Origin of the sequence: Maridesulfovibrio frigidus DSM 17176 (assembly GCF_000711735.1) — a bacterium.
GTDB classification, from domain to species: domain Bacteria; phylum Desulfobacterota; class Desulfovibrionia; order Desulfovibrionales; family Desulfovibrionaceae; genus Maridesulfovibrio; species Maridesulfovibrio frigidus.
Genome location: NZ_JONL01000006.1, coordinates 115,343 through 305,151, shown reverse-complemented (window position 1 = coordinate 305,151; position 189,809 = coordinate 115,343). Strand labels below are relative to the sequence as shown.

Below are 189,809 nucleotides of genomic sequence, written 5' to 3'. Positions count from 1 at the left end.
TTCGCATCTTCTATTGTCTCGTGAAGATTCTTTTTTACTTGAACGTTATTTATTTTTTCTAAGTCAGGGACTTGCTTAAATACAGTTGCATTCTCAGGTAGGTTTTTTAGTGCATCATAAAATTTTGTTTTATCTACAATACACTCCGGTGTGGATAAGACACTTGGGGCATGGATAATTGAAAATATGCCATGGGATATCGAACTATTCGCTAAATCTTTGCGCTTTCTTTCAACCCAAGCTTGAAGATTTATTTCTATTTCATCTAAATTGTATTCTGGAAAATAGAACCATTCAGAATCCCATATATGGTTCTCGTTTATTGAAGAGGGAAGAGCTACCGTTGCACAAAAACGTATAAAAAAACCAGTTAAGCAATTGTTCATGACGATTCGAGACAGAATGTCGTCTTCTGGTTGATCTTTATACTTAAGTAAAACGGGAAGCTGAGCGAAGATTTTTTTGTCTTCTGGCAAAGATTTTATGACATCCAAGAAGGTCTTTATTTGTTCATTTTTGTATTGAAAAATAAGATTTTCAGCAGGGATTATTTCTAACAATCCTGCATTTATTTTCCAAGAATCTTTTAAAGTGATGTTTATCATTTGTCCTCCAATCTTTTGATTTCAACTTTTTCCTGATCCATGCCTGTACCGGCGACTAGAATTGCTTTTTCAAAGATCTCATCCACGATCATGGCGTTGCCTTTGACCCTGTAATTAACGATTGCTTCCTCGCCAGCTTTCTCAACAAGCAGGACAGGAATTTCAGTTTGTGTGGATGTTCTGGGGAGCTGAATGAAGGTTCTGATCCCGTCATTGTAGACTCGCATTGGCTTCCAGCCTGCATCATCCCCTGTGATGGCGTATCCAAAATCAAGAGCAGAAATGTCTGTTGGTTTTCCTTCAATTTCCGTGGTTTCCCATGACTCTTTGCGGCGTTTTTTCTTGAGGCTGGCCTTGAGGATTTTCTCCTGATCTTCAGGGTAGATAAACGCGACATATGGGGTGTAACCCTTGCGGCGCGATACAAGTTTGAGATGGTAAGTTCTACGGTCGGTAGTAATAACTGCGGTCGTTACAAGTCCTGCATCAAGCGGCTTAATAACGAGGTGAGTGCTTTCCCGTCCCGGAACACCCGACTGAGCGACAACAACAATCCATCTTGCTGTATCTCCGACAATGACATCATTGACGTTTTCACCGGGCTGAAGCTCTAGATCTGAAGCCATAAGCGGTGTGCATATGATGGTCGGCAGAGTGGCTCCGAAAACATAAACAACCTTGCCATTGCTCTGCATTATGGGGTTGATTTTTCTGTTCATCCATTCGTTGGAAAGCTTTAATGCCTTCCACTCTTTAGTGTTCAGACGAACTTTCGTTTTGCTGATGTAGTCTGGAACGGGCTGGTTAATTGCCACTTCTCTCAGCTCTTTGCGATTCCCTCCTGTATTGTTCGCAGGAGTAGGACTGTGCTTTGCAAAAACTTTGTTCATCAGTCCTTGTGGTTCTGCTTCTGGTGCTGCCGAGACAGAGTTACAAGTCAGTAAAACAAGGCAGAATGATATGAAAATAATTCGGTTCATTATGGCTCCTATTGCTCAAGAAGTTTTGCCCAGGACAATTCAGTGATATAAACACCGGCAGGATTCCTGATAATTTGGCTGTCTGTTGTTGGGGAAGAAATGCGGACCTTCAAAGTTGCTTCATACTTGGTGCTGGACATGGCCACACCGGAATGGTTGCGGATTGTTTCCAGCCATTCGATGCGCCAGCTTTCACTGCTGACAGGAAGAGGAATTCCTTTAATATCGACTTCAACGAGAATCTTCTGACCTCGTTCATAAGGATTGTTTGCTTCGTACCAACTGCGTGTTGCACCGCGAGCAGCCCCGGTCACAAATGAGGACATTTTAGTGACCATCTTTTTCTGAAGGCCAATGTCCGCAGTGACTGAACGCCAATTAATAATGAGATTTGCAATTTCAGCTTGAATGATCCTGTCGGACACATTGACTGCCTGATCTGCACGTCTAACCGCAACAGAGTGGCCGAGTTTGTCTACTTCAACCACATAGGGAATGACTTTGTTCTGTGTGATCTGAATGATGTTTCCAGTCAGGCAAAGAACAGTAATGACGATGAGTCCTAGAGCGGCAGACCTCCACTGGTTGCGGCTTTTTATATAGCAGCCGTACCGCTCAAACCATTCTTCTTTGGCGGAGATATAGGGTGATTCTGCGTTGTTATCTGACATGCTGAAACTCCAAGGTTAAGGATCGTTTGCTTAGGAAATTACTCTTTTGGATCATCCGATGCCTGTCCCATCTTGAATGTTTCATGTTGTGTTTTTACGCTGCTACGGACTCCGCTTGTTTTGGTCGGGGACAGGTTGTCTCTCATGGCATTGACTCCTGTGGATGCCATATGACCGAGTTTTCCAAATCCACTCATTCCAGCAGAGTCCGCGAAAGAGCTTGCCTCGCGAACGGCATCAACTCCACGTTTTGCATCCACAGCACCTCCTGCCATTCCTCGCATACCTTGAGTTGCGGCCATGACTCCGGTGCTAACTGCCGAGACAGAAGATGTGAGGTAGCTTCCAGATGAAGCTAAAGGTCCGTTGATGAGGCCGGAAATTATGTCGGGAATAGACATGGATAAGGCTAGGATCACAATTGAAGCACCAAGCACGACTAGAACACGGTCAAAACTTGCGCCGGTGTTTCTGAACTCAGTGATAAAATCGATGCTGAGAGCCAGCAGGAGTTGCATTACAAATAGTTTTACGGAGACTGAAAAAGCATATTTAATGAAATTTATTGCGTAATCTTTGGTGATCTTTGAACCACTGAATCCGAGTAAGATAATTCCCGCATTCAAGATGATGTACGCTTCACATTTTACTAAAATAACTTGAGCGGCGATTAGTGAGAAAGTTATGCAAATTGCTATGGCAATAATGATTATGCCAAGTGATTTGGCAACGTTTACAGTTAGACTATCCAGAAGCGTTTCAAATATCTGAACTCCTGCTAGAAAAATGCTTCCTGCCGTTACTGGAGGCGCACCCAATTCTTGAGCAATGCCTGTCAGTCCTGTGATTAGCTGATTTGTCCAATCTTTATAGTAGATAACAACTGAGAGCATTAATCCTGCGTATAGTACCAGCATTATGAACTCAGCAAAGGCATCTTGAATTTCTGTACGTTTGAGGGCGATTTTTATTCCTAGAAGACAAACATCCAAAATCAATAGAAGGCGAAACAATACTAAAGCGTGTTCAGTCAAAAGTTCATCCCACTGACTTGCTTTAGAATGAAATTGAACCGCTATTTGAGACAGTATTTCAACTTCTTGAGCATGGGACGTTGTTGAAAAAGACAACAGCATCACGACTACTAGAGCAGGGGATAAGTAGAGTACAGTTTTGCCTATTTGCATGACTGACACCCCTAAAATCCGAGAGGTTCAGGACCCGCATCTTCCATGCGGATGTCCTTAAAGTTTGTATTAAAGAACTTGTCCTGATCGTGTCTCAGAATTTGTTCGTCCTTCTCAGCCTTTTCATTAATGAGAGCTGTATTTTGTGCTTGGACAGCTAAAAGAGCTCTTAAATTTCTGATTTCCTGTATCTGAATGCTGGCAAGTTGGTTTGCCGCTTCAAGGGCTTGCATACGCCCATCAGGAGAACTCAGAAGATCTTCAATTTGTGAATCAAACTCTTCGGATTCACCGAGGTCTTTCAGTTGCTGTCCTGATAGCTTAAAGGTTGCTTTTGTGGCTTCATCAACTCTTGCAGACCACTGTGACCAGTACTCCTTATATTTGGGATTTAGTTCCTCATTCGGAAGATCTGTGAGTTGTTTTGCTGAATTGAAACTTGGAAATTGCGCCTCGTAGACTCCATCTAAAACTTCAAGGTCGCCGACAGTGGTAACCAGATTTTTGGATATGTTAGCTAGTCTCTTAAAATCTCTTATTACACTGTTTTTAATGGCAAACGGCAGGCGAATAGTGTTCTTGATCATGTTGGTATATTGCTGGATATTTTGCTGTACCATCATGATTTGCTGCTGAGTCTGCATCATCTCTTCAGCATAAGTTTTATAAAGGGATTGGAGCTGTTCGATGTTTGTGGCTCGCTCTAAAATCTGCAAAAATTTATCACTACAGTTGGTGCAGGTGACTACCATTGCAGAGGCTGGAGTTGCTGTGAGCAAAAGCAAAAGAAGAATGTTCGCTATTAGTAATTTCATCTAAAATCTCCTCGTCTTTCTTCGATCCATTTTAATGGCCAGTTTTCACCATTTTTTGATGAGAGTTCTTTAATGCGTGAAAGGGATATTTTGTCAGCAGAACCCACAAAGGAGAGAGCTACAGGGCCGAGCGCAAGGTCAATTAATCTGCGTCCTTCTGGGGAAACGATGTAGTAATCTCTCTTAGGAGTAGAGGATGCTATGATTTGAATTTGGCGACCGTTTAGACCTAGGCCATTGTACAATTTGAATTGATCTTCTTGAATTGCGGACGGATTAGGCAGGAATATTTTTGTAGGACAGGATTCTACAAGAACATCTAAAATTCCAGATCTGACAGCATCAGACAAAGACTGCGTAGCAAGTACAACTGCACAGTTAGCCTTACGCAAAACTTTGAGCCATTCTCTGATTTTTTCTTTGAATACTTTGTGGCCAAGCATGATCCATGCTTCATCCAGAATTAAAAGAGCGGGTTGTCCGGTAAGAGCTTTTTCTATGCGGTGGAAAAGATAGAGAAGAACAGGAATTAAATTTTTGTCACCAAGGTTCATTATCTCATCAATTTCAAACACCATGAAATTTGATATTCCGAGATCATCCGAAGATGCATCCAGTAAGACTCCCATGGAACCTTCTCTGGTGTAATGCTTGATGGCTTCCTTTAATTCTTCATTTTGAAGGCTGTGATAAAAATCAGTCAAAGACCTTATGTTTGAAGGGTTTTCACGTATTCTGCTCATGGCGACATGGATTGCATTACGGTGAGCAGGTAGAACCGTCAGCCCCTGTAAAGTGACTAGGTTTTCAATATATTCTGTGGCCCAGCTTTGTTCTGCATCTGAATCAATGTTTTGCAGTGGAGCAAAAGCTAGAGTGGAATCTTCACCAGCTATTTCATAATGCGATCCTCCGACTCCTTTACAGAGAGGCAACATGGATTTGCCTTTATCAAAAGCAAAGACTGTGGCTTCAGGGTAGCGTCTGAATTGGGCTGCGATAATTCCGAGAAGGGTCGATTTACCTGCGCCGGTCGGACCGAAAACTAAAGTATGACCAAGATCATCCACATGAAGATTCAACCTGAATGGTGTTGAACCATCTGTTGCACAGAACATTAGAGGCGGGGATGAAGGTGGAAATTTTGGTGAAGGATTATGCTCTCTGCCAGCCCATATAGTTGCGAGGGGCAAAAGATCAGCTAGATTCATAGTGTTAATGATCGGTCTGCGAACATTAGCAGTGGAGTTGCCAGGGTGAGTTCCGAGCCACGCGTCCAATGCATTTATGGATTCGATTCGACAGGAAAAACCTCGGCTTTGAATCATGCGTCGAAGTTCTCTAGTGTTGTCCTCAAGCTCTTGAAGGTCTTCTCCAAGCAAAATTATGCATGCTGTATAAAATCCTGCACCGACAAATCCGGATTGAATCTCTTCTATGGCTTCTTCTGAATCTTCGGCCATAGAAAGAGCATCCCGATTGGCTCTGGCATTGGGATTGTTGAACATTGAATCCCAAAACTTGAAAACCTGCTGTCTCCATGTTTTTCTATATTTTTCGAGTTCCTTGAGAGATTCGAATTGATCCATGCAGATAAATCTGCTTGAAAATCTGTATTCAATGGATAGGCTTTCAAAACAAGAAAGCATTGATGGCCAGCTTTCCTGTGGCAATCCATCAATTGATATGACCTTTATAAGTTTATTCCCGATAGCTGGCTGAAGCCCTCCAATAAGGTCTTGCCCGCCGAGCAGAGCATCGAGGTACATTGGTGTGCTGGGAAGCAGAACAGTGTGGTCCTCGCCGGTTATGCACTTGTTCAGAAAGGCCAATAATGAAGAACTATTTTTGAGATTTCCATATTCATCTTCAAAGGATTCATCCTTAAGCCGGTCGAGGTACATTGAAAGTGATAGAGAATCTTCAAGCTCTCTTAGAACTGTCAGAAATTTTGTAAGTGCTTTTTCAAAAGGGGTGCTTGCGACTGCATTGGTATATGCCAACTCACTCAGCTTTTGCGCTGTGAATTCTGGCTTATAGGTGACAATTATATATGTCTCAGTGGCGTAAAAAGTTCCGGCAGACTGGAAAATTTCCCGCCGTTCATCTTCAATCATTGATGTTACTTTGTCGGGGAAAAAGCTTGAACCAGGATGAGGATATTCACGGGCCGGAGAACGTACAGCTTCTACATGAAGCATCCAACCTGATTCTAGTGCCTTAAGAGCGTTGTTAACTCTGCTGCTGACTGTTGCTAGTTCATCAGGAGTGCTTGATGCAGTGTCCTGTGATCTGAACTTCCAGCCGGCAAGTAATGAACCGTCTTTGCAGAGCAAAACACCGTTTCCGATCATTGCTGCATATGGAAGCAAATCCGGTAAACCTTTAGCCGTATTGCGGTAATCTTTAAGAGAAATCATATTTTTATCATTCCTCTTAATTACGCCACGGAGTTGCGCGAGCAGAATAATAATCCTGCTGTTTATGATGCTTCCACCAGACTTTAGACATTTGCGGATCTGACTTGGCCATTTGTCTAAGTATGAAGATGGTCACCATCCAAAAAATAAGTCCCGCTAAGGCTGATAGAAGAGTAAATCCACCTATCCCGACAAGTATCGAAATTAGAGCTGAGAACATAACAAGTTCCCGCTCTGCACCCATCACCATCGAAGGTTTGTGAAGCGACCTGTGTATAGGGACTACTCTCATAGTACCGCTCCGCTGAAACTGAACAAACCGTCTACAATTGATGAAGCGAAAGCTATGAATGCGATTCCGAATACCACTCCAAGTAACAGCCTGAATCCTCCTTGAATTTCATCTTTTTTCATTACGAAAGTTACGCCTGTGAGACCCATGGCTGCTATTGATATCCAGCGTCCTACTGGGCCGGTAATAGTTCCGACAACAGCCTCAAAAGGGCTGTCGAATTCACTGATGGAATTGGATGCAAAAACATTTTCAGGCATCAGGATTATCAAGGCCAAAGCCAGTAAACAGAGGAGGTTATTTTTCTTCACTGTAAATATACTCCAAATTGTATTTATGGTTATGAGAGTCATAGCTGGACACTGTGGCTATTTCTGAAACAATCCGGCCTGTTTTGGTGCGGCGGATGTAGATCAAAAAGTCCACAGCTGATCCGATCAGATTGGGCATAGGGGAGGTGCTTGCTTCTAGTATGAGCTGTTCAATTCGGAGCAATCCTTCAGCCGCAGAATTTGCATGAACTGTTGCAATTCCACCGGGATGTCCTGTGTTCCAAGCTTTGAGTAGATCAAGAGCTTCTCCACCTCTTACTTCCCCAACGAGTATCCGGTCCGGGCGAAGTCTCATGGTCGCCCGAACCAAGTTTTGGATGGAGGTATGATCTGAAGAGCGTAGAGAAATTGTGTTGTGTGAATGACTTTGCAATTCAGAAGTGTCTTCGAGTATGACAAGTCGGTCATATGGAGAAATTATGGAAATGGCTTTTATGATTCCATTCACTAGCGTCGTTTTTCCAGAGCCTGTGCCGCCGACAACTACGATGTTTTTTTTGCTTTCAATGGCCTCTTTGATGGAGTTCATTGCATCAAGTGTCATGACCCCACTCTGGACATAATCTTCAAGTGGAAAAACGCGGCTTGCTTTCTTACGAATAGTAAAAGAAGCAGCCTCTACAATTGGAGGGAAAATTCCTTCGAATCGACTGCCATTAAGCGGTGATGCTTTAGGAAGTTCCCCTTCAACTATAGGGTTGTCAGCGGTCACGGTTGTTTTAAGTGCGCTGGCAACCAGTGATATGATCATGGCTGTCTGAATCTCAGATATTTTGCCGACAATCTTCATTTCTTCGCCGAGCTTTTCGACCCAAAGTTTGCCGTCAGGGTTAACCATTATTTCTACAACATTTTCATCTTCAAGAGCCTCTATTATGCTCAGCCCCATATTGTGGAGCAGGTTGTTTACAAGACGATCTTTCATCATGAACCCCACACAAGAACTGAAAGAGTTGTGGTTACTGATAGAATGAGCATTATTCCGGCGAAGATACTCCACGTTTTGATTGTAGAGAGGAAGTTAGACATGACTTCTTGATGCTGGCCGATTTCAGCAATGCAGTTCTCAACGTTGGATTTGACTGCCTTGCTCAAAAGGATGTTGGTTGACTTACGAACTTCTGTTGCAAAAGCTTTCACATGCTCATTCATGTGTTCTTCGGCTTTTGCCGTCTGCTGACTCAGCATCAATTCATACTCATCCAGAAAGGCGCGATGCATAGTTACAAGCATGAGAATGGGGTCGTTCTCATCAAGTAAGGTGTTATGCTTCTCAGTAATGAGATCACGCACTTTCTGGATGGTGAGGGGGCTGTTTGTATCGGCAGTCATGGTTTTTGCCTATAAACCGCTATTAATCAGTTCAGCTCTGATTTCACGCCACATCATGTGCAGACGCTGTTTCATCATAAGCGGAGTTTCGCCTTGAATGGCTTCTTGAAATGACAGGCGGGATGAAAGAAGATTTTCTAAATCTTTCCCGAAGGTTTCTTTTTTCTTCTGCGGAAGTTTGATGAGAGCAGCAAAACGCTCAATGTTGTTTTGATAAATTTTGAATTCTTCGAAGTTTTTACCTTCGTTGCTGATTTGGCCGAAGTAGCCATTCAGCCACACGTAAATAGGGATATCTTGAAAAGCATTGAGTAATGAGTTTAGTCCGCTCAATGTATCTGGAAGAGCCTGTCCTCCGGTGATGACGCTGTGAAGGTTGATAGAATGTCCGCGCCCCTTAAGCAGGTCGAAGACTTCGTTTTCAGCAAGGTAACTGGCTAGAGGAACAAATGTGGCCGCACCGTTATCTATAACCATATGAGAATTGTCTGGAAGCTCAGCCATCATTTCTGAAAGCTTGTCAAAGCTTCTAGGATCAATGTCGTCTTCCTTCATTATATCAAGAGCAGTTACATTGAATCTCTTGTAGCCGGCGAAAGTTGCATTGACTGGATCTGTGTCTACGCAAAAGACTTCTTTTTCATCTTCAAGCAGGTGCTGGGCAAGAATACTTGCAATGAGGCTTTTACCTACGCCGCCTTTGCCCTGTAAAATCATGTGGATAGTCGCCATGTTAACTCCTGAAAATGGTTTTATTGTTTATGTGAGGTCTTTAATGTTTTCATCTGAAAGGTTTTTCTCGTGCGCAAATTTTTGGCCTTGTTCTAATTGAACAGGGCTGTTTGTATTCGCTGGAAGTGATGTGGCTGATAGAATTGGAGAAGGTTTTGAATCTTGATTTTTTTGCATGCAGGTAGAGCTGTAATGGCTCACATAGTAGCAAAATCTTTTATAGCTGAAGGTTATCTTACCTTGCTCGGCATAGTGATTGTGGATTGCTATCCGCGTATGTCCAGCGATGAGGTTTGCTTCGATATCTGCTTTAAGGGCTAAATATTGAACCCGTCCTATGCCGTGTACGGAAGGGGTTATCTTAGAGATCATGTTGTCTCTCTTTGTTTTATTAATGAAAGAAATGTATGTAGATGCTGAAATGAGGCGTTGGACGCACGAAAAGAGTGCGGCAGTTAGAGCTGTCGCAGTTGTTTGGAGTGGTCTTTTATTGACAATAGGTGGGACAGGAGTGGGACAAATCAGAGAAATGGCATAAAAAAAGGGTCTACAAACAATCCTAAAATTGTTCGTAAACCCTTGATTTAACCGTGGTACCCAGAACGAGACTTGAACTCGTACAAGCCGAAGCTCGAGGGATTTTAAGTCCCTTGCGTCTACCAATTCCGCCATCCGGGCACGGAGAAATGTATTTATACTTTGTCTGTTAACTAGTCAAGAAACAATAGCTTATTATAGCACTTTTTTTATTTCAAGGTAATTTCTGAAAAGTCTCGGGCTGATGCGTGAGAACTTGTCCATGTCTGAAACTATCTCAAGACCCGGTATGATTGCACGGGTAACGGGTATTCCTAGTTCTTTTCGCGTTAGGTCTACGTATATTGGGTAGAATTCGTTTTTTACCAGAAGATTTTCTAGCACCATTACGTCGCCATCCGCGCTGCCAGTGGAAAAGTCTGGTAGATCTTCCAGCTTGCGAACGGGTAGTCCTTCAGGACATGGCGATGTTGCAGGGCCGGGGAAGGGGTAAGGTACTTCTGTCAGGGCGGATAGTAACGCGCGCTTGCCGTCTAGGTTGCATCCACCGCCTTTATTGATATCACCTAGCCTTCCGACAGCAAAAGCACGGTAGCAGGGGACTCCTAGCTCGGAAGTCATGTCTTGGAACCATACGTGGATTCCTAAATCTTTCAGATCTCCTAAATGTTTTTGAACTTCGGCGTTATCGCTTTCGATTGTGAAACATCTTTCTTTATCAAAAGGCAAAGTTGAATCTGAATCACGCTCAAGAACTTCGAGCAGTCCGCTAAGCTGTGCTTCGGCGAAGGTGTTGCCTGAGGCAAGTCCGGTTGAACTTAGACCGCTGAATAGGTTTTGTTCATCAAGGTTGCAGAAGAGAAATACGTGCTGAACCGGGACAAGTACCAGTTCATATTCTTTGCCATTAAACCTTTCAGCTTCCATCCACCATAGAGATTGCCCTTCGTAAGGATATTCAAGAGATATTGTGGAAGGGTCTAGTGCGTTGTGATTCTTTGAGAGCTCTTCGTAACGGCCTTGGATAACTGGGGAAGGATTAGCTCTGTTGAGCACTCCTGCTTTACCTATACTACCGTATGAACTCACACGCTCAGCTACTTCCATAGCGCAGGAAACTTGAGCGTTTATTAGAGAGAATCCTCGACCGTAGCTGGTCTGGATTGCATCTAATGAGTTTGAAAATGAACCGTTGTCACTTTTTGTTTTTATTTGCCAATGTTGAAGAACTGCCGCAGGGCTTAGGCATCCTTTCTGGCGCATTTGAGGTCCAAGAAAAACTTCCATAGCTTCAAGTTGTTTCATTGCGTGAGCAGTGACCTCTGCTATTGGAGCACGTTCTTTCGCTGGTGGAAGTTTCGCTTCTTTTTCGAGTGAAGCTTTGACCGATGCGGCATCGATGGAAATTTTAGGAGGAAGTTTTTCAATGTCGTATAAGAGAGGGAGTCCTGTTTCTTCGGGGGTGGGTAGATCTGCGTGCTCTTCCATGTTTTCAGATAGAACTAATGTCCACTGGTTATGCAGAGGCTGATCTGTTAATCTATGGGAACGTAGATGCAGAGTTGGCGTAAAATTCTTCAGTTCTTGTGAATCAAATTCTTGTTCAACTTTATCTTTTAGTGACGACAGTTTAGGATGAGTCAAGCAGGCTTCATAAATTAGTGCTGCGAGAACTTTTTTATTCGGATTACCTTTTATTTCAGTGATTAATTTTTCTATTTTACGGGTGCGGTGCTTGCCGAGCATATCAAGCATGTGGCGGTGCATGAACTCGTCATACGGGTGCTCTTCCAAATGCTTTAAGACTTCGGAAAAACTTAAGTTAGGTACGGGTAGAGCTGCAAAACAGCCTGTTCCAGAAAGGGTATCCATAAGTTTAAGTTGGTAGCGCATGTATTTCCTTGATTTTGCTGGTAAACAGCATCTCATGTTGATAATTAAATATGTAACCGCTATTATGTTCGAACCGTGATGGTAGGATATTTAAGCTCGCAAGTGAAGTAGGTAAATATGGTTATAAAAGATTGTCTAAAAAGCAAAACATTTTTGCATGGTGTTATAATTTTACTGGTTGTTGGAATTATTTCCTATGCTGTTGAAAAGTATGGTGAAGGTCATATCCAAGATATTGTTCACTGGGTAGAGAGCAGTGGCAACTTAGCTCCGGTGATATTTATCCTAGTAAATATGGTTGCGCTTTGTATCGTTTTTCCGCAAACGCTGTTTACTGTTGTTGCGGGGCTGCTTTTCGGAACTTTTAAAGGAGCAGCGTTTAGCCTTATCGGTATGGGGGCAGGATCTGCAATAGCCTTTTTTCTTGGGAGATTTGTCTTTAGAAAAAGAATTTTGCGCAAATTTAGTTCAAATTCATATTTTTTGGATTTAGAAATGCTGAGCAAGGAACATCCTCTGAAGATTCTTGCTCTTAGTCGCATCGTGCCGGTGGTTCCATATTCTCTGGCAAACTACTTGTGGTCGGTGACTGGTGTGCGGTTTCTGCCTTATTTAGTTATGAGTGTTTTGTGCTTGATACCCGAGACGATATTTTTGACTGCTGGTGGGCATTTACTACAATCAGGCGTGACTAAAGGGACTGTCAGCTATGAACTCGTGGGTGTTTTAGTCGGAGCTGGAGCTGTGATATTATTACTTATTAAAGGGATCAAAAAAAGCCTTTGCAAATCAAACTAGGGCTTTAATTTGATTGTTTATTACTGCATTTCCGCGGCTAAGGAGAGTTCGCCTCTGTCAGATTGGATAATGTACAAAGGCTTCTGTGCGCTTCTTCCTACAAACGTAATATTCCCTGAAACCCCTTGGAAATTCTTGGTGGCGGATAGGTTTGCTCTAATGTTTGCAGATTTATTTCCGGTCTTTCCGGCTGCGTGAGCCAGCAGCGATATGGAGTCAAAGCCAAGTGCTGAATATCCTGTTAGCGGTTTTGTTCCGAACATTTCAGAATAAGCTTTAACGAACAGAGTTACCAGTTTGTCCGGGCGAGTCAGGCTGGCTTGCGATGCGAAAACAATATTTCCCGGCCATGATTCAATCGGCTTTACTATGGTGACTGCATCAAAGTTGGTTCCACCAACGATGTTGTAGTTTATTTTTTTCTCTTTCATCAGACTGAGAAGTTCGGTGCTTACTTTTGTTGAAGTTAGAATTACAATTGCTTCAATTTCTTGAATTTCAGGGGGAGATGTGCGGTTTTGTGTTATGAACACTGCGCCTTCATCGATAAAATTAGTGGCACCCATCTCCTTTATTGTCGTTTTGCTGTCAGATTCAGGCAGAGGCGCAAGAGCTTCAATGGCGTTGATTATATATGATAAGTCTGAGTTTTTTGTTGTGATCTCGAGTTGCTTAAGGATTGTTCCGCCCAGTTTTTTATAATTTTGGGCAAAGCTTTCAGCCTGTCCTGCAATGGCATCACTCATACTTGATCTGATCAGGAAAATATTTTCAGCTTCAAGTGTAGCGTAGGTATATTTAGCTAAGTGTCTGCCTATTGTGCTATCAGGAACTGCCAGTGTGAAGACGTTTGGTGTTTCGGGGCCGGTTAATCCGTCTATTTCCGCTCCTGTACTTAAGAAAGGAACCTGCGCAGCTTGAAAGGCTGGCCCTGCGGTGAGTGCTGTCCCACTTGAGATGACTCCGGTGGCGGCTGAAATCCCGGTCGTACTGGTGAGCTCACTAACAGCTTTGATTATTTCGCGCGGGTCATCCGTTGGGGATTCTAGGTCAATTTGTATTTTAAGGTCATGGCTGGCATCATTGAACTTTTTAATTGCTAAAATTGCTCCATTCATGGCTTCTTGAGCTGTAAGAGCGCTTTTCCCTTTTATTTGGAAAAGCCCGCCAAGATTTAGCTCCCCAGCTGAAACTGCTGATGAGAATAAAATCAAAAAAGCAATAGTCAGTATCAGTTTTTTCATGACCCGGACCCTCTCTTGGCTCTTTTAGATTTAGTGATTGTTATCTTTCTTTTGATAGGCGCGGACTCTTTTTCTACGGCTTTAGGAGACTTAACAGCTTCAGGTTCTTTAGCTGTTTTTGAGGAAGATTCTTCTTTTAAGCTTTTCCGCTCTTCGTTTAATTTCCGGTCTTCTTCTTTGAGGCGTAGCTTTTCTTCTTTTATCTGTCTTTTCTTTTTAAATTCAAAAATAGCGTCTTTAAAATTACCTTTTTGAGCGGTTAAAGCTACTTTTCCAGCATGAACTATTTCATTTAATTTTTTAATCTCCCACATTTCAATGGGGCGAGGGTGTTTAATATAAACTGGCAATATTTCGTGATGGTGCATGTCTATGCAGAGAGGTAGCTGGCTGGTAAGTATGGATCTTTTGAAAATGCGTGAAGAATTGAAATAGCTCTCCAGAAAATTTTCAGGCTCGGGGTTGCAGGCGTCATCAAAATAGATTGCAATAATTATATCGATATTGCGCTTCACGCATTCCATAACGGGAACGGGCGAGGAAAAAGATCCATCAATTAATTTTTGCCCGTCAATATTTGCCGGAGCCATTAAAGGATAGATTGCGCTGCTGGCATAAATGGCCTGAGCCACATTCCCTTTTTCTAAAATGACAGGTTTACCCGTGGCAAGGTCCGTTGTCGTCATCAAGGTTTTGGGCTTGAGATCAGATATGTCTAGTTTTTTAAATAAAGTCTCGTAGGTTTTTCGGATAGCGTCAGTATTTAAAATACCTGATTCAGCATTAAATTTTCCCAGCCCCATGTCGGCTATGTCCATGACTGATTTGAAATTTATATCTCTGAAAAAGCGAGGGTCGACAGCTTTTGCAAAAACGTCCTGAATCTGCTTGAGATTGTACCCAGCTCCGAGAAACGCCGCTATAAGTGCTCCGCCACTGACCCCTATTACAAGGTCGATTGTAACTTTCTGTTCTTGTAAATATTCTATAAACGGCAGGGCGCAGAACGATTTAATTCCTTCAGAACCTATAATTAGTGCTATTGAAGGTCGGTCATTTGCTTTTGCAGATACTTTTTTAGGCTCTGAATTGACTGTGCTTTCCATTCTTTCTCCGTTTACTTTGGAAAAAGATAGCTTTGTTGGGGTAAAATTACAATGCTAATCAGTAAAAGAGCAGTAAAAGAGCAGTAAAGGCAACCTCTTAAAAAAAGTAGAGCGAAAGCTTATGCTGTCAGTTCTTTGTGAAAATCTTTGAATATCGGAAGGATGTTTTCAACCATGATGGCAACACCTTCATCATTCGGGTGGATACCATCCGGCTGATAGAATTCAGGATTTTCACCGATACCTTTCATTAAGCTCTCATAGATGGGGATGGAGTATTTTTGAGCAATGTCAGGAAAGATGGTGTTAAATGCAGAACTGTATGATTGGGGAGTGAAGTTCATGGGCCTGAAGCCAAGCAGGATGACTGGAATGGACGCTTCCTGAAAGGCTTCAACCATGGCGCATATATTAGCTTTTATCTGCTGAGGGTCAGCTAACTGGAAACAGTCATTAGCTCCGAACTCAATGTACGCCGCGTCGGGATTGCTTTCGATAACATCTACAAGACGTGACAGCCCGTCAGCTGAAGTGTCACCGGAAACTCCGAAATTCGAAATTTCCACATGACATCCTTCCTCGAGTAATTTCCTTTCAAGTTGGGCAGGAAAAGAACTGTAGGCTGGAAGTCCGTATCCTTCAGTCAGGCTGTCACCAAATGCGGCAATTGTTATCTGAGCCATCTTATCTCTCTTGCGTTAGTCTTCGTCGTTGCGGAGCCAGTGACGGAATTTTGATACTTCGTCCTGCCATTCTTTGGATATTCTGATCTTGATGAAATCCATATAAACGCTGTCCAATAAACTCAGACACTTTTCAATCAGGTATATTTTTTCGAGAAATTTGGAATCAGGATCATCACCTTCTTCATCTTTCATTTCAACTTTAGGCGTTTTTAGTCCGCTAAGGCCAAAATCTTCGGCTTTAATTTGAACTTGCCATTCGTTTTCGTCAATTTCCATTCTAATCTGGGCACGGTTAACCTTTTTACCGGTTTTGAGGCCCATCAGAACTTCAGTCATATCTCCGCTTGAGGAGTTAACAGTAGCTGTGTCGACGTTTTCGCCTTCTCCGCCCTGAACAGACATACGCTGTTCCATGAAAAGCAAGAACCGTTCGCCGTCATCAAGCTGAAACTGGCCGTCGCTCATTTCGCTTTTAAACCACAGCCATGTCAAAAAATCTTGGCCAAGCAGGGTGTTTTCCCTTTCTGCAAGAAGTAAGAGATCCATATAATTATCCTTTTATTTGCTATCTGGAATAACCAAAAAAAATCAAGTGCAAAGCATAGGTAGGTTTAAGATCAAACCGTATGTCTGTACGGATAGGTCGAGATCTACTTAGCAACAAAGCAGGTGATGCTTTTTAATTATTTTCTTAAGCGACGAAATATGTTGGGTCCAGTGATTCTAGTTTCTGCGCTGCGTCTTCGCCTAGCATGTTCATTGCCAAAAAGAATGGTGTCAGCGGCTCAAGAGTTAAATTGAACGTGTCTGTGAAATATTCTTCAAACATTTCCATGACCTTAGAGTTGGTGCATGTAAAATAAATCTTGTTCTCTGGTGCGTTCCATACAACATCGAACATTGCTGGAATCGGAAGGGATCTAGCGCGTAATTTTAATGTTACCTGATCTTTTAATTCACGTTTTCTGTCGCGTGAAATAAAGTTTTTACCTTCTTTTTTAGCTTCTTCAAGCTCGTGATTCAGAGCAATCTGCAGATGTTTCTTTAGCACTGCAGGCTGAATTCTGCGAGTGTCTAACCGCAGGGCGAAGGTGTAGTATTGTCCTTTTTCCGGTGGAGATACATTCCATTTATCATCGAGCATCTCATCCATATTCACCCAACCAAAAGATCTTTCTTCTGCTGTGTGATCGATATCTTTAAACGCAAATTTTAGTAAAAGGTCTGGAATCGACCTGATCAAATCGTCTTCAACTTCTTCTAAAACCCTGTAGCGGGTAAGTCCGACACTGGTGGAAAGTATAGGCAAAACTGACTCCTTAAAATATTTTGTCATGTGCGGCGCACCATCGATGGTCATGGGTAAAATCATTCTTTTCAGAAGTAAAGAGAAAGAATAACCAACTGTGTAAGTATGGCATATTTGGTGCATAATATATTACATAACAGATGTTTGTAAAATAGGTAATTTTTCAGGAGGATTTAGTCAGTTATGTAGCTGATATAAGCTAGGAGGTCTTTATGACACTCTGGACTGTTCAAACCGATGGCGATTTTATTGTAATGGGTAATCAGCGAAGAAAGAGACTTACTTCGCAGGGGTGTAACGAACCATTTAAGGGGCGATTCTGGTGTCCTCGCAAGAGATGGTTCATGAATGGTCCATGCCCATTTATCAATAAGCAGGAGTGCGGGAACTATAGGCAGATTTGCGGTTCCCTTTAAACATAGATGTGATACAAATTACGCACTTTGTTTAGTACTTACTTGATTTTGATTTTTTGAAAACCTATAGTCAGTATAGAAAAAACAAAATTAAGGAGAGTTCATGGTTCACGACGCGTATCACGCCATAGCTGACTTGTTGGATATCGAGGCAGTAAAAGTCAGAGAGATTGAAGGTCTTGCAAAATCTGAACTTTATGAAAATAAAGATGAAGATGCATACAGAGAGCTTATGCGCAAGAAGGCATTACTCCTTTCATCTCTTGCTGATCAGGTGAATGAGGCTGTTCAAGTTCTTGAAGTGAAAGACAAGACTTTCGTCATGGACCGGATTGATAGGTTTGCCCTTTCTGCCTCGCAGTCTCTTCAGATAAACAGTGTTTTTTTTATGTCGGCTCTTTTGTACTCTGAAGAATACAAAGAAGGGGATAAAAATGACCTTGAATTATTTGCTGAAAGTGTTCGCAGTATGAAATTGCAGAACTAGTTATTTTGGCTGTGCGCCTAGCATAATTAAGTTTTATTGGAATAAGAACTGCTGTTATTTTTTACATATAATTGTTGTGATTAGTAAAACAGTAGTATATTAATCTTAACTTGATTAAGTTGAGGCAAACGATGAAGTTGGTTTGTCTGTTTTTTGACGTTTAAAAAGGTGTATTAATGCTGTCTACCGAGCTTAATAAAAATTCAGTTACTGACAATGCCGCAGATGTGAGCAGGGAATTAAAAATTCTGCTTGCTGAAGATTGTGAAAACAATGTGTTGCTGATTCAGTTATATTTAAAAAAATTTCCGTACTCTATTGATGTTGCTGAGAATGGCGGGGAAGCTTTTGAATTATACCAAAAGAACCGTTATGATCTTGTATTGATGGATATCGAGATGCCGTTTACCGATGGGTATCAAGCCACCACCAGTATTCGTCAGTATGAAAAAGATAATGGTTTAGAAAAAACACCTATTATAGCTGTTACTGCCCATGCTCTAAGCGAAAACAGGGACAAGGCTTATGATGTCGGGTGTGATTTTTTTATGACCAAACCAGTCAGAAAAGCTGATCTCATCAGCGCTGTTCAGAAATATGCATAAATAACCCTCATTCTGGGTTGTCGATCTTTTCTTTTTATCACTCATTAGTAACGTTATTTTTTACACACTACGTTGATAGGTGCGCCTTTTAGAAAGGCTGCCACGTTTTCTACTGTGGTTTTTGTAAGCCTGTTACGGGCCTCAAGGGTTGCCCATGCAATGTGCGGCGTTATGACTGTGTTTGGAGCTTTCAGTAAAGGATTATTGGGCAGTATTGGCTCTACTTCAACGACATCAAGCGCCGCTCCTCCTATCGTTCCGTTATGAAGAGATTCTGCAAGGTCCTGCTCATTAATAAGCTGTCCGCGAGCTGTATTGATAAGAATGGCGTTTTTTTTCATGGTACTAAGAATGGCGCTGTTTACAAAATGTTCATTGTCTGCGGTGAGCGGGCAGTGAAGTGATATAACGTCAGATTCCACGAAGAGTTCATCTAATTCCACAAACTTGAAAGGTGAGTAGGAAGGTGGTGTTTTCGGGCGCGGAGCGTAAGCTAATATTTCCATTCCAAATGCATTTGCGAGGGCTGCGACCTTGCTTCCTATGCCCCCAAATCCAACTATTCCCATTTTCTTGCCTTGCAATTCAAATAATGGAGCCTTCCAGAAGCAGAAGTCTTTCTGGGTGGACCATTCTCCGTTCTTAACGGCTGAGTCGTGCAAGCTGATATTGTTTGAAAAGTGTAAAAGCAGCGCGATAACATGTTGAGCCACAGAAGGGGGCGAGTAGCCCGGAACATTTGAGACTATAATTCCTTGTTCTGCCGCTGCGTCTAAATCTATGGTGTTATAGCCGGTGGCCAGAACTGAGATAAATTTAAGTTTTGGTAAGGATTGAATTATTTCTTTGGGAAATAGCACCTTATTGGTAAATATTATGTCAGCATCAATGCAACGTTCGATTATTTTTGATGCAATGGTGCGGTCGAATACGGTCAGGTCGCCAAGCTTAGCGAGTTCAGACCAAGGATTGTCTCCGGGGTTAACTGTGTACCCGTCCAGAATTACCATGTTCATAAGTATCCCTTTTGATTGATATTTAGCTAAGTTTTAGTAATTGTTATATAGTATGGCGTACAATATTAATGAGATGGGGAGCTGGACGAAGGATGTCTGCAGTTTATAACTTGATCTTTTTAGAAGGATCTTTCGCCGAAGGTCGCTTCGTTACTTTTTCCGCAGTTTTAAGAATTTCTTTGTCGTCTTGAGCATGTTTAGCCCCTGAGTGAGCGGCCTTGATAGACCTTTTCTGAGCAGCAACAACTATCTTGCTGATGATTTTATCTTGATCCTTATCAAGCTCAATGAACTCACATCCAACCAAGCTGCCTTTTCGTCTTACAACTTTCATCTTAATATTTTTGAGCACAGGTTTTCCGGACCAAAGCATTACGGATTCTATTATTTCCCCAACTGGAAAATCTTTCGAGGATTTGAACCCGACTCCGTTGGCACTTATATCTGTGATTTTACATTTGACTCTAGGCGATTTACAGACGACTTGCATGTTGTCCACGTCAATTCTAAAAGCGTTTCGCATGCTTGGTGTTCCTGCCTTTTGAGTGAAGGACACATCAAAAGAGTCAGCCTTTTTTCTGCCAAGCATTCTGTCGAGTTTACTTTTCAATCGGTCAAGCAGACCTTCATTGTTTTCTTCTTTCCCCATATGTTCCTCTAATGGTGAAGTTCTGTATAATTCGACTATATCATGTTTCAAACGAAAAATTCAATGATCATTAAGGTGTTTTTCTATACATGAATTTTATATGTATGTTAAAATTTGTCAATGGTATTGCTTAAACTAACTCTTGACATTATTGCAAATAGACGTGATGAATATCTAACATTTTTTGGAAATAAATTGGGTTTAATTATTTGGAGGTACAGTAAGATGATTGGTGAACTACTTAGCAATGTGGGACATAGCAGTACAGCTGGTTTCGTTGGTGTTTCTCTGATTTTTGTATATTTCGCTTGGATTCTCTACATGGCTTTTTACAGAATCGAGCAAGGTAAAAACGAAAGTCACCATTAAGAAAAATTTCGGATAAAGCCTTTGGCTTTTCCATTTTTTATAAAAAAAGGCGCGAATTTCGCGCCTTTTTTTATTTTAAATTTTTGCTGATTATGGATAGATTGTTTAGAGTTATATCTAATTGCACCTCGAGTATGTAGGCTAGGTCTTTAAGTTTTTGATCACGTGTTTTTACAATTATATCATGAACGAAAGTTTTCCTGCGCAGAAAATCGTTTGTTGCGTATCTACATTTTTCCTTAAGCATCGCAGCTTCTTTGCTTTCAAATCTTTTTTCTCTTTTAACAACATTTGCAACGGAATAGAGCGAGTTCAGCCCATGAACCTGCATCCGGCTTGTTTTGCATAAATTTGCTAGATCTTGCAATGCGAACACTCTGTCTGGTTGTGATGCCGATCCTGCTATTTTGTCTAAGTTCTGTCCTATTTTCTTAAGTGCAGACTCTACTTCCGAAAGCTTTCCAAAAGTCTTAGGGATAATGCTCTCGCTGCAAAATGCGGGAGAAGCAAAGCTCATGATTAATGCAAATATCATTATGATGAAAGTATTACGCATTGTTTTGCTCCATTGCTTCTTCGTAGACTTCCATCAGATATTTACCGTAATCATTTTTCAGCATATCTGACGCCATGTCTTTCAGTTGTTCAGCTCTGATGTATCCCATTTTAAAGGAGATTTCTTCTAGGCAGGCTAAGAGGAATCCTTGTCTTTCCTGAATTGCTTCAACATAAGCCGCTGCTCTAAGCAGTGATGCATGTGTTCCCATATCCAGCCACGCGTATCCGCGCCCAAGAAGTTCAACATTCAGTGATCCGCGTTTCAGATATTCTTTGTTAACATCTGTTATCTCTAGTTCTCCGCGATGGGAGGGGGTAATGTTTTTGGCTATTTCAATTACTGAATTGTCGTAAAAATATAGACCCGTTACAGCAAATTTTGATTTTGGTTCTTCAGGTTTTTCTTCAATACTGATTACGGATTGATCCTTATCGAATTCAACAACACCATATCTTCTTGGATCCTTAACTGCGTAGGCGAAGACTGTTCCGCCACTTTTAAGTTTAGCTGCCTGTTGTAAAATATGTGGCAGGTCATGACCATAAAAGACGTTATCTCCAAGTATCAGGCTGACGCTGTCTTTCCCAATAAATTCTTCACCGATAATGAATGCTTGAGCTAATCCTTCGGGTTTTGGTTGGACTTTGTATTGAATGTTGATACCAAGTCTGGAACCGTCACCTAACAAATCTTCAAATCTATGTAGATCTTCGGGGGTGGAAATGATGAGAATATCTTTTATTCCCGACATCATATGAATAGATAGCGGGTAGTAAATCATGGGCTTGTCATAAACAGGCAGGAGTTGTTTACTGACTACTCGCGTCAGAGGATACAGTCTGGTTCCGGAACCACCTGCTAGAATAATACCTTTCATAATGTTGTAAGCCTCCTGTATATTTAACTCGTAATATAATTTATTTAGCAATATTTTCTTGAAGTGTCTGCTTCAATAGCTTTAAATAACGCATTTCAATTAAGATTTGCAACTAAGGAGATTTTTTTACTATGCGTGGCCCCTTAATTTCTCTGCCAACCGTAATGGTTCTTGGTGTTATTTTTTTCGTCGTCATATTCTTTTTGTTTATATTTGTACAGGTTGGACTGATTACGACCGCCTTTGGAAAGTTGGGACTTACAGCGGGGCAGGGGTTTGCTTTGCTAATTGCTACCTTGCTTGGAAGTGGGGTCAACATTCCTGTGTTTCGCTCTGAAAGGTTAGTTCCTGATGTGCTTGTCAGGAAGTTCAGAGTTTTAAACCCTCAGGTGCATCCGGAAAATACCCATGAAGGAAAGTCCCTTGTTAATCAGGTTGTGGCAGTAAATATAGGTGGGTGCGTGATTCCAACTTTGCTGTCGATGACTCTTCTTGCTAAATACGGCTATAATATTTCTATTTTACTTTGTATCGTAATCGTGATTGCCGCAACGTATGCACTGGCGAAACCCATTCCCGGTGTAGGAATTGGTATACCTGTTCTTATTCCTCCCATTATTACAGCTCTTGCAGCTTTAATTTTTGTTCCGGGCGAGATAGCTCCTATCGCTGCTTATGTTGCAGGTAGTCTTGGGACTTTAATAGGAGCTGATATTTTGCACTTGGCTACTCCTGCAACTCGAAAAGTGCTTGATGCTCCAGTTGTTTCTATCGGCGGGGCAGGAACCTTTGACGGTATTTTTATAACAGGTATTTTAGCAGTCTTGTTAGCCTAAAAAACAGCAATTTTAAGGAGTATAGATATGATAAAATGCGATTTCTCTTTCGCAGGATCGGTTCGTGTAGGTGGAAGGATATACCTCGGAGGTTCAGATGTTTTTCCAGAAGGGTGTCCTTATATAAAGGTGTCCTTAGAAGCTTCTAAACTTAGAGCCGGAATGAAACTCAGTAGCGAAGGGACCGAACTTTTGCGAATTGTATCTGGTTCTTGGGCCGATCAGGTTCCAGGCGCAAAAACTTGGGTTGCTGAAGTTTTGGAACCATTGCCTAATTCTGGAAGTTTAGATTTAAAAACTGAGAGAGTTGGTTTTTCCGTTGCTTATGTCACATTGAGTGATAAGGGAGCCCGTGGAGAAAGAGAAGACACTGGTGGTCCTTTGGTTGGCCAGATTGTCAGCGATACTATGGCAGTTTCTATTGTGCACGGTTTTCTAATTCCAGATGAATATGGCGATCTGAAGTCTCTATTGATGAATCTTGCCTACACCAGTAAGTTTGATATTATTATTACTACTGGCGGGACAGGAGTCGGGCCTCGCGATGTTTCTCCTGAAGCAACTCTAGCTGTTATTGAAAAACGTCTGCCTGGTTTTGAGCGGGCCATAACTACAGCTGGACTTGAAAAAACACCGCATTCCATGATTTCAAGGGGAATTGCCGGAACTCTTGGCGAGAGTATCATTATTAATGTTCCCGGTAGTCCTAAGGCCGTAAAAGAGAGCTTAGAGGCCGTCCTTCCAGCTTTAAAGCACGCTGTTGAAAAGCTTCAGGGCGACTTATCTGACTGCGCAAAAATACGAAGTGTTTAATTACAAAATGTTGCTTGATTACCTTGGCAGGAACATCTATAAAGATCATGATTTTGTTTTTGGTATTTTAACTATAAAAACTCGCATCGTTCAGGATGGCTAGAATGAAACGCAATATTTCTCTTTTGTTTACATTATTATTTATGCTTGTTGCAACTTCGCAAGTCTTTGCTCAGCAGTTACCTGGTGAAGAAAAAACAGGTGAAGCTCAGGCGCCAGTATCTATGGAAGAGGCGACAATGCAGGTTCCGCAAGCTGTCTCCGATGAGGAGAAAGCTGCAGATAGAACACTGACTCTGGAAGATTGCGTTAATTTGGGGATTAAACAGAATCCGACTATTATTGCAGCCCGCCAACAGCTCATGGCTTCTGCAAGCAGTGTTGAGTCGCAGCGCGGTCAGTTTGGTGCTGGAATGAATTTGAAATATGGTTACACTCATAATGGCGAGCAGCCTAGAACCGGTGACACCGCTTATGGGTATCAGGATCAGTGGGGACTTGGCATCAACGTGAGTCAGCCAGTTTTTATGGGTTTTGAGTTACTTTCTAAATTTCAGAAGACCAAACTTCAAAGAGAACAAAGTGACGCAAGTCTTTATAATGCCGAATTAATTTTGATCAGAGAAGTTCAGACAGCCTTTCTTACTTTGCTTCAGGGACGTATGGAAGTGAAGAGTAAGCAGGACTCAGTTGCCAGACTGGAATCACAGCTTGGAGTTATTCAGGCTTTTTATCAGGTAGGACTCAGACCTAAAGTAGATGTCTTGCAGGCTGAAGTTGAGCTTGCTACTTCTCAGCAGGATCTCCTTAAAGCTAAAAACGTGGTTGCCTCAAAGGTTGCAAGACTTAATACCTTACTAAACCTTCCACTTGAAGAAAATGTTAACTATTCAGGTGAACTGACTTACTTACCTTTTTCAATGACTCTAGATCAGTGCATCCTCAAGGCGGACAAAGATCGTCCGGATCTGCGTATTGCCCAGAAGGCGATTAAAATATCTGAAGAAGATGTGACTATCTCCGAAAGTTCCTTTTATCCTAAACTCACCGCCGACTTTGATTATGCTAGCACTGGTGATGATCCTTCCGTAAGTAAGAACAAATATAATTACAAGAACCGTCCTGACTCCTGGAGTGTTGGAGCTAACGTAGATTGGGATTTCTTCAACTGGGGAGAAACATACTACGATGTGAAGAGAGCTAACGAGAATGTTGGCAAAATTCAAGCTGAGTACGACAACACCAAGCTCGAAGCTTCTTACGAAATTAAAAATGAGCTTCTAAATCTTCAGGCAGCAGCCGACAGAATTGGCGTTGGCCGCAAGTCTGTTGAAGCTGGGCGTGAGGGTTACAGAATGGCTATGGCTCGTTATCAAGCACAGGTCAGCACAAACAACGAAGTTTTGAATGCTCAGTCCAGACTGAGTGACAGTGAAGCTCAACTAATTCAGGCGTTGTCTGACTATCAAGTTGCTCTCGCAAGACTATTCGTTGCCATGGGAACTAAAAACCCTTCACTTAAAACAAGCTAGTAGAAACTCTCGATAATTATTAAGCCGGCTTCCTTTAAGGAATCCGGCTTTTTTATTGTGGAGCAGGGTTATTTGATTTATATTCGTAGGTAATGTGAACACGGGGGAATTATGTTCGGATCGAAAAGAGCTAACGGCAGTAATAGTGTGAATCGTAAAGCTCCTAAGCCGGGTATGCATTGCAAGGAATGCGGCGGAGATATCTTTTCGCGCCGGGGTTGAGCTGGCGTTTATTTACGCTGCGGGTCTTGCAGCAAAATATACAGAGTTGCCGATTATGCGGAGTTCATTGATGATGACTTCGAAGAAGAAATGTCCAACGTGTCAATGAATCGACTATAATGAGGGATTATGATTTTAAAGCTTAAAAGACTGGCTGTACTTTCTGCTCTATGTTTTTCATTTATTATTTGTAGCGCGGTATTCTGCGCAGCAAATTCTGCGGAATGGAACCCTTTGAAGGATAGGCTCGTCAAAGACGGGTTTAGCCGAGAGTATGTGAATAAGGTCTTTTCTGCTGAATCGATGAAGTATGATTCTGGTATAATGTCCCGAAAAATGCGGGTTTTGCTTCATCGTAAATTTGAGCCACAAGCTAAAAAAGTAGCTCGTGAAAAAGAATTTGATGAAAGGTATGTCGGAGTTATTCCGCTTGCTGGAGCCTATTCGTACCTTCGCGAAAACTTTGATATTCTCGTTGCAATTGATAAAAAATACGGAGTGTCTCCTTCTATTTTAGTGTCACTTCTTCTGGTTGAAACAAAGCTTGGGCGCACGCTGGGTAAAGCTCCTGCTTTTTTGAATTTGGCAAACATGGCGGCAAGCACAGATCCCATGACTTTTTTTGATGATCTTGGGCATAGCGATTTAAAGGACGAAGATCTTAAGTGGCTTAAGAAGAGAACAAAACAGAAGGCAGACTGGGCTTACAAAGAAATGGTTGCCCTTTTAAAATTTTCAGCAGCGAACTCCATCAATCCGGCAGAAATACCCGGTTCACCTTATGGTGCATTTGGAATATGTCAGTTCATGCCAACCACTGCACTAAGTTATGCTGTGGACGGAAATTCAGATGGGCGTATTGATTTATTCAGCACAGATGATGCTTTGGATAGTATGGCTAATTTTTTGAAAAAGCATGGCTGGAAAGAATCACTGAGCAAAAAGAAGAAACTTAAAGTCATCTACCGCTATAATCACTCGATGGTGTACGCTAGAACTATTTATGAAGTAGCCAAAGAGCTGGATAGCATTCGCTCTACATTCGGCCCTGAGTAACATTGCCTGACATGTAGCTTCAACGGGATTTTATAGAGCAGAATTATTTCCTGCTGTCTGACCGAAGATTATAAAATATGAAGGTTTATCTGTTCATAATAATTAATCCTGAGCTATTAAGATCTTTTAGAAAGCACTCCCTGATACAACGTGATAGTGCGTTTTAGAAAGTCTGCCCCAGAAAGTTGTGACATGGTTTTAGCATGTTCCTTTAACAATTTTTCTCGCATTTCTTGATTTTCTATTATCTCGGTAAGCTTATTAGCCATCCCCTCAATATCTTCTGGCTCGACTAATGCTTCGTCAGGAAGCAGGTCCGGCATGACCCCTACTGAAGTAGAAATCAGTGGTCTTTGGCAGGCCATTATCTCGAGAGCAGCTCTGGCAATAGTTTCAGACCAAAGCGAGGCTATTACACCTATATCAATGGCTGAAATACAAGCTGATACGTCTTCGCATTTACCACTTATCGCAGTGATGTCGTCCATGTTGTTCTTCTGAATCCATGAATCGACCTCATGTCTGCTGGTGGCGGTAGGAAAGCCCATCAGAAAAAGTCTTATATTGTCAGTCTTGAATTCATTTCTAATTTTGGAGACAGCTTCGATTAGTTCATGCTGCCCTTTTACCCTGTCAAAGCGACCCAGCAGTCCAATGACTGTGTGGTTATCGTTGAATCCGAACCTTTTGCGAACTTCTTCGCGTCCACTAGCATTGTATTTAAACGTATCCGTATCCACACCGCCATGGATGAGCCAAAGGCTATTTTCAGCCAGTTCCATCTTTTTAAGAAAGTGTTCAGCCATGCGCTTATTTGTTACCACTACAGCGTCGGCAATGTTGGAATGCAAGTAACGGTTGAAGATGTCATTACGTGGGAGCCGTTGATCTCCTCTAGTTCTCACCAGCTTAAAACCAAGGCGCATTTTTCTGAGTATTCCCCACCAGAAAAAAGCTTCTCCCCGGTGGCAGTTTACGACATCAGGCTTATGCTTGCGAACGAGGGAAAAAACTTTCGCACATGCTTTTACCAGTTTTACTGGTTGCGTTGAGTTCAAATCTATTGCTTCAACGTTAAGACCCATTTCGAGAGCTTTTTCTTCAGTTTCTGTGTCAGGCACAGTTATGACAAGGACTTCGTGCCCAGCATCTTGCAGTAATTTACTGAGATATAGGGCATACCATGAGGTTGCATTGAACCAGCGGACATTTATGACTTGAAAAATTTTCATGAAGGTAAATGGTAATCCGTATACTAAAGAGTGAAGTTAAAAAGGCCGATATACAAGATAATAGCTAGATTTATTAGAGCGTAACGCATAAAAGCAGCGGATACCGCATGTTTATGTTCTCTGTCGCTAACATGTACACTTTACGGTTTGAATTATAAAGATTTTTTTAATAAAGGCTATTTGAATGAGTAATGATGAATTAAAAGAAGTTCCTGAAGTCTCCATTATTATACCTACTTATAATAGATCTGAGATGCTTTGTAGTGCTTTAGGTTCTGCTCTTGCCCAGACTTATACTGATTTTGAATGTATAATAGTTAACGATGGCTCTACTGATGATACCGATCTTGAGCTGGCAAAATTTTCAGATGAACGTATCAGGATTCTGCATCAGGAGAATAAAGGCGTATCCTCGGCCCGCAATTTAGCAATAAGAGAATCTTGTGGTAAGTATATAGCTTTATTGGATTCGGACGATGAGTGGTTACCGGAAAAGCTTGAGCTGCAACTTTCATTCATGAAAGCTGAATCCCTAGATGTATGTCAAACCAATGAGACATGGTTTCGCAATGGTAAACAGGTTAAGCAGAGTAAGAAGTATCGCAAGCCTTCAGGTATGTTTTTTGAGCAATCTCTTGAAACGTGTTTGATTAGTCCGTCTTGTACAATATTTAATCGAAAATTTTGGGATAGCGTCGGCCCTTTTGATGAGAATATGCCCGCATGCGAAGATTATGATCTTTGGATTAGATCCGGATTTAAATTCCCGGTAGGCCTTCTTGAAGATAGGCTGACGATTAAGCACGGAGGGCGGCCGGATCAACTTACTAATCGCGTGGCAAGCTTTGATTTATACAGGATTTATTCTATTATAAAATTGCTGAACAGCAAAGAGCTTGGTTCTGATGAGCTTGAACTTGCAAAAAATGAATTGCAGCGAAAAGTCGGTTATTTTTTGGGCGGTTGTATAAAGCGTGGAAAAGTTGAGCAGGCTGAAAGGGTGGAAAGCGTTGTGGAAAAGGTTTTGAAAGGTCAGTGTGTGACCGCGACAGATGTTCTTGCCGGACAAAAAATATTTAGAGGCTGATTTTTTTTAAATGAGGGCCGCCTGTTGCTTTTCAGCTAGGCAGCCCCTTTAGGTTCTTGTTTAGGCCATGATTTCTTTTTTAGCGAACGCTTCAGTTTTAACTCTGTCCAGCAATGATGCAAGGCAAGCTTTTACATTTTCACGAATGTCTCCGGCAACAATGAGAAAAAGGACATCATCACCGGGTTTGAATGTTCCTTCATTAGCTTCGGCAACAATTTTATAAATACCCGGATGCTTTTCATGTTCAGCGCGTAGTCGCTCAATTATTTCATGATCAGCTTTGATTTCGATTCCGGAAACTTCTTCGCGAGATCCACGGGACCAGCCGCGAACGACTCCGTTGTGAATCAGAATCATTCCGACATTATTTGCGAACTCGGGGTCCTGTTTTAATTCTGAAATTCTTTTTGAAATGTCCATAATGTCTCCGTTAAGTAAGGAGTTATAGTTTTGTATCAGATCACCAGCTTATTCGAAAACCTTCCCGTTGTCAGCCATTCTCGTATGGTTAATCGCGGTTATGGCCTTTGGTTGGTTTGGGAAGGGCGTCTTGATGACTCCGTAACCCGCAGTTTGACTGACTTCGGTGGAATGCTCATGAGCTCTGGTGACAATCAAGCTTACTGGTTCTTTTTCAGCGATGATGTTTTCAGGGTGGTCGCACGTCTTCAGATTTGGTCTAAACTTAATCCTATGGCTGTGTTTGTGCAGTTGATGCCTGCGACCTTGCTTGTTGATTATAATTTGAATCTTTCACTGAATGTTGCAGATGAATTTACAACTCAAGAGACAGCTCTGCCGTCTGAATTTGAAGTATTAATTCATCCTCAGTTAAGTCCGGATGTTAAGGCTATTACTGGGTTAAACTTACAAGACGAAAGATTGGCAAGCGGTCTGTCTAGATCGGGCTGGCTCACTTTGGCTCCTGATCAGGGATTAGGGTACGAATCCCTTCAAAGTTGGTATTTTGTATTAATTCCAGTCGGGTCTCCTTCGGATAAAGACTTTATTAAAGGATGGCGGGCCTTTTTTTCCGAAGTTCAAATTTTATTACAACGACTTGGAATCCAATATATTACCTCCGAAGAGCGGTTAATTCTTCCGCTTAAGTCACTTTCTATACTCAGGACATTTTTAAAAGACCTTCTGGTTTTAATAGGAAAAGTTAGAAATCTGGAAGGAGATGAGGTCACATATTGGCCGACAGTGATGGCTCTTGTTCCTCAGCAGGGGATGGGTTTTAATGATGATATTATACGGAAAGTCAGTTTGGATTGGGACAAGCTTACACCGGATTGCCCTCATTTAAGATATCGCGATGCTTTTCTTTTAGGTAAGGAGTTTATCGTTAATGAGGTCAGGTTTGGAAGTGAGCAGGAAAATTTGGATGGGTGGTGTCATGTCAGTCTGAGTAAAGGGGTCGAAGAAAGTGGCTCTGAATCGATGGAAGTTACGATTTCCCGTAGAGTTTCCATCGGTGAGAATGATGATTGTTTCTACTGCGGTATGAAAAACCACGTTCCATCTGAGTGTCCAAGCAAAACTTTGAAGGGGTTTGATGCTAAGGCTTGGAAACAGCTTGCGGCAATAGACAGCGACAAGTTTAGTGAAGGATTTAATAATATTGATATAGAAATGCAGGGCAAGACCGACGTTGTCGCTGAGTTTACAAAATTTTTGCAGGGCAAAAGTGGGTATGAAAATATAGTCACTAATGCGTTATTTAATATCAATGCAATTTCCCAGCTTAGAGTCCTTTACTTGGTTTGGAGATGTCGGGGTAAAGAGTGGCCAAATGGGATTAAAGATATTGGTCCAGAGGAAGGCGAAATTATTTGGTCTGCTTTTGAGTCTCTATCTCGTGGTGATATAAATGATGCAGATATTTTGATAAAGAACGCTATGATACGTTTTAGTCGAAGCTATCAGCCTCGGGCATTGATGGGTTTTATTCACCTTGAGCTAAATGAACTGGATCAAGCTGCTTTTTATTGGCAGGAAGCCGAGAGGCTGAGCTTTTCCCCATTGCAACAGGCTTATTTTATTTATCTGCAAGGTCGGTTACAAGAAGTCTCCGGTGAATTCGGAGATGCTTCTAATTTGTATAAAAGAGCTTTCGGGGTTTGTCCTAATTGGCTTGAACCGCAGTATCGGCGAGCGATATGTATGGTGAAAATGGGCTTTTCAGAACAGTCTATTGGTTATTTTGAGAATATTATCTTAAAAGATCCATATTATTTTAATAGGATTGCGATAGATCCTGAGCTAGATCGCGGTAGGTTAATTGTTCTTCAGGCTCTTGGCAGCTTATGGGATAGCGCTGAGAGTGAAGCAAAAAACGTTGCTGCCGGCATGGATACTCTTTCTACAGATATTTCTCAGTGGTTTGAAGAGGGGCATGAGTTTGCTGCTGACGCAGATAAGTTTATGGAGAGAATGGGGCGTCTTGCCAAAATTAATAATTATGTTGCATATATACATCTTATTAAAGGCGTCAGTAAGATAACCGAGGAAATTGAAAAGAGAGTTGAGCACGAGATTAAAGTCATTAATAAACGGATAGAATTTTTTAGAGAACAGCTCAAAGAGATAAGGGGAGAAGCCTCATGGTTTCCATTTCCAAAATTACTTACTGAGTTTAATTCTGACTTCAATTACTGTGCTTCCAAAATTTACTGGATTAAAACTTCTCAACTCAATGTTGCTGAAACTTTTAGAAAATCACAAAAATATCTCCTAGGTATCGAGGATCGGCTTAAGAAATTGAAGAGCAGGCTTGTAACATTGCGTGTTGTAAGAGATTCTACCCTTTTTGTGATGCTTCTCGGTAGGAACTTCATATGGCTTGAAGTTATTTTTCTCGGGCTGGCTTTGCTTTGTATTCCGCTCCTCATTTACTATTCAACTCATGTTCAGTCGAATTTCCTTATTGATATTATTGTTAAACAGAAGTGGGAATTTCAGAAAGGGCTTATCCTTATCTTAAGTATTTTAGCATTAGCAATATCCGCTTTTAAGGCCGCAGTTTCTTTTGAAAAGAAGAAACGAGAACTTTTTGCTCGGGGTGAAGAGGGGGAAGGGGACTAGTTGGTATAATTGGTGCAACCCTACTGTTGAATTAATATTTTTTTGACAGAAGGAATAACCATGACCAATGTGAACGATAATATCGCAACGGTAATGAAAATGCTTGGCAACACCCCTGGAATCGGCTCTATGGCGGGCTCTATGCCGGGGCAGAGTGGTGCTACCCCGAACCTGGACGCCTTGAAAAACAAGGCCGGTTCTTTTGACATGGAAATGGCAATGGCTACCCGTATGTTTTCTGGTGGCGGGGACGACGAACAGTATTCTGCTCAGGGGATGGATATGGGGGCTATGAACAATGCCCTTATGCTTGAAGCGCTTACAGCCCTTAACTCAGTTAAAGGGTTACATAAAAGCGGATTCGGTCAGCGGAATCCTTTTGCTATTAATGCGTACAAATCTCCAATTACTCCTCCAAATTTTGGAACTGTCAATAAAGCGACTTCTCCAAATGTTATGGGGGATCTTTCAGCTAAATTTGAGTCCGGTTCAAAAGGGGTCTCCGCTATCGGGTATGATCGCGTGGGCGGAACGTCTTATGGAAAATATCAAATTGCATCAAATACCGGAACCATGGACAAATTTTTGTCTTTCTTAAAGGATAAGGCTCCTGATATTGCAGAAAAATTGCAGCAGTCCGGTCCAGCTAATACAGGTTCTAAGAATGGCAAAATGCCCGACGAGTGGCGTAAAATAGCCGCAAGTGACCCTGTTGCATTTGAAAAACTGCAACATGATTTTATACAGGGGAGTCATTATGATCCCGCTGCTAAAAAGATTTTAGCTAAGACTGGGATAGATATTAATAAGCTGCCTGCGCCGCTTCGCGAGGTGCTATGGAGTACTTCCGTTCAGCATGGCGCAACGGGTGCATCAAATCTAATTTCCCGTGCTATTGAGAATCTATCGTCTCAGGCGCAGGAAAAAGGCTTCCCTGCTGATCTTGTTAAAGAAATTTATGGTGAACGTAAGGGGCAGTTTGGCTCATCGACTGGAGCTGTGCAGGATAGTGTCGCCAACAGGCTAACTAAAGAACAGAATATGGTTCTTTCAATGCTTGGCGATTCCGCTATGTCAAAGACAGCGTAAGATATTTAATCGTGGGTAATATTTCAACTAAGATTGCAATAGCGTAGAGTTCTGATGCGACTTTAGCGATACTTAGGGAAAATTATTTCTTTGCGAGTGATTCTTCTAGGGATGGATCTATCTCTACGTGCAAAGTTTTACTTACGTTGTCGACTAGTACCTGTCCTGGTGCTCCGCCTTTTATTTTGCGAACATCCTTCACAAGCGCGCACATCACTTCTGCTTTTGAATCGTTGCACTTGTAACTTTTCAGAGCTGCGAGCGTTGCGGCTTCTTCAAATGTTTTTTCGGGGACTTCCTGTCCTGGATGATCTCTTTTTAAAATTACATGAGACCCCGGTCCGCCCTCAACGTGGAACCAGTAATCAAATACCGACGATACTTTACCCAGTATGTCGTGATTCGCTTTGCTGTTTTTCCCTCTGATTATGAGAAATCCGTCAGATGAAACAAATAAGGCAACTGCGATATTCTTATATTTTGTAGGAATAGCGATATTTTTTTTCTGTTTATCTTTGCTGGATGGAGGGAGTAGGTTCTGGTTAAGGAAAACGTCTTGTTCATCTTCCACTTCTTTGCGTCTGCGCTCCATATGCTTTAGCCCTCTCGAGGCTTTAGCTGCAAACTTGAATATGCGGGTCATGTTCTCCATAGGAGTCAGGAGCGGATCAAGTGCGACAACAATTTCACCTTGTTCAGGATGATTTACGGTTATTTTCTCTAGAGCTCTAAGAGGTTTGATGCGATACATTTCCGCTTGTAAGGCTTCCGCATCAATCTTTCTTTTTAAGAGATCTCGTAACCTGTCTTCTTCTTGTTCAATTCGATTCATTACCCGCTTAAATTTCTTTTTGCCGGACTTTAGTGCGCTTTTATCTTCGGAATTTTCCAGCTTTTCCATGGTTGGAAATAAAACCTTTTCTCCATAGAGAGATGAGGCCTCGATGGCAGAACCTATCTTTTGCTGGGCGGAGCCCTTTAGCGGCCAAACGCGCGGAGGAGCGAATTCATCTTTGATATCTGTTGAGATATAAAATGAATTAAACGTACCACTTTCAAGATTGTTCAATAATGTTTGCGCTTCTGGCGGAGAGAGTCTGTCCATGGCTTTACGAAGTGGAGGAGATATCTGTGGGAATTCCTTCCAGATTTCGGGTGTGTCTTTTATTTCAGCATAAGAGGGCCAGAGGACTGGCGCACCGAAGTCTTCTGGAAGTTCATGGATTAAAGATACCCCTTTTTTCAAATCAAACAGGAGGAATTTGTACCGACCGGGCTCGCGTCCTGGAGAAATTGTGAACGCTACCCGCAAGTTTACCCAGTCGTGGTGTGCTTCAAAAATTCTGCGGCCGGAAAGTCTTTTTCGAAGCCACATAACGTTAGCAGGGGGATTTGCCGGATTAAGTGGTTTTACTCGTGAAAGAAAAAAAAGGCCCACCGATTTGGCGGGCCTGAATAGTAAAAACTCTTTTCCGCCCGTTGATTGGAGCGAAAAAGTCCACACTCCATCAGCAGGAGAAAATATTTTCTCCACCCTTCGTCCATTGAGATTAATCTCAAGTTCCTGTGCAAGGGCCCTGAAAAAGTGTGCGTCCATTAAGGGTCGTCCGGCGAATTAGTCTCCGCGGTTTTGTTCTTCTTCTTCCTGCTTGCTTTTGCATGCGATGCAAAGAGTAGTAACAGGACGCGCTTTGAGCCTAGCCGCAGAGATGTCATCTCCGCATGATAAGCACAAACCATATTCGCCATCATCAATGCGCTTGATAGCCTTTTGAATCTTTTTGATAAGCTTACGTTCTCTATCCCTTAGTCTAAGGGTAAAGGCTCTGTCAGATTCGGCTGTCGCACGGTCTGCAGGGTCGGCGTAAGTTTCACCGGATTCATTCATGTCCTCAATTGTTTCCCGACCTTTAACTAAGATATCATCGAGCATCTTATTCAAAGTCTCGCGAAAAAAACCTAATTCTTGCTGGTCCATATTAGTAACCTCCCATTTGGAGAAGGTGAATTTACGTAATTACCTAGACAACTTCACTAAAAAATTTAGAGATGAAAGGTCTTATCCTAAAGACGGTGTGAAAGTAAAGTGAAACCGAACCTAAAGATTAAGATGTTAGTTATTAAAAAAATATAAATAATTAAAAATGTAAAACAGTTGACAAAAGATCTGGGCTGACCTAGAAACTTTTCTCGGCTGGTGAAGCTGAATCTTTGAAAAACAAATTTTGGATCTGGGTCATGAAGTACTTCTGCTTAACTGCAAGTATCTCGTAACTTAGAGAAAATTGAAAAATATGAAAAAAGGTGTTGACAGGTTTTGACCTTCGGGTTACTTTCTGTTTCGCTTTTCGTGAGCGGGAATAACTCAGCGGTAGAGTGTAACCTTGCCAAGGTTGAAGTCGCGAGTTCAAATCTCGTTTCCCGCTCCATTTTTTTCTTATTTAAGGCGACATAGCCAAGTGGTAAGGCAGAGGTCTGCAAAACCTCCATTCTCCGGTTCAAATCCGGATGTCGCCTCCATTTTGCGGGAATAACTCAGCGGTAGAGTGTAACCTTGCCAAGGTTGAAGTCGCGAGTTCAAATCTCGTTTCCCGCTCCATGAGAGCTCAGGGTCGATCAGTAATGATCGACCCTTTTCTTTTGCTCTTTTCCTGTCTGCTACTATCCTCTTTTTTATAACAACTGCAGGCAAGGTGTTGACCGCATGGTTGTTAATGATTATTCATTTTTCGCATGGAGAATATTTATTCCTACCAAAATGGTCTGAAATTAAGACTTCCTTTTTGGGTAAACATAATATCGAATCGAACTTTCAGAGGAGGAAATCCTTGATGAATATAGCCTTAAAAGACGATGTTACCTTTGATGAGCTTCTTGCGGCAGCCCGGAATAAATTCGGTGCAATCAAATTTGAATCAGTTAAAATCGGCGGTGTTGAGCTTGAGATTGCTCAGGTTGTAGATATGCCCGCATATTTGGACCGTCTAGTAGATAAAGCTAGAGGTGGCAAAAAAGTAGATCTGCCTTTGTGGGCTAAAATATGGCCTTCTTGCCTTGTTCTAGGGATGTTTATCCTAAAATTTAAGCCTATCGATAACGCCTCTTTTATTGAGCTTGGAGCGGGCGGTGGCGTCTGTGGTCTTCTCGCAGCGAGCAGAGGGTATAACGTTATTTTGTCTGATTTTGATGATGATGCATTGTTATTCAGTCGTCTTAACGCCGTTCGTAATAATCTTGATGGCAATGTCTCAGTTCGCAAGGTAGATTTCTGTGATACAGATCTTGATGACACTTACAATTATATAATAGGTTGCGAGCTTCTCTATCAAGAGAGTGTCCAGATTCCATTATTTAAGTTTATCAAGAAACATCTCAGTGCAGATCTGGGGTCAGAAGCTTTACTTGCAACTGATAAGAAGCGCGTTGGCAAAACATTTTTTGAACAAGCTAAGAAGGAATACCGTCTGATGAGACAGGACGTTCCTTTTGCGGGTAATAAGGATAGTGGTAAAAGTATTACTTGTCTGATTAGAATGGGAGCTCTGAACAATGATTAAGCTTAAATCGTGTCCTAAAGTTTATACTACTGATCAGGATAAGGCTGTTTCTCCGGAAGAAACCGTGGCCCGGGTTAAAGGTCTGCTCAAAGAGAAGTGTGACGGAGTGCTGGGTTGTACCAGAAAGATTGATACCGGTAGACTCGGAATTCCTGTTTTTATAAGCGAGTGCGGTCCTGCAGCTCGCGAGATTATGCCCACCCGTAAGCAGATGGGGAAAGGGGCTTCCATTGCTCAAGCCGAGGCTTCAGCATTGATGGAGCTGGTTGAAAGGTTCAGCTTTTTCAGTTTTTGGTCCAATGCCGAAAATTTCACCCTCGCGACATACAGTGAAGCAGAAGAACTTTGGCCTGGAAAAGTTATTTCGATTGAAAAAATACTTCAATCTGTAGATGAGAAGATGGACCCGGCTAAGGCGCGGGTTATATTAGACTTGGTACGTTGGCATTTTCATCCAGCACTAAATGTGCTTACCGGAGAAGCTGAGTATGTGCCGCTTGATTGGTTTAAGATTCTAAATGAATTTAATGGTTCCTCCGCTGGCAATACTCCCGAAGAGTCTGTTTTGCAGGGTGGTAGTGAACTTGTTGAACGCCATGTTTGCGCTGTTATCGACAGTGAAAGACTGGAAGTTCCTCGCATTGATCCCGCCACCTGTGAAGATGAAGTGCTTGCAAAGCTTTGCAAATGTTTCGAAGATAATGGCATTAAATACATCATAAGTGACTTTTCGCTCGGAATGCCGTTGCCAACTGTTGCAGTTACCGCATGGGATCCTTCAACATTTCCCGGTATGAGTGAGATTGTTTTCACTGCAGGAACGTCCTCTTGTCCTTCGAAGGCCGCAATTAGAGCGTTCACAGAGGTGGCTCAGCTTGCCGGAGATTTTGAAACAGGGCGTGTTTACGAGGCATCGGGGCTACCTAAGTTTACTGACCTTGATCAGGCTGAGTGGCTTACGAAAGGTAAAAGCACATCTATCAATGATCTACCGAATGTTTTAGATTCTGATATTTATGATGAACTGATTCAGTTTTCTAAAGGGCTGGATGATCAGGGTTACACTTTATATACTGTTGATACGACTCATCCCGATCTGGGCGTGTCAGCGAATTACAACTTTGTACCTGGATTCCGTTTCAGGGAGCGTACGCCTCACGCAAGCTTAGGTCTTTTTGTCGGGCGCATTCTCTCCGAGAAAGTCGCTATTGATATTGCTGGCGATGGTCTGGACGTTATCTCTGATATTTATGACGATGATTATTTTATTCCATTTTTTGAAGGAATGCTTGCGCTTCGCGGTGGTGACACCAGTAGAGCTGCTGATATGTTCAAGCTCGCTATCGAAGTGCAGCCAGCAGATGAAGAGAAGGCCTTATCTGCCTTCTACGCTGCCTATGCCTTGTCTCTTGAAGAACGTTGGGTTGAGACAATACCTTACCTTGATAGGGCCATTGAGCTCGATAACGAGGCTAAAGAGTTTTTCAACCTTCGCGGGGTCGCTAAATTTAAGGCAGGCGAGTATGCAATTGCATCTGAGGACTTCAAATCGGCCCTTGCGATTGATAATGGTTCTGCTTCAGACCTTGCCAATTTGGGATTATGTCATAAGTTTATGGGGAACACTGAAGAAGCTATTGAGTACCTCAGCACGGCTATTGAACTTGAGCCAGAGCTGGAATATGCGCGAACTCACCTTGAACAAATGCTAAATATGAAGTAATTTGTAATTTTTATGCGTATTTTTTCGGTTCATTATTGACAAGAAAGCATATTAGAGATTATCGCTTTACTAACAAAAACGCATTGCGGGTTTGTTGTTTAAAAAGTTGTGAACAGCGGATCGCTGTTTTTGGATATGGCTGATTCGGTTTTTTCCGGATCACAGATTAAGCATAATACAAATATTCCTAGGAGTATCGAAGATGGCAAACGTAGAATTCATGGGTAAAAGTTTCGAAGTTGATGAAGATGGTTTCCTTTTGAAATTTGAAGAGTGGACACCTGAATGGGTTGACTACTGTAAAGATGGCGAAGGCATCAAAGAATTGAACGAAGAGCACCAGAAAGTTCTCGACTTCTTGCAGGATTACTACAAAAAGAACGGAATCGCACCAATGGTACGTATCCTTTCTAAAGTAACTGGTTTCAAACTGAAACACATCTACGAACTATTCCCTTCCGGTCCTGGTAAAGGGGCTTGTAAGATGGCTGGTCTGCCTAAGCCTACTGGTTGCGTATAGCTCCCGGTTTTTAGCAGAATATTTAGGCGGAGCCTTAGGGTTCCGCCTTTTTTTATTTAGATTCGAGTTGCCTCAATTGTTGACTTGTTAACCGTTTCTACATAAAATTTTTGATCAAAGCAGATATTCCTTGCAAAATGTTTAAGGTAAGGGTACCAAGCTTTGTTTCCACGGTTAACAAAGACAAGGAGTAAGTAATGAAAAAAGATATCCATCCAAAACTTTATAAGGCAACAGTTCGCTGTCATTGCGGATATGAGTCTGACGTTTATTCTACATTGGGTGAAGAGGTTAGCACTGAAATTTGTTCAAGCTGCCATCCTTTTTACACAGGTAAACAGCGTTTCATCGATACAGCTGGTCGTATTGACCGCTTTAAGAAGAAATTTGGTGATTTCAAGGCTGCCGATAAAGTTAAAGGCAACTAGCTCTTTTTTTCGCGGTATTGCCGCGTCAACATGCCTCTGTCCTTTTATTGGGATAGGGGCATGTTTCTTTTTGTGCCTCTAAATAAAATTTCCGCCCTGATTGCCTTATATTTCGGGAAATCTCGCCATCTCCCCTTGTCTGATTGATTTTGCGTGATTATCCTATCTGAATCTGAAAATACTTGAATTAATCAGGGATTTTATCCCAATAGAGAGGAAGCGCTTTGAAATCATCTCTTTTGATGTCCGCCACTAAGACCGTTGGAGGTCAGGCTGTTATTGAGGGCGTTATGATGCGATCTAAGGATAAGCTTGCTATTGCGGTTCGTCGTCCAGACGGTGAAATTGTAGTAGAACTTCGTCCTTGGTTTTCCATGACTCCAGAGTTTATGAAGAAACCTTTTTTACGTGGTTTTCCAATTTTTATTGAGACCATGGTCAATGGTGTCAAAGCTCTCAACTATTCCGCTACACAGGCTCTTGATGAAGATGATGGAGAACTCACGACCTTTCACCTTGCCTTGACTATGGTCGTAGCTCTTGGTGCGGCTCTGGGGCTTTTTGTCGTTCTTCCACATTTCTTTTCAGTAGCTATGAAATGGTGGGGATATTCCGGTGGAGTTGATGCTCTCAGTTTTCATATTTGGGACGGCTTCTTTAAGATAGCAATGTTCCTCGGCTACATTGTAGCAATCTCTTTCGTTCCTGATATTAAAAGAGTTTTCCAATATCACGGGGCGGAGCATAAAGTCATTTGGGCTTATGAAGCAGGTGGTGAATTGACCACGTGTAAGATTAAGGAATTCAGTAGACTGCATCCTCGTTGCGGGACAGCCTTTTTGCTGTTCGTACTTGTTGTAAGTATCTTATTATTTACGATAATTGTTCCTCTTCTACTTTCAATATGGTCTCCTCAGACCTTTATTTATAAGCATTTATATATTGTCGGCATCAAGTTGCTTCTTATGGCTCCGGTTAGTGCCATTGCCTACGAGATGATTAAAGCGTCAGCTAAACATTCCGACAGTACTCTTTGCCGTGCTATGTGCCTTCCCGGTCTTGGCATGCAGCTTTTAACTACGCATGAACCCGATGAAGACCAGATCGAGGTTGCTTTGGCTGCTCTTAATAAAGCAACTGAAGAGGACTAAGGAGAAAGTTAATGTTTGCCAAGCTAGAAGATATAGAACGCTCATTTATGGATTTAGAGCAGGAGCTTAGTGATCCCGAAGTTTATAGCAATCAGGAACGTTTCAGAAAGGTGACTCGAGCACATTCTGATATGGGAGAGGTTGTTAGAGTTTTCAGGGAATACAAGCAGTTTGCTGCTGACCTTGCGGATAATCAGGAAATGGCGACTGACTCTGATCCTGAGATTAGAGAAATGGCCGAAATGGAAATCTCTGAGATCAAAGCCAAAATTCCAGCTCTTGAAGAGGAATTGAAGCTTTTACTCTTGCCGAAAGATCCTATGGATGAAAAAAATATCATTCTGGAGATCAGAGCCGGTACGGGCGGAGAAGAAGCAGCTTTATTTTGCGCTGATGTATTTCGCATGTATACCCGTTTTGCTGAGGGTAATGGCTGGAAAGTCGAAATTCTCAGCTCCAATCCTACTGGAACAGGTGGGTATAAAGAAATGATAGCTTCCATCAGTGGAGCTAAAATTTATAGTAAAATGAAGTATGAATCTGGAACTCATCGTGTTCAGCGTGTTCCGGCAACAGAATCTCAGGGCCGCATTCACACCTCTGCTATCACTGTGGCTATTATGCCTGAAGCAGAAGAAGTTGATGTTCAGGTTCGTACTGAAGATATTCGTGTGGACGTTTTCAGAGCATCCGGACCTGGTGGTCAGAGCGTTAATACAACTGACTCCGCTATTCGTATTACCCATATCCCTAGTGGGCTGGTTGTTATCTGTCAGGATGAGAAATCTCAGCATAAGAATAAAGCTAAGGCTATGAAAGTTCTTTGCTCCAGACTTCTTCAGCAGGAGCAGGACAAGCAGCATGAAGCGCTTGCAGAAGTGCGTCGTGAACAGGTTGGTTCTGGTGATAGGTCTGAACGTATCCGCACATATAACTTCCCGCAGGGCAGAGTTACAGATCATAGAATTAACTTAACTCTGTACAAACTTGATTCTGTCATGGAAGGCGATATGAGTGAGCTTGTTGATTCACTTATTAATCACTACCAGTCAGAGGCTTTGAAGAATCAGGCTTCGGATTAATTACATTGCTTTCTTCAGGGTCATATTTTGTCCCTGTATTTTGATATTGCAGCCCGCTTCCTTATTGGGAGCGGGCTTTTTTTATAGAGTCCAGTAGAGCCGAGTTATACTGATATGATTAAAGTCACATTAAAAGAGGTCGTTTCTGCGGCAACTCTTAAATTGAATGAAGCCGATGTTGATTCTCCTGCTTTTTCTGCACAATTACTCGCAGAAAAGGTTTTTAAGCTTGATCGCTTAAAAATGATAATGGAGATTAACAGTGCAGTTGAATCCGATGCTGTGGATGAATTTAATGCACTTGTAGAGCGCAGGGCGCAGGGTGAACCTGTGGCTTACATCCTTGGTGAAAAAGAATTTTATGGCATTAATTTTTTGGTCGGCCCGGGTGTTTTAATTCCGAGACCTGAAACTGAAGAAATCATCGAGATGGTTTTAGCTCGTTTCAATAAAGATGATAGTTTTCTTTTTGCAGATTTTGGAACAGGTTCGGGGATTCTCGCTGTAACCGTTGCAAAGTTTTTTCCCAAAGCTCGCGGGATTGCGATGGATTTGAGTTCTGCCGCTTTAAATATAGCTCGTAGGAATGCAAAGATGCATTTAGTGGATGACCGGTTGTTATTCATTCAGGCCGATTTTACTACGCCAGCTTTAGAGAATGAAGTTTTCGATCTGGTGCTGGCAAATCCTCCATACCTTAGCGATGCTGAATTGTATGAGATAAGCCCAGAGGTAGCGCATTATGAACCTGTTTCTGCTCTTGTTGGCGGAATAGGTGGCGACGAACTCATTCATGGTAGTGCTCCGCGAATTGCAGATGCTTTGAAATTTCCCGGCTGTATGTTTATGGAGATAGGTTATCTTCAACGCGAAACTGCTCTTCAGATTTTTGAATCTATTCCTTTTTTTGCGGGCAATGTTGCCGTCGTTAAAGATATTTCAAATCATGACAGGATCGTTGTCGCAGAAAAGAAATGAATGTTGTTGCATGTTTGCAAAAATACCACACTGTATGTTTGATCTTGTTGTAAAAAAACAACTACTTGCAGTTGTAAAAAATTAAACATTTATATATTTCTTTTAATATTGGGCACTTAGCAGTTATTATATTTTAGGCATAGCCTTTGCATGAAGCAAGTTAACAGGAGATTTTATGCTACAAACAACTATCCAAAAGACAGTAAGATGCAAAGGGGTCGGACTTCACAGCGGTAAGCAGGTGGAGATCGTATTAAGGCCTGCTGTTGAAGATACCGGTATACTTTTTTCGCTTCATACTGGTTCCGGAAGTTCATTTATCACTCCGAATCCAGATCTGGTCGTAGCAACCGGGCTTGCGACAACTCTAGGGAATGGCAAAGACTCTGTTTCCACTGTTGAGCATCTTCTAGCCGCTGTACGCGGAATGGATATTGATAATATTCATATCGAAGTGAGAGGCAATGAGCTTCCTATTATGGACGGCAGCGCTGGTCCTTTTGTTTATCTCCTTCGTCAGGCCGAAGTTCGCGAGCTTTCAAAGCCTCGCAAAGTCATGGCTATAACTAAATCCATCAATTTTGAGCAGGAAGGCAAGTATATCAGAGCATACCCTCACGATGGTTTTGCTGTTGATTACACAATTGAATTTGATCATCCTCAAATTGGTAGACAGAATCTTTCTCTCGAAATTACTCCTGAAGTCTTTGGCGATGATTTAGCTAAAGCCAGAACTTTCGGATTTCTTAAAGAAGTTGAATATCTTCATGCTAATGGGCTTGCACTGGGTGGATCGCTCGATAACGCAGTAGTTCTTGATGATTACGGTGTTTTGAATGAAGACGGTCTTCGTTTTGTAGATGAGTTTGTTAGGCATAAAATTTTAGATTTCATAGGTGATATGGCTGTGATGCAAATGCCTTTACAGGGGCGTTTCGAAATATTTGCTTCAGGTCACGCACTTAATAACTCATTCCTACGATACCTTTACGCGAACGCTGAGGACTATATTGAGGAGCGTGTACTTGAGCCTTCTCATGGGAAGGCAGCTCAGAAGGACGTCTCCATTTCCTTCCCGGACGCTGCTCCGGTTCCAGCTTAGATTCCAGAATAGACCTCTAAATTGTAAAGTAATTAACGGCCCGCCTTTAGGCGGGCTTTTTTTTGTCTAATATCCATATGGTTGAGCTGAAACGAGCTTGACTCGGCTTGATCCAAGAGTAAATATAATAAAGATTATTCAGCTTTATTATGTGACCGTATTTAAGTCATATTGTTAATAATTTCAAAATTTGAGCCGCATCAGTTTCGTTTTACATCGCTTAGAGCGTTTTTTAATATTAAGGAGCTTTTATGTTTCGGTCTATCAGTACTAGAATTTCGTACATGGTTGCTATCATTATAATACTTTCGACTGTGGTTACTCTTTTTTTCATCGATCACACACTTGAAAAAGATATAATGAATGCTCAGGGGCGTACGGCTAGGAACACAATACGGATGGGCCTTCTTTATCTTAAAGAAGGAAAGCAATCGATAGATGACTACCGTAAACAGGCGTATGACAATCGAAAGAGTGCTGTTAAAGATGCAATGAAAATATTTATTTCGCAGTTAGATTCTTATTACGATCTATATCAGTCTGGAATACTTACTGAAAAAGAGGCAAAAGAAGCAGCTTATAAGCTTGCCCGTACAACTCGATATTTTAATGATGACTATTTTTTCATTTATTCTGAAGGTCTTTTAGTTCTCGCGCATCCTGATAGCTCTTTAGATGGGAAAAATTTATCTAATAATAAAGATAAAAAAGGGTATGTTTATGGGCCTGAGATGAAGCGTCTCGGTACTTCTGAGAGTGGTGGATTCATGGAGATTACATGGATTCGCCTTGGATCTACCAAGCCCGTTCCTAAAATTATTTTTATGAAGCCTTTTTCGAAGTGGAATTGGATGATTGGAACCGGAATTTACGTAGATGACATTGAGGAGTCGGTAAAAGCTCAAGGAGAAAGTTTGATAAACAATATGCGAAAAGGTTTCGCGCAGATAAGATTAGCCGAAACAGGGCGATTGTTTATTTTTGACAGTGATAAAAAAGTGATAGTTGCTCCTCTTGGCGCCGGACCTGACTTTGCTGATACTATTAATTTGAATACTGGAAAAACACTATTTCACGACCTTAAAGATGTTGGCCGTCAGGGGCAGTGGAAGTTGGACTATAAGGTGAGGAGAGGGGATGGTAATGAAGTGCTGAAGCAGTCTTTTGTTCAGTTCTTTTCGCCACTTGGGTGGTACGTTGCTTCAACTGTTCCACTGCGTGAAATTGATAACCCTGTAAAGTCATTGGTTTTTAAGCAGGGAATTATTAGTTTCGTTATTTTGATTTTTGCTTTTGGTCTTATTTATTATTTTGTTCGAAAAATTTGTTTGCCAATTCAGAATGTTTCTCAGGTTGCATTCCATGTTTCTCAAGGTGATTTGAAGGAAGCTAAAAACGTTTTTCTAAATAAAATTGATCCTGATTATTTAAGGCGTATCACTTCCTTCGAGAGCTTTGAGGACAGCAATCATAAATTTGATGAAGTTGACCATCTTGTGAAGTCATTTCATACTATGCTTAACACTTTAAATTCTTTGGTCAGTCAGGTGCAGCAATCTGGTAAGATGGTCACCGGTTCCGCTTTGAAACTCGGATCGGCTATTGGTCAGCTTGAAGTCGCCGTTGAAAATCAGGCTATTGCAACTCAGGAGCTGGGGAGTACTTCTCGCGAAATTTCTGCGACTTCTACGGAACTTGCCCGCACTATGAATGAATCTACCGGAGTAGCCATTACCACCGCAGATCTAGCAAATCAAGGGCTTCTTGATCTTGGTGTTATGAGTCAAAGTATGGAAACCATGCGTGATGCGTCTGGTGGTATTTTTTCAAAACTTTCTGTCATTAATTCAAAGGCCGCCAATATCAGTTCTGTTGTAACTTCTATTTCAAAAATATCGGAGCAGATAAACTTGCTATCTTTAAATGCCGCAATTGAGGCAGAGAAAGCAGGGGAATTTGGACAGGGATTTTCGGTTGTTGCCAGGGAAATTAGAAAGCTTGCAGATCAAACGGCCATGTCGACTCTTGATATCGAAAAAATTGTGGCAGAGATGTTATCAGCTGTTTCTTCAGGAGTTATGGAAATGGATAAATTCCGTAAGCAAGTTGATACAGGGGTAAGTAATGTTGAAGTTATGGGCGATGGAATATCTGGTGTTGTCGATCAGGTTCGCTCTCTGACACCTCAGTTTGAAGCTGTGAATGAGGGAATGCAGAATCAAAGTGAAGGAGCTGAGCAAATCAGCAAAGCCATGATTCAGCTAAGTGAAACATCTATACAGACTAAAGATGCTTTGGAAGAATTCATGTCCATAACGGATCAGCTTTCAACTTCTGTGGATAGTCTGGAGGCCGAAGTCGCAGTCTTTCGTGTAGAAAACGAATCCTAATCAGTCTTCGGAATTAAGAAATTTATTAGCTGAATAGCATCCATTTATGCATTAGAAACATGTCCAGATCGCCTGTTCTAATGGGGATTTGTCGAACTTACTTACTGGGACCCAAGCAATTCTGACAGGAAGCCTCCTGCGTAGTGGGAGGGTATTCTTTCTATACCTAAATATTCAGGGAAATTGTCTTTAAATTTAGGAGCAAGCAACCTGCTTAGGTTCAGTGAATCTGTTAAAAGTTTAAAGCCACATTGCGGTTTCTTGTACATTATTTTGAAACGCATTGGTTGTGCCGCCGAAGATGGGTGATCAAATGCATAAAATAACTCAAAAAAAGAGTTATCTTGATTTTGCGAATCCTTTTTTACTTTAAGAACTATTTCCTGATTAAGGGCAAGTGGCATGAGCCATGGCAGGTAGTGAAGTGATGACCGCTTTAGGGCGCTGTTTAGTTTTGAAACGCATTCCAGTGTTTCAAAATAGAGGATTAAGCTTTTAGTGTCATCTTCAAGAACTTGTAAAAAATATGTCAACTTGTCTGTGTTTGAGACAGCATGCTGCGTGTAAGATTTATTAAGAATGCTTCGTGATTGAGCTTCAAAAGCGGCCCTTTTTGCTACGAACTCTCTAGTTATATCAGTTGGATTAATGAAACATCCACCCTGACTTAGTTCATCAGCACTTATCTCTTTTAAAATAATGTCCGGGTATAGTTGCTCAACAAGAAATATCAACGAGTCGCCCGGGTTTGGGGATGACGAAATGTTTGCCAGCAATGTCTGGTCATTTACTTCTACCCAACCTAGCTTTTGATTTTCCCATTTAAGAAGCCGCCCATGAAGGACTTCGCCTACTTTATATTTCTTTCTAAAAATATCTATGCGTGATGATCCTGAATTACTGCTGCCGTAGCTTGAGTTGCCGTATTTTGAAATCTTCATGCTATTAATCAGTTATATTGATCAAGAATAAGTTCAACTTCTTCTGTGGATAAACCTGTCGCTTTTGCTAATCGGCTTACGCTTTTACCCTCTTTATGTCCGGTGATAATGATCTGTCGTAAAAATTGGGGGGAGCGCGAAAACTCTTCAGCCTGCGCTAGAATTTTTTTAAGCTTCTTGGTTTTATTATCAAGTAATTGATCGAGATGGGCTAATTCCAGCTGTCTTTGTTCAAATGTCGAAATAATTTCACTTTCAAGCTGGGCGTTGAAATGAAGTTTGTTGATAAACTCTTCTTGCTTGGATTGAAGTTGATTCACGAGAGATTCAGATTTTCTCAGTCTTAAAAAGAAAAAGATGATTGCAATAAGCAGTACAATTTCTGTGATGGAGAAGAATATTAAGAGGAATATAGTCATTATGAATCAGCTTTTCGGCCATCCGAAGGTTTTAGTTTGATTGTGAATTATATTTTAACGTTAATTATGTTTCCGGACCATGGGGACGATTTCGGTTCTTCTTCAGACTTGGATTCTTCTTCTTTTTCTTTTCTCTTACGGGATCTGGCTTCTTGCTTGGTATTTTTTTGCTCGTCATCTTTAATTTGATGAGATCCTTCATCCTTATCTATTTTTTGGATCTGCTTTTGCGAATCTTTATTGTGCTCCTGTTCGGCAGGATTTATCACTAGAATTTGCTGCAGCTCCGATTTGCTTATTTCGGAGTTTGAAATTTTTTGGACGTTAGCCAATTGAGATATGGTTAATGGAAGGTCGACTGGGCCTGGCATAACTACCTCACAAGGTATTTTTCAAATAAAATTGTGTCGAATTGACCTGCATTTAAATATTGGTTGATAACCATAAGCAGGTCTTTTTTAAGTGTCTCTGCATTATTCTTATCGGATAAAAACTGCAAATCTTTATTTTTGAGGTAGTAGTAAACCGCATCCCGCAGTATAAGTGTTTTTCTGCCGTACTCCCCTACAATTTTTTCGTCAGTAGTTGTCATTGCAAATCTGGCTACAAGAAAGCGGATGTTTCCCTTCTCATCTTTCTGCTCAACCCAGAAAGGGTCTAGTCTTAGCAATGTAACTCCAGGTTCTTCTGGAGGTGGTGGAGGGGCTTCTATCGGAACTTCTTCGGTGATTTCTTCTACAGGGGCAATCTCTTCCGGGGCGTCGGTGAAAAGGAATAGTTTTACAATAATTACAGTCAGTAATAAAATTATAACTGCTATTCCAATGATGATGGCCTTCTTTGGAAGTGCTCTTTTCTCTTTAGGAGCCTCTTCAAGCGCTTCTAGCTCTTCCGGCTCTTCATCCGGCAGGTCATCTTCGTCATCTTCGTCTTCAAGAAATGGGGCATCGTCAAGGTCGAGATCAACCTTTTGAGTGGCCTTGCTCGGGGTATCAGGTGACTGGAGTTCCTCCTCGGAATCGTCACTGTCATCTACTGCGAGGAAGATCATGCATGTAACCCTTTGATGAAGTCTTGGCTCTTACTAGGACTTATCTAATGAATAGTAAAAAATATTCAGCGGGGATTATTAAATACCCGCTGAATATCTGGATCAGCTATTCAAAAATCTTGTTGATTTTCTGTCCGAGAGTGTCAGGTGTGAAAGGTTTAACAATGTAGTTTGAAACCTTTGCCTGAACAGCTTCAATGATGTTTTCCTGCTGTGCTTCAGCAGTAACCATCAAGAATGGAAGATCAGAAAATTCTTCGCTAGCTCTAACTTTGCGCAAAAATTCAATTCCGGTCATCTGGGGCATATTCCAGTCAGAAACGATAAATTCAATGCTATCGTCTTTGTTGAGGAGTTCCCATGCGGTTGTTCCGTCATCAGCTTCAACAATATTAGTGAATCCGATCTGACGCAAAATGTTTTTAATGATGCGGCGCATAGTCGCGAAGTCATCTACAACAAGTACTTTCATAGAGTAATCAATGGCCATTAGCTTCTCCTTAAGGTTCCGAATCGTATTTTTCTTGGTACATTTTTTTTAATTTTATCAAAGCTTGCGAGTGGAGTTGTGAAACTCTTCCTTCAGTAATTTCCATTACCTCAGAAGTTTCTTTCATATTCAATTCCTCTCCATAATAAAGAGATAATACCAGTTTTTCCCTTGGCGTCAAATTATCAATGAGATTTGCAACCTTGTCCACTGTTTCTTCAAAAACAGCGGCTTCGTATGGCTCATTATCATATTGTGCGTCACTACTGCTAGGGATATTGTCATTGAAAGCGTCTAGACTTATGCAGAATTGAGTTTGTAATGCCTCAAGACCCTGCTGAACTTCTTTCGCTGAAAAACCCGTTGCATCCTGGATTTGCTCACTTGTTGGCTTGATTCCAGTTTCGTGCTCCAAATCCCTTATGCTGCTTTCAATGGTTTTGACTTTCTGGCGAAGGCCGCGAGAAAACCAGTCCAAACGCCTTAGTTCATCGAGCATTGCTCCTTTGATCCGGCTTTCAGCATAAGTTTCAAATTTTATTTTTAGTTCAGGGCGAAATTTTCCCAGAGATTCAACAAGCCCCATACTTCCTGCACTGATGAGCTCCCCAAGTTCCACGCTTTGCGGTAATTTGGATTTCATTCTGAGTGCAATAATACGGATTTTTGGAGAATAATGCCGTACGATCGCCTCTTTATTAGAGGACGAAAAATCTTCCCAAGCAGTTTTACCGGACTCTAGTTTAAGCCACGGACTGTTCTTGGAAGAGGAGTTTTTTCCAGAAGAACTTAATATTTCCATCTAGTTCGGAGGTGGATTTCCATGTTGTAATTTTTTTTGCAGTTTCCGCGATCTTCATACATGCAGGACTCGAGGGAGCTAACTTGCACAACGGTGTCTGCTGAATAACGGCATCACGCATTTTAGGGTCACGGGGGATTACGCCCGTTAACTCAAGCGATACTCCGCTGAGAAAATGATCACATGCCATATAGAGTTTCTTAAAGACCTCTTTAGCTGTGGCCATATCAGGTGCCATGTTCACTAGAACTTTAAATCTATCCACTCCGTGGTTCAGCTTCATCACTTTAATTAACGCGTATGCATCAGTAAGGGATGTGGGCTCCGGTGTTAGTACCAGAAGTCGCTCCTGAACAGCAAGGTTGAAGTAGAGAACGTTTTCGTTGATACCAGCTCCGGTGTCAACAATTAGATAATCTATTTCATCTTCGAGGTGGTCCATTGCATCCAGTAGGTCAAGTTTTTGTCCTGTGGATAGCGAAACCATATCACTGATTCCTGATGAGGCAGGCAGAATATCAAATCCGAACTCGGTTCTATGAAGAACCTCTTTGATGCCTACCCCGTCGTGGAACAGGTGGAAAAGGTTGTACTTTGGTGCAATTCCGAGAATTACATCAACATTGGCCAGTCCTAAGTCCGCGTCCAATAATATTACCTTCTTGCCCATGCGACTGAGGTTGCATGCCAAGTTTACGGAAATATTTGTCTTGCCTACGCCTCCTTTGCCGGAGGTGACCGAAAAGACCATGGGAAGATTAGAACTCATTTACATCACCTGTATATATTTAATAACTGTTGTTTACGTTGCTAGCGAGTTTTATGCAACGAGTATCGCGCCCTAATTTGCTTAAAAACCTAATAAATTTCGAAATTTTGTTAACTAAACTGCTTTTGCAAACTCAATTTTCTCATTTTTGGGAAGCTGATGCTTAAAAATTAGTCTCCAAAAATCTTTTGCAACTGCCGATTTAAGGCTATTTCTAAGTCCGGATCCGTATGAGAGGAGAGAGACGGGAAGTCCACTTTCATGAGACATATTAACCAAAGCACCGTATGCGCAAGACTCATCAAGCTTAGTCCAGATCAGGCTCTTCAGTTTTACAGACTTATATTTTTTTAGAAACGCAGTGTATTGAGCCGGAGCGAAGTAGGGGTTCAGTACCAAATGAACAGCTAAGTCGCATGCTCCGTTCAGGCCGCAGACTCCAAGCCAAGCATCGAGTTCTGCATTTCCTGAAAGTCCGGGGAGGTCGATAAACACTTTGTCAAAATTATGGCTTTCACCCATGAGTGTTGCAAAATCTTCTCTTGTTGCGAGATCTCTGAATTCAAGTCCTGAAAGATCTGCGTAATGCCGCAGTACAAGTCTTCCTTTGCCTTGTCCTTGGTCTGCAGAAGCTACGCATATACGTGCTCCCGGATTAGCCTTCTTTTCTCTCAGGGCGAGCCTGATGATTGTAGAAGTTTTTCCTACTCCGTGCGGGCCAGCCAGAGCGTGAAATTTTTGAGGCCAGTTTTCGTTGTCGAAAGGGCAAACCGGTGCAATGGTTTCAAGGACAGGTAGAATGGCTTTTGAAGCATCCTGTCTGAGTTCGTGAAACAAACTCATAATGACTTTGCCTTCAACCCCTTCGCGCTCGAGATATTCTAGAGCAAGGCGTTGACGGGGGGCAAGCAGGTTAAGGTTCATCTGCGGCTTTAGAAGAGCCATCATGTGACCTTTAATCTGGTTCCATTCTTGGTTCCATTCGGGGATGTTATTCATAGCTTCCCCGATAACGTCATCTCTGGTGGCCTGCGGCTGGACAGGGGCTTCCTGACCTTCAACGCCGACCATGATTTCGTGGATTTTACGCCCACTTTCCTCGACTGACTTATTGCTGAGGATTACTGCACTGTCTCCGAATTCCGCTTTTATTTCGGCGAAAACGGTTGCTGTGCTGCTTCCTCTGAATGTTTTTACCCGCATATTACCAACCCTTTTTAGAACTCTACAACACCGGCTGACATGATTCGAATACTAGCAGGAATCTCAGCCTGAGATATTATAGGTATAGTAGGCAAGAACCGTACCATCAGTTGTGCTAAATGGCTTCGCATCTGGGGAGCACATAATACGACCGGCTGACCGTCAGTATTTAGTACATTATCAGCGGCGGCACTAATGGATTGAATTAACTGCTGAGCAGCCCCTGGGTCAAGTGCTAGGAACCCACCATTTTCAGAAGATCTAATGGACTCGTTAAGCTTTGTTTCAATATTAGGACCGAAGGTCAATATTGGTAAACTTCCGTCACTTGCAAGATAAGGCTTAATAATTGTTCTACTCATGTGAGAACGGACATATTCAGTTAGCTGAACAGGGTCCTGAATCGACGGTCCGTAGTCAGCCAGAGCTTCTACTACTGTCAGCATGTCACGTATAGAGACATTCTCTTTGACAAGGTTCTGAAGCACTTTCTGCACGATTCCAAGGTGAAGCACATTCGGAACGAGATCTTCAACTGCCTTAGGAGCGCGTTTCGCGAGGTTGTCCAGAAGTTCCTGAGTTTCCTGTCTTCCGAGGAATTCGCCAAGGTTACGGCGGAACACTTCAGTAAGATGTGTTGCAATAACTGTTGATGGGTCAACAACTGTGTATCCAGCAAGCATTGCCTCTTCTTTCTGGCTGTCAGGAATCCAGATGGCCGGTAGATTAAATGCCGGTTCAACTGTTTCAACACCCTTGATTCTGTGTTTCGCATCGCCTGGATCCATTGCAAGCTGATGATCAATGAGTATTTCAGATGAGGTAATAACGTTACCCTTAATGAGTACTCGGTATTCACCTGGCTTGAGCTGAAGATTATCACGCAGGTGCAGTGACGGAACAATGACACCCATATCCAGAGCAAATTGGCGACGTATAGAGCGAATGCGTGAAAGAAGGTTTCCGTTTTGTTCTTCGTCCACCAGCGGGATGAGTCCGTACCCGACTTCGAGTTCCAACTGATCCAATGGTAGTAGGGCTTGCACTTCTTCGGGACTGTCGAGAGATGGAGGTGCGTTCTTGTCCTTCTTTTCCTTGGCAACCAGAGCGTCCTTTTCAGCTTCCTCATCACGTCCGAGTGTTGAGAGAGCGAAAACAAGTCCAGATAGGAAGAGGAATGGTATTGTAGGCATTCCCGGTACTATACCGAAGATTACGAGTATTGCTGATACCAGTTTGAGAGCGCGTGAGTGGTAGGTAAGCTGACCGAGGAATTCCTCACCCATCTTAGCTTCTGCTGCTGCGCGTGAAACGATGATACCTGCTGCTGTTGAAATAATAAGTGAAGGGATTGTAGAAACGAGACCATCACCGATGGTTAGTAGTGTGTAGGTCTGAGCTGCGTCTGACCAGTGCATTCCTTTTTGAAGGACACCAATCAGAATTCCGCCGATGATGTTTACAAAAGTAATCATCATACTGGCGTTAACATCCCCCTGTACGAACTTACCGGCACCATCCATAGCACCGTAGAAATCAGCCTCACGTCTGATCAGGGTTCTTTGATCCTTGGCTTCCAGTTCGTCAATCAGGCCGGAGTTAAGATCAGCTTCAATCGCCATCTGCTTACCGGGCATAGCATCGAGAGTAAATCTAGCAGCTACTTCAGCAATACGCGTTGTACCCGCGACGATTACTTTCTTATTCAGAATGAAAAGGATGAGGAAGATAACAACACCGACGATGTAGTTACCACCGACAACAAATTCACCGAAACTCTGAATAACGCTACCAGCTGCCGATGTCCCTTCGTCTCCGTGCAGTAGAATCGCACGGGTGGTCGCAACGTTAAGAGCTAGTCGCAAAAGAGTTGTGACCAGCAATAGGGATGGAAATATCGAAAATTCTAGAGGTGACTGCATAAACATGGATGTAATGAGAATAATCAATCCAAGTGAAATGCTGACTGTGAGCATGAAGTCAATTATCATGGTGGGAAGTGGAATAAGCATGACGAATAGTATTATTACTACGCCTGCTGCAAGAAGAAGATCGCCGTGTTTGGCAAATCTATCGTAATTTATATTAACTGACTTTGATACAGCCATGATTTTGACACCCCTTTCAGGTCTTTACATTGAGGCTACTCTAGCTCCGGAAGTAGCCTGTGAGCCCTTTATCTGCGCTTGAAACTGTTAAGTTTGGCGAGGATGGCGGCTACAGCCTGGTACAATTCTTCCGGAATTACGTCACCGATCTCAACCTGTTTATACAAAGCCTGTGCCAAAGGTTTATTTTCGCGGATGGGGATGTTGTTTTCGCGAGCAACTTCTTTAATTTTTTCAGCAACTAGATTCATCCCTTTGGCTAAAATCATTGGGGCTGGAGCTTGTAAGGCGTCGTATTTGAGGGCAATAGCGTAGTGGGTCGGGTTGGTAATAACAACATCAGCATTCGGAATGTCTGACATCATTTGTTTTTGAACCAGTGCCATCATTTTCTGTTTCATCTGCATTTTAACTTGAGGGTCACCCTCAGCCTGCTTTCTTTCGTCTTTGACTTCATCTTTGGTCATCTTGAGATTTTCTTGATAATCCCAACGAGTATACACTAAATCAATTATGGCAATGACCATCATAGGGAGCATTGCGTAGGTTGCCATTTTATATCCTACTTCAAGCATATAAGTTGCAAGTCTGTGTGCATCTGAGTGAAAAAGAGGAAGAAAATTAGGCATTTCTTGCTGAATTACAATATATGGTGCAATGCCAACCACAACTGCTTGCAGGAGACTTTTAGCTAACCTGATTAGAGTTTGAACGTCTAAGAAAAGTTTTTTTATGCCAGCAAAAATGTTGAACATTTTTGCAAATTTGGGTTCAAATACTTTCGTCGACCATAGACTGCCTACTTGAAGTCTGACTGTCAGGTAAGCAACAAAAGCAATAAAAAGAAAAAGAGGAAGCAGTATTATAGCAAGCTTCTGTGAACACCAGATGAAAAGAGTATAAACGGAGTTTGGATTTAATTCGGAAAACAGTCCTTTGGTTAGGAACCAATGGAATATCTCATAAAATTGCTCATAGTAAAATTCCATGAGATATCTTAGACCTAGAACTCCAGCCAGAAGAGTCATGGTTTTACCCATTTCCTGACTTTTAGCTACACTTCCTTCGCCTCTTGATTTCTTTACCCGCTTGGGCGTCGCTTTCTCGGTTTTACTTGGATCGTCTTGCATAAGACACCTAGTTAATCGGAGGCAGATCTAGTGGGCTGGCTGCCTTAATGACGTTTAGCAAGTATGCAGGAAGTCCATGGACGAATTCAGCGATAAAGATTGATAAAATTGTGAAGACCATACTCAAGAAAAAGAATCCGACCATAATCTTAAGGGGAAATCCGAGCATGAGCACGTTCATTTGCGGCGCCATTTTACTGATCAATGCAAGCGCAAGGTCGACAACAAAAATAGACGCAATAAGCGGTGAAGCTACTTTTACGGCCAGAACAAAAAGTTGTTTCGAAATGGTCATGATTTGAGTCACTAGTGTAGCGTTTATAAATATTTCTCCCGGGGGGATGTATTTAAAACTGTCGACTAGTCCGGATATCAAATAGAGATGCCCATTGAGGCTTAGGAAAACCAGAATAGAACACATGTAGAGAAAATGGGCTGTAACAGCTTCATTTACCCCTGTCATGGGGTCTAGAACGTTGACCATAGACAAGCCCATTTGCACACCGATAAAGTTGCCGCCCGTTTGAATTGCAGAAAAAATTACGTGAACAGTGATCCCGAGAGTTAGTCCAAGAATTAATTCCCCGAGGATCATTATTGCGATGTTGTAGGCATTCGCCGGCATGAGAGCTCCATCAAATGAAACCTGCGGCCAGATGGCAATTGTCAAAACAATGGAAAGAGCTGCTTTGACCGGGTTCGGGATTGAGTTTGCTCCATAAAAAGGTAGCATAAACAGCAGTATACTTACCCTAAAAAAGGTAAGGTAGAAGCTCATAAGATCGCTTGGATTGAAGTTGAAAATATTCATGCTGTTCTCTTTTTAATGGGCAATGCAAGAAAGGACCCATTGTTTAAATCACATTATCACCAAGATTGAAATAGGGCAAAGGGTGTCAGGGTGTTATCTAAATATTTAAAGGTTGCGTGAACCAATAAAAATGCCCGTTAGGAGTATTTCCTTACGGGCATTTAGATTTAGCAATTAATTACTGGAAATTAATTCAGGATGTAACGCATAGGGCTTACGGGAACTCCGCCTAATCTCACTTCATAATGAAGGTGAGGTCCTGTTGAGCGTCCTGTGTTACCGGCGTAGCCGATAAGCTCACCGCGTGTAACTACTTGACCCTTCTTAACAGTAGGGCGTTTTAAGTGAGCATATCTAGTAGAAAGGTTAGCTCCATGGCTCATCTTAATCATACGACCATAGCCACCTTGTACTCCAGCAAATGAAATAGTTCCCTGAGCCGGTGCGTAAATGGGCGTTCCAGATGGGCAGGAAATATCAATTCCTTTATGGTATTCACGTTTGCCTGTAAAAGGAGAACTTCTCCATCCGAAAGGCGATGTCACCCAGCCTTCAAGAGGCCAAATGGATGGGGTGGAATCCAGAGCATCCTGCTTAGAACGCATAGAATGGATAATTTCCTGCTGCCTAACTTCTTCAAGTTTTGCTTCGGTGCTCAGCTGTGCAAGAAAGTCATGCATTTTGCGAACAAGCAACTCTTGTCTATAGAGAGGAAGGTAATTTTTTGAGAAGTCAGGATCTGTTGACCCACCTTTAGGGGCTACGTTTTGAACTTTTCCTTGATCCAGATTTATCATTACACGGAGTTTGGAATCAAAGTTTCTAACTCTGTCCAAGTCCTGTGAAATGTTTTGCATTTTTTGAGAAAGAGACAGTAGTTGAGCCTTTTGCTCTTGAACAGCCTTCTCTGAGTGGGCGAGGTTTTTTTCTAAACCTGAATAATTTTCGTAATACTTCCAAAGTAATACGTTGCCACCAGCCAGTCCTGCGACCAGTGTGAAGGCAAAGAAAAATAGCCAACCTCTGATCTGGAATTTACGAGCATTGTCGCATGGATTCTTAAATATAACTATGTGGTATTTTTTGAATAGCATGGTTTCCGTCGGCCTATTTATTTGAGGTTGTATTTAGCTCTGATTAAAAGGCACAATGATTTTGAAGAATTATTATGCGTTTTTAATATTTAAGTCAAGCTGCCAACGTCTTAAAGCATTGAAAGTATTGTTTCTCGTGACTGGATTCTTTTTCCATTCGGCTTCAAGTTGGTTATAAATGTAGGTCCGTTTAGTGGAATCATTGGAAGGGCAATTGTTTTTCCAGATTGGAAGTTTCCATTGTTTTGCCGCAGCCTTAATGAATTTCTTCTCCAGCATCAGGGCTGGGCGGATCATGTGAAGTTTACCTTTGAAGAATGATTCATTGGCGGAAAGTCCTTGAATTCTACCTGCTTGAGTCATATTCATATGAAAGGTCGTTACAAGGTCGTCTGCTGTGTGGCCAATGGCTAGGTGGCTTAAATTATATTGATCGCACAGCTCAAAAAGTCTTTTGCGGCGAAGTCTCGCGCAATAAAAGCAGGCGGATTTACTCTTGTTTTCAGGGCTGTGTGCTCGCGGGCCGTAGTCAGTCAGTTCGATATGTGAGGATAGTCCGTTTTTAATACACCATTCAGTGAGAGGTTTGTGGCTTTCAGGTTCAAATCCTGGATTCACATGAAGAACCATCAATTCTATATTTATAGGTATAATCGCTTGTCTGATCAAGAGAGCTCTGATGAGTGTGAAGCTGTCTACGCCCCCTGAAACGGCAACTCCTATGCGAGCTCCGTCTTTAGCCATTTCGGTTTTCTGCATAAGCATACCGATGGTAGCAACTGTCTTTTTTTGAGCATAACTCAGTTTTCCCCATTTTGGCATTCGCAGACTCCGACTTTATTTTATGTATTTTATATGGAAAAATTGATTTTTTTTATGATCTAATGTTAACTGTCTTTATCTCTTTAACTATGCCTCAATAAAGAAGCCGCACTTTGCCTTAAAATAAATTGACATGCAAGCTTAATTCGTTTATTTTAGCAAATTGCTCCTGTGATGAAATCTCTATGAGTCGATATTACTCCCAAGGTGTTATCTGTGTTGAAAAGGTTCTTAATATTTTTGGCTCTGGTCTCCATTATTTGCGGAGCCTTTTTTTTAAGTTCGCCTGATATGCAGGTGTTACTTTCCGAGCCTGTTTGGCCTGTTGTTCAATCTGATCAGATTGACAGGGTTGATGTTTGCAGAGAGGGGGAAGATTGCTTTTCTCTTATACGTAAATCAGACGGTTGGGATGTTGTTCAGAAAGGGTGGGCGCGAGCTCCGTTTGCTGATCCAGAAAAAACCTCAATTTTGTTGGATGTTTTGGCTCAAAGTAAAGCGCTCCGATATATCGGGCGGGCTAGCGATGAGGTTGAAGGTCATTACGGTTTACAGGCTCCGCAACTGCGTATTGCAACGGGCGGAGGGCAGTCATTAAGCATTGCTGTAGGTGATGAAGTTCCTTCAGGAGAAGGCGTTTTTGCTCTGAACTCTCTGAGCGAAGGTGATGTCTTTATCCTTAATAAAGATTTTGCTCGGCAATGCGACTATCCTGCAGACTATTATTATAATCTACATTTGCTCTCAGGTAGTCCTGATAAAATTTCTTCTGTTTCGATTGCCGCTGGCGTTAATTTGGCATGGATCCTTGTACGGTCTAAAGAAAATTTCGCTTTTACGTTTCCTCCTGATTTAGCTGGAGCTGAAACTAGTGCTGGAGAAATAGATTTGTTTCTGCATTCTTTGATTAAAACTCCTGCAAAAGGGCTTGCTCCTGATTCTGAAAGTCTCGGGAGTCCTTTATTTAATGTAGAGGTTATTTATAAAGATAAGAATGTTGGAAAGGTCGAAGTTTTTGAAATGGAAGGCGACGATAATTATTATTTAGCCAACTCCACTAGTCAAAATGGCTTTTTTGTTCTCAGTAAAGAACATGTAGACCAGCTGGATAAGTCTGCTTTTGGAATGCGGAAAAGATCTGTTCTTTCTCTTGAAACAGGGAAGGTCGGTTCTATGCGTGTTTTGCAAGGAGATCAGAGTTTTATCGGTGTTAAATCTGATAAAAGCTGGGAAGGTTTTGAGGATAAAAAACCGCTCTTGGGTATTGACATGTCCTTGTGGCGACTTAATGAATTACAATTCGAAGCGGAACCCATCGGTGAGCTTTCAAGTTCAGCTGAAAAGGTAATGGAGCTTGAGCTTATGAGTGCGGACGGTATTAGGGTCGTAAAAGTGTTATTCTTTTCCGATCCTGAGCTTTCTTCCGGGCGATGCTGGCTTTCTCTTGCTGATGGCAGTGGTTACTACCAAGTTTCCAGTAAGCTGCTTGAAGACTTGCAAGGTCAGATTCCTCTCAGAAAATAGCTGTAAAGAGGTTTTCTCTTTCGGCAAAACCATTGTTTGGAGATTATATGGCAAGGATCACAATTGAAGATTGTCTGGCTGAAGTCGGTAATAGATTCCTGATTGTCCAGATGGCCATTAAAAGAGTTAAGCAGTATCGTGAAGGATACCCTCCTCTTGTAGAATCCAAGAATAAAGAAATTGTAACAGCTTTGAGGGAAATTGCTGCTAAGAAAGTAATCCCAGAAGATTACCATACTTTTTCTGGAGCAAACCCGGATAGTGAATAAGAATGTCAAAACGCGATTATTATGAAATTCTCGGTGTTTCCGTTGAGTCTCAGGATGGTGAAATAAAAAGAGCCTACAGAAAATTGGCTTTTGAGTACCATCCTGACCGCAATCCTGGAGACGATGAGGCTGAATCAAAGTTTAAAGAAGCTGCTGAAGCATATGAAGTCCTTCGTGACTCTGAAAAGCGTACTCGTTACGATCGTTTTGGACATGAAGGAATGAATGGCGGCGGTGGTGGATTTCAGTCTTCTGAGGATATTTTCGGAGCTTTCGGAGATATTTTCGGGGATATATTTGGATTTAGTCAGGGACGTGGCGGGCAACGTATGCAGGCCGGTTCTGATCTCAGGTACAATCTTACCGTTTCATTTCGTGATGCGGCTAAGGGAACTGAGGTTGAACTAACTCTTCCTGTTACCGAACCATGCGAAGAATGTGATGGAAGTGGATCTGCTCCCGGAACATCTCCTGAGACTTGTTCTCAGTGTGGTGGTAGAGGGGCCGTTGAACAGAATCAGGGCTTTTTCCGTATTTCAGTACCATGTCCTTCTTGTAATGGGCGTGGACAGGTTATTACGAATCCTTGTTCTGAATGCCGCGGTGCTGGTTATGTGCGTAAGGAAAAAAACCTTAATGTACGTATCCCCGCAGGAGTAGATAACGGCTCGAGACTGCGTTTGCGCGGTGAAGGGGAAGCTGGTCTAAATGGTGGGCCTCATGGCGATCTTTATGTTGTCATAAACGTTCAGCCGGATAAGGTTTTCAGACGTCAGGGACAGGACTTGGTCCTGAGCACTGAGATCTCTTTTGTGCAAGCAGCGCTTGGTTACAAAATGAGTGTTCAGACTCTTGATGAACCTGTCGATATGGATATCCCTAAAGGGACGCAGAGCGGAGAGGTTTTCCAGCTTAGAGGGTTAGGTTTGCCTTACTTAGGAAGTTCCCATAATGGAAATCTTCTTATTGAGGTTAAAGTTAAAACTCCTACGAATATTAGTCGTAAGCAGGAAGAACTTCTTGAGCAGTTTGCGGCTCTCGAGGAAGACAAGCCTATGAAAAAAGTAAAAAAGCTTTTTAAAAAAGCTAAAAATAAAGTGATGGGTGACTAGAAATGAGTGAATTCTCCCACTTAGATACAGATGGCAATGCCGTAATGGTAGACGTTTCTCCTAAAAAAGATACTTTTCGTAAAGCGATTGCTAAAGGAAAAGTTCTTCTCAATATGGAAACATTTGAACTGCTGCAAAAAAAGGCTCTTCCAAAAGGAGATGTTTTAAATACAGCTAAGATTGCCGGAATAATGGGAGCTAAGGAAACTCACAGACTGATCCCATTATGTCATCCTCTTGCTATCAGTTATGTTGATGTTCGTTTCAATATCGACGCAGAGAACACTCTCATCGAAATTGAATCTGAAGTGCGCACTACCGGTAAAACCGGAATCGAAATGGAAGCGATTATCGCAGTGCAAATTGCTGCTGCTACCATATATGATATGTGTAAAGCTGTTCAGAAAGACATTGTCATTACCGATTGCAGGTTGGTGTACAAAGAAGGTGGCAAGTCCGGCATATTCCAAGCCGACTAGCTTAACCTAGATATAGAATTTAAAAGCCCCGCTCTGACTACTCAGAGCGGGGCTTTTTTTATAAGATAAAAATTAGGAGATTCGCCTTCGGCTGGACCAAAGGGATAATCCCTTTGGAAACCTATCGGGGGGAGGATGTGATTATTTATGAAGGACGTTTTCGAAATATTCTATTGTTGGTTTTAGACCTTCTTCCAGAGGAGTCGAGGGAGTCCAATCTATTGTTTCTTGTGCCAGTGTTATATCCGGCCTCCTCTGGCAGGGGTCGTTTTCTGGGAGCGGTTTGAATTCGATTTTTGATGAAGAACCTGTCATCTCTATAATCATTTCAGCGAGCTGACGAATTGTGAATTCACGAGGGTTTCCGAGATTTACGGGGCCTGTGAAGGAATCGTCGGTGTTCATTATTTTTATGAATGCGTCGATTAGATCATCAATGTAGCAGAATGATCTGGTTTGTGATCCATCACCGTAAAGAGTTATCGGCTGGTTTTGCAGTGCTTGAACAATGAAGTTGGATACAACTCGTCCATCATTAACTGCCATGCGTGGGCCGTATGTATTGAATATTCTGGCAACTTTTATTCGCAGATTATGTTGTCTGTGGTAGTCGAAGAATAGCGTTTCTGCACATCGTTTACCTTCATCGTAGCAAGCTCTGGGTCCAATGGGGTTTACATTTCCCCAGTAGTCTTCGCGCTGCGGGTTGCATGTTGGGTCGCCGTAAACTTCTGATGTGGATGCTTGAAATATTTTAGCTTTAACTCTTTTTGCTAGTCCCAGCATGTTAATTGCGCCGTGAACCGATGTCTTTGTCGTTTGCACAGGGTCAAACTGATAGTGAATTGGAGAAGCGGGGCAGGCGAGGTTGAATATATTGTCTGTTTCCAAGTATAGCGGGAAAGTTACATCATGCCGCATCATTTCAAAATATGGGCTGTCCAGCATTTGTACTATGTTTGATTTTTGGCCCGTGTAAAAATTATCAACACATAAAACTTCATGTCCTTGTTCCAGTAATTTTTCGCAAAGCCTGGAACCTAAAAATCCGGCTCCGCCAGTAACTGTATAGTGCTGCATTCTACTCATTTTTTCTCCGGGAAATAGTCCAAAATATTATTATCAAATTAAATACTTGGAAAGTTCTGATAAAACAAGCAACAAAAAAAGAATCTTAAATTACAAAAATAATTGCTCTGGGGTTTTATCTTTTTAAAAAATGTATTAAGCGACTGCTATGCACAATCCACTCAAAATACTTATCGTAGATGATAATGTCGTAAATCTAATGCTGTATGATAGACTATTACGCAATGAAGGAGCTGAAATCTTCAAAGCGGAAAATGGTGAAGATACTGTGGTTCTTTGCGAAAATAATGATTTTGCTCTCATTCTTTTGGATGTGCAAATGCCGGGTATGGATGGCTATGAAACTGCTAAAGCTATTAAATGTATTCCAGCCTGCAAATTGGTTCCAATAATTTTTCTGACGGCAATATACAAAGATCCTGCCTATGCTCGCATGGGTTATGAAGCAGGAGCTGTTGATTTTCTGACTCAGCCGATTGATCCGCCTATACTTCGGAGTAAGGTCGGGGTGTTTCTTGAGCTGAAAAGGCAAAAGGACTTATTAGAGCGTGAAATTGCTCAGCGTATTAAAACTGAGAAGGCTTTGCGCATAGCTGAAGAGAAGTATCGAAATATTTTTGTCCGTGCGGTGGAAGGTATTTTTAGATCAACTATTGACGGTGAATTTTTAGAAATTAATCCAGCTTTCGCTCGTATTCTCGGTTTCGACTCTCCTGAGGATGTTCTTAGTCATAATATTTCAAGCTCAAATATTGTTGATCTGAAAGATAGGCCTTTGTATCTCGAAGCGTTGAAGCGGGATAAATATTTGAATGACTTTGAGATGCGTGTGAAAAGAAAAGACGGATCTATAGTCTGGGTTTCAGAAAGTTCAAGACTATTTGAGGAAGATGGGGAATTTTTCATAGAAGGTGTTGTTGAAGATGTCACTCAGCGCAAAATGTGCGAACTTGATCTTCAGGAAAAAGCAACTCTGGATGAGTTAACAGGTGTTCCAAACAGATATCTTTTCTTTGATAGGTTAGAAAGTTCTTTAGCCCGTGCTCGTCGCTATGATGAGAAACTTGCACTTCTTTTTATTGATTTAGATAATTTTAAATCAGTCAATGATCAATTTGGGCATCACGCCGGTGATGCATTGCTTTTAAAAGTTGCCAATCGGTTGAAGTCTAGGCTCCGTTCTTCTGATACTCTTGCTCGTCTTGGTGGCGATGAATTTTGTGTTCTTCTAGAGCGTCCTACTGATAAGGCTGATATTCAAAGAGTTGCCGAAGATTTTACAGCCTGTTTGCTAGATCCTTTTAAGATTGATGATATTGTCTGCAAGGTGGGCGCATCAATTGGAATAAGTGTTTTTCCCGATGATGCAAATCTAGCAAAGGACTTAGTTCAGTGTGCAGATTCTGCTATGTATAAGGTTAAAGATGGATCCAGTAGTCGCTTCTGTTTTTATAATGGATTAACTTCTCAGGATTAATGATGTAAAAGTTGATCCAATCTATATGTTTTTAAGATAGCTTGTTAAAAAGCCCCTGCAGCTTATTGTAGGGGCTTTTTTGTTATGGGATCTATAGATTTTAATGATGTGTCAAATTGATATACGACATATTATCCGTGTGTTGGTTTGATATTATAATTATAACCTTATTGTGTTGTGATTCTCTTAAAATAATTAAGTGTGAGATTAATTATTAGTGTAAGTACATACAAGTATAAATGTATTGCAAATGATTTGTGTCACTTTGTAAGTAAGATGAATTATGTTGACACGTAAAAACGATCTCAAAAAAGATGTTTTTTTAAAATGTCATTAATTATTTTTTGGTGTCATTTTAAGCGTCTGATTTAATTAGTTTTAAATTTTATCTATTTATGCAATGCTCATTATTAGCATATTTCTCAAAAGGGATGGCAGTTATAACACCTTGACACTATGATGCTCCGGTGAGATAAACTTTAGTGAATTTATCCAATTAGGCTTGTTTTTATTGGGTTTATTAGTTTTTTCAGCTTTAAGACACGTTATTTTTATGGTTTTAGTTGTGTGATGCGTGTTACTAATTTCAAAAAAATGAGCGAGGTTGAAAAATGGTATTTACCTGGCTTCAGTTAGCCATTTTTCTTTTCATGCTTGGTGGACTGCTTTTTGCGGGAGGGCCATTGATCCTATCTTGGATCATTGCTCCGCGTGCGAAAGGTGGTGACATAGGAATGTCTTACGAGTGTGGAATGAAACCCCATGGGCGAGCATGGAACCAGTTCGGGATCAGTTATTATGTTTACGCACTGCTTTTTTTAGCATTCGACGTAGATGTTCTTTATCTTTTCCCGGTAGCTGTTTGGTATCCGCAGGCAGACGGAATGGTGGCTTTTTATAAAGTGGCAATTTTTATGGGCGTTTTGGCTCTTGCAATCATCTACTTCTGGAGAAAAGGGGTATTCACATGGCCGAGGAAAATATCCTAACTACGGGTGGGCATCATATTGAAGAGGGCCTTGTGCATCTTCAACTTGCAGAGGATGCAATGGATATATGTAGATCCATGTCCCTTTGGCCTATGACCTTCGGACTGGCTTGCTGTGCTATCGAAATGATGGCTTGCGGTATGGCTCGGTTTGATATGGCTCGTTATGGAGCTGAGGTTTTTCGCCCATCAGCCAGACAGGCAGATTTAATGATTGTTGCAGGTACTGTAACAAAAAAAATGGCTCCGGCAGTTGTGAGATTGTATGAACAGATGCCTGCTCCTAAGTGGGTCATGGCTCTTGGTAATTGCGCAATTTCGGGTGGTCCTTTTAAATTTAAGGATCAGTACGGCATCATTGAAGGTGTCGATAAGCTGATTCCGGTTGATGTTTTTGTGCCGGGCTGTCCGCCACGCCCTGAAGCTTTACTCGAGGGGTTATTCGAGATTCAGCAGAAGGTGTCTGGTAAGCGTTGGTGGCCTGTTCCTGAAGCTCTTCAAAAGGAGAAATTCTAATGGCAGCGAAAAAAAAATTGCTCGATTCCGTTACTCCTTTGATGGTTTCCAAGTGTTCATTTGATAAAACAGGCCTTAATTTTAATGTGTTTTTATCTCCAGATGATATTCCTGCAGCAGCTAAAGAAATGCTCAGAAAGGAATATTATCTCGAAGATATTGACGCCGTAGATGTTGTTGAAGGTTTCTTGATCACTTATCATTATGCACGATTTGAATCCTCTGAGCGGGTGGCTCATCGGGTTATGGTAACACATGCTGAACCAGTGGTTCCGACTATCTCTGATATTTATCAGGGGGCAGACTGGCATGAGCGTGAGTGTACTGATTTTCATGCAATAAAATTCAGCGGTCATCCTAATTTAATTCCCTTGTTACTTGATCCTGAGACTCCGCAGGGTGTTTTGCTTAAGACTGAGAAGTCTCGCAAATCATTGCGCGATCTGATTGATTTTGGGGAATCTGTATTTACTACTGACGGCTTTACACCGTTTGGTGAGGCTCAGGCCGACCTTAAAGAACCGAAATAGGAAGCACCGACATGAATGCATTTCCTGAAGGCGATTTTTATACCAACCACTTCGAGAAAGGGGCTAAAGAGAACACCATGATTTTGAACATGGGTCCTCAGCATCCTTCCACCCACGGTGTACTGCGGGTGATTCTCGAACTTGATGGTGAATATATTGTCCGCGCTGAACCTGTACTCGGCTATCTGCATCGTATGCATGAGAAAATGGCAGAGTTTAAATCATGGGTTCAGTTCATGCCCAACATGGGCAGAGTTGATTATCTACATCCGCTTGCTTGGAACCATGCGTGGGTCGGAGCCGTTGAAAAACTGGCCGAGATCGAAGTTCCAGAGCGAGCTGAATATATCAGAGTTATAACATCTGAATTAAACAGAATATCTTCACATTTGTTGTGGTGGGGAGCTTATCTACTTGATCTCGGAGCTTTTACTCCAATCATGTATGCTTTCGATGACCGTGAACGAATTCTGGATCTAATGCAGAAACCAACTGGTTCAAGGCTCACGTATAGTTCTTTCCGCATCGGCGGAGTTATGAATGACCTTGATGACGGATTTCTAAAAGATTGTGCAGAACTTGTACCTTACCTGCGCAGTCGTCTACCTCTCTATAAAGACCTGGTAACTGAGAATGTGATTCTCCGTAAGAGAATCGAAGATGTCGGTTACATGGATAAGGATATGTGTCTGCGCTACGGTGCAACCGGGCCACTCATTCGTGGAGCCGGGGTCAAGCACGATACTCGTACTATAGAGCCATACTCTGTTTACGATAAGTTTGACTGGGACGTCCCTGTTTATAAAGAAGCTGATGCAATGGCTAGATATATGGTCCGTATGGATGAAATCGAGCAGAGTCTGCGCATTGTTGAGCAGGCTGTAGCTATGATCCCTGACGGCGACTTTATGATTAAAAAGAGGCCTAAGCCTGCTTGGAAAGCTCCAGCTGGTGAAGCTTATTTTGCGTCTGAAGGTGCTCGCGGGAAGGTTGGAATTCATATTGTGAGTGATGGCAGCAAGACTCCTTACAGAGTTAAGCTTCGCGCTCCAGGATTTTCAAATCTTAATGTTTTCGCTGAATGTTCGAAAGGGACGATGTTGGCTGATGCCGTTGCCATTCTCGGCAGCCTAGACATGGTAATCCCTGAAATCGACAGGTAGAGCGAGGAAATATCGATATGTCTCAAATACCCGTTGAACTGGTTAAAATACTTATTGCCCTTGTGGCTGTTGCTGCATTCGTAGGGCTTAACGGACTTGTTCTGGTTTACCTTGAACGTAAGGTGGCAGGGCATATCCAACGTAGGCCCGGACCTTTTGAAGTTGGTCCGCACGGTCTTTTGCAGCCTCTAGCAGATGCTGTAAAATTGATCGGTAAGCAGCTTTTCACTCCTAAAAATGCGGATGGATTCCTATTTTGGCTTGCGCCGATTCTGTCATTCATGCCCGTACTCTTGCTCTTTTTGCCTTTACCTTTTGGACCGAAACTAACTGGAATGAACCTGAATCTGGGACTATTACTGATTCTGGCTTTTTCCGGTCTTAATGTTCTTGCTACCTGTCTTGCGGGATGGGGATCCAATAACAAATATGGTATTTTGGGGGCGGCCAGAGCTGTATCTCAGTCTGTCGCTTATGAAATTCCCTTGTTGTTGTCGGTGCTTGCAATTGCATTCCAGACAGGTTCGCTGAACCTTTCAGAGGTTGTGGCGGGACAGGGCAGCTGGCCTTGGCAGTGGAACTTCATGGTTCAGCCTTTAGCATTTATTATCTTTTTTGTAAGTGCTCTTGGTGAAACGAACCGCGCTCCTTTTGACCTTGCTGAGGCTGAAAGTGAACTTACAGCTGGTTTCCATACTGAGTACTCAGGAATGGGATTCGGTATGTTCTTTCTTGCTGAATATGCCAACATGATTGTTGTCTGTTCAGTTGCTGTTGCTCTTTTCTTAGGTGGCTGGAACGGGCCGTTCTTTGACGGAGCCTGGTGGTTCCTCGCAAAAGTATATGTTCTTTTGCTTGTAATGATCTGGCTGCGCTGGACTTTCCCGAGAGTTCGTTTTGATCAGCTTTTGAATCTTAATTGGAAGTGGCTCATGCCTCTTGCTCTTTTGAACTTGCTGATAACTGCCTTTGTAACCAAGCTTTCTTGAATCAGGTGGTGATATAATGACCGCAATAAAAAAAATATGGGAAAACGTATCCGGACTTTGGAGCCTCGTTGTAGGCCTCAAAATTACGGGTAAGAATTTCATGGATAAGCAGGTAACTCTGCACTATCCGCGAGAGACTGTCAGCGCTTCCCAGCTTGAAGGATTTAGGGGGCCGCTTGAACTTGTAGGGAAACCGAAAGCACTCGCATCTCCTAAATGTATATCATGTATGATGTGTGTGTCTGCTTGTCCAAGTGGATGTATTTCCATCACTAAGGCAAAAGCTCCCAAGCCTACTGAAGCTGAGCTTCAGGCTATGGATGAGGCTAAAGAACGCGGTGAAAAAGTCGTTAAACCGAAGGCTCCTAAGGAACCTGTTAAGTTTATGTATGACTTCTCGCTTTGTTCTCTTTGCGGATCTTGCGTTGAAAACTGCGCTGTTGGCGCGATAAGATTTTCCGATAATGTGTATTTTGCTTCAACTGACCGTAATGCTTTCAATATGGATTTATTATTCAGACTTGAGAAGAAAGGTCAGAGGCAGGAACAAAGTAATGCAGAATCGGCTCCCCAAGAACCTGAAAACTCAACGAAGGAAGGCTGATTATGGAATTGATGGCTAAAATCGCTTTCGTTGTATACACGCTGCTGGTTCTCGGCGGAGGGTGTTTTGCAGTCGGAGCGCATAGTCTGGTTAGGGCTATGGTCGGGCTTATTACGTCTCTGCTCGGTGTAGCAGGAATGTATATGCTGATGGCTGCGCCGTTCATGGCGTTTATGCAAATACTTATTTATGTTGGAGCTGTCTGTATCCTTATGTTCTTCGCCATCATGCTCAGCAGAGCTGATGCCCACGGGGTTGAATCAGGATCACGCAGACCCGGCAAAGCGTTGCTTTCGGCGTTGGCATTCATTTCACCGGTTTTTGTAATCGGATGGGTTATCGTTAATTATCAGCCGGAAAGCATTAGTATTCCGCTTGAAGTTCCTCTCGAGGTACTCGGTAAAGGACTTCTCGATAACTACGCACTTGCCTTTGAACTAATTTCAGTGGTTCTGCTGGCGGCAATGGCCGGAGCGGTTCTACTTGCTTTTGATAAAAAAGGGAGGGCCGCTGAATGAGTCCGCTCATGATGTATCAGCTTGTCGCTCTTGGACTGCTGGCAATTGGCCTCTACGGCATTGTCTGGCGCAAGAGTTTGGTAGGGATGCTGATTTCAGTGGAACTTATGCTCAACGGAGCAGGGCTTTCCATTGTGTCTGCATCGCAGTTGACCGCAGCCGATAGTGCCACGGGGCAGATTGCAACTCTTTTTGTTATGGGACTGGCTGCTGCTGAGGCCACTTTGGTTCTCGCAATTATTGTAGTCGTTGCTAAACGTTTCAAGAGTGCTGAAACAGATACTGTTTCAAGGCTGAAGGGTTGATGGTATGACAGAAATAATCACCAGTACAAGCGTGCTGATCCCTCTGGCAATTACTCTGGCTGCTCCTATACTTATATATCTGTTTAGATCTGATCAAAACAGGCGTGAAAGTGTATCGATGATAGCCGGTATTTTAACGTTTATTTCGGTATTAGCAATGGTTCCAGCTGCGCTGGAAGGTACGATCAAGTATTTTACCTTGTTCACCATTATGCCCGGGATTACCGTTTCATTTGCCGCAGATGGATTATCATTCGTATTTGCCTTGGTAGCTTCACTTTTGTGGATATTCGCTACCAGTTATAACATCGGTTACATGAGATCTGAAAACGAGCATGCGCAAACCAGATATTACTTCTGTTTTGCTGTCGCCATCTTTGGCGCGCTCGGGGTTGCATTTTCCGCTAATATCTTCACACTTTACTTATTCTACGAAGTCATTTCAGTATTTACTTACCCGTTAGTTGCTCATCATCAGGATGACACCTCATTTAACGGTGCAAGAAAATACATGGTCTACCTCATGGGTACATCGAAATTGTTCCTCCTTCCCGCAATGGTTCTTACCTACGTGCTTTGTGGAACACTCGACTTCAACTTAACTGACATTCAGCACGGTATATTCCCTGCAGATGCAGATCCGACTCTTGTAATGGTTACTTATGTACTTTACATCGCCGGTCTTGCAAAAGCAGCTCTTATGCCATTCCATAACTGGCTTCCATCTGCGATGGTTGCACCGACTCCTGTATCAGCTTTGCTACACGCAGTTGCTGTTGTTAAGGCCGGTGTGTTCTCAGTTTCACGCATTATCCTCTCAGGATTCGGTGTGGACCTTATGGACAGTCTGGGACTCGGGTTACCGACCGCATATCTTGCGGCGATTACTATTGTGATCGCCTCGCTCATTGCGCTGACGAAAGATGATATCAAAGCGAGACTTGCTTATTCAACAGTAAGTCAGCTTTCATACATCATCATCGGTGTTGCCATGCTTACGCCTGAAGCTGTGCAGGGTGGGTTAATGCATATTGCCCATCATGCTTTCTCGAAGATCACATTGTTCTTCGGAGCTGGGGCGATTTACGTAGCAACTCATCTTAAACAGATCAGTAAAATGGACGGGCTAGGTCGACGAATGCCATGGACCTTCGGGGCATTCTCCATAGCGGCGCTATCCATGATCGGGGTTCCACCTGTTTGTGGGTTCGCAACCAAATGGTATCTGGCTAAAGGTGCTGTATCCATTGGTGAATGGGGTATTTTGATTGCGCTTTTAGCAAGTACTTTGCTGAATGCTGCATATTTTGCTCCTATTATCTACAGAGCGTTCTTTAAAGCTCCCGCAGAGGGCGCTAATCTTGAGCAGTATAATGAAGCTCCGCTCTCTATGGTTATCCCGCTATGTACTACGGCTCTTGTATCCGTCTGGTTGGGGCTATATCCCCAGACGTTTTTACAGTTTATTAACGTCTTCGGAAAATTCTAAGGAGCGTTAGGCATGAATAGCAGTTTAGGAAACTGGTTTGAAACCCAGCGCACAAAGAATCTTACAGCATGGAAGAGCGTATTTATCGTTTTCCTTGTTGTGTTAGTGGTATTGAACTTCTTCATTCATCCACACCACCCTGAGTATGTTTATGATAAATATACGGGATTCTGGGCGTTATTCGCCCTTGTAGTCTCAGTAGGAATGGTTTTTATGATGAAGGTTATTGTACAACCTTTCCTTGTGGGACCGGAGGAAGATGATGGAAATTAACGGATTTCTTCATCCGGCAGTTGCTTTCATAGCTCTGGCTATGGCGCTGCCGTTTTTTAGAGGTGAACACTGGAAATGGTTGCTACTTGTTCCGCCTGTTATCGCTATTGTGGTTGTTTTTACCGCCACAATGGGAGAATTCGGGGTTATTCCATATCTTGGAAATACCTTGATCTTAGGCAGAGTAGATAAACTCTCACTGGTGTTTGCGAATGTTTTTGCCATCCAATCACTGATCGGTATGATTTACGCTCTTCATATGAAGGATAAAGCGCATCATGCTTCAGCTGCATTATATGTTGCAGGATCATTTGGTTGTGTGTTTGCCGGAGATTACCTGACTCTCTTTATCTTCTGGGAACTGATGGCTGTAGCTTCGACATTCCTTGTCTGGCTGCATCGCACTAAAACTTCAAGCGCAGCTGGTTACAGATACTTTCTGTTTCACATGCTCGGCGGGCTATTCCTGCTTGGCGGATTGCTGCTTAGATATCACGAGATCGGTACTTTCGCGTTCTTGCCTGTCGATCCATCGTCAGTTCAGTACTACGATTGGCTGATTCTCATCGGATTCTGTGTAAACGCCGCAGTTGTTCCTCTGCATGCGTGGCTACCGGATGCATATCCTGAAGCTACCATTCCTGGCGCAGTATTTATGTGTGCGTTTACTACCAAAACAGCGGTTTACGTTTTGGCTCGCGGATTCTCCGGTGTATATATTCTGGCTGTTGCCGGAACATTTATGGCGGTCTACGGCGTACTTTACGCGTCCATGGAGAACAATGCGCGAAGGATTTTATCCTACCACATTGTCTCTCAGGTCGGGTATATGGTCGCAGGTATCGGAATCGGTACCGCATTGTGTTTGAACGGGGCTATCGCTCATGCTTACGCACATATCCTATATAAAGGACTGCTCTTCATGAGTGTCGGAACAATTCTCTACGCAGTAGGGACGGCAGATCTTGATAAGCTTGGCGGTTTGGTCGGAAAACTTCCATGGCTGGTTATACTGTATATGGTTGGGGCGGTTTCCATCTCAGGAATGCCATTCTTCAACGGATTTATCAGTAAAACCATGACCATTACTGGTGCGGCTGAGTCTCACAATACACTGATCGCAATCGGGCTTGAAATTGCCGCGGTCGGTACGTTCCTTTCGGTGGGTATTAAGTTACCGTACTTTGCCTTCTTTCATAAGCCGGCAAAAACGGGACTTAAGCTTAATCCTATCCCTAAGAATATGTACGTAGCCATGGCTATCTCAGCTATTCTGTGTTTCGCACAGGGTGTTTACCCGCAGATGCTTTATTCACTGCTTCCATTCCCTGTAGAATATACTCCTTATACTCCTTGGCACTTGTTGCAGTCAGCAATGCTGCTTGCATTCACAGGCGCAGGATTCTGGATTATGAGAAAGATCATTGTCCCTCATCATGGCAGAAACCTCGATTTCGACAAGCTGTACAGGCTGATCGGAAGAACAGGACTCGGTTTTGTGTGTCGTCCTATCGCATGGGCAGATTCAGTCTGGACCACTGTTTACAGAGTGGTAGGCCTTAAGGGACTAATGGACTTTGCAGCCGGATCATCATGGTTCGACCGCAAGGGGATTGATACGGTTGTGGACGGAACTGCTTACACGGTACGAGATATCGGCAGGACCGGTGCAAAGATGCAGACTGGACGACTTCAAGATTATCTTGGTCTGACTGTATTCATTGCGCTCTGTATTTTCGGACTTGTCTGGTACCTTGGTTAAATTGGAGATATCTAAATGCAAGAATTAGCTTATCCGGTTCTGACCAGCCTTGTATTCTTTCCGCTTCTGGCGGCCTTCGGATTGTTTTTCTTCCGAGGAGATTCCGTAGTACGGATTTATACGCTGATTGTGTCAGTAATCGAACTCATGCTTGCCCTGCCTCTTTTCACACATTTTAAACTGGACTCAGCTGAGTTTCAGTTTGTGGAAAGAATGGATTGGGTGAAACATTGGGGAATTGAATATTATCTCGGAACGGACGGCATCAGTTTTCTTATGATTATACTGACCATTGCTGTTCTTCCCTTATGCGTGCTCTGTTCATGGAGCTATATAAAAACAAGGGTAAAAGAATTTCACTTCTGCCTGCTGTTTATGACAGCGGCTTGTGTGGGAGTCTTTACCGCTCTTGATCTGGTTTTATTCTACGTGTTCTGGGAAGCGATGCTTGTACCTATGTACCTGCTCATCGCTGTATGGGGTGGACCTGAAAAGAGATACGCATCTCTCAAGTTCTTCCTTTACACACTTGCAGGTAGTGCGCTCCTTCTGGTTGCAATCGTTGCATTCAGAGTAGTGGGCGGAACATTTGCAATTCCTGAACTCATGGAACATTCCTTCACCTTCGGTTTCCAGTTCTGGGCATTCCTTGCTCTTGCTCTGGCGTTCGCGATCAAAGTTCCCATGTTTCCATTCCACACATGGTTACCTGCCGCTCACGTTCAGGCACCGACAGCAGGCTCAGTCATTCTGGCTTCCGTACTGCTTAAAATGGGAACATATGGTTTCCTTAGATTCAACTTGCCGCTGACACCAGCCGCAACTGAATATTTTGCTCCGTTCATGATTGCATTATCCATAGCTTCTATAATCTATGGTGGAGCAGTCGCGCTGGGGCAAAATGATATCAAAAAGATTATTGCTTACTCGTCTGTGAGTCATATGGGATTTGTAACTCTGGGTATCTTCCTCCTGAACTTTCGTGGTCTTGAGGGAGCGCTTTTCCAGATGCTCAATCACGGTATCGTAACTGGTGGTCTCTTTATGATGATCGGTGCAATATATGAACGCAGTCACAGTAGAGATATCTTCGATAACCTTGGTCTCGGTAAATATATGCCTGCATATATGGGATTCTGGGGACTGTTCGCGCTTTCCTCATTCGGTTTCCCCGGAACTAACAGTTTCGTAGGCGAGATGTTGGTTTTCGTAGGTGCCTTTGAATACAGCCCATGGGTTGGAGCCGCGATTGTTCCAGGTGCTATGATCGCAGCCGCATACATGCTCAGAGTTTCTCTCAAGCTTGCATGGGGCCGCCCGACATCATGGAACGGCTGGAAGGATTTGAATCTGCGTGAATGGTCTTACCTTGCCATTCCGGCAGTGTTCGTCTTTTACATCGGGCTTGCTCCAGGACTCACTTTCAGAGTCATGGATGCATCACTCGAGAAGTTGCAGAATCATGTCCATACCAAGGCTCAGCTTGTCAGCATCGAAGATGGCAATCCAATGGAAATGGCGTGGGACTCTATCAAGAATATTGTTAAATAAACAACTGGAGAGACTGAAGTGACTTTCAATCCGAATCTGATTTTACCTGAAATCTACCAGTTTCTTGTTATTGCCGCGCTTTTTATTCAAAGCATAGGCAGCGCCAAGATGCGTGAAAAAGTAGGGCTATGGCTTCCAATAGCTTGTGCTTTAGGCGTGGTGGTTGCGGTTGTGTCCGTTGGACAGCAGGGGCTGGTATTCTGGAAATCCTATCAAGTTGACCATTTATCGCAGTTTTTTAAGGCCGCTATCGCAATAGGGTTTTTTGTAACTGTTCTTAATGCATCGCGTCAGCCTACTCTGGATAAAGAAAAGACCACAGATTACTTTCTGTTCCTCGCGCTCAGTGCGTGGGGATTAATGATCTTAGCTTCTGCAGTAGAACTTATTACTATGTACTTAGCTTTAGAGCTTTCATCCTATAGTCTTTACGCACTCGTCGCTGTGCGAGCAAAGAGCAAGGATGCGGCCGAAGCTGGTATCAAATATATCCTGTTCGGGGCAGTGGCTACGGCTCTTGCTCTATATGGATTCTCATACATACTGGCAGGAATGCACACCACGTATCTAGCTGAACTAGTCAAGGGTGATTGGAGCTTTGCAGCTTCACCTATGGCTGTCACAGGTATGGCGTTGTTCCTTGCTGGAATGTTTTACAAGCTCGCGCTGTTTCCATTTCACTTCTGGTGTCCTGATGTATATGAGGGCGCAAGTAACGAAACCGCAGCGTTTATTGCAACACTGCCTAAGCTAGGCGCAATTGTTATTCTTATCCGTTTGGCTACAATGTTTAAGCCTGGATATGACATAACAACTATGCTGGCTGTGCTTGGTGCACTATCCATGACTTTTGGTAACCTTGCCGCATTAGTACAGACTGATGTGAAAAGAATTCTAGGTTATTCCTCAGTCGCCCATGCCGGTTATATTATGATCGGTTTGGTTGCCGGAACAGCTGAAGGTTTGGCCGCTGCGAGCTTTTATGCTCTTGCATACGTGGCAATGAACCTGACTTGTTTCTGGGTAGTTAGCAGGGTAGCAGTTGATGGTCGTAATTTGAAACTTAAGGATTTAGATGGACTGCACAAACGTGCTCCAGTCTTAGCTTTTGCTCTGGCTGTAGGCGCTTTTGCTCTCGTAGGCTTGCCACCAATGGCAGGGTTTATGGGTAAGCTGTTCCTCTTCTCCGCAGGTTGGAATCACGGTTATAACTGGCTGATCATCATCGCAGGTATTAATACCGCGATTTCGATCTACTACTATCTTGGCCTTGTTCGCCATGCGTACACCAAGGATGCTGAAGACGATGTTCCGATGCCGGATACTTCTTCATTCAGCTTAGTCGGCGCAGGATTGCTATCTGTTTTAGTATTAGCTTTAGGGCTGATGCCTGCAGGTGTATTCGATCTGGCTCTTAACGCAGGAGGATCGCTTCTACCGTAAAAAGGGAAGTGATTGATATTGGATTTATTATCCTCCGTACATCTATTGGTGTGCGGAGGATTTTTTTGGTGTGAATATTAATCGATCTAAGATTTTCTAGGTAATGTGAATGGGGAAATGGGATGAGGTTTATAGTTTTCGTATTAGATTTATTTTTAATATAATCAAATGCATTGACTCATTCTTTAACCGCGAGTAGCTATTTTCTGTGCTTAGATAATGCGATCTAACGTGAAATTTTAATAAAATTTATAAATATACAGGTGGTAATTATGACAAAGGTGGCAGTTATTCTCACGCAGGGGTTTGCGGACTGGGAGTATGCACTTATTGCAGGGACCGGCGGTCCTTATTACGGTCTTGATGTACAGTTTTTTACACCAGAAGTAGGAGAAGTTCGTTCGTTTGGAGGTCTCGTTGCTGTAGTAAATCAGGGGTTTGAGCTAATTGCTGAATGGGCACCAACGGTGGTGGTCGTAGTTGGCGGCAATATTTGGATGTCTTCGGAAGCTCCTGATATTAGCGAGTTGCTTAAGTCCTACCATTCAAATGGGGGAACCGTTGCAGGTATTTGCGGAGGGACGCTAGCCATTGCGCGAGCAGGGCTTCTGAATGATGTTCTTCACACATCCAATGATGCTGATTTTCTGAGTCAGAATGCAAAAGGGTATTCTGGTACTGATTCCTTCCGTAAAAGTTGTTCGGCTGTTTCTGACAAAGGAGTTATTACTGCACCCCCAACTGCCCCAGTTAGTTTCACTGCGGCAATATTGGAAAGCGCTGGGATTAACGAAGAGACTGTTTTGCAATTTAGAAATATGATGGCGGCAGAACACGCATAGGGGCGAGAGCATTCAGATATATCAAAAGCTATAAATATTTTTTATAGAAAAGTCCTCTGTCGAAATTAATCGGCAGAGGACTTTCCTCGGTATGGGCTATGAGGATTTTTATAAATTTAAAGGTCGTAATACCTGAATCGCTTCAGATTCCTTTTGTCCGATATACTTAAGTGTTCCGTATATTCCGGCGAGGATTGTGAGCGCTATAGCTATGTAGAAAACGTTCCTGCCTTCAGTTATCTGGTAGAATAGGGTTGCTACCGACCAGCCAAGTCCTGTGCAATATACCGCCATTACTGCCGAATAGAACGATCCCATTTCCTGTTTAGTTGCTCCTATTACCGCTAAACACGGGAAGTACATGAGCACGAAGAGCAGGTACGCAAAGGCTGAGAATATTGTGAAGTTTGCTGCAATATGTTTGTAAACAGTTGAGCTTGCGCCAATTTCTTCAGATACCGTGTCGCTATCTGCGGTTACTAGTCCTATTCCTAGTAAGTCAAAAGAACTTACTATTCCAACAAGGCCATCTTTAATTGAAGTAAATGCTTCATCAATTGATCCACTGAAATCGAGTCCGGTTTCTTCCTCTTCTACTGCTCCGCCATCTTCTGCTTCCTGCATATCAAGCGAAGAGTATAAAGAGTTTACGGTTCCGACGATTGCTTCTTTTGCGAAAAGTCCTGTGAAAAGAGCAACCGATGCAGGCCAGTTTTCTTCAGATATCCCCATTGGTTTAAATATTGGGGAAATAGACTTACCTGCGTAAGCAAGTACTGACGCTTGTGAATCTTCATTGCCAAATGAAATTTCGCCGTTTTCAATACCGATAGAATTTAACATGCTGAGAACAAACACTGCGCTGACAACGATAATCCCTGCGCGTTTGATAAATCCGTTCAAACGTAACCATGCACTTTTGAATACCGCGCTAATGCGTGGGGTATGGTAGAGCGGCAGGTCCATTACAAAGTGAGATGGAACGCCTTTGAACAATGTGTTCTTAAGCAGGAATCCTGTGAAAATTGCCATAAATAATCCGGACAGATAAATCAGGAACACAGCCAGTCCCGAGTATGAGCCGAACAGTGCTACACAAAATAGTGCGTATACAGGCAGGCGTGCGCCACAAGACATAAATGGTGCCATGAAAATAGTCATGAAACGGTCGCGTTTAGAGGTAAGGGTTCTTGCCGCCATAACAGCGGGAACAGTACAACCGAAGCCTACAACCATGGGGATGAATGCAGAACCGGGTAAACCAATTTTGCGCATGAAACGGTCTGCAACTACGCCAACTCTAGCCATGTAGCCAAAGTCTTCGAGAATCGCCAAGGCTAGGAACATGAAGAATACGACAGGTATAAAGGTCGCTACGGTCTGTATTCCAGCACCAATACCTCCGGCAATGACTACGTTTAGCCATTCGGGAGCGCTTATGCTCTCTAGTGCTGCGGTTGGAATATCTACAAAGATAAGCCCTGCAATAATATCAAAGAAATCAATAAAGACTGATCCTAAACCAATTGCAAACCAGAAAGTAATGAACATTGAGACAAGGAAGATAGGAATTGCCGCAAAACGGTTCATAACAATGCTATCAACTTTGTTAGTAAAGTTCTGACTACGATCCTTTTTTTCTTTGACGATTTTATCGTAAATGGAATCAATGAATGCGTACTTTTTCACCGTGTTCATGACATCCTGCTTGGTGGCATGGTAATCATGTGGGGGTAAGTGTTTAGCTTGTTCTTCGATTGCTTCCACAGCATTTTCTACTGATTCTTTATCCACAGCAATTACAGGAATGACAGGAAGTCCGAGCTCCTTACTCATTTTATCAATGTCTATTTCCAGACCTTCTTTTTCAGCAACGTCCAGCATGTTGAGCAGAACAATTATTTGATCAGTGTGTTCCTTCAGATCCATTGTTAGGAATAGATTGCGGGAAATATTGGTTGCATCAACCACATTAAGAATCAGATCGTATTCCCCTTTACGAATAACACGCTCTGCAACCTTCTGATCTTCGGTGTCAGGGCTGAGATTGTAAGTGCCCGGTAAGTCAACAAGCTCTACAGAACTTCCTTGCAGTGGAAAGGTTCCTTCAATTTTTTCTACAGTAACTCCTGGCCAGTTACCAACTTTTTGGCTGGAACCTGTAAGTGCGTTGAAGAGAGTGGTCTTACCGCTATTTGGAACACCGGCAATGGCGATTTTTTCAAAAATATGCATATTAAAGCTCCTTTACCTTAACTTCTTTGGCTTCATGTTTTCTTAGTGCTACTCGGCTTCCGCGAATCTGGAAAACCATGGGGTCCGAAATTTTAATGGGCGCTAGTGCTATTGGAGTTCCGGCTACAAAACCCATCTTGTTTAATTTTTGCGCATACTCCGATGATTCAATTTCGAAACCGATCACGCAGTACTCCTTGCCTGTACAAATTTCTGAAAGATTTATATTTTTAGTCATTTTAGTCTCCACTGCAGCTGTCAGTTTGCACCGCATGTTAAATCTGTTTTGTTCTTTGCTTAGCAAAAGAATGAGTGTGAAAGTCATTCTCAATTAAGCAATGTATCTTAATTCCAAAGACAAAAATATTTACAGAGGTGACAAGATACTAACTTTTTTAGTCAAGCAGCTTGTCACCATTCTCGATTATAGACATTCCAAATGGAACGACCTTTGTTGGTGTTGAAAGTCAAAATCAATTTCTTTCTAGCTGAGAAGATAAATAGGGTCAACTAAAAATAATAAATAAATTTGATTGTATGATTTGCAATGTTTTATGACTGATATGCTACTATTGTAGTTTGTCTGGCCAATTATGCTTAACACTTAGTTCTAGTTAATAAACATATTTCATGCTTCATCTTAAATCTATATAAGCGTAAATTGGGTGCTATACCGATTCAAGATCTCTCTTAGAAAGAGCAATGAGTCCCTCAAAATCTCGGGATGAGTGTATTATAAGTGGATAAGATTTCGAGACAATTACATATCTACATGTTATGGAAAGGACATAAGTCTAACTAACCCGTGTGGAGCTAAAGTATATGTCTAAAGTTGGTGTGCCGGATTCAGTTGAAGCTAGAACAGTTCAAGACTATATAGATGAAACTCCGTATTGGGCGGACGGGACTGTTGCTCCTTCATCACCTATGACTGCTATGCAGTGGAGAATCTGGTTTTTAGCTTCAGCGGGTAAATTTTTCGAAGGGCTTGTCGTTTTTATGACTGGAGTAGCTCTACCGCTTATTGTGCGCGAGTTTAATCTTGGAGCATTTGAGAAAGGGGCGGTCAGTGCGGCCTCTTTATTTGGTATTCTGGTTGGCGCATCTGTTCTTGGCGGCCTTGCGGATCATTATGGCAGAAAGAAAATGTTTATCGTGGAGATGATTCTTTTTGCAATCTGTTTGATCTTTTTGGTTTTAAGCACCAGCTACACAATGCTGGTGATCTTTCTTTTCGGAGTAGGCCTTGCTCTCGGTTGCGATTACCCCACAGCCCATATGATTATTTCGGAAAGTATCCCGAGTGTGGATCGCGGAAGGCTTGTGCTTAGTGCATTCGCATTTCAGGCGGTTGGCGCATTGTTCGGTACTGCTATTGGTTATCTTATTTTATACAAAAACCCGGAACTTACAGCCTGGCGCTGGATGTACGGAACAGCAATTATTCCCGCAGTGCTTGTGGTTATCGGACGATTTTTTATTCCTGACAGTGGGCACTGGCTGGTTTCAAAGGGGCGTATTGAAGAGGCGGAAGACGCATTAAGAAGGTTGCTTCACCGTGAACCCAAATATCCGACCCATATAAAAATAGCCATCCCCGAAACTAAAGATAGTAATGGCGATGAGATCAAAGCTGGGAGTTATGCGGATTTATTCAAACCAAAGAACATCAAAGCTACGATCCTTGCTTCGGTTCCGTGGTTTATTCAGGATCTCAGTACTTACGGAATTGGAATTTTTACACCTACTATTCTTGGCTCTGTTCTCGGAGCGAAAGCTGTTCATGCCCGCAACGTGGCTGACCTTATTCAAAATGATATGATTGCGGCAAAGGGGGCAGCTTTTATTGATGTCCTCCTAATAGTAGGAGTGCTTTGTGCTGTTATACTAGCTGATAAGGTTGGTCGTATTAAATTACAGGTCTTTGGTTTTATTGGCTGTGCTGCTGGATTATTCCTTGCTACACTGTCGATGGGAGCAAGTCCTGAAATGAAAATGGCGTACCTATTTAGCGGTTTTATGCTGTTTAGTTTTATGACGAATGTTGGTCCAAATGCGATTACGTATCTCATCGCAGGTGAAGTTTTTCCAACGAAAATACGTGGTAAGGGGGCAGGTTTTGCAGCTTCTTTTGCAAAGATAGGCGCTGTCGCAACAGCTTTCTTTTTCCCGTTTCTGCTAAAGGATTTCGGAACGGAGGCAATTCTCTATTTCCTAGTAGTTTGCTCTCTCTTGGGAGCTGTAGTTACGTGGTTCTTCCGAATCGAAACAAGCGGTATGAACCTAGAAGATTTAGAATAGTTTCCTTGTATATTTTGACTATTGCTTAATTCTATCATGTGTCTTCTGGTGTTATTTTTCTCCGAATGCTAGCGAGCAATTCATAGGCAGACTTGACTCTGGTCGCATCTATATCAGGTAATATTCGTAGGATTATGGCTTCTTCATTTTTGCGAACCTGATTCAGAATGTTTTGACCATTGTCTGTTAGTTTAACTAGTTTGGACCGTTTGTGACGTGGATTATCTAAGAATTTTATTATGTCTTTTTTTTTCAGTTCATTGACTACAGTCTGTACGAATTGGCGTGAAGCCTTCATAGTATAAGCAATGTCTGGGACAGTTGTCTGCCCAAGTTCTAGTAGAGTGTTTGCCAGTCTGATTTGAGAGGTGCGCATTCCCGCTTTTTCATGAACTTCATCTATTATTTCTGATAATATAGCTTCCATACGAATTATTTCTTTGAATAAAGTATGTAACTCAGCACCTGATGAATTGTTTTTTTTCATAATTAAAGCCATTTCCGTACGTTGTTGCGATATTTTTTATAATCTTCACCAAACGTTCTGACAAGATACGCTTCTTCTTTGGGAATGACATAGTATGAAATATATAAGGTCATTGGCAAGACGGAGATTAGTATCCATACGCTGTCTACTGCAACCCCCAGTCCCAAAATAATCGAAATTAAGCCTATGTACATAGGGTTGCGACTGTATTTATGCGCTCCGTCTGTTACCAGTCGTGATACTGGCATGTTCGTAGGCACGTTAACACCCAGTGACCGAAAGCGTCCATGTCCCCACATCATGAAGGTAATACCCATTGCGAGGATAATTATTCCTATGATGAATAGTGTTAATTCGTTTCCAACGATAATTGGCCATGGAAAAAGTAGCTCAAGGAAGATGCTAATTGCTAAACAACTGAGGAAAACAGATGGTGGCATAATTTGCACACCAGCAGAATCCTTTTTGATGACGTTGTGTGTTGTTTGATTTTTCATTGTAACCTTCTTGGTTGATGTTGTTTGTTTCAACTTATATGTCATTTTGGAATGTAAGTTGTCAAGTTGGAGTGTTGATTGTCAGTATTGTAGCATGAATGACATTTTTTCTTGAAGTGCACTACGATTCTTGATTTACATTTACTATTGCATTTAATGATATTTTTAGGAGGGGATGGTTGCATTAGAATTTAATGTGCTTATATCTTAGTAACGTGAACTTAATTTAGATGTGAAAATATATTATGGAGATTTGAATGCACGAAGTTAGCATGGGCGGAACTCTAAGAGATTACCTGAGCGGCGAAGAAATGGATGAAACTACGTATGAAGAATTTCGTCAGGTTTTAGCTAAGCTTCTTGTGGAAGAACACGGTTATCCTAAAGAATCACTAAAGGCGAAAGTTGATCTTTGTTTTGATATTGATGGTGCAGAAATGTGCCGTATGATCGACCTGGTCATTTCCGATACGGCGGGTCTTCCCATTCTTCTCGTTATGTTCTGTGCTGGCGATGTGGGAAGTTATGAGCGCGAAGCGGTATGCGCAGGTAAGCTTTTTCAGGGTGGCCCCGTTCCATATGTTGTTATTACTGATTCTATGGATGCGTTTCTGCTTGATGCTATTTCAGGAAAGACTATTGCTCATGGAATGAGATCTATTCCCGATTATAAGGATCTTCTTCATATGGTAGCGGATTATAAAAGAGAACCACTGCCTGCTGAACGACGAACTAAGATAGAACGTATTTTCTACACATATACGGGTTTTTTGCAGGGCACATGTTGCAGCGATTCCTGCTCCTTGCCTCCTATTAATAAGATAGAGCTAAAAAGAATGCCTAAGACTGAAAATAGATTGAAAATGAAAAAATAGTAATCCTGATCATTATTTGAAACAAAAGCTCATTATTAAAAGCTTTTGATTACTAAATAGTAGTTACGAATTGAAAAATAAAAGGTCCGAAATTCTGCATTAGCAAAATTTCGGACCTTTTTATTTGGATAAGTATCTATGTGCTTCAAGCTTAAATGTTAGACCAGCACAGTTTGAGATGCTCTTTGTCCATTTTAGCTGTTACAAACGCAACTCCGATTGCAAGTAAAAGGGATACTGGCAGAGCCACTACGTTCGGGTCAACCCACTGTAGTAACCATACCCATGATCCTTTGGTCGCGTTGGTAACGAGTGTATCCTGACCTGTAAGAATTTTACAAAGCCCGATGACCTTTGCTTCCTTCGCATGAACGAAGAGGAGCCAGAACATGGAAGCACTGAATCCGCCGACCAGCGAAATTTTAGCAGCTAGCTTTGTCATGCCTTTCCAGTACAGTCCGAGAACGTAGATGGGAAGGAATGACGCGGCACATAGTCCGAAGAAGAATGCCGTTGCGCGCGCTATGATGGACGGAGGAAGAACCCATGCCCATGCAATGGCTGCAAGAAGTGTTATTGCTACACCTATGCGGGTGATCTTAACTGATTTTTCGCTGGAAACTTTTACGAATCTTTCGAAGAAGTCTCTGCCTAGAGCAGTTCCACCTACATGGTACTGTGAAGATAGGGTGGACATACCAGCTGCGAGCATTGCTAAGAGGAATAGAGATGAGAACCATGAAGGCATCATCTGCTCAATGTACATGGGGATAATCTTATCCATGTTTCCGCCAGCTACTGCGATGGATATCTTACCGAGTGACTTATAGAAAACAGCGTTAGAAAGCGCACCGACTGTGAAAGCTACACCAGTCATGAGCGGGATGAATATTCCACCATATAGAACGGCGCGGTTAAGTTCGCGGTCTGAAGGTACTGTCATGAATCTAACTGCTAGCTGTGGCTGAGCGAGAACCCCGACACCAACACCGTAAACGATGGTTGTGTATATGACGAGCCAGAGAGGAGTTCCGAAACGTGCTCCTTGCGTCCAGCCTATCATTCCACCTTTTTGGAGTTTTTCCGGCATTAGATTCATCATGTCCGTTAAGGTCTGATGAGCTTCTGTTACGCCTCCAAGCATTACGTATGTACCTATAAGGAGGATTATCATCATGACTGCCATGATCAATCCCTGAAATGCATCGGTATACATAACAGCTTTCATGCCGCCTGTTATAACGTAAACCGCGAGAATCAAACTAATGATGATTAGAGCTGTACCGTAAGGAATACCGAAAGAAATTTCCATCATGCGAGAAATTCCGATAAGAACTGCTGCCGCATAGATTGGGATGAACAGGAATATGATTCCGCCCGCAAAACCCTGAATGAATCTAGAATCATAACGTCTGCCGAGAAGCTCGGGGAAGGTATGACTTTCTAGTGCTAGTCCCATGCGCCTGGTTCTTTTTCCAAAGAAAACCATTGCGATGAAAACACCGACTACGATTGTGGCAAGGGTGAGCCATAGAAGTGGGAAGCCGAAAAGTCCGGCTGCGCCGCCGAAACCGATGATCGCTGAAGTAGATACGAAAGTTGCACCGTATGACATTGCCATGATGAATGGGTTCATCTGCCTGCCAGCAAGCATGTAGTCGGTGGATTTCTTGGTGGACTGCCATCCCTTAAAACCAAGGTAGAAAATTACTGCGAGGTAAATGGTGATAATGACAATTTTAGTAACCATCTATTTGTCTCCTTTCTTGACATCAATAGTTACTGCCGTTGCATCTGGTTTACCTTTTTTGTTCCAGTTGAGAATGCCGTAAGCAACACATCCAAGTGAAGCAAATAGGCACAACCAGAAGACCATTGCGATCTCAACGCTTCCTAAGCCTAACATCATGATGATACCCCCAAAATGTTATTTTTTTAAAAAACAGATTGTTTTGAATAAAGTTTCATTTTCTGTCGACAGGCTCAAGTAGGGATGACGGCATAAAAAAAGGCCGCGAGCTTAGAGCCTGCGGCCTTAGGTGAAAACTCTTTCAATTTGCATTTACGCGAGCGAACACCACCAAGCCACAGGGCTGGTAAATATAAAATAGCTAAAAAAGAAAAATATTGGGCTATTGGTGTTCATTGAGTAAATTTGTAAATGAGCATTTACTTATTGTCAATATTAAAGGTAGTTCTTTCATTAAATGTCTAAAAAATTTCAAATGTGTAAGCTTCAGGAAGTATGTATCCGTATAAAAGTATATTTTGGGTTGTAATTTTGATACTTTATAAGGCAAATAAAGGGGTATGAGTGAATAAGATTCTGTAATAGTGCAACTTTTTTTGCAGATGGTTACTGTTTTAGAGAATTACATAAATGGAAAAAGTAAAACTGATGATAATTACCTGTTTTTTATAAAAGATGTATGGACTTAGTGTGTTAGGGATGGAATAAATAATTAAACGATTTATACTTTATGACATTCAAATTTCTTTATTAATCAACGGTTCAATGGGATGAGGAGGCTTTAGGATGGATATATTGGAGCTGGTAACTAATAGAGACCCTAACGAAAGGGAATTTCATCAGGCTGTGAGCGAGGTTTACGATTCTATCAAGCCTGTGCTTGATCGTAATCCTGAGTATCGTAGTGCAAGTATTCTAGAGCGCATTGTTGAGCCGGAGCGTGTTATAATGTTCCGTGTTCCCTGGGTTGATGATGAGGGTGATGTCTTCGTTAACCGCGGATTCAGAGTCGAGATGAATAGTGCAATCGGTCCATATAAGGGCGGACTTCGTTTTCATCCATCTGTAAATCTAGGTATTTTAAAATTTCTCGCTTTTGAACAGGTATTTAAGAACGCGCTTACTTCACTCCCTATGGGAGGCGGTAAGGGTGGTTCTGACTTTGACCCTAAGGGTAAGTCTGATAACGAAGTTATGCGTTTTTGCCAGAGTTTCATGCTCGAGCTTTCACGTCATATCGGACCTAATACGGATATTCCTGCTGGTGATATTGGCGTTGGCGCCCGTGAAATTGGTTACCTGTTTGGAATGTATAAAAAGGTTCGCAATGAGTTTACCGGAGTTCTTACCGGTAAGGGGTTAAATTGGGGAGGAAGTTTAATTCGCCCTGAGGCTACGGGTTATGGAGCTGTGTATTTTGCTGCGGAAATGCTCGCAACAAAGGGTAAAACTTTTGAAGGTACAACCAGCCTTGTTTCTGGAGCTGGTAATGTTGCCCAATTTGCAATGGAAAAATTGATTGAGCTTGGCAGTAAGCCTGTCACTTTTTCTGATTCATCTGGTTATATATATGATGAAAAGGGCGTTGATCGCGAAAAGCTTGATTATCTCATGAATCTCAAAAATGTTCGTCGTGGGCGCGTCAGTGAATACGCGGATAAATACTCTGAAGCAGTATATGTTCCTATCGATCACGATTCGGACCACAATCCACTATGGGATCATAAAGCTGACTGTGCTTTCCCTTGTGCGACACAGAATGAAATTAATGCTAAGGATGCAGCTAATCTTGTTGCAAACGGTGTGACAGCCCTTTCTGAAGGCGCGAATATGCCGACAACTCCTGATGGTGTTAATATATTCCTTGATAACGGGTTGCTTTACGGTCCCGGTAAGGCTGCCAATGCCGGTGGTGTTTCAGTTTCGGGCTTAGAAATGAGCCAGAACAGTATGCGCCTTGGATGGCCTAGAGAGGAAGTTGACCAGAGACTTAAAGTCATCATGAAAAATATTCACAAAACCTGCATGGAAACTGCAGACCAATACGGAACCCCGTTTAATTACGTAAACGGCGCAAATATAGCCGGTTTTGTAAAAGTTGCTCAGGCAATGCTTGATCAGGGTATTGTATAAAAAGTTTCTTCATAATAATCACACCCAAAGGGCGGATTGCGTTTTTCGCTTTTCGCCCTTTTTTGTGGAATAAATTTTAATTCGGGCGGAAAGGTTATGGATACTAAGTATATGTTTACTGGAAAGCAGACTCGTAAATTCAGTCTCTATCATGACCTTATGCAGGTTAAGGTTAGAGAGATACTTTTGATATCCAGTCCTTATGATGCCTGGGTTATGGAAGAAGATAGTAAAATTTCAGAAAGGATTGTCAGTGAGTATCGAGGGCTTAACCTAAGTAGCCCCCCACGGCTGACGTGGGTTTCGAATATTGATGAGGCTCTTGAAGTTTTAGGCTGTAATTGCTTCGACCTCGTAATCATCATGCCACATCTATCTAATATGAATTGTTTTGATATGGGCAGAAGGATCAAAGAAAAAGTTCCGGGGCTTCCGGTTGCAATGCTCAGTCATCGTCAGGTCGGGGCATCTGATATTGAGCATATGCATGGGGTTGATCGTGAATTCGTTTGGTCCGGTGATGCTGAACTGCTGGTCGCAATGGTTAAGAATTTAGAAGATATGCTGAATGTTGAGCATGATACTGAAGCTGTTGGAATTAGAGTAATTATTGTTGTTGAGGATTCGCCTAGATATCTGGCCTCCTTTTTACCTATCCTTTATAAGGAACTTGTCCGGCAGACTCAGGCATTACTTGAGGAGGGGCTAAACTCTGAGCACAGGCTTTTGACCATGCGTGCGCGCCCTAAAATCCTGACTGCAAGCACATACGAGCATGCTTTAGAGCTGTTCAAAAAGTATGAACCATATATTCTTGGCGTTATTTCTGACGTCAGATTCCCCAAAGAAGGCAAGCTTTACGGACGTTCTGGAATAGAGCTTTTGAAGGAAATTAAAGCTCAAAGGAAAGATATTCCATTGCTGCTAGCCAGCAACGAGCCTGATAATGCTGAGCGGGCTGTACTAATTCCAGCGTATTTTGTTGATAAAAACTCACCTGACTTGATGTCGGAAGTTCGAAGTTTCGTTACAGAACATCTTGGGTTCGGGGATTTTGTCTTCCGCGATTTGGATGAAAATGAAATATCCAGAGCATCAAGCTTGTACTCATTAGAGAAAATTCTTCGTAATATTCCACAAGATATTTTTAAACGACACTGTGAAAAGAATGATTTTTCGCGCTGGTTTTATGCAAGAACGGAGATTAGGCTGGCGAATAAAATACGTCCTTTGAAAGATGCGGATTTCCCTGACGTTGAAACGCACCGCCAATATTTACTAAAGCTCATTGCTGCAAGGCGCAGACGCAGGCAGCAGGGCGTTCTTGTTTCGTTTAATCCAAAGGACTTTGATCCGCAGACAGAATTTTTAAAAATCGGTTCGGGATCTCTTGGCGGTAAGGCTCGTGGGTTGGCTTTTATTTGCTCAATGCTCAACCGGAATCCGTGGATGCATGAAAAGCATTCGGAAATGAAAATATTTGCTCCAACGACTTTGACCATTGGAACATCCGGCTTTGATGATTTCATGGAAATGAATAACCTCTCCTACCTTGCGTCCGCTGATGTGGACGATAAAGAGGTTGCGCAAATCTTTTCAGATGCATTCTTTCCCGGCTGGATCGAAGCTCAGCTCTGGGCATATTTACATGAAGTTAAATATCCGTTGTCAGTTCGCTCTTCCAGTCTTCTCGAAGATGCCCAGTATCAGGCTTACGCTGGGTTATATAGCACATACATGATTTCAAATGATCATCCTGATCTCGAAAAAAGGCTTTCGCAGCTTGTGGATGCAATCAAACTTGTATGGGCATCCACATATTATAAAGCTCCCAAATCATTTTCTCAGCGAGTGAATCAGCGAACTGATGAAGAAAAAATGGCTGTAATTATTCAGAAGGTAGCAGGGCAGCAATATGGTGATTACTTTTTCCCTGCCATTTCAGGTGTAGGTCAGTCCTACAATTATTATCCATTCGGGAAAATGAAGCCGGAACATGGCGTTGCATCAATCGCCTTGGGGATTGGTAAGTCTGTTGTTGATGGTGAGCAATGCTTAAGATTTTCTCCGCGCTACCCTAAAGTTCTACCGCAATGTCCGACAATTGCTGACTCTCTGAAAAATGCGCAAACTACATTTTATGGCCTTAAAATGGATGGCAGTGAAATAAGGACTTTGCATGATGGTGCTAATCTAGAGAAGCTGAATATCGCAGATTTTGAAGAGATCCCGCCTGTTCAGATGCTTGCATCAACTTACGATGTGCAGGAAGGACGCATCAGAGATACAGCCTCTGTACCGGGGCCGAAGGTAATCTTGTTCGCGCCAGTGCTAAAACACAAATCCATTCCGCTTTCGTCCGTTTTGAAGGATGTTCTCCTGCTTGCCGAAAACGGTATGGGCGGACCTGTTGAAATCGAATTTTGCGTTAATATGTATGATGATGGGCGTAAGCCTGAATTTAACCTGCTGCAAGTCCGGCCCATGAGTGCGCGAGCAGATTTGAATCATGTGAATATCACTGATGATGATTTGAAACGGGCTGTTTGCATTTCAAGCCATGCCCTTGGTAATTCTGAGAAGAATGATGTTGAGGATGTCCTTATAGTAAGGCCGGATGTTTTTGATATAGCAAAGTCCCGGGAAATAGCGCTTGAGATAGCTAAATTTAATGGCAAGCTGATGAAGAATGACCGCAAATATCTTTTAGCTGGACCGGGGCGCTGGGGTTCTGCTGATCATTGGCTTGGAATTCCAGTTGAGTGGCCCGACATTTCTGGCGTTTCAGCCATAGTCGAAACTTCGGTTGAAAGTCTAAAGGTTGAGCCTTCTCAGGGGTCACACTTTTTCCATAATATAACGACACTTGGTATCAACTATTTCATGGTGTCGGATAAAGCCGACAACAAAATGGATTGGGAATGGTTTTCCGAGCAGCCTGTCGTGGAAGAGGGAGAGTATGTGAATCACATAAGATTACCGGCTCCTTTAGGTATTAAAGTAGACGGTAGAAGTTCGCAGGGAGTTGTTCTGCCGGTAAAGGGGAGCAGTGAATATTGCTTGCTGAAAGATTGTGAATAGCAGGAAATTATGAACGGAAAGTGTAGGGCATTAAAAAGGGGAAAGCTTATTAGGCTTTCCCCTTTTTTTATCTATCGTGCTTATGTGGGATTCCGAGAAGATCGCGTTTTGCTCTGCCTCTTTCGTAGAGGAACTTCTGGAAGGTATCCATGTATGTGTAGAACACAGGGGTCAGGTAAAGCGTTACAACTTGTGAGAGGATAAGTCCACCCACGATTGCAAGACCCATTGGCTGTCTTGCCTGCGCCCCTGCTCCGAGTCCTAGAGCAATCGGCATTGCACCTGCGATGGCTGCAATTGTGGTCATCATGATAGGCCTGAACCTTTCGAGAGATCCTTTAATTGCCGCCTGTTCAGGTGTGAGATTGTCTTTTTCCTCAGCTTCCAGTGCGAAGTCAACGACCATGATTGCGTTCTTCTTAACGATACCAATCAGCATGATAACCCCTACCACTCCGAAAAGATCTAGATCCTTACCGAATAAGGTCAGGGTTAAGAGCCCGCCGATTGCAGCTGATGGAAGTCCTGAGATAATGGTAATCGGCTGAATCCAACTTTCATACAGAATACCGAGAATAATGAAGATGATAAATATCGCAATCATGAGCAGGAAGAAAACGCTGCTCATGGATTTCTGGAATTCGTCGGCAGTTCCTTCGAAGTTTGAAACAACTGTATCCGGCAGAAGTTCTAATGCCAGCCCATTGATGGCCGTTGTTGCATCACTTAATGAAAAACCGGGGGCTATATTAAATGAGTAGGTAACCGAAGGCAGCATGCCTGTGTGGTTAACCTGCAAAGGGCCGGGTTTTTCTTCAAAAGACGCAATGTTATCAAGTCGGACAAGCTTTCCATTTTTGCTTTTAACATGCAGCTTCATCAGATTGCGCGGATCTTTTTTATGGAATGGAAGCACTTCGAGAATAACCCAGTACTGATCCGTATCTCCATAAATGGTTGAGACCTTACGCTCCGAATATGCAGAGTTCAGGGTGTTCTCTATGTCGTGAGCTGTGACCCCGTAATAGGAAGCTTTGTCTCTATCAATTTTGACCCAAAGCTCAGGATTGTTATCAAGTAGATCTGAGTTTACACCCGTCAAAAATGGAATAGAGTGAAGAGCCTGCTCAAACTTTGGCGCAATGGCGAACAGCTCCATTTGATCAGGTGCTTGAATTGTATACTGATAAAGGTTCTTAGACGTTTTAGCTGTGAGCCTGATCATGGGCGGATTTTGAATCCATGTAACAATTCCCGGATCATTATTAAGCTTTTGCATCAAAGATCTAGCAACTTCGTCCGCGGTCATTTCGCGCTCTTTTGGTGGCACAAGCATAGGGAAAATAAAACCCTGATTGAGCACTGGCACACCTGCGACAATAATCACATGCTTAATATTTTCATCAACAGCAAGAATAGGCTCCAAAGCTCTAATATGCTTTTTCATGGACTCGTAGGAAATTCCCTGCTTGGCCTGCGCAAAACCCTGACAGTAACTCATGTCATCGGTTGGCAGGAATCCTTTAGGAATAACCATAAAGAAATGGATGGTTGCAAGTAGAATCAGTCCCGCTACGCCCATGGTCATCCGGCGATGACGCATTACAAAATGGAGTGAGCGTTCGTAGTTGCGTAGTAGAAAATCGTTAAATTTATCAGGCTCGTTAATCTTGCTTCCCGGTTTCAGAAGACGGCTTGCGAGCATGGGAGTCAGTGTTAGTGACACCACTCCAGATGCAAGAATGGCGACTGTGATCGTCATGGCGAATTCATGCAGAATGCGTCCGATGATACCGGACATATACATCAGCGGGATGAAAACAACCGACAATGACAACGTCATGGAAACAATGGTGAAGGTAATTTCTTTTGCGCCCTCGAGAGCCGCCTCATAAGGTTTTTTACCCATTTCCAGATGGCGCACGACGTTCTCGATCATAACAACGGCATCATCCACCACGAATCCGACCGAAAGGGTCAAGGCCAGTAGCGAAAGGGTGTCCAGAGAATAACCCAGCACAAACATAATGGCGAAGGTGAAAATAATCGAGACCGGAACCGCAATTGCGGCAATGAGAGTTGCGGAAATATTTTTCAGGAAGAAAAAGATAACACATATAACAAAGAAGACAGCAAGGAGCAGGGTTTCCTGCACATCATCAACGGCTTCCTTAATTGGGATTGAACGGTCATATAAAACGTTCATATCGATTCCGGCAGGAATTTGCTGACGGATAGTCGGGAGCATACTGAGGATTGTTTCACAAACCGCAATTGTATTGGAACCCGGCTGTTTTTGAATTGCGATGATAACTGCGCGTTTACCGTTGACCCATGATCCTGTTTTGTCGGCTTTAATTGAGTTTTCGACTGTTCCAATGTCAGATAGGCGCACTGTCCTACCATCTTCAGATTCGAAAATCATCGGTAGAAACTGCTCAGCTGTTTTGAGCTGGCCGGTAGCTTCAATGGTAACAGATTGCAGCTTGTTATCCAGAGTACCTACAGGCTCTTTAACATTCTGTTCCGCGACAGCCTGACGGACGGTGTCAATATCAATGCCACATGCTGCAAGTTTTTCGGGGTTAACACGAACCCTTACCGCAAGCTTGGATTCACCATATACGACAACTTTTGAAACACCGCTGACCATAGAGATGGAGTCGGTAAGAAATGTCGTGACGTACTCATTAACCTTGTAGATAGGCATAGAGTCAGACCAAAGCGCCATGTATAGAACAGGGTCGTCAGCAGGGTTTACCTTTTCATAGTAGGGCGGTTGCGGGAGGTCGGAAGGCAGATTTCCGCTAGCACGGGAGATAGCTGCCTGAGTGTCAGACGCGGCCCCGTCAATGTTACGGTCCAGATCGAACTGTAAGGTTACGAGAGTCTGCCCAAGTGAGTTTACGGAACTCATTGTGCGTAGTCCCGGCATGGACGTAAATTCTTTTTCAAGTGGCGTGGCAACAGATGACGCCATTGTAGACGGACTACCACCGGGGAGAGTCGCCGTGACCTGAAGCGTCGGGAATTCAACAGCCGGAAGGTAACTTACAGGCAGTTTAAAATAGCCGACGATACCGAAAAATACCATTGCTATAACCACAAGAGTGGTCATAACTGGTCGTTTAATAAATACCTCTGTTACATTCATGGCTATTCACCGGCTCCGGCAGTTTTGCTCTTCGAGTTATCTGCTGATTTACCTGATGAGGGTGCCCTGCCTGTCGAGTTTGTTTTGTCGCCTTTCACTTTGACTACAGCACCGGGAAACAGTCTCAGCTGTCCGTCGGTGATTATTTCTTCTTCACCTGTGAGTCCTGCCGTAACGATATCCATTTTGCCGGACCTGCGGTCAATCTCGATGGGCCGCATATCAACTGTTTTATTCTGGTGCATCACCCATACAAATTTTCCCTCCGGTCCATCGCATGTGGCCTGCATAGGTATTTGCACAACATCTTCTTCAAAAAGTTTGAGCATAACTTCTACATAATTACCGGGCCATAGAGAACGATTGGCATTCGTGAAGGTCGCCTGCATCCAGACTGTGCCGCTTTTTGTATCAACATTGTTATCAATAAAAGTAAGCTTGCCTGCATCACGGGAACCTTGCCCTTCGGAAATAGCTAGAACTTCGAGGGTTGCATTGGCGGAGTATTTTTGAACCTTAGCCAAGTATTTTTGGGGAAGATAAAAATTAACGGCTATCGGAGAAATTTGATTGATCACTACGAGTTCATCTTTGTTCTCTTCAATTAGATTTCCCGCAGTTGGGAAGATGTACCCAGTCAGGCCATTAATCGGTGATTTGATGAAACAGTAATTAAGGTCATTTTTAGCGTTAACAAGCTTGGCCTGAGTTACGGCGATTAGGTCACTTGCGGTCTTCATTTCAAGCCGCTTTTGTTCGAACTGCTCAGCACTAACAACTTTACGTCTCACAAGATCGCGATAGCGGTTGTAATCCCTTTTAGCTTGTTCATACTTTGTGTTGTCTGAAGCAAGTTCTGCTCTCAGCTGGCGTATGCTTGCTTCGAAAGGAGCCGGGTCCATCGTGAATAATTGTTGCCCAGCTTTAACTATATCTCCATTTTTAATGGCAATTTTGCTTAAATATCCCGTTACCCTTGAACGTACTGTGATTGTGTCAATGGCCTTAACTGTGCCAATTGCTGTTATATAGTAAGGCGTTGGTTTTTTGATTGCCTCACCTGTTGTAACTGGAGCCGCTGGGATTTGGTGAGGGGCTTCTTTATCTCCTCCGCATCCTTGAAATGACAACATCGCAATGATTAGAATCGCAGTGTATATGCAAGATATGAAATATCTTCTTGATTTGATGGAGGAAATTGAAATCATTAGAGCAAGCTCCTTGCGCAGGTTTTATTTATCACTCTCAATACCTTAAATACTCCAAATTTAAAAGGGTATTAGTTTAAGAAAGGGGTTAAAAAACAGGTGTGAATTTATTTCTTTAATAACTTGAGGGCTGGTAGATTTACATGCAAGAACATGATTACTTTTTAGTTTATAAACAGTAGTATTTAGATGTAACACCCTAATAAATAAAGATAAATATATAATGCAAGAATCAAATAGTATACGAATTCAGTATGTTGATGGCGTAAGATTTAGGCGTGGTGTTGTTGCTGCTGCCGGGAGACTTATCGAAAATGCTCCTCATCTAGACGCTATTAATGTTTTTCCTGTTCCGGATGGTGACACTGGGGCGAATATGGCGGGTACTATGCGCAGCATTGTACGTTCCACCGGGGATTCTCTTGAAAAGTCCATAGAAAAAATGAGCGCGCTCATTGCTGAGTCTGCACTTAACGGGGCAAAAGGTAATTCCGGCGCCATTCTCGCGCAATTCCTGTGCGGTTTTGCGGAAGGCGTAAAGGATATGCCTAGAATCTCACCGGCTGATTTTGCACGGGTTGCTTCCCTTGCAGCCCGTCGTTCCTGCGAAGCTATTGCTGATCCCAAAGATGGAACCATCGTTAGTGTAATTAAGGATTGGGCCACGCACCTTAGCTCTAAAGCACATGAATATCGTGATTTTCATGTGCTTCTATCTGATTCTTTATTGAATGCTCAGGCTTCGGTGAAAGCTACAACCGAAAAGCTTGCAGAACTTAAAAGCGCAGGTGTTGTTGATGCTGGCGCTTTGGGATTTGTATATTTACTAGAGGGTATTGTTGATTTTTTAGAGAATGGAAAAATTGAAAAAGCAATTTTACCTGATTCAGCTCCATTATATAATGTAGGGAATCCCCCAAATGAGGCTTCGAAGGTTGCCGTTAAAAGTCTCGAATTTAGATATTGTACAGAATTTTTGCTGAAAGGATCTGGAATTGATAAGAACTCGATACGCGAATCTGTCTCAGGTATGGGAGATAGTCTTATCGTGGCAGGTCTTCCACATTGCATAAAAATCCATATTCACACTAATGATCCTGATAAAGTTGAAGAGATTGTTTCAGCCTTTGCAACTGTAGATAAACGCAAGGTTGATGACATGCTGGTGCAGCATAAGCGTTTGATTTCCGATGGAAGAAAAGTTGGGATTGTTACAGACAGTTCTTGCGATATTCCTGCTGAGCTAAGATTACAATATGACATCAGAGTTGCTCCTTTGCGTCTTACAATTGACGGGCAAGAATATATTGATCAGGTCAATATTGATTCTGCCAAGTTTTATGAAATGCTACCTAAGTCTTTGAAAGCTCAGACTTCTCAGCCTTCACCGGGTGATATTAAAAAGATCTATGAGTGCGCGTGCAGTGATTACGAAAACGTGGTTTCATTGCATATGGCTAAGGTGCTTAGTGGTACTTATCAGAGCGCGGTAGCGGTCAGTTCTGGTCTTGAAAATCTACAAACCCTTGATGCAAAAAAACTGAGCGTTGGGTTGGGGCTTTCTGTTTTGGAAGCGGCAAGGGCTGCACAGAGTGGCGGAACGGTTGAAGAGGTAGTAGGAGTTGCTCAAAAAGCCATTGCAAATGCGAAGATTTTCGTAACTATTGATACATTAGATTACGCAGTGAAGGGCGGCAGGGTTAGCAAAGGGCAGGGAATGATTGCCAAATTCTTAAACATAAAGCCCATTTTAGAGTTTAGAAACGAGGGGCAGCCTGTTACTGTAGCCAAAGCTTTTGGAATCAAACGACAAGAAAGCGCACTTATTAAGCTTGTACGGGAAAATACGTGGGGCAAAAGTAATTTGCGCTTTGCTGTTTCGCATGCTGATGCACTGGGTACTGCTGAGAGGTTCGCACGTATCATTAAGGATGAGTTTGGCGTTGAGCCTGAGTTTGTAACTGAAGCTTCCCCTGTGCTTGGTTTACATAGTGGGCCGGGAGCGTGCGCAGTTGCTTTTATCGCAGACGATTAAAATGGCTTAGTTTGCTATATCCTGTTCACAGGTTAAATCAGATTTTGAATCATAATCCGATGTTTGGCACTTTATGGAGTGTTCATATGTCGGATTTTTTTTGGTTTAAATAAGTTTTAGTGAAAAAAAGTTGATAAAAATTTCTTGTTAATTATTAAATTACCTTTTTTGTATATCTTTTATAATAAAGTAAATGACGATACTATTTGATTAATCCCTTTCTTGGGCGTTGCAGTTATTCGGATCAAGGGAATCAGAAAGTTGTACCGCTAACCTAAAATTATTGTTATTTATCAAAAAAGGAAGACTATGAAATTGATTATACATAAATGGAAAAGAATGAGGTATTCTTGACTTTTCGCAATTTTAGGCTATGACTATTGTTCTTTCTTGAATTCTTGAAGTTAGAACTTAGGATTCATTAAAAGGTTGCTGACAGTTAAATTTTTCCACTATATTATAGTAGCCTGTCCTGAATTGATAATCGGTACAGGAGTTGGAGTTAAGCGATATGCCGATGATTGAAATTAAGAATCTCCACAAATGGTACGGCGATTTTCATGTCCTTAAGGGTCTTAATGACCATGTAAATAAAGGTGAAGTGCTTGTTATTTGTGGGCCGAGTGGTTCAGGAAAGAGCACTTTTATTCGCTGTATTAACAGGCTTGAAGATTTCCAGAAAGGAACCGTCACTTTTGATGGGAAAGACATTCTCGACAAGAGCGTTAACCTAAATGAACTGCGTGCCGAAATTGGCATAGTTTTCCAGCAGTTCAACCTTTACCCTCATCTTACAGTATTAAATAATGTAACTCTGGCCCCGCAGAAGGTTCGTAATGTTCCTCGCGCAGAAGCAGAAGAGGTTGCACTTAAATTACTTGAAAGAGTGGGTATTCACGATCAGGCTCATAAGTACCCTGCTGAGTTGTCCGGTGGACAGCAGCAGCGTGTTGCTATTGCAAGAGCGTTAGCAATGAAGCCGAAAGTAATGCTTTTCGATGAGCCTACTTCTGCGCTTGACCCGGAGATGATCAACGAAGTTCTGAATGTTATGAAAGATCTGGCACGCGAAGGAATGACCATGCTCTGCGTTACGCATGAAATGGGATTTGCCCGCGAAGTTGCTGATCGAGTTATATTTATGGATCAGGGTGAAGTTATCGAACAGGCTCCGCCTGAAGAGTTCTTCAAAAACCCACGTCACGAAAGAACTAAGTTATTTTTGAAGGAGATATTGTAGTCGTTTACTATTTAGCGGCTTGGGCAGAAAACTTTAAAATTGTTTCAGGAGGATCTATGAAAAGACTTTCAATCATGGTTGCAATGGTACTAGCGTTGGCACTTTGTGCTTCTACCGCTTTTGCTGATAAATTGCAGGAAGTAAAAGATCGCGGAGTTCTTATCTGCGGTGTTAAAGATGCAGTTGTTCCTTTCGGTTACATTGATGAAACCACAAAGAAACTTGTTGGTATGGACATCGATATCTGTAACTACATTGCTGGCAAAATCGGCGTTAAAGCTGAATTCAAACCAGTAACATCATCCACACGTATTGCTATGCTCGTTCAGGGATCAATCGATCTTTCTGCAGCTACAATGACTCACAAGATCGCTCGTGACGATACCATTGATTTCAGTATCACATACTTCATGGACGGCCAGAAGCTTCTCGTTAAGAAAGGTTCCGGCATTACTTCCGCAGCTGACCTTAAAGGTCAGAAAGTTGGTACAGCTAAAGGTTCTACTTCTGAGCAGAACATCCTGAAAGTACAGCCTGATTGTAAGGTTCTTTCTTTCGAAGGTTACCCACAGGCTTTCCTTGCTCTTAAGCAGGGTAAAGTTAAAGCTGTAACAACTGACTCTACTATTCTTCTTGGACTCAAAAACTCCGATCCTAACCCATCTGATTGGGAAATCGTTGGTGACATCATTTCTCCTGAGCCTTACGGAATCGGTCTTCCTGAAAATGAATCCAACTTCCGTGATGCTGTAAACGTTGCTCTCATCGAAATGTGGAAGAGCGGCGATTACCAGAAAATGTACGACAAATGGTTCGGACCTAATACAAAGAATGCACTGCCTTTGACTTGGCAGATGGAAATTTGGCCTTAGTCGATTAGTGGCTTAGGTTATATTGATTAGAAACGAAAGGACCGTACTTAGTACGGTCCTTTCGAAAACAACGGATAAACGCCTTGAATTATCAGTTTGATTGGAATCTAGTTTTAAGCGGTCAGTATGGGCAATGGATTGTTGAGGGGCTTGTTACAACCCTTCAGATATCTTTGGTATCCATTGGTTTTACATTGTTGCTCGGTACCATTATAGCTGTGATGCGTATGTCGAAGTTTAAACCTTTTGAGTGGTTTAGCTTTGCATTTGTTGAGTTTTTTAGAAATACGCCTCTGCTGATTCAGATATTTTTCTGGTATTTTGGTTCCTATTCCATTCTGCCGGATTCAGTTAACACTTGGCTTTATGATCACGATTTTGAATTTGCGGCCGGGGTTATCTCCCTTACATTTTATACTGCCGCGTTTATAGCTGAAGAGATCAGAGCCGGTATTAACTCGATACCCAAAAATCAGCTTGAAGCTTCGCGTGCTACTGGACTTTCGTTCATGCAGGCTTATAGGTTTGTAATTCTACCGCAGGCTTTCAGAATTATTATTCCACCACTTATTTCACAGTCTCTAAACCTTATTAAGAACTCCTCGCTGGTTATGACTATCGGCGTTATGGATCTTACTTACATGGCGAGACAGGTTGAGTCATATTCTTTCCACGGATTTGAGGCTTTCACAGTCGCGACACTTATTTACTTGGTAATTTCGCTAATAGTGTCCTTCTCAATTAATATGTACAATAAGCATTATCTAATCCAGATAAAATATTAGGGGTGGCCTCTCGTGCAATGGGATGTAGTTTGGAACAACTTTGATTATTTTCTTTGGGGCGCATTTCCCAATGGACCTTTAGGTGGGCTTGCAGTCAGTATTATTCTGGCTGTACTCGGTATCTTTGGTGCATTCTGGATAGGCCTTGCTGCTGGTTTGATGCGTTTATCGCGCAATAAACTAGTTAAATTAACTGCGGTTTTCTACATCGAAGTTATCCGCGGCATACCTTTGCTGATGCTTATTTTCTGGTTCTATTTTTTAGTTCCAATAATATTTGGTTCCCCTTTACCTGAATTTCACTGTGCGCTTATCGCGTTTATAGTTTTTACCGGTGCTTACATCGCAGAAATTGTAAAGGCTGGTGTCACAGCTTTACCGAGCGGGCAGATGGAAGCAGCTAGAGGGAGTGGACTTTCACACTACCAAGCTATGCGGTTTGTAATTCTCCCACAGGCTCTAAGAAACATGATTCCATCGTTTGTTAACCAGTTTGTATCACTTACAAAGGATACTTCTCTGGCTTATATTATCGGTGTAAACGAGCTAACTCGTACTGCAACTCAGGTAAATAACAGAACTTTATCAGCTCCTACTGAGATTTTTATTGCCATTGCCGTACTCTATTTCATAGTTTGTTATGTCTTAACCTACACTAGCCGTAGGATGGAAAAGCACCTTGCACGCTATCAGGCGCGCGATCGTTAGACTTACAAGATAGATTTACTTTGTTTTTTAAAAGGCCTCGAATGTTCGAGGCTTTTTTTTTGCTTAATAAATAGTTGAATAACTGCTTTAAAAGTGATCTTCTTTTGACCCTTTGCCTTTATTGGCTTACTGTCGCTTTAATGAAAGATTTGTGATCTTTATTTTGCTGATTTTAATAATGTACCATTTGATAAATGTTTCATTATTTAAGATTAATAGCAGGTAAACTTTTAATGTGGAGGCGGACATGACAAAACTTAGTGATTTAGCTTCTTATATTGACCACACTCTTCTTGATATTTCTGCGGTTCCATCTGATATTGAACTGCTTTGCAGAGAAGCTGTTGAATATGGATTTGCTTCGGTATGTATTCATCCTTGCCATATTGCTCAGGCTTCGCATCTTTTGAAATTTGAAAAGCCAAAAGTCTGCTCTGTTATAGGATTCCCTTCGGGAGCGACCCTTGCTGAGGTCAAAATGATCGAAGCAATGCGCGCAATTGAAAAAGGCGCAGATGAATTGGATATGGTTGTCAATGTAGGGGCTCTGAAGTCTGGAGACATCAATAGTTTTTTAAATGATATACTTTTGACGGTTGAAGGTGCTGACGGTGTTCCTGTAAAGGCCATTATTGAAACGGGACTTCTTTCTGATGAACAAAAAAAGCAGGCATGCGAACTGGCTGTTAAAGCTGGTGCTTCGTTCGTAAAAACGTGCACTGGATTTAGCTGCGGGGCTGCAACTGCATCAGATATTGCTCTTATGCGTTCAGTTGTTGGAAATTCAGTAGGCGTTAAAGCTAGTGGCGGCATTAAAAATTATTCCCAAGCTGTCGAGCTAATTGAAGCCGGAGCTTCACGTTTGGGAACTTCTTCTTCTCTAAATTTAATTAAGGAGTCAATTGGTGGCTGATAAACATAATCTTCTTGCTGTTGCAAAACCTAGTGATATAGAAAAAAAATCTTTTGAAATTATTGATTCTGAGGTTCCAGAACCTCGCAAATTCCAGGGTGTTGAGTGGCAGATTGCAAGAAGAATGGTTCACACTACTGCTGATTTTGAACTGATTGATCTTGTTCGTTTTCATCCGAAAGCTATAGAAAATGGTCTCGAATCTATTAGATCCGGTTGCACTATTGTTACCGATACCGAGATGGCTAAATGCGGAATACCTGTTCGTAGAATGGTCCCGCTTGCTTGTGAAGTTCGTTGTTTAATCAATGATCCTGAAGTGATTGCGACTGCAAAAACAAATTCAACCACGCGAGCACACGCAGCTCTCGAGCTTGCTGCTGATAAAATCAAGCCCGCTATCCACGTTATTGGTAATGCTCCTACTGCTTTAATCCGTCTTGTCCGGTTGATTGAATCTGGTAAAATGGAAGTTCCTGCTCTAATAGTAGGCATGCCTGTCGGGTTTGTGAATGCTGCTGAGTCCAAAGCTATGCTAATGGATTGTGGGAATTTGCCTTATATTTCGGTCGAAGGAAGAAAGGGCGGTTCAGCACTTGCGGCGTGCGTGATTAATGCTTTGGCTGAAGTAGTTTTGGCAGAAAAGAAACTTTCCTCTGAATGCATTTAAGCTAGCTATTAAATTCTAATTATTTTTAATGTTGTGGTTTACTGGCGCTATATAGGAGCGTAATTTGTAATATGTTTGTTTTATGATGCTTATTTATTTAGGTAAGATCGAGTATAGACTCATATTCTACTTGTTAATAAATGTTATGATAGGTAGCTTGTATTATGTGATTTAGTTTTCAAATCATATGTAAAGTGGGCTTATTTTATTTAAGTAACAATTTTATTTTTGGCTTGGTGCAATAAAATATGTCCGGGCATAATACGTCTTCGAAGAAATCTTATTTCAGATTTAGAAAAGGTGAAAGATCAATTTCTAGAGATCTTTCAGCATGTCTTGTCTTTGCCCTTGCCATAATTATCGGAGTTGTTACCGCTTACGAATATTTTGGGCGATCTCATATGCTTCGTCAGGAAGTTGAGGACAAGGCTGATATCTATATTGAGCAGCTTACCAAATCGGTTACTTTTCCCATATGGAACTTTGATATGGTCTCCTTGCAACATGTTTGCAGTGCTTATACTCAAAATGACCAGTTTTCTAAACTTCGTATTGATGATCTTAATGGTGATATTCTCTTCAATTTTGTTCGAGTTGGCGAAGATAACGAAGATCCAATTTCCAGATCACGAGATTTATATATTGGTAAAGAAAGGATTGGATCTGTTAATTTCGAACTCTCCAATAAGGCCTACCTTCGTAATTTAGATTGGATTCTCTTTGTTTCTAGTCTTACATTTTTGACATCCGTTGCTGTCATCTACGTGATCACTGGATTATTATTGGATTATTTTATCCGCCGTCCGTTGCGAAGACTTCGCAAAGGTATGGATAAAGTTGCGATGGGTGACTTTTCTTATCATTTTGCTGAATTTAGGTACACTGAACTCCTCGAAATTGGTTCTCGTTTTAATCGCATGACAGATGAAATAGCGAGCCGGGAAAAGCGGCTGGAAGAGATAAATGAGGTTCTTAAGGGCGAGGTATACAAACGTGAAAAAGCCGCAGCTTCTAGTATTAAGAGTGAGAAAAGATATCGGGCGTTGGTAGAAACTACCTCGGAAGGCTTTTTAATGGTTGATGAAAATCAGGTTTTACTTGACGTAAACCCGGCTTTTTGCCGTTTAATTGGGCTTCCTCGTGAGGAGGTTCTCGGCTCCAATCTAGTAAGTATTTTAGGGCAGTTTGCATCAGATAAGCTCGACGAGAAGAGTGTTGGAGATCATAGATTTGAGCTTAGTTTTACAAACCATGTAGGGCGCGACATTGATATTTATATCCATGCCAGCAATCTGTATGAAAATGATTTTGCAAAGATCATCTTTGCGTTTGTTACCGATATTTCCAGTTATAAGAGTATGGAGAAAGCACTTCGTTCTTCCGAAGAAGAATATCGTACCATCGCTGACTACACATTTGACTGGGAGATGTGGATTGGTCCCACCGGCATAGTGAAATATGTAAGTCCTTCGTGTGAAAGAATTTCCGGTTTTCCCAAAGATTATTTTGTTGAAGGGGCAGGAAAGGTCGAGATGCTGCTCCATAAAAACGATAGAGGGCATTGGAACGATGCACTAGTTGGTAAATTTCAGTCTAACGATGGGACTGATCTAAGGATGTTTAGGAAGGATGGATTGATGCGCTGGGTCTCGCTCAGTGGCCATCAAGTACTCGCGGATGACGGTTCTTCCTTAGGTGTTCGAATTTCATTGCGAGATATTACTAAACGCAAGTTCATGGAGAAACAGCTCCAATATGAAGCTCTTCATGATCCTTTAACGGGTCTTGCTAACCGAACATTGTGTTGCGATAGAATCCTAAAATCTGTTGAGCGTTCACGCAGACGAGATGGATATTACTACGCAGTCATTTTCATGGATCTTGATCGCTTTAAAGTTATCAACGACAGTCTTGGACATAATATTGGTGATAAGCTTTTGGTTAAAGTTTCCAAACGCTTACTACAAGCTGTTCGTGATCTAGATACTGTATCCAGATTTGGCGGAGATGAATTTATTGTTGTACTTGAAGAGTTGGATAAGCCTCGCGAAGCAATACGAATTGCCAGACGTATTAAAGAAAGTCTCAGTAAGCCCATGCTCGTTGATGGGCATAAGATTAGTATCGCTGCGAGCTATGGCATAATACTCAGTCCGACCCCTTATGATAAGCCAGAAGAACTGATTCAAAATGCTAATGTGGCTATGCATCAGGCGAAAGAAAGTGGCCGTGATAAGATGAAAGTTTTTAATCGTAGCATGCTTGATAAGGCTATGAATGCTATGAGCCTCGAAAGAGATCTTCGTGCCGGTATAATTAATAATGAGCTGTATCTTGATTATCAGCCAATTTACTCTCTTGAAAGTAAAGAAGTCATGGGTTTTGAGGCTTTGGTGCGGTGGAATCACCCCGAGCGCGGATTGGTTATGCCTGGCGAATTTATACCGATGGCGGAAGAGTCTGGATTAATTTTTGAACTAGGTCGTTGGGTTATCAATGAGGCGTGCCGTGAAGTTAAAGGTTGGATTAACAGGTATGAAAGTGCCGCCGATCTTGTGATTTCAATTAATATTTCCGGGCGGCAATTTTCACAGGTGTCGCTTGTTGATAATATTCTTTCAACTCTTGAGAAGTACGAGCTTCCTCCAAAGAATATTAAGATTGAGATCACGGAAACAGCTATTATGGAAAGGGCTAATCAGGCTGTTAAAATGCTTACTCACTTGCAGTCGGCAGGAGTTTTCGTATCGATTGATGATTTTGGAACGGGATATTCTTCCATGAGCAATCTTCAGGAGTTCCCGCTTGATCAGTTGAAGATAGATCTCAGTTTTGTCCAGAAAATGAGTCAGTCTCCTGAGAATGTTGAGATCGTTAAAGCTATTATTAACTTGGCGCACAATCTTGGGTTATATGTTGTAGCTGAGGGGGTAGAGAATGAGCATCAGGAAACTTTGCTTAGAGATATGGGCTGTGAATTTGGCCAAGGATATCTTTTTTCAAAACCGATGAGAATCTCTCAAGTTGAATCTTTTTTAAATGGTGATACTTTTTTGGGTTTATAAAGGATGGTATTGATTTTTTCCGCAATAATTTTTGATGATATAAATTAGTTGATTACTAAAAGAGCCTTTGAGAATTGGCTCTTTTTTTTTGCAAAAAAGCTGATTACATGATCAATAAAATGTTATGCCAAATATGTATAATGTATATATTTTTTTTAAAAGCTGATGTATGTTCATTATGACTTCAGTGCGAATGTTTATAATATTGCACTAAAAGTATCGATTGCTGTTGCATGTGCGGTTCTGCCGTGCTAGGCCGAATTTACGACTTGTTTTATTGTAAAATTCAGGACGTAGTTGTTTAGAGGATCGTTTGTCTCTCGTGAGAGTGAGGCATATGGAAAATTTACCCCGAACCCGGATCAGGTTATGAGTGCCAAAAGTAAGGGAAAAAGCAGAGTTACGATTTTTCCGGACTGGTGCAAAGGCTGCGGAATTTGCGCTGCGTTTTGTCCGGCAAAGGTCATGGAACTGAATGATCAGGGCAAGGCGGTCGTGGTCAGAGAGGAAGAATGTATTAATTGCGGATTTTGTGAGCTTCATTGCCCTGATTTCGCGATAATGGTTCAACCTAAAGTGGATAGTGAAATCCCAGCAGGATCTAAGAGTGGGCAGGTCAATGCTTCTCCTACCGGTTCTGTGGAAAGTGAAAAATCCATTAAGGAAAAGGGATAAGGTGTAATCCATGGCCAGACCCAAAAAGAAAAAAAACAAAGAAATTTTTGCCCTAGGTAATGAAGCTGTTGTCGAAGGAGCTCTTTTGGCCGGGTGTGATTTTTACGCCGGTTATCCCATTACTCCTTCATCGGAAATAATGGAAATAATGGCTCAAAGGTTGCCAAAGATCCCAAATGGTTCATTTGTCCAGATGGAAGATGAAATCGGTGGTCTTGGCGCTGTAATCGGGGCATCACTTGCCGGGCGTAAAGCTCTTACAGCCACTTCCGGTCCCGGATTCTCACTTATGCAGGAGCATATCGGGTATGGGTGTATTACTGAAACACCGCTCGTTATTGTTAATGTTATGCGTGGTGGTCCAAGTACAGGCCTTCCGACTTCTCCTGCCCAAGGTGATGTTCAGCAGGCTAGATGGGGCACCCACGGCGATCACTCAATAATAGTTTTATCGGCTTCTAATGTTCAGGAATGTCTTGAAATGACAATTGAAGCTTTTAACCTCGCTGAAAAGTATCGTACCCCGGTAATTCTTCTTATCGATGAAATAACCGCACACACTCGCGAGAAAATAACAATTCCGAACGAAGATGAGTTTGAGGTGTTCAATAGAACTCTTCCTACCATGCCTCCGGAATGGTACAAGCCTTACGAAGAAACCGTAAGGGGAGTGCCACCTATGCCTGCCATTGGTTCCGGTTACAGATTTCATGTGACTGGACTTACTCATGATGTAAACGGATTTCCGACTTCACGTCCTGATGAAGTTCGTGAACTTAATGAGCGGTTGTTCCGTAAAATTGATCAATTTTTACATGATGTTCAGATCGTTGAAGAAATTGATACCGAGGATGCCGAGGTTGCTGTAATTGCATACGGAACTGTGGCCCGTTCAGCGGAACTTGCGGTTAAGCAAGCTCGCGATCTGGGCGTTAAAGCTGGACTTTTGAAGCTTAAAACACTCTTTCCTTATCCTCGTAAGGCTACTGAAAAGCTTATGTACAGGGCGAAGACCATCATCGTTCCTGAAATGAATATGGGACAGATTTCCAGAGAAGTGAAAAGAGTAAATAATGGTCAGGTAAGTGTACGGACCATTAATAAAGTTGACGGGCAGATCATTACTCCCGCTGAAATCCTCAAAGTCTTAACACGGGTATAGCCATGGCAGATATTAAAGGAACACAACTTATTCACGAGTATCTGAGGCATAACAAGAAGTTTCCCCATGTTTTCTGCTCTGGCTGCGGACATGGAATCGTACTTGGCTCGCTAATCAGAAGTATTCATGGACTCGGTCTTTCTAAAGATGACGTCTGTATCGTAGCCGGTATCGGGTGTTCAGGAAGACTTGCAGCCTATGTTGATTTTAACACAGTTCATACCTGCCACGGCAGAGCGCTTACTTTTGCCACAGGCATTAAGATGGCTAAGCCGGGAATGCATGTTATAGTGGTTATGGGCGATGGCGATTCCATGGCTATTGGCGGTAATCACCTTATCCATGCTGCTCGCAGAAATATTGGAGTTACTGCTCTTATATTGAATAATAATATCTACGGAATGACCGGGGGGCAGTGTTCTCCAACTACTCCTGCTGGCGCAAATACACAGACAACTCCTATGGGGCAGATGGAACAAAGCTTCGATTGTGCAAAGCTTTGTACTGCTGCAGGAGCTAACTATGTTGCGCGGGGAAGCGTTTTCCATGTGAAGAGATTAGATTCCATGATTATGGAAGGTATTATGAATCCCGGGTTCGGAGTTGTTGAAATTATGACTCCGTGCTTCACTCAGTATGGCCGTAAAAACGGGTTTAAGAGCCCTGTTGATATGTTCCACGCATTAAAGAAGAATGTGATTCAAAGTGATCGTTTTGATGCCATTCCTGAAGAGGAGCGTGGCGAGAAGGTTCCATCAGGAGTCTTTGTCAAAAAGGACACCCCCGGGTTGGAAGAGAAATTCTATGAAATGGCTGCACGGTGTCAGGGAGGATCGTAATGAAAAATCAGCACTTAGATAGATTTGAAATACGTCTTTCTGGTCTTGGCGGTCAGGGAATTTTGACTCTTGGTAAAGTTATGGGCTCGGGCCTTGCGCTTGGTCAGGGATACAATGTAACCCAGACTCAGAGTTATGGACCGGAAGCTCGCGGCGGAGCAAGTCGTTCTGATTTAGTGATAAGTTCTGAAAAGATCAGTTATCCTAAAGCAGAGTCTGTGGATTTGCTTATCGCACTGAGTCAGGAAGCGTGTAATATGTATTACCGTAACCTGAAGCCGGGCGGATTACTTTTGATTGAGAGTGAGCTTGTAAAACAGCCTCCAGTAAATAATTATCTGGGGTTGCCTTTTACTTCTCTTGCGAAAAATAAAATTGGTCTCGTACAGGCTATGAACACAATTGTTCTTGGTGCGGCGACTTATCTTCTCCCTTTTGCTCAGCAAAAGATTATCCGCAAGAATCTTGAAGAAATTCTTCCAGCAAAAATTGTTGAGATCAATGTGAAAGCATTTAATCTTGGCTACAAGGAAGCAAAGAAGAATTTTGGTGAGCCTGAAGAATTGTGGAAAGCGAATTGCGTCGTTGTTGAAGAAGACGAGGGTGATTCAATTTAGCCGTCAGAAATGTCTATTATTAAAGGCCTTTCGATTATTTTAAATCGGAAGGCCTTACTCTTTTCCTCTTACTGCTTTTCTTTTTGCTTTCACTTACTGGCTGAATAGCAACTTCAGGAACTGGTATGTCGAAAGTAAATAGAGAATCTGCAACTCTATTAAATTCTTCAACTCCTTCACGCTGAATATCTGTTAGATTTAGGAGATCCCATCTTTCGCATAGCTCTTGTGGCTCTCTTGCTCTATCCCTTGCTTTAATGACAGCAATACTGCGTTCACCCAGCGTAATGAATGTCGTTCTAACTAGGTGGCAATCTACGTGGGCTGTAAAACACTGCACTTCATCCGAATCGCTTAAACAATCTCCGACCGAGACTGCATTCCATTCCCCTATTTCCGGGGTTACTACATTTGATTTACGATTAAGAAGGACAGTAATTACAGCTGTTCCATTGCTGTTTCCAAATAAGTATCTATGCTGAGTGATGGAGAGAAAGCTCCGTTCTCTGCTGCTATCGTATTCTAAGGAAGGAGCAACAGAGATCTTATTCTCAGTTGTAATATACTTGGAATCGAATGGAACAATAAAGGGCTGCCCTGGATTTTTTTTCCCAGAACAGCCCCCAAATGCAATAATAAGCAGAACACCAAGCATGGCTGTAAAGAGAGGGGATGACCCTGTCTGTCTGCGGATTTTTAAGCTCATTTATTTAGTCTTTTTGCCACCGGCATATTTTTTTACGTCAATATTATACTTTTTAACTTTGTAGTTAACTATGCGGTAGCTAACTCTGAGATCCCTAGCAGCCTGCAGCATATTACCGCGAGCCTTTTTAAGGGAGTCTACAAGAAGCTCCTGTTCAAACTTGGCGACAGCTTCCCCGAACGACAAAGATGTGTCTGTTGCAGTGCTTTCAGCAGTCTGCAAAGTCGGAGGAAGATGATAAGTACGTATTACTTCTTCTTCACAAATGAGCACCGCCCTTTCAAGGCAGTTTTTTAGCTCACGAACGTTTCCAGGCCAGTGGTACTGAGTGAAAAGGTCGATGGCCGGACTTGAAATTCTTTTAATATTTTTCTCATATTCTTTGGAAAAACTTTCAAGGAACTGTTCTGCGAGAGGTAAAATGTCTTCACGTCTTTCACGAAGAGCAGGAATGAATATAGGGAATACATTGACTCTGTAAAATAAGTCTTCCCTGAACTTGCCTTCGCGTAATAATTTTTCAAGAGGCTGGTGAGTCGCGCAAATAAGGCGAACATCAACTGTTATAGGCTGTTCAGACCCAACCCTCTGAATTTCTTTTTCCTGAATAGCTCTAAGCACTTTGGCCTGAGCATCCATTGAAAGTTCGCCGATTTCATCTAGAAATAAGGTGCCGTTGTTGGCTACTTCAAACAGGCCGCGCTTATTTTGGTAAGCACCTGTGAAGGCTCCTTTCTGGTGTCCGAAAAGTTCACTTTCAACAAGTTCAGCGGGAAGAGCCGCACAGTTGAGCTTAACAAGAGGTTTTTCTCTGCGTGGGCTGCATGCATGGATCGCTTCAGCTAAGAGTTCTTTACCAGTTCCAGATTCACCGCGAAGAAGGGCTGTAGCTCTGCTCGGTCCAACTTGTCTGGCTTGCCTTAGGACTTGTCTGATGCTTTTAGAAGTAGCAACAAAATTAGCTGGGGGAGGTACTTCCTGTCCACCACTGAGAAATGAGCCCTGACTCAGCATTTGAGCTTGAAGGGCCATTTCTTCTTGAAGGCGTAGGACTTGATTGGAGATTAAAGCTGCTACAACTTCAAGAAACTGTGTGTGCTCAAGAAGGTTGTCCATCGGCTGTATCGGTGAGTCTACACTGATTGTTCCAAGGACATGTTTTTCGTTGTCTGCACTTGTCTTAATAATTGGCACACAGATGAAAGAAAGAGATTTTAATTCATCATCTGATCGCCCGAAAGCTTTATTTAAAAAATCGCTATTGTCAGACATGCGTGGAATTATGACAGCCTTGCCTGTTTCATAAACTCTTCCGACTACCCCTTTACCGGGGGAGTAAGTCACATGATCAATCTTTGCCGGACTGTGAGTTATCGATAGTTTCAGTCTTTCTGATTTCGGGTCCATAATGGCCAGAAATGCACGTTCGAAGTGGAGGTCTTTAGCTAGAACTTTTAGAATAGCGTTCAGGCTCGGCTCAAGATCATTATGTGGAGCAATAGAATCTAGAATTTCATTCAGAGTTGATAAATAAATATTTTCCGCTTTGTCAGACTGTCCAGTAATACTCATGTTTTTTGCTCGTGCCGCCCTGGCTGGTTTTATTTACAGCTTTTTCGAATTATCGCCCGAGTAAAGGGCTTTTATTCGTGGTTTCGGCCTAAATTTTCAGTTGTCTTAAGTCTATAGAAAAGTCGACAGCCGCAAGGTTAGTTGCGGCTGCCGAAATGTTAATCATTTTGAGATAGCGTCCACACCTAATTGCAGGGCTTTAAGGTTGATGTCCGCGATTTTTGGTTTCATTACAGATTTAATGGTTTCTGCAAGTTCTTCCGGTTTCAGAGGAATGAGACCCGTTGCGCAGAGTGCTCCGAGAAGCGCAATGTTCCCGCTCTGGATAGCTCCAGCTTCGAGACCTAAACGCTGACAAGGAACGAAGTATGCTTTGCTCGCGCATGCATTGACTCTGTCCTTGATTAGCTCCAAAGGAGTTTGCTCAGCTTTACCAGTCGAAACGCTAAGTGGTGCAACGTATTCAGTACTTGAAAGAACAATTCCATTAGGTTTCAAGTAAGGTAGTGCGCGAAGAGTTTCGAGCGGTTCGAAGCCAAGGATGATGTCAGCTTCGCCGTGTGCTATTTTGGGAGAAGCCATTCCTATAAGAATAGCAGACTCAACAACACCACCGCGCTGTGCCATGCCGTGAATTTCTCCGGCGGTTAAATCCGTTCCGCTGTCAAGAATTGCTTGTGCGAGGAGGTTTGTTGCAGTCAGGGTTCCCTGTCCGCCAACTCCAGTCATGAAGATACGCAAGCGTGTACTCATTAGCTGCTCCTCTTTCTGGCTTTAATGTCTTTGGTCAGTTGCAGGCAGAGCATGCATCCGGAACAAAGGATTTCATTAATCTTGACGCCGTCCTCACATTTTTCAAATGCAGGACATGCAATTTCTTCCATACAGCGGATAACATCGTCGCTCTGGTTGGCAACGTATGCAGTCTGACCGGGCTTCTTGCCGAGCGCTCTTTTTGCAAACAGCGGGCAAGGATCTTTAGCAATCAAGACTCTTACGCCCTTAATAGCTTTAAGTTCTTCAAGAGCCTTAGTCATAGCCTTCTGATTCAGAGGGCTTACAGTGCGAACATCATTTACGCCGCAACCTTTAACGATTGCTTCAATGCTTACCTGAGCTGGATTAGAGCCGATAAGTGTTGTTTCAACACCGGGATTAGGCTGGTGACCTGTCATGGCAGTTGTGCTGTTATCAAGGATAACGAGCAGGATGTCATGCTGGTTGAATACCGCATTAACTAGTCCGGTGATACCGGAGTGGAAGAATGTAGAATCGCCGATGAATCCAAGTGTTGTCTGTCCTGCTGCTTTAGAAATCCCAGATCCTGCGGAAATGGAAGATCCCATGCAAAGCAGAAAGTCTGCAGCATTAAGCGGAGGCAGAATTCCAAGTGTGTAACACCCGATATCAGATGAGCATATAGCGTCAGGTCCGAATACCTTTTTAGCTGCATAGTACGCCGCACGGTGAGGGCAACCTGCACAAAGGTTCGGAGGTCTCATTGGTAGACCTTCTTCAGCTTCGCAAAGTGTAACTTTATCTTGTTTCAGTCCCAGAACTTCATGCATCACTGCAGAAACATTACCTGTGGAGTACTCTCCGTTCAGGGGCAGATTTACATTATCTTTGCCAATTACTTCAATCGTAATAGAATTCTTCTGAGCTAGAATCCTAATTTCATTTTCAATGAATGGCTCAAGTTCTTCAATGATGAGAACTTTATCGACAGATGAAATAAAGTCAGTAACCAGCTTTTCAGGTAGCGGGTAAGAGAATCCAAGTTCAAGAACTTTGAATTTATCTGCTAAGCCTGAATCTGCAAGCGCATCACTTAGATATGCTCTACATATTCCTGCTGCGACGATACCTACTTTACCGTTTCCAGTAACTTTATTGTATTCTGATTTCTCAGCAAGCTCGCGCAGTTCTTCCAGCTTCTTGAGCAGGGCAACATGCATTGGGCGGGCAAATGCAGGAATCGGAACAAATTTAGATGGATTCTTCTTGAATCCAGCCGCAGGAGCAAGCTTTGCGATAGGGCCGAATTCTACTGGTCCGCGCAGGTGGTTAACTCTTGTGGTTGTTCTGAGCAGAATAGGAGTAGACGTTTCGCGAGACATATTAAGAGCGTCGCGAGTCATGTCTTTTGCTTCCTGCGCAGAGGATGGCTCAAAACAGGGCATTCCTGCTAAGCGTGCGTAGTAGCGGTTGTCCTGTTCATTCTGACTTGAATGACAGCCCGGATCGTCTGCGGAAAGCAGAACCAGGCCACCGGGGGTACCAATGTAAGCGAGGGTCATGAGCGGATCTGCCGCTACATTGACTCCAACGTGCTTCATGGTTGTCAGAGTCATAGCTCCGGCAAGAGTTGCTCCGCCTCCAACTTCGAGTGCGACTTTTTCATTTACTGAATATTCAAATGAAAAGTCACCCTCTTTGGAAAGACGAAAGAACGTATCAGGTACTTCCGATGAAGGTGTACCCGGATAACAAGTCACAACCTGAACTCCAGCCTCGAGTGCTCCTCTGACAATAGCTTCATTGCCGAGCAGCAGCTTTTTCAGGCCTGGATTATCTGCGAGAAGTGGTTGAGCCATTAATGCGCCCCTTAATTATTAAAGCTTAGCCTTAAGTTCTTTGATTCTGCTCTCGAAATAGAGCTTCTGTGCAGGATTGTTGCTTAGCAAACCCTGGTAAGCCTGTATTGCAAGTTGGGTATTGCCAGATTTGTCAGCAGCCTGAGCAAGTAATCTGTCAATGGTACTTCCAAAAGTGTCACCGGAAGTGTTTTTGAGTGCTTGTAAGATTTTTACAGCTTCTTTTGGTTTGTCAGCAAGAATAAGACATTTTGCCTGACCGATAGATGCAACAGGAGCCATAGCATCGTTGCCTTTTGCAATTTCAGCCCAGACAGCTTCTGCCTTCATAAATTTAGAATCATCCATCCATGCTTTGGCAAGAGCCAATTCCACAGCTGGTTTCATCTCAGCAGGAGCAGTAACTAAGAATGTCGCAAGTTCTTCGGCCTTTTTAGTGCCGCTATACTTGATTAAAATTGCTCCCAGTTCACTTTGAGCTTTTAATTCTTTCTGTTGCTGCATGTACTGGTAACCTGATGCCCCAGCTGCAATTACAAGAATTGCTACAATCCCAATCAAGATCATCTTTCCATTAGAAATGAGAAAGTCGAGAAGAGGGTGAATGCTTTCGGGGGCAGCTTCCTGCACCTGGTCTAGAATGTCGTGTGTGGTCTGTTTGTTATCTTCCATATTAAAGAAGAGCCTCCAAGATATTGATGGATTTTGCACAAAGTTAAGTGCGCTTTATAAAGTAGTCTGACAAAAAGGTCAAAAGCGAATTTTAAAGTTAAGGTGCTGTAAAAATAGATAAAATTTTAAAGTGCCTGAAAAAGATTACAAAAAAAGGAAAAAATATTATGTATATTTCACAGTGTATATGCCCAAAAAAGCAATACATAGGTAATTGGTAGTTGACTTTTTTGCAATATCCTTAGTAGCCAAATTGATCAATTAGTGGATAATAAGCAATTTTAGCAAATATATATTGAATGAAGGTGATTTAAAATGAGTTTGTCAGAAGATATGAAAGAAGTAGCCACTAAGGCTAAAAAGGCAGCGCGCAAAATTTCATGCGCGGATGGCTCTACAAGAAACGGCGTTATATTAAAACTTGCTTCTTTGTTAGATGAGGAAAAAGAATTCATCTTTGCGGAAAATCGTAAAGATTTAGATGCCGCCAAAGCGCGCGGCTTAGATAGCGCTCGTATGCAGCGCCTTGAAATTTCTCCTGCAGTCCTTAATTATATGATTCAGGGATGTAACGAAGTTGCAGCGCAGACTGATCCTGTCGGCGAAATTGAGAAGATGGAAAGACGTCCCAACGGTATTTTAGTTGGTAAAATGAGAATTCCGCTCGGCGTTATTATGATGATTTTCGAATCTCGTCCTAATGTAACTGTTGATGCCGCTGTGCTTTGTATGAAAGCAGGTAACTCAATTATTCTCAGGGGCGGTTCAGAAGCGATTCATTCTAATTTGGCGCTAGCGTCTCTCATACATAAAGCTCTTGAAAGCCAGAATCTGCCTTCAGCGGCGGCTCAGGTTGTTGCAGTTACAGATCGCGAGGCTGTTAGCGCATTGCTTAAACTTGATGAATATATTGATGTTGTCATTCCGCGTGGCGGAGAAGGGCTTATTCGCGCTGTTGTTGATCAGGCTACCATGCCTGTTCTCAAACATTACAAAGGTGTATGTCATATTTTCGTTGATAAATATGCTGATGTTGCAAAGGCTGTTGATGTCGTAAAGAATTCCAAGACTCAGAAGCCCGGAGTTTGTAACGCTCTTGAGGGTGTGCTGGTTCACGAAGATATTGCAAAAGATTTTCTGCCTGCCATGGCAACTATCCTAGGGCCGACTGTTCAGTTCAGGGCGTGTCCTCGCTCCATGTCTTTGCTTGGAAAGAGTGCCATAGCTGCTACCATTGATGATTATGGATATGAGTTTCTTGATTTGATTCTTACCGTGAAGGTTGTTTCAAGTCAGGATGAAGCTCAGGACTATATGGCCCGTTACGGATCAAACCATACTGAAGTTATTTTGACTAAAGACCATGAACGCGCCATGCGTTTTGTGCGCGAAGTCGATGCTTCTATGGTCGGAGTGAACTGCTCCACAAGATTCAATGATGGCGGTCAGCTTGGACTTGGTGCTGAGATAGGCATATCTACATCAAAGCTTCATTCATATGGACCAATGGGCGCGACAGAGCTGACAAGTACTAAATTTGTTTCTCTTGGTAATTGGGAAGTAAGAAATTAGATCGTACTGTCGTTAAAGTGATGATTCTTTCGCAAACCGATTTGTCGGTTAAAATTGATTAAGATATTAAATCCCGGTGAGACTTTTTGCGCTTGCTGGGATTTTTTTCTAAGGATGTAATTTATGAAAATAGGGTTGTTCGGCGGTAGTTTTAATCCTGTTCACAATACTCACATGGATGTTGCATCCGGTGTGGTGAAACGACTAGGGCTAGATCTTGTGCTGTTTGTTCCCGCGGGGAATCCTTACCATAAACAACGCGGAACCATGCTGCCCGCTGAGCTTCGTTTCGAAATGCTTCATAAGGCGATAGACGGTTTTGAAGAACTTGGGGTCAGCGATATAGACATGGTTGCCGATGGTCCGACTTATACCGTACACACTCTGACTGAGGCCGCAAAACGTTATCCTGATGACGAGCTGTTTTTTATTATGGGGCAGGATGCTCTTATTTCTCTTGCCGACTGGAAAGACTGGGAGCAGATTCCACTTCTTGCAAATATTATAGCTGTCAGCCGTCCTAAAGCAGAGGATGGAGATATGAGATCTCAGCTCGGTGCCATTTTTGAAGGTATTGAAAATATTTCTGAAAATGAATGGAAAATTAAGGGCGGTAAATCAATTTACATAATCGACGATTTCGATTTCAGAATCAGCTCTACACTCGTTCGCGAAACGTGGGAAGCAGGGAAAGATATTACTTCTGATGTTCCTGCCGCTGTCGCCGCCTTTATCAAAAATCATGAAGAAGAACTTAAGAATTATTGGCTTTAATCAGGCTGAGTATGTACCTGTTTTTTCGCTACCCGTTTAATATTCCCCGCATTACATCTTCAGTTTTTATCTTTTTCAAACATTCCTGATTCTTTTCGCAATTGCTTTTCCCGTGGAGTGAGCAGGGGCGGCAATCCATATCTGATTCAAGTATTATGTCCTTTTCACCAGCGGGATAAAACCCCCACGCCTTTGAAGTCGGTCCGAACATGGCGATGACAGGCGTTTCGACACCTGAGGAAAGGTGCATTGGTCCCGAATCACCAGTTACTAGAAATTTTGCCTCGCGCAGCAGGGCGCAGGTTTGTCTGAGTGATAGCTTGTTAGTGAAATTCCATTCAGGTTTTGCCACATCAAGATTGAATTCATCCTTGCCTATAACGGCCCACTGAATATTTTTTTCATCTAGCTTTTTGATAAGGTCCAGCCAGTAGACACGAGGCCATGATTTGTCTGGATGTGTCGCGTAAGGGTGGAGCGCGATAAATTTTTTATCCAAATATTGATCTTTCATTAGTGATGAAGCTTCTGATTTTTCTGCATCAGTTAGATAAATGCGAGGGATAAGCTCTTTAGATTCGGGCAGTTCTTTTTCGATCGCGGATGCATAGCGGACCGTGACCCGCGTGTTTTCAAGCTTCTTCTCGAGCGATTCTGAGCGGGTCAATTTAAACAGCCTGCGTTCAATGCTGAATTTTTTATAGCGCGATACTGGACCGCGCCAGCGCATTGCAAGAATTCTCGAGCGCAAGGTTGAGTGCAGATCGATTAATTCACAACCTGCGTAACGCATTGCAATCTCACCAGCTTTAACTATCCAGGCAATATCTCCGAGGTCATCTTTCTCGAGCGAGATAATCTCGGTTATATGTGGATTGTTCTCAAGAGGTGCGGAGTATTGCTTTTTCGTAATAACAGTGAAGGTCCAGCCATACTTTTCTGCCCAGAATTCCATGATACCGGTAGTCAGAACAAGGTCGCCGAGAGCACTAAGCCTGAAAATTATTTTATGCTGTGTTTCGTTAAGATTCATTATCGCGCTATTTTAGTTGTGAAGTGTAAAAGGTCAATGTAAATTTTTAAGTCGTTTTATTATGCTGATTCTTAATTATAGGCATATCCGGAAAATTGTATTTTATATAAGAATAATACCCCAATATCTTGGGGTGTTCAGAGGATTATATGCTTTCTCAATTAACGGGTTAGGTCAGGTGCTACCTTTTTCTATTTCTGTTGCGTCTGTATTATCCTTCTGATACTTTAGATTCATCAGATTTGTTGATGATCACTGCTTTTTATAACTTTAACAAAAAACTTAATGCTGGAATTAATACTTGCCGTGGGGTTAGCTACCCTAATATCTGCTTACTGTTCTATTAGTGAAGCTGTATTCTACTCTTTTCCATGGAGTCGAATTGAAAGGCTTCGTAAAGAAGGTCATAAGTCAGGACAAATCCTGCATAACCTTCGCTCGAATGTAGAGAAACCCATAACAGCCATACTTACTCTTAATACCGTCGCAAATACTGCCGGGGCATCTGTAGCAGGTGCCGCGTGGTCTAATGTGTATGGAATAGATTCTTTGCCGTGGTTTGTTGCTGGTTTCACTCTTATAATCTTAATATTTTCTGAAATACTTCCCAAAACCTTAGGTGTTGTTTACAGCGATACTTTAGGGAAGGCGCTTGCGCGTCCTCTCGAGATTATGGTTTGGGTGTTTTTCCCAGTAATCTGGGTCTGTGGTTTTCTTGCCCGTCTCGTTAGCAGAGGGAGCAAAGGCCCTCAGGTGACGGAAGAAGATATCAGCGCAATGGTTAGCTTAACTAGACAATCCGGGGCTATTAAACCTTACGAAGCCCTCTCAATTGCTAACATTTTATCGTTGGACGATAAGATTGTTGAGCAAATTATGACTCCCCGGACAGTCGTGTTTTCGCTACCGGTTGATATGACGGTTGCTGAGGCTCATGCCAAATACAGCGCATGGCCGCACAGTCGTATACCCGTTTACGCAGGTGATGATACGGAAGAAATTGTTGGTGTTATTTATAGGCGTTTTGTTTTTGAAGCGCTTGCAGATGACCAGCATGACGTTAAGCTTTCAAGCTTGATGAAACCTGTAAGGTTTGTTCTTGAGAACATAACCTTGGACAAGTTGCTAGTAAGATTCCTTGAAAGTCGCATGCACCTTTTTGTGGTGCTCGATGAATACGGAGGAATGTCCGGTGTTGTTACTCTTGAAGATGTGATGGAAGAAATACTCGGCAGCGAGATCGTGGATGAGACCGATCAGGTCGTTGATATGCGTGAACTTGCTCGCCTGAGACGTGAAGAACTTGTCGTTAAGCGTGATAAAAAGAGCGCTGGCGTTTGAAATATTATGGAGAATTAAAATGGCCAAAAAAAGCGGAAAGGGCGTATATATTGCTGCCTTGTTCCTTTTTCTGGGTGGATTAGGATGGCTTATATATTCAGGACTTTCTCAGGATAGTGTATACTTTCTGAATGTGTCTGAAGCTCTTGCTATGGATGAAAGTCAGCTCAGTCAATCAAGACTATTTGGTAAAGTCGGGCCGCAGAATATTCAGATCATTGATGGCGGACTTGGAGTTACTTTTGATCTTGCAGATCAGAAAGATCCTTCCCAGACTATTCGTGTCAGTTATCGCGGGGCGGTTCCTGATACCTTTAAAGCAGACGTGGAAGTCATCCTTGAAGGCGTATTTGTGGACGGTAATAAGTCCTTTAAAGCCAATTCTCTGATTACTAAGTGTCCATCAAAATATGAAAAGGAAAGCCGCGAAGGCTAGCGATATTTGTGAAATGATCCTGCCAGGTTTTTAAAATCTGTGCAGGACTTTTCATGTCTAAATTTTGAATTAATCTGGCCGTTTATGGAGTTGATATAAAATGCAAATTGTTGCCAATCTGATGCTTTTGCTTGCACTTTTAGCCGCCCTCGGTGCTGGTGCGTATGCTTGTTTGTCTCTCTTGACAGGCAGGCGCAATGTGCTTGTTCTATTGGACCGGTCTAATTTCGTTGTTGCAGGGCTTATAACGCTCGCAAGTGTAATCTTGACAGTGGCTCTTCTTAGTCGCGATTATTCTTATATGTATGTCTACGAACATGTAGATAATACTTTGCCACTTTTCTATACAATTACATCCTTTTGGGCTGGAGCTGAAGGCTCTTTGCTTTTCTGGATTTTATCAATTTCCATTATGGGTGTTATTTTTTCAAGGTTTAGCCTCTTCAAAGAATTTTCTGAAAAAACACGCTTATATTACTGGCTCTTTTACATGCTCGTACAGGCGTTTTTCCTTTTACTTGTCACTTGCTGGTCCAGCCCTTTTATGGAGCTAGTACCTGTTCCGCTTGATGGGAGAGGGCTTAATCCACTGCTTAGAAATCCAGGCATGATTTTTCATCCGCCACTCCTTTTCTTGGGGTATGCCGGTTTCACTAGCCCTGCCATGCTTGCTCTTGCTGCTTTTATTTGCGGCGAAGCAAAATCGTGGGTCAAATTTTGTCGTAACTGGAATATCCTTTCATGGGTTTTTCTTACAGCTGGAATCATTCTCGGCGGCTGGTGGTCTTACATGGAACTTGGATGGGGCGGTTACTGGGCATGGGATCCAGTAGAAAATGCTTCACTCATTCCGTGGCTCAGCGCGACTGCTTTCATGCATACCGCAATTATTGAGCTTAAGAGAAAGGCTTTACAGAAAACCAATGTTTTGCTGATGAGCTTGACCTTTTTGCTTTGTATTTTCGGAACATATCTGGTTCGTAGTGGAGTCATTCAGTCGCTTCACGCTTTTGGTGAAGGGGGCGTAGGTCTTCCGCTTGCAATGTTTATGCTGGCAGCTCTAGTTTTGACCGCTATGGTTCTGGTCATTGGTAAACGCATTGATTCAAAAAGCATTGCCGGACTAGATAGTAGGCAAGGACTTCTTGTTGTTGCTGCATGGGCGCTTCTTGCTCTCGGACTTATTGTAGGACTTGGCACAATGTGGCCTGTCATCAGTAAAATGTGGAGTACAAACCCTGTTGGGCTTGAAGCTAATTTTTACAACCGCGTATGTCTGCCGTTGTTCTCACTGCTGATCATTATTTTTGCTGTCTGCCCTTGGTTCAGCTGGAAAGAAGGAATCAGAGATAAGCGCGGACTTGTGCTTGTTCTTGTCGCGTTCTTGGCTGGTCTCGGTATCAGCTGGATGGCAGGTTTACATCATCCGCTCGGACTTATTACCTCTGCCGCATCCATAGCCGCTCTGGTTGGGATTGTCGGAGTATTTATTTTCCTTCCTGAGGTTCGCAAGGTTACTTCTACCATGGGAATTTATGGACTTCACTTCGGTGTTGCTCTTGTCTTTCTCGGGGTGGCATGGTCCGGCCCGAATCAGATTGTCGGCGAGTTTGTACTTGCAAAGGGCGAAACTGCTCAGATCGGAGATTACACTCTTACTTATAAAGAATTCTCCGAAAGTCAGACTCCTGCAATTGCTAAAATAGCTGCACTTGTTGAGGTTACTAAAGACGGAAAGCAGGTTGGCCTTTTGAATCCTGAACGTAGAATATACCGTAATTTCCCGCAGCCATTTGCTGAGGTTTCTGTCATCCCTGGATTGGGAGATGAAATATACGGAGTATTACTCGGGGTTGATAATGCCGGTGCTGTCACACTTAAAATCAGTGTGAACCCTTTGATCAACTGGATGTGGATCGGTGGAACGCTCATGTGCCTCTTCGGGCTGATGGCATTCAGGAAGACTCGTTTAAGCTAAGGCGGCCTTAAGTGGATAGTAATGATAGTATCGCCCTTAAGGTGCGTAAAGCTGCCAAGTTTTTTGGAACGAGGCTGATATTCAAGAACGTTAGCTGTGACGTGCGCAGGGGGGAGATCCTTCTTGTGGTAGGTCGTAACGGTGCTGGAAAGACTACTTTGCTAAAAATTATGGCGGGCCTTTCAAGGGCTTCTGCCGGCACAGCGGATATTCTTACTAAACCCGAAAAGACTGCATATCTAGGACATTCAACGTTCATTTATCCCGGTCTTACAGCTTTAAATAATTTGTCCTTCTGGGCTTCAATGTACGACCTTTCTCCTTCTCGTGATGACCTTATGGGGTTACTTAAACGAGTAGGTCTTGAAAGGGCAGCTGAAGAACTTGCAGGATCTTTTTCACGCGGAATGGCTCAGCGTCTTAATTTGGCGCGGGTGTTTTTGATTGATCCAGATCTTCTCTTTCTTGATGAACCGGGAACTGGGCTTGATAAATCGTCTCTGAAATTGCTTCGCGATGAAGTTGTTACTTTGCGCGATAGGGGAGCTGCTATTGTCTGGATCAGTCATGATGTGAATCATGATATGACCCTTGCTGATAGAATTCTCGGAATAGCAAATAATAAGATGGAATATCTCGGAACTGCCGCTGATTTTGATCAGGATGCCGTTCTCGGAGGGTCGTCATGTTAAAACGAGGACTCACCATTGCATCGAAGGATCTTAAGCTTTCTCTTGGGGGCGGACAGGGATTGACACAGGCCGTTCTTTTGGGACTTCTGCTAATCTTTGTTTTCAGCCTTTCGCGTCCGGCAGGGCAACTTGTCGAAGCTCAGGCCGCATCAACTATATTCTGGCTTGCATCGTCATTTGGACTCGTGCTGGTTTTCAATACTTTGTTTTCAATGGAAGAGGCAAACGAAGCAAGGCTTGGTCTTTTGTCTTCTCCTGTTCCGCTTCATGCTGTCTGGTTCGGCAAAGGTTTGGCTGGATTCGTCTTGCTTCTTTGTTCGCAATTAGTCTTTCTACCTGCTACGGTCGTGTTTTTAGGGCAGGATTTAAAAGGATCTTTCGGGATATTTGCTATTACTGTGCTGGCTGCTGACTGGGGACTTGTTTCTCTCGGTGCGCTGCTCGGAGCAATATCTCAGGGGCAGGCTGCAAGGGAATCTCTTTTGTCAGTGATTCTTTTCCCTTTGCTCCTTCCTATTCTACTTGGCGCGATTCAATTGATGACTTCGGTATTTTCCGGGGTTACGGTTCTAGATCAATCATCGTGGATGGGAATAATTCTTTCCTCATCCGCTTTGTTTAGCGGAGCCGGTCTTATACTTTTTCCTTTTGTATATAGCGGTGAGCAGTAAGATGTTCACCTGTAAAAATATAACTGTACTACGGAGCATTAAATGAGTCTTGCAATTGCGGCTCTGATCACAGGTCTTGCTATTTGTGTCGGGCAGTACTTCATCTGGATATACGCTCCAGTCGAGCAGGTCATGGGGTTGGTTCAGAAAATTTTCTACATCCACATGCCTATGGCTGTATGGGCTATGCTCAGTTTTTTCGTGGTGTTTGTTTTCAGTGCATTATATCTTATTAAAAGAGATATTAAATTTGATTATATTGCCGGAGCTGCTGCTGAAATCGGTGTTGTCTTCAGTGGACTTGCTCTTATTACCGGTTCCTTATGGGGACGGGCTGCATGGAATGTATGGTGGACATGGGATCCGCGGCTGACCACGACTCTTATTATGTGGTTTGTTTATGCTGCTTATCTCGTGCTCAGAACTTCACCGATGTCTGCTGAACGCAGATCTCTGGTCTGTGCTGTTTTAGGAATTGTCGCATTTGTCGATGTTCCGCTTGTTTTCTATTCAGCGCGGCTTTGGAGAAGTGTACATCCTGCTGTGCTTGGTGCCAAAGGTGGCGGTATGGAACCTGAAATGCTCACCACGTTGATAGTCAATGTTTGTGCATTTGGGCTCCTATGGTTGATTCTGTTGACCGTCCGTTTTCGTCAAACACGTTTGGCTGGAAAGCTTGATGCCCGGCTTGTCTGGGATAATGAATAAAATATCCGGAGAAAAAATATATGACTAATGAAACTTATTTATTGATTGCTAATATTGCAGTTTGGGTCGGAATAGCAGGTTATCTCGCATTTATAGCTTCCAAAGGGGCTGCGATGGAACGCCGCATTACCCAGATGGAGATGTTGGATAATGACAAATAATAATGATGCCGGTTCTGCCGGAAGTAAATTTTCTCTTGGCGGGGGGCAGAAACTCGTAGTTGCATTACTCGGTGTTGCTTTATTAGTTATTTTTATAACTTCGCTTGCGTACCGCTTGAATCATCCCGGTAACAAAGTTGAATTTCAGCAGCAGCAGGAAGCCCCAAGTCAGGGAATGAGTCAGGAAGCTATGGGCGAAGGCATGACGGAAATCCGTAAGCTCATGGATAGCATGCGTGACAATCCCGAAGATATGGCAGTTCAGCTTGAGCTTGCAAATGCATTCATGATGATCCGTGCATATGATCGCGCGCAGGGATTCTTTGAAAAGGTAATTGCTAATGAGCCGACAAATATCTCCGCGCTTATGGGGCTTGGAATGTGTTATTATCAGGCTGAGCAGTTTGAGAAGGCCGCTGGGGTGTTTGATAAAATTCTAGTCATAGACCCTGATGATTCCATGGCTCACTTTAATACTGGAATTATTAAAAAGTATTATCTGCATGCGCACGAAGATGCTGATGAACATTTTAAAAAGATTATAGCCAACCCGGAAGCTTCTGAGGACATGAGGGCTCATGCCGAAGAAGAGCTGAAGAAAAAGGCACATGAAGACTAAATAAGATAAAGGGAGTTCGCTTTTAAAGCGGATTCCCTTTTTTTCTTTGACCATATTTCTGTTCTTGTGTAGGTGACTGCTCACGGATGTTGACAGTATTTTATATTGATTTTTAGCTAATATTTAGTGCTTGGCTGGGCTTTTGTGGCTAGTTTGCTAAATTATATTCGCGAGAAGGAGAGTAATATTGACATGTCTGTGGAATGTTAGCTAATTTATATTTTCAAAATTTGGCTTTTATCTTTCAAGAAACTATTCCTATCTTGCCGGAAGGGATGTATGTTTCCGATAATAGTTTTATGGTTTTGGAATTTCAGGGCTGCTCAGCCTAACTGAGCTATGGTATGGATGTTCGCTAAGTATCTTAAGTAGCTTAAGCTTATCTGATAATGTGCGAATTTGGTAATCTGGGCGCTTAGCCCGTAAAATTTCAGTCAAGGAGTGTATATGAAACGTTCATTGCTGGCTCTTGCATGCGTAATGATGCTGACCATCGGTCTCGTCGGTTGTAGTGAAGAGAAAAAAACAGATGCCCCTGCTAAACAAGAAACATCTGAGAAAGCTGCTCCAGCTTCCACCGGAAAAATTATTCTTGGAGTTGCAGGCGCACACAGCGGAGACCTTGCATCTTACGGTTTACCTACAGTTGAAGCTGCTAAGCTCGTTGCTGCAGCTGTTAATGCTGCTGGTGGTATCAACGGTGCTCAGGTTGAAATCCTTACAGAAGATGATCAGTGTAAGCCTGAATTTGCTACAAACGCAGCATTCAAGCTTGTTTCTGACAAAGCAAACATTGTTCTTGGTCACATCTGCTCTGGTGCTACCAAAGCGGCTCTTCCTATCTACAAAGAATCAAACCTTGTTTGTATGTCTCCTTCCGCAACAAATCCTCCTCTGACTCAGAGCGGCGACTACCCTAACTTCTTCAGAACAATTGCTTCTGATGATGCTCAGGCTGCACTCGCTACAGATTTCGCAATGGATACACTAGGCCTTAAGACTATCGCTATAATCCACGATAAGGGTGATTACGGTAAAGGTTTTGCTGGGTTCGCCAAAAAATACATTGAAGAAGGCACTAAAGCTAAAGTTATCCTTTTCGAAGGTGTAACTCCTGGCGCAGTAGATTACTCAGCTGTTGTTCAGAAAATTAAAGGTTCCGGCGCAGATGGCGTAATCTACGGTGGTTACCACCCTGAAGCATCTAAAATCATTACTCAGCTCCGTAAAAAGAAAATCATGATTCCATTCATCTCTGATGATGGTGTTAAAGATCAGACTTTCATTAATGTTGCTGGTAAATCTGCTGAAGGCGTATACGCTACAGGCCCACGCGATATTACAGCTAACCCAATGTACAAAGTTGCAATGGAACAGTTCAAAGCAAGCCATGACGGCGAGCCTGGAGCTTTCTTCTTTGAAGCTTACTCAGCAGCTCAGGCTCTTTTGAAAGCTGTTGAACACGCAGGATCAACTGACTACGATAAGATTGTATATGCTCTTCGCAATGAAGAAGTTGAGACTCCTGTAGGGAAGATCAAGTTTGACTCAAAGGGCGATGCTATCGGTGTTGGTTTCTCTATGTACCAGGTTAAAGACGGCAAATACGTTGAAGTTAAATAATTATAGCTTTTACAGTTTATAATAAATAAAAATCGGTTCAGGGGGCAGGCTTAAGTCTGTCCCCTTGAATCGTGATTCAGCAGGAAACCAAATGGATTATTTTTGGGAACTATTTTTCAGCGGACTTACCCGGGGAAGTATCTACGCGCTTATCGCTCTAGGATACACAATGGTTTACGGTATCATTGAGCTTATTAACTTTGCTCATGGCGAAATTTATATGATCGGCGCTTTTGTCGGGCTGACTGTTGCTGGTGTACTTACCAGTTTCGGTTTTCCGGCCATGTCTATTATGGTATTGGCCTCAATGGCTGCTATCGTATATGCGGCTGCATACGGTTATACTCTTGAAAAGATTGCCTACCGTCCTCTTCGAAGTGCACCTAGACTTTCTCCCCTGATTTCCGCAATCGGTATGTCTATTTTCCTACAGAACTATGTAATGCTTGCTCAGACCTCAGACTTCATATCTTTCCCATCCCTTACTCCTGAGTTCGCGTTCTTAGATAAATACTCATCAACAATCGGAACTTCGGATTTCTTGATAATCGTAGTAGCGGCCATCATGATGGTTGCACTTACTCTGTTTATCAAGTTCACCAGAATGGGCAAAGCCATGCGTGCGACAGCACAGAATCGCAAAATGGCTATGCTGGTTGGTGTTAACGTCGATCAGGTCATTTCTGTGACCTTTATTGTTGGTTCATCATTGGCCGCAGTTGGTGGCGTACTTATCGCCTCACACATTGGTCAGATCAACTTTTTCATCGGATTTATCGCAGGTATCAAAGCTTTCACAGCTGCAGTCCTTGGCGGTATCGGGTCTGTTCCGGGCGCAATGCTTGGTGGACTTATCCTTGGTTGGACTGAAAGTTTCTGTACCGGGTATGTCTCCAGTGACTACGAAGATGTATTCGCTTTCGCACTACTCGTAATCATTCTGATTTTCAGACCATCAGGCCTACTTGGTAAGGCTCCGATTCAGAAGGTTTAACAGTTATTTGCTTCTTAAGCTCAGGGCGTTATTATACGTTCTGCCGATCTAATAGATAAAAATGGATTGTTTGTAATATGGAAGGCTTGAAAAAATCTTTACTGGTATCATTGTGGTTCATGTTTTTGACTCTGCCTATTGTCGGAGTCTTCGTGAATACAATTGATGATGTTGTCATATGGCGACTGGAAAGAGTATTATACGTAGGTATATGTACTTTCTTCTTGTCTTTCCTTTGGCGGTTTATGATTAGCAAAAAGGAAGCTGGAGCGAAGAGGGATGAAGAAACGGGTGAAGAGCAGATTTCTGCTTTTGGCAAGATTTTAGCCAACCCATCATTTTATTATCCGTTACTTGCTGGTGTTTTAGTTTTTGCTCTTTTATTTCCACAAATATTTTCCATGTATCAGGTCAATATTATGATCTCAGCACTTATTTATGTAGTGCTTGGGCTCGGGCTTAATATTGTTGTCGGGTTAGCCGGACTGCTTGATCTTGGTTACGTAGCTTTTTATGCAGTAGGTGCTTACTCTTACGCGCTTATGAATTTATATTGGGGTGTTAATTTCTGGGTTGCTTTACCGATCGGAGCGTTGCTTGGTGCTCTTTGCGGTATCATACTCGGTTTCCCCGTGCTTAGGCTTCGCGGTGACTATCTTGCTATCGTTACTCTTGGATTTGGTGAAATTATTCGTCTTATTCTCGAGAACTGGGGAGACTTCACACATGGTCCGAGCGGAATAGCAAATATTCCTCGTCCAGACTTTTTCGGTCTTTTCACAGGCCTCTCAAATTCAATACATTTTATGTATTACTTGATGATTGTGCTTGTTATATTCACGATCTTCATCGTCAACAGACTTAAAAATTCCCGTATCGGTAGAGCATGGCAGGCTCTTCGTGAAGATGAAATTGCTTGTCAGGCCATGGGTATTGATAAAGTTAAAACTAAATTGATGGCATTCTCGATTGGAGCTACTTGGGCCGGATTGGTTGGAGTTGTTTTTGCTGCAAAGACATCTTTCATTAACCCAGCAAGTTTCACGTTCCTTGAATCTGCAATCATTCTTTCAATAGTTGTTCTAGGTGGTATGGGATCAATTCTCGGGGTTATACTCGGCGCTTTGGTGCTCATGCTTCTTCCTGAATACCTCAGAGCTTTCTCCGAATATCGCATGCTAGTTTTCGGAGCAACAATGGTTTTGGTAATGGTCTTCAGGCCACAGGGACTAGTCAGGGATGTACGGAAAAAAATTGATATTGCTGCTGTCAGAAAGGCTTTAGGTGGCGCGAATGAGTAATGAAGCAAGAAAAGTACTTGAGGTTAAAGGAGTCTGTAAAGATTTCGGTGGCCTGAGAGCATTGGATGATGTTGATCTCGATGTACGCGAGGGAGAAATTGTAGCACTTATTGGTCCTAACGGAGCTGGTAAAACTACATTTTTCAACTGCATTACCGGAATCTATACCCCGACCCTTGGGGAAGTTAATATTGATCCTACAGGTGACGGTTTTAAGCGGATTAACGGCATTAAGACAAATTATGTCACTGAAATGGGTATGGCTAGGACATTTCAGAATATTCGCTTGTTCCCATCCATGAGTGTCATTGAAAATGTTATGATAGGTTGTCACTGCCGTACTAAAGCAAGTTTTCTCGGAGCTATTTTCCGTGACCCTCGCACTAAAAAGGAAGAGCAGGAAACCATAATCAAAAGTTATGAACTCCTTAAAGAACTTGGCCTTGAACAATTTGCAGATGAGCTTGCCTGTAATCTCCCTTACGGAGCTCAGCGTCGTCTCGAAATTGCAAGAGCTTTAGCTACTGACCCGTTTCTACTTTTGCTTGATGAGCCTGCCGCCGGTATGAATCCGCAGGAAACTTTGGCTCTTGAGGGATTGATTGTTTCCATAAAAGAGAAACACAATATTTCGGTTCTACTCATTGAGCATGATATGAAAATGGTAATGAGCCTTTCAGACCGTATATTTGTTCTTGAATATGGTCGCGAGATTGCTCACGGCACTCCGCAGGAAGTTAGCGAAAATCCCGCTGTAATCAAGGCTTATCTCGGAGAAGATCTAGATGCTTAAGCTTAAAAACGTCAATACGTTCTACGGAAATATTCAGGCTCTCAGAAATATTAATATCGAAGTCGCAAAGGGTGAAATCATCACTCTGATCGGTGCTAATGGTGCCGGGAAGACAACAACTCTTATGACCATTAGCGGAGTTGTGCCTCCGCGAACCGGAGAAGTTATATATGATGGTGAACCCATCCATAAAAAGAGTCCTGATAAAATAGTTAAAATGGGAATTTCTCAGGTTCCTGAAGGTCGCCTTATTTTTCCTGATCTAACAATCATGGAAAATCTCGACATGGGAGCTTTTCTTAGAAATGATTCTGCGGGGATTAAAGAAGATATGGAACATGCTTTTGAGCTTTTCCCTATTCTTTATGAACGCAGAAAACAGCTGGGCGGAAATCTGTCTGGAGGTGAGCAGCAAATGCTCGCAATCTCCAGAGCTTTAATGGCTCGTCCGAAGCTACTTCTTCTCGATGAACCCTCACTTGGGCTGGCTCCGCTAATTATTAGGCAGATTTTTGAAATAGTTAAGAAAATCAATAAGGAGAGCGGTACAACTGTTTTTCTTGTTGAGCAAAATGCCAACCTCGCTTTAAAGACAGCCCATCGCGGTTATGTCATGGAAAACGGGGAGATAATACTCTCTGATACCAGTGAAAAATTGCTGGCAAACGAGGACGTGAAAAAAGCCTATTTAGGACTTTAAAGTTGACAAAAGATGGCCCTGCGGATACGCGGGGCCATCTGCTTTTGAAATTCAGGTTGGGCGGAAGCCCACTTTTAACATTTGCTACTTATGGTGCTCCTGTTGTATCACCCTGTGGATGGGGAGGCTGGAGCCTTGAGAGGAATCATATTGTAATGATTTCTCTTTTCTTTTAGATAGTAGTCCAAAATCATATGCGAGGGAAAGATGGAAAAGGTAGTTGGTCAGTCTTTGACTTTTGACGATGTTCTCCTTTTGCCTGCCTATTCGGAAGTACTTCCCGATAAGGCGAATGTATCCGCCAAACTAACGGAAGAGATTACTCTCGGAATACCTCTTATCAGTGCTGCAATGGATACCGTTACTGAGTCTGAAATGGCAATTTCAATGGCTCGTCATGGTGGTGTCGGTGTTGTACATAAAAATATGAGCGTTAGAGATCAGGTTCGTGAAGTCGAAAAAGTAAAAAAATCAGAAAGTGGTATGGTCACTGACCCGATTACTGTTCATCCTGAAGATACTGTCGGCAAAGCTCTTGATCTGATGGCTGAATTTAAAATTTCAGGTTTTCCTGTTGTAAAAGGTGAGCACCTTGCAGGTATCATCACTAACCGTGATGTACGCTTTGTCAAAGACAGAAACACACTTGTTTCTGAAGTTATGACAAGCCGTAACCTTATCACCGTGCCTCCTGGAATACCTTCTGAAGAAGCTAAACGTCATCTTCATCAGAATCGTATTGAAAAACTTTTGGTTGTTGACGAAGATAATAGACTTACCGGGCTTATTACCATCAAAGATATTGATAAAGTTAAGCAGTATCCGTCTGCAGCAAAAGACTCACAAGGTAGATTGCGTGTTGGCGCAGCTATCGGAGTAGGTCGCGACTTTATGGAACGTAGTTCCGCTCTTGTTGATGCTGGCGTTGACTTTCTTGCTCTCGATTCTGCGCACGGTCATTCTAAAAATATTATTGATAGTGTTAGAGAACTACGCTCCTGTTTCCCGGATGTTCAGATTGTAGCAGGGAACATAGCAACTTATGATGCTGCTATGGCTCTTGCTGAAGCTGGAGCTAATGCCGTCAAGGTAGGAATTGGACCTGGTTCAATTTGTACAACTCGCGTAGTCGCCGGTGTTGGTGTGCCTCAGATCTCTGCAATCATGGAAGCTGTAAGAGCTTGTCAGGATCGCGGGGTTTGCGTCATTGCTGATGGTGGTATTAAATATTCAGGTGATGTTGTTAAGGCGCTTGCCGCTGGTGCAAACACCGTTATGATGGGTTCAATGTTTGCTGGAACCGATGAAAGTCCCGGCGAAAAAGTTCTCTATCAAGGTCGTAGTTACAAACTTTATCGCGGAATGGGTTCCATTGACGCAATGAAGCAGGGTAGCTCTGATCGTTACTTTCAGAAGAGCACAAATAAGCTTGTACCTGAAGGTATTGTCGGACGCGTCCCTTACAAAGGGCCTGTATCCGAAAGCATTTACCAGATTATTGGTGGCCTTCGTTCCGGTATGGGATATGTCGGTTGTGGATCTGTTCAGGAATTGCAGGAAAAAGCTCAGTTCACTCAGATGTCTCCAGCCGGTTTTAAAGAAAGCCACGTTCACGATGTAATCATCACAAAAGAAGCTCCCAACTATCGGGTTGATTCTTACTAATTTAAGTTAGGAGTCGTCATGAAACATGAAAATAAAGTAATTATTCTGGACTTCGGGTCTCAGTTTACTCAGCTCATCGCTCGCAGAATACGCGAAGTGGGTGTATATTCCGAAATTCATCCGTGTAATGTTGATCCTGAAAAGATTAAAGCTCTGAATCCCGGAGCATTGATTCTCTCCGGCGGTCCTTCCTCCGTGCTCGAAGCTGATTCTCCTCAGCTTGATCCTGCATATCTCGAAATGGGCGTGCCTGTTTTAGGTGTATGCTACGGAATGCAGCTTCTTACCCACTACATGGGCGGAAAAGTTGTATCTTCTGAAGATAGAGAATATGGACGCGCTCAGTTCAACGGTAGCGGCGAGTGTTCTCTTTTTCAGGGAATCGAAGGGCTGGATGATCTCACCGTCTGGATGAGTCACGGAGACCGTGTACAGTCCATTCCTGAGGGATTCGAAGTTTGCGGAACAACAGAAAGTATTCCTTTCGCAGCAATGGCTGACGAAAAGCGCAAAATATACGCGATGCAGTTCCATCCTGAAGTTGCTCATACTGAAAGCGGAAATACAATGATTTCCAATTTCGTATTTAAAATTGCAGGACTCAAAGCGGACTGGTCCATGTCTTCATTCGTTGAAAACAGCATTGAAGAAATGCGCAAACAGATCGGTGATGCACAGGTTGTACTCGGCCTTTCCGGCGGCATTGATTCAACTGTTGTTGCTGTTCTTCTTCACAGAGCTATCGGAAAAAGATTGCATTGTATTTTTGTTGATAACGGATTGCTTCGCATGCATGAGCGTGAAGAAGTTATCGGTTTCCTCGAAGAGCATTTTGACCTCAACGTTAAGTGCGTTGACTCTGCAAGACGTTTCCTTGATCAGCTTAAAGGTGTTGAAGATCCTGAAAAGAAACGCAAGCTTATCGGCTATACTTTCATTGATGTTTTCGATGAAGAAGCAACAGCTCTTAAGAATGTAAAATTCCTTGCACAGGGAACTTTGTACCCTGATGTTATTGAATCAGAATCATTTAAAGGCCCTTCAGCTGTAATTAAGTCTCACCACAATGTTGGCGGACTTCCTGATGATATGGATCTTGAACTTGTTGAGCCGCTCCGCGAACTATTCAAAGACGAAGTCCGTAAAGTTGCTGTAGAACTTGGTCTTCCTGATCATATCACTTGGCGTCAGCCTTTCCCTGGTCCGGGGCTTGCTATCCGTATTCTTGGTGAAATTACTGACGAAAGACTTGAAATATTGCGCCAAGCAGACAAAATCGTTCAGCATGAACTTCATGCTACCGGCTGGTATCGTAAGATCTGGCAGGGATTTGCAGTTTTGCTTCCTCTCAAGACTGTTGGTGTTATGGGTGATAACCGCACGTATGAGCACGTAATTGCTTTGCGTATGGTTGACAGCCTTGATGCTATGACAGCTGATTGGAGCCGCATTCCTAATGATATTCTTGCTCGTATGTCCAACAGGATTATTAACGAGGTTAAGGGTGTTAATAGAGTTGTTCTTGATATCTCCTCCAAACCACCAGCCACAATTGAGTGGGAGTAAATTTACTTCCTCTTAAGGCGTAGAAAAAGTTTTGGAAATCAGGTACAAGAGCACAACAATTCATGAAAAAGCCTATATGGGATTCACTGTTTGAATCCCATATAGGCTTACAGCGTATTCGTGGTTTTTTTGCCATAACGAATTTAAGGAAATAATATGTTCGGAATCGGTACAACGGAACTTATCGTCATTTTGGTTGTAGCTCTGATTATCATCGGACCTAAAAAACTTCCCGAACTCATTAAAAACCTTGGTAAAGGTTTATCTGAAGTTAAAAAGATGTCTAATGACGTCAAAAGTACTTTAGATGCAGAAGTCTCTGCTGCGGATAATGAAAGAGAAGCTAAAGAAGCACGCGAGAAAGAAGAAGCTCGCAGAAAAGCTGAAGTAGAAGCTATGGATAAAGCTCGTGCAGCAGAAGCTGAAGAGCTTGAAGCTGATAAGCTTAAAGCTGAAAATCTTAAAGCTGAAGATAAGGCTGAAACTGTAGCTGAAGCTCCTGCCGAGTCCGGTTCTGAAGGTGGAAAGGCATGAGTGGGGCTGAAAAAGACTCGCGTGAAGCAGGACAGGAAGATCTAGAAGGCAACGAAGATCTTGAGTCGTCTGACGCAAGCACTGACGAACCATCTGATAACGAGAAAGACTCATCCGATTCCGCTGAAAATGTGGCGGACGAAGAAGATGTGGATTTAGATGAGGATGAAGAAGAACCTGCACAGACTTTCCTCCAGCATATGGAAGAGTTGCGTAGACGTTTCGTTCGCATCTTCATTGCATGTGGTATCGGTTTCTTAGCTTGTTACTCATTCGCGAAGCCTCTTTTTGGATTATTAATGGCTCCGCTTGTAGCTACTTTGCCGCCAGATTCTACTCTTATCTTTACCTCTCTGCCCGAAGGATTTGTCACTTATCTTAAAGTTTCCTTTGTGGCTGGATTTTTTGTTGTTTCACCGTATATTTTTGCTCAGATCTGGGGCTTTATCGCTCCGGGACTTTATGAACATGAACGTAAGTGGATGATTCCTCTTGCATTCCTGTCAGCATGTTTCTTTGTTGGTGGAGCTTTATTCGGCTATTATGTAGTATTTCCTTTCGGTTGTGAATTTTTCATGGGCTTTGCTGACGAATTTATTCGTCCTATGCCTACGCTTCGAGAGTATTTGTCATTCTCATTGAAGCTCTTATTTGCCTTCGGTGTAATTTTTGAAATGCCACTTTTTATCTTTTTCTTGGCACGCCTCGGAGTTGTGACTCATACTTGGCTCCGCGCAAAACGTAAGTATGCAATTCTGATCTGTTTTATATGTTCTGCCGTTTTGACTCCTCCGGATGTCATTACTCAGACTTTGATGGCTGGGCCGCTAGTTATTTTGTATGAAATTGGTATTTGGATATCATATTTCTTCGGCAAAAGAGGCGGGCGTCTAGAAGAAAAAGCTAAAGCTAAGGCTGCTGCTGAAAACGGCGATAATGATCCTGATGATTCCGGTCCCGACGGCGGTGGAGCTGCAGGAGAAACTGTTGCTGATTCAGATTCATCTGATGCAAAGGCTGAAAAGCCTGCTGAAGAAAAAGCCGATGCTGCAAAAAAAGAAAAGCCTGATACTAAAAAAAGTAAGTCTGATTACGACGAAGATATGATCGAAATGTAACGGTGACCCCTTTGGTCACCACTCTCAGGAGAGGATGGTTATGCTTAAAAGATCTGCATCAATTGCCCGGACCACGAAAGAAACAGATATAGCCCTCTCATTAAATATTGACGGTGAAGGCCGGACTGATATTTCTACTGGTGTGGGATTTGCTGATCATATGCTTACCCTCATGAGCTTTTGGGCCGGGTTCGACCTTGACCTGAAATGTAAGGGCGACCTCGAAATTGACAGCCACCATACACTGGAAGATATAGCGCTTGTTTTCGGACAGGCTCTGACTGAAGCTATGGGTGATAAAAAGGGCATTAATCGTTATGGTTTTGCCAAGGTGCCTATGGATGAAGCTCTCGTAGAAGTCGTTATTGACCTTTCCGGAAGAGCATATCTGGTGTATGACGATGATATCCTGCCTGAGATTATTGCCGGTGATGAGCGGGATGTATGGCGTGAGTTTTTTAAATCACTGGCTTTTAAAGCTGGGATGAATTTGCATATAAAGTTTGAATATGGCCGGAATGGTCATCATCTTCTTGAGGGCGCATTTAAGGCTCTCGGCTTGGCCTTCAGGCAAGCATTGGCTGTAGAACGGCAAGGTGTAACTAGTACTAAAGGGAGTCTTGATTAATGAAACGGTTTATCCCTCTTTTTTTGATTTGCTTTCTAGTTATGCCAGCATTGATCGGCTGCCAGAGCAAAAGTGAAGTCGTCAAGCTTCCACGTCCAGTCGGTACTGTTGCCATTGCAGGTTTTACAAATCCAGTGTTTAACTGGGAACTTTTAGCAGGCTACCTTCCTCAGGAAGGAAACCCTATTGATAAAAAAGTTTTAGAGAAACTTGATGCTAAAATGGTCGAAATACTTGGGAAGCATGATGTTACTGGTTTTGCTCGTCCGGCTATTACTCGTCAGTGTCAGGAAATTGAAGTTTTTGAGAACATGGGCTCAAGACGTGAAGCCGCTTTTAGCTATTGGGTGAAGGTTGGCGAGTGCATGACTTCTGATTATATTCTCGTTCCGCAGATTTTGTTTTGGCAGGATCTACGAGGTATGAAACAGGCCGATTTGAATATTCAGCCTGCTTCTGTGGTTATTGATCTTTTTCTTATCGATGTTAACAACAAGCGCATTGTCAGACGATTTCATTATGATGAAACTCAGGAGCCCTTGTCCGAAAATCTGCTTAATGCAGGAAAGTTTTTCGAACGTGGCGGTAAATGGGTGACAGGAATTGAACTTGCTGATGAAGCCCTTGAGAATGGACTTATGGAGCTTGGTTTATGATTATTTTTCCAGCTGTAGATATTAAAGATGGTGTTTGTGTTCGTCTTGCTCAGGGACAGGCTGATGCTGTCACCGTTTTTTCAAATGACCCAGTAGCTCAGGCAAATTACTGGGAGAATCAGGGCGCTCGTTACCTTCATGTTATCGACCTTGATGGCGCTTTCAGTGGCGTTCCTAAGAATTTCGAATTGATTAAATCTATCTGTTCTGAGCTTAGCATTCCTGTTCAGCTTGGCGGCGGAATTAGAGATATTGAAACTGCAGCAAAATACATTGAAGCCGGAGTTAAGAGATTAATTATCGGAACAATGGCTCTTGAAGAAGAAGCAATGTTTGCAGAACTTTGTGCGCGTTTCCCCGGTCAGATAGGTGTGTCTCTTGATGCTGTAGACGGTAAGCTAAAGTCTCGCGGTTGGGTTGAAGACGCAGGTATCTCTATTTATGATATTATTCCTCGCATTGAAGCGGCTGGAGCTGCATTTATCATTTATACTGATATCAGCAGAGACGGCATGGAGGTAGGTGTAAACACCGCAGGGCTTGCTGAGCTTTGCTCTAAGACCAAGCTTCCCGTTATTGCGGCAGGCGGAGTTGCAACCTTGGAAGATATCATTAATTTGTATCCTCTTGCTTCTAAAGGGCTTGAAGGCGCAATTTCAGGTAAGGCTATTTACACTGGTTCTCTAAATCTTGTTGAAGCCATTGAATGGATTGATAACAATTAGGAGCCGCTATGAAGACTATTGAAATTAAAGGTATGAGTTGTCAGCATTGTGTCGGTTCTGTAGACAAAGCTTTAAACTCTATCGAAGGTCTCAAGAATATCAGCGTAAACCTTGAAAAAGCAGAAGCAACTTTTGACGAAGATGTTTCTGTTGATGAAGCTAAAATCAAGGACGTAATTTCCAAGATTGGTTTCGAACCTGGTGCTGTTAAGTAAGTTTGATTTATTGCTAATTTTAAAGCCCGTATTTCTTAAGGAATACGGGCTTTTTTTATGGAAAGAATTGAACCTGAAGATCTAACATGTCCGTGCTTTTTTAAAGCAAAAAAAATCCCCCGCAAATTAACTTTGCGGGGGATTTAGTTTTAATAACTTACGAGCTAAATTAGAACTTCTGCGGTTTGGAAAAGTCAGGCAGATTTTTTTCAAGTACATTCGCAGCTTGGAGCATTGTAGTTTCGCCAAATGCAGGTGCCATTAGCTGGAGTCCTACTGGCATGTTGGTGTCTTTACCGATTCCTACTGGCAGGCTCATTCCGGGCATTCCTACAAGGTTTAAAGAAATGGTGAATATGTCCATCAAGTACATCTGCAACGGATCAGCTGTCAGTTCGCCAACTGGGAAAGCAGTGGTAGGGCAGGCTGGTCCGGCAATGAGGTCACATGACTCGAACGCTTTTTCAAAATCATTACGCATCAAGCGGCGAATCTGGGCCGCTTTGCAGTAATATGCATCGTAGTAACCAGCTGAAAGAACGTATGTTCCGATGATGATACGTCGCTGTACTTCGTCACCGAATGCTTCGGTACGGGACTTTGTGTACAGATCAATCAGCTCGTCTGCGTCCTTGGATCTGTGTCCGTAGCGAATGCCGTCAAAGCGTGAAAGGTTCGAGCTGGCTTCGGCCATTGCGATTATGTAGTAGGTAGCGATGGCGTACTCTGTCATGGAAAGTTTGACAGGTACGGTTTTAGCGCCGAGTTCTTCTGCCTTTTTGATGGCGTTTTTACACGCTTCAGAAACTTCCTCGGAAAGCCCTTCGCCCCAGTACTCTTCCGGCAAGCCGATGGTCAGTCCTGAAAGGTCTGTGCGTTCAGCAAGTGCTTCGATGTAGTTCGGAACTTCGCAGTTAACGGATGTAGAATCACGTTTGTCGTGGCCTGCAATGACGTTAAGGATTCTTGCGGAGTCTTCGACAGTGCGTGTCATAGGCCCGATTTGATCAAGGGATGAACCGTATGCGATCATTCCGTAGCGGGAGACTCTTCCGTAGGTAGGCTTTACACCAACACATCCGCAAAAGGATGCAGGAAGTCTGATGGAACCGCCCGTGTCAGTACCCAGAGCCGCAAAACACTGTCCTGCTGCGATCGTAGCCCCTGATCCACCGCTTGAGCCACCGGGGACTCTGCTGAGGTCGCAGGGGTTGCATGTGGTCTGATAAGCTGAGTTCTCAGTTGTGGAACCCATGGCGAATTCATCCATGTTAGCTTTAGCTATGATGATGGCGCCTGCTTCTTTTAACTTGGCAACAGAAGTCGCATCATAAAAAGGAACGAAATTTTCTAGAATTTTAGAACCGCAAGTAGTCGTGATGTCTTTGGTGGCAAGGACATCTTTAATTACTACAGGCACGCCCCAAAGAGGCTTGGATGCGTCCGGGCCTTGCTTGTCCATTTCTTCCGCTAGCTTGAGTGCGTTTTCGCCATCTTTAGCAAGCAGAGCTTTAATTTTAGGTTCGGTTTTTTCAATTTGATCTAGGCATGCTTTTACCGCTTCAACAGCAGTAACTTCACCCGCAATTAATAGAGAGTGTATTTCCGTGAGCGATTTTTCTATTAGTGAGGACATTTATTTAATCCGTGCAGTCTTTATGTTTGAGAAAAAGGGCAACTAAATATTTTGAGTATGCGCTATACAATTCTTGGAACAACGAAATATTGACCGTCAGAATCAGGGGCGTTGGCAAGGATCTCGTCCCGAGTGTGTTCTTTCGTCACAACATCTTTTCTGAGCACAGTTGTATGCTCAACAGGGCTGAACATAGGCTCAACATCTTTAGTGTCGATTTCGTTAAGCTTATCCATGTAGGAAAGAATATTATTTAGCTGTCCTGCGAATAATTCTTTTTTCTCTTCAGATAAATCCAGACGCGCCAGACTTGCTACCTTCGCAACTTCGTCTGTACTGAGTTTAACATCACTCATTGAAGTCTCCTTATTAATATATCGATTTGTGGCTGTAATTCTCAATTAAATAATTCTATCCGCAATTTCTTGCAGGAAATTATTGAGGGTGAAAAAGCCTATTGTTTTGATTCAGCTTTGGCTGTGTTTGCTTTCTCAAGTTCTTCTTGAGTCTTCTTCCAAGCACTTACGCGGCGAGATCTTTTAGTCTTAGCATTTGCAAGCGTCTTTTTAACAGTAGAAGCGTCGATCTTCGTTTTTCCGTTTGTCTCAGGGCGGAACAAGAACAGTTGCTGATGTGCCTTACCGTCAGCAGTCCAGCTGATAGGGGCTAGGCTGAAATCGATGTGCTGTGCTTCAGCAATTCTTGCGTTAACCTGTTCTGGAGTCCAGCCCGGTGAAAAAGTTCCGAGTTTGCTTGAAAACTTAATGAAGTCATAACCAAGTGCAACCCAGAAGTCTGGCTTACCTAGTCCTTCGCGATTCATAACTTCTTTTAAGCGTCCAGCTCCATCACTGGCAGACCACCAAGCTCCTGGAGCAATAGTCAGCTTAAGGTTCTGAGCCTCAACATCTCTGGCTGAATTAAGAGCCTGACTCCACAGTTCCGGTCCGAGAAATAGAAGTGTGTCAGCTTCGTGAAAGAAGAAGTGAGGGATAAGAAGCTGGGCCTGATGCCAAGTATCCGGAATGAACACCGCTCCGAAATCTGTTTCAGGGAGTGGTGCGTCTTCGCCGAGTCCATCAGCTTTATTTTCAGCCTTTTTTTGCGGAGCTCTTACAAGCTTACCGACAACTTTGCCCCATTTGGGGAAATCGTTAGGCGGGTATGATTCCATACCTGTAATTTTGGCGCCGCGCTCTTTAGCCATGTCCCAGAAAATTTGAGACATCTGTCGTCCAAACTTTTCCTGCGGATATAGAATTGCAAAATCTTTAATTCCCATATCATTAATCGCCAAATCAAGGGACGCTCTGATTTGATCTTCAGGGCTTGAGAAAAATCTCCAAGCCTGTCTTCCTTCTTCTAAATTTCCGGGCTTAGCTAGAAACGAGAAGGTAACTTTTTCAGTGTAGGTTTCGGCCAGCTCCAGCTCTTTAAACGCTTTAACGTTTATAGGTCCGCCGAGAACTGTATACCATGGTGGTAAGTTCTGAACTCGCTCGATCCAGTCAGCGTCTTCGGTATTAATTACCTGAACATCAACATCAAGTCCGGCTTTGGTCAGTTCCCACTGAGCAGCACCTGCTCCGCGAATAATTTTCCAACCGTAATCCTGAAAGCGTCCTGAAATAGGAAGTACAAGTGCAATTCCAACGCGTGGAATTCCATATTGTGCTTCAAGATCAGCAATTATTTTATTAAACCCCGGTTTGTCGATGATCTGCCCGCGCTGAACAATACCTGACATGGTCCGCCATGCCATAGGCCAGTATTCTTTAGCTGAGGATTGTCTCGCCGCTTTTTCAAAAAGAATGAGTTCGTATGGGAATTTTAAATTATTTTTTGCTGATATAAAGGAAGAATTTTTTTCAAGGACTTGCTCGGACTTATCGCTAAGACCTGCAATGAACCATCGTTCCAAATCTTTTCTGTCATCATCATTGGGTGCAATTGTATATAGTCTTTCCAGTGCAGCCATGGATTCTTCGCTCTGGTCCAGAGTTGAAAGATTTTTACCAGCTTCGGAACGAATGTCCCAAGGTAGGTTAGTATCTTCCATTGTCTGAGTCAGGTGTGCGCTCAGTTGTGTGAATTTTTTAGTGGCAAGTAGTGAGTCAAAGTAATATTTCTGCCATATTTCAGAATTGAGTGCTTCTGGGGAAAGATTCTTCCACTCTGCAAGTCTGGCTTCCGCTTCATGATAGTGCCCAGAATTATACGAGCTGATAGAAAGCCTTTCGAGTGCTACCAGAGTAGCATCCTTAGGGATGTCGGCACGTTCAATCAGGCGCGTATAGTAAAGTTCACTGGCGATATAATCCCTTTTCAACCAAGCTTGATCAGCTGTTTTTACTAAATCTTTCGTAGAAAGCATTTGAGTAGAAATAGTTGATCCAACAGGTTGCTTTTGGAGTGATATACAACTTGTAGTTGCGCCCAGTAGTGTGGCGACCAGAACAATAGCAAATATATTGGAGAAAAGCCGAGAGGATTTCTCTTGATTCATTGATTTTTCCATGCACAGTTTGTGGCCCATGTAAGTCAATACGTCAATGGATTTGGACTTATCATGGTCTATTTAAAAAAAATCCGGCCAACTCTTTTTAAGGAGAAGGCCGGATTAAACTATACTGAGTGGATAGTCATTGCAAGTGCAGGATTACTGAATTTTTAACCTATGTCGGTTTTAAGCAGACTCCCGCCTTAAGCAATACTAGTTTTTAACTTCGGTGTAGTCAGCGTCGACAACATCGTCGTCAGCTTTTTCACCAGCTGGGCCGGCTGCGCCAGCATCTGCTGCGCCTTCAGCGCCGGCATCTGCCTGACCCTGATTAGCGTAGAGCTGTTCTGCAAGCTTATGTGAAGCCTGTGAAAGCTCTTCAGTAGCTGCCTTGATTGCTTCTTCATCATCGCTATCGAGGAGGCCTTTAAGGGCTTCAGCTTTTGCTTCGATGTCAGTTTTAAGCTCTGCGTCTACATTGTCACCGACTTCACGTAATGATTTTTCGGTTGTGTAGATTAAAGAGTCAGCCTGATTGCGGGCTTCAATGAGGCCCTGCTTTTTCTTATCATCATCAGCGTGAGATTCAGCGTCTTTGACCATCTTATCGATTTCTTCTTCAGATAGTCCGCTGGAAGCTGTGATCTGGATAGACTGTTCTTTGCCAGTACCCATATCTTTTGCTGCAACTTTTACGATACCGTTAGCATCGATGTCGAATGTTACTTCGATCTGAGGAACACCGCGTGGAGCTGCTGGAAGACCAGTCAGTTCGAAGCGTCCGAGAGTCATATTATCTGCAGCCATTGGGCGTTCACCCTGTAGTACATGGATGGAGACAGAAGGCTGGTTTTCAGCAGCAGTTGTGAAAACCTGACTTTTACGACTCGGGATAGTTGTGTTTCTTTCGATGAGCTGAGTGAGAACTCCGCCCATTGTTTCGATACCGAGAGACAGAGGAGTAACGTCAAGCAGGAGAACGTCAGTGACGTCACCAGCGAGGATACCACCCTGAATGGATGCACCCATTGCAACAACTTCATCAGGGTTCACAGAACGGTTAGGCTCTTTGCCGAAAAGTTCCTGAACTTTCTGCTGAACGAGAGGCATACGGGTCATACCACCGACGAGGATAACTTCGTCGATATCAGATGCTTTAAGGCCAGCATCTTTAAGAGCTTTCATGCAAGGCTCTTTGGTGCGGTTAACGAGGTCTTCAACAAGTTTTTCCAGCTTAGCGCGGGAAATCTTAACCATAAGGTGTTTAGGGCCGTTCTGGTCAGCTGTGATGAATGGCAGGTTAACTTCAGTTTCAGTAGAAGTGGAAAGCTCTTTTTTAGCTTTTTCGCCAGCTTCTTTGAGACGCTGTAAGGCCATGCGATCCTGAGAAAGGTCAATGCCGTTTTCACGTTTGAACTCTGCTACAAGATATTCAATGATATTATGGTCAAAGTCTTCGCCGCCGAGGAATGTGTCCCCGTTAGTTGCGCGAACTTCAACAACGTTGTCGCCGACTTCAAGGATAGAGATATCAAATGTACCACCACCGAGGTCGAAAACAGCAATTTTTTCGTTAGCTTTTTTATCAAATCCGTAAGCGAGGGAAGCAGCAGTAGGTTCGTTGATAATACGCTTAACTTCGAGTCCTGCAATACGTCCGGCATCTTTTGTTGCCTGGCGCTGAGAATCGTTAAAGTAAGCTGGAACGGTAATAACTGCTTCAGTTACTTCTTCGCCGAGGTAAGTTTCAGCATCTTTTTTGAGCTGCTGAAGGATAATAGCTGAAATTTCAGACGGGCTGTATTTTTTGCCGCCGATTTCAACCCATGCGTCTCCGCCTTTACCGTCTACTAGTTCGTAAGGGCAATGTTTAGCCCACTGTTTCACTTCAGGAGAATTTACCTGACGTCCCATGAGACGTTTGATAGCGAAAACAGTTTTTTCAGGGTTGGTTACAGACTGACGTTTCGCAATTTCACCTACGAGACGTTCTTTGTCAGTAAAACCTACTATAGAAGGTGTTGTACGTCCGCCTTCTGGGTTTGTTACGCATTTAGGGTCTTTCCCTTCCATTACGTATACACATGAGTTTGTTGTACCTAAGTCAATTCCTATAATTTTGCCCATATATAAGCTCCTTCTGATTAAAATACATTTAGTTTGCTTTATGAATTAATGCCGGAAATTTACTTGTAAAGGTCCAAGTGCATTAATTAGTCTAATTTGTTAACCATGACTTTCGCGGGACGGATAATTCTGCCTTTCAGTACGTATCCTCTCTGCATTACCTGAGCAACACAGCCGTCAGTCAGTTCAGCAACTTGAGCCATACCCATTGCTTCATGGAAGTTCGGGTCAAATTCTTCACCGATTTTTCCAACCGCTTCCAAGCCGTGTCTGGCTAAAGTCTCCAAAAATAATTTTCTGGTCATATCTACGCCCATAACGAAATCCTTACATGCGTCGAGGTCTTTTGCATGACTCAAAGCAAGGTCAAGATTATCTACAATGGGAAGTAAGTCAGATAAAACACTTTCCGACGCGAACTTTTTCAATTCGTTAGTTTCGCGGGTGAGTCTTTTCTTTAAATTTTCGCTGTCAGCGAGCGCTCTTAAACGTTCGTCTTTAGCCTCTTCCATTACATCGCATGAAGGGCAGACATGTTCCCGGCAAAGAGCTTTAAGTTCATCTTCGCTGAGGGTCACTTCGTTCTCCGCAGCTTTTTCAGCTTCAGGTGCTGAATTTTCTTCTTCGTTCATTTCCGAGTTATCTTTCTTTTCAGACATGGATTCTCCAGTGACATGAATTAGCGGCTTACTGACCCTCCCAAAAAGGTCTGTCAAGCCGCGTAATTACAGAAATAAGCATCCCGATAAGCTTGTCAACATCCTAGCATGATCAAATGCATTTTTTTTTAACATTGAGTATAATTATATTGTAAACTTTCCATTTTCATAAATTGTTTTAACGCTTCCATCTGCGAGTGTTGCAACAACTTTCTTCTCTTCTGTGTTTACTAAGTCCCAGTGTACTTCTGATGTGTTGAAACCGAGTGACTCCATGAATAGTTTGTCCAGCATTTCCGGCGGTCCTGAGAAAGTCCCAAGTAGCGATTGGCCCAAAGCTATATGGCAACTTCCGCTTTCGCCGCCAAAGTTTTCATCAATGATTGTCTGGGCCATGAAATGATCTACTCGTGAAATACTGGCATCAGTAAGCGAAAACTCGCCGACTCGTCTTGCTCCTCCATCAACTCGCAGGTGATCCAGTAGGAACTTTTCCCCGCCCATGGCATTTGCTCCCACAGCTATTCCATCCGCAAATTCTAAGCGGACTCCGTAAATCATACGGTCCATATATAATGATGGCAGGTCTGCATAATAATATCCGTTAACAGTGCGGCAGTCCGGCGATATGTAAACTTCGTAGCCGGGGATATTATCACCGGTTGCTCCCAGCCATTTTCTATTGGGCCCGGGCGAGAAGTATAGGTCACAAAGTTCAGACTTCATTCGTATTGTTTTGATATCCATCGCGGTGAGCCAGTCTGCAATTTCAGCAGTCTTGTCCGCTATTTTCTGCCATTCTTTATCTGGATAGGGCATGTTTAGATAGCAGGCCCTCATTAATCTTGTTGTGTAGTCCTCAAGAGATAGTCCTGCGCTGTCCGCCAAAGCCTGTGTTGGGTAGGCGCATTCGGTCCACGCAATAGAGCTGTGAATTTTTCTTTTTTCTATGCGCTGTCGGAATTGATTCATAGATTTTTTGTTAGCCATGATTGAAAGGGGATCAACCTCCTCCATAGCTCCAATTTCTTCGGGGGCGTGGATTCTGACTACCCCTTGAGCTTTTCCGTAAAGCTCAGCTTTTCCGGGCGGGAAGAATGTTAATTGCCCGTAACTAGAATTTATATAAAGTTCTGCCTTCATGGCAGGAGTAAGGGAAGTTTCCAAGACAGGGTGGAGGTGTTTCTCAATTAAAAGAGCAAACAGAGTTTCAGCTAATGGCGCAGCAAGATTGTCATACTTAATGATTATAATGTCGCGGTTTTTGAATTTCGCGTTAAGTTGCTTTTCGAGAGCCCATAGCAGTACTTTTGAGTACTGGCGCAAATCTTCGTATGGAAATATTTTTGTCATGATGTGTTTTGTGTAGATAGTTAATTGAAACTGATGGAAGTGATTAGTTTAGATGTTTTGGTTAATGTAATCCACCATAAAAACGGATAATTTAAGTTGTTATCATGGATATTGATATAAACTTACTATAAATATGTTTGAATTTGCTGTTTTAATTATAGAAATTGTTTGTCTCAGATTGACTTTCGATCTGGATAGGGGCAAAAAGGGTTTTCTGTAAGGAAAAGTGGCGAGCTTTTTAAAGTTGAAAATGAATTTCAATGTCGAATGTATTGCGAGGGAAGGTTATGTCTGTATCGCTTCGATCAATGCGCAAAGATCAGAGGGGTGTTGTTGTCTCTGTGAATGTCAGAGGAGAGCTCGGGCGCAGAATTAGAGATATGGGACTTATTCCGGGCACTGAGTTCAGGATAGTTGGACGTGCTCCATTAAAAGATCCCGTTGCACTGCGTATGAAAGGTTTTACTCTTACACTTCGTAATAATGAAGCTGATTTCATTACTGTAGAGATTGAGGAATAAGGGATGAGTGATAAATTTTTTGTAGCTGTTTCGGGACAGCCAAACTGCGGAAAGAGCACCATGTTTAACGCTCTGACTGGATCAACTGCGCGCGTTGGTAACTATCCCGGAATCACTGTTGACAGAACTGAAGGGTATTACGATAAAAAAGGGTTTGAGGCTCATTTAGTTGACTTGCCTGGTACTTATTCTTTGACCTCTTATTCTATGGAAGAAGTTGTCGCCCGTGATGTCATAGTGGATGAAAAACCTGATGTTGTTATCAATATGCTTGATGCTACATCCCTTGAGCGTAGCCTTTATTTAGCTGTTCAATTTATGGAGATCGGCGTTCCCGTTGTTCTCGGATTGAACATGATGGATGAGGTTAAGAAGAAGGGCATTCGCATTGATTCTGCAAAACTTTCTAAGCTCATGGGCGTACCTGTTATTGAGTGCATTGCCCGTCGCGGAGTTGGTGCTGACGAGTTGATGCAGGCTGTTAAGCAGGTTAAGGACGAAACTAAAGGAAAGTGGACTCCTGTAAATATTTCATACGGCCACGATCTTGATCCGGCAATTGATGAAATGACCGCCATGATCACAGAAAGTGAATTCATGACTGACCGTTATGATCCTCACTGGTTGGCTGTTAAGTATCTTGAGGAAGATGAAATTGTTATTAAAAATGGTCGTTTGGCTGGAGATCTGTCAGCTAAGCTTGAAGCAATAGTTAAAAATGTTTCAGACCACGTAAATAAGACTCTTAATACTTATCCTGAAGCGATTCTCGCTGATTACCGTTATGGTTTTATTAACTCTATTTTAAAGCAGGGCGTGATTAGTCGCGAAGATAATCTGCGTTTTGATGTTTCCGACAAAATAGATAATGTTCTGACCCATAGATTTTTGGGTCCGATTATTATGTTAGCAGTCATGTATGCGATGTTTTACGTGACATTTACCTTCGGGGCTTATCCGCAGGGTTGGGTTGAGGATGGATTTGGATGGTTGTCGTCGACTTTATCATCCATTTTGCCGGATGGACTCTTTAAATCCATGCTTGTGTCCGGTGTAATTGACGGCGTTGGCGCTGTTATGGGATTCACGCCGCTTATCCTCATCATGTTCGCAATGCTCGTTTTTCTCGAGGACCTCGGCTATATGGCCCGTGTGGCATACATGGTGGACCGGGTTTTCCGTATGTTCGGCTTGCATGGTATGTCTATCATGCCATTCATTATGGCAGGTGGTTTGCCAGGAGGTTGCGCTGTTCCGGCTGTTATGACCTGCCGTACGTTGCGGAGTCCTAAAGAAAGAATTGCGACAATTTTAACAGCTCCATTCATGATCTGCGGTGCGAAAGCCACAGCATATATTATGTTGGTAAGTGCGTTCTATCCTGAATCTGCGACTTCGATGATGTTCTTTCTAGTTATTATTTCGTGGGTACTTGCTCTTTGCGTTGGTAGACTTTTACGCTGGACTGCGCTGAGAGGCGAGTCCACTCCATTTGTAATGGAACTACCTCCATACAGGCTTCCAACTCTGCATGGCGTGGCAATTCACACATGGGATAGAGTCTGGCAGTACATCAAGAAAGCGGGAACAGTTATTCTCGCCATTTCAATACTTATGTGGGCTCTAATGACCTTTCCACAGCTTCCTGCTGAGCGAGTGGCTTCCTATGAAGCACAGCGCACGCAGGTTACAGCTGAAAGTAAATCATGGGATGGCTCGGATGATCTGAGGCAAGCTGAGCTTGGTAAAAAGCTTAATATTATCAGCTACGCTGAAGGTGAGGAAGGGCTTAAAACTTCGTACGCAGGGCGTATGAGTGAAGCCATTGCTCCCGTGACTGATTATGCCGGATTTCCATGGCAAGCTAATATTGCCTTCATCGGCGGATTTGCCGCGAAAGAGGTGTTTGTTTCCACCATGTCCACAGCATATTCATTAGGTGACGAAGATCCTGAAAATGCAACAAGCCTGAGCGAGAAAATAGCGGCTGATCCTGAATGGACGCCCGCAGCAATCTGGTCCGTGTTTATATTTATGCTGGTATACGTGCCATGTATGGTCACGGTTGCGGTTATCGTAAGAGAGACTAACTGGAAATGGGGATTGTTCTCCGTGTTCGGTTCACTCGGATTCGGTTATTCGCTATCAGTGTTGATTTATCAGGTTGGGACGTTCTTGGGTTATTAAGGTTGGTAGGTTAGGTTTAGTTGATTTTATTGAATTGGAAAGCCCCGTACTGGTTGCAGTGCGGGGCTTTTTGGTGGGATGTGTGAAATAGCCCCGGCCGAAGTCGGGGCTGGTTATATTACTTAATGTCTTCTATCTTTTCAGGAAGCTCTTCTACAACATCTTTCAATTCAGGATGACGATTATAGAAGACCTCAAGAGCTTCTAATTCGACTTTGCAATCAGGGCACATATGCTTATCTGGGTTTTCACCTTTTAGAAAAGCCTTCTCACATTGAGGGCAAATATGATCTTCATATAGCCCAAAGCCGCGATCTTTTACTGTAGACTTGTCTAATATTGCATAAAAAAAGGCCGCAAACTCCATAATGAAGTCTGCGGCCCTAGAATGCTGATTATACTATTTAACTACAGATTAATTATTCTGCAAAGTAAGCCCATCCTCATTAGCATCAACTGATACAGAATGATCCTCTTGCAACCTTCCGCTGATAATCTCTTTCGCCAGCGGAGTTTCGAGATGGGTCTGGATATAGCGGCGCAGTGGTCTTGCTCCGTATACCGGATCGTAGGAAGCGTGTGCTATGAAAGCCTTTGCCTTATCCGTCACTTCCATTCCCATCTTGTTTACACCTAGACGCGCTCTTAGCCCGCCCAGTTGTATGTCTACAATCAACTTCAAGTCTTCTTCTAGTAGAGGCTTAAAGAGTACTGTTTCATCAACCCTGTTCAGGAATTCTGGTCTGAAATGACCGCGCAATACGTTCATTACGCCTTCCTCAACGCCGTCTTTGAAATCACCGTTCTGTTCAATTCCTTCTAGTAGGATATGCGAACCCAGATTAGAAGTCATGATGATCAGCGTGTTCTTGCAGTCTACGGTTCGACCCTGACTGTCAGTTAAACGTCCGTCATCTAATATTTGAAGCAGTACGTTGAACACATCAGGATGTGCTTTTTCGATCTCATCAAAGAGGACAACAGAGTAGGGCTTTCTTCTGATTGCTTCGGTCAGCTGTCCACCTTCGTCATATCCAATATATCCCGGAGGCGCTCCGATGAGACGCGCGACCGCGTGCTTTTCCATGTACTCGGACATATCAAGGCGCACGATGTTGTCTTCGGTATCGAAGAGCGATTCCGCTAGAGCCTTACAGAGTTCGGTTTTACCCACTCCGGTAGGGCCGAGGAATATGAATGAACCGATGGGCCGCGACGGATCTTTAAGTCCCGCACGCGCTCTGATTACAGCGTCAGATACAGCGCGAACAGCATTGTCCTGTCCGATAACTCTGGCGTGCAGAATCTCTTCCAGACGAAGGAGCTTTTCTCTTTCGCCCTCAATCAGTCTGGTTACAGGAATACCTGTCCAGCGGGATATGATCCCGGCGATATCATCAGGTCCTACGAATTCTTTAAGCATTCTGGTCTTGTTGGTTGAAACATCATCGCCACCTTGAATGTCTTCTTCAATGGCTTTAAGTTTCTTTTCAAGTTCCAGAAGCACTGAGTATTTAAGCTCAGCCGCTTTGTTTAATTCGTGCGCTCTTTCAGCTTTATCAATATTAATCTTTGTTTGTTCAATTTGAGTTTTCAGACTCTGAACGGCGTCGATAGAAGCTTTCTCCTTTTCCCACTGCTCAAGAAGCTCAGACTGAGTAATTTTCATTTCAGTTAGCGAATCTTCGAGCTTGGATAAGCGTTCGCGAGAAGCTTGATCTTCTTCACGTCTAAGTGCTTCACGTTCAATTTCAGCCTGCAAGATCTGCCTGTTGATTTTATCCAGCTCGTATGGCTGCGAATCAATCTCAGTTCTGATCATGGCAGCAGCTTCATCCATGAGGTCAATTGCCTTATCGGGAAGCTGTCTGTCTGTGATGTAGCGATGAGAAAGCGTTGCTGACTCGATTAGTGCGGCATCACTGATTCTTACCCCGTGATGAACCTCAAACCTTTCGCGGAGTCCGCGCAGGATTGATATGGTGTCCTCGACCGATGGTTCTTCGACCATGATGGTCTGGAACCGTCTTTCAAGAGCGGGGTCTTTTTCAATATATTTACGATATTCATCCGTGGTAGTTGCGCCGATGCAGTGGAGTTCTCCACGTGCAAGCATCGGTTTTAGCAGATTACCCGCATCCATTGCGCCTTCGGATTTACCTGCGCCAACAATGGTGTGGATTTCATCAATGAAGATGAGAATCTGACCTTCGGATTCTTGAACTTCTTTTAATACAGCTTTGAGGCGTTCCTCAAATTCGCCGCGATATTTAGCGCCAGCGATAAGTGCGCCCATATCTAACATGAAGACCGTTTTGTCCTTAAGGCCTTCGGGTACATCCTGCTTAACTATGCGCTGAGCAAGCCCTTCAATAATAGCGGTTTTACCGACTCCGGCTTCACCGATCAAAATAGGGTTGTTCTTTGTGCGTCTGGAAAGAATACGGACAACGCGCCTGATTTCAGAGTCACGTCCTATAACTGGGTCGAGCTTGCCTTTGCGGGCTTCTTCAACGAGATCACGGCCATATTTTTTCAGCGCATCATAGGTGGCTTCAGGGTTATCAGTCGTTACACGCTGATTGCCCCTGATTGTGGTCATTGCTTCCAGAACTTTATCTTTTGTAAGCTTGAAGGATGCGTTGACTCTGCCTGCGCCAGTGGAACCATGCTCATCCATGATGGCAAGATATAGGTGTTCAACACTTATGAACTCGTCATGCATGCGCTTGGCGGCCTGTTCGGCTTCAACAATAACGCGGTTGAGTCTCTGAGTTACAAAGACCTGACCGGGCTGTGCTCCGGGGCCGCTGACACTGGGAAGCTTGTTAACTTCCTTCTGTACAGCGGACTTATATAAAGCAGGGTCGACCCCGCTTTTTTCTAATATTTTACTAACAATGCCTTTTTCCTGCTCAACTAAGGCTAGAAGCAGGTGTTCAACTTCAATTTGCTGTTGACCATTGGATATAGCTAGAGATTGAGCTTCTGCGATTGCGTCGTTGGTTTTTTTTGTGAATTTATTCGGGTCCATATAGAGTCTCCTTATATAGGTATTGTTGACTCGCCGAAAGATTCAAAACTCACTAATATTGAACGAAAAAACGCTCAAGTTTACGGTACCGGACGCATCGCTTAGTTCACATCAAATAGCGAAAAATCCGGCTTTAGAGGCAGGAGTTAGAATCCTGATTATTTACTGCAAGTCGTATTGGTTTACTTTGGTATTCTACTGATTAAATCAGCTTGCTCATTTCTTCGATACGGGCTTCGAGCTGTTCTACACGTTCCATCAAATCTACGATAATGGAACCACCTGCTGCTGTAATTTCAAGATCGTTGCAGAGTCTTGAAAGTTTACGCAAGCGGTATAGGTCACGCGCTTCGAATAGGTAATGTCCATCTGCTGTTGATGCAGGTGAAACCCACTCAAGGCTGATCAGCTCGAGAACCACTTCTTCATCCATCCCTGTCATTTCAATTATCTGCGCAAACAACATTTTGCGCGAAGTGCTGGGAGGGGTTGCGTCTTCTCTTTTTTTGATATCCATTTGCAAAATCTCCCTTAGAATGATCTCGGGGTGAAATCTATCTTTTCGGACAGCTCTTCCCAAAGTTTTTTAACTTCATCTGAATCGGAAGCAGGAACTTGGATCATCACACGGACAAACTGATCGCCTTTTTTGGCGCCAGCACCAAGACCGCGTCCTTTTACTCTCATTTTTTTGCCGCTTCCCATGCCTGCCGGAATGTTCATTTCGATCATACCGTCAAGGGTAGGGACTTTAACTTTAGCACCAAGGGCAGCTTCCCACGGAGCAAGCGCGAGATCTACGATGAGATTGTTCTCTTTCACTTTGTAGACAGCATGCGGTGCAAGTCTGATCTTTAGGTAAAGATCGCCCTTTGGACCGTCACTAGGACCGGGAGAACCCTGATTCGCAAGACGAATCTTCTGTCCTTCTTTGATTCCAGCCGGAATATTTACATCTAGGCTCTTTGATTGAACCATAGGATGTCCACCGGGGCCGGTTGCTCTTTCCTGAACTGAAATAGACTTTGATCCGCCCTTGTACGCTTCTTCGAGGGTCAGAGTGAGCAGTGTTTCAGAATCCGCACCTTTTTGCGGGCGTTGCTGAAATCTTCCGCCACCACCACCGAATTGCGCACCACCTCCGCCGCCGCCACCAAAGATGGTTTCGAAGAAATCACTGAAATCTCCGCCGCCACCACCGCCAAATCCACCGCCGCCGAAGTTCATATGCTCTTGTCCAGGAGGTGGCCTGAAATTCTGGCCGTGTTCCCAGTCAGCGCCGTACTGGTCATACATTTTGCGCTTTTTAGGATCTTTAAGAACTTCGTAAGCTTCGTTAGCTTCTTTGAATTTCTTTTCAGATTCCTCGTTATCCGGGTTCAGGTCAGGATGGTGCTTACGCGCCAGCTTTTTGAACGCTTTGGATATGTCCTCTTTCGAGGCGGAGCGGGCAACTCCTAAAAGTTTATAGTAATCTTTATATTTTACACTCATCTCGTCATTACTCCTTAGATAATTCGCCATTTATAGCAGAACGGCGTCACCATATCAAAGTATATCGCCATACGCTCAAGTCAAGCGGAATGATTGGATTTAGATTGTTGCAGATCAGGCTAACATTGCCTTAAAACAGTCGGGAATGCTTAATATCCCTACGCTGAGGGGTAGAATTGACAAATTTTAAAAAGTAACAAAAAAATGTGATTAGAAATTTTCATCAAGTTCGTAGTCTTTTTTGGCAGGGTCGTAGCAGTATTTACAGCGACCCTTTTTTACAAAGAGCCGGACGAGCACCACACCCGCAATGAATCCGGCAATATGTGCACCCCAAGCTATTTCTTGGGCGCTTCCTGAAAGATGATTCGTGAGGCTTGAAAATATCTGTAAGAAGAACCAAAGCCCGAGGAACAGGCCGGCTGGTATTTTAAAAAATAACGGAATAATAACTATGGGGATCAGGGTTAAGACCCGTCCGTGTGGATAGAGTACAAAGTATGCCCCCATTATTCCCGCCACTGCGCCGGAAGCACCTATTATGGGAGTGTGTACTGTTGGTGCAAGCATAATCTGAACCCCGATGGCAACCACTCCGCAAATGGCGTAGAACAGTATAAACCTAACATGCCCCATGGCATCTTCGATGTTGTTCGCAAAAATCCAAAGCATCCACATGTTGAGGATAATGTGAATCCATCCGCTATGAAGAAACATGTAGGTGAAAAAAGGCATAACTCCGAAATCGGGATATCCTGCGGCAATGGCCCATTGCGGATCGAAGTAACGCGCGGGTACAACTCCCAGAAGGTGGAAGAGTGCAAGCTTACCCGTTGGTGAAAGCAATTGTTCTGCAAAAAAGGCAAGCGCATTTGCTACTAATATTGCCCATAGAACATAGGGACGTATAAGGCAGGGGACATTGTCACGAATTGGAATCATGCGTAGCTCAGTGCGAAAAGAAAATTCCCGCCACACGTGATGCGGCGGGAAAGTATTGAGACATATAACCTGTTGCCGAAAGCGCGGTTAGAACCTAGGTGAGAATTCTCGTATGTAAAATGGGCATTAAGCCCTAACTTATAGTATATGTTCATTCTCTCGCTATGGTTCTTGCCCAATCGCTTCAGGACTTATCTAAATAATAACCTCTATAAAGATGAAGTCAAGATATATCGATCGAATTATTGTTTAGAATCTTCTTTAAAAAGCTCTGCTAGGAACTTATCAAATTTAATTTCTTTTGCTTTACGCATTTCAGCTAGAATAACCAAAGCCTTTTCGGTGTTCTCTTTAAGCTCTTCAATGCCGGAATCGTTGTTGATAATGGCTGTACAGCAATCAAGCTTAGCTTTTTCATCCCACTGCCATGAGTCGAATGTGGCTAGGGTATTGGGAGTGAGGTCTCTTTTTTCTCTAAGCTCACCGTTTCGCTTGGAAGAAGGGCACTTAATGCCGAGAACCGCATCTACTGATTTATCTGAATGCCATCCGGCTTCCAGTAGTAACGGAATCTCAGCTACGGCAACCGGGCTGCTTGCGTTATCTTTAAAAAAGTTAAAGGCGTCATGCTTAACAATAGGATGTACAATGTTCATTACTTCACGGCGAACATCGCTGTCCGCGCATATGGCTGTGAAAATCTTCTTTTTATCAATATTACCTGTTTCGCTTTCGGTAAACTTATTACCGAATCTCTGACGAATCATTTCCCAGCCGGTGCCATCTTTGCTGTATGTCTTGGCAACAGATTCATCTGCGCTGAAAACAGGAATCTTTTTCTCGGAAAGAATATCGAGAACAGTTGATTTGCCACTACATGGCATACCAATCAGTCCGACGCGCTGAACAGATCTATTCAAAGTTCGTAGAAGATCGATGAAATCATCTGGAGGAGTCAGAGTGAAGTCCATTTTTTCATCAGTGCCAGGATGAGTAAATGAAAGACTGTATGCGTGTAGCATTTGTCTCTGAGCCATCTTTGAAAGAGGCTTGCCTTGAGTTATCCAATTGGCATGCTGCTGTGAGCCATAAACCAGATCTCCCACAAGCGGGTGACCGATGTGAGCCATATGAACTCTGATCTGGTGAGTTCTGCCTGTGTAAATTTTAACCCTGACAAGTGAAGCGCGCTGAGCTGGATCAGTCCAGATTACTTCGTAGCTTGATCTAGCATCACGCCCGCCTTTAAGAACAACGGCCATTTTAATCTTATGAGTAGGGTGTCTGCCGATTGGCATATTGATTTCGTCGAAATCTTTTTCAGGTACGCCGTGAACTATCGCTAAATAAGTTTTGTCCACTTCACGTTCAGCAAAAGATGCGGATAGTGCCAGTCTGTCATGTTCATTCAGAGCTACCGCAATCAGGCCGGATGTGAATTTATCAAGTCTATGTACAATTCCCGGACGCCATTCATCCATGCCAATAATTTCTGGGAAATGGTGAATGAGTCTGTGCACAAATGTGTCAGTGGGACAGCTTGGTGCGGGATGAGTAGTGAGTCCTGCCGGTTTATTAACGATAGCAATTTTGCCATCATTATATATTATATCCAGCGGTTTATCTTCAGGTATGAGAGAGCTTGCCTCAGCTTCGCCCCTGAGCGTAAGTTCTTCATCGCCAATTATTTTGTAATTTGCTTTTTTGCATGTGACACCATTAACTTCGGCAAGTCCGGCTTTTATCCAGTCTTTTGCTTTACCTCTGGAGATGCCTTCCTGCTCAAGTTCGGTTCCCCAAAACTTGTCCAATCTGGTGTTTCGTTCGCTGTATCCGGCTGTTCTGGACCAAGTCTGGTTTATATCTTTGTCTTCATTACTTTCATTATTGTACATGCAATTATCCGATTGTGAGTTGTGGTTTGCTAGAAACGGTTAAAACTGAGTATGGTTTATTCTGTGATATGCCAAGCATTGATGACTTTATGCGAAAAATAATTTAGAAAAATCTTGACCAACAGGTTTGTGGACTATAAAAACACGAAGTTTTGACTTTGAGAAGCTTAATAATAAATAACAAATAACATATTGATCAAGGAGGCCACCGTGGCGGTACATGTGGTAGACCATCCTCTGGTAAGACACAAGCTTGGACTTCTTCGTGAAAGCGATATTAGTACAAGTCATTTTCGCGATTTAGCTAATGAAATTTCAATGCTTCTGACTTATGAAGCAACAAAAGATCTTGTTACGGAACCAAAAACTATTACTGGCTGGGCTGGTGAAGTTGAAGTTGAAGCAATTAAAGGTAAAAAAATCACTGTAGTACCTATTCTTCGTGCAGGACTCGGTATGATGGACGCTGTCCTTGATATGATCCCGGGCGCAAGAGTTAGTGTTGTCGGTTTTTACCGCGATGAAGAAACTTTGCAGCCTGTGGAGTATTACGTCAAGCTTGCTAAGAACATTGATGAGCGTAGCGCGCTGATTCTTGATCCTATGCTTGCTACTGGCGGAACCTTGCTCGCAACCATCGAACTGCTTAAGAAAGCAGGTTGTACCGATATTAAAGGTTTATTCCTTGTCGCTGCTCCTGAAGGGATTGAAAAAATAGTAGCTGCCCATCCTGATGTAGATATTTATACAGCATCAATTGATGAAAAATTGAATGATGCAGGATATATCCTTCCCGGTCTTGGCGATGCGGGAGATAAAATTTTCGGCACTAAATAAGGTGCCTTTTTTTTGTCACATTTTTAAGGGGAATTAACGATGAGTATTTCAAGCACTGAGTACAACTTTAGGGCCAAGGATATATTTCTTGGCGCACAGATGTTGTTTGTCGCATTCGGGGCACTGGTTCTGGTCCCGCTTCTTACAGGTCTGAATCCTAACGTTGCACTGTTTACCGCTGGTGTAGGTACACTGATTTTTCAGGTTGTAACCAAGGGTAAAGTTCCAGTATTTCTTGCCTCTTCTTTCGCTTTCATTGCACCTATCATCTACGGTGTTCAAACTTGGGGAATTCCGTCAACTCTTTGCGGGCTTGCTGCTGCGGGTGTTTTCTACATGTTCCTAAGTTTGTTGATCAGCTGGCGCGGAACCGATGTTGTGAGAAAAATTTTACCTCCAGTTGTTACTGGTCCGGTAATTATGGTCATCGGCCTGATTCTCGCTCCTGTTGCCGTTTTTATGGCAATGGGTAAATCTGGAGATGGCGCATTTGTTCTGGTTCCAGAAAAATCAGCGCTCATCGTTTCCATGATTTCACTTGGTGTGACTGTCGCAGTTTCCCTTTTCGGAAAAGGCTGGTTCAAGCTGATTCCAATCCTTAGCGGAATCATTGCCGGTTACATTACCTGTCTATTTATGGGGCTTGTTGATTTTACCAGTGTTGCAGCGGCTCCTTGGATTGCAATGCCTGCGTTCACTTACCCAGAATGGAATCTCGAAGCTATCCTGTTCATTGTACCTGTTGCCATTGCACCTGCAATTGAGCATTTCGGAGACGTTCTTGCTATCGGGTCTGTATCCGGTAAAGATTATGTTAAAGATCCTGGTATCAATAGAACAATGCTTGGTGATGGTCTGGCAACATCGTTTGCTGCATGTCTTGGTGGGCCTCCAAATACTACATATTCAGAAGTAACAGGCGCTGTTGCTCTGATTAAAGTTTTTAACCCCGCGATTATGACATGGGCTGCTATTGTTGCTATAGCTCTTGCTTTTATCGGTAAGGTCGGCGCGTTCCTGCAGACTATTCCTGTTCCAGTAATGGGCGGAATCATGGTTCTTCTTTTTGGAGCAATCATGGTTGTCGGGATGAATACTCTTGTTCGTTCCGGTGAAGATCTCATGGAAGCTCGTAACCTTGCAATTGTCGCTCTTATTGTTATCTTTGGTGTGGGTGGTATGTCCGTGCCTACTCCATTTAGTGATGAGTTCAGACTTGGCGGAATTGGACTGGCTGGAATTCTTGGTGTTTTCCTGAACCTTGTTCTGCCGCATAAGAAAAAAGAAGAGTAAAGAGTTTCCGGATAATCCGGTAAATTTTTGCTTAAATAAGATTATATTAAGCGCCCGGACATCTTCTAAAGCAGGAGTCGTTCGGGCGTTTTTTTTATATATTTCAGATTAATTTTTTGGGAGATAAAAATGGAATCAAGTTTCAGCTATCCAGGGCTTGCAGAGCTAGTGGCGGGTCGCAAGGTTGCCGTGGCAGTCAGCGGCGGGGCGGACAGTTTGCTTTCTATGGTTTTGCTTAAAGAGAGCGGCGCAGAAGTCATCGCAGTTCACGGTTGCTTTTTGGGCAATGAAAAATCTGCAGAAGCTGTGTCCGGTCTGGAGCTTCGATGCGCTGAGCTTGGAATTGACCTTCATGTGGTCGATTTTAAAGCTGAATTCGATAAATTTGTTATTGATCCTTTCATTCAGTCATACTTGGACGGTAACACTCCAAATCCATGCGCCCTCTGTAATCCAAAAATTAAATTTGGAGTGCTATACGCTGCGGCCCAAAGTTTTGGTGCGGAACTTATCGGAACAGGTCATTACGTGCGTATCGCAGACCATCCAGAATATGGCAGGATGATAGCGCGTGGGGCGGATGTTGGTAAGGATCAAAGCTATTTTCTATCGCTTGTCCCTCGCGAAAGTGTTTTAAATGCACTTTTCCCGCTTGGAGGACATAGCAAGGATGAAACATATGCCCAGCTTGAGAAACGCGGGCTTAAAATTCCACTTCCATCTGAAAGTCAGGAAATATGTTTTGTTCCAGATGATGATTACCGCAAATTTCTTATGGATCGTGATGTGAAATTGCCCGGACCCGGCAATGTGGTGCTTTCAAATGGTGAAAAGATCGGTCGTCATCAAGGTCTATGGAGATATACACAAGGACAGCGCAAAGGGTTAGGCATTGCGTGGAAAGAACCGCTCTATGTAATTGAAAAGGATTTGAAAAAAAATGTACTTGTTCTAGGTACTAAAACTGAACTGGGCGCATCAGGTTGCGTCGCTGATGGAATGAATTTTTTAGTTGATTTCGATAAATGGCCTGAAACTGTATATATTCAAACTCGTTATAGGCAGAGGTCCATGCCTTCGAAAGCTAAACTTGAAGGTAATAGTATGGTGTTTGAATTTGCCGAGCAGAATTCCAAACCGACCCCCGGGCAGATATTAGCTGTATATACTGAGGACGGGGCTGTGCTTGGTGGCGGTATTATTCGCGAAGCCCTTTAAGCTGGGAGTCTTTTTATGAATCGCTGTGAATGGGCAAACTGTGGACCTTTAGAAATAAAATATCATGACGAAGAGTGGGGTGTTCCGGTTCACGACGATTGCCTGCTTTTCGAAATGTTGATTCTTGAAGGTGCGCAATCCGGTTTGAGCTGGTCTACAATACTCAAAAAGCGTGAAGGCTATCAGGAGGCCTTTGATAATTTTGATGCTGAGAAAGTTTCAAAATATTCTGATGCCAAAATTGAAGAGCTAGTTAAAAATTCCGGAATTGTGAGGCATAAGCTCAAGATCAACGCCGCAGTTGTTAATGCGAAGTGCGTTCTTGAAATTAAAAAAGAATACGGAAGTTTTGATCGATATCTTTGGTCTTTTGTTGACGGGAAACCCGTAAATAATAAGTGGGCTGTTCAAGATGAAGTGCCCGTCAGCACAGTAGAATCCACTGAAATGAGCAAGAGTTTGAAGAAAAATGGGTTCAAATTTATTGGGCCGACAACTTGCTACGCATTTATGCAGGCAGTCGGCATGGTTAATGATCACTTGATTTCATGCTTCAGATATCCTGACGTAATAAAAATGCATGGTGTTGAATAGTTCTGATAAGTCACACCGCATCATAAAATGGGTTTTAGTTATAAATCTGCTGTTACAGTTGACCTCTTTTGATATGGTATATATGAATAGTGCTGTTTGGAAATAAAATTCCTCGTATTCGGGGATTTGGACTAACTTAATAAGATAGGTATAAAATATGCGCCAACCTTCCGTAGGGGTCAGTCTTGAGGGATTGCCTTATATATTTTTAAGTGCTTTTGCCACAGTTTGTTTCGCAATTTTAGATTGCTGGTTCATGACTCTGGTATTACTTGGATTAACAGCTTTCATCGGTCATTTTTTCCGTGATCCTGAAAGAGTAGCACCTGAAGATGTTGACGCAGTTGTGTCTCCTGCTGATGGGAAAGTTATTAAAGTTGAATACTCTGACGATCCTCTTACTGGAGAAATGCGTCAATCTATCTGTATTTTCATGAATGTTTTCAATGTTCACGTGAACCGCATGCCTGTTTCAGGTAAAATTGAACGTGTTCGTTATATTCCCGGGAAATACTTCAATGCCTCCTTTGATAAAGCTAGCACCGATAATGAGCGCAATGTCATTGAGATCATCGGTAAAGGTAATCAAAGATTCACTATGGTACAGATTGCAGGGCTTGTCGCTCGCAGAATCGTGTGCTGGGCAGAGAAGGCAGATAAGCTCAAAAGAGGCGACCGCTATGGTCTGATCAAGTTCGGGTCTCGGGTTGACCTTTACCTTCCTGAGGGTTATGAGACTCTAGTTCAAGTCGGCGACAAGGTTGTTGCAGGTGAAACTTCTTTAGCTCGGAAGGCCTAGTTTATAAGGGCTGAAGGGGTTATTGGAGTTATAAAAGATTAGAAATTAATTAGAATATATTTAGAAATTGAGATAAATAAGTAATTATTATGGCTAAGGAAATAAAAATACCAAAACACAAGGCTGTTTACATTCTTCCGAACATGCTGACCATTGCGAGCCTCTTTTGCGGCTTCATTGGTATGACATGGGCTGTTGAAGGTAAATTTGAGCTGTGTGCAATAGCTATTCTGGTGAGCTGCCTCTTTGATGGCCTTGACGGAAAAGTTGCTAGATTGACTGGGACCAGCAGTGAGTTCGGCGTTCAGCTGGATTCGCTTGCTGATTTGGTCGCTTTTGGTGTTACTCCTGCATTTATGGTTTATCAGTGGCAACTTCAGCATTTTGGCAGACTTGGACTCTTAGCGGCTTTCATGATGATAGCTTGCGGGGCTCTCAGGCTCGCCCGTTTTAATGTTCAGTCAGCAACAACTTCTAAAGCTCATTTCATAGGGCTTCCGATTCCTGCTGCTGGTTGCACATTGTCAACTTTGATTTTGTTTGCACCTTTCTTGCCTGCTGATATTGCTCAGACAGTGCTTCCTGTTGGAACATTGGCTCTGGTCTACATACTCTCATTATTAATGGTTAGTTCTGTTCGTTACAATTCTTTTAAAGATGTTGGAATGTTCAAAGCTCACCCTTTTAGCTCGATGGTAACTGTTATCGCTCTTTTCGTTATGGTTGCTTCGCAGCCTAAGTTTCTTGGTTTTATTATTTTTGCCGGTTATATTATTTCGGGTCCCATCTATACCATTTTCTTCCTATCACGCAGAAGCTCTAAGCTACTACTAGGAAAGTCCTCCAAAGAATCCTCTTAGCTGGTTCAAACAGCTAAGAGAAACAAATTCTTCTGGGGGACGGTAAAATTCTAGTCACCCGGCACTCTATAGTTACATTCTGTTAACGTTTGATATCAACTGTCTAAGGGGTCTTACGCCTTTAGAACAGCTTGGAGAAAAAAATGTCTGATCAAGTATATATTTTCGATACAACTTTACGCGATGGCGAACAGTCTCCTGGCGCTACTATGAACACCCGTGAAAAAATTGCAATGGCTCGTCAGCTTGAAAAACTCGGTGTTAATATCATCGAAGCTGGTTTCCCCGCAGCTAGTCAGGGCGATTTTGACGCAGTTAGTCAAATTGCTAAAGCTGTCGGTGACATTCAGGTTGCCGGACTCTGCCGCGCTCTTATCCCTGATATCGATCGAGCATACGAAGCTGTGAAACATGCGAAAAATCCTCGCATCCATACCTTCATCGCTACATCTGATATTCATATGAAGCACAAGTTCAATAAAGAACCTGCCCAGATTTTGGAAATGGCTAAAAAGGCCGTTCGCCATGCTGTTTCACTTACACCTAATGTTGAGTTTTCAGCCGAAGACGCTTCACGTTCACGCTGGGATTTCTTGGCAGAGATCGTCGAAGCTGTTATAGATGAAGGCGCAACAACTATTAATATCCCTGATACTGTCGGATACGCACAGCCTGACGAGTTTGGTAAATTGATTGAGTTCTTGCTCAAAACTGTACCGAACAGCCACAAAGCTGTTTTCAGTGTGCATTGTCATAATGATCTTGGCTTAGCGACTGCTAATACTTTGGCCGCAATCAAGGCCGGAGCAAGACAGGCTGAAGTTACATTGTCCGGTATCGGCGAGCGTGCAGGGAATGCCGCTCTTGAAGAAGTTATTATGGGTTTGCATACTCGCAAAGATTATTACGACATTGAAACTTCAATTGTTACTGAGCAGTTGTTCCCATCATGTCGCAGGCTTGCAAGTACAATTGGTCAGCCTATTCCGCCTTATAAGGCGATTGTTGGCGCAAATGCATTTGCTCATGAATCAGGAATCCATCAGGATGGTATGCTGAAAAACCGCCAGACTTATGAAATTATGACTCCTGAATCTATCGGTAAGAAGGGCACTTCCATTGTGCTTGGAAAACATTCCGGTAGAAATGCACTCGGTTCTAAGCTCCGCGAAATGGGATATGAACTGAATGAAGAGCAGATCGCTGATGTTTTTGCAGCGATTAAAACTTTGGCTGATAAGAAAGAACACATTTTTGACGAGGATGTTGAAGCTCTCGTTTTGGAAGAAGCATATCGTATCCATGACCTTTACAGGGTTAAGGATCTGTCTGTTTTCTCTGGAACATCCGGTGTTTCCCCTCATGCAGCTATAGTGCTTGAAGATTACAGCAAGGATAAAGAAAATCCTGTTGAGATTAGAGAAGTTGGTTTTGGTGAAGGTCCTATCAATGCGGTTTTTGCTACCATCAATAAATTGGTCGGCAGAGAGCCCAAACTTGAACTTTATTCCGTAAACGCAGTTACTGGCGGCGCAGACGCACAGGGCGCGGTTATGGTTCATATTATAGATGACGGTGTGAAATCTATTGGGCGTGGATCTGACGAAGACATTGTCGTCGCTAGTGCCAAAGCCTACATTAATGCTATCAATAGAGTTGAACGTATGAAACAGGAGAAGCAGGATGCCTAAGACTTTAGCGGAAAAAATTTTACAAGCTCATACTGACGAAGTAGTTAAAGAAGCCGGACAGATTGTTCGTTGCAAGGTCTCTCTAGTCCTTGCAAACGATATTACTGCTCCTCTTGCAATTAAATCTTTCAGAGCAATGGGTGCGGATCAGCTCTTTGATAAAGACAAAGTTGCTCTCGTTTGTGATCACTTCACCCCTAATAAAGATATTGATTCTGCTGAGCAGGTCAAAGTTGTTCGTGAGTTCGCACATGAAAAGAATGTGACTCATTATTATGAAGGCGGAGATTGTGGAGTTGAACACGCGCTTCTTCCAGAACTAGGCCTTGTTGGACCATCAGACATCATTATCGGTGCTGATAGCCACACGTGCACGTACGGTGGACTCGGAGCTTTCGCTACAGGTATGGGATCAACCGATATAGCTGGCGCAATGGCTCTTGGCGAAACTTGGTTTAAAGTTCCTCCTACCGTTAAAGTTGAAATCGAAGGAACTCCCGGTCAGCACGTTGGCGCAAAGGATTACATCCTGCGTCTTATCGGCGAACTCGGCGTTTCCGGGGCTCTCTACAAAGCACTCGAATTCGGTGGATCTGTCATTGACGATCTTTCCATCGAAGGTCGTATGACCATTGCAAACATGGCGATTGAAGCTGGCGGTAAAGTCGGCCTGTTCCCTGTTGATGCAAAAACTCTCGAATACTGTGTAGCCGCCGGAAGAACAGGGGATGTTCCTCTTTCCGCTGATGCGGGCGCAGTATACGAAAGAATCGTAAAAATGGATGTAACCGGCATGAAACCACAGATTGCCTGTCCTCATCTTCCTGATAATGTAAAACCTGTTGATGAAGTTAAAAACATGCAGATTCATCAGTCTGTTATCGGTTCCTGTACTAACGGTCGTATTTCAGACCTCAGAGAAGCTGCTGCAATCCTTAAAGGACGCAAAGCGAACAAGAATGTCAGATTGATCATTCTTCCTGCTACTCCGACTATCTGGAAGCAGGCTCTTAAAGAAGGATTGCTTGAAATATTCATGGATGCCGGCGCAATTGTCGGACCTGCTACCTGTGGACCTTGCCTTGGCGGTCACATGGGAATTCTGGCTGGCGGAGAAAGAGCTATCGCTACAACCAACCGTAACTTCAAGGGCCGGATGGGAAGTCTTCAGAGTGAAGTATTTCTCTCCAATCCTGCTGTTGCTGCTGCAAGTGCGATTGCTGGTGAAATTATTGATCCTTCAGCTCTTTAAAAAATTAAATATCGCAGATAATAATAAATCCTAATCCCAGGGAGAATTGAATATGACCATTCAAGGTACAGCTCATAGAGTTGGTGCACATATAGATACTGATGCCATCATTCCTGCACGTTTTCTTGTTACCACCGACTCAGCCGAACTAGGCGCGAATTGCATGGAAGGACTTGAAGCAGGCTGGATTAAACGCGTTAAACAGAACGATATCATGGTTGCAGACGAAAATTTCGGTTGCGGATCATCTCGTGAACATGCGCCAATCTCACTTTTAGGTGCAGGAATCCCTGTTGTAGTTGCTAAAAGTTTTGCTCGTATTTTTTATCGCAACGGTTTTAATATGGGGCTTATCCTTCTTGAAGTCGGAGACGATTTCGAGAAACTCGGAGACGGCGACCAGCTTGAAGTTGATGCTGATAACGGAACTATTAAGAACTTGACCACAGGTGAAGTTATTACCTGTTCACCTGTACCGCCTTTCATGAAAGAAATTCTTGATGCTGGCGGATTGGTTGATTACGTTAAGAACCGTTTAGGCAACTAATTCCCGTAAGGACTCGGTTATGAAACACTTTTTCCTGTTGACGGCATTCATATTATGTTTTGCAACACCTTCCCTTGCGGATAGTGTTTACGGCTGCATTATTAACGAAACCCCTGTCCCTGTTGAGGGAACGGTTTCTTCCGGTCTTCATAAAGAAGCCTTCGTGGTCCAAGGGGATTATGTTTGGTGTACGAAGTTGCCGGAAGGGCGTTATGTAGCCAAGTCTAAGAAGGGAAAATTTAATGAGTCGTTTAGCGTTTCATGGAAAAATGACACTGTTCTTGTCGGTGACCAAAACATTCACTGGATAGTTAAAATAGAAGAATAAGGATAAGAGAATGAAAATATGCGTTATGCCCGGAGATGGAATCGGGCCTGAAATAATGAAGCAGGGGATTAAAGTTCTTGAAGTTATCGGTAAAAAATTCGGCCACACTTTTGATGTGACTGAAGCTCTTATCGGTGGCGTAGCCATTGACGAAACTGGCGTTCCTCTTCCTGATGCGACCGTTGCAGCTTGCAAAGATTCAGATGCCGTTCTGCTTGGCGCAGTCGGTGGACCTAAATGGGATACCATTGATCCTTCCATTAGACCTGAACGCGGACTGCTTGGAATTCGTAAAGAGCTTGCTCTTTTCGCAAATCTTCGTCCTGCGTCACTTTTTCCTCAGCTTAAAGATGCATGTTTCTTGCGTCCTGATATCGTTGAGAAGGGTATCGACGTAATGGTTGTACGCGAACTCACAGGCGGAATTTATTTCGGTGAGCCTCGTGGAACAAGCGTAGAAAACGGCGAACGCGTTGGTTTCAACACCATGATTTACCGCGAACACGAAATTAAACGCATCGCAATTGTTGCTTTTGAAGCTGCTCGTAAACGTGACAAACGCGTTTGTTCGGTTGATAAAGCAAACGTATTAGATGTTTCCCGCGTATGGCGCGAAATTGTAATCGAAGTTGCTGCTGATTACCCTGATGTGGAACTTACTCACATGTACGTAGATAATGCAGCAATGCAGCTTGTACGTGATCCTTCCCAGTTTGATGTAATCGTAACAGGTAACCTGTTTGGCGACATTCTTTCTGACGAAGCAGCAGTCATCACCGGCTCAATCGGCATGCTTCCATCCGCATCCCTCGGCGAAAATAATCCTGGCTTGTTTGAACCAATTCATGGTTCAGCTCCAGATATCGCAGGGCAGGATAAAGCAAATCCATTGGCAACAATTCTCTCCATTGCCATGATGCTACGCTACTCCTTCAATCTTACTGATGAAGCTGAGTTCATTGAAGCCGCTGTAGAAAAAGCTCTAAGTCAGGGTTTACGTACAAGCGACATTATGGACGAAGGCGGAAAGCTCGTCGGTTGTGTAGAAATGGGTGAAGCTGTACTAGCTAATCTCCAGTAGATCTCTACAAAAAATAAGTTTATTAAAACCGCATGCTTATTTGATAAGCATGCGGTTCTTTTTTTAGGACGCCGGAGGCATATACAAAGTGACGATAGATACGACTTCAAAGCTCCATTCTTTTGAGGCAAAGCCTAATAAGACTTTGTTTACTTTGGCGATTCCTGTGCTTTTTTCTTTGATCGCCGAGCCTCTTACTGGTCTGGTAGATACTGGCTTTGTTGCGTCCCTTGGGCAGGAGCCTTTGGCGTCTCTTGGTATTGGCACGATGGTTTTTTCGTCTATCTTTTGGGTGTTTGGTTTTTTGGGTATTGGTACTCAAACCGAAGTTTCACATGCGCTTGGCAAAGGTGATTTGAAACGGGCGTCTTCGCTTTGTTGGCTGGCGGTTGCAATTTCTATTGTTCTTGGATGTGTGCTGGCTTTGTGTGTGTTGCCTTTGCTTGGTTATATAGCAGGTATTATGGGCGGAGAGGCGGAAGTTCATTCTCTCGCTGTTGAGTATATGAAATATCGTTTGATTGGTGCTCCCGCTATTCTGGTTACTCTTTCGTGCTTCGGATCTCTTCGCGGTTATCAGGATATGCGCACGCCTCTATATGTCGCTGTGGGCATGAACCTGATTAATGTTGTGCTGGATTGGAGCTTTGTTTTTGGGCATGGTCCATTCCCCGCGCTTGGTGTTGGCGGAGCGGCCCTTGCTAGCTCAATTAGTCAGTGGATTGGCGCATTTTGGGCTGTTATTGTCGTTCGGCAAAAGTATGGCTTTGATACTGGCTTCAGCTTAAGTGACGCTAAAAGGCTGTTTAGCATAGGCGGAGACATGTTTGTCCGTACGGGCGGCGTTTGTTTCTTTTTACTTTTATGCACTCGTTTTGCTACGAAGGCCGGAGCTGATTCCGGAGCGGCCCATCAGGCTATCAGACAATTTTTCGTATTTCTGGCACTTTTTCTTGATGCCTTTGCTATCAGCGGACAGTCTCTGGTGGGATATTTTATAGGTAGTGCAAATAAGATGATGGCGCGAAAGGTTGCGGTGCTTGTTTGTCAGTGGAGTTTTGCGACTGGAGTGTTGCTCAGTATTGCAATGTACTTTGGTCAGGAACCAGTGGGTTGGCTGCTAGTGCCAGAGGAAGCTGCTGCTGTTTTTGCGCCTGCGTGGCTGGCAGTTACATTTTTACAACCGATCAATGCGCTTTCATTTGCGACAGACGGGATTCACCTTGGTACAGGAGATTTTCATTATCTCCGTAACGCAATGTTGATTGCTGTCGGTGTAAGCTCCGCAATGCTTGTAACTGTAGATTATTTTCAGCCTGAACATATGCTGCTCTGGATATGGGTTATCGCAGGTGTCTGGACCTCGCTTAGAGCGTTGCTAGGCATGATCAGAATTTGGCCGAGAATTGGGCAAGGGCCTTTGTCTATTTCAAAGTAGAGTTGCCGGAATAGTGATTAGCCAGAAAAGTGATCGAATCCTTTTTCTATGAATTGTTTCCCATTCAGAATTATTTCTGATTTATCAGTAAGAGCTCCGATTGGGATGATGCCGTCAACATTATCTGAAAGTTCTTTAAATTTATCTGCGCTGGCCGCGCCAAAAAGTGCGTAATCTTCGCCGCCTCTAAAAGCGTGCTCTTCCGCTGAAATATTTTTAGCTTTGGCATATTTGAGAATTTCGCGGTGGAGTATTTCCTCCGGCAGCGATATCTCGGCACCGAATGCGGTTTCGCAACAATCAATAAAGCGGGGTAGATCTCTCGCTAATCCATCGGACAAATCCATCAACCCTGTTACGGCAGGGGAGGCTGATAAAGCTTTACCTGTCTCGATGCTAATTTCGGGCCTTAAATGAGCTTGTATGCTCGCGGGATAATCTTTGTTGGCAGACATTCCGGTTTCTTCGAGAAGCAGCAATCCTGTGCGCGCAAGGCCTAATGATCCGTGTATGAAAAGTATGTCACCCGGTTTAGCATTGCCTCTGGTTAAAAATCGTCCTTCGTCCGTTACATCCAATCCCTCAGCACGGTAAGGCTCGCCCCATACTGTAACTGAAATACCGAGCGATGGTCCTTTACACAGGTCGCCACCAGCAAGGATGATTCCGGTTTTGTTTGCGAGCTTCGCCATTTCCTTGAGCAGTGAATCCCAGTATTCTTTACCAAGTCCATCAGGAACAATCAGTCCTAGCGCGAAAGCTTTCGGAACGCCTCCCATTGCCACAATATCGCTGATATTCACGGCAAGAGACTTATATCCGATGTCGGCTGGCGAGAAGTATGAGCGGCGAAAGTGTACATTTTCGATGAACAGATCTTTGCTGATGCAGAGTTGTCCGTTTGTGCGCAGAACGGAGCAATCATCGCCTCTACCGAGAGTGACGTGTCCATTCTCAGATGGAAAATAAGTATCTATGAGCTCTAGAAAATCCTGCTCGGAACTGATATTTTTCATTAAATAAACCTACAAGAGCTCGAGGTAGTCTTCTACAATTACTTTTGGACCGAAACCCGGGAAATTGACTCGCAGCTTATTAGGATCAACTTTTTCGATAATTTTACCACGCCCGAAAACTTTATGTTTACAGAATCCCATCTTACTCGGTGGGGTAGGCTTTTTGTTGCTGGAAGACGCTTCGCCTGTTGATGAGCCTCCTCTGCTAGATGACGGACTAGAGAAAGACGGTACAGCCGCACCTCGCTTCTTAGCCATGCCGCCGGAATATGATTCATGGATCTCATCGTACAGGTAATTATCAAGCTCTCTGACAAATGGACTCGGTACAGCAGGCTCACTACGGTCAGTTCCTTTACGGTAAACTGATGCTGGAGCTGACAGAATTAACTCCTCGCGTGCGCGTGTGCATGCAACGTAAAGAAGCCTACGTTCTTCTTCGTACTCAAGAGGTTTGTTCATAGATTTGCGGGACGGGAACCTATCCTCAATGAGGTCAATGATGATTACGGCATTCCATTCCAGACCTTTTGCGGAATGGATGGTCGACAGCGTAATCGTGTTTTCTTGCACTTCTTCTTCGCGATGCTGATCAGGGTCAAGGCACATGTCGCCCAGAAAATTATCAAGATCTCTATAGTTGCTTGCAATTTGCAAAAGCTGATCAATGCCAGCCTGACGTCTTGGGTAGTCATCAGGATACGCATCTACAAGTATCGGAGTGTAAAGTGGAATAATTACTTCAAGGCAAGTTGCAGGAGACGATTTCTTTAAGCGCAAACCATCAAGATCGCTAAGTATATCTTTAAGCAATGCGTATTTTTTGCAAAATTTGTTGATTCCCTCGGTGTCACCGGCAATTACTGAATTTGCGATTTTTTGAGCCGTTTTAGGGCCCACGCCTTTAATGTGACCGAGTGATCTTCGCCACGCTATAATATCCGTTGGATTTATAGCAAGGCGCATGAACGAAAGAACGTCCTTGATATGAGCGGCCTCATTAAATTTTATGCCGCCATATTTTTTATAACCTACTCCAAGATTTTTGAGCGCGACTTCTAGGCCATAACTCTGATATCCAGCTCTGAACAGAACCGCGACTTCTTCAGGACCATGCTTTTTCTGCAATTCTATAATACAATCTAAAACCCGTTTAGACTGGCTGAAATCGCTGAGCGGGATCATAAGCTGAGGCTTTTTGCCCCATGTTTTTTCAGTGAAAAGCTTTTTATCGAATTTGGTCAAAGCGCCATCAAGGATTGCATTAGTAATATCAAGAATCGGCTGAGTTGAGCGGTAGTTCTGCTCGAGCCTGATGATTTTTACATCACCGAAAATTTCTGGAAATTTCAATATATTCGTAACATCCGCGCCACGGAAAGAGTAAATAGACTGAGCATCATCGCCAACAGCCATCACGTTTCCATTTTCGCCAGCCAAATGCTGAACAATGCGTGCCTGCACACGGTTGGTGTCCTGATATTCATCCACCATAATATACTGGAAACGGCTGCGAAGTGAATTTTTCAAAAACTCATCTTTAGCTAGCAGCTCTTCAAGAAAAAATAACAGATCGTCGTAATCCATCAATCCGTGCTGTTTTTTATACTCAGCATAGCCCTCTGCAATTTGCTCCATCTCTTTTCCATAGCAGGCCAGATGAAATGCTTCAGAGTTTAGCAAATAATCGATAGTGACTTCTTTATTTCTCGATTTAGTGACCATGTCGAGCAATGTCGCTTTTTTGGGATATGAACGATCTTTTACGCCAAAGCCCAAATTGGACTTAACTTCACGCATAACATCTTCACAGTCGCTACGATCCATCAAGTTGAAGCCATTTGGGAAACCAATCTCGGCAGCATTCTGTCTTAGAATTTGAAAAGCAAATGAGTGAAAAGTTCCACCATTAGTGCCATGCAGAGGGCGGCCTAAAATCTGTTCCGTACGCGTAAGCATTTCCTGCGCAGCCTTACGTGTAAAGGTCATCAACAAAATAGATTCAGGAGGAATTCCCTGCTCCACAAGCCAAGCTAAACGGTAAACAATAGTCCTAGTTTTACCACTACCAGCGCCAGCAATAACAAGCACTGGGCCATGTGGATTCGTAGCAGCCTCATACTGAGCAGGATTCAATTCACTTTTGAAATCTATCATTGGTTGTGTGTCTCCGACGGGCATGGGGCTTTGCCCCCTGCACCCCCACCAAAGGGGATAATCCCCTTTGGAAACCCTATTAAGGGGAGGGGTATTAAAGAAAATATTATTTATAAAAAACAGAAATTTTATAAAAATTAGTAAGTTCGAAAAATATAAATCTAGTAAAGTAAGTAACCGAGAAAAATATAAAATTAACAAATTAAAAATTTAGTAAAAAACTAACTGCACCTAATCGCTAAAAGTTTTTGGGATTCTTAAACCCTTTTTTCAAAAAGGGTTTAAGCCGCGGGAGGCATATCACCTCATTCCTCAAACCACTCTAAAACCATTTTTCCTGTGTCACGGGTCAGGTTGGCTTGCTCGCCATCGGAGCTGTAGAAAAATGCGTCTTTGCTTGTGTGGGTTCCTGTTCTGCCGAAAAAACCGAATATTTCTTTGCGATCGAATTTTGCTTTGAGATCGAACCCTGGCATTGCTGTACAGATTAAGTCTGGCGCGTTGCCTGTGGCTTCTTTACCATATAGCTCTTGGCTTGTTTGCACTGACTGCATTACTTGTTGCCCGTTAAATTTGAGCTTCATTAGGTCGGTTGCTATTTCTTTGGAAATTGACGCTGCTTCGGACTTGGTTACTTGTCCTCTGTCAAAGTCACTTGCAGTGTGGATGTATATTCTGCCGGGATCAAGTGCAAATGCTTTGCTTGTGTCGCTAATGGCAGTTGAATCCCATTGATCTTGCGGGGCGTGTCTTAAGCTTAATAATCCTTTTTGGATTAGGAAAGCATTAATATCTACTTCTGTTTCTAGGGACGTGAATCCGTGATCCGCGAAGGAAATTATTTTTTTTTCACCTTTGAGTGAATCGAACTTGTCTAATACGTGACCAATTGCTTTGTCCCATTTATGCATAAAATTCATGCAGATGGGGTGCAGTGGATGGTTTGTCTCTTCGAATGCGGGATAGAGAAAGTGAAATAGCCTATCTGTTTCTGTGAAAACTATTGTGAAGAAATCCCATGCCAGGTCGTTCCAGAACATGTCGAATGCTTGGAGTCTGCATTTTAGGGTTTTTTCGCATTGGCTAATTAAATATTCGGGTTCCATTAGCCCTTTCGATGTGTCGGCTTCGAGTAGAAAATTTGATTCAGTTAATGGTCCCTTTAAAAATGGTGGGTATACTGCTTTTTCCAGTGAATCAGCCACGAATCCAGATATCATCATCCCTCTTAGGGGGCGCGCTGGATAGGTATTCGGGAGATTGATTACTTTGCTGACCAACCCTTTTTCACCGAGTGTATCGAAAATTGTCGGTCCGCATACGTTGTCGAAGTTGTTGATTGATAGGGTGTAGGTGGTTCTATCTAGTTTGGTGAATCCGTAGATGCCGTGCGCTTCTGGACCTTGTGCTGTGTAAAATGAGGTCCAGTTTACAGGTGATAGCTCTGGTATTTCTGCTGTTAGCGGTTTGTTTTTACCAGCAATTCTACTTAGGTTCGGCAACTGTTTAGCAAGCTTGATGGCAAGTGACGCAGGAAGTCCGTCAAGGCCGAGAACCACGAACCTTTTGCGTTTGGAGCTAGTCAGAATCATTGGGCTAGCGTACCGTTATCTCGTATTTTTTCATGAAATCTACGGGATTATAAGAAAGCTTTGCTTTGCGTAAACCCGGCTCACCAAGATCCTGTTCACGGTTAACGAACTTTTTGTCTGAGGCGCTAATTTCAAGGAACATCTGGTTTATTGCCTGATATACGCCCTTAAAGTGGGTGTTTCCTTTTTCAAAATGAATGACGATTGTGTCATCCCCAAGGGGTTCAGCTATTGTATAGGCGATTATCCGTCCGTCTACACGCAGAGTTCCGCCTGTGAGGTGGGTAATGGAGTCTATTTCTTTGAGTACTTTAGAAATAGCTTCATTTTCTGCAACTAATGCTGTGGAATTGTTTTTTTCTTCCTGCCAGCGATACCAGTCCAGCTGCATTTCGAGCACTTCTTCTACGCAATCAGGAGTGATTTCTTTGTATTCAAAATCGTAATTTTTTAAAAACTGGCGATAAAGATTCTTTTTTTTGTGAAATCTTTTGCCGCGTAGTTCAATCAATTCTTCTACAGAATATACGTAATCAAAGTGATCTCGATTTTCTTCTAGAATGATTTTGTCACCGAATATTTTTTGCCATTGAAGTGCGAGAGTTTCTGGAATACGTGTAAATTTTGTGCCGGGCGTATTCATTATATCGCATTTTTCCCAGTCAACACTGTCCCAATCGCCGATGGGGGCCCAGTGGACAAGCTCTGGCTTAGTCTGCCTGACCCAGACCATTTTGTCTGAGCAATTCAGTTCAAGTCCGTAATAGTCGGTCCATCCCCAGATATTAGCAAAAGTGTAGTCAGATGTTCGCTGGCTGCATGTCTTTAAAACTTTATCAAATTTATCCTGACAACAAAGAGTGATCGGGCTGAAATGCTTATCCATCTGAATTCCTTTTCTTTTTTATCATACTGAACTTCTGCCAGTTGAGGCATGAGAAAGCGTAGAACATTATTGAGGCTTGAACTATCTGTGAAAGCAACATTGCTATCCAGACGCCGGTTGCGGATTCGTAGACCTGATGCCCGAGATAGTAGGCAAGAGGAAGCCTGAATCCCCACACGGTAAAGGTGAAAATAGCAAGGTTGTACAGGGTTGCGCCTGCTCCGTTCAATGCTCCAGCCATAATCATGGACGTAAGCGTGAACGGAATGGCTAGCATATTAAAGAACAGGTAGTTGACCGCTTCATCGAGAACAACCACTTCGGGGGCGATAATGGCTGTTATCGGCCTGATGTATTGCCAGAGTATTAAGGCTGTGATGCTTAGAAATGCTATGGCAAGAAAAAGTATTCGATAACCAAATTTTTTGGCCTCTTCCGGTTTTCCGTCACCTAGATAATGTCCAATGATGATTGATGCCGTCATATTGAAGGCGAATGCCGGTAGAAACAGGATTGACTCAATTTTAATTCCCGCAGTCATACCCGCAAGGGCAACTACGTTTTCGAATGGAAGGCTGGCGGTTATGGAGTATAGTACTAGATATCCAGAATGCCAGACAAGTTGCATTAGTCCGCTAGGCCATGCGACCTTGAGCAGATATGGGAAAGCGCTACGCACCCATTTGAAGGGTGCAAAAGATTTTCTGCGAAGTGATCCTGATTTATATAGTAGGAATACATTAAATGCTGCCCCTGCGGAAACTGAATAGAATGTAGCGAGGGCAAGCCCTTGGTATCCAAGATTTGGAAAGCCCCACATTCCTAGACCTAGACCCAGATCTAAAACAGTATTCATAACTGTCACAATAATCATGCTGTAAAGTGGCAGCATTACTTTCTTTTGCGCTCTGAATATAGCATTAGTAATAATTAGCAGGTAGTAGAGCGGGAGAAGATAAAGGAATATTTCGATAAAATATTCCATTACATAGCGCATTTCTTCTGGTACACGCAGAACTGTTAGTATGCTATTTCTGAACGGAAAACCTATGAGAAGGATTACCGATCCGAGGATTGCTCCCAGCTGAAAACACAGCCCTACATATCTTTTGGCTCTGATCATCAGCCCCGCGCCTATGGACTGGCTTATAGCTGCTACAGAACCATTGGCAACAGCCATGCCTATAACGAGGAAGAAGAATAAAGATTGGCTGACCATACCCATGGAAGCTTGAATTTCCCGTCCGAGTTTACCTGCAACCCAAACGTCTACAAGGCCGATCATAAGATGAAAAATCATCATTAGAATTTGCGGCCATGATAGATGCCATATGGTTTTATATGGCGAGTTGGTCATATCGGTAGTACTCATATTCATTAAGTGACAAGGCTCCGTTGTGAGGCTGAATAGGGTTAAGTCATTATAATAATGAAATATAATTTAAGAATAAGTAATGTTTATAGCCGCTAAGATATTAGAATTAGTTATACTTTTAGGAAAAGCAAGGGGTTGTTTGCAGTTGCGGGTCTTTATGTTAAAAAAATATATCACGCGGTGATAGAATTGTAATTTTTTAGGAGGATCACACATGTCAGGTAATGACGAATTTTGCCCCAGAGTGAGGCTTAATCTTTGGCTGGAAACAGATGATGGAATGCTTTTCGGCCTTGGTAGAGCTCAGCTCCTTGAGCAGATTGAAAAGCTTGGGTCGTTGAATAAGGCGGCAAAAGAGCTGGGCATGTCTTACAGGGCTGCGTGGGGACGTTTAAAAAATACTGAAGAAGTTCTTGGTGACGCTCTTGTGCTCAGAACTAGAGGGAGAAAGGGCGCTAGCCTTACACCCCTAGGGGAACGGGTACTTGAAGAATACCGTCAGTGGGCAAAAGAGGTAGAGAATTTTGCCGTGATGACTGCGCGAAAATCTTTTCCGTGGCAGATATCTTCTTATGATGAAGATGAGGCTCGTAGAAAAAAAGGATTATCTAAAGTCGCAAAGGATAAAGACGATAGTTCTGCAGATAAATAGTCTTGGTTTAGGTTTAAATTTTCAGGATATTATTGGGCTGTGAGGTTAACCTCACAGCCTTTTTTTATTGAATTACTTTGCGAGTCCAACTTCTGGTCCGATTTTCTCGATTGCAGCGATTGCAATAGTAAGAAATTCGACAAGTTCCAATCCGATATGTTCGCATTCTTTTATTATGTCACGATTTACGCTTGCCGCAAAAGCTTTTGCTTTCATTTTCTTTTTCAAACTTTTAGGAGTCATGCCTTTCATACCTTCGGGGCGGATCAAGGCATTTGCGTGAATTAAGCCTGTAACAGTCTCACCACATCTAAGAGCAAAGTCTAAATCAGTATCAGGTGCAATTGTTGTCATTTCTGCATTATGCGCTTGAATCGCTTTAATTGCCTCTTCTGGCATGTGGTCTACTAGCATTTGTGCGGAAACTAGCCCGTGGTTTTGTGGATCATTGCATGTTTTGCTGTAATCAAGGTCGTGTAAAAGTCCCGTCATTGACCACACTGTTTCATCTTTTCCAAGTTTTGCAGCAAGTGCTCCAAGTACAGCCTCTGACTCTAGTGCATGGTGAATTAAATTTTCTTCCACCGTATTTATTGTAAGCAGTTCAAAAGCATCAGTTCTTGATATCATCAGTGGCTCCTTATTGAATTCATTTCGGAAATATAGTTAGTAAAGGTGACAGAACACGGAGTGGTCTGGTTCAACTTCTTTGCGAACTGGTGGTGTCTCTTTGCAAATATCCATAGCTTTTAAGCAACGCGGATGGAAAGGGCAACCAGACGGTGGTGAAATCGGGCTTGGCATGTCGCCGGGAATTAAAGCATCTACGGTTTTAATTGTGGGGTCTGGGATAGGCACAGCTTCTAAAAGCACCTGAGTGTATGGGTGCAGAGGCTTATTATAAAGTGATTCGGTGGGCGCAATTTCCATTAATTTACCTAAATACATAACCGCGACCCTGTCGCTGATATGGCTTACTACTGACAGGTCATGCGAAATGAAAACATAACTTAGGTCGAATTCTTTCTGAATACTTTTCAGTAGATTTAAGACCTGTGCCTGTACGGAAACATCTAAAGCGGAGACAGGTTCGTCGCAAACAATCAGGTCAGGATTCATGGCTATGGCTCTGGCAATTGCAATGCGCTGTCTTTGTCCTCCTGAAAATTCGTGAGGGTATCTCTTGGCGTGTTCAGGGCGAAGTCCGACTTGCTCCAGCAAGTCTTCAACGCGGGCAGCTATTTCTTTGCGTGATCCAAACTTATGGATTCTCATACCTTCTGATATGATGTTTCCAATCTTTTGGCGCGGATTTAAAGAGGAGTAGGGGTCTTGAAAAACCATCTGCATCATGGTGCCGATTTTTGCTGAATCCCAGTTTTTGAACTCCTTTCCTTTGAAAAAGATAGAGCCTGCGTCCGGTGATTCAAGACCAGTCAGAAGGCGTGCAAGTGTTGATTTTCCACATCCTGATTCCCCTACCAGTCCGAGAGTTTCTCCGTTTCTAACTTCGAGTGAAATATCGTTAACGGCTTTAACTGTTGCTTTGGAAAGGGATAAAATTCCGCTGCTGACAGGGTAGTGTCGTTTAATATTTTTAATTTCAAGAATATTTTTTATTTCGGGTGCATTTTCAGTCATTTAATGTCCATGGCAGGGTAGTTATATATTACGAATGTAACCAACAGCGGATTTCTCTACCGTTTTTATTAATTAATTGAGGTTCCTGCTTTTTACATTTGTCAAAGGCGAATTTACATCTCGGGTGGAATCTACAACCTGTCGGAAGATTGTTCAGAGCCGGGACATTACCGGGGATCGGGGTGAGCGCTTCCTTTGATCCTAATTTAGGAACCGAAGAAAGTAGTCCCTGAGTATATGGGTGCAGTGGTTCCTTAAATATATCGAAAACATTTGAGGATTCAACAAGCTGTCCTGCATACATAACAGCAACACGCGATGCTACGCGGGCTACGACTCCGAGGTCATGCGTAATAAGCATGATTGAGCCGTTCATTTTCTTTTTCATGTCATCAAGTAATCGCAAAATTTGTGCTTGAATGGTCACGTCTAATGCCGTTGTCGGTTCGTCAGCAATAAGAATTTCAGGATTACACGCAAGGGCCATTGCAATCATTACTCGCTGTCTCATGCCTCCGCTAAGTTCGTGAGGAAAGCTCTTGATCTGTTTTTGCGGGTTAGAAAGTCCGACGAGCGCAAGAGCTTCTATAGCGGCTAGTTCTGCCTCATGGCGGTCTAAACCTTTATGAAGCCTTAGAGTTTCACCTATTTGGTCACCTATTTTAAAAACGGGGTTAAGTGAGGTCATCGGCTCTTGAAAAATCATGGAAAGGTGATTTCCGCGAATTTTCTGTAACTCTTTATCAGATAACTCAACCAAGTCTTGATCTCTATAAAATACATGTCCATCGGTGATTCTGCCCGGCGGGTCAGGGATAAGACCCATGATTGAGAGTGACAAAACTGTTTTGCCACAACCGGATTCACCGACAATGGCTAAAGTTTCTCCTTGCCCTAACTCGATACTGGCATTATCCACAGCCCTGATGATTCCGCCAGGAGTTGCAAAAGATGTAGTCAGATTCTTGATTTTCAAAATTGGTGCAGTCATAAGTCTGAATGTGCCTGTTTGCTTACGTAAATTTGTTTGTCAGTCCTATATATAAAGACTAAGTAGCATTAGATAGCTATGTTTCTTAAGCATAGTTCTAATTGAGATAACTAAAAAATTCAATCGACTTTGGAGTAGGGATCGTGGAAAAAATAGCTGTAATCGGTGGTGGCTTGGCTGGGTGTGAGTGCGCAATGCAACTCGCAAAGGCGGATGTTCCCGTTGTTTTGTACGAAATGAAGCCGGATCATTACTCCGAAGCACATCATATACCCGGCTTAGCGGAGCTTGTCTGCTCTAATTCTCTGCGTTCGGGGGATATTAGCACTGCTGTCGGCGTGCTCAAAAAAGAGATGGAAGCATTCGGTTCAATAGTAATGAAATGTGCCATGGAATCGCGCGTACCAGCTGGTTCAGCTGTTGCCGTTGACCGTGCAATATTTTCAAATCTGGTAACAGAAGCTCTAGAGGCCGAAGAAAATATAACCATCATTCGCAGGGAAATAAAATCTCTGGATGATCCTGAACTTGCAGAATTTTCCAAAATAGTAGTCGCTGCAGGACCGCTTGCATCTGAAACTTTGACTGAAAGCTTAATCGAAAAAATAGGCGGAGGACGCCTTTATTTCTACGATGCAATTGCTCCGATAGTCAGCAGAGACTCCGTCAATATGGATATCGCTTTCTTTGGTTCACGATACAAACCCGAAGACGACGATTATCTCAACTGTCCGATGACAGAAGAGCAGTATGCCGCATTTCTCGCTGAACTAAAAGCAGGCGAAAGAGTTGTGCCGCGCGAGTTTGAAAAAGAAATTCATTTCGAAGGGTGTTTGCCTATCGAAGAAATGGCTGATCGTGGGGATCAGACTTTAACTTTTGGGCCGCTCAAACCTGTAGGTCTTATTGATCCTCGCAACGATGAGCAGGCATATGCGGTTGTTCAGCTTAGAGCTGAAAACAAAGAGAAGACTTCATTTAATCTTGTAGGTTTTCAGACCAAGTTAAAATATCCTGAACAGAAGCGAATTTTCAAAATGATTCCCGGACTTGAAAATGTAGAATTTTTAAGACTCGGAAGTATTCATCGTAATACCTACGTAAATGCGCCCGAAGTGCTGGACGAGAAGCTCGCACTGAAAGCTGATTTACGCATCCATCTTGCCGGGCAGATCACAGGTGTTGAAGGATATCTTGAGTCCGCTGCATGTGGGCTTTGGGTTGGCTTGCTGTTGGCCGAAGATGCTAAAGGGCGCACTATCCCGAATCCTCCTCTGGAATCGTCAATGGGGGCATTACTGGCCCATTTGCGCGAAGCTAAGAAGAACTTCCAGCCGTCCAATATACAGTTCGGGCTGATGCCTGCTCTGAAAATGCGTGCCAATAAGAAGAGGCGCAAAGAGCTATACGGACAGCGTGCTATGGAATTGTTTGAAAGATGGCGTTTGGAATATTTTGGAGAGTAAGTAAGGGTGGGGATGCCTCCGGCGGCTTAAGACCTTTTGGGAAAAGGTCTTAAGGATCCCAAAACTTTTTATCTAAAAAAGCCCCAAACTAAGAATTCTTAGTTTGGGGCTTTTTTAGTTACTAAACTTACGAGACGTTTTCTAGATTATTCCGTTTTCTTTTAAGATAGCCTTAAGCTTAGTCTCATTTTCAGAAAGCAGTGGAACAATTGGAAGTCTGAATGATGCATCAAGCTTACCCATCATACCTAGTGATGTTTTCACTGGAATTGGGTTTGTTTCAATGAACATTGCTCTGCTAAGCGGCTGGAGCTTGTAGTGAAGCTCTTTCGCTTTTACCGCGTCGCCAGCGCGGAACGCTGCACACATGTCAGACATCATTTTAGGTGCGATATTTGATACTACAGAGATTGCACCATGTCCGCCCAAAGAAAGGAGCGGTAGCACTGTGAAATCATCTCCAGAGAAAACAACGAATCCTTCCGGGCACTGTTCAATAAGATCTGAACATTGCGCCATGCTACCCGTAGCTTCTTTAACTCCGAAAACATCAGGAACTTCGGTCGCAATTCTTGCAATTGTTTCAGGCAGGGCGTTAAGACCTGTTCTTCCCGGAACATTGTAGAGAATGAAAGGCATAGAAGCTTCATCTGAAAGAGCCTTAAAATGCGCGACCAATCCTTCAGGGGTCGGTTTATTGTAGTAAGGAGTGATCTGGAGTGTGGCTTCTGCACCTGCTTTTTTAGCAAGTTTAGTGAGATATACGGCTTCTTTGGTATTGTTAGAACCCGCGCCAGCGATGACCGGGACACGTCCCTTGGCCTGCTCGACACAGATTCTTATAGCCTCACCTTGTTCGTCGTGAGTCATTGTTGCCGCTTCGCCGGTTGTTCCACATGGAACAAGTCCGTCGATTCCTTGCTCAATCTGCCACTCAATCAGTGCGCGATAAGCGTCCTGATCAATTCCCCCGTCCTTGAACGGAGTTACCAGAGCAGTGAATGCTCCTTGGAAAGTCATTTTTGCCTCCTGAAGGTCAACCTATTACTTTTCGTCTGCAATGCCTTCAATGAGCTTCAACACAGTCGGTTCTTCACGAACATTATCAAGCAGGCTTTGAAGAAACCACTTAATATTCTGTCCTGAGGTCCACTTAAAATCAGCATCACGAGACGGCCATTGGAAAATATCAATTCTATTAACGGCTTTACCTGTAGGGTAACTGCGCACCCATAAAGTTTTTCCGCTATCTGCAAGAGTTCCGGTCATGCCCGGGCCATCTCCGCTACCGAGCAGGATATCCATAGAAAGATCAGCAAGCTGCGGAGATGCGAGAAGTTTCTTTTCTCTGAAATACCCTAAAGAGCTCACGCCAATCAGGATATCTGTTTTATCTCTATACTTTTTTACAAGCTCAGCAATTTGACTGATTAGTTCGTCTGGTACATTACTCGAACCTTTCTCTATAAAAGGTAAAATAATGAATCCTGCCTTTTTACCATCAGCTAAAGGCACAATCTTAACAGAAGCGTCTTTACAGTCTATCCAGTTCTTAGGAATGCCGTTCGGAGATTCTTTTAAAAATGCTGCTTCAGCAGGGCTTAGAAGTCCTAAATCATAATTCATGATTTGGAAAGCTCCAGTAAGCGCCTCTCTTTTTTTCTCAGGGATCAGTTCGCTGGAAGTTGATAAAAATTCAAACGCTCCACCAACGAGAAAAATCTCGGGACCCTTAGAGTCTCGAAGATCTTGAAGATAACCAGCCCGCCGGGCCAGTCCACCAAGTGTTTTCCCGCCTCACGAAGGACAAGGGTTAACTGTCCCGAAGGTGTTAGACGTATATGCTATAGACAATACCGTGTCCTTGCCAGCATGTGCTTGGAACGTAAGTCCAAAGCTGGCAAGGAAAATGAAAACATATATGTATAAGCGCATTAACCGTTTAAAAACTCTTTAAGTTCTTTACCAGGGCGGAAGAACGGTAATTTTTTAGGGGTAACACTTACTACAGAACCGGTTTTCGGATTTCTGCCGGTGTAGCCTTGGTATTCTTTCATTTTGAAACTGCCGAAGCCTCTGATTTCAACTCTGTCACCACGGACTAGAGCTTCTTTGATAGCGTCGACAAACGCATCAACAATTTCAGAAGACTCATCTACATGGAGTCCTTTTTCTTCAGCAAGATTTTTGATCAATTCACTTTTGTTCATTGTCCTCTCCCAAGTCATGTTGAGTGTGACAAACAGTTTTACCTATTATTAATACAACTATGCCGAAAAGTTATTCTTTTCGTCAAGCATTTATTAGGTGTTTAATGACGGAAATTTTTTGATAACTGGCCTGTCACCTAATAGGCCCATATTTTCCATGCGAATTTTTTGAATTTTAACAGCAATATTTAAAATATCACGGCTCGCATCGGATTTTGGAGCGTATTTAATAAATGGAACCTGTCTTCTAACTGCTTCAGTTACGGCAGGATCATAGCGCACAAACCCTATGTTTTTCAACTTAATATTCAGAAATTTTTCACAAGCCATATTTAGTCGGTCAAAAGTCTCTTTGGCTTCTTTTTGATTTGTCGCCTGATTCACTATTACATTGAAATCACTGACACTATGCTGGGTGTGTAAGACTTTAATCAGTGCATAGCTGTCAGTTAGTGATGTCGGCTCAGGAGTTATCACAACAAATCTCATTTGAGTCATGGACGCAAATGAGAGAACCGTGCTGTTAATACCTGCCCCTAAATCCATTACCAAATACTGATAACGACCTACGATAGTGCTAACTTTGCTAAAAAGCATTTCCTGCATATCTTCATCCATCTCGACTAGTTCAGGAACACCTGAGGCGGCAGGGAGGATGTCGAAATTTTTACCTTTTTCAATTGGAATTACGATGTCAGAGGGCTTAGCTCCGCTGATTAATATGTCCTGCATATTATTTTCCGGGGAAATTCCGAGCAGAACGTCAAGGTTTGCAAGGCCGAGGTCACAGTCCATAAGTAACAGGCTGTTGCCGCCGGCATTAAGTGCGTATGATAAATTTAGAGCTAGGTTCGTTTTACCGACCCCGCCTTTCCCGCTCATTATTGCAAGGCTTAATGTCTTATTGCTGTTGATCATTTGTTATTTCCGTTCCTCTATTTTCCCGTGAATAAGAATTTTTTTTCATTGGCGTGAACAAGAGTTTCTCTTGTCACTGAATCAAGGTCTAAAATATCTGCTGTGCAAACTTTATCTTTACCGGACTCTTTGGCTTCATAGAGAGCTTTGTCTGCTTTTTCGATAAAATCATGCATTTTCAGGTCGATCATTCCTTTGTAGGTGGCTAATCCAACTGAGCATGTTATGGAAAATTTGTCTTTTTTATCGGGAGTTGCAAATGAAAGTTTTCTTGTATTTTCAAGAATCCTTTCTAGTAATTGTTCTGATTTATACTGGCCGGCTCCTGAAAGGATGATAGCGAACTCTTCTCCGCCAATTCTGGAGACAAGATCATACCGTCTAGAACTGCCTGAAATCATGTCGGCAAGATCGATTAAAACCTCGTCCCCTTTAAGATGTCCGTAAGTGTCGTTAACAGCTTTAAAGTCATCAATATCGAGTATCGCGAGGCTCACAGGCGTTTTATTTCGTCTGGATCTTTCGATCTCCTGATCCAAAGTTCTTTCAAATGCCCGGCGATTCGCAGCTCCGGTTAAAGGATCATGCTCGGTTTTATAAGATAAGGTTTGTAGTACGCTTTGGACATGCTTCAAATGAGGCGTAACGTTATCTTCAAGCGGAATGGTCATCCAGTCATTAAGACCGTGAGTTTCAGCTAGAATTTCCCATGCCTCCAGAGTCATTCCTGGACATAATCTTAGTACTGCAAGTCCATCCAGACAATCTTTGCCAAAGCAAACATTGTTTTCTTTACAGAAGCGTTCCCTTACTGAAAGTAGTTCATTCAGAAGATTGGCTTCATTTTCAGCAATGTATTCAGCGTTCATTTTCTCCGCCGTGTGCATGAAGCAGGTAGTTCCTGATCAATTCATCGAGCTCGCCGTCGAGAACTGCGTCAACGTTTCCGTCTTCAGCCCCGCAGCGATGGTCCTTAACCAGCCTGTATGGTTGTAAAGTGTATGTTTTAATCTGGCTACCCCATGCAATAGAATCCTTGGTGGAGTAGTCTGCCTTTTTACTTTCTTCTTGTTTCTTCAATTCTTTTTCATATAGCCGCGATTTCAAAACTTTCATCGCAGTTTCTTTATTTTTCAGCTGTGACTTTTCATTCTGGCATTGGACAACAATATTGGTCGGTAAATGCGTAATACGCACTGCCGAGTTTGTTTTGTTGACGTGCTGTCCACCGGGACCACTTGCCCGGAAAACATCGAGCCGGATTTCATCGTCACGAACTTCAATTTCGATATCTTGGGAAATTTCAGGATAGACATCTACAGAGGCGAAAGAAGTGTGCCTTCTGCCGGATGTATCATATGGAGATATGCGGATAAGCCTGTGAATACCAGCTTCACCTTTTAAAAAGCCGTAAGCATAAGGTCCTTTCACTTGAATAGTTACGCTCTTAATTCCCGCTTCGTCACCGGGTTGCAAATCAAGGTAGCTAGTCTGCCAGTTTCTTTTTTCACACCAGCGCATGTACATTCTGAGTAGCATTTCAGCCCAGTCTTGAGCTTCAGTGCCGCCAGCTCCGGGGTGAATTTCGAGGATGGCAATACTTTTATCTTCGGGTTCTGAAAGAAGGGTTGCCAGCTCGGTCTGTTCTATTAACTTGGCTAGTTTATCTAAATTTTCGGAGAGAGCTTCAAGAACTTCTTGATCTTGGTCTTCGCCTGCAAGGCTCATCCATTCTTCAACATCGTCTTTAGTGGAAGAAAGCTCTTCGTAGGACGCGACTTTTTCTTCAAGATTACTTTTTTCTTTAAGGAGGGGAGTCAGGTCGTCTGGTTTATCCCAGGCGCCGGGCTTGCTTAGCTCGTGTTCTAACTCTTCAAGGCGTTCTTTGCTCTGAGCGTGGTCAAAGACGCCCCCAAAGGGATACATATTTTTTGGAGCAGGTGACTGCTTTAGATTTTAAATCTGAAAATTGGAGCATTTTATTTAAACATCGTCCTTTTACTGGTTTCTTTTACCGCGGGATACAATGGTGCTGATTGCTATCCAAATGGAGAACAATAAAGTTAAAACAAGCGGACCATATGTAACAAACCCATAGTTGGAGCTAAAGAAAGTTTTACCGGAGAGAAGTTTCGGCTTTACCAAAATTGCCGCGTCAACAAATAGCTCTGTTGAGTCTGTTATTTTTCCGAGAGGGTCAATACAGGCGGAAATTCCGGTATTAGTATCTCTGATCAAGTAACGTCCTTGTTCCACTGCCCTGAGGGCTACCAGTCCAAGGTGCTGGTATGGCGCTGATGTCTTTCCGTACCATGCATCATTGCTTATATTAATCAGGATATTTGCACCATTGGCAACACGCTCTTGAGCCAGTTCCGGGAAGATTCCTTCATAGCAGATGAGTATCCCCATAGCAAGGTTTGCGCTCTGAATCGGGCTGGCGTCTGTGCCGGGAATAAAGTTTCCAACCCCTTGCACAAGCTTGCCAATTGGAAGGTATTCTTCGAATGGAACGTATTCGCCGAAGGGAACCAGATGCGATTTATCGTACCATTCGAGAGTTGTTTTCGCGGGATCAATGAGGATGGCTCTATTATACGATGAGTACGTTCTCGTCTTGGGATTAAGGACATAACCCGGAGCTCCAGTCAAAAGAGGTATTCCAGAGTCTTTGCAAAAGTTAAACAGAGCGACTCTAAGTCCGCTGGGGTTTTGAATTTGAAATGGAATAGCTGTTTCAGGCCAGAGAATTAAATCGGCCTTGCCTGGTAAACTTTTGCTAAGCTTGATATATTTTTTAAGCGTTGAAACCTGAAATTTAGAATCCCATTTTTGAGCTTGATCAATATTTCCCTGAACAATCCCAATAGTTGCATTCCCTGTAATTTTAAGTGTCGAGAAATTTTCAGGCTCAGTTCTTAGAGCGCCGAGGCATAGAAGTATAACTATTACTGACAAGGTCCAAACTTTAGAAAAATTGGAAGTTTTCCATGTGAGCACGCCTGTTGTGATTGAAACCAATAGGCCCGACAGTCCGTATGCCCCCAAAAATGCGGCTCCCTGAATTGATTCAGGCCAGTATGCAAATGCGGAAGAAAAAGTCATCCACGGGAATCCAGTGAAGAAATATCCTTGCGCAAGCTCCATGGTTGCCCATAGTGCTCCGCTGAAAATGCAGAGCATAAAAGGATGCAGTCTGCGGGCGGCAATACTGAGAATAAATGTGTATATTCCGTAGTAAGCTCCCACTGCCAGCGCCATTAAGACGGGGCATGGGACTGCTAAAATCCACGAAATACCGCCGTATACTCCGATAGGATATGCAAGCCAGTATAAGCATGCAAGGCTGGAAAATGTTCCAACTATCCAGCCTCGTTTAAAAGCTTTGCGTGGGGATCCTGCGGAAAAAGCTATAAGGCCCAGAACTAGTGGAAATCCAAGCGCAGCTAAGGGGAGGTGCAGCAGTGGGTTAGCATAACCTATTCCTGCACAGACTGTCGCAACTGCAATCAAAATGGCTAAGTGCATTTAGCGGCCTTTTGGAGGTTCAACGAGGATGGATGTAATTTGCTTCGCATCACTTTCATGTACTGTGAATTTGTATCCTGAAACACTGATGAATTCGCCTATGTGCGGTATTCTTCCTGTTAATTCTGATACATACCCACCGATTGAATCCACATGTTCGGAATCGAGTGTTATGTCAAATTTTTCAGCAACTTCGTTTAAAGGAACTCTGCTCGAAATCAGAAAATGACCGTTCTCAAGTTCTTCGAAATCGGAAGGACGGTCTGCATCATGTTCATCTGATATTTCACCGACAATCTCTTCCAGAATATCTTCCATGGTGATCATGCCGGAAGTCCCGCCATATTCATCAAGTAAAATAGCCATGTGAATTCTGCCGGACTGAAATTCTTTTAGCAGGCTTTTAATTTTAATGTTTTCAGAAACGACAAAAGGTTCTCTCATTACGGATTCAAGGGATCCGGAAGGATTGCCTTCTAAAAGAGGAGCTATAAGATCTTTAGCGTGAACAACTCCGATAATATTATCTTTGGAGTCTTTATATACCGGGATACGCGAATGCCCGTGCTCGATTATTTGTTCGGCAATTTCTGCTAATCCCCCATCAATTTCTGCTCCGATAATATCGGTTCTGGGGATCATTATCTCACTTGCGGTCGTATCTTTGAGTTCTAGAACATTTAGCAGCATCGAGACAACTTCACTTTTTATTTCGCCGTCTTCGCGAGCTTCAAGTATGTGTTCTTCGAGAGGTGAGTCTGCTTTTCGAAAGATATTAATTAATTTGGCCCACAATCGGCCCTCAGAGCCATCGTCCAAGTGAATTCTCCTGTTTGAGGTTGTAAAAAACTCTATGTTTGTGAGTATTATAAATGCATTTGAAACTATAAGTAATTATTATGTGGGGTTTATGTCAACAATCATCTGCAATTATTGCAATTATTCTGACCCTTCCCGGTAAAGCTCTAAATGGAGATTGTATGACCAGTCGTCCATTTCTGCACTGCCTTTGTTTTTTAACGTAACCCATTTAGGCTTATTGGAGTTTTCGTCAAACCCAATAAATTGGTTTTCAAATGAAAGCCCAATTTGCGCTTTTCCTTGCGCTGGATCAAGAAAAAAGCGCCTTATACGGGTTGTGAAAATATAACGTATAATTCCTTTATTACCAGTGTCTACAAGACTTAACAGCAGAATAAATGCCTGCCCTTTGGCTAGGCTTAAGTGTGCCGCCCGTTTTGAACTCAGATGTGTCATTTCGAGGGAAACTCCACCTCCCGAGACATCTTGAAGGGTAACTCTGGAGTCTTTTCCACCCATAAATCCTGGCGAATATTCTCCATTTGTAGATATGAATTTTAGTGCGGCCTTCATGCCTTGAGTTGAATCAGGGATAATGTTGGCGTAATCATAAAATCTGGATGGAGGAGAAACACGTAAAAACTCTCGCTTTTGAGTTTGCTCAAGGTAATTAGGGAAATCCAGATGGAGGTATGTGTAAGAAGATCCTTTGGATGAAAGGTCATTTATGGTGCCGACAAAATGATAAAAAATTACTAAACCAGACTGTTTGGTGGGGACTTGGAAATATCCATCAATTTCACGCCCTATCCAAGATTTTCCTATGCCATCTCTTGAGGGCAATTCTAAAATAATCTCTTTGTTAAGGTCGGAAATGGAGCAGGGTATAGTTTTTCTTTTCTCAGATTTTGAATGAAAGCTAATTTCTACTTTGGACCGGTAAACTAAGGCTGTTTCGAAAACTTTTGATATTTTGGCCTGTCCAATCATCCAGTTTGGAGGGGTGGGATTAAGTTTTTTTTTGAGTTCTTGATTATTATACCAGAGGACGGCACCAGCTATAACCGCCATGCAAAAGCCCATAACCAAAAGCATATTAATAGTTTGCTGAGGGAGTCCCGTTTCACCGAAACCTCTAAGAACTTTATATAAATAAGCTTGATCTACTGCGGCTTGCATTTGGAGCCTTCTTATTAAAAGTATTTAGAATCTTTGAATAGTTATAGTAAAGTAACTTTTTTTTTATCTTTTGGAAAGAAATAGCTTAAAATGTTTAACAGTGAAAGTTAGCTGGTTTTAGATTGCGCCAATTTTTTTTAAATGAATTTCAATTGATGAAATCGCTGCGGGGGTTATTCCGGAAATTCGGCTTGCCTGTCCGAGCGTTAATGGGCGCACTTCTGTAAGTTTTTCAACACCTTCTCTTGTGAGGCCTGAAACTTCGGCATAGTCCACATCGCTTGGAATTTTTACTGATTCTTTTTTGCGAAATTTATCTACAAGCTCCTGCTGGCGCACAAGGTACCCTTCGTATTTAACTTGTGTTTCCGCTTCAAGAAGAATTTCATCGGAAAATGTATCAATGTCTGACCAAAGACCTTTCATATCGTTAATGGTCAGTTCCGGCTGGCGCAGTAGTGTTGCGAGCGGGACTGATTTACCCGGTGCGGTGCCACCTATCTCTTTTATTATTTTGCAAGTGGCGGCGTCAGGTTTGATGCGGGTTGAATTTAACCCCTTGATGACGGAGTCTAGGCCGGTCTTTTTCTCGCTGTACATTTCCCACTGATCATCGCCCACAAGGCCAAGTTCTCTCCCTATGGCTGTGAGACGTTGGTCTGCGTTACCCTCTCTAAGTAAAAGTCTGTATTCCGCGCGGGAAGTGAACATTCGGTAAGGCTCTTGGGTTCCTTTTGTTACGAGGTCATCAACGAGCACGGCAATGTAGGCTTGGTCGCGAGACAGTACGAATGGTGGACGCCCTGTGATCGAGCAGTACGTATTGATTGCGGCCCATAGCCCTTGCGCTGCTGCTTCTTCATATCCAGAAGTACCGTTGATCTGTCCTGCCAGAAAAAGTCCGGGCAGCGCTTTTGTTTCCAAGGTCGGCAGTAACTGCGTAGGTGGAACAAAATCATATTCGATAGCGTAACCCGGTCTAACTATCTGGGCATCTTCGAGACCGATAATCGAATTGATCATAAGCTTCTGAACATCCAGCGGCAGGCTTGTGGGAATTCCGCTAGGGTAAACCTCGGGACTTTCAAGTCCTTCCGGTTCTAGAAATATTTGATGCCGTCCTTTTTCAGGGAATCTGGCAACTTTGTCTTCAATAGACGGACAGTAGCGTGCGCCTGTTCCCTTAATTACACCCGTGAACATTGGAGATCTTTCGAATCCAGTGCGGATAGCTTCGTGAGTTTTATCGTTGGTGTAGGTAATGTGGCAGGGAACCTGCGGTAGCATGATTTTGTCAGTGCGGAAGCTGAAAGGTTTAGGCGGATTATCGCCAAACTGAGCTTCAAGCTGATCGTAATCGATGGAATCTTTTAGCAGGCGCGGGGTTGTTCCAGTTTTTAGTCTACCTAGAGTCAGCCCTATTTTTGCAAGTGAAGCGGACATTCCGACTGATGCCGGATCGCCCATTCTACCGCCGCTGAAATTTTCCAGCCCGATGTGAATAAGTCCCTGCAAGAAAGTCCCAGTGGTAAGGAGCACTGTTTTCGATTTAAATTCTTCACCGATGATAGTTTTTACACCGGCGGCTCTTCCGTCCTCGACAATTAAAGATTCAGCAGTGTCCTGCTTTACCCAAAGATTTTCCTGCGCAAAAATATCTTTCTGAACCGCGCGCATGTATTCATTACGATCCATCTGTGCGCGGCTGGCACGTACTGCCGGACCTTTGCGCGTGTTAAGGGTGCGGAACTGAATTCCGGCCTTATCGGACCATAGCCCCATATATCCACCAAGCGCGTCAATTTCTTTGACCATGTGTCCTTTTGCAAGTCCGCCTATGGCTGGGTTGCAGGACAGATGGCCTATTCTATCGACATTAATAGTTAGTAGCAGAGTTTTCAGGCCGAGGGTGGCAGCTGCCATGGCGGCTTCACATCCTGCGTGTCCTGCTCCTGCAACTATGAGGTCGTAGACTGGTGGTGGGGGCTGTTTTCTAATCATTTTTATAATCGTGGTTCGTGTTGCTTAGAGCAATTAAAAGGGGAGAAGTGCCATAACTTTAGCATCGCCGAGGGTGTTAGCTATGGACCCTTTCTCGTTAGTCTGGTGCGCCTGACCGAGAAGAGTTGCCCATACAACTGCCTTATAACCGCGCTCGCGCAAATGTGCTGCAACTGTTCCGCCGCCGATACCGCCGGGGGTTGCGTCAATGCCGTAAATTTCTTTAATGGCGAAAAGAGTTTTTTCAACAATTTCTGATTTAACAGGAGTTGCCGGGGCTGCCTGATTTTTGGTGTCTACTTCAACTTTAATTTCAACACCGTACTCTTCGGCTACATAGAGTGCCATTCCTTTGACCTGATCAACAACATCTTTCAAATCGTAATTAGGGAGCACACGGCAGTCGATGTAAAAAACATCTTTGCCCGGCAGAGTATTAATATTCTCTACGTTGGCTTCTTTTTTGGTAGGAACAAAAGTTGAGTAAGGTGGAGAGAACAGTTCGTCTTCTTCGTCAAAATGAAATTGAAGTTCTGAAATTTCTACAATCATGGCTGAAGCGGCAACCAGTGAATTCACACCTTCGTCAGGAGTTGACGCATGGCACTGCTTCCCTTCAACGGTTACTTTAAGCCAGATTGTGCTTTTTTCGGCAATTTCGACCATGCTGGAATCAGCTTCGCCGAAGTCAGGAACAAGGAAAAGGTCTTTCTTTTTGAAAAGATCTTCATGCTCTTTCAGCATATATTCCAGTCCGTATTCGCTACCTGTTTCTTCATCGGAAACAAAGATCAGTCCGATATTACATCCGGGAGTCACGCCAGTTTCTTTTAACGCTCTCGTAGCAATCACGGAGCTGACAAGACCCTGATGGTTATCTTCGACTCCACGTCCGTAGATAGCGTCGCCGTCCTGAACTAAAGTAAAGGGATCATTAGACCACAAAGTGAGGTCACCAACTGGAACTACATCCATGTGGGATATTATCCAGAGAGTCTGCGCTGTATCTTGTCCGGGTAGAACCGTAACAAGATTTGGTCTGTAGCCACATTCTACTCTATCATCCGGTGCGTTGTAAGACTTAACTTCCCCGAAACCGTGTTCTTTCAGGTATGCGGTAAGGAAGTCCGCTTTATCCTTTTCTCCGGTCCCGTTATTGGTTGGGCCAATCGCTGGGATTGCTACCAATTTCGTGTGGAGCTCAAGGGCGGCATCTTTCAATTCATCGATTTTAGATAGAATCTGACCTGGCATTGTTCTCTCCGTTCTGGACGTAAAAAGTCGGTGTTCTTATAAAAGCAAAAAAGTCCGGATAGAAATTATACGGACATACTAATAAAAAGAGCCGGAACTAGTCCGGCTCCCTTAATGCACAAAGATACCTTTGAAA

At 42.9% G+C, this 189,809-nt stretch carries 182 protein-coding genes and 4 tRNA genes; 100 read left to right on the top strand and 86 right to left on the bottom strand.

Annotation, left to right across the window (positions count from 1 at the left end; translation table 11 throughout):
* From BR06_RS0113550 to BR06_RS0113495, 12 genes are all read right to left on the bottom strand, one after another.
* Positions 1–605 (bottom strand): hypothetical protein (locus BR06_RS0113550; RefSeq protein ID WP_031483929.1); only part of this gene is annotated, 605 nt, incomplete at its 3' end.
* The gene (trbG, locus tag BR06_RS0113545) at positions 602–1,585 is read right to left on the bottom strand and encodes a P-type conjugative transfer protein TrbG (protein WP_031483927.1); all 984 of its coding nucleotides are present in this window, start codon (positions 1,583–1,585) and stop codon (positions 602–604) included. The genes BR06_RS0113550 and trbG, both read right to left, overlap by 4 nt.
* 8 nt (positions 1,586–1,593) lie before the next feature.
* Positions 1,594–2,256, bottom strand: coding sequence for a type IV secretion system protein (locus BR06_RS0113540; RefSeq protein WP_031483925.1), 663 nt, complete (start codon positions 2,254–2,256; stop codon positions 1,594–1,596).
* 38 nt (positions 2,257–2,294) lie between these two features.
* Positions 2,295–3,443, bottom strand: a complete 1,149-nt coding sequence (trbL, locus tag BR06_RS0113535; protein WP_031483923.1) for a P-type conjugative transfer protein TrbL — start codon at positions 3,441–3,443, stop codon at positions 2,295–2,297.
* Between the two features lie 11 nt (positions 3,444–3,454).
* Positions 3,455–4,258: a P-type conjugative transfer protein TrbJ gene (gene trbJ / locus BR06_RS20145; RefSeq protein WP_084154147.1), complete on the bottom strand. Its 804-nt coding sequence runs from the start codon at positions 4,256–4,258 to the stop codon at positions 3,455–3,457.
* Positions 4,255–6,678 carry a VirB4 family type IV secretion/conjugal transfer ATPase gene (locus BR06_RS0113525; protein WP_031483919.1) on the bottom strand — a complete coding sequence of 808 codons (2,424 nt, stop codon included), beginning with the start codon at positions 6,676–6,678 and terminating at the stop codon, positions 4,255–4,257. Before BR06_RS0113525 ends, trbJ begins: the two co-directional genes overlap by 4 nt.
* Before the next feature lie 16 nt (positions 6,679–6,694).
* Positions 6,695–6,970 carry a conjugal transfer protein TrbD gene (gene trbD, locus BR06_RS0113520; RefSeq protein WP_031483918.1) on the bottom strand — a complete coding sequence of 92 codons (276 nt, stop codon included), beginning with the start codon at positions 6,968–6,970 and terminating at the stop codon, positions 6,695–6,697.
* Positions 6,967–7,281, bottom strand: a complete 315-nt coding sequence (locus tag BR06_RS0113515; protein WP_031483917.1) for a TrbC/VirB2 family protein — start codon at positions 7,279–7,281, stop codon at positions 6,967–6,969. Before BR06_RS0113515 ends, trbD begins: the two co-directional genes overlap by 4 nt.
* Entirely contained in the window at positions 7,268–8,227 is a 960-nt protein-coding gene (gene trbB / locus BR06_RS0113510; RefSeq protein WP_328285917.1) for a P-type conjugative transfer ATPase TrbB, read from the bottom strand. The genes BR06_RS0113515 and trbB overlap by 14 nt, the downstream gene beginning before the upstream one ends.
* Entirely contained in the window at positions 8,227–8,634 is a 408-nt protein-coding gene (locus tag BR06_RS0113505) for a hypothetical protein (protein WP_031483915.1), read from the bottom strand. Before BR06_RS0113505 ends, trbB begins: the two co-directional genes overlap by 1 nt.
* 9 nt (positions 8,635–8,643) lie before the next feature.
* Entirely contained in the window at positions 8,644–9,366 is a 723-nt protein-coding gene (locus BR06_RS0113500; protein ID WP_031483914.1) for a nucleotide-binding protein, read from the bottom strand.
* Positions 9,367–9,393: 27 nt separating this feature from the next.
* The gene (locus tag BR06_RS0113495; protein ID WP_031483913.1) at positions 9,394–9,738 is read right to left on the bottom strand and encodes a TraK family protein; all 345 of its coding nucleotides are present in this window, start codon (positions 9,736–9,738) and stop codon (positions 9,394–9,396) included.
* Here BR06_RS0113495 and BR06_RS20345 point away from each other — a divergent pair.
* On the top strand, positions 9,737–9,904 hold the full coding sequence (locus BR06_RS20345) for a hypothetical protein (protein ID WP_156952709.1): 168 nt from the start codon (positions 9,737–9,739) through the stop codon (positions 9,902–9,904). The two genes, BR06_RS0113495 and BR06_RS20345, sit on opposite strands and share 2 nt — an antisense overlap.
* A 53-nt stretch (positions 9,905–9,957) precedes the next feature.
* On the opposite strand, the gene BR06_RS0113485 is transcribed toward BR06_RS20345, so the two are convergent.
* Together BR06_RS0113485 and BR06_RS0113480 are read right to left on the bottom strand one after the other, a co-directional pair.
* Positions 9,958–10,044 (bottom strand) — tRNA-Leu (locus BR06_RS0113485).
* A gap of 54 nt (positions 10,045–10,098) precedes the next feature.
* Positions 10,099–11,796, bottom strand: a complete 1,698-nt coding sequence (locus BR06_RS0113480) for a YcaO-like family protein (protein WP_031483912.1) — start codon at positions 11,794–11,796, stop codon at positions 10,099–10,101.
* Between the two features lie 117 nt (positions 11,797–11,913).
* On the opposite strand from BR06_RS0113480, the gene BR06_RS0113475 reads away from it, so the two are divergent.
* Complete coding sequence (locus BR06_RS0113475; RefSeq protein WP_031483911.1) at positions 11,914–12,594, top strand: TVP38/TMEM64 family protein; 681 nt, start codon at positions 11,914–11,916, stop codon at positions 12,592–12,594.
* 20 nt (positions 12,595–12,614) lie between these two features.
* Here BR06_RS0113475 and BR06_RS0113470 read toward each other — a convergent pair whose 3' ends face one another.
* The 5 genes from BR06_RS0113470 to BR06_RS0113450 all read right to left on the bottom strand — a co-directional run bounded on the left by BR06_RS0113470 (position 12,615) and on the right by BR06_RS0113450 (position 16,939).
* Entirely contained in the window at positions 12,615–13,838 is a 1,224-nt protein-coding gene (locus tag BR06_RS0113470) for an ABC transporter substrate-binding protein (protein ID WP_031483910.1), read from the bottom strand.
* Entirely contained in the window at positions 13,835–14,944 is a 1,110-nt protein-coding gene (locus BR06_RS0113465) for a patatin-like phospholipase family protein (protein ID WP_031483908.1), read from the bottom strand. Before BR06_RS0113465 ends, BR06_RS0113470 begins: the two co-directional genes overlap by 4 nt.
* A gap of 119 nt (positions 14,945–15,063) precedes the next feature.
* Positions 15,064–15,627: an arylesterase gene (locus tag BR06_RS0113460; RefSeq protein ID WP_031483906.1), complete on the bottom strand. Its 564-nt coding sequence runs from the start codon at positions 15,625–15,627 to the stop codon at positions 15,064–15,066.
* 15 nt (positions 15,628–15,642) lie between these two features.
* Positions 15,643–16,176, bottom strand: coding sequence for a hypothetical protein (locus tag BR06_RS0113455; protein WP_031483904.1), 534 nt, complete (start codon positions 16,174–16,176; stop codon positions 15,643–15,645).
* Between the two features lie 145 nt (positions 16,177–16,321).
* On the bottom strand, positions 16,322–16,939 hold the full coding sequence (locus tag BR06_RS0113450; RefSeq protein ID WP_031483902.1) for a recombination-associated protein RdgC: 618 nt from the start codon (positions 16,937–16,939) through the stop codon (positions 16,322–16,324).
* A gap of 212 nt (positions 16,940–17,151) precedes the next feature.
* On the opposite strand from BR06_RS0113450, the gene BR06_RS0113445 reads away from it, so the two are divergent.
* From BR06_RS0113445 to BR06_RS0113435, 3 genes are all read left to right on the top strand, one after another.
* On the top strand, positions 17,152–17,355 hold the full coding sequence (locus BR06_RS0113445) for a hypothetical protein (protein WP_031483900.1): 204 nt from the start codon (positions 17,152–17,154) through the stop codon (positions 17,353–17,355).
* Positions 17,356–17,458: 103 nt separating this feature from the next.
* Complete coding sequence (locus BR06_RS0113440) at positions 17,459–17,842, top strand: hypothetical protein (protein ID WP_031483898.1); 384 nt, start codon at positions 17,459–17,461, stop codon at positions 17,840–17,842.
* 176 nt (positions 17,843–18,018) lie between these two features.
* On the top strand, positions 18,019–18,447 hold the full coding sequence (locus BR06_RS0113435; protein WP_031483895.1) for a response regulator: 429 nt from the start codon (positions 18,019–18,021) through the stop codon (positions 18,445–18,447).
* 53 nt (positions 18,448–18,500) lie between these two features.
* On the opposite strand, the gene BR06_RS0113430 is transcribed toward BR06_RS0113435, so the two are convergent.
* Both BR06_RS0113430 and BR06_RS0113425 read right to left on the bottom strand, forming a co-directional pair.
* Positions 18,501–19,463 (bottom strand): D-2-hydroxyacid dehydrogenase, encoded by a 963-nt coding sequence (locus BR06_RS0113430; protein WP_031483893.1) that lies wholly within the window; start codon positions 19,461–19,463, stop codon positions 18,501–18,503.
* Between the two features lie 103 nt (positions 19,464–19,566).
* Complete coding sequence (locus BR06_RS0113425) at positions 19,567–20,112, bottom strand: PilZ domain-containing protein (protein ID WP_031483892.1); 546 nt, start codon at positions 20,110–20,112, stop codon at positions 19,567–19,569.
* A gap of 225 nt (positions 20,113–20,337) precedes the next feature.
* On the opposite strand from BR06_RS0113425, the gene BR06_RS20550 reads away from it, so the two are divergent.
* Positions 20,338–20,481, top strand: a complete 144-nt coding sequence (locus BR06_RS20550; protein ID WP_169738247.1) for a hypothetical protein — start codon at positions 20,338–20,340, stop codon at positions 20,479–20,481.
* Positions 20,482–20,551: 70 nt separating this feature from the next.
* On the opposite strand, the gene BR06_RS0113415 is transcribed toward BR06_RS20550, so the two are convergent.
* Together BR06_RS0113415 and rfbA are read right to left on the bottom strand one after the other, a co-directional pair.
* Entirely contained in the window at positions 20,552–21,037 is a 486-nt protein-coding gene (locus tag BR06_RS0113415) for a hypothetical protein (RefSeq protein ID WP_031483890.1), read from the bottom strand.
* Positions 21,030–21,917 (bottom strand): glucose-1-phosphate thymidylyltransferase RfbA, encoded by an 888-nt coding sequence (gene rfbA / locus BR06_RS0113410; protein ID WP_031483888.1) that lies wholly within the window; start codon positions 21,915–21,917, stop codon positions 21,030–21,032. Before rfbA ends, BR06_RS0113415 begins: the two co-directional genes overlap by 8 nt.
* A gap of 131 nt (positions 21,918–22,048) precedes the next feature.
* Between rfbA and BR06_RS0113405 the strand changes: the two genes are divergently transcribed.
* From BR06_RS0113405 to BR06_RS0113385, 5 genes are all read left to right on the top strand, one after another.
* Positions 22,049–22,753 carry a DUF1614 domain-containing protein gene (locus BR06_RS0113405; protein WP_031483886.1) on the top strand — a complete coding sequence of 235 codons (705 nt, stop codon included), beginning with the start codon at positions 22,049–22,051 and terminating at the stop codon, positions 22,751–22,753.
* Positions 22,754–22,780: 27 nt separating this feature from the next.
* On the top strand, positions 22,781–23,566 hold the full coding sequence (locus BR06_RS0113400; RefSeq protein ID WP_034603039.1) for a MogA/MoaB family molybdenum cofactor biosynthesis protein: 786 nt from the start codon (positions 22,781–22,783) through the stop codon (positions 23,564–23,566).
* Between the two features lie 104 nt (positions 23,567–23,670).
* On the top strand, positions 23,671–25,098 hold the full coding sequence (locus BR06_RS0113395; protein ID WP_084154144.1) for a TolC family protein: 1,428 nt from the start codon (positions 23,671–23,673) through the stop codon (positions 25,096–25,098).
* A gap of 111 nt (positions 25,099–25,209) precedes the next feature.
* Positions 25,210–25,440 carry a dual CXXC motif small (seleno)protein gene (locus tag BR06_RS20885; RefSeq protein WP_328285916.1) on the top strand — a complete coding sequence of 77 codons (231 nt, stop codon included), beginning with the start codon at positions 25,210–25,212 and terminating at the stop codon, positions 25,438–25,440.
* Between the two features lie 9 nt (positions 25,441–25,449).
* A complete protein-coding gene (locus tag BR06_RS0113385; protein ID WP_031483880.1) occupies positions 25,450–26,376 on the top strand; it encodes a lytic murein transglycosylase in 927 nt (308 codons plus the stop codon).
* Between the two features lie 116 nt (positions 26,377–26,492).
* On the opposite strand, the gene BR06_RS0113380 is transcribed toward BR06_RS0113385, so the two are convergent.
* The gene (locus tag BR06_RS0113380) at positions 26,493–27,608 is read right to left on the bottom strand and encodes a glycosyltransferase family 4 protein (RefSeq protein WP_031483878.1); all 1,116 of its coding nucleotides are present in this window, start codon (positions 27,606–27,608) and stop codon (positions 26,493–26,495) included.
* Positions 27,609–27,792: 184 nt separating this feature from the next.
* Between BR06_RS0113380 and BR06_RS0113375 the strand changes: the two genes are divergently transcribed.
* The gene (locus BR06_RS0113375; protein WP_031483876.1) at positions 27,793–28,695 is read left to right on the top strand and encodes a glycosyltransferase family 2 protein; all 903 of its coding nucleotides are present in this window, start codon (positions 27,793–27,795) and stop codon (positions 28,693–28,695) included.
* Positions 28,696–28,755: 60 nt separating this feature from the next.
* Here BR06_RS0113375 and BR06_RS0113370 read toward each other — a convergent pair whose 3' ends face one another.
* Positions 28,756–29,118 carry a molybdenum cofactor biosynthesis protein MoaE gene (locus tag BR06_RS0113370; protein WP_031483874.1) on the bottom strand — a complete coding sequence of 121 codons (363 nt, stop codon included), beginning with the start codon at positions 29,116–29,118 and terminating at the stop codon, positions 28,756–28,758.
* Between the two features lie 30 nt (positions 29,119–29,148).
* Between BR06_RS0113370 and BR06_RS0113365 the strand changes: the two genes are divergently transcribed.
* Together BR06_RS0113365 and BR06_RS0113360 are read left to right on the top strand one after the other, a co-directional pair.
* Positions 29,149–31,785, top strand: coding sequence for a tetratricopeptide repeat protein (locus tag BR06_RS0113365; RefSeq protein WP_031483872.1), 2,637 nt, complete (start codon positions 29,149–29,151; stop codon positions 31,783–31,785).
* A 60-nt stretch (positions 31,786–31,845) separates the two neighbouring features.
* On the top strand, positions 31,846–32,874 hold the full coding sequence (locus BR06_RS0113360; RefSeq protein WP_031483870.1) for a VgrG-related protein: 1,029 nt from the start codon (positions 31,846–31,848) through the stop codon (positions 32,872–32,874).
* 82 nt (positions 32,875–32,956) lie between these two features.
* On the opposite strand, the gene BR06_RS0113355 is transcribed toward BR06_RS0113360, so the two are convergent.
* Positions 32,957–34,471: an NFACT RNA binding domain-containing protein gene (locus BR06_RS0113355; RefSeq protein WP_031483868.1), complete on the bottom strand. Its 1,515-nt coding sequence runs from the start codon at positions 34,469–34,471 to the stop codon at positions 32,957–32,959.
* Between the two features lie 18 nt (positions 34,472–34,489).
* Complete coding sequence (gene dksA, locus BR06_RS0113350) at positions 34,490–34,852, bottom strand: RNA polymerase-binding protein DksA (RefSeq protein ID WP_031483866.1); 363 nt, start codon at positions 34,850–34,852, stop codon at positions 34,490–34,492.
* Between the two features lie 376 nt (positions 34,853–35,228).
* Here dksA and BR06_RS0113345 point away from each other — a divergent pair.
* The 12 genes from BR06_RS0113345 (at position 35,229) to BR06_RS0113290 (ending at position 45,805) form a co-directional block, all read left to right on the top strand.
* Positions 35,229–35,303, top strand: a tRNA-Gly gene (locus BR06_RS0113345).
* Positions 35,304–35,319: 16 nt separating this feature from the next.
* Positions 35,320–35,394 (top strand) — tRNA-Cys (locus BR06_RS0113340).
* Positions 35,395–35,398: 4 nt separating this feature from the next.
* Positions 35,399–35,473, top strand: a tRNA-Gly gene (locus BR06_RS0113335).
* A 232-nt stretch (positions 35,474–35,705) separates the two neighbouring features.
* Positions 35,706–36,431, top strand: coding sequence for a class I SAM-dependent methyltransferase (locus BR06_RS0113330; protein ID WP_235727729.1), 726 nt, complete (start codon positions 35,706–35,708; stop codon positions 36,429–36,431).
* Positions 36,424–38,154, top strand: a complete 1,731-nt coding sequence (locus tag BR06_RS0113325) for a YcaO-like family protein (RefSeq protein WP_031483862.1) — start codon at positions 36,424–36,426, stop codon at positions 38,152–38,154. The genes BR06_RS0113330 and BR06_RS0113325 overlap by 8 nt, the downstream gene beginning before the upstream one ends.
* Before the next feature lie 202 nt (positions 38,155–38,356).
* Positions 38,357–38,674 carry a TusE/DsrC/DsvC family sulfur relay protein gene (locus BR06_RS0113320; RefSeq protein WP_031483860.1) on the top strand — a complete coding sequence of 106 codons (318 nt, stop codon included), beginning with the start codon at positions 38,357–38,359 and terminating at the stop codon, positions 38,672–38,674.
* A gap of 197 nt (positions 38,675–38,871) precedes the next feature.
* A complete protein-coding gene (rpmE, locus tag BR06_RS0113315; protein WP_031483858.1) occupies positions 38,872–39,102 on the top strand; it encodes a 50S ribosomal protein L31 in 231 nt (76 codons plus the stop codon).
* 242 nt (positions 39,103–39,344) lie between these two features.
* Entirely contained in the window at positions 39,345–40,253 is a 909-nt protein-coding gene (locus tag BR06_RS0113310) for a DUF1385 domain-containing protein (RefSeq protein WP_031483856.1), read from the top strand.
* Positions 40,254–40,264: 11 nt separating this feature from the next.
* On the top strand, positions 40,265–41,335 hold the full coding sequence (gene prfA / locus BR06_RS0113305; protein ID WP_031483854.1) for a peptide chain release factor 1: 1,071 nt from the start codon (positions 40,265–40,267) through the stop codon (positions 41,333–41,335).
* Between the two features lie 114 nt (positions 41,336–41,449).
* Positions 41,450–42,313, top strand: coding sequence for a peptide chain release factor N(5)-glutamine methyltransferase (gene prmC / locus BR06_RS0113300; RefSeq protein ID WP_031483852.1), 864 nt, complete (start codon positions 41,450–41,452; stop codon positions 42,311–42,313).
* A gap of 175 nt (positions 42,314–42,488) precedes the next feature.
* Positions 42,489–43,415, top strand: a complete 927-nt coding sequence (gene lpxC, locus BR06_RS0113295; protein ID WP_031483850.1) for a UDP-3-O-acyl-N-acetylglucosamine deacetylase — start codon at positions 42,489–42,491, stop codon at positions 43,413–43,415.
* 251 nt (positions 43,416–43,666) lie between these two features.
* Positions 43,667–45,805, top strand: coding sequence for a methyl-accepting chemotaxis protein (locus BR06_RS0113290; protein WP_031483849.1), 2,139 nt, complete (start codon positions 43,667–43,669; stop codon positions 45,803–45,805).
* Positions 45,806–45,906: 101 nt separating this feature from the next.
* Here the strand turns inward: BR06_RS0113290 and BR06_RS0113285 are convergent, their stop codons facing one another.
* From BR06_RS0113285 to BR06_RS0113225, 13 genes are all read right to left on the bottom strand, one after another.
* Positions 45,907–46,746: a hypothetical protein gene (locus BR06_RS0113285; RefSeq protein ID WP_031483847.1), complete on the bottom strand. Its 840-nt coding sequence runs from the start codon at positions 46,744–46,746 to the stop codon at positions 45,907–45,909.
* Positions 46,747–46,754: 8 nt separating this feature from the next.
* Positions 46,755–47,165 carry a hypothetical protein gene (locus tag BR06_RS0113280; protein WP_031483845.1) on the bottom strand — a complete coding sequence of 137 codons (411 nt, stop codon included), beginning with the start codon at positions 47,163–47,165 and terminating at the stop codon, positions 46,755–46,757.
* Positions 47,166–47,212: 47 nt separating this feature from the next.
* Positions 47,213–47,536, bottom strand: coding sequence for a hypothetical protein (locus BR06_RS0113275; protein WP_031483843.1), 324 nt, complete (start codon positions 47,534–47,536; stop codon positions 47,213–47,215).
* Between the two features lie 2 nt (positions 47,537–47,538).
* On the bottom strand, positions 47,539–48,216 hold the full coding sequence (locus BR06_RS0113270; protein ID WP_031483841.1) for a flagellar basal body-associated FliL family protein: 678 nt from the start codon (positions 48,214–48,216) through the stop codon (positions 47,539–47,541).
* Positions 48,217–48,322: 106 nt separating this feature from the next.
* Positions 48,323–48,706 (bottom strand): chemotaxis response regulator CheY, encoded by a 384-nt coding sequence (locus tag BR06_RS0113265; protein ID WP_031483839.1) that lies wholly within the window; start codon positions 48,704–48,706, stop codon positions 48,323–48,325.
* Between the two features lie 10 nt (positions 48,707–48,716).
* The gene (locus BR06_RS0113260; protein ID WP_031483837.1) at positions 48,717–49,508 is read right to left on the bottom strand and encodes a FliA/WhiG family RNA polymerase sigma factor; all 792 of its coding nucleotides are present in this window, start codon (positions 49,506–49,508) and stop codon (positions 48,717–48,719) included.
* Positions 49,450–50,277, bottom strand: coding sequence for a MinD/ParA family protein (locus BR06_RS0113255; RefSeq protein WP_031483931.1), 828 nt, complete (start codon positions 50,275–50,277; stop codon positions 49,450–49,452). The genes BR06_RS0113260 and BR06_RS0113255 overlap by 59 nt, the downstream gene beginning before the upstream one ends.
* Before the next feature lie 114 nt (positions 50,278–50,391).
* Complete coding sequence (locus BR06_RS0113250; RefSeq protein ID WP_031483835.1) at positions 50,392–51,480, bottom strand: flagellar biosynthesis protein FlhF; 1,089 nt, start codon at positions 51,478–51,480, stop codon at positions 50,392–50,394.
* Positions 51,481–51,494: 14 nt separating this feature from the next.
* Entirely contained in the window at positions 51,495–53,588 is a 2,094-nt protein-coding gene (gene flhA, locus BR06_RS0113245; protein ID WP_031483833.1) for a flagellar biosynthesis protein FlhA, read from the bottom strand.
* Positions 53,589–53,656: 68 nt separating this feature from the next.
* A complete protein-coding gene (flhB, locus tag BR06_RS0113240) occupies positions 53,657–54,718 on the bottom strand; it encodes a flagellar biosynthesis protein FlhB (protein WP_031483831.1) in 1,062 nt (353 codons plus the stop codon).
* Between the two features lie 7 nt (positions 54,719–54,725).
* On the bottom strand, positions 54,726–55,529 hold the full coding sequence (gene fliR, locus BR06_RS0113235; RefSeq protein WP_031483828.1) for a flagellar biosynthetic protein FliR: 804 nt from the start codon (positions 55,527–55,529) through the stop codon (positions 54,726–54,728).
* A 188-nt stretch (positions 55,530–55,717) separates the two neighbouring features.
* Entirely contained in the window at positions 55,718–56,623 is a 906-nt protein-coding gene (locus BR06_RS0113230; protein WP_031483826.1) for a M23 family metallopeptidase, read from the bottom strand.
* Between the two features lie 72 nt (positions 56,624–56,695).
* Positions 56,696–57,445, bottom strand: coding sequence for a tRNA lysidine(34) synthetase (locus tag BR06_RS0113225; RefSeq protein ID WP_031483824.1), 750 nt, complete (start codon positions 57,443–57,445; stop codon positions 56,696–56,698).
* Positions 57,446–57,661: 216 nt separating this feature from the next.
* Between BR06_RS0113225 and BR06_RS0113220 the strand changes: the two genes are divergently transcribed.
* From BR06_RS0113220 to moaC, 4 genes are read left to right on the top strand one after another with little or no spacing between them, the layout of a single operon-like run.
* Entirely contained in the window at positions 57,662–58,969 is a 1,308-nt protein-coding gene (locus BR06_RS0113220; RefSeq protein ID WP_031483822.1) for a DUF4340 domain-containing protein, read from the top strand.
* Between the two features lie 47 nt (positions 58,970–59,016).
* Entirely contained in the window at positions 59,017–59,238 is a 222-nt protein-coding gene (gene rpoZ, locus BR06_RS0113215; RefSeq protein ID WP_031483820.1) for a DNA-directed RNA polymerase subunit omega, read from the top strand.
* A gap of 2 nt (positions 59,239–59,240) precedes the next feature.
* The gene (gene dnaJ / locus BR06_RS0113210; protein WP_031483818.1) at positions 59,241–60,350 is read left to right on the top strand and encodes a molecular chaperone DnaJ; all 1,110 of its coding nucleotides are present in this window, start codon (positions 59,241–59,243) and stop codon (positions 60,348–60,350) included.
* A 2-nt stretch (positions 60,351–60,352) separates the two neighbouring features.
* A complete protein-coding gene (gene moaC / locus BR06_RS0113205) occupies positions 60,353–60,829 on the top strand; it encodes a cyclic pyranopterin monophosphate synthase MoaC (RefSeq protein WP_031483816.1) in 477 nt (158 codons plus the stop codon).
* Positions 60,830–60,970: 141 nt separating this feature from the next.
* Here the strand turns inward: moaC and BR06_RS0113200 are convergent, their stop codons facing one another.
* Positions 60,971–61,918 carry a UDP-glucuronic acid decarboxylase family protein gene (locus BR06_RS0113200; protein ID WP_031483814.1) on the bottom strand — a complete coding sequence of 316 codons (948 nt, stop codon included), beginning with the start codon at positions 61,916–61,918 and terminating at the stop codon, positions 60,971–60,973.
* A gap of 148 nt (positions 61,919–62,066) precedes the next feature.
* On the opposite strand from BR06_RS0113200, the gene BR06_RS0113195 reads away from it, so the two are divergent.
* The 15 genes from BR06_RS0113195 (at position 62,067) to BR06_RS0113125 (ending at position 76,368) form a co-directional block, all read left to right on the top strand.
* On the top strand, positions 62,067–63,395 hold the full coding sequence (locus tag BR06_RS0113195) for a two-component system response regulator (RefSeq protein WP_031483812.1): 1,329 nt from the start codon (positions 62,067–62,069) through the stop codon (positions 63,393–63,395).
* Between the two features lie 611 nt (positions 63,396–64,006).
* A complete protein-coding gene (locus BR06_RS0113190) occupies positions 64,007–64,384 on the top strand; it encodes an NADH-quinone oxidoreductase subunit A (RefSeq protein WP_031483811.1) in 378 nt (125 codons plus the stop codon).
* A complete protein-coding gene (locus BR06_RS0113185; RefSeq protein ID WP_031483809.1) occupies positions 64,363–64,899 on the top strand; it encodes an NADH-quinone oxidoreductase subunit B in 537 nt (178 codons plus the stop codon). The genes BR06_RS0113190 and BR06_RS0113185 overlap by 22 nt, the downstream gene beginning before the upstream one ends.
* Entirely contained in the window at positions 64,899–65,429 is a 531-nt protein-coding gene (locus BR06_RS0113180) for an NADH-quinone oxidoreductase subunit C (protein ID WP_031483807.1), read from the top strand. The genes BR06_RS0113185 and BR06_RS0113180 overlap by 1 nt, the downstream gene beginning before the upstream one ends.
* Before the next feature lie 11 nt (positions 65,430–65,440).
* Positions 65,441–66,592, top strand: a complete 1,152-nt coding sequence (locus BR06_RS0113175; RefSeq protein ID WP_031483805.1) for an NADH-quinone oxidoreductase subunit D — start codon at positions 65,441–65,443, stop codon at positions 66,590–66,592.
* 17 nt (positions 66,593–66,609) lie between these two features.
* Positions 66,610–67,581 carry an NADH-quinone oxidoreductase subunit NuoH gene (nuoH, locus tag BR06_RS0113170; protein ID WP_031483803.1) on the top strand — a complete coding sequence of 324 codons (972 nt, stop codon included), beginning with the start codon at positions 66,610–66,612 and terminating at the stop codon, positions 67,579–67,581.
* 16 nt (positions 67,582–67,597) lie between these two features.
* Entirely contained in the window at positions 67,598–68,185 is a 588-nt protein-coding gene (locus tag BR06_RS0113165; RefSeq protein WP_031483801.1) for a 4Fe-4S dicluster domain-containing protein, read from the top strand.
* 2 nt (positions 68,186–68,187) lie between these two features.
* Positions 68,188–68,703, top strand: coding sequence for an NADH-quinone oxidoreductase subunit J family protein (locus BR06_RS0113160; protein WP_031483799.1), 516 nt, complete (start codon positions 68,188–68,190; stop codon positions 68,701–68,703).
* A complete protein-coding gene (gene nuoK / locus BR06_RS0113155; protein ID WP_031483797.1) occupies positions 68,700–69,008 on the top strand; it encodes an NADH-quinone oxidoreductase subunit NuoK in 309 nt (102 codons plus the stop codon). Before BR06_RS0113160 ends, nuoK begins: the two co-directional genes overlap by 4 nt.
* 4 nt (positions 69,009–69,012) lie before the next feature.
* A complete protein-coding gene (locus BR06_RS0113150; RefSeq protein WP_031483795.1) occupies positions 69,013–70,497 on the top strand; it encodes a monovalent cation/H+ antiporter subunit D family protein in 1,485 nt (494 codons plus the stop codon).
* Positions 70,498–70,509: 12 nt separating this feature from the next.
* A complete protein-coding gene (locus BR06_RS0113145) occupies positions 70,510–70,770 on the top strand; it encodes a hypothetical protein (protein WP_031483793.1) in 261 nt (86 codons plus the stop codon).
* Positions 70,760–72,532 carry a Na(+)/H(+) antiporter subunit D gene (locus tag BR06_RS0113140; protein WP_031483791.1) on the top strand — a complete coding sequence of 591 codons (1,773 nt, stop codon included), beginning with the start codon at positions 70,760–70,762 and terminating at the stop codon, positions 72,530–72,532. The genes BR06_RS0113145 and BR06_RS0113140 overlap by 11 nt, the downstream gene beginning before the upstream one ends.
* 15 nt (positions 72,533–72,547) lie before the next feature.
* Positions 72,548–74,083: a complex I subunit 4 family protein gene (locus tag BR06_RS0113135; protein ID WP_031483789.1), complete on the top strand. Its 1,536-nt coding sequence runs from the start codon at positions 72,548–72,550 to the stop codon at positions 74,081–74,083.
* Between the two features lie 18 nt (positions 74,084–74,101).
* Positions 74,102–75,526, top strand: coding sequence for an NADH-quinone oxidoreductase subunit N (locus BR06_RS0113130; RefSeq protein WP_031483787.1), 1,425 nt, complete (start codon positions 74,102–74,104; stop codon positions 75,524–75,526).
* A 272-nt stretch (positions 75,527–75,798) separates the two neighbouring features.
* Positions 75,799–76,368: a DJ-1/PfpI family protein gene (locus BR06_RS0113125; RefSeq protein ID WP_031483785.1), complete on the top strand. Its 570-nt coding sequence runs from the start codon at positions 75,799–75,801 to the stop codon at positions 76,366–76,368.
* A 108-nt stretch (positions 76,369–76,476) separates the two neighbouring features.
* On the opposite strand, the gene feoB (BR06_RS0113120) is transcribed toward BR06_RS0113125, so the two are convergent.
* Both feoB (BR06_RS0113120) and BR06_RS0113115 read right to left on the bottom strand, forming a co-directional pair.
* Positions 76,477–78,603 (bottom strand): ferrous iron transport protein B, encoded by a 2,127-nt coding sequence (feoB, locus tag BR06_RS0113120; protein WP_031483783.1) that lies wholly within the window; start codon positions 78,601–78,603, stop codon positions 76,477–76,479.
* Position 78,604: 1 nt separating this feature from the next.
* The gene (locus BR06_RS0113115) at positions 78,605–78,841 is read right to left on the bottom strand and encodes a FeoA family protein (RefSeq protein ID WP_031483781.1); all 237 of its coding nucleotides are present in this window, start codon (positions 78,839–78,841) and stop codon (positions 78,605–78,607) included.
* A gap of 584 nt (positions 78,842–79,425) precedes the next feature.
* Between BR06_RS0113115 and BR06_RS0113110 the strand changes: the two genes are divergently transcribed.
* The gene (locus BR06_RS0113110; RefSeq protein WP_051677098.1) at positions 79,426–80,904 is read left to right on the top strand and encodes an MFS transporter; all 1,479 of its coding nucleotides are present in this window, start codon (positions 79,426–79,428) and stop codon (positions 80,902–80,904) included.
* 34 nt (positions 80,905–80,938) lie between these two features.
* On the opposite strand, the gene BR06_RS19825 is transcribed toward BR06_RS0113110, so the two are convergent.
* Both BR06_RS19825 and BR06_RS0113100 read right to left on the bottom strand, forming a co-directional pair.
* The gene (locus tag BR06_RS19825) at positions 80,939–81,331 is read right to left on the bottom strand and encodes a MarR family winged helix-turn-helix transcriptional regulator (RefSeq protein WP_156952708.1); all 393 of its coding nucleotides are present in this window, start codon (positions 81,329–81,331) and stop codon (positions 80,939–80,941) included.
* Between the two features lie 62 nt (positions 81,332–81,393).
* On the bottom strand, positions 81,394–81,831 hold the full coding sequence (locus tag BR06_RS0113100) for a methyltransferase family protein (RefSeq protein WP_169738246.1): 438 nt from the start codon (positions 81,829–81,831) through the stop codon (positions 81,394–81,396).
* Positions 81,832–82,145: 314 nt separating this feature from the next.
* Here BR06_RS0113100 and BR06_RS0113095 point away from each other — a divergent pair, with 314 nt between their 5' ends.
* The gene (locus BR06_RS0113095; RefSeq protein ID WP_051677096.1) at positions 82,146–82,763 is read left to right on the top strand and encodes a type I restriction enzyme HsdR N-terminal domain-containing protein; all 618 of its coding nucleotides are present in this window, start codon (positions 82,146–82,148) and stop codon (positions 82,761–82,763) included.
* Positions 82,764–82,914: 151 nt separating this feature from the next.
* On the opposite strand, the gene BR06_RS0113090 is transcribed toward BR06_RS0113095, so the two are convergent.
* Together BR06_RS0113090 and BR06_RS20545 are read right to left on the bottom strand one after the other, a co-directional pair.
* A complete protein-coding gene (locus BR06_RS0113090) occupies positions 82,915–84,513 on the bottom strand; it encodes a sodium:solute symporter family protein (protein ID WP_031483772.1) in 1,599 nt (532 codons plus the stop codon).
* Positions 84,514–84,672 carry a symporter small accessory protein gene (locus BR06_RS20545; RefSeq protein ID WP_169738245.1) on the bottom strand — a complete coding sequence of 53 codons (159 nt, stop codon included), beginning with the start codon at positions 84,670–84,672 and terminating at the stop codon, positions 84,514–84,516.
* Positions 84,673–85,299: 627 nt separating this feature from the next.
* On the opposite strand from BR06_RS20545, the gene gdhA reads away from it, so the two are divergent.
* Positions 85,300–86,646: an NADP-specific glutamate dehydrogenase gene (gdhA, locus tag BR06_RS0113080; RefSeq protein WP_031483770.1), complete on the top strand. Its 1,347-nt coding sequence runs from the start codon at positions 85,300–85,302 to the stop codon at positions 86,644–86,646.
* A 96-nt stretch (positions 86,647–86,742) separates the two neighbouring features.
* A complete protein-coding gene (locus BR06_RS0113075; RefSeq protein ID WP_031483768.1) occupies positions 86,743–89,727 on the top strand; it encodes a PEP/pyruvate-binding domain-containing protein in 2,985 nt (994 codons plus the stop codon).
* Positions 89,728–89,794: 67 nt separating this feature from the next.
* On the opposite strand, the gene BR06_RS0113070 is transcribed toward BR06_RS0113075, so the two are convergent.
* On the bottom strand, positions 89,795–92,881 hold the full coding sequence (locus BR06_RS0113070; protein ID WP_031483766.1) for an efflux RND transporter permease subunit: 3,087 nt from the start codon (positions 92,879–92,881) through the stop codon (positions 89,795–89,797).
* A 2-nt stretch (positions 92,882–92,883) separates the two neighbouring features.
* Positions 92,884–94,089: an efflux RND transporter periplasmic adaptor subunit gene (locus tag BR06_RS0113065; protein WP_051677095.1), complete on the bottom strand. Its 1,206-nt coding sequence runs from the start codon at positions 94,087–94,089 to the stop codon at positions 92,884–92,886.
* Between the two features lie 223 nt (positions 94,090–94,312).
* Here BR06_RS0113065 and BR06_RS0113060 point away from each other — a divergent pair, with 223 nt between their 5' ends.
* The 12 genes from BR06_RS0113060 (at position 94,313) to BR06_RS0113005 (ending at position 107,670) form a co-directional block, all read left to right on the top strand.
* Entirely contained in the window at positions 94,313–96,124 is a 1,812-nt protein-coding gene (locus BR06_RS0113060; RefSeq protein ID WP_031483763.1) for a DAK2 domain-containing protein, read from the top strand.
* Positions 96,125–96,635: 511 nt separating this feature from the next.
* Positions 96,636–97,364, top strand: a complete 729-nt coding sequence (locus tag BR06_RS0113055; protein ID WP_031483761.1) for an amino acid ABC transporter ATP-binding protein — start codon at positions 96,636–96,638, stop codon at positions 97,362–97,364.
* Between the two features lie 56 nt (positions 97,365–97,420).
* The gene (locus BR06_RS0113050) at positions 97,421–98,236 is read left to right on the top strand and encodes an ABC transporter substrate-binding protein (protein WP_031483759.1); all 816 of its coding nucleotides are present in this window, start codon (positions 97,421–97,423) and stop codon (positions 98,234–98,236) included.
* An 83-nt stretch (positions 98,237–98,319) separates the two neighbouring features.
* A complete protein-coding gene (locus BR06_RS0113045) occupies positions 98,320–99,021 on the top strand; it encodes an amino acid ABC transporter permease (protein ID WP_031483758.1) in 702 nt (233 codons plus the stop codon).
* A gap of 12 nt (positions 99,022–99,033) precedes the next feature.
* Positions 99,034–99,729: an amino acid ABC transporter permease gene (locus tag BR06_RS0113040; RefSeq protein ID WP_031483755.1), complete on the top strand. Its 696-nt coding sequence runs from the start codon at positions 99,034–99,036 to the stop codon at positions 99,727–99,729.
* A 247-nt stretch (positions 99,730–99,976) separates the two neighbouring features.
* Positions 99,977–100,642, top strand: a complete 666-nt coding sequence (gene deoC / locus BR06_RS0113035; protein WP_031483753.1) for a deoxyribose-phosphate aldolase — start codon at positions 99,977–99,979, stop codon at positions 100,640–100,642.
* Positions 100,635–101,312 (top strand): precorrin-8X methylmutase, encoded by a 678-nt coding sequence (locus BR06_RS0113030; RefSeq protein ID WP_031483751.1) that lies wholly within the window; start codon positions 100,635–100,637, stop codon positions 101,310–101,312. The genes deoC and BR06_RS0113030 overlap by 8 nt, the downstream gene beginning before the upstream one ends.
* 248 nt (positions 101,313–101,560) lie before the next feature.
* Complete coding sequence (locus tag BR06_RS0113025) at positions 101,561–104,377, top strand: EAL domain-containing protein (protein WP_031483748.1); 2,817 nt, start codon at positions 101,561–101,563, stop codon at positions 104,375–104,377.
* A 369-nt stretch (positions 104,378–104,746) separates the two neighbouring features.
* Complete coding sequence (locus BR06_RS0113020; RefSeq protein WP_031483747.1) at positions 104,747–105,052, top strand: 4Fe-4S dicluster domain-containing protein; 306 nt, start codon at positions 104,747–104,749, stop codon at positions 105,050–105,052.
* Positions 105,053–105,062: 10 nt separating this feature from the next.
* Positions 105,063–106,214, top strand: a complete 1,152-nt coding sequence (locus BR06_RS0113015; protein WP_031483745.1) for a 2-oxoacid:acceptor oxidoreductase subunit alpha — start codon at positions 105,063–105,065, stop codon at positions 106,212–106,214.
* A gap of 2 nt (positions 106,215–106,216) precedes the next feature.
* Complete coding sequence (locus BR06_RS0113010; RefSeq protein WP_031483743.1) at positions 106,217–107,053, top strand: 2-oxoacid:ferredoxin oxidoreductase subunit beta; 837 nt, start codon at positions 106,217–106,219, stop codon at positions 107,051–107,053.
* The gene (locus tag BR06_RS0113005; protein ID WP_031483741.1) at positions 107,053–107,670 is read left to right on the top strand and encodes a 2-oxoacid:acceptor oxidoreductase family protein; all 618 of its coding nucleotides are present in this window, start codon (positions 107,053–107,055) and stop codon (positions 107,668–107,670) included. Before BR06_RS0113010 ends, BR06_RS0113005 begins: the two co-directional genes overlap by 1 nt.
* A gap of 34 nt (positions 107,671–107,704) precedes the next feature.
* On the opposite strand, the gene BR06_RS0113000 is transcribed toward BR06_RS0113005, so the two are convergent.
* The 5 genes from BR06_RS0113000 to BR06_RS0112980 all read right to left on the bottom strand — a co-directional run bounded on the left by BR06_RS0113000 (position 107,705) and on the right by BR06_RS0112980 (position 113,217).
* On the bottom strand, positions 107,705–108,376 hold the full coding sequence (locus BR06_RS0113000) for a hypothetical protein (protein WP_051677094.1): 672 nt from the start codon (positions 108,374–108,376) through the stop codon (positions 107,705–107,707).
* Complete coding sequence (locus BR06_RS0112995) at positions 108,377–109,948, bottom strand: sigma-54-dependent Fis family transcriptional regulator (protein WP_031483737.1); 1,572 nt, start codon at positions 109,946–109,948, stop codon at positions 108,377–108,379.
* 162 nt (positions 109,949–110,110) lie between these two features.
* Entirely contained in the window at positions 110,111–110,701 is a 591-nt protein-coding gene (locus BR06_RS0112990; protein ID WP_031483735.1) for an indolepyruvate oxidoreductase subunit beta, read from the bottom strand.
* Complete coding sequence (gene iorA, locus BR06_RS0112985; RefSeq protein ID WP_031483734.1) at positions 110,701–112,545, bottom strand: indolepyruvate ferredoxin oxidoreductase subunit alpha; 1,845 nt, start codon at positions 112,543–112,545, stop codon at positions 110,701–110,703. The genes BR06_RS0112990 and iorA overlap by 1 nt, the downstream gene beginning before the upstream one ends.
* An 18-nt stretch (positions 112,546–112,563) precedes the next feature.
* Complete coding sequence (locus tag BR06_RS0112980) at positions 112,564–113,217, bottom strand: tetratricopeptide repeat protein (protein WP_031483732.1); 654 nt, start codon at positions 113,215–113,217, stop codon at positions 112,564–112,566.
* Between the two features lie 315 nt (positions 113,218–113,532).
* Here BR06_RS0112980 and BR06_RS0112975 point away from each other — a divergent pair, with 315 nt between their 5' ends.
* Together BR06_RS0112975 and nadD are read left to right on the top strand one after the other, a co-directional pair.
* Positions 113,533–114,789: a glutamate-5-semialdehyde dehydrogenase gene (locus BR06_RS0112975; RefSeq protein ID WP_031483730.1), complete on the top strand. Its 1,257-nt coding sequence runs from the start codon at positions 113,533–113,535 to the stop codon at positions 114,787–114,789.
* Positions 114,790–114,912: 123 nt separating this feature from the next.
* The gene (gene nadD / locus BR06_RS0112970) at positions 114,913–115,563 is read left to right on the top strand and encodes a nicotinate-nucleotide adenylyltransferase (RefSeq protein WP_031483727.1); all 651 of its coding nucleotides are present in this window, start codon (positions 114,913–114,915) and stop codon (positions 115,561–115,563) included.
* Positions 115,564–115,591: 28 nt separating this feature from the next.
* On the opposite strand, the gene BR06_RS0112965 is transcribed toward nadD, so the two are convergent.
* Positions 115,592–116,596, bottom strand: a complete 1,005-nt coding sequence (locus BR06_RS0112965; protein WP_031483725.1) for a glycosyltransferase family 9 protein — start codon at positions 116,594–116,596, stop codon at positions 115,592–115,594.
* Between the two features lie 285 nt (positions 116,597–116,881).
* Between BR06_RS0112965 and BR06_RS0112960 the strand changes: the two genes are divergently transcribed.
* From BR06_RS0112960 to BR06_RS0112850, 21 genes are all read left to right on the top strand, one after another.
* Positions 116,882–117,937: a hemolysin family protein gene (locus tag BR06_RS0112960; protein WP_031483723.1), complete on the top strand. Its 1,056-nt coding sequence runs from the start codon at positions 116,882–116,884 to the stop codon at positions 117,935–117,937.
* Positions 117,938–117,956: 19 nt separating this feature from the next.
* Complete coding sequence (locus BR06_RS0112955) at positions 117,957–118,373, top strand: cytochrome c maturation protein CcmE (RefSeq protein ID WP_031483721.1); 417 nt, start codon at positions 117,957–117,959, stop codon at positions 118,371–118,373.
* A 100-nt stretch (positions 118,374–118,473) separates the two neighbouring features.
* Positions 118,474–120,351, top strand: coding sequence for a heme lyase CcmF/NrfE family subunit (locus BR06_RS0112950; protein ID WP_031483719.1), 1,878 nt, complete (start codon positions 118,474–118,476; stop codon positions 120,349–120,351).
* An 11-nt stretch (positions 120,352–120,362) separates the two neighbouring features.
* On the top strand, positions 120,363–121,043 hold the full coding sequence (locus BR06_RS0112945) for an ABC transporter ATP-binding protein (protein WP_156952707.1): 681 nt from the start codon (positions 120,363–120,365) through the stop codon (positions 121,041–121,043).
* The gene (locus BR06_RS0112940; protein WP_031483715.1) at positions 121,037–121,714 is read left to right on the top strand and encodes a heme exporter protein CcmB; all 678 of its coding nucleotides are present in this window, start codon (positions 121,037–121,039) and stop codon (positions 121,712–121,714) included. The genes BR06_RS0112945 and BR06_RS0112940 overlap by 7 nt, the downstream gene beginning before the upstream one ends.
* A 42-nt stretch (positions 121,715–121,756) precedes the next feature.
* Positions 121,757–122,422 carry a cytochrome c biogenesis protein gene (locus BR06_RS0112935; RefSeq protein ID WP_031483713.1) on the top strand — a complete coding sequence of 222 codons (666 nt, stop codon included), beginning with the start codon at positions 121,757–121,759 and terminating at the stop codon, positions 122,420–122,422.
* Positions 122,423–122,442: 20 nt separating this feature from the next.
* The gene (locus tag BR06_RS20140; protein WP_084154140.1) at positions 122,443–122,583 is read left to right on the top strand and encodes a CcmD family protein; all 141 of its coding nucleotides are present in this window, start codon (positions 122,443–122,445) and stop codon (positions 122,581–122,583) included.
* Entirely contained in the window at positions 122,573–123,202 is a 630-nt protein-coding gene (locus BR06_RS0112925) for a tetratricopeptide repeat protein (protein WP_031483711.1), read from the top strand. The genes BR06_RS20140 and BR06_RS0112925 overlap by 11 nt, the downstream gene beginning before the upstream one ends.
* A 447-nt stretch (positions 123,203–123,649) precedes the next feature.
* Positions 123,650–124,825, top strand: a complete 1,176-nt coding sequence (locus tag BR06_RS0112915) for a branched-chain amino acid ABC transporter substrate-binding protein (protein ID WP_031483709.1) — start codon at positions 123,650–123,652, stop codon at positions 124,823–124,825.
* Positions 124,826–124,916: 91 nt separating this feature from the next.
* Positions 124,917–125,819: a branched-chain amino acid ABC transporter permease gene (locus BR06_RS0112910; protein WP_031483707.1), complete on the top strand. Its 903-nt coding sequence runs from the start codon at positions 124,917–124,919 to the stop codon at positions 125,817–125,819.
* A gap of 77 nt (positions 125,820–125,896) precedes the next feature.
* Complete coding sequence (locus tag BR06_RS0112905) at positions 125,897–127,120, top strand: ABC transporter permease subunit (protein ID WP_031483705.1); 1,224 nt, start codon at positions 125,897–125,899, stop codon at positions 127,118–127,120.
* Positions 127,113–127,913 (top strand): ABC transporter ATP-binding protein, encoded by an 801-nt coding sequence (locus BR06_RS0112900; RefSeq protein WP_031483703.1) that lies wholly within the window; start codon positions 127,113–127,115, stop codon positions 127,911–127,913. Before BR06_RS0112905 ends, BR06_RS0112900 begins: the two co-directional genes overlap by 8 nt.
* Entirely contained in the window at positions 127,906–128,613 is a 708-nt protein-coding gene (locus tag BR06_RS0112895) for an ABC transporter ATP-binding protein (RefSeq protein ID WP_031483701.1), read from the top strand. The genes BR06_RS0112900 and BR06_RS0112895 overlap by 8 nt, the downstream gene beginning before the upstream one ends.
* Positions 128,614–128,820: 207 nt before the next feature.
* Complete coding sequence (gene guaB, locus BR06_RS0112885; protein WP_031483699.1) at positions 128,821–130,278, top strand: IMP dehydrogenase; 1,458 nt, start codon at positions 128,821–128,823, stop codon at positions 130,276–130,278.
* 18 nt (positions 130,279–130,296) lie between these two features.
* Entirely contained in the window at positions 130,297–131,844 is a 1,548-nt protein-coding gene (gene guaA / locus BR06_RS0112880) for a glutamine-hydrolyzing GMP synthase (protein WP_031483697.1), read from the top strand.
* Between the two features lie 156 nt (positions 131,845–132,000).
* Positions 132,001–132,378 (top strand): Sec-independent protein translocase protein TatB, encoded by a 378-nt coding sequence (gene tatB / locus BR06_RS0112875; RefSeq protein WP_031483695.1) that lies wholly within the window; start codon positions 132,001–132,003, stop codon positions 132,376–132,378.
* Complete coding sequence (gene tatC, locus BR06_RS0112870; protein ID WP_031483694.1) at positions 132,375–133,496, top strand: twin-arginine translocase subunit TatC; 1,122 nt, start codon at positions 132,375–132,377, stop codon at positions 133,494–133,496. Before tatB ends, tatC begins: the two co-directional genes overlap by 4 nt.
* Positions 133,497–133,536: 40 nt before the next feature.
* Positions 133,537–134,124 (top strand): imidazoleglycerol-phosphate dehydratase HisB, encoded by a 588-nt coding sequence (gene hisB, locus BR06_RS0112865; RefSeq protein WP_031483692.1) that lies wholly within the window; start codon positions 133,537–133,539, stop codon positions 134,122–134,124.
* Positions 134,124–134,780, top strand: a complete 657-nt coding sequence (locus BR06_RS0112860; RefSeq protein ID WP_031483690.1) for a hypothetical protein — start codon at positions 134,124–134,126, stop codon at positions 134,778–134,780. The genes hisB and BR06_RS0112860 overlap by 1 nt, the downstream gene beginning before the upstream one ends.
* On the top strand, positions 134,777–135,505 hold the full coding sequence (hisA, locus tag BR06_RS0112855; protein ID WP_031483688.1) for a 1-(5-phosphoribosyl)-5-[(5-phosphoribosylamino)methylideneamino]imidazole-4-carboxamide isomerase: 729 nt from the start codon (positions 134,777–134,779) through the stop codon (positions 135,503–135,505). The genes BR06_RS0112860 and hisA overlap by 4 nt, the downstream gene beginning before the upstream one ends.
* Positions 135,506–135,513: 8 nt before the next feature.
* Positions 135,514–135,720 carry a heavy-metal-associated domain-containing protein gene (locus tag BR06_RS0112850; RefSeq protein WP_031483686.1) on the top strand — a complete coding sequence of 69 codons (207 nt, stop codon included), beginning with the start codon at positions 135,514–135,516 and terminating at the stop codon, positions 135,718–135,720.
* 169 nt (positions 135,721–135,889) lie between these two features.
* Here BR06_RS0112850 and gatA read toward each other — a convergent pair whose 3' ends face one another.
* The 6 genes from gatA to BR06_RS0112820 form a co-directional block, all read right to left on the bottom strand.
* Positions 135,890–137,356 carry an Asp-tRNA(Asn)/Glu-tRNA(Gln) amidotransferase subunit GatA gene (gene gatA / locus BR06_RS0112845; RefSeq protein ID WP_031483684.1) on the bottom strand — a complete coding sequence of 489 codons (1,467 nt, stop codon included), beginning with the start codon at positions 137,354–137,356 and terminating at the stop codon, positions 135,890–135,892.
* Positions 137,357–137,418: 62 nt separating this feature from the next.
* A complete protein-coding gene (gene gatC / locus BR06_RS0112840; protein ID WP_031483682.1) occupies positions 137,419–137,712 on the bottom strand; it encodes an Asp-tRNA(Asn)/Glu-tRNA(Gln) amidotransferase subunit GatC in 294 nt (97 codons plus the stop codon).
* Positions 137,713–137,810: 98 nt separating this feature from the next.
* Complete coding sequence (locus BR06_RS0112835) at positions 137,811–139,862, bottom strand: penicillin-binding protein activator (RefSeq protein WP_235727728.1); 2,052 nt, start codon at positions 139,860–139,862, stop codon at positions 137,811–137,813.
* Positions 139,863–140,069: 207 nt separating this feature from the next.
* Positions 140,070–141,983 carry a molecular chaperone DnaK gene (gene dnaK, locus BR06_RS0112830; RefSeq protein WP_031483678.1) on the bottom strand — a complete coding sequence of 638 codons (1,914 nt, stop codon included), beginning with the start codon at positions 141,981–141,983 and terminating at the stop codon, positions 140,070–140,072.
* 86 nt (positions 141,984–142,069) lie between these two features.
* Positions 142,070–142,642 carry a nucleotide exchange factor GrpE gene (gene grpE, locus BR06_RS0112825; protein ID WP_031483676.1) on the bottom strand — a complete coding sequence of 191 codons (573 nt, stop codon included), beginning with the start codon at positions 142,640–142,642 and terminating at the stop codon, positions 142,070–142,072.
* A gap of 144 nt (positions 142,643–142,786) precedes the next feature.
* Positions 142,787–143,995 (bottom strand): aminopeptidase, encoded by a 1,209-nt coding sequence (locus BR06_RS0112820; protein ID WP_031483673.1) that lies wholly within the window; start codon positions 143,993–143,995, stop codon positions 142,787–142,789.
* 287 nt (positions 143,996–144,282) lie between these two features.
* On the opposite strand from BR06_RS0112820, the gene BR06_RS0112815 reads away from it, so the two are divergent.
* Complete coding sequence (locus BR06_RS0112815) at positions 144,283–144,516, top strand: FeoA family protein (RefSeq protein ID WP_031483671.1); 234 nt, start codon at positions 144,283–144,285, stop codon at positions 144,514–144,516.
* A gap of 3 nt (positions 144,517–144,519) precedes the next feature.
* Entirely contained in the window at positions 144,520–146,703 is a 2,184-nt protein-coding gene (gene feoB, locus BR06_RS0112810) for a ferrous iron transport protein B (protein ID WP_031483669.1), read from the top strand.
* 118 nt (positions 146,704–146,821) lie between these two features.
* Here feoB (BR06_RS0112810) and BR06_RS0112805 read toward each other — a convergent pair whose 3' ends face one another.
* From BR06_RS0112805 to coaE, 6 genes are all read right to left on the bottom strand, one after another.
* Positions 146,822–147,070 carry a hypothetical protein gene (locus BR06_RS0112805; protein ID WP_031483667.1) on the bottom strand — a complete coding sequence of 83 codons (249 nt, stop codon included), beginning with the start codon at positions 147,068–147,070 and terminating at the stop codon, positions 146,822–146,824.
* A gap of 48 nt (positions 147,071–147,118) precedes the next feature.
* Complete coding sequence (gene clpB, locus BR06_RS0112800; RefSeq protein WP_031483665.1) at positions 147,119–149,737, bottom strand: ATP-dependent chaperone ClpB; 2,619 nt, start codon at positions 149,735–149,737, stop codon at positions 147,119–147,121.
* Positions 149,738–149,939: 202 nt separating this feature from the next.
* Positions 149,940–150,254, bottom strand: a complete 315-nt coding sequence (locus tag BR06_RS0112795) for a chaperone modulator CbpM (RefSeq protein WP_031483662.1) — start codon at positions 150,252–150,254, stop codon at positions 149,940–149,942.
* A 14-nt stretch (positions 150,255–150,268) separates the two neighbouring features.
* Complete coding sequence (locus BR06_RS0112790; RefSeq protein ID WP_031483660.1) at positions 150,269–151,231, bottom strand: DnaJ C-terminal domain-containing protein; 963 nt, start codon at positions 151,229–151,231, stop codon at positions 150,269–150,271.
* A gap of 210 nt (positions 151,232–151,441) precedes the next feature.
* The gene (locus tag BR06_RS0112785) at positions 151,442–152,173 is read right to left on the bottom strand and encodes a rhomboid family intramembrane serine protease (RefSeq protein WP_031483658.1); all 732 of its coding nucleotides are present in this window, start codon (positions 152,171–152,173) and stop codon (positions 151,442–151,444) included.
* A gap of 242 nt (positions 152,174–152,415) precedes the next feature.
* Entirely contained in the window at positions 152,416–154,068 is a 1,653-nt protein-coding gene (coaE, locus tag BR06_RS0112780; protein ID WP_031483656.1) for a dephospho-CoA kinase, read from the bottom strand.
* 210 nt (positions 154,069–154,278) lie between these two features.
* Between coaE and upp the strand changes: the two genes are divergently transcribed.
* The 12 genes from upp (at position 154,279) to BR06_RS0112720 (ending at position 166,006) form a co-directional block, all read left to right on the top strand.
* On the top strand, positions 154,279–154,905 hold the full coding sequence (upp, locus tag BR06_RS0112775; RefSeq protein ID WP_031483655.1) for a uracil phosphoribosyltransferase: 627 nt from the start codon (positions 154,279–154,281) through the stop codon (positions 154,903–154,905).
* A gap of 39 nt (positions 154,906–154,944) precedes the next feature.
* Positions 154,945–156,198 (top strand): uracil-xanthine permease family protein, encoded by a 1,254-nt coding sequence (locus tag BR06_RS0112770; RefSeq protein WP_031483653.1) that lies wholly within the window; start codon positions 154,945–154,947, stop codon positions 156,196–156,198.
* Positions 156,199–156,327: 129 nt separating this feature from the next.
* The gene (gene mnmA, locus BR06_RS0112765) at positions 156,328–157,416 is read left to right on the top strand and encodes a tRNA 2-thiouridine(34) synthase MnmA (protein WP_051677092.1); all 1,089 of its coding nucleotides are present in this window, start codon (positions 156,328–156,330) and stop codon (positions 157,414–157,416) included.
* 15 nt (positions 157,417–157,431) lie between these two features.
* Complete coding sequence (locus BR06_RS0112760) at positions 157,432–158,010, top strand: DNA-3-methyladenine glycosylase I (RefSeq protein ID WP_031483650.1); 579 nt, start codon at positions 157,432–157,434, stop codon at positions 158,008–158,010.
* A gap of 157 nt (positions 158,011–158,167) precedes the next feature.
* On the top strand, positions 158,168–158,809 hold the full coding sequence (locus BR06_RS0112755; protein WP_031483647.1) for a phosphatidylserine decarboxylase family protein: 642 nt from the start codon (positions 158,168–158,170) through the stop codon (positions 158,807–158,809).
* Between the two features lie 89 nt (positions 158,810–158,898).
* Entirely contained in the window at positions 158,899–159,669 is a 771-nt protein-coding gene (pssA, locus tag BR06_RS0112750) for a CDP-diacylglycerol--serine O-phosphatidyltransferase (protein WP_031483645.1), read from the top strand.
* A gap of 143 nt (positions 159,670–159,812) precedes the next feature.
* Positions 159,813–161,360 (top strand): 2-isopropylmalate synthase, encoded by a 1,548-nt coding sequence (locus BR06_RS0112745; RefSeq protein WP_031483644.1) that lies wholly within the window; start codon positions 159,813–159,815, stop codon positions 161,358–161,360.
* Positions 161,353–162,612: a 3-isopropylmalate dehydratase large subunit gene (gene leuC / locus BR06_RS0112740; protein WP_031483642.1), complete on the top strand. Its 1,260-nt coding sequence runs from the start codon at positions 161,353–161,355 to the stop codon at positions 162,610–162,612. Before BR06_RS0112745 ends, leuC begins: the two co-directional genes overlap by 8 nt.
* A 52-nt stretch (positions 162,613–162,664) precedes the next feature.
* Positions 162,665–163,159, top strand: coding sequence for a 3-isopropylmalate dehydratase small subunit (locus BR06_RS0112735; protein ID WP_031483640.1), 495 nt, complete (start codon positions 162,665–162,667; stop codon positions 163,157–163,159).
* Positions 163,160–163,178: 19 nt separating this feature from the next.
* The gene (locus BR06_RS0112730; RefSeq protein ID WP_031483638.1) at positions 163,179–163,487 is read left to right on the top strand and encodes a hypothetical protein; all 309 of its coding nucleotides are present in this window, start codon (positions 163,179–163,181) and stop codon (positions 163,485–163,487) included.
* A gap of 10 nt (positions 163,488–163,497) precedes the next feature.
* Positions 163,498–164,568: a 3-isopropylmalate dehydrogenase gene (leuB, locus tag BR06_RS0112725; RefSeq protein WP_031483636.1), complete on the top strand. Its 1,071-nt coding sequence runs from the start codon at positions 163,498–163,500 to the stop codon at positions 164,566–164,568.
* 88 nt (positions 164,569–164,656) lie between these two features.
* Positions 164,657–166,006: an MATE family efflux transporter gene (locus tag BR06_RS0112720; protein ID WP_156952706.1), complete on the top strand. Its 1,350-nt coding sequence runs from the start codon at positions 164,657–164,659 to the stop codon at positions 166,004–166,006.
* A 17-nt stretch (positions 166,007–166,023) separates the two neighbouring features.
* On the opposite strand, the gene thiL is transcribed toward BR06_RS0112720, so the two are convergent.
* The 5 genes from thiL to BR06_RS0112695 form a co-directional block, all read right to left on the bottom strand.
* Entirely contained in the window at positions 166,024–167,022 is a 999-nt protein-coding gene (gene thiL, locus BR06_RS0112715) for a thiamine-phosphate kinase (protein ID WP_031483632.1), read from the bottom strand.
* A 9-nt stretch (positions 167,023–167,031) separates the two neighbouring features.
* On the bottom strand, positions 167,032–169,179 hold the full coding sequence (locus BR06_RS0112710; RefSeq protein WP_031483630.1) for an ATP-dependent helicase: 2,148 nt from the start codon (positions 169,177–169,179) through the stop codon (positions 167,032–167,034).
* 305 nt (positions 169,180–169,484) lie between these two features.
* Positions 169,485–170,771: an alkaline phosphatase family protein gene (locus tag BR06_RS0112705; protein ID WP_031483628.1), complete on the bottom strand. Its 1,287-nt coding sequence runs from the start codon at positions 170,769–170,771 to the stop codon at positions 169,485–169,487.
* 4 nt (positions 170,772–170,775) lie between these two features.
* Entirely contained in the window at positions 170,776–171,657 is an 882-nt protein-coding gene (locus tag BR06_RS0112700) for a DUF2156 domain-containing protein (protein WP_031483626.1), read from the bottom strand.
* Positions 171,650–173,035: an MATE family efflux transporter gene (locus BR06_RS0112695; protein WP_031483624.1), complete on the bottom strand. Its 1,386-nt coding sequence runs from the start codon at positions 173,033–173,035 to the stop codon at positions 171,650–171,652. Before BR06_RS0112695 ends, BR06_RS0112700 begins: the two co-directional genes overlap by 8 nt.
* Before the next feature lie 211 nt (positions 173,036–173,246).
* Between BR06_RS0112695 and BR06_RS0112690 the strand changes: the two genes are divergently transcribed.
* On the top strand, positions 173,247–173,684 hold the full coding sequence (locus BR06_RS0112690; RefSeq protein ID WP_051677091.1) for a winged helix-turn-helix domain-containing protein: 438 nt from the start codon (positions 173,247–173,249) through the stop codon (positions 173,682–173,684).
* A gap of 72 nt (positions 173,685–173,756) precedes the next feature.
* Here BR06_RS0112690 and BR06_RS0112685 read toward each other — a convergent pair whose 3' ends face one another.
* Genes BR06_RS0112685 through BR06_RS0112675 form a run of 3 tightly spaced genes read right to left on the bottom strand, consistent with a single transcriptional unit; the run spans position 173,757 to position 176,316 of the window.
* A complete protein-coding gene (locus BR06_RS0112685) occupies positions 173,757–174,314 on the bottom strand; it encodes an HDIG domain-containing metalloprotein (RefSeq protein ID WP_031483620.1) in 558 nt (185 codons plus the stop codon).
* 36 nt (positions 174,315–174,350) lie between these two features.
* A complete protein-coding gene (locus BR06_RS0112680) occupies positions 174,351–175,325 on the bottom strand; it encodes an ABC transporter ATP-binding protein (protein ID WP_031483618.1) in 975 nt (324 codons plus the stop codon).
* Positions 175,326–175,353: 28 nt separating this feature from the next.
* Positions 175,354–176,316 carry an ABC transporter ATP-binding protein gene (locus BR06_RS0112675; protein WP_031483616.1) on the bottom strand — a complete coding sequence of 321 codons (963 nt, stop codon included), beginning with the start codon at positions 176,314–176,316 and terminating at the stop codon, positions 175,354–175,356.
* A 143-nt stretch (positions 176,317–176,459) separates the two neighbouring features.
* Between BR06_RS0112675 and trmFO the strand changes: the two genes are divergently transcribed.
* Complete coding sequence (gene trmFO, locus BR06_RS0112670) at positions 176,460–177,782, top strand: methylenetetrahydrofolate--tRNA-(uracil(54)-C(5))-methyltransferase (FADH(2)-oxidizing) TrmFO (RefSeq protein WP_031483614.1); 1,323 nt, start codon at positions 176,460–176,462, stop codon at positions 177,780–177,782.
* A 141-nt stretch (positions 177,783–177,923) separates the two neighbouring features.
* Here trmFO and dapA read toward each other — a convergent pair whose 3' ends face one another.
* The 11 genes from dapA to BR06_RS0112615 form a co-directional block, all read right to left on the bottom strand.
* On the bottom strand, positions 177,924–178,802 hold the full coding sequence (gene dapA, locus BR06_RS0112665) for a 4-hydroxy-tetrahydrodipicolinate synthase (RefSeq protein WP_031483613.1): 879 nt from the start codon (positions 178,800–178,802) through the stop codon (positions 177,924–177,926).
* Between the two features lie 24 nt (positions 178,803–178,826).
* Complete coding sequence (locus BR06_RS0112660) at positions 178,827–179,717, bottom strand: UshA-like (seleno)protein family 2 (RefSeq protein WP_420705251.1); 891 nt, start codon at positions 179,715–179,717, stop codon at positions 178,827–178,829.
* Positions 179,717–179,992, bottom strand: a complete 276-nt coding sequence (locus BR06_RS0112655; RefSeq protein WP_031483609.1) for an HU family DNA-binding protein — start codon at positions 179,990–179,992, stop codon at positions 179,717–179,719. Before BR06_RS0112655 ends, BR06_RS0112660 begins: the two co-directional genes overlap by 1 nt.
* Before the next feature lie 93 nt (positions 179,993–180,085).
* Entirely contained in the window at positions 180,086–180,910 is an 825-nt protein-coding gene (locus BR06_RS0112650; protein WP_031483607.1) for a MinD/ParA family protein, read from the bottom strand.
* 17 nt (positions 180,911–180,927) lie between these two features.
* On the bottom strand, positions 180,928–181,779 hold the full coding sequence (locus BR06_RS0112645) for a GGDEF domain-containing protein (protein WP_031483605.1): 852 nt from the start codon (positions 181,777–181,779) through the stop codon (positions 180,928–180,930).
* Positions 181,769–182,888, bottom strand: a protein-coding gene (gene prfB, locus BR06_RS19315) for a peptide chain release factor 2 (RefSeq protein ID WP_156952705.1) whose coding sequence is annotated in 2 segments (ribosomal slippage) — positions 181,769–182,812 and positions 182,814–182,888 — 1,119 coding nt in all. Because the reading frame shifts where the segments join, the coding sequence is not laid out codon by codon here. The genes BR06_RS0112645 and prfB overlap by 11 nt, the downstream gene beginning before the upstream one ends.
* Before the next feature lie 20 nt (positions 182,889–182,908).
* Positions 182,909–184,438 carry an apolipoprotein N-acyltransferase gene (lnt, locus tag BR06_RS0112635; protein ID WP_031483602.1) on the bottom strand — a complete coding sequence of 510 codons (1,530 nt, stop codon included), beginning with the start codon at positions 184,436–184,438 and terminating at the stop codon, positions 182,909–182,911.
* A complete protein-coding gene (locus tag BR06_RS0112630; RefSeq protein WP_031483599.1) occupies positions 184,439–185,257 on the bottom strand; it encodes a hemolysin family protein in 819 nt (272 codons plus the stop codon).
* Between the two features lie 120 nt (positions 185,258–185,377).
* Positions 185,378–186,418, bottom strand: a complete 1,041-nt coding sequence (locus tag BR06_RS0112625) for a PilZ domain-containing protein (RefSeq protein ID WP_031483597.1) — start codon at positions 186,416–186,418, stop codon at positions 185,378–185,380.
* A gap of 117 nt (positions 186,419–186,535) precedes the next feature.
* Positions 186,536–188,419, bottom strand: a complete 1,884-nt coding sequence (gene mnmG / locus BR06_RS0112620; protein WP_031483595.1) for a tRNA uridine-5-carboxymethylaminomethyl(34) synthesis enzyme MnmG — start codon at positions 188,417–188,419, stop codon at positions 186,536–186,538.
* Positions 188,420–188,452: 33 nt separating this feature from the next.
* On the bottom strand, positions 188,453–189,673 hold the full coding sequence (locus BR06_RS0112615) for a M20 family metallo-hydrolase (RefSeq protein WP_031483593.1): 1,221 nt from the start codon (positions 189,671–189,673) through the stop codon (positions 188,453–188,455).
* Positions 189,674–189,809: the final 136 nt, after the last annotated feature.

Bases quoted from the DNA above. Each gene is read 5' to 3' on its own strand.
- trbG (WP_031483927.1), bottom strand. From the start codon at position 1,585: ATGAACCGAATTATTTTCATATCATTCTGCCTTGTTTTACTGACTTGT.
- BR06_RS0113540 (WP_031483925.1), bottom strand. From the start codon at position 2,256: ATGTCAGATAACAACGCAGAATCACCCTATATCTCCGCCAAAGAAGAA.
- trbL (WP_031483923.1), bottom strand. From the start codon at position 3,443: ATGCAAATAGGCAAAACTGTACTCTACTTATCCCCTGCTCTAGTAGTC.
- trbJ (WP_084154147.1), bottom strand. From the start codon at position 4,258: ATGAAATTACTAATAGCGAACATTCTTCTTTTGCTTTTGCTCACAGCA.
- BR06_RS0113525 (WP_031483919.1), bottom strand. From the start codon at position 6,678: ATGATTTCTCTTAAAGATTACCGCAATACGGCTAAAGGTTTACCGGAT.
- trbD (WP_031483918.1), bottom strand. From the start codon at position 6,970: ATGAGAGTAGTCCCTATACACAGGTCGCTTCACAAACCTTCGATGGTG.
- trbB (WP_328285917.1), bottom strand. From the start codon at position 8,227: ATGAAAGATCGTCTTGTAAACAACCTGCTCCACAATATGGGGCTGAGC.
- BR06_RS0113505 (WP_031483915.1), bottom strand. From the start codon at position 8,634: ATGACTGCCGATACAAACAGCCCCCTCACCATCCAGAAAGTGCGTGAT.
- BR06_RS0113500 (WP_031483914.1), bottom strand. From the start codon at position 9,366: ATGGCGACTATCCACATGATTTTACAGGGCAAAGGCGGCGTAGGTAAA.
- BR06_RS20345 (WP_156952709.1), top strand. From the start codon at position 9,737: ATGTTGTCTCTCTTTGTTTTATTAATGAAAGAAATGTATGTAGATGCT.
- BR06_RS0113495 (WP_031483913.1), bottom strand. From the start codon at position 9,738: ATGATCTCTAAGATAACCCCTTCCGTACACGGCATAGGACGGGTTCAA.
- BR06_RS0113480 (WP_031483912.1), bottom strand. From the start codon at position 11,796: ATGCGCTACCAACTTAAACTTATGGATACCCTTTCTGGAACAGGCTGT.
- BR06_RS0113475 (WP_031483911.1), top strand. From the start codon at position 11,914: ATGGTTATAAAAGATTGTCTAAAAAGCAAAACATTTTTGCATGGTGTT.
- BR06_RS0113470 (WP_031483910.1), bottom strand. From the start codon at position 13,838: ATGAAAAAACTGATACTGACTATTGCTTTTTTGATTTTATTCTCATCA.
- BR06_RS0113465 (WP_031483908.1), bottom strand. From the start codon at position 14,944: ATGGAAAGCACAGTCAATTCAGAGCCTAAAAAAGTATCTGCAAAAGCA.
- BR06_RS0113460 (WP_031483906.1), bottom strand. From the start codon at position 15,627: ATGGCTCAGATAACAATTGCCGCATTTGGTGACAGCCTGACTGAAGGA.
- BR06_RS0113455 (WP_031483904.1), bottom strand. From the start codon at position 16,176: ATGGATCTCTTACTTCTTGCAGAAAGGGAAAACACCCTGCTTGGCCAA.
- BR06_RS0113445 (WP_031483900.1), top strand. From the start codon at position 17,152: ATGACACTCTGGACTGTTCAAACCGATGGCGATTTTATTGTAATGGGT.
- BR06_RS0113440 (WP_031483898.1), top strand. From the start codon at position 17,459: ATGGTTCACGACGCGTATCACGCCATAGCTGACTTGTTGGATATCGAG.
- BR06_RS0113435 (WP_031483895.1), top strand. From the start codon at position 18,019: ATGCTGTCTACCGAGCTTAATAAAAATTCAGTTACTGACAATGCCGCA.
- BR06_RS0113430 (WP_031483893.1), bottom strand. From the start codon at position 19,463: ATGAACATGGTAATTCTGGACGGGTACACAGTTAACCCCGGAGACAAT.
- BR06_RS0113425 (WP_031483892.1), bottom strand. From the start codon at position 20,112: ATGGGGAAAGAAGAAAACAATGAAGGTCTGCTTGACCGATTGAAAAGT.
- BR06_RS20550 (WP_169738247.1), top strand. From the start codon at position 20,338: ATGATTGGTGAACTACTTAGCAATGTGGGACATAGCAGTACAGCTGGT.
- BR06_RS0113415 (WP_031483890.1), bottom strand. From the start codon at position 21,037: ATGCGTAATACTTTCATCATAATGATATTTGCATTAATCATGAGCTTT.
- rfbA (WP_031483888.1), bottom strand. From the start codon at position 21,917: ATGAAAGGTATTATTCTAGCAGGTGGTTCCGGAACCAGACTGTATCCT.
- BR06_RS0113405 (WP_031483886.1), top strand. From the start codon at position 22,049: ATGCGTGGCCCCTTAATTTCTCTGCCAACCGTAATGGTTCTTGGTGTT.
- BR06_RS0113400 (WP_034603039.1), top strand. From the start codon at position 22,781: ATGATAAAATGCGATTTCTCTTTCGCAGGATCGGTTCGTGTAGGTGGA.
- BR06_RS0113395 (WP_084154144.1), top strand. From the start codon at position 23,671: ATGAAACGCAATATTTCTCTTTTGTTTACATTATTATTTATGCTTGTT.
- BR06_RS0113385 (WP_031483880.1), top strand. From the start codon at position 25,450: ATGATTTTAAAGCTTAAAAGACTGGCTGTACTTTCTGCTCTATGTTTT.
- BR06_RS0113380 (WP_031483878.1), bottom strand. From the start codon at position 27,608: ATGAAAATTTTTCAAGTCATAAATGTCCGCTGGTTCAATGCAACCTCA.
- BR06_RS0113375 (WP_031483876.1), top strand. From the start codon at position 27,793: ATGAGTAATGATGAATTAAAAGAAGTTCCTGAAGTCTCCATTATTATA.
- BR06_RS0113370 (WP_031483874.1), bottom strand. From the start codon at position 29,118: ATGGACATTTCAAAAAGAATTTCAGAATTAAAACAGGACCCCGAGTTC.
- BR06_RS0113360 (WP_031483870.1), top strand. From the start codon at position 31,846: ATGACCAATGTGAACGATAATATCGCAACGGTAATGAAAATGCTTGGC.
- BR06_RS0113355 (WP_031483868.1), bottom strand. From the start codon at position 34,471: ATGGACGCACACTTTTTCAGGGCCCTTGCACAGGAACTTGAGATTAAT.
- dksA (WP_031483866.1), bottom strand. From the start codon at position 34,852: ATGGACCAGCAAGAATTAGGTTTTTTTCGCGAGACTTTGAATAAGATG.
- BR06_RS0113330 (WP_235727729.1), top strand. From the start codon at position 35,706: ATGAATATAGCCTTAAAAGACGATGTTACCTTTGATGAGCTTCTTGCG.
- BR06_RS0113325 (WP_031483862.1), top strand. From the start codon at position 36,424: ATGATTAAGCTTAAATCGTGTCCTAAAGTTTATACTACTGATCAGGAT.
- BR06_RS0113320 (WP_031483860.1), top strand. From the start codon at position 38,357: ATGGCAAACGTAGAATTCATGGGTAAAAGTTTCGAAGTTGATGAAGAT.
- rpmE (WP_031483858.1), top strand. From the start codon at position 38,872: ATGAAAAAAGATATCCATCCAAAACTTTATAAGGCAACAGTTCGCTGT.
- BR06_RS0113310 (WP_031483856.1), top strand. From the start codon at position 39,345: ATGTCCGCCACTAAGACCGTTGGAGGTCAGGCTGTTATTGAGGGCGTT.
- prfA (WP_031483854.1), top strand. From the start codon at position 40,265: ATGTTTGCCAAGCTAGAAGATATAGAACGCTCATTTATGGATTTAGAG.
- prmC (WP_031483852.1), top strand. From the start codon at position 41,450: ATGATTAAAGTCACATTAAAAGAGGTCGTTTCTGCGGCAACTCTTAAA.
- lpxC (WP_031483850.1), top strand. From the start codon at position 42,489: ATGCTACAAACAACTATCCAAAAGACAGTAAGATGCAAAGGGGTCGGA.
- BR06_RS0113290 (WP_031483849.1), top strand. From the start codon at position 43,667: ATGTTTCGGTCTATCAGTACTAGAATTTCGTACATGGTTGCTATCATT.
- BR06_RS0113285 (WP_031483847.1), bottom strand. From the start codon at position 46,746: ATGAAGATTTCAAAATACGGCAACTCAAGCTACGGCAGCAGTAATTCA.
- BR06_RS0113280 (WP_031483845.1), bottom strand. From the start codon at position 47,165: ATGACTATATTCCTCTTAATATTCTTCTCCATCACAGAAATTGTACTG.
- BR06_RS0113275 (WP_031483843.1), bottom strand. From the start codon at position 47,536: ATGCCAGGCCCAGTCGACCTTCCATTAACCATATCTCAATTGGCTAAC.
- BR06_RS0113270 (WP_031483841.1), bottom strand. From the start codon at position 48,216: ATGATCTTCCTCGCAGTAGATGACAGTGACGATTCCGAGGAGGAACTC.
- BR06_RS0113265 (WP_031483839.1), bottom strand. From the start codon at position 48,706: ATGGCCATTGATTACTCTATGAAAGTACTTGTTGTAGATGACTTCGCG.
- BR06_RS0113260 (WP_031483837.1), bottom strand. From the start codon at position 49,508: ATGGAAATATTAAGTTCTTCTGGAAAAAACTCCTCTTCCAAGAACAGT.
- BR06_RS0113255 (WP_031483931.1), bottom strand. From the start codon at position 50,277: ATGAGTTCTAATCTTCCCATGGTCTTTTCGGTCACCTCCGGCAAAGGA.
- BR06_RS0113250 (WP_031483835.1), bottom strand. From the start codon at position 51,480: ATGCGGGTAAAAACATTCAGAGGAAGCAGCACAGCAACCGTTTTCGCC.
- flhA (WP_031483833.1), bottom strand. From the start codon at position 53,588: ATGGCTGTATCAAAGTCAGTTAATATAAATTACGATAGATTTGCCAAA.
- flhB (WP_031483831.1), bottom strand. From the start codon at position 54,718: ATGCAAGACGATCCAAGTAAAACCGAGAAAGCGACGCCCAAGCGGGTA.
- fliR (WP_031483828.1), bottom strand. From the start codon at position 55,529: ATGAATATTTTCAACTTCAATCCAAGCGATCTTATGAGCTTCTACCTT.
- BR06_RS0113230 (WP_031483826.1), bottom strand. From the start codon at position 56,623: ATGCTATTCAAAAAATACCACATAGTTATATTTAAGAATCCATGCGAC.
- BR06_RS0113225 (WP_031483824.1), bottom strand. From the start codon at position 57,445: ATGCCAAAATGGGGAAAACTGAGTTATGCTCAAAAAAAGACAGTTGCT.
- rpoZ (WP_031483820.1), top strand. From the start codon at position 59,017: ATGGCAAGGATCACAATTGAAGATTGTCTGGCTGAAGTCGGTAATAGA.
- dnaJ (WP_031483818.1), top strand. From the start codon at position 59,241: ATGTCAAAACGCGATTATTATGAAATTCTCGGTGTTTCCGTTGAGTCT.
- moaC (WP_031483816.1), top strand. From the start codon at position 60,353: ATGAGTGAATTCTCCCACTTAGATACAGATGGCAATGCCGTAATGGTA.
- BR06_RS0113200 (WP_031483814.1), bottom strand. From the start codon at position 61,918: ATGAGTAGAATGCAGCACTATACAGTTACTGGCGGAGCCGGATTTTTA.
- BR06_RS0113195 (WP_031483812.1), top strand. From the start codon at position 62,067: ATGCACAATCCACTCAAAATACTTATCGTAGATGATAATGTCGTAAAT.
- BR06_RS0113190 (WP_031483811.1), top strand. From the start codon at position 64,007: ATGGTATTTACCTGGCTTCAGTTAGCCATTTTTCTTTTCATGCTTGGT.
- BR06_RS0113185 (WP_031483809.1), top strand. From the start codon at position 64,363: ATGGCCGAGGAAAATATCCTAACTACGGGTGGGCATCATATTGAAGAG.
- BR06_RS0113180 (WP_031483807.1), top strand. From the start codon at position 64,899: ATGGCAGCGAAAAAAAAATTGCTCGATTCCGTTACTCCTTTGATGGTT.
- BR06_RS0113175 (WP_031483805.1), top strand. From the start codon at position 65,441: ATGAATGCATTTCCTGAAGGCGATTTTTATACCAACCACTTCGAGAAA.
- nuoH (WP_031483803.1), top strand. From the start codon at position 66,610: ATGTCTCAAATACCCGTTGAACTGGTTAAAATACTTATTGCCCTTGTG.
- BR06_RS0113165 (WP_031483801.1), top strand. From the start codon at position 67,598: ATGACCGCAATAAAAAAAATATGGGAAAACGTATCCGGACTTTGGAGC.
- BR06_RS0113160 (WP_031483799.1), top strand. From the start codon at position 68,188: ATGGAATTGATGGCTAAAATCGCTTTCGTTGTATACACGCTGCTGGTT.
- nuoK (WP_031483797.1), top strand. From the start codon at position 68,700: ATGAGTCCGCTCATGATGTATCAGCTTGTCGCTCTTGGACTGCTGGCA.
- BR06_RS0113150 (WP_031483795.1), top strand. From the start codon at position 69,013: ATGACAGAAATAATCACCAGTACAAGCGTGCTGATCCCTCTGGCAATT.
- BR06_RS0113145 (WP_031483793.1), top strand. From the start codon at position 70,510: ATGAATAGCAGTTTAGGAAACTGGTTTGAAACCCAGCGCACAAAGAAT.
- BR06_RS0113140 (WP_031483791.1), top strand. From the start codon at position 70,760: ATGGAAATTAACGGATTTCTTCATCCGGCAGTTGCTTTCATAGCTCTG.
- BR06_RS0113135 (WP_031483789.1), top strand. From the start codon at position 72,548: ATGCAAGAATTAGCTTATCCGGTTCTGACCAGCCTTGTATTCTTTCCG.
- BR06_RS0113125 (WP_031483785.1), top strand. From the start codon at position 75,799: ATGACAAAGGTGGCAGTTATTCTCACGCAGGGGTTTGCGGACTGGGAG.
- feoB (WP_031483783.1), bottom strand. From the start codon at position 78,603: ATGCATATTTTTGAAAAAATCGCCATTGCCGGTGTTCCAAATAGCGGT.
- BR06_RS0113115 (WP_031483781.1), bottom strand. From the start codon at position 78,841: ATGACTAAAAATATAAATCTTTCAGAAATTTGTACAGGCAAGGAGTAC.
- BR06_RS0113110 (WP_051677098.1), top strand. From the start codon at position 79,426: ATGTCTAAAGTTGGTGTGCCGGATTCAGTTGAAGCTAGAACAGTTCAA.
- BR06_RS19825 (WP_156952708.1), bottom strand. From the start codon at position 81,331: ATGGAAGCTATATTATCAGAAATAATAGATGAAGTTCATGAAAAAGCG.
- BR06_RS0113100 (WP_169738246.1), bottom strand. From the start codon at position 81,831: ATGCCACCATCTGTTTTCCTCAGTTGTTTAGCAATTAGCATCTTCCTT.
- BR06_RS0113095 (WP_051677096.1), top strand. From the start codon at position 82,146: ATGCACGAAGTTAGCATGGGCGGAACTCTAAGAGATTACCTGAGCGGC.
- BR06_RS0113090 (WP_031483772.1), bottom strand. From the start codon at position 84,513: ATGGTTACTAAAATTGTCATTATCACCATTTACCTCGCAGTAATTTTC.
- BR06_RS20545 (WP_169738245.1), bottom strand. From the start codon at position 84,672: ATGATGTTAGGCTTAGGAAGCGTTGAGATCGCAATGGTCTTCTGGTTG.
- gdhA (WP_031483770.1), top strand. From the start codon at position 85,300: ATGGATATATTGGAGCTGGTAACTAATAGAGACCCTAACGAAAGGGAA.
- BR06_RS0113075 (WP_031483768.1), top strand. From the start codon at position 86,743: ATGGATACTAAGTATATGTTTACTGGAAAGCAGACTCGTAAATTCAGT.
- BR06_RS0113070 (WP_031483766.1), bottom strand. From the start codon at position 92,881: ATGAATGTAACAGAGGTATTTATTAAACGACCAGTTATGACCACTCTT.
- BR06_RS0113065 (WP_051677095.1), bottom strand. From the start codon at position 94,089: ATGATTTCAATTTCCTCCATCAAATCAAGAAGATATTTCATATCTTGC.
- BR06_RS0113060 (WP_031483763.1), top strand. From the start codon at position 94,313: ATGCAAGAATCAAATAGTATACGAATTCAGTATGTTGATGGCGTAAGA.
- BR06_RS0113055 (WP_031483761.1), top strand. From the start codon at position 96,636: ATGCCGATGATTGAAATTAAGAATCTCCACAAATGGTACGGCGATTTT.
- BR06_RS0113050 (WP_031483759.1), top strand. From the start codon at position 97,421: ATGAAAAGACTTTCAATCATGGTTGCAATGGTACTAGCGTTGGCACTT.
- deoC (WP_031483753.1), top strand. From the start codon at position 99,977: ATGACAAAACTTAGTGATTTAGCTTCTTATATTGACCACACTCTTCTT.
- BR06_RS0113025 (WP_031483748.1), top strand. From the start codon at position 101,561: ATGTCCGGGCATAATACGTCTTCGAAGAAATCTTATTTCAGATTTAGA.
- BR06_RS0113020 (WP_031483747.1), top strand. From the start codon at position 104,747: ATGAGTGCCAAAAGTAAGGGAAAAAGCAGAGTTACGATTTTTCCGGAC.
- BR06_RS0113015 (WP_031483745.1), top strand. From the start codon at position 105,063: ATGGCCAGACCCAAAAAGAAAAAAAACAAAGAAATTTTTGCCCTAGGT.
- BR06_RS0113010 (WP_031483743.1), top strand. From the start codon at position 106,217: ATGGCAGATATTAAAGGAACACAACTTATTCACGAGTATCTGAGGCAT.
- BR06_RS0113005 (WP_031483741.1), top strand. From the start codon at position 107,053: ATGAAAAATCAGCACTTAGATAGATTTGAAATACGTCTTTCTGGTCTT.
- BR06_RS0113000 (WP_051677094.1), bottom strand. From the start codon at position 108,376: ATGAGCTTAAAAATCCGCAGACAGACAGGGTCATCCCCTCTCTTTACA.
- BR06_RS0112995 (WP_031483737.1), bottom strand. From the start codon at position 109,948: ATGAGTATTACTGGACAGTCTGACAAAGCGGAAAATATTTATTTATCA.
- BR06_RS0112990 (WP_031483735.1), bottom strand. From the start codon at position 110,701: ATGAGTACACGCTTGCGTATCTTCATGACTGGAGTTGGCGGACAGGGA.
- iorA (WP_031483734.1), bottom strand. From the start codon at position 112,545: ATGGCTCAACCACTTCTCGCAGATAATCCAGGCCTGAAAAAGCTGCTG.
- BR06_RS0112980 (WP_031483732.1), bottom strand. From the start codon at position 113,217: ATGGAAGATAACAAACAGACCACACACGACATTCTAGACCAGGTGCAG.
- BR06_RS0112975 (WP_031483730.1), top strand. From the start codon at position 113,533: ATGAGTTTGTCAGAAGATATGAAAGAAGTAGCCACTAAGGCTAAAAAG.
- nadD (WP_031483727.1), top strand. From the start codon at position 114,913: ATGAAAATAGGGTTGTTCGGCGGTAGTTTTAATCCTGTTCACAATACT.
- BR06_RS0112965 (WP_031483725.1), bottom strand. From the start codon at position 116,596: ATGAATCTTAACGAAACACAGCATAAAATAATTTTCAGGCTTAGTGCT.
- BR06_RS0112960 (WP_031483723.1), top strand. From the start codon at position 116,882: ATGCTGGAATTAATACTTGCCGTGGGGTTAGCTACCCTAATATCTGCT.
- BR06_RS0112955 (WP_031483721.1), top strand. From the start codon at position 117,957: ATGGCCAAAAAAAGCGGAAAGGGCGTATATATTGCTGCCTTGTTCCTT.
- BR06_RS0112950 (WP_031483719.1), top strand. From the start codon at position 118,474: ATGCAAATTGTTGCCAATCTGATGCTTTTGCTTGCACTTTTAGCCGCC.
- BR06_RS0112940 (WP_031483715.1), top strand. From the start codon at position 121,037: ATGTTAAAACGAGGACTCACCATTGCATCGAAGGATCTTAAGCTTTCT.
- BR06_RS0112935 (WP_031483713.1), top strand. From the start codon at position 121,757: ATGAGTCTTGCAATTGCGGCTCTGATCACAGGTCTTGCTATTTGTGTC.
- BR06_RS20140 (WP_084154140.1), top strand. From the start codon at position 122,443: ATGACTAATGAAACTTATTTATTGATTGCTAATATTGCAGTTTGGGTC.
- BR06_RS0112925 (WP_031483711.1), top strand. From the start codon at position 122,573: ATGACAAATAATAATGATGCCGGTTCTGCCGGAAGTAAATTTTCTCTT.
- BR06_RS0112915 (WP_031483709.1), top strand. From the start codon at position 123,650: ATGAAACGTTCATTGCTGGCTCTTGCATGCGTAATGATGCTGACCATC.
- BR06_RS0112910 (WP_031483707.1), top strand. From the start codon at position 124,917: ATGGATTATTTTTGGGAACTATTTTTCAGCGGACTTACCCGGGGAAGT.
- BR06_RS0112905 (WP_031483705.1), top strand. From the start codon at position 125,897: ATGGAAGGCTTGAAAAAATCTTTACTGGTATCATTGTGGTTCATGTTT.
- BR06_RS0112900 (WP_031483703.1), top strand. From the start codon at position 127,113: ATGAGTAATGAAGCAAGAAAAGTACTTGAGGTTAAAGGAGTCTGTAAA.
- BR06_RS0112895 (WP_031483701.1), top strand. From the start codon at position 127,906: ATGCTTAAGCTTAAAAACGTCAATACGTTCTACGGAAATATTCAGGCT.
- guaB (WP_031483699.1), top strand. From the start codon at position 128,821: ATGGAAAAGGTAGTTGGTCAGTCTTTGACTTTTGACGATGTTCTCCTT.
- guaA (WP_031483697.1), top strand. From the start codon at position 130,297: ATGAAACATGAAAATAAAGTAATTATTCTGGACTTCGGGTCTCAGTTT.
- tatB (WP_031483695.1), top strand. From the start codon at position 132,001: ATGTTCGGAATCGGTACAACGGAACTTATCGTCATTTTGGTTGTAGCT.
- tatC (WP_031483694.1), top strand. From the start codon at position 132,375: ATGAGTGGGGCTGAAAAAGACTCGCGTGAAGCAGGACAGGAAGATCTA.
- hisB (WP_031483692.1), top strand. From the start codon at position 133,537: ATGCTTAAAAGATCTGCATCAATTGCCCGGACCACGAAAGAAACAGAT.
- BR06_RS0112860 (WP_031483690.1), top strand. From the start codon at position 134,124: ATGAAACGGTTTATCCCTCTTTTTTTGATTTGCTTTCTAGTTATGCCA.
- hisA (WP_031483688.1), top strand. From the start codon at position 134,777: ATGATTATTTTTCCAGCTGTAGATATTAAAGATGGTGTTTGTGTTCGT.
- BR06_RS0112850 (WP_031483686.1), top strand. From the start codon at position 135,514: ATGAAGACTATTGAAATTAAAGGTATGAGTTGTCAGCATTGTGTCGGT.
- gatA (WP_031483684.1), bottom strand. From the start codon at position 137,356: ATGTCCTCACTAATAGAAAAATCGCTCACGGAAATACACTCTCTATTA.
- gatC (WP_031483682.1), bottom strand. From the start codon at position 137,712: ATGAGTGATGTTAAACTCAGTACAGACGAAGTTGCGAAGGTAGCAAGT.
- BR06_RS0112835 (WP_235727728.1), bottom strand. From the start codon at position 139,862: ATGAATCAAGAGAAATCCTCTCGGCTTTTCTCCAATATATTTGCTATT.
- dnaK (WP_031483678.1), bottom strand. From the start codon at position 141,983: ATGGGCAAAATTATAGGAATTGACTTAGGTACAACAAACTCATGTGTA.
- grpE (WP_031483676.1), bottom strand. From the start codon at position 142,642: ATGTCTGAAAAGAAAGATAACTCGGAAATGAACGAAGAAGAAAATTCA.
- BR06_RS0112820 (WP_031483673.1), bottom strand. From the start codon at position 143,995: ATGACAAAAATATTTCCATACGAAGATTTGCGCCAGTACTCAAAAGTA.
- BR06_RS0112815 (WP_031483671.1), top strand. From the start codon at position 144,283: ATGTCTGTATCGCTTCGATCAATGCGCAAAGATCAGAGGGGTGTTGTT.
- feoB (WP_031483669.1), top strand. From the start codon at position 144,520: ATGAGTGATAAATTTTTTGTAGCTGTTTCGGGACAGCCAAACTGCGGA.
- BR06_RS0112805 (WP_031483667.1), bottom strand. From the start codon at position 147,070: ATGGAGTTTGCGGCCTTTTTTTATGCAATATTAGACAAGTCTACAGTA.
- clpB (WP_031483665.1), bottom strand. From the start codon at position 149,737: ATGGACCCGAATAAATTCACAAAAAAAACCAACGACGCAATCGCAGAA.
- BR06_RS0112795 (WP_031483662.1), bottom strand. From the start codon at position 150,254: ATGGATATCAAAAAAAGAGAAGACGCAACCCCTCCCAGCACTTCGCGC.
- BR06_RS0112790 (WP_031483660.1), bottom strand. From the start codon at position 151,231: ATGAGTGTAAAATATAAAGATTACTATAAACTTTTAGGAGTTGCCCGC.
- BR06_RS0112785 (WP_031483658.1), bottom strand. From the start codon at position 152,173: ATGATTCCAATTCGTGACAATGTCCCCTGCCTTATACGTCCCTATGTT.
- coaE (WP_031483656.1), bottom strand. From the start codon at position 154,068: ATGTACAATAATGAAAGTAATGAAGACAAAGATATAAACCAGACTTGG.
- BR06_RS0112770 (WP_031483653.1), top strand. From the start codon at position 154,945: ATGAGTATTTCAAGCACTGAGTACAACTTTAGGGCCAAGGATATATTT.
- mnmA (WP_051677092.1), top strand. From the start codon at position 156,328: ATGGAATCAAGTTTCAGCTATCCAGGGCTTGCAGAGCTAGTGGCGGGT.
- BR06_RS0112760 (WP_031483650.1), top strand. From the start codon at position 157,432: ATGAATCGCTGTGAATGGGCAAACTGTGGACCTTTAGAAATAAAATAT.
- BR06_RS0112755 (WP_031483647.1), top strand. From the start codon at position 158,168: ATGCGCCAACCTTCCGTAGGGGTCAGTCTTGAGGGATTGCCTTATATA.
- pssA (WP_031483645.1), top strand. From the start codon at position 158,899: ATGGCTAAGGAAATAAAAATACCAAAACACAAGGCTGTTTACATTCTT.
- BR06_RS0112745 (WP_031483644.1), top strand. From the start codon at position 159,813: ATGTCTGATCAAGTATATATTTTCGATACAACTTTACGCGATGGCGAA.
- leuC (WP_031483642.1), top strand. From the start codon at position 161,353: ATGCCTAAGACTTTAGCGGAAAAAATTTTACAAGCTCATACTGACGAA.
- BR06_RS0112735 (WP_031483640.1), top strand. From the start codon at position 162,665: ATGACCATTCAAGGTACAGCTCATAGAGTTGGTGCACATATAGATACT.
- BR06_RS0112730 (WP_031483638.1), top strand. From the start codon at position 163,179: ATGAAACACTTTTTCCTGTTGACGGCATTCATATTATGTTTTGCAACA.
- leuB (WP_031483636.1), top strand. From the start codon at position 163,498: ATGAAAATATGCGTTATGCCCGGAGATGGAATCGGGCCTGAAATAATG.
- thiL (WP_031483632.1), bottom strand. From the start codon at position 167,022: ATGAAAAATATCAGTTCCGAGCAGGATTTTCTAGAGCTCATAGATACT.
- BR06_RS0112710 (WP_031483630.1), bottom strand. From the start codon at position 169,179: ATGATAGATTTCAAAAGTGAATTGAATCCTGCTCAGTATGAGGCTGCT.
- BR06_RS0112705 (WP_031483628.1), bottom strand. From the start codon at position 170,771: ATGATTCTGACTAGCTCCAAACGCAAAAGGTTCGTGGTTCTCGGCCTT.
- BR06_RS0112700 (WP_031483626.1), bottom strand. From the start codon at position 171,657: ATGGATAAGCATTTCAGCCCGATCACTCTTTGTTGTCAGGATAAATTT.
- BR06_RS0112695 (WP_031483624.1), bottom strand. From the start codon at position 173,035: ATGAATATGAGTACTACCGATATGACCAACTCGCCATATAAAACCATA.
- BR06_RS0112690 (WP_051677091.1), top strand. From the start codon at position 173,247: ATGTCAGGTAATGACGAATTTTGCCCCAGAGTGAGGCTTAATCTTTGG.
- BR06_RS0112685 (WP_031483620.1), bottom strand. From the start codon at position 174,314: ATGATATCAAGAACTGATGCTTTTGAACTGCTTACAATAAATACGGTG.
- BR06_RS0112680 (WP_031483618.1), bottom strand. From the start codon at position 175,325: ATGACTGAAAATGCACCCGAAATAAAAAATATTCTTGAAATTAAAAAT.
- BR06_RS0112675 (WP_031483616.1), bottom strand. From the start codon at position 176,316: ATGACTGCACCAATTTTGAAAATCAAGAATCTGACTACATCTTTTGCA.
- dapA (WP_031483613.1), bottom strand. From the start codon at position 178,802: ATGACTTTCCAAGGAGCATTCACTGCTCTGGTAACTCCGTTCAAGGAC.
- BR06_RS0112655 (WP_031483609.1), bottom strand. From the start codon at position 179,992: ATGAACAAAAGTGAATTGATCAAAAATCTTGCTGAAGAAAAAGGACTC.
- BR06_RS0112650 (WP_031483607.1), bottom strand. From the start codon at position 180,910: ATGATCAACAGCAATAAGACATTAAGCCTTGCAATAATGAGCGGGAAA.
- BR06_RS0112645 (WP_031483605.1), bottom strand. From the start codon at position 181,779: ATGAACGCTGAATACATTGCTGAAAATGAAGCCAATCTTCTGAATGAA.
- lnt (WP_031483602.1), bottom strand. From the start codon at position 184,438: ATGCACTTAGCCATTTTGATTGCAGTTGCGACAGTCTGTGCAGGAATA.
- BR06_RS0112625 (WP_031483597.1), bottom strand. From the start codon at position 186,418: ATGCAAGCCGCAGTAGATCAAGCTTATTTATATAAAGTTCTTAGAGGT.
- mnmG (WP_031483595.1), bottom strand. From the start codon at position 188,419: ATGATTAGAAAACAGCCCCCACCACCAGTCTACGACCTCATAGTTGCA.
- BR06_RS0112615 (WP_031483593.1), bottom strand. From the start codon at position 189,673: ATGCCAGGTCAGATTCTATCTAAAATCGATGAATTGAAAGATGCCGCC.